This window comes from Tepidimonas sp. HKU78 (assembly GCF_049860815.1).
Taxonomy (GTDB): domain Bacteria; phylum Pseudomonadota; class Gammaproteobacteria; order Burkholderiales; family Burkholderiaceae_C; genus Tepidimonas.
Window position 1 is genome coordinate 276,436 of record NZ_CP187547.1, and the last position, 221,243, is coordinate 497,678.

201 protein-coding genes, 14 pseudogenes and 1 riboswitch (2 of these 216 only partly in view) are annotated in these 221,243 nt (G+C 67.8%); of the genes and pseudogenes, 105 read left to right on the forward strand and 110 right to left on the reverse strand.

Annotation, left to right across the window (positions count from 1 at the left end):
• Positions 1-462, reverse strand: the start of a protein-coding gene (locus ACPYIS_RS01425; RefSeq protein ID WP_424895193.1) for a proline--tRNA ligase. 1,284 nt of this gene lie to the left of the window's left edge; only the first 462 of its 1,746 coding nucleotides appear in the window; its start codon is at positions 460-462; its stop codon lies off the left edge, out of view.
• Positions 463-523: 61 nt separating this feature from the next.
• On the opposite strand from ACPYIS_RS01425, the gene ACPYIS_RS01430 reads away from it, so the two are divergent.
• Positions 524-1,243, forward strand: coding sequence for an RNA pyrophosphohydrolase (locus ACPYIS_RS01430; RefSeq protein WP_299022422.1), 720 nt, complete (start codon positions 524-526; stop codon positions 1,241-1,243).
• 95 nt (positions 1,244-1,338) lie between these two features.
• Positions 1,339-1,821, forward strand: coding sequence for a CNP1-like family protein (locus tag ACPYIS_RS01435; RefSeq protein WP_299022425.1), 483 nt, complete (start codon positions 1,339-1,341; stop codon positions 1,819-1,821).
• Positions 1,822-1,868: 47 nt separating this feature from the next.
• On the opposite strand, the gene proB is transcribed toward ACPYIS_RS01435, so the two are convergent.
• The 4 genes from proB to rplU all read right to left on the reverse strand — a co-directional run bounded on the left by proB (position 1,869) and on the right by rplU (position 4,989).
• Entirely contained in the window at positions 1,869-3,020 is a 1,152-nt protein-coding gene (gene proB, locus ACPYIS_RS01440; protein WP_424860168.1) for a glutamate 5-kinase, read from the reverse strand.
• A gap of 151 nt (positions 3,021-3,171) precedes the next feature.
• Positions 3,172-4,287 carry an Obg family GTPase CgtA gene (gene cgtA / locus ACPYIS_RS01445; protein WP_424895192.1) on the reverse strand — a complete coding sequence of 372 codons (1,116 nt, stop codon included), beginning with the start codon at positions 4,285-4,287 and terminating at the stop codon, positions 3,172-3,174.
• 118 nt (positions 4,288-4,405) lie between these two features.
• Positions 4,406-4,663 carry a 50S ribosomal protein L27 gene (gene rpmA, locus ACPYIS_RS01450; protein WP_043699768.1) on the reverse strand — a complete coding sequence of 86 codons (258 nt, stop codon included), beginning with the start codon at positions 4,661-4,663 and terminating at the stop codon, positions 4,406-4,408.
• Between the two features lie 14 nt (positions 4,664-4,677).
• On the reverse strand, positions 4,678-4,989 hold the full coding sequence (gene rplU / locus ACPYIS_RS01455) for a 50S ribosomal protein L21 (protein ID WP_068606890.1): 312 nt from the start codon (positions 4,987-4,989) through the stop codon (positions 4,678-4,680).
• Positions 4,990-5,150: 161 nt separating this feature from the next.
• On the opposite strand from rplU, the gene ACPYIS_RS01460 reads away from it, so the two are divergent.
• Positions 5,151-6,380, forward strand: coding sequence for an MFS transporter (locus tag ACPYIS_RS01460; protein WP_299022440.1), 1,230 nt, complete (start codon positions 5,151-5,153; stop codon positions 6,378-6,380).
• Here ACPYIS_RS01460 and ACPYIS_RS01465 read toward each other — a convergent pair.
• From ACPYIS_RS01465 to uvrA, 3 genes are all read right to left on the reverse strand, one after another.
• Positions 6,363-7,469 (reverse strand): YeeE/YedE family protein, encoded by a 1,107-nt coding sequence (locus ACPYIS_RS01465; RefSeq protein WP_424895191.1) that lies wholly within the window; start codon positions 7,467-7,469, stop codon positions 6,363-6,365. The two genes, ACPYIS_RS01460 and ACPYIS_RS01465, sit on opposite strands and share 18 nt — an antisense overlap.
• Positions 7,470-7,538: 69 nt before the next feature.
• Complete coding sequence (locus ACPYIS_RS01470; protein ID WP_299022448.1) at positions 7,539-7,898, reverse strand: hypothetical protein; 360 nt, start codon at positions 7,896-7,898, stop codon at positions 7,539-7,541.
• Positions 7,895-13,621, reverse strand: coding sequence for an excinuclease ABC subunit UvrA (gene uvrA, locus ACPYIS_RS01475; protein ID WP_424858674.1), 5,727 nt, complete (start codon positions 13,619-13,621; stop codon positions 7,895-7,897). The genes ACPYIS_RS01470 and uvrA overlap by 4 nt, the downstream gene beginning before the upstream one ends.
• A gap of 197 nt (positions 13,622-13,818) precedes the next feature.
• Here uvrA and ACPYIS_RS01480 point away from each other — a divergent pair.
• Both ACPYIS_RS01480 and ACPYIS_RS01485 read left to right on the forward strand, forming a co-directional pair.
• Positions 13,819-14,010: pseudogene (locus ACPYIS_RS01480) on the forward strand (IS5/IS1182 family transposase); the annotation flags it as partial.
• Positions 14,011-14,227: 217 nt separating this feature from the next.
• Positions 14,228-14,782: a thioredoxin family protein gene (locus ACPYIS_RS01485; protein ID WP_299019366.1), complete on the forward strand. Its 555-nt coding sequence runs from the start codon at positions 14,228-14,230 to the stop codon at positions 14,780-14,782.
• Here ACPYIS_RS01485 and ACPYIS_RS01490 read toward each other — a convergent pair.
• The 6 genes from ACPYIS_RS01490 to ACPYIS_RS01515 are packed head-to-tail and all read right to left on the reverse strand — an operon-like array spanning position 14,763 to position 20,840.
• The gene (locus ACPYIS_RS01490; protein WP_299019359.1) at positions 14,763-15,209 is read right to left on the reverse strand and encodes a universal stress protein; all 447 of its coding nucleotides are present in this window, start codon (positions 15,207-15,209) and stop codon (positions 14,763-14,765) included. The two genes, ACPYIS_RS01485 and ACPYIS_RS01490, sit on opposite strands and share 20 nt — an antisense overlap.
• Positions 15,210-15,245: 36 nt before the next feature.
• Positions 15,246-15,488, reverse strand: coding sequence for a DUF1289 domain-containing protein (locus ACPYIS_RS01495; RefSeq protein ID WP_299019357.1), 243 nt, complete (start codon positions 15,486-15,488; stop codon positions 15,246-15,248).
• The gene (locus ACPYIS_RS01500; RefSeq protein ID WP_299019355.1) at positions 15,485-16,402 is read right to left on the reverse strand and encodes a hydroxymethylglutaryl-CoA lyase; all 918 of its coding nucleotides are present in this window, start codon (positions 16,400-16,402) and stop codon (positions 15,485-15,487) included. Before ACPYIS_RS01500 ends, ACPYIS_RS01495 begins: the two co-directional genes overlap by 4 nt.
• Positions 16,399-18,426, reverse strand: coding sequence for an acetyl/propionyl/methylcrotonyl-CoA carboxylase subunit alpha (locus ACPYIS_RS01505; RefSeq protein ID WP_424858673.1), 2,028 nt, complete (start codon positions 18,424-18,426; stop codon positions 16,399-16,401). The genes ACPYIS_RS01500 and ACPYIS_RS01505 overlap by 4 nt, the downstream gene beginning before the upstream one ends.
• A gap of 16 nt (positions 18,427-18,442) precedes the next feature.
• Complete coding sequence (locus ACPYIS_RS01510; protein WP_424858672.1) at positions 18,443-19,222, reverse strand: enoyl-CoA hydratase/isomerase family protein; 780 nt, start codon at positions 19,220-19,222, stop codon at positions 18,443-18,445.
• A 10-nt stretch (positions 19,223-19,232) separates the two neighbouring features.
• The gene (locus tag ACPYIS_RS01515; RefSeq protein ID WP_424895190.1) at positions 19,233-20,840 is read right to left on the reverse strand and encodes a carboxyl transferase domain-containing protein; all 1,608 of its coding nucleotides are present in this window, start codon (positions 20,838-20,840) and stop codon (positions 19,233-19,235) included.
• A 75-nt stretch (positions 20,841-20,915) separates the two neighbouring features.
• Between ACPYIS_RS01515 and ACPYIS_RS01520 the strand changes: the two genes are divergently transcribed.
• Positions 20,916-22,016: an AraC family transcriptional regulator gene (locus tag ACPYIS_RS01520; protein WP_424858670.1), complete on the forward strand. Its 1,101-nt coding sequence runs from the start codon at positions 20,916-20,918 to the stop codon at positions 22,014-22,016.
• Here ACPYIS_RS01520 and ACPYIS_RS01525 read toward each other — a convergent pair.
• Positions 21,992-22,411 (reverse strand): YchJ family protein, encoded by a 420-nt coding sequence (locus tag ACPYIS_RS01525; protein WP_424858669.1) that lies wholly within the window; start codon positions 22,409-22,411, stop codon positions 21,992-21,994. The two genes, ACPYIS_RS01520 and ACPYIS_RS01525, sit on opposite strands and share 25 nt — an antisense overlap.
• Positions 22,412-22,545: 134 nt before the next feature.
• On the opposite strand from ACPYIS_RS01525, the gene ACPYIS_RS01530 reads away from it, so the two are divergent.
• The 4 genes from ACPYIS_RS01530 to ACPYIS_RS01545 are packed head-to-tail and all read left to right on the forward strand — an operon-like array spanning position 22,546 to position 26,109.
• Entirely contained in the window at positions 22,546-23,559 is a 1,014-nt protein-coding gene (locus ACPYIS_RS01530; RefSeq protein WP_424858668.1) for a sulfate ABC transporter substrate-binding protein, read from the forward strand.
• 2 nt (positions 23,560-23,561) lie between these two features.
• Entirely contained in the window at positions 23,562-24,599 is a 1,038-nt protein-coding gene (locus ACPYIS_RS01535) for a methionine ABC transporter ATP-binding protein (protein ID WP_068606921.1), read from the forward strand.
• Complete coding sequence (locus ACPYIS_RS01540) at positions 24,592-25,269, forward strand: methionine ABC transporter permease (protein ID WP_068606923.1); 678 nt, start codon at positions 24,592-24,594, stop codon at positions 25,267-25,269. Before ACPYIS_RS01535 ends, ACPYIS_RS01540 begins: the two co-directional genes overlap by 8 nt.
• Before the next feature lie 42 nt (positions 25,270-25,311).
• Complete coding sequence (locus ACPYIS_RS01545) at positions 25,312-26,109, forward strand: MetQ/NlpA family ABC transporter substrate-binding protein (RefSeq protein ID WP_068606925.1); 798 nt, start codon at positions 25,312-25,314, stop codon at positions 26,107-26,109.
• 27 nt (positions 26,110-26,136) lie between these two features.
• On the opposite strand, the gene ACPYIS_RS01550 is transcribed toward ACPYIS_RS01545, so the two are convergent.
• Complete coding sequence (locus ACPYIS_RS01550) at positions 26,137-26,676, reverse strand: peptide deformylase (protein WP_333709159.1); 540 nt, start codon at positions 26,674-26,676, stop codon at positions 26,137-26,139.
• Between the two features lie 109 nt (positions 26,677-26,785).
• Here ACPYIS_RS01550 and ACPYIS_RS01555 point away from each other — a divergent pair, with 109 nt between their 5' ends.
• The 11 genes from ACPYIS_RS01555 to chrA all read left to right on the forward strand — a co-directional run bounded on the left by ACPYIS_RS01555 (position 26,786) and on the right by chrA (position 37,626).
• A complete protein-coding gene (locus ACPYIS_RS01555; RefSeq protein WP_068606928.1) occupies positions 26,786-27,277 on the forward strand; it encodes a CoA-binding protein in 492 nt (163 codons plus the stop codon).
• Positions 27,278-27,321: 44 nt separating this feature from the next.
• Positions 27,322-28,641: an O-acetylhomoserine aminocarboxypropyltransferase/cysteine synthase family protein gene (locus ACPYIS_RS01560; RefSeq protein WP_068606930.1), complete on the forward strand. Its 1,320-nt coding sequence runs from the start codon at positions 27,322-27,324 to the stop codon at positions 28,639-28,641.
• A gap of 39 nt (positions 28,642-28,680) precedes the next feature.
• A complete protein-coding gene (locus tag ACPYIS_RS01565; protein ID WP_424858667.1) occupies positions 28,681-29,436 on the forward strand; it encodes a c-type cytochrome in 756 nt (251 codons plus the stop codon).
• Positions 29,433-30,740: a c-type cytochrome gene (locus ACPYIS_RS01570; protein WP_424858666.1), complete on the forward strand. Its 1,308-nt coding sequence runs from the start codon at positions 29,433-29,435 to the stop codon at positions 30,738-30,740. Before ACPYIS_RS01565 ends, ACPYIS_RS01570 begins: the two co-directional genes overlap by 4 nt.
• A 35-nt stretch (positions 30,741-30,775) precedes the next feature.
• Entirely contained in the window at positions 30,776-32,008 is a 1,233-nt protein-coding gene (locus ACPYIS_RS01575; protein WP_424895189.1) for a PAS domain S-box protein, read from the forward strand.
• Positions 32,005-32,673 carry a response regulator gene (locus tag ACPYIS_RS01580; protein WP_424895188.1) on the forward strand — a complete coding sequence of 223 codons (669 nt, stop codon included), beginning with the start codon at positions 32,005-32,007 and terminating at the stop codon, positions 32,671-32,673. Before ACPYIS_RS01575 ends, ACPYIS_RS01580 begins: the two co-directional genes overlap by 4 nt.
• A 166-nt stretch (positions 32,674-32,839) precedes the next feature.
• Positions 32,840-34,246, forward strand: a complete 1,407-nt coding sequence (locus ACPYIS_RS01585; protein WP_424895187.1) for a CmpA/NrtA family ABC transporter substrate-binding protein — start codon at positions 32,840-32,842, stop codon at positions 34,244-34,246.
• A 3-nt stretch (positions 34,247-34,249) separates the two neighbouring features.
• Positions 34,250-35,125, forward strand: coding sequence for a nitrate ABC transporter permease (gene ntrB / locus ACPYIS_RS01590; protein ID WP_068606942.1), 876 nt, complete (start codon positions 34,250-34,252; stop codon positions 35,123-35,125).
• Positions 35,126-35,128: 3 nt separating this feature from the next.
• Positions 35,129-35,923 carry an ABC transporter ATP-binding protein gene (locus ACPYIS_RS01595; RefSeq protein WP_425973785.1) on the forward strand — a complete coding sequence of 265 codons (795 nt, stop codon included), beginning with the start codon at positions 35,129-35,131 and terminating at the stop codon, positions 35,921-35,923.
• A gap of 26 nt (positions 35,924-35,949) precedes the next feature.
• Positions 35,950-36,393: a cyanase gene (gene cynS, locus ACPYIS_RS01600; protein ID WP_068606946.1), complete on the forward strand. Its 444-nt coding sequence runs from the start codon at positions 35,950-35,952 to the stop codon at positions 36,391-36,393.
• Positions 36,394-36,423: 30 nt separating this feature from the next.
• Positions 36,424-37,626 (forward strand): chromate efflux transporter, encoded by a 1,203-nt coding sequence (gene chrA / locus ACPYIS_RS01605; RefSeq protein ID WP_424895185.1) that lies wholly within the window; start codon positions 36,424-36,426, stop codon positions 37,624-37,626.
• Positions 37,627-37,631: 5 nt separating this feature from the next.
• Here chrA and ACPYIS_RS01610 read toward each other — a convergent pair whose 3' ends face one another.
• The 7 genes from ACPYIS_RS01610 to ACPYIS_RS01640 form a co-directional block, all read right to left on the reverse strand.
• Positions 37,632-39,092, reverse strand: a complete 1,461-nt coding sequence (locus ACPYIS_RS01610; protein WP_424858660.1) for a TrkH family potassium uptake protein — start codon at positions 39,090-39,092, stop codon at positions 37,632-37,634.
• 31 nt (positions 39,093-39,123) lie between these two features.
• Positions 39,124-40,515, reverse strand: coding sequence for a Trk system potassium transporter TrkA (gene trkA, locus ACPYIS_RS01615; RefSeq protein ID WP_424858659.1), 1,392 nt, complete (start codon positions 40,513-40,515; stop codon positions 39,124-39,126).
• A gap of 77 nt (positions 40,516-40,592) precedes the next feature.
• The gene (locus ACPYIS_RS01620) at positions 40,593-41,732 is read right to left on the reverse strand and encodes an acyl-CoA dehydrogenase family protein (protein ID WP_299020752.1); all 1,140 of its coding nucleotides are present in this window, start codon (positions 41,730-41,732) and stop codon (positions 40,593-40,595) included.
• 59 nt (positions 41,733-41,791) lie between these two features.
• The gene (locus ACPYIS_RS01625) at positions 41,792-42,979 is read right to left on the reverse strand and encodes an acetyl-CoA C-acyltransferase (RefSeq protein ID WP_424858658.1); all 1,188 of its coding nucleotides are present in this window, start codon (positions 42,977-42,979) and stop codon (positions 41,792-41,794) included.
• Between the two features lie 38 nt (positions 42,980-43,017).
• The gene (aceK, locus tag ACPYIS_RS01630; RefSeq protein ID WP_299020756.1) at positions 43,018-44,862 is read right to left on the reverse strand and encodes a bifunctional isocitrate dehydrogenase kinase/phosphatase; all 1,845 of its coding nucleotides are present in this window, start codon (positions 44,860-44,862) and stop codon (positions 43,018-43,020) included.
• A gap of 54 nt (positions 44,863-44,916) precedes the next feature.
• Positions 44,917-46,098: an isovaleryl-CoA dehydrogenase gene (locus tag ACPYIS_RS01635; RefSeq protein ID WP_424858657.1), complete on the reverse strand. Its 1,182-nt coding sequence runs from the start codon at positions 46,096-46,098 to the stop codon at positions 44,917-44,919.
• A 41-nt stretch (positions 46,099-46,139) separates the two neighbouring features.
• On the reverse strand, positions 46,140-46,562 hold the full coding sequence (locus ACPYIS_RS01640; RefSeq protein WP_299020759.1) for a MerR family transcriptional regulator: 423 nt from the start codon (positions 46,560-46,562) through the stop codon (positions 46,140-46,142).
• 163 nt (positions 46,563-46,725) lie between these two features.
• On the opposite strand from ACPYIS_RS01640, the gene ACPYIS_RS01645 reads away from it, so the two are divergent.
• Positions 46,726-47,673, forward strand: a complete 948-nt coding sequence (locus ACPYIS_RS01645) for a prenyltransferase (protein WP_424895184.1) — start codon at positions 46,726-46,728, stop codon at positions 47,671-47,673.
• A 33-nt stretch (positions 47,674-47,706) separates the two neighbouring features.
• Here the strand turns inward: ACPYIS_RS01645 and ACPYIS_RS01650 are convergent, their stop codons facing one another.
• The 8 genes from ACPYIS_RS01650 to ACPYIS_RS01685 form a co-directional block, all read right to left on the reverse strand.
• Entirely contained in the window at positions 47,707-48,345 is a 639-nt protein-coding gene (locus ACPYIS_RS01650) for a M48 family metallopeptidase (RefSeq protein ID WP_424895183.1), read from the reverse strand.
• A complete protein-coding gene (locus ACPYIS_RS01655; protein WP_424895182.1) occupies positions 48,326-49,087 on the reverse strand; it encodes a lysophospholipid acyltransferase family protein in 762 nt (253 codons plus the stop codon). The genes ACPYIS_RS01650 and ACPYIS_RS01655 overlap by 20 nt, the downstream gene beginning before the upstream one ends.
• The gene (gene gmhB / locus ACPYIS_RS01660) at positions 49,084-49,677 is read right to left on the reverse strand and encodes a D-glycero-beta-D-manno-heptose 1,7-bisphosphate 7-phosphatase (RefSeq protein ID WP_299018708.1); all 594 of its coding nucleotides are present in this window, start codon (positions 49,675-49,677) and stop codon (positions 49,084-49,086) included. The genes ACPYIS_RS01655 and gmhB overlap by 4 nt, the downstream gene beginning before the upstream one ends.
• A 15-nt stretch (positions 49,678-49,692) precedes the next feature.
• Complete coding sequence (glyS, locus tag ACPYIS_RS01665; protein WP_424858654.1) at positions 49,693-51,819, reverse strand: glycine--tRNA ligase subunit beta; 2,127 nt, start codon at positions 51,817-51,819, stop codon at positions 49,693-49,695.
• Positions 51,816-52,742, reverse strand: a complete 927-nt coding sequence (gene glyQ / locus ACPYIS_RS01670) for a glycine--tRNA ligase subunit alpha (protein ID WP_299018712.1) — start codon at positions 52,740-52,742, stop codon at positions 51,816-51,818. Before glyQ ends, glyS begins: the two co-directional genes overlap by 4 nt.
• 12 nt (positions 52,743-52,754) lie before the next feature.
• Positions 52,755-54,413, reverse strand: coding sequence for an apolipoprotein N-acyltransferase (gene lnt / locus ACPYIS_RS01675; RefSeq protein WP_424895181.1), 1,659 nt, complete (start codon positions 54,411-54,413; stop codon positions 52,755-52,757).
• On the reverse strand, positions 54,410-55,249 hold the full coding sequence (locus ACPYIS_RS01680; protein WP_299018742.1) for an HlyC/CorC family transporter: 840 nt from the start codon (positions 55,247-55,249) through the stop codon (positions 54,410-54,412). The genes lnt and ACPYIS_RS01680 overlap by 4 nt, the downstream gene beginning before the upstream one ends.
• A gap of 133 nt (positions 55,250-55,382) precedes the next feature.
• The gene (locus tag ACPYIS_RS01685) at positions 55,383-56,102 is read right to left on the reverse strand and encodes an N-acetyltransferase family protein (protein WP_424858652.1); all 720 of its coding nucleotides are present in this window, start codon (positions 56,100-56,102) and stop codon (positions 55,383-55,385) included.
• A 181-nt stretch (positions 56,103-56,283) separates the two neighbouring features.
• On the opposite strand from ACPYIS_RS01685, the gene ACPYIS_RS01690 reads away from it, so the two are divergent.
• From ACPYIS_RS01690 to ACPYIS_RS01700, 3 genes are all read left to right on the forward strand, one after another.
• Positions 56,284-57,978, forward strand: coding sequence for an AMP-binding protein (locus ACPYIS_RS01690; RefSeq protein ID WP_424895180.1), 1,695 nt, complete (start codon positions 56,284-56,286; stop codon positions 57,976-57,978).
• A gap of 14 nt (positions 57,979-57,992) precedes the next feature.
• The gene (locus ACPYIS_RS01695; RefSeq protein ID WP_424895179.1) at positions 57,993-58,949 is read left to right on the forward strand and encodes an MBL fold metallo-hydrolase; all 957 of its coding nucleotides are present in this window, start codon (positions 57,993-57,995) and stop codon (positions 58,947-58,949) included.
• Positions 58,950-59,020: 71 nt separating this feature from the next.
• Complete coding sequence (locus ACPYIS_RS01700) at positions 59,021-59,233, forward strand: putative motility protein (RefSeq protein WP_424895178.1); 213 nt, start codon at positions 59,021-59,023, stop codon at positions 59,231-59,233.
• A 6-nt stretch (positions 59,234-59,239) separates the two neighbouring features.
• On the opposite strand, the gene argC is transcribed toward ACPYIS_RS01700, so the two are convergent.
• Positions 59,240-60,160, reverse strand: a complete 921-nt coding sequence (gene argC, locus ACPYIS_RS01705; protein ID WP_424895177.1) for an N-acetyl-gamma-glutamyl-phosphate reductase — start codon at positions 60,158-60,160, stop codon at positions 59,240-59,242.
• 251 nt (positions 60,161-60,411) lie between these two features.
• Here argC and sucC point away from each other — a divergent pair, with 251 nt between their 5' ends.
• From sucC to ACPYIS_RS01725, 4 genes are read left to right on the forward strand one after another with little or no spacing between them, the layout of a single operon-like run.
• On the forward strand, positions 60,412-61,578 hold the full coding sequence (gene sucC, locus ACPYIS_RS01710; RefSeq protein WP_424858649.1) for an ADP-forming succinate--CoA ligase subunit beta: 1,167 nt from the start codon (positions 60,412-60,414) through the stop codon (positions 61,576-61,578).
• A 30-nt stretch (positions 61,579-61,608) separates the two neighbouring features.
• Entirely contained in the window at positions 61,609-62,502 is an 894-nt protein-coding gene (gene sucD / locus ACPYIS_RS01715) for a succinate--CoA ligase subunit alpha (protein WP_424858648.1), read from the forward strand.
• 49 nt (positions 62,503-62,551) lie between these two features.
• Positions 62,552-63,298, forward strand: coding sequence for a Stp1/IreP family PP2C-type Ser/Thr phosphatase (locus ACPYIS_RS01720; RefSeq protein ID WP_068606991.1), 747 nt, complete (start codon positions 62,552-62,554; stop codon positions 63,296-63,298).
• 3 nt (positions 63,299-63,301) lie between these two features.
• Positions 63,302-63,925 (forward strand): FHA domain-containing protein, encoded by a 624-nt coding sequence (locus tag ACPYIS_RS01725; protein WP_424895176.1) that lies wholly within the window; start codon positions 63,302-63,304, stop codon positions 63,923-63,925.
• Between the two features lie 34 nt (positions 63,926-63,959).
• Here the strand turns inward: ACPYIS_RS01725 and pyrF are convergent, their stop codons facing one another.
• The 4 genes from pyrF to gshA form a co-directional block, all read right to left on the reverse strand.
• Positions 63,960-64,793 carry an orotidine-5'-phosphate decarboxylase gene (gene pyrF / locus ACPYIS_RS01730; RefSeq protein WP_424895175.1) on the reverse strand — a complete coding sequence of 278 codons (834 nt, stop codon included), beginning with the start codon at positions 64,791-64,793 and terminating at the stop codon, positions 63,960-63,962.
• Positions 64,794-64,883: 90 nt separating this feature from the next.
• Positions 64,884-65,231 carry a VanZ family protein gene (locus ACPYIS_RS01735; RefSeq protein WP_299018734.1) on the reverse strand — a complete coding sequence of 116 codons (348 nt, stop codon included), beginning with the start codon at positions 65,229-65,231 and terminating at the stop codon, positions 64,884-64,886.
• A complete protein-coding gene (gene gshB, locus ACPYIS_RS01740) occupies positions 65,228-66,217 on the reverse strand; it encodes a glutathione synthase (protein ID WP_424858642.1) in 990 nt (329 codons plus the stop codon). Before gshB ends, ACPYIS_RS01735 begins: the two co-directional genes overlap by 4 nt.
• Positions 66,210-67,505, reverse strand: coding sequence for a glutamate--cysteine ligase (gshA, locus tag ACPYIS_RS01745; protein WP_424858641.1), 1,296 nt, complete (start codon positions 67,503-67,505; stop codon positions 66,210-66,212). Before gshA ends, gshB begins: the two co-directional genes overlap by 8 nt.
• 132 nt (positions 67,506-67,637) lie before the next feature.
• Between gshA and ACPYIS_RS01750 the strand changes: the two genes are divergently transcribed.
• The gene (locus ACPYIS_RS01750; RefSeq protein WP_424858640.1) at positions 67,638-68,828 is read left to right on the forward strand and encodes an MFS transporter; all 1,191 of its coding nucleotides are present in this window, start codon (positions 67,638-67,640) and stop codon (positions 68,826-68,828) included.
• 10 nt (positions 68,829-68,838) lie between these two features.
• Here ACPYIS_RS01750 and ACPYIS_RS01755 read toward each other — a convergent pair whose 3' ends face one another.
• The 7 genes and pseudogenes from ACPYIS_RS01755 to ACPYIS_RS01785 form a co-directional block, all read right to left on the reverse strand.
• Positions 68,839-70,341, reverse strand: a complete 1,503-nt coding sequence (locus ACPYIS_RS01755; RefSeq protein WP_425973789.1) for a M20/M25/M40 family metallo-hydrolase — start codon at positions 70,339-70,341, stop codon at positions 68,839-68,841.
• Positions 70,342-70,355: 14 nt separating this feature from the next.
• On the reverse strand, positions 70,356-72,461 hold the full coding sequence (locus tag ACPYIS_RS01760) for a putative bifunctional diguanylate cyclase/phosphodiesterase (protein WP_299020080.1): 2,106 nt from the start codon (positions 72,459-72,461) through the stop codon (positions 70,356-70,358).
• A gap of 115 nt (positions 72,462-72,576) precedes the next feature.
• Complete coding sequence (locus tag ACPYIS_RS01765) at positions 72,577-74,421, reverse strand: methyl-accepting chemotaxis protein (RefSeq protein WP_425973790.1); 1,845 nt, start codon at positions 74,419-74,421, stop codon at positions 72,577-72,579.
• Positions 74,418-74,648: a PD-(D/E)XK nuclease domain-containing protein gene (locus tag ACPYIS_RS01770; protein WP_425973791.1), complete on the reverse strand. Its 231-nt coding sequence runs from the start codon at positions 74,646-74,648 to the stop codon at positions 74,418-74,420. Before ACPYIS_RS01770 ends, ACPYIS_RS01765 begins: the two co-directional genes overlap by 4 nt.
• A gap of 59 nt (positions 74,649-74,707) precedes the next feature.
• Positions 74,708-74,812: pseudogene (locus ACPYIS_RS01775) on the reverse strand (hypothetical protein); the annotation flags it as partial.
• Between the two features lie 13 nt (positions 74,813-74,825).
• Positions 74,826-76,181 carry a methyl-accepting chemotaxis protein gene (locus ACPYIS_RS01780; protein WP_299020076.1) on the reverse strand — a complete coding sequence of 452 codons (1,356 nt, stop codon included), beginning with the start codon at positions 76,179-76,181 and terminating at the stop codon, positions 74,826-74,828.
• Between the two features lie 37 nt (positions 76,182-76,218).
• Complete coding sequence (locus ACPYIS_RS01785) at positions 76,219-76,716, reverse strand: chemotaxis protein CheW (protein WP_299020074.1); 498 nt, start codon at positions 76,714-76,716, stop codon at positions 76,219-76,221.
• Positions 76,717-77,022: 306 nt separating this feature from the next.
• Between ACPYIS_RS01785 and ACPYIS_RS01790 the strand changes: the two genes are divergently transcribed.
• A complete protein-coding gene (locus ACPYIS_RS01790; protein ID WP_299020072.1) occupies positions 77,023-77,493 on the forward strand; it encodes a hypothetical protein in 471 nt (156 codons plus the stop codon).
• A gap of 7 nt (positions 77,494-77,500) precedes the next feature.
• Here ACPYIS_RS01790 and ACPYIS_RS01795 read toward each other — a convergent pair whose 3' ends face one another.
• The gene (locus ACPYIS_RS01795) at positions 77,501-78,046 is read right to left on the reverse strand and encodes an adenine phosphoribosyltransferase (protein ID WP_299020070.1); all 546 of its coding nucleotides are present in this window, start codon (positions 78,044-78,046) and stop codon (positions 77,501-77,503) included.
• Positions 78,047-78,056: 10 nt separating this feature from the next.
• Positions 78,057-80,045 carry a monovalent cation:proton antiporter-2 (CPA2) family protein gene (locus ACPYIS_RS01800; protein WP_424895169.1) on the reverse strand — a complete coding sequence of 663 codons (1,989 nt, stop codon included), beginning with the start codon at positions 80,043-80,045 and terminating at the stop codon, positions 78,057-78,059.
• A gap of 52 nt (positions 80,046-80,097) precedes the next feature.
• Between ACPYIS_RS01800 and ACPYIS_RS01805 the strand changes: the two genes are divergently transcribed.
• Genes ACPYIS_RS01805 through lptC form a run of 3 tightly spaced genes read left to right on the forward strand, consistent with a single transcriptional unit; the run spans position 80,098 to position 82,339 of the window.
• On the forward strand, positions 80,098-81,108 hold the full coding sequence (locus tag ACPYIS_RS01805; RefSeq protein ID WP_424858635.1) for a KpsF/GutQ family sugar-phosphate isomerase: 1,011 nt from the start codon (positions 80,098-80,100) through the stop codon (positions 81,106-81,108).
• Entirely contained in the window at positions 81,108-81,656 is a 549-nt protein-coding gene (locus tag ACPYIS_RS01810) for a KdsC family phosphatase (protein ID WP_424858634.1), read from the forward strand. Before ACPYIS_RS01805 ends, ACPYIS_RS01810 begins: the two co-directional genes overlap by 1 nt.
• A complete protein-coding gene (lptC, locus tag ACPYIS_RS01815; protein WP_424858633.1) occupies positions 81,653-82,339 on the forward strand; it encodes an LPS export ABC transporter periplasmic protein LptC in 687 nt (228 codons plus the stop codon). The genes ACPYIS_RS01810 and lptC overlap by 4 nt, the downstream gene beginning before the upstream one ends.
• On the opposite strand, the gene ACPYIS_RS01820 is transcribed toward lptC, so the two are convergent.
• Entirely contained in the window at positions 82,333-82,710 is a 378-nt protein-coding gene (locus ACPYIS_RS01820) for an RNA recognition motif domain-containing protein (protein ID WP_299022167.1), read from the reverse strand. The genes lptC and ACPYIS_RS01820 overlap by 7 nt on opposite strands.
• A gap of 250 nt (positions 82,711-82,960) precedes the next feature.
• Positions 82,961-83,037, forward strand: a riboswitch (SAM riboswitch).
• A gap of 49 nt (positions 83,038-83,086) precedes the next feature.
• On the opposite strand from ACPYIS_RS01820, the gene metX reads away from it, so the two are divergent.
• A complete protein-coding gene (gene metX, locus ACPYIS_RS01825; RefSeq protein ID WP_424858632.1) occupies positions 83,087-84,280 on the forward strand; it encodes a homoserine O-succinyltransferase MetX in 1,194 nt (397 codons plus the stop codon).
• A gap of 3 nt (positions 84,281-84,283) precedes the next feature.
• A complete protein-coding gene (gene metW, locus ACPYIS_RS01830) occupies positions 84,284-84,868 on the forward strand; it encodes a methionine biosynthesis protein MetW (protein WP_424858631.1) in 585 nt (194 codons plus the stop codon).
• 51 nt (positions 84,869-84,919) lie between these two features.
• On the opposite strand, the gene ACPYIS_RS01835 is transcribed toward metW, so the two are convergent.
• On the reverse strand, positions 84,920-86,239 hold the full coding sequence (locus tag ACPYIS_RS01835; protein WP_424895237.1) for an aspartate aminotransferase family protein: 1,320 nt from the start codon (positions 86,237-86,239) through the stop codon (positions 84,920-84,922).
• A 143-nt stretch (positions 86,240-86,382) separates the two neighbouring features.
• On the opposite strand from ACPYIS_RS01835, the gene ACPYIS_RS01840 reads away from it, so the two are divergent.
• The 8 genes from ACPYIS_RS01840 (at position 86,383) to cobA (ending at position 93,477) form a co-directional block, all read left to right on the forward strand.
• Positions 86,383-86,856, forward strand: coding sequence for a sirohydrochlorin chelatase (locus ACPYIS_RS01840; RefSeq protein ID WP_424895168.1), 474 nt, complete (start codon positions 86,383-86,385; stop codon positions 86,854-86,856).
• A complete protein-coding gene (locus tag ACPYIS_RS01845; RefSeq protein WP_425973794.1) occupies positions 86,853-87,143 on the forward strand; it encodes a nucleotidyltransferase family protein in 291 nt (96 codons plus the stop codon). Before ACPYIS_RS01840 ends, ACPYIS_RS01845 begins: the two co-directional genes overlap by 4 nt.
• A gap of 249 nt (positions 87,144-87,392) precedes the next feature.
• Complete coding sequence (locus tag ACPYIS_RS01850) at positions 87,393-89,129, forward strand: nitrite/sulfite reductase (RefSeq protein ID WP_424895167.1); 1,737 nt, start codon at positions 87,393-87,395, stop codon at positions 89,127-89,129.
• 2 nt (positions 89,130-89,131) lie between these two features.
• Complete coding sequence (locus ACPYIS_RS01855; protein ID WP_424895166.1) at positions 89,132-89,623, forward strand: DUF934 domain-containing protein; 492 nt, start codon at positions 89,132-89,134, stop codon at positions 89,621-89,623.
• Positions 89,616-90,422, forward strand: a complete 807-nt coding sequence (locus tag ACPYIS_RS01860; protein ID WP_299019925.1) for a phosphoadenylyl-sulfate reductase — start codon at positions 89,616-89,618, stop codon at positions 90,420-90,422. The genes ACPYIS_RS01855 and ACPYIS_RS01860 overlap by 8 nt, the downstream gene beginning before the upstream one ends.
• Positions 90,419-91,378 (forward strand): sulfate adenylyltransferase subunit CysD, encoded by a 960-nt coding sequence (gene cysD / locus ACPYIS_RS01865; protein ID WP_424895165.1) that lies wholly within the window; start codon positions 90,419-90,421, stop codon positions 91,376-91,378. Before ACPYIS_RS01860 ends, cysD begins: the two co-directional genes overlap by 4 nt.
• A 1-nt stretch (position 91,379) precedes the next feature.
• Positions 91,380-92,672 (forward strand): sulfate adenylyltransferase subunit 1, encoded by a 1,293-nt coding sequence (locus ACPYIS_RS01870; protein WP_425973797.1) that lies wholly within the window; start codon positions 91,380-91,382, stop codon positions 92,670-92,672.
• Position 92,673: 1 nt separating this feature from the next.
• On the forward strand, positions 92,674-93,477 hold the full coding sequence (gene cobA / locus ACPYIS_RS01875; protein ID WP_299021561.1) for a uroporphyrinogen-III C-methyltransferase: 804 nt from the start codon (positions 92,674-92,676) through the stop codon (positions 93,475-93,477).
• Here cobA and ACPYIS_RS01880 read toward each other — a convergent pair.
• Positions 93,423-94,958 carry an AMP-binding protein gene (locus ACPYIS_RS01880; RefSeq protein WP_424858627.1) on the reverse strand — a complete coding sequence of 512 codons (1,536 nt, stop codon included), beginning with the start codon at positions 94,956-94,958 and terminating at the stop codon, positions 93,423-93,425. The genes cobA and ACPYIS_RS01880 overlap by 55 nt on opposite strands.
• A 115-nt stretch (positions 94,959-95,073) precedes the next feature.
• Here ACPYIS_RS01880 and ACPYIS_RS01885 point away from each other — a divergent pair.
• Positions 95,074-95,250, forward strand: a pseudogene (locus ACPYIS_RS01885) (PAS domain-containing protein); the annotation flags it as partial.
• 122 nt (positions 95,251-95,372) lie between these two features.
• Here ACPYIS_RS01885 and ACPYIS_RS01890 read toward each other — a convergent pair.
• The 5 genes from ACPYIS_RS01890 to mnmH all read right to left on the reverse strand — a co-directional run bounded on the left by ACPYIS_RS01890 (position 95,373) and on the right by mnmH (position 100,544).
• The gene (locus tag ACPYIS_RS01890) at positions 95,373-96,476 is read right to left on the reverse strand and encodes a sulfate/molybdate ABC transporter ATP-binding protein (protein ID WP_424895164.1); all 1,104 of its coding nucleotides are present in this window, start codon (positions 96,474-96,476) and stop codon (positions 95,373-95,375) included.
• A complete protein-coding gene (gene cysW, locus ACPYIS_RS01895; RefSeq protein WP_424895163.1) occupies positions 96,473-97,453 on the reverse strand; it encodes a sulfate ABC transporter permease subunit CysW in 981 nt (326 codons plus the stop codon). The genes ACPYIS_RS01890 and cysW overlap by 4 nt, the downstream gene beginning before the upstream one ends.
• A gap of 1 nt (position 97,454) precedes the next feature.
• Positions 97,455-98,321, reverse strand: a complete 867-nt coding sequence (cysT, locus tag ACPYIS_RS01900; RefSeq protein ID WP_424895162.1) for a sulfate ABC transporter permease subunit CysT — start codon at positions 98,319-98,321, stop codon at positions 97,455-97,457.
• A 4-nt stretch (positions 98,322-98,325) separates the two neighbouring features.
• The gene (locus ACPYIS_RS01905) at positions 98,326-99,357 is read right to left on the reverse strand and encodes a sulfate ABC transporter substrate-binding protein (protein WP_425973799.1); all 1,032 of its coding nucleotides are present in this window, start codon (positions 99,355-99,357) and stop codon (positions 98,326-98,328) included.
• 119 nt (positions 99,358-99,476) lie between these two features.
• Positions 99,477-100,544 (reverse strand): tRNA 2-selenouridine(34) synthase MnmH, encoded by a 1,068-nt coding sequence (gene mnmH, locus ACPYIS_RS01910; RefSeq protein ID WP_299021567.1) that lies wholly within the window; start codon positions 100,542-100,544, stop codon positions 99,477-99,479.
• 45 nt (positions 100,545-100,589) lie between these two features.
• On the opposite strand from mnmH, the gene selD reads away from it, so the two are divergent.
• A complete protein-coding gene (gene selD, locus ACPYIS_RS01915; RefSeq protein ID WP_425974139.1) occupies positions 100,590-101,657 on the forward strand; it encodes a selenide, water dikinase SelD in 1,068 nt (355 codons plus the stop codon).
• A gap of 43 nt (positions 101,658-101,700) precedes the next feature.
• Here selD and ACPYIS_RS01920 read toward each other — a convergent pair whose 3' ends face one another.
• Together ACPYIS_RS01920 and glmS are read right to left on the reverse strand one after the other, a co-directional pair.
• Positions 101,701-102,687 carry a metal ABC transporter solute-binding protein, Zn/Mn family gene (locus ACPYIS_RS01920; protein ID WP_424858624.1) on the reverse strand — a complete coding sequence of 329 codons (987 nt, stop codon included), beginning with the start codon at positions 102,685-102,687 and terminating at the stop codon, positions 101,701-101,703.
• 118 nt (positions 102,688-102,805) lie between these two features.
• On the reverse strand, positions 102,806-104,734 hold the full coding sequence (gene glmS / locus ACPYIS_RS01925) for a glutamine--fructose-6-phosphate transaminase (isomerizing) (RefSeq protein WP_424858623.1): 1,929 nt from the start codon (positions 104,732-104,734) through the stop codon (positions 102,806-102,808).
• Positions 104,735-104,875: 141 nt separating this feature from the next.
• Between glmS and ACPYIS_RS01930 the strand changes: the two genes are divergently transcribed.
• The gene (locus ACPYIS_RS01930) at positions 104,876-105,379 is read left to right on the forward strand and encodes an Lrp/AsnC family transcriptional regulator (protein ID WP_299021572.1); all 504 of its coding nucleotides are present in this window, start codon (positions 104,876-104,878) and stop codon (positions 105,377-105,379) included.
• A 61-nt stretch (positions 105,380-105,440) separates the two neighbouring features.
• Positions 105,441-105,896 carry an SH3 domain-containing protein gene (locus ACPYIS_RS01935; protein ID WP_299021573.1) on the forward strand — a complete coding sequence of 152 codons (456 nt, stop codon included), beginning with the start codon at positions 105,441-105,443 and terminating at the stop codon, positions 105,894-105,896.
• A 13-nt stretch (positions 105,897-105,909) separates the two neighbouring features.
• Here ACPYIS_RS01935 and glmU read toward each other — a convergent pair whose 3' ends face one another.
• Complete coding sequence (glmU, locus tag ACPYIS_RS01940; RefSeq protein WP_425973800.1) at positions 105,910-107,313, reverse strand: bifunctional UDP-N-acetylglucosamine diphosphorylase/glucosamine-1-phosphate N-acetyltransferase GlmU; 1,404 nt, start codon at positions 107,311-107,313, stop codon at positions 105,910-105,912.
• 132 nt (positions 107,314-107,445) lie between these two features.
• On the opposite strand from glmU, the gene purU reads away from it, so the two are divergent.
• Complete coding sequence (gene purU, locus ACPYIS_RS01945; protein ID WP_299021575.1) at positions 107,446-108,294, forward strand: formyltetrahydrofolate deformylase; 849 nt, start codon at positions 107,446-107,448, stop codon at positions 108,292-108,294.
• A 14-nt stretch (positions 108,295-108,308) separates the two neighbouring features.
• Entirely contained in the window at positions 108,309-109,181 is an 873-nt protein-coding gene (locus ACPYIS_RS01950; RefSeq protein ID WP_299021576.1) for a LysR substrate-binding domain-containing protein, read from the forward strand.
• Between the two features lie 21 nt (positions 109,182-109,202).
• Here ACPYIS_RS01950 and ACPYIS_RS01955 read toward each other — a convergent pair whose 3' ends face one another.
• On the reverse strand, positions 109,203-109,628 hold the full coding sequence (locus ACPYIS_RS01955; protein ID WP_299021578.1) for an Hsp20/alpha crystallin family protein: 426 nt from the start codon (positions 109,626-109,628) through the stop codon (positions 109,203-109,205).
• Positions 109,629-109,924: 296 nt separating this feature from the next.
• Between ACPYIS_RS01955 and ACPYIS_RS01960 the strand changes: the two genes are divergently transcribed.
• Genes ACPYIS_RS01960 through ACPYIS_RS01975 form a run of 4 tightly spaced genes read left to right on the forward strand, consistent with a single transcriptional unit; the run spans position 109,925 to position 114,533 of the window.
• Positions 109,925-111,424 (forward strand): FAD-linked oxidase C-terminal domain-containing protein, encoded by a 1,500-nt coding sequence (locus ACPYIS_RS01960; protein ID WP_299021580.1) that lies wholly within the window; start codon positions 109,925-109,927, stop codon positions 111,422-111,424.
• A 60-nt stretch (positions 111,425-111,484) separates the two neighbouring features.
• Positions 111,485-113,215, forward strand: coding sequence for an ATP-binding protein (locus ACPYIS_RS01965; protein ID WP_424858621.1), 1,731 nt, complete (start codon positions 111,485-111,487; stop codon positions 113,213-113,215).
• Positions 113,212-114,174, forward strand: a complete 963-nt coding sequence (locus ACPYIS_RS01970; RefSeq protein WP_424858620.1) for a delta(1)-pyrroline-2-carboxylate reductase family protein — start codon at positions 113,212-113,214, stop codon at positions 114,172-114,174. Before ACPYIS_RS01965 ends, ACPYIS_RS01970 begins: the two co-directional genes overlap by 4 nt.
• 14 nt (positions 114,175-114,188) lie before the next feature.
• Positions 114,189-114,533 (forward strand): RidA family protein, encoded by a 345-nt coding sequence (locus tag ACPYIS_RS01975; protein ID WP_299022192.1) that lies wholly within the window; start codon positions 114,189-114,191, stop codon positions 114,531-114,533.
• Between the two features lie 31 nt (positions 114,534-114,564).
• Here ACPYIS_RS01975 and ACPYIS_RS01980 read toward each other — a convergent pair whose 3' ends face one another.
• Positions 114,565-114,984, reverse strand: a complete 420-nt coding sequence (locus ACPYIS_RS01980; RefSeq protein WP_299022194.1) for an Lrp/AsnC family transcriptional regulator — start codon at positions 114,982-114,984, stop codon at positions 114,565-114,567.
• 170 nt (positions 114,985-115,154) lie between these two features.
• Here ACPYIS_RS01980 and ACPYIS_RS01985 point away from each other — a divergent pair, with 170 nt between their 5' ends.
• The gene (locus ACPYIS_RS01985) at positions 115,155-116,228 is read left to right on the forward strand and encodes an ornithine cyclodeaminase (RefSeq protein WP_299022197.1); all 1,074 of its coding nucleotides are present in this window, start codon (positions 115,155-115,157) and stop codon (positions 116,226-116,228) included.
• 21 nt (positions 116,229-116,249) lie between these two features.
• On the opposite strand, the gene ACPYIS_RS01990 is transcribed toward ACPYIS_RS01985, so the two are convergent.
• Entirely contained in the window at positions 116,250-116,747 is a 498-nt protein-coding gene (locus tag ACPYIS_RS01990) for an Lrp/AsnC ligand binding domain-containing protein (protein ID WP_299022200.1), read from the reverse strand.
• An 86-nt stretch (positions 116,748-116,833) separates the two neighbouring features.
• Between ACPYIS_RS01990 and putA the strand changes: the two genes are divergently transcribed.
• Entirely contained in the window at positions 116,834-120,412 is a 3,579-nt protein-coding gene (gene putA / locus ACPYIS_RS01995) for a bifunctional proline dehydrogenase/L-glutamate gamma-semialdehyde dehydrogenase PutA (RefSeq protein WP_424858619.1), read from the forward strand.
• Between the two features lie 41 nt (positions 120,413-120,453).
• Here putA and ACPYIS_RS02000 read toward each other — a convergent pair whose 3' ends face one another.
• Complete coding sequence (locus tag ACPYIS_RS02000; RefSeq protein ID WP_424858618.1) at positions 120,454-121,173, reverse strand: YggS family pyridoxal phosphate-dependent enzyme; 720 nt, start codon at positions 121,171-121,173, stop codon at positions 120,454-120,456.
• Between the two features lie 11 nt (positions 121,174-121,184).
• On the opposite strand from ACPYIS_RS02000, the gene ACPYIS_RS02005 reads away from it, so the two are divergent.
• From ACPYIS_RS02005 to ACPYIS_RS02015, 3 genes are read left to right on the forward strand one after another with little or no spacing between them, the layout of a single operon-like run.
• Positions 121,185-122,228, forward strand: a complete 1,044-nt coding sequence (locus tag ACPYIS_RS02005; protein ID WP_424858617.1) for a type IV pilus twitching motility protein PilT — start codon at positions 121,185-121,187, stop codon at positions 122,226-122,228.
• A gap of 24 nt (positions 122,229-122,252) precedes the next feature.
• A complete protein-coding gene (locus tag ACPYIS_RS02010; protein ID WP_424858616.1) occupies positions 122,253-123,389 on the forward strand; it encodes a PilT/PilU family type 4a pilus ATPase in 1,137 nt (378 codons plus the stop codon).
• A gap of 10 nt (positions 123,390-123,399) precedes the next feature.
• Complete coding sequence (locus ACPYIS_RS02015) at positions 123,400-124,317, forward strand: NAD(P)-dependent oxidoreductase (protein ID WP_424858615.1); 918 nt, start codon at positions 123,400-123,402, stop codon at positions 124,315-124,317.
• A 25-nt stretch (positions 124,318-124,342) separates the two neighbouring features.
• Here the strand turns inward: ACPYIS_RS02015 and ACPYIS_RS02020 are convergent, their stop codons facing one another.
• The 3 genes from ACPYIS_RS02020 to ACPYIS_RS02030 are packed head-to-tail and all read right to left on the reverse strand — an operon-like array spanning position 124,343 to position 126,081.
• The gene (locus tag ACPYIS_RS02020) at positions 124,343-125,017 is read right to left on the reverse strand and encodes a BON domain-containing protein (RefSeq protein WP_424858614.1); all 675 of its coding nucleotides are present in this window, start codon (positions 125,015-125,017) and stop codon (positions 124,343-124,345) included.
• Positions 125,014-125,628, reverse strand: coding sequence for an SIS domain-containing protein (locus ACPYIS_RS02025; protein ID WP_424858613.1), 615 nt, complete (start codon positions 125,626-125,628; stop codon positions 125,014-125,016). Before ACPYIS_RS02025 ends, ACPYIS_RS02020 begins: the two co-directional genes overlap by 4 nt.
• 27 nt (positions 125,629-125,655) lie before the next feature.
• Positions 125,656-126,081: a YraN family protein gene (locus ACPYIS_RS02030; RefSeq protein WP_424858612.1), complete on the reverse strand. Its 426-nt coding sequence runs from the start codon at positions 126,079-126,081 to the stop codon at positions 125,656-125,658.
• Between the two features lie 37 nt (positions 126,082-126,118).
• On the opposite strand from ACPYIS_RS02030, the gene rsmI reads away from it, so the two are divergent.
• The 5 genes from rsmI to ACPYIS_RS02055 all read left to right on the forward strand — a co-directional run bounded on the left by rsmI (position 126,119) and on the right by ACPYIS_RS02055 (position 132,133).
• Complete coding sequence (rsmI, locus tag ACPYIS_RS02035; protein WP_424860164.1) at positions 126,119-127,027, forward strand: 16S rRNA (cytidine(1402)-2'-O)-methyltransferase; 909 nt, start codon at positions 126,119-126,121, stop codon at positions 127,025-127,027.
• 27 nt (positions 127,028-127,054) lie between these two features.
• A complete protein-coding gene (locus ACPYIS_RS02040; protein ID WP_299022220.1) occupies positions 127,055-127,699 on the forward strand; it encodes a DUF502 domain-containing protein in 645 nt (214 codons plus the stop codon).
• A complete protein-coding gene (locus tag ACPYIS_RS02045; RefSeq protein ID WP_424858611.1) occupies positions 127,696-130,356 on the forward strand; it encodes a bifunctional acetate--CoA ligase family protein/GNAT family N-acetyltransferase in 2,661 nt (886 codons plus the stop codon). The genes ACPYIS_RS02040 and ACPYIS_RS02045 overlap by 4 nt, the downstream gene beginning before the upstream one ends.
• Positions 130,357-130,582: 226 nt before the next feature.
• Complete coding sequence (locus ACPYIS_RS02050; RefSeq protein WP_299022226.1) at positions 130,583-131,134, forward strand: phasin family protein; 552 nt, start codon at positions 130,583-130,585, stop codon at positions 131,132-131,134.
• A 147-nt stretch (positions 131,135-131,281) separates the two neighbouring features.
• Positions 131,282-132,133 (forward strand): 3-hydroxybutyryl-CoA dehydrogenase, encoded by an 852-nt coding sequence (locus tag ACPYIS_RS02055; protein ID WP_424858610.1) that lies wholly within the window; start codon positions 131,282-131,284, stop codon positions 132,131-132,133.
• Here ACPYIS_RS02055 and moaC read toward each other — a convergent pair.
• The gene (moaC, locus tag ACPYIS_RS02060) at positions 132,124-132,660 is read right to left on the reverse strand and encodes a cyclic pyranopterin monophosphate synthase MoaC (RefSeq protein ID WP_299019100.1); all 537 of its coding nucleotides are present in this window, start codon (positions 132,658-132,660) and stop codon (positions 132,124-132,126) included. The two genes, ACPYIS_RS02055 and moaC, sit on opposite strands and share 10 nt — an antisense overlap.
• A gap of 52 nt (positions 132,661-132,712) precedes the next feature.
• Between moaC and ACPYIS_RS02065 the strand changes: the two genes are divergently transcribed.
• Together ACPYIS_RS02065 and ACPYIS_RS02070 are read left to right on the forward strand one after the other, a co-directional pair.
• On the forward strand, positions 132,713-134,368 hold the full coding sequence (locus ACPYIS_RS02065; protein WP_299019102.1) for a M48 family metalloprotease: 1,656 nt from the start codon (positions 132,713-132,715) through the stop codon (positions 134,366-134,368).
• A gap of 50 nt (positions 134,369-134,418) precedes the next feature.
• Positions 134,419-134,598: pseudogene (locus ACPYIS_RS02070) on the forward strand (DUF3717 domain-containing protein); the annotation flags it as partial.
• Here ACPYIS_RS02070 and ACPYIS_RS02075 read toward each other — a convergent pair.
• A pseudogene (locus ACPYIS_RS02075) lies at positions 134,595-135,476 on the reverse strand (IS481 family transposase); the annotation flags it as partial. The pseudogenes ACPYIS_RS02070 and ACPYIS_RS02075 sit on opposite strands and share 4 nt — an antisense overlap.
• A 105-nt stretch (positions 135,477-135,581) precedes the next feature.
• A protein-coding gene (locus ACPYIS_RS02080; protein WP_424859250.1) for an IS3 family transposase occupies positions 135,582-136,753 on the reverse strand; the annotation gives its coding sequence in 2 pieces (ribosomal slippage) (positions 135,582-136,498 and positions 136,498-136,753; 1,173 coding nt in all).
• A gap of 157 nt (positions 136,754-136,910) precedes the next feature.
• Between ACPYIS_RS02080 and istA (ACPYIS_RS02085) the strand changes: the two genes are divergently transcribed.
• Positions 136,911-138,557, forward strand: coding sequence for an IS21 family transposase (istA, locus tag ACPYIS_RS02085; RefSeq protein WP_424894389.1), 1,647 nt, complete (start codon positions 136,911-136,913; stop codon positions 138,555-138,557).
• Positions 138,554-139,318, forward strand: a complete 765-nt coding sequence (istB, locus tag ACPYIS_RS02090; RefSeq protein WP_045786199.1) for an IS21-like element helper ATPase IstB — start codon at positions 138,554-138,556, stop codon at positions 139,316-139,318. Before istA (ACPYIS_RS02085) ends, istB (ACPYIS_RS02090) begins: the two co-directional genes overlap by 4 nt.
• A gap of 384 nt (positions 139,319-139,702) precedes the next feature.
• Here istB (ACPYIS_RS02090) and istB (ACPYIS_RS02095) read toward each other — a convergent pair whose 3' ends face one another.
• Both istB (ACPYIS_RS02095) and istA (ACPYIS_RS02100) read right to left on the reverse strand, forming a co-directional pair.
• Entirely contained in the window at positions 139,703-140,467 is a 765-nt protein-coding gene (istB, locus tag ACPYIS_RS02095) for an IS21-like element helper ATPase IstB (protein WP_045786199.1), read from the reverse strand.
• Positions 140,464-142,110: an IS21 family transposase gene (gene istA, locus ACPYIS_RS02100; protein ID WP_424894389.1), complete on the reverse strand. Its 1,647-nt coding sequence runs from the start codon at positions 142,108-142,110 to the stop codon at positions 140,464-140,466. The genes istB (ACPYIS_RS02095) and istA (ACPYIS_RS02100) overlap by 4 nt, the downstream gene beginning before the upstream one ends.
• A gap of 154 nt (positions 142,111-142,264) precedes the next feature.
• Here istA (ACPYIS_RS02100) and ACPYIS_RS02105 point away from each other — a divergent pair.
• Positions 142,265-142,486: pseudogene (locus tag ACPYIS_RS02105) on the forward strand (DUF1289 domain-containing protein); the annotation flags it as partial.
• Here ACPYIS_RS02105 and purB read toward each other — a convergent pair.
• On the reverse strand, positions 142,447-143,901 hold the full coding sequence (gene purB / locus ACPYIS_RS02110) for an adenylosuccinate lyase (protein WP_424858609.1): 1,455 nt from the start codon (positions 143,899-143,901) through the stop codon (positions 142,447-142,449). The pseudogene ACPYIS_RS02105 and the gene purB overlap by 40 nt on opposite strands.
• 111 nt (positions 143,902-144,012) lie before the next feature.
• Between purB and ACPYIS_RS02115 the strand changes: the two genes are divergently transcribed.
• A complete protein-coding gene (locus ACPYIS_RS02115; RefSeq protein WP_314227583.1) occupies positions 144,013-144,636 on the forward strand; it encodes a glutathione S-transferase N-terminal domain-containing protein in 624 nt (207 codons plus the stop codon).
• 181 nt (positions 144,637-144,817) lie between these two features.
• Here ACPYIS_RS02115 and ACPYIS_RS02120 read toward each other — a convergent pair whose 3' ends face one another.
• The 3 genes from ACPYIS_RS02120 to ACPYIS_RS02130 are packed head-to-tail and all read right to left on the reverse strand — an operon-like array spanning position 144,818 to position 147,256.
• Positions 144,818-146,185, reverse strand: a complete 1,368-nt coding sequence (locus tag ACPYIS_RS02120; protein ID WP_424858608.1) for a sensor histidine kinase — start codon at positions 146,183-146,185, stop codon at positions 144,818-144,820.
• A 10-nt stretch (positions 146,186-146,195) separates the two neighbouring features.
• Positions 146,196-146,894 carry a response regulator gene (locus ACPYIS_RS02125; protein WP_299019112.1) on the reverse strand — a complete coding sequence of 233 codons (699 nt, stop codon included), beginning with the start codon at positions 146,892-146,894 and terminating at the stop codon, positions 146,196-146,198.
• Positions 146,891-147,256, reverse strand: coding sequence for a PepSY domain-containing protein (locus ACPYIS_RS02130; RefSeq protein WP_424858607.1), 366 nt, complete (start codon positions 147,254-147,256; stop codon positions 146,891-146,893). The genes ACPYIS_RS02125 and ACPYIS_RS02130 overlap by 4 nt, the downstream gene beginning before the upstream one ends.
• Positions 147,257-147,403: 147 nt before the next feature.
• Here ACPYIS_RS02130 and ACPYIS_RS02135 point away from each other — a divergent pair, with 147 nt between their 5' ends.
• Together ACPYIS_RS02135 and ACPYIS_RS02140 are read left to right on the forward strand one after the other, a co-directional pair.
• Positions 147,404-147,670, forward strand: coding sequence for a PepSY domain-containing protein (locus ACPYIS_RS02135; protein WP_299019116.1), 267 nt, complete (start codon positions 147,404-147,406; stop codon positions 147,668-147,670).
• A 20-nt stretch (positions 147,671-147,690) separates the two neighbouring features.
• Positions 147,691-148,221 (forward strand): cytochrome b/b6 domain-containing protein, encoded by a 531-nt coding sequence (locus ACPYIS_RS02140; RefSeq protein ID WP_299019117.1) that lies wholly within the window; start codon positions 147,691-147,693, stop codon positions 148,219-148,221.
• Here ACPYIS_RS02140 and arsB read toward each other — a convergent pair.
• From arsB to glpK, 5 genes are all read right to left on the reverse strand, one after another.
• Positions 148,205-149,302: an ACR3 family arsenite efflux transporter gene (arsB, locus tag ACPYIS_RS02145; protein WP_425973803.1), complete on the reverse strand. Its 1,098-nt coding sequence runs from the start codon at positions 149,300-149,302 to the stop codon at positions 148,205-148,207. The two genes, ACPYIS_RS02140 and arsB, sit on opposite strands and share 17 nt — an antisense overlap.
• On the reverse strand, positions 149,299-149,829 hold the full coding sequence (locus ACPYIS_RS02150; protein WP_299019122.1) for an arsenate reductase ArsC: 531 nt from the start codon (positions 149,827-149,829) through the stop codon (positions 149,299-149,301). Before ACPYIS_RS02150 ends, arsB begins: the two co-directional genes overlap by 4 nt.
• Entirely contained in the window at positions 149,829-150,293 is a 465-nt protein-coding gene (locus ACPYIS_RS02155; protein ID WP_299019124.1) for an ArsI/CadI family heavy metal resistance metalloenzyme, read from the reverse strand. Before ACPYIS_RS02155 ends, ACPYIS_RS02150 begins: the two co-directional genes overlap by 1 nt.
• Positions 150,294-150,330: 37 nt before the next feature.
• Positions 150,331-150,660 (reverse strand): ArsR/SmtB family transcription factor, encoded by a 330-nt coding sequence (locus ACPYIS_RS02160; protein WP_424858606.1) that lies wholly within the window; start codon positions 150,658-150,660, stop codon positions 150,331-150,333.
• 94 nt (positions 150,661-150,754) lie between these two features.
• A complete protein-coding gene (gene glpK / locus ACPYIS_RS02165) occupies positions 150,755-152,248 on the reverse strand; it encodes a glycerol kinase GlpK (RefSeq protein ID WP_299019126.1) in 1,494 nt (497 codons plus the stop codon).
• A 212-nt stretch (positions 152,249-152,460) separates the two neighbouring features.
• Between glpK and ACPYIS_RS02170 the strand changes: the two genes are divergently transcribed.
• The 8 genes and pseudogenes from ACPYIS_RS02170 to ACPYIS_RS02205 form a co-directional block, all read left to right on the forward strand.
• The gene (locus ACPYIS_RS02170) at positions 152,461-153,540 is read left to right on the forward strand and encodes an ABC transporter ATP-binding protein (RefSeq protein ID WP_425973804.1); all 1,080 of its coding nucleotides are present in this window, start codon (positions 152,461-152,463) and stop codon (positions 153,538-153,540) included.
• Positions 153,540-154,625, forward strand: a complete 1,086-nt coding sequence (locus ACPYIS_RS02175; protein WP_425973805.1) for an ABC transporter ATP-binding protein — start codon at positions 153,540-153,542, stop codon at positions 154,623-154,625. Before ACPYIS_RS02170 ends, ACPYIS_RS02175 begins: the two co-directional genes overlap by 1 nt.
• Positions 154,622-155,512, forward strand: a complete 891-nt coding sequence (locus ACPYIS_RS02180) for a carbohydrate ABC transporter permease (RefSeq protein ID WP_425973807.1) — start codon at positions 154,622-154,624, stop codon at positions 155,510-155,512. Before ACPYIS_RS02175 ends, ACPYIS_RS02180 begins: the two co-directional genes overlap by 4 nt.
• Positions 155,509-156,324 (forward strand): carbohydrate ABC transporter permease, encoded by an 816-nt coding sequence (locus ACPYIS_RS02185; protein ID WP_104302116.1) that lies wholly within the window; start codon positions 155,509-155,511, stop codon positions 156,322-156,324. Before ACPYIS_RS02180 ends, ACPYIS_RS02185 begins: the two co-directional genes overlap by 4 nt.
• 1 nt (position 156,325) lies before the next feature.
• Positions 156,326-156,634 carry a DUF2160 domain-containing protein gene (locus ACPYIS_RS02190; protein ID WP_425973808.1) on the forward strand — a complete coding sequence of 103 codons (309 nt, stop codon included), beginning with the start codon at positions 156,326-156,328 and terminating at the stop codon, positions 156,632-156,634.
• A gap of 89 nt (positions 156,635-156,723) precedes the next feature.
• Entirely contained in the window at positions 156,724-158,457 is a 1,734-nt protein-coding gene (locus ACPYIS_RS02195; protein ID WP_425973809.1) for an ABC transporter substrate-binding protein, read from the forward strand.
• Between the two features lie 66 nt (positions 158,458-158,523).
• Entirely contained in the window at positions 158,524-160,143 is a 1,620-nt protein-coding gene (locus tag ACPYIS_RS02200; protein ID WP_425973812.1) for an FAD-dependent oxidoreductase, read from the forward strand.
• A gap of 12 nt (positions 160,144-160,155) precedes the next feature.
• Positions 160,156-160,260, forward strand: a pseudogene (locus ACPYIS_RS02205) (GDCCVxC domain-containing (seleno)protein); the annotation flags it as partial.
• Positions 160,261-160,302: 42 nt separating this feature from the next.
• Here the strand turns inward: ACPYIS_RS02205 and gyrB are convergent.
• Genes gyrB through dnaA form a run of 3 tightly spaced genes read right to left on the reverse strand, consistent with a single transcriptional unit; the run spans position 160,303 to position 165,469 of the window.
• Complete coding sequence (gene gyrB / locus ACPYIS_RS02210; protein WP_424858604.1) at positions 160,303-162,882, reverse strand: DNA topoisomerase (ATP-hydrolyzing) subunit B; 2,580 nt, start codon at positions 162,880-162,882, stop codon at positions 160,303-160,305.
• An 8-nt stretch (positions 162,883-162,890) separates the two neighbouring features.
• A complete protein-coding gene (dnaN, locus tag ACPYIS_RS02215) occupies positions 162,891-164,000 on the reverse strand; it encodes a DNA polymerase III subunit beta (protein WP_425973814.1) in 1,110 nt (369 codons plus the stop codon).
• A 5-nt stretch (positions 164,001-164,005) separates the two neighbouring features.
• Complete coding sequence (gene dnaA, locus ACPYIS_RS02220) at positions 164,006-165,469, reverse strand: chromosomal replication initiator protein DnaA (protein WP_424858602.1); 1,464 nt, start codon at positions 165,467-165,469, stop codon at positions 164,006-164,008.
• A 207-nt stretch (positions 165,470-165,676) separates the two neighbouring features.
• Between dnaA and rpmH the strand changes: the two genes are divergently transcribed.
• From rpmH to ACPYIS_RS02250, 6 genes are all read left to right on the forward strand, one after another.
• Positions 165,677-165,811 carry a 50S ribosomal protein L34 gene (gene rpmH, locus ACPYIS_RS02225; protein WP_006299042.1) on the forward strand — a complete coding sequence of 45 codons (135 nt, stop codon included), beginning with the start codon at positions 165,677-165,679 and terminating at the stop codon, positions 165,809-165,811.
• Positions 165,812-165,848: 37 nt separating this feature from the next.
• Positions 165,849-166,289 (forward strand): ribonuclease P protein component, encoded by a 441-nt coding sequence (locus ACPYIS_RS02230; protein ID WP_424895152.1) that lies wholly within the window; start codon positions 165,849-165,851, stop codon positions 166,287-166,289.
• A gap of 65 nt (positions 166,290-166,354) precedes the next feature.
• Positions 166,355-166,615: a membrane protein insertion efficiency factor YidD gene (gene yidD / locus ACPYIS_RS02235; RefSeq protein WP_299019149.1), complete on the forward strand. Its 261-nt coding sequence runs from the start codon at positions 166,355-166,357 to the stop codon at positions 166,613-166,615.
• On the forward strand, positions 166,612-168,321 hold the full coding sequence (yidC, locus tag ACPYIS_RS02240; RefSeq protein WP_424895151.1) for a membrane protein insertase YidC: 1,710 nt from the start codon (positions 166,612-166,614) through the stop codon (positions 168,319-168,321). The genes yidD and yidC overlap by 4 nt, the downstream gene beginning before the upstream one ends.
• Positions 168,322-168,340: 19 nt before the next feature.
• Positions 168,341-169,744, forward strand: coding sequence for a tRNA uridine-5-carboxymethylaminomethyl(34) synthesis GTPase MnmE (gene mnmE, locus ACPYIS_RS02245; RefSeq protein ID WP_424858599.1), 1,404 nt, complete (start codon positions 168,341-168,343; stop codon positions 169,742-169,744).
• 44 nt (positions 169,745-169,788) lie between these two features.
• A complete protein-coding gene (locus ACPYIS_RS02250; protein WP_424860163.1) occupies positions 169,789-170,997 on the forward strand; it encodes a pyridoxal phosphate-dependent aminotransferase in 1,209 nt (402 codons plus the stop codon).
• Between the two features lie 24 nt (positions 170,998-171,021).
• Here the strand turns inward: ACPYIS_RS02250 and ACPYIS_RS02255 are convergent, their stop codons facing one another.
• From ACPYIS_RS02255 to recA, 3 genes are all read right to left on the reverse strand, one after another.
• Positions 171,022-173,196 carry a methyl-accepting chemotaxis protein gene (locus ACPYIS_RS02255; RefSeq protein WP_425973816.1) on the reverse strand — a complete coding sequence of 725 codons (2,175 nt, stop codon included), beginning with the start codon at positions 173,194-173,196 and terminating at the stop codon, positions 171,022-171,024.
• Positions 173,197-173,334: 138 nt separating this feature from the next.
• The gene (recX, locus tag ACPYIS_RS02260; RefSeq protein WP_424858597.1) at positions 173,335-173,853 is read right to left on the reverse strand and encodes a recombination regulator RecX; all 519 of its coding nucleotides are present in this window, start codon (positions 173,851-173,853) and stop codon (positions 173,335-173,337) included.
• Positions 173,831-174,904 carry a recombinase RecA gene (gene recA / locus ACPYIS_RS02265; RefSeq protein ID WP_299022987.1) on the reverse strand — a complete coding sequence of 358 codons (1,074 nt, stop codon included), beginning with the start codon at positions 174,902-174,904 and terminating at the stop codon, positions 173,831-173,833. Before recA ends, recX begins: the two co-directional genes overlap by 23 nt.
• Before the next feature lie 160 nt (positions 174,905-175,064).
• Between recA and ACPYIS_RS02270 the strand changes: the two genes are divergently transcribed.
• From ACPYIS_RS02270 to ACPYIS_RS02280, 3 genes are all read left to right on the forward strand, one after another.
• Complete coding sequence (locus tag ACPYIS_RS02270; protein ID WP_299022988.1) at positions 175,065-175,604, forward strand: MarR family winged helix-turn-helix transcriptional regulator; 540 nt, start codon at positions 175,065-175,067, stop codon at positions 175,602-175,604.
• A gap of 35 nt (positions 175,605-175,639) precedes the next feature.
• On the forward strand, positions 175,640-176,314 hold the full coding sequence (locus tag ACPYIS_RS02275; protein ID WP_299022993.1) for a response regulator: 675 nt from the start codon (positions 175,640-175,642) through the stop codon (positions 176,312-176,314).
• A 136-nt stretch (positions 176,315-176,450) separates the two neighbouring features.
• A complete protein-coding gene (locus ACPYIS_RS02280) occupies positions 176,451-177,848 on the forward strand; it encodes a sensor histidine kinase N-terminal domain-containing protein (RefSeq protein WP_299023005.1) in 1,398 nt (465 codons plus the stop codon).
• On the opposite strand, the gene ACPYIS_RS02285 is transcribed toward ACPYIS_RS02280, so the two are convergent.
• On the reverse strand, positions 177,827-178,483 hold the full coding sequence (locus ACPYIS_RS02285) for a glutathione S-transferase family protein (protein ID WP_299022995.1): 657 nt from the start codon (positions 178,481-178,483) through the stop codon (positions 177,827-177,829). The genes ACPYIS_RS02280 and ACPYIS_RS02285 overlap by 22 nt on opposite strands.
• Before the next feature lie 26 nt (positions 178,484-178,509).
• On the reverse strand, positions 178,510-181,212 hold the full coding sequence (locus ACPYIS_RS02290) for a DNA topoisomerase III (RefSeq protein WP_425973817.1): 2,703 nt from the start codon (positions 181,210-181,212) through the stop codon (positions 178,510-178,512).
• Positions 181,213-181,370: 158 nt separating this feature from the next.
• Here ACPYIS_RS02290 and ACPYIS_RS02295 point away from each other — a divergent pair, with 158 nt between their 5' ends.
• From ACPYIS_RS02295 to ACPYIS_RS02310, 4 genes and pseudogenes are all read left to right on the forward strand, one after another.
• A complete protein-coding gene (locus tag ACPYIS_RS02295; protein WP_299022998.1) occupies positions 181,371-182,213 on the forward strand; it encodes a biotin--[acetyl-CoA-carboxylase] ligase in 843 nt (280 codons plus the stop codon).
• On the forward strand, positions 182,207-182,956 hold the full coding sequence (locus ACPYIS_RS02300; protein ID WP_299023000.1) for an SPOR domain-containing protein: 750 nt from the start codon (positions 182,207-182,209) through the stop codon (positions 182,954-182,956). The genes ACPYIS_RS02295 and ACPYIS_RS02300 overlap by 7 nt, the downstream gene beginning before the upstream one ends.
• A 61-nt stretch (positions 182,957-183,017) precedes the next feature.
• A pseudogene (locus ACPYIS_RS02305) lies at positions 183,018-183,628 on the forward strand (transposase); the annotation flags it as partial.
• Between the two features lie 173 nt (positions 183,629-183,801).
• Positions 183,802-184,620 carry a TIGR00266 family protein gene (locus ACPYIS_RS02310; RefSeq protein WP_299023006.1) on the forward strand — a complete coding sequence of 273 codons (819 nt, stop codon included), beginning with the start codon at positions 183,802-183,804 and terminating at the stop codon, positions 184,618-184,620.
• Between the two features lie 18 nt (positions 184,621-184,638).
• On the opposite strand, the gene ACPYIS_RS02315 is transcribed toward ACPYIS_RS02310, so the two are convergent.
• Positions 184,639-185,838, reverse strand: a complete 1,200-nt coding sequence (locus ACPYIS_RS02315) for a threonine ammonia-lyase (RefSeq protein WP_424858595.1) — start codon at positions 185,836-185,838, stop codon at positions 184,639-184,641.
• A gap of 149 nt (positions 185,839-185,987) precedes the next feature.
• Between ACPYIS_RS02315 and ACPYIS_RS02320 the strand changes: the two genes are divergently transcribed.
• Positions 185,988-187,331: a glutamine synthetase family protein gene (locus tag ACPYIS_RS02320; RefSeq protein ID WP_425973818.1), complete on the forward strand. Its 1,344-nt coding sequence runs from the start codon at positions 185,988-185,990 to the stop codon at positions 187,329-187,331.
• 85 nt (positions 187,332-187,416) lie between these two features.
• Here ACPYIS_RS02320 and ACPYIS_RS02325 read toward each other — a convergent pair whose 3' ends face one another.
• Positions 187,417-187,563 (reverse strand): hypothetical protein, encoded by a 147-nt coding sequence (locus tag ACPYIS_RS02325; protein WP_424858594.1) that lies wholly within the window; start codon positions 187,561-187,563, stop codon positions 187,417-187,419.
• 174 nt (positions 187,564-187,737) lie between these two features.
• On the opposite strand from ACPYIS_RS02325, the gene ACPYIS_RS02330 reads away from it, so the two are divergent.
• From ACPYIS_RS02330 to ACPYIS_RS02345, 4 genes are all read left to right on the forward strand, one after another.
• Positions 187,738-187,956 (forward strand): hypothetical protein, encoded by a 219-nt coding sequence (locus ACPYIS_RS02330; RefSeq protein WP_424858593.1) that lies wholly within the window; start codon positions 187,738-187,740, stop codon positions 187,954-187,956.
• An 18-nt stretch (positions 187,957-187,974) separates the two neighbouring features.
• Positions 187,975-188,805: a mechanosensitive ion channel family protein gene (locus ACPYIS_RS02335; RefSeq protein ID WP_424858592.1), complete on the forward strand. Its 831-nt coding sequence runs from the start codon at positions 187,975-187,977 to the stop codon at positions 188,803-188,805.
• A complete protein-coding gene (locus ACPYIS_RS02340) occupies positions 188,783-189,385 on the forward strand; it encodes a sigma-70 family RNA polymerase sigma factor (RefSeq protein ID WP_424858591.1) in 603 nt (200 codons plus the stop codon). The genes ACPYIS_RS02335 and ACPYIS_RS02340 overlap by 23 nt, the downstream gene beginning before the upstream one ends.
• A 256-nt stretch (positions 189,386-189,641) precedes the next feature.
• Entirely contained in the window at positions 189,642-190,880 is a 1,239-nt protein-coding gene (locus ACPYIS_RS02345; protein WP_132963481.1) for an IS256 family transposase, read from the forward strand.
• A gap of 192 nt (positions 190,881-191,072) precedes the next feature.
• On the opposite strand, the pseudogene ACPYIS_RS02350 reads toward ACPYIS_RS02345, so the two are convergent.
• The 5 genes and pseudogenes from ACPYIS_RS02350 to ACPYIS_RS02370 all read right to left on the reverse strand — a co-directional run.
• Positions 191,073-191,933: pseudogene (locus ACPYIS_RS02350) on the reverse strand (reverse transcriptase domain-containing protein); the annotation flags it as partial.
• A pseudogene (locus ACPYIS_RS02355) lies at positions 191,934-192,893 on the reverse strand (IS481 family transposase); the annotation flags it as partial. It abuts the pseudogene before it with no gap.
• Positions 192,894-192,992: 99 nt separating this feature from the next.
• Positions 192,993-193,505 (reverse strand): annotated as a pseudogene (locus ACPYIS_RS02360) (reverse transcriptase domain-containing protein); the annotation flags it as partial.
• A gap of 462 nt (positions 193,506-193,967) precedes the next feature.
• A protein-coding gene (locus ACPYIS_RS02365) for an IS3 family transposase (protein WP_424859250.1) occupies positions 193,968-195,139 on the reverse strand; the annotation gives its coding sequence in 2 pieces (ribosomal slippage) (positions 193,968-194,884 and positions 194,884-195,139; 1,173 coding nt in all).
• Positions 195,140-195,479: 340 nt separating this feature from the next.
• Entirely contained in the window at positions 195,480-195,776 is a 297-nt protein-coding gene (locus tag ACPYIS_RS02370) for a CopK family periplasmic copper-binding protein (RefSeq protein WP_058616470.1), read from the reverse strand.
• Positions 195,777-195,884: 108 nt separating this feature from the next.
• Here ACPYIS_RS02370 and ACPYIS_RS02375 point away from each other — a divergent pair, with 108 nt between their 5' ends.
• Entirely contained in the window at positions 195,885-196,871 is a 987-nt protein-coding gene (locus ACPYIS_RS02375; RefSeq protein ID WP_424858590.1) for an IS481 family transposase, read from the forward strand.
• A 385-nt stretch (positions 196,872-197,256) separates the two neighbouring features.
• Here the strand turns inward: ACPYIS_RS02375 and ACPYIS_RS02380 are convergent, their stop codons facing one another.
• Positions 197,257-197,430, reverse strand: coding sequence for a hypothetical protein (locus tag ACPYIS_RS02380; RefSeq protein WP_424860207.1), 174 nt, complete (start codon positions 197,428-197,430; stop codon positions 197,257-197,259).
• Here ACPYIS_RS02380 and ACPYIS_RS02385 point away from each other — a divergent pair.
• The gene (locus ACPYIS_RS02385) at positions 197,417-198,361 is read left to right on the forward strand and encodes a heavy metal sensor histidine kinase (protein ID WP_424858589.1); all 945 of its coding nucleotides are present in this window, start codon (positions 197,417-197,419) and stop codon (positions 198,359-198,361) included. The genes ACPYIS_RS02380 and ACPYIS_RS02385 overlap by 14 nt on opposite strands.
• On the opposite strand, the gene ACPYIS_RS02390 is transcribed toward ACPYIS_RS02385, so the two are convergent.
• From ACPYIS_RS02390 to ACPYIS_RS02440, 11 genes and pseudogenes are all read right to left on the reverse strand, one after another.
• A complete protein-coding gene (locus tag ACPYIS_RS02390; RefSeq protein WP_425973819.1) occupies positions 198,343-201,525 on the reverse strand; it encodes an efflux RND transporter permease subunit in 3,183 nt (1,060 codons plus the stop codon). The two genes, ACPYIS_RS02385 and ACPYIS_RS02390, sit on opposite strands and share 19 nt — an antisense overlap.
• Positions 201,526-201,534: 9 nt before the next feature.
• Positions 201,535-203,214 (reverse strand): efflux RND transporter periplasmic adaptor subunit, encoded by a 1,680-nt coding sequence (locus ACPYIS_RS02395; protein WP_425973820.1) that lies wholly within the window; start codon positions 203,212-203,214, stop codon positions 201,535-201,537.
• 11 nt (positions 203,215-203,225) lie between these two features.
• Positions 203,226-204,509 carry a TolC family protein gene (locus ACPYIS_RS02400; RefSeq protein ID WP_424860162.1) on the reverse strand — a complete coding sequence of 428 codons (1,284 nt, stop codon included), beginning with the start codon at positions 204,507-204,509 and terminating at the stop codon, positions 203,226-203,228.
• Positions 204,498-204,719, reverse strand: a pseudogene (locus ACPYIS_RS02405) (type II toxin-antitoxin system PrlF family antitoxin); the annotation flags it as partial. The pseudogene ACPYIS_RS02405 and the gene ACPYIS_RS02400, both read right to left, overlap by 12 nt.
• A 134-nt stretch (positions 204,720-204,853) precedes the next feature.
• Positions 204,854-205,150 carry a CopK family periplasmic copper-binding protein gene (locus ACPYIS_RS02410; RefSeq protein WP_058616470.1) on the reverse strand — a complete coding sequence of 99 codons (297 nt, stop codon included), beginning with the start codon at positions 205,148-205,150 and terminating at the stop codon, positions 204,854-204,856.
• 409 nt (positions 205,151-205,559) lie between these two features.
• Positions 205,560-207,917 (reverse strand): heavy metal translocating P-type ATPase, encoded by a 2,358-nt coding sequence (locus ACPYIS_RS02415; RefSeq protein ID WP_425973821.1) that lies wholly within the window; start codon positions 207,915-207,917, stop codon positions 205,560-205,562.
• Positions 207,918-207,921: 4 nt separating this feature from the next.
• Positions 207,922-208,095 (reverse strand): DUF2933 domain-containing protein, encoded by a 174-nt coding sequence (locus ACPYIS_RS02420; RefSeq protein WP_124221162.1) that lies wholly within the window; start codon positions 208,093-208,095, stop codon positions 207,922-207,924.
• A gap of 100 nt (positions 208,096-208,195) precedes the next feature.
• Positions 208,196-208,678 carry a DUF411 domain-containing protein gene (locus ACPYIS_RS02425; protein ID WP_043702089.1) on the reverse strand — a complete coding sequence of 161 codons (483 nt, stop codon included), beginning with the start codon at positions 208,676-208,678 and terminating at the stop codon, positions 208,196-208,198.
• Positions 208,679-208,702: 24 nt separating this feature from the next.
• Positions 208,703-209,215: a cupredoxin domain-containing protein gene (locus ACPYIS_RS02430; RefSeq protein WP_425974140.1), complete on the reverse strand. Its 513-nt coding sequence runs from the start codon at positions 209,213-209,215 to the stop codon at positions 208,703-208,705.
• Positions 209,216-209,269: 54 nt separating this feature from the next.
• On the reverse strand, positions 209,270-210,187 hold the full coding sequence (locus tag ACPYIS_RS02435) for a copper resistance protein B (protein WP_425973824.1): 918 nt from the start codon (positions 210,185-210,187) through the stop codon (positions 209,270-209,272).
• Between the two features lie 23 nt (positions 210,188-210,210).
• Positions 210,211-212,025, reverse strand: coding sequence for a copper resistance system multicopper oxidase (locus tag ACPYIS_RS02440; protein WP_424895147.1), 1,815 nt, complete (start codon positions 212,023-212,025; stop codon positions 210,211-210,213).
• A gap of 154 nt (positions 212,026-212,179) precedes the next feature.
• Between ACPYIS_RS02440 and ACPYIS_RS02445 the strand changes: the two genes are divergently transcribed.
• From ACPYIS_RS02445 to ACPYIS_RS02465, 5 genes and pseudogenes are all read left to right on the forward strand, one after another.
• On the forward strand, positions 212,180-212,863 hold the full coding sequence (locus ACPYIS_RS02445; RefSeq protein ID WP_424895146.1) for a heavy metal response regulator transcription factor: 684 nt from the start codon (positions 212,180-212,182) through the stop codon (positions 212,861-212,863).
• Complete coding sequence (locus ACPYIS_RS02450; RefSeq protein WP_425973826.1) at positions 212,864-214,246, forward strand: heavy metal sensor histidine kinase; 1,383 nt, start codon at positions 212,864-212,866, stop codon at positions 214,244-214,246.
• A 99-nt stretch (positions 214,247-214,345) separates the two neighbouring features.
• Positions 214,346-215,422 (forward strand): IS5 family transposase, encoded by a 1,077-nt coding sequence (locus ACPYIS_RS02455; RefSeq protein ID WP_425973827.1) that lies wholly within the window; start codon positions 214,346-214,348, stop codon positions 215,420-215,422.
• Between the two features lie 163 nt (positions 215,423-215,585).
• Positions 215,586-215,930, forward strand: a pseudogene (locus ACPYIS_RS02460) (hypothetical protein); the annotation flags it as partial.
• Positions 215,927-216,394 (forward strand): lysozyme, encoded by a 468-nt coding sequence (locus tag ACPYIS_RS02465; protein WP_395141924.1) that lies wholly within the window; start codon positions 215,927-215,929, stop codon positions 216,392-216,394. The pseudogene ACPYIS_RS02460 and the gene ACPYIS_RS02465, both read left to right, overlap by 4 nt.
• A gap of 18 nt (positions 216,395-216,412) precedes the next feature.
• Here the strand turns inward: ACPYIS_RS02465 and ACPYIS_RS02470 are convergent, their stop codons facing one another.
• From ACPYIS_RS02470 to hdeD-GI, 6 genes and pseudogenes are all read right to left on the reverse strand, one after another.
• Positions 216,413-217,564: a S1C family serine protease gene (locus tag ACPYIS_RS02470; protein ID WP_395141922.1), complete on the reverse strand. Its 1,152-nt coding sequence runs from the start codon at positions 217,562-217,564 to the stop codon at positions 216,413-216,415.
• A gap of 24 nt (positions 217,565-217,588) precedes the next feature.
• A pseudogene (locus ACPYIS_RS02475) lies at positions 217,589-218,552 on the reverse strand (zinc metalloprotease HtpX).
• A complete protein-coding gene (locus ACPYIS_RS02480) occupies positions 218,530-219,030 on the reverse strand; it encodes a phosphate-starvation-inducible PsiE family protein (protein ID WP_395141918.1) in 501 nt (166 codons plus the stop codon). Before ACPYIS_RS02480 ends, ACPYIS_RS02475 begins: the two are co-directional and overlap by 23 nt.
• Before the next feature lie 75 nt (positions 219,031-219,105).
• Positions 219,106-219,546 (reverse strand): heat resistance system thioredoxin Trx-GI, encoded by a 441-nt coding sequence (gene trx-GI, locus ACPYIS_RS02485; protein ID WP_424859289.1) that lies wholly within the window; start codon positions 219,544-219,546, stop codon positions 219,106-219,108.
• Positions 219,536-220,681: a hypothetical protein gene (locus ACPYIS_RS02490; RefSeq protein ID WP_425973830.1), complete on the reverse strand. Its 1,146-nt coding sequence runs from the start codon at positions 220,679-220,681 to the stop codon at positions 219,536-219,538. The genes trx-GI and ACPYIS_RS02490 overlap by 11 nt, the downstream gene beginning before the upstream one ends.
• Positions 220,682-220,760: 79 nt before the next feature.
• Positions 220,761-221,243 carry the 3' portion of a heat resistance membrane protein HdeD-GI gene (gene hdeD-GI / locus ACPYIS_RS02495; RefSeq protein WP_425973832.1) on the reverse strand. Its footprint extends 129 nt past the window's final position, so the window shows 483 of its 612 coding nt (coding positions 130-612); its start codon lies beyond the right edge, outside the window; it ends in the stop codon at positions 220,761-220,763.

Sequence of the window (221,243 nt, forward strand, 5' to 3'; positions counted from 1 at the left end):
CTCACGCCCGCGCATCAGGCCAAAGCGCGGCCGCCGTTCGTCGCGAAACTTGGTCTGGATCTGATAGAAGTTTTTGGGCAGCTGCTTGTAGCTGCGCAGCTCCTGGCGCGCGATGTCGGTCACCACCTCTTCGCTGGTGGGCTGGATGACGAAGTCACGCTCGTGCCGGTCCTTGATGCGCAGCAGCTCCGGGCCCATTTTGTCGAAGCGCCCGGTCTCTTGCCACAGCTCGGCGGGCTGCACGATGGGCATGGTCAGCTCGATGGCGCCGGCACGGTCCATCTCCTCGCGCACGATGCGCTCGACTTTGCGGATGACGCGCAGCCCCATGGGCATGTAGGTGTAGATGCCGGCCGAGAGCTTTTTGATCATGCCGGCACGCAGCATCAGGCGGTGGCTGACGACCTCGGCATCGGCCGGGGCTTCCTTGAGGGTGGCGATGTGGAACTGGGAGGCTTTCATATCAACACAAATCCCGACCCGCGTTGCATAATCGGGACAGTTTCAAGAATTGGGGTCGATTATGCTTGACAGAGACGGCTTCAGGCCCAATGTCGGCATCATCTTGCTCAACCACAAGAACCAGGTGTTCTGGGGCAAGCGCATCCGCACCCACTCCTGGCAGTTTCCGCAAGGCGGCATCGACCGCGGCGAGACCCCGGAACAGGCCATGTACCGGGAACTGCATGAGGAGATCGGACTGCGCCCGGAGCACGTGGCCGTCATCGCGCGCACGCGCGACTGGTTGCGCTACGAGGTGCCGGACCGCTACATCCGCCGCGAATCGCGCGGCCACTACCGGGGACAGAAGCAAATCTGGTTTTTGCTGCGGCTCGTCAGCGGCGACTGGAACCTGAACCTGCGCGCCACCGATCACCCCGAGTTCGACGCCTGGCGCTGGAACGACTACTGGGTGCCGCTGGACAGCGTCATCGAGTTCAAGCGCGACGTCTATCAGCGCGCGCTACAGGAACTGGCGCGTTACCTGCCACCACCGGGGCCGATCGGGGCCGATCCGCGCGGCCCCCGCAACCGCTACCTGCGCTCCAATGCGCGCCCCCGGGCCGGGCCCGCGCCCAAGGGTGCCGATGGCGCGCGCCGCCCGCGGGCGCTGCCGCCCCAGCTGGCCATGCCCACGCATCTGGAACTGCCCCCGGGTGCCAGTTTCGACCCGCAACCGGCGGCCGCCGATGCGGGAGATTCGGTTCCCGCTCCGTTCCCGAGCGCGCCCTCGCGGCGCTGACCACCACGCCCTTCCCTGACACCGTGCGCTTACTCCCTCGATCCCCGCATCCGCGCTTCGCTTCTGCGCCTGGCTCGCTACGCCGCTGGCTGGCCGTGCTGGTTGGGCTCGCCACCTGCGGCAGCGCGGCAGCGCAATGGCTCAGCGACGTCCACCGTGACTGGCGCGAGGCCGACACGCCGCCACCGCCACCGCTGCGCACCGAGGGGCTGGTGCCGTTCGAGGTTTCGGTCAACAGCCAATTGCGCTTCGGCGTCGATCCCGCATCGGTCACGCTGGGCCCGGACGGCGTCATCCGCTATGTGATCGTGGCGCAAAACGCCAGCGGCGCCCTCAACGCCTGGTATGAGGGGCTACGCTGCGCCAGCGCCCAGGTCAAGACGTATGCGCACTGGAACCCCGGGCCGCCCGCCGAGTGGCGCACCAGCCCGGGCGCCGAGTGGCGCAATCTAGGGGGTGAGTTTGCCTCGCGCCCGGCGGTGGCGCTGGCGCGCGGTGGCTTTTGCGATGGCACCACGCCCAACGGGCGTCCGGCCGACATGCTGCGCGCGCTGCGTCACGGCAAGCCCGAGCGCTGACGGACGGCTGCCGCACCAGCGCGGCGCGGAACCAGCGCGGCGCGGATTTAGCGCGCGGTGACCACCAAGTTGTCGCGGTGGATCATCTCCGGCTCAGCCGCGTAACCGAGCAGGCGATCGAACTCCGCCGACGAACGACGGCAGAGCAGCCGCGCCTCGGCGGCCGCGTAGTTGGCCAGCCCGCGCGCGATCTCGCGTCCGTCGGGCGCGCGCACCGCGATCACGTCTCCGCGGTGGAAGTCGCCCTCCACCGCCGTCATGCCGATCGGCAACAGGCTCTTGCCTTCGTGCACCAGCTTGGCCACCGCACCGGCATCGACCGTGACGGCGCCGCGCAGTTGCAAATGATCGGCCATCCACTGCTTGCGCGCTTGCTGCTTGGGCATGTCGGCGACCAGACAGGTGCCGATCGGCTCGCCCGCCGTCAGCCGCAGCAGCACGTCGGGCTCGCGTCCCCAGGCAATCACGGTCGACGCGCCCGAACCCGCCGCACGCTTGGCGGCCAGAATCTTGGTGATCATGCCGCCCGTGCCCACGCGGCTGCCCGCACCACCGGCCATGGCTTCCAGCGCGGGGTCGCCCGCCCGCGCCACGTCCACAAACGCCGCCGTTGGGTCCTTGCGCGGGTCGGCGGTGTACAGCCCACGCTGATCGGTCAGGATGATGAGCAGATCAGCCTCGACCAGGTTGGCCACCAGCGCGCCCAGCGTGTCGTTGTCGCCAAACTTGATTTCGTCGTTGACGACGGTGTCGTTTTCGTTGATGACCGGCACCACCCCCAGCCGCAGCAGCGTCAGCAGCGTCGAGCGGGCGTTCAGGTACCGCTCGCGGTCGGCCAAGTCGGCGTGCGTCAGCAGCACCTGCGCGCTGCCCACGCCGTGGGCGCGCAGCTGCGTCTCGTACATCTGGGCCAGCCCCATCTGCCCTACCGCGGCCGCCGCCTGCAGCTCGTGCACTTCTTTGGGGCGCGTGGCCCAGCCCAGGCGCTTCATGCCCTCGGCGATCGCCCCGCTGCTGACCATGATGACCTCGCGGCCGTCGCGCACCAGGGCCGCGAGCTGGCGGCACCACTGGCCGATGGCCTGCGCGTCCAGGCCACGCCCCTCGTTGGTGACCAGGCTGGAGCCCACCTTGACGACGATGCGGCGGGCCGCGCGCAGCACCTCCTGTGGGGCCCGCTGCGGCAGCGCGAGCCCCATGGTGGCCGAGTGCGCCTGCGGCGAGTTCGGGCTGGCGTGGGAAACGGACACGGCTTCGGCGGTGGGGGCGGTCGGCATCATCGGGGCGGGCAAACGCGGGCAAACGGTGAGGCAGCAGTGAACGATCCGTGGAGAGAGTACGACGGCAACCTCAGGCGCGAAAACGCGGGTCGTCGCCGTGCGCCGGGGTCGGCTCGGCGTCCTGGCGATGGGCGTCGAAGCGCGGATCGACCTCGACCGGCGGCGCCTGCGCTTCGCGCTGCGCGGCCAGATACTCGTACACCTTGAGCATGAGATGCTCGCAGCCTTCGCGCGTGAGCGCCGAGATGGTAAACACCGGGCCACGGAAGCGCAAGCGGCGCACGAAGTCGCGCACGCGCGCCTCGCGCTCCTCCGGCGGCACCATGTCGAGCTTGTTGAGCACCAGCCAGCGCGGCTTGGCCGCCAGTTGGGGGTCGTACTTTTTGAGTTCCGCGACGATGGCGCGCGCCTGCGCCACCGGGTCGACCGTGTCGTCGAACGGCGCCAGGTCGACGATGTGCAACAGCAGCCGGGTGCGCTGCAGGTGGCGCAAGAACTGATGCCCCAGCCCCGCGCCTTCGGCCGCGCCCTCGATCAGCCCGGGCACGTCGGCGATGACGAAGCTCTTTTCGGGCCCGACGCGCACCACACCCAGGTTCGGGTGCAGGGTGGTGAAGGGGTAGTCGGCGATCTTGGGCCGCGCGTTGGAGACGGCCGCGATCAGGGTCGATTTGCCCGCATTGGGCATGCCCAGCAGTCCGACGTCAGCCAACACCTTGAGCTCGAGCTTGAGGCTGCGGCGCTCGCCGGGCCGCCCCAGCGTCTTCTGACGCGGCGCGCGATTCGTGGAACTCTTGAAGTGCAGGTTGCCAAAGCCGCCGTCACCACCCTTGGCCAGCAGCACCTTCTGCCCCGGCTGCAGCAGCTCGAACAACACCTCGCCGGTCTCGGCATCGCTGATGACGGTGCCGACCGGCATGCGCAGCACGATGTCCTCGCCCTTGGCGCCAAACATGTCCGAGCCTTTGCCGTGCTCGCCGCGCTGCGCCTCGAAGCGGCGCGTGTAGCGGTAGTCGACCAGGGTGTTGAGGTTTTCGTCGGCAATGGCCCAGACGTGGCCGCCGCGGCCACCGTCGCCGCCGTCGGGTCCGCCGAATTCCTTGAACTTCTCGTGGCGAAACGACGCGCAGCCGTTGCCACCGTCGCCAGCAGCGACGTCGATCGTGGCTTCATCGACGAATTTCATGACGACTCCTGCGCCGACCGCGAAACGACAAGGGCCCGCAACCGCGGGCCCGTGCCGGAACATGACCTGAGGCCCGCCGTGGCCCGCAGGGCGTGCGCCCTAAAGCCACGCTGGCACGTCAGGCGGGAATGACGTTGACCACCTTGCGGTTGAGCGCGCCCTTGACGGCGAACTCGACCTTGCCCGCCACGGTGGCGTAGATGGTGTGGTCTTTGCCGATACCGGTGCCGGTGCCGGGATGGAACTGGGTGCCGCGCTGGCGCACGATGATCGCACCGGCGCTGACGTCCTGGCCGCCAAACACCTTCACGCCCAGCATCTTGGGCTTGGAGTCGCGGCCGTTACGGGTGGAGCCGCCGCCTTTTTTCTGTGCCATGGTGGGTCACCTCGTCAGACGTTGATCGAGCCGATTTGCAGCTCGGTGAAGTTTTGCCGGTGGCCTTGGCGCTTTTGGTAGTGCTTGCGGCGACGCAGCTTGAAGATGCGCACCTTCTCACCCCGACCATGCGACACGACCGTGGCCGTGACCGTTGCGCCGCTGACCAAGGGGGTGCCCACCCGGATGTCCGCGCCGTTGCCCACGGCCAACACCTGGTCGATCACGATCTCTTGGCCTACGTCCGCAGCGATCTGTTCTACTTTGATTTTTTCGCCGGCAGCCACGCGATACTGCTTGCCGCCGGTTTTTATGACCGCGTACATAGGTTACCTCTTTGCTGAAAACGCCCCGCAACGCCCCGGATTCGCCCCGGGCAACGAGGACAGATACACTCGACGCCAAAGCGCCGAACCCGCAATTGTACAGAATCCCATCGTTTGCTGCCAAGCCCCCTTCCCCACGACTGCCCCACACTGCCATCGACATGTCCCTTGTGTCCCCGGCTTCGGCCGCGTCACCGTCACCACGCGGGCTGATCGCGATTTTCGGTTCCACCTTTTTCGAGCTGGTGGGCTATTTCATGCTCACGCCGTGGCTGATTCTGCGCCTGAGCGAGCAGCAAGCCCCCACGGCGCTCATCGGCCTGTTCGCGGCCAGCGCCTGGGTGGGCATTTTGCTGGTGACGCCGTTTGCCTCGGCGCTGACGCGCGCACTTGGGCGGCGGCGTGCGCTGTGGCTGTCGGGCGCCGTGCCAGTGGTGGCGGGCATCGGCTACGGGTTGCCGCTGGAGGGCTCGGCAGCGCTGGCGTTGTGGTTTGGCCTCAAGATGCTCGCAGGCATGGCGTCCGGGCTGCGCTGGGTGTTGGCCGAAGCGCTGGTGGCCGAGTTCGCCCCGCCTCACCTGCGCGGGCGAGCGGTGGGCCTGTTCGAGACCATGGTGGGGGCGACCTTCGTCATCGGGCCTTTGCTGCTGGCCGCCGTCGGGCCGTCCAGCCCGCAGGCATTGTGGCTATCGGTGGCGCTGCTGGCCGTGGGGCTGGGCTGGGCGCTGCGGGTGCCCCCGCTGCCGCCCGAGCCCGACGCGCACGACGCCCACGTGGGCTGGCGTGGCGTGTGGGCGGCGCTGCGGGCGCACCCCGTCATCATGGCGGCGGGTTTTTGCGGCGGTTTTTTCGAAAGCGGACTGACCTCGATCCTGCCCCTGTACGGCGTGGCGCTGGGGCTGGGGGCGGCCGCGGCGGCGCTGCTGGTGTCTGCCAGTGGACTCGGCAGCGCGATGTGGATGCTGCCCGCCGGGGCACTGGCCGACCGGATGGGGCGTAGGCCCGGGCGGCGCGGCGGCGCGGGCGGTGCCCGGCTGCAGCTGATGCGGGTGTGCGCGGCCGTCACGCTGGTGGCCACCCTGATCATCCCCTGGGTGGCGGGCACGCCTTGGCTGGCGTGGCCGGTAGCCTTTCTATGGGGCGGCGCTGGGGGTTGCTTGTACACGCTGGCCATGATCGACATCGGCGCGCGCGAACGCGGCGTCACACTGGTCAACAGCACCGCCGTGCTGGTCATGGCCTACACGCTGGGCGGGGTGCTGGCGCCGTCGCTGGCGGGCGCAGCCCTGCAGTGGGCGCCGCGCGTGGGCTTTCCGGCGCTGCTCACCGCGGTGGCACTGGTGTGTCTGGTGCTGCTGGCGCGGGCGCGCACGTCAGGGCGCGCGGGCTAGGTCGCCCAAAGCACCGGCGGTGGGCATCATCTCCCGGGGCTGGGGACGGTCGATCAGGCGATCGGCGATTCCGCCCCCAACCCACATGCCGAGGAGCGTCAACCAGGCCGTCAGGGCAAAGATCGATCCGCCCGTCATGCCCGCGCCGACCGCACAGCCACCGGCCAGCATGGAGCCAAAGCCCATCAGCACCGCGCCGACGATGTAGCGCGGCATGGTATAGGCGCCGCCGAAGCCCTCCAACTTCCACTCACGCCCGACCAGCGCCCCGGCCAGCGAACCCAGAAAGACGCCCGGCATCAGCCCCAGCCCGAAGGTCCAGGGTTTGTTGGGCTCGGCCAACACGCGCATCAGCCATTCGGCCGATGGGCCGCTGAAGGTCATGCCCTGGATCTGCACCGGCTCGAACGAGTGCGTCATGACCTGGTAGCTAAAAACCCAGGCCAGCGCGACCATCAGGCCCGTGGCGGCCCCACCGAACCACTTCCAGAACCCCCAGCCGCTGCGCACGGCAAAAAACAAGGCGGCAGCCGCCCACACCAACCCGAGTAGCAACCCCAACCAGGGCCCGCCACCCAACCAAGCCAGCACATCGCGTGATGGCCCGCCCTCGACGACCCACCAACTGCCGACGGCCTCGCGCCACGGGGCCAGCACCCCGCCCAGCGAGGCCTGCGCGGTGACCGCGAAGATCAATCCCGACAGCAAGGCGCGCAAGTTGCCGTTGGCCGACAGCACGAGCAAGCGGCTGGCGCAGCCGCGCGTCATCACCATGCCCAGCCCGAACAGCAGGCCGCCAATGACCGCACCCGACAGGCTGCCACGGGTGGCCAGCTGGCGCGCGCTGCTGACGTCCAGCCAGCCCAGCAGCACGGCGGACTGCACCGCCACGACGGCCGTCGAAAACGCCAGTAACCACACCGCCAACTTGTCACCAAAGCGCCGATGCCAAAACTCGATGACCGCTGCGCGCAGGCAAAACTTGGAGCGCTGCCCGAAAAACCCAAACCCCAAGCCCAGCACCAAGCCCCCAGCGGCCAATATCCCCGCCTCGCCCCAGCGCTCGATCCACGCGGTCCAGTCGATCATGATGACACCATCGATCCATTCGAATCTTCGAATGGTGCGCGCACGCCGGGACCCGTGGCTTGACGCGGATCAACTCGGGGACGGGTTTTCGACCGCGGCGTCGCAGTCGCACCCGCTGCCCGCGGCGATCCAGCGCGCCAGCCATGGCTGCGCGCGCGCCGTCAGCCAGCGCCCGATACGTCCGTCCCCCCAGCCCAGCAACGCACCCGGGTCGTGCAGCACCCCGCAGCGGTAGCGCCGCTCGGTCGCCACCCAGCGCAGCGCCACGCACGCTCCGCACCGGCGGCGACTCAGCACGATGCCGACCGGACACGGCTCGAGCAGACAGCACACACCGCAGCCGTTACAGGGCTGGCCCCAGGCGGGTTTGGGTGGCGCGTCGGGTTCGATCCACACCACGCGCGCCGGCGTGGCCGCGGTTGGCTTCACGTATCCCCCCGTGCCAGCACGGCGGCCAGCGCCTGCCCCGTGTGCGTGCCTTGGCACACCAAGTCCTCGGGGGTACCCTCGCCCACCACACGGCCGCCACCCGCCCCGCCCTCGGGACCCAGGTCGATGACCCAATCCGCCTCCGCGATCAGGTCCAGGTCGTGCTCGATGACGACGACGCTATGCCCGCCATCGACCAGCCGGTGCAGCACCCGGATGAGCTTGTCCACGTCGGCCATGTGCAGGCCCACGGTCGGCTCGTCCAGCACGTATAGCGTGTGCGGCGCTTTTTGCCCGCGCCGGCCAACGTCATCGCGCACCTTGCTCAGCTCCGTCACCAGCTTGATGCGCTGCGCCTCGCCACCGGACAGCGTCGGGCTCGGCTGCCCGAGCGTCAAATAACCCAGTCCCACGTCTTGTAGCAGGTGCAGCGGGTGCGCGATCGCGGGCATGGAGGCAAAGAAGTCCACCGCCTCGTCCACGGACATGGCCAGCACCTCGCCGATGGACCGGCCGCGCCAGGTCACGGCCAGCGTCTCGGGGTTGAAGCGCGCCCCGCCGCAGGCCTCGCACGGCACCTTGACGTCGGGCAGGAAGCTCATTTCGATCGTGCGCACCCCCTGCCCCTCGCACACCGGGCAGCGGCCATCGCCGGTGTTGAAGGAAAAGCGCCCGGGACCATAGCCACGGGCCTTGGCCTCCAGCGTTTCGGCATAGAGCTTGCGAATCGCATCCCAAAAACCGACGTAGGTGGCCGGACACGAGCGCGGCGTTTTGCCGATCGGGGTCTGGTCCACCTCCAGCACGCGGTCGATGACCTGCACACCATCGATGCGCGCACAGCCGCTCCAGCGCAGCGCGCGGCTGCGCCGGGGCGCGGCCAGCGCCGCCGCCACGTTGGCCAGCAGCACGTCGCGCGCCAGCGTGGATTTGCCCGAGCCGCTCACGCCGGTGACGGCCACCAGCCGGTGCAGCGGCACGCGCACGTCGATCCCCTGCAGATTGTGGCGCTGTGCCCGGCGCACCCACAGCGCAGGGGCGTCGTCGGTCACGGGGCGGCGCGGCTGCAGCGGGTGGCGCATCGCCTGCGCCAAATAGCGGCCGGTCTGCGACTCGGGCGTGCGCATCAGGTCGTCGACGCCGCCTTGTGCCACCACCCGCCCCCCGCGGCGCCCGGCACCGGGGCCGATGTCGATCAGGTGATCGGCGCGGCGGATCGTGTCCTCGTCGTGCTCCACCACCACCAGCGTGTTGCCATGCTGACGCAAGGCGTGCAACGCGTCGAGCAGGATGCGGTTGTCGCGCGGATGCAGCCCAATGGTGGGTTCGTCGAGCACGTAGCACACGCCCTGCAGGTTGGAGCCCAGCTGCGCCGCCAGCCGGATGCGCTGCGCCTCGCCACCCGACAACGTGGGCGCGCCACGGTCGAGGGTCAGATAGCCCAGCCCCACCTGCTGCAAAAAGCGCAGGCGGCTTTCGATTTCGGGCAACAGATCGCGGGCGATGTCGGCCTCGCGCCCGCTGAGGGCGTCGGGCGCGCGCAGTGTACGCACCCAGGCCAACACCTCATCGACGCTCCAGCGCGCGATGTCGGTGATGGGGCGATCGCGGAAGCGCACCGCGCGCGCGATGGGGTTGAGGCGGGTACCACCGCAGGTGGCGCACGGCTCGTCGCCCAGATCGTCCAGCTCGGGCTCGGCAAAGGTGTGCTCGCGCCCGCGCGCGTCGTCGCGCGTGCGGTCGTCGAGCGCGCGGCGCTGCTCGCGCGTGAGCTGCACCCCGGTACCCACGCAATCCGGGCACCAACCATGCGGGCTGTTGTACGAAAACAAGCGCGGGTCCAGCTCTGGGTAGCTGGTGCCACACACCGGGCAGGCGCGCTGGGTAGAGTACACCGCGGCCTCGGCATCCCCTTCGGCCAGGGCGTGCACCACCCCCTTGCCATGCTGTAGCGCCTGCGCAAGGGCCTGGCGGAGATCCGCCTCCGCCGCCGGTGTCACGCGCAGCGTCGCCACCGGCAGCTCCAGCGTGTGCTCTTTGTAGCGGTCCAGGCGCGGAAAGCCCTGTGTGGGCAGCATCTGTCCATCGACGCGCAACTGTGGGTAGCCACGCTGCGCGGCCCACTCCGCCCATTCGGTGTACACCCCTTTGCGGTGGACGACCAGTGGTGCCAGCACGCTGAGGGTGCGCCCCCGATAGCGCTGCAGCCACTGGGCGACGATGCGCTCGGGCGTCTGCGGCTGCACCGGCGCACCATCGTGCACGCAGTGCTGCACCCCCAGCTTGACATACAGCAGCCGCAGATAGTGCCAGACCTCGGTCACCGTGCCGACGGTGGACTTGCGCCCCCCGCGCGAGAGACGCTGCTCGATCGCCACCGTGGGGGGGATGCCCCAGACGGCGTCCACCTCCGGGCGGCCCGCCGGTTGCACGATGCTGCGCGCATAGGCGTTGAGGCTCTCCAGGTAGCGGCGCTGCCCCTCGTTGAACAGAATGTCGAACGCCAACGTCGATTTGCCCGAACCACTGACGCCGGTGATGACGGTGAAGCGCCCGTGCGGAATGTCCACCGACAGGTCGCGCAGGTTGTGTTCGCGCGCGTGCACGATGCGGATCGCATCGGGCGGCGCCGCGGGGCGCGCCACGGGGGCCGCAGCGGCGGGACGCGGCTCACCCGCGGCCGCCGCCTCGCCGATGGCCTGGGCGTACTCGCGCAACGCGGCCGCGGTGTGGCTGCTGGGGTGCTGGCGCAGCTCCTCGGGCGTACCGGCGAACACGACCGTGCCCCCTTCATCACCGCCTTCCGGCCCCAAGTCGATGACCCAGTCGGCCGCCCGGATCACGTCCAGGTTGTGCTCGATGACCACCAGCGAATGCCCGGCCTCCAGCAGCTTGCGCAGCGCGCGCATCAGTTTGGCGATATCGTCGAAGTGCAGACCCGTGGTCGGCTCGTCGAACAAAAACAGCATGCCGCGCGCGCGCCCCGTCTTGTCCGCCCAGGGAGCGCCGGGGTCGCCGACCGGCACGCCGCGGCGCGCGCCGCGCTTGGGCGCCTGGGGTGTCGCAGCGGCCAGATGGCCTGCGAGCTTGAGGCGCTGCGCCTCGCCGCCCGAGAGCGTCGGCACCGGCTGGCCCAGGCGCAGGTACTCCAGCCCCACGTCCAGCAGTGGCTGCAACACCCGTATCACCTCGCGGTCGGCGGCGAAACACTGCACCGCTTCGGCCACGGTCAGCTCCAGCACGTCGGCCACGCTCAGCCAGCGCCCACCGCGCTCGATGGTCACCTCCAGCACTTCGGGGCGGTAGCGCCGCCCGTGACAGTCAGGGCAGCGCAGGTACACGTCAGACAGAAATTGCATCTCCACGTGCTCGAAGCCCGAGCCGCCGCAAGTCGGGCAACGCCCGTCGCCGCTGTTGAAGCTGAATTTGGCCGCCGTGTAGCCGCGCTGCTGCGCCAGCGGCGTCTGCGCGAACAGGGTGCGGATGGCGTCCCACGCGCCCACATAGCTGACCGGGTTGGAGCGCGCCGTTTTGCCGATCGGCGTCTGGTCGACGAAAACCACGCCCTCCAGATGGTCGGCACCGAGCAGTCGCTCGTGCGCGCCAGGGGCCTCGGTGGGCTGGCCGAAGTGACGCAGCAGCGCCGGTGCCAGGATGTCTTGCACCAGCGTCGACTTGCCCGAGCCGCTGACCCCCGTGACCACGACCAGCCGTTGCAAGGGGAACGCGACGTCGATGCCGCGCAGGTTGTGCTCGCGCGCGCCTTCGACGATCAGGCGCGGGGTCGATTCGGTGACGCGGCGCTTGACGCCGAAGCCGATCTGGCGCCGCCCCGACAAGTACTGCCCAGTGAGCGTATCGGCACGGCGCAGCGCATCCGGCGGGCCGTCGAAGACGATGCGCCCGCCGCGCTCGCCGGGGCCGGGCCCCATGTCCAGGATGCGGTCGGCGGCCAGCATGACCGCTGGGTCGTGCTCCACCACCACCAGCGTGTTGCCCGCGTCGCGCAGCCGCGCCATCGCCTGGTTGATGCGCGCCATGTCGCGCGGGTGCAAGCCGATCGAGGGTTCATCGAGCACGAACAGCGTGTTGACCAGCGAGGTACCCAGCGCCGTGGTGAGGTTGATGCGCTGCACCTCGCCGCCCGAGAGCGTGCGACTTTGCCGATCCAACGTCAGGTAGCCCAGCCCCACTTCGCACAGGTAGCGCAACCGGGTCGCGATCTCGTCGAGCAGCAGCCCTTGCGCCTGGCGTTCGCCCGCGGGCAGTTCGGCCACGCGCGCCCGCAACCGCTCGACGAACTGGCGCAGCCGCGTCAGCGGCAGCCGCATCAGGTCGTGCAGGCACAACCCAGGCAGCACCTGCAGCTGCGCATCCGTCCATGCCACGCCGCGGGGGCGAAAGCGCTGCTCGGGGGGCAACACGGCGTCGGCGTCTTCCCGCGTGCCCAGCCGCCACAACAGGCTCTCGGTTTTGAGTCGTGCGCCACCACAATCCGGGCATTCGGTGTAGCTGCGGTATTTGGACAGCAGCACCCGGATGTGCATCTTGTACGCCTTGCTCTCCAGATAGTCGAAGAAGCGGCGGATGCCGTACCACTGGCGCTGCCAGTCACCCGACCAATGCGGCGAGCCCTCCAGCACCCACTGCTGCTGCGCGGGCGACAACTGATACCACGGGGTGTCGCGCGGGATGCCCGCTGCCTCTGCGTGGCGCAACAGATCGTCCTGACACTCCCGAAACGCGGGGGTCTGGATCGGCTTGATGGCACCGGCGCGCAGTGTCAGCTTGGGGTCGGGAATCACCAGCCCCCAGTCCACGCCAATGACGCGCCCAAAGCCGCGACAGGTGTCGCAGGCGCCCGCCGGCGAGTTGAACGAAAACAGCGACGGCCGCGGATCGGCGTAGCGGATGTCGCTCTCCGGGCAGTGCAGGCCGGTGGAATACCGCCACAGGGCCGGTTCAGCCTCGCCCTCGGCCAACGCATACACCGTCACGCGACCGCCGCCGCGGCGCAGGGCAACCTCCACCGCCTCGGCCACGCGCGCGGGGTCGGCACTGCCCAGGCGAAAGCGGTCCGCCACCACATCCAGCCGCCGCCGCTCGCCCACCACCTGCTGCGCCTGCACGCGCGTGTAGCCACTGGCCGAGAGCCACTGCTGCACGTCCTCATCCGACGTGCTGGCCGGGAGTTCGACGGCAAACGTCACCACCAGCCGCGGATCGCCCGCCGCCGCCGCGCGCGCCCGCAGGTCGGCCACGATCGTCTCCACCGTGTCGTGGCGCACGGGCAGCGCCGTCACCCGGTCGAACAACTGGGCCGCGCGCGCAAACAGCAGTTTCAGGTGGTCGTTGAGCTCGGTCATCGTCCCGACCGTGGAGCGCGACGAGCGCACCGGGTTGGTCTGGTCGATGGCGATCGCTGGCGGCACGCCGTCGATGTGGTCCACCGCCGGACGGTCCATGCGGTCCAAAAACTGCCGCGCGTAGGCCGAGAACGTCTCCACGTAGCGGCGCTGCCCTTCGGCAAACAGCGTGTCGAACACCAGGCTGGATTTGCCCGAGCCGCTGGGGCCGGTCACCACCGTCAGCTCACCGGTGCGGATGTCCAGGTCGAGGTTGCGCAGATTGTGCTGTCGCGCGCCGCGGATGCGGATGACGCCCGCTGGCGTGGTTGCCTCGGCATCGACTGCGCTAGCGTCTGCACCTGCCACGACTTTCATCGACCACGGCCCTCGGGATGGATGGAGAGCCCTGCATTGTAGGGAGAGAGCCCGACGCCAGCCGACCGCGGGTTTTACACACCCGAGGTGCACTCACACGGCTCCCAGAGGAGCCGCTGCCTCAATCCCCACCCTTGCCAAGACCGGGCACCATCACATCGACGCACTCTCTCCCACCCAGCCAACAAACCCGCCCTGTGCTAACCCCGACGAGCTTTGCTGAACTCGAGTACTTCTCCAAGAAGACGCCCACCCCGCGCGAGCGCTTTCTGGCCGAGATCGAAGCCGTAGGGCTTTGGGCTGTGAATCAGGGAATCGAGGACGCGGTGTACGACAGGCAGGCCATCCGCCGCTTTGTCAGCATCGACCTGACGCGCGAGGACACGCCCCCGATGCCACTGCACACATAATCAGGGCCGAGGGCGCTCAGAAGAGGCAGAAATCGACCGCTTTCTACCCCTCATGACCACATCCCCGCCGCCGCCTGCGGCCCCACCTCTGTGCAACCCGCCGGCGCGGCTGCGCTCGAGACGAGCAGGCGGGGTTCGTTTAGCGGTTCCTTAGATTACCATCGTTACCACCGAAACGACACAAGGAGCAACACCGATGGCTGCCATCCCACCCGTTTGCGACTTTGGCTGGAAAGCCCCTGGCTTCGACCTGCCCGCCACCGACGGACGCCGCTACCGTTACGAGGACATCCGCGGCCCCAAAGGGACGCTGGTGATGTTCATCTGCAACCACTGCCCATACGTACAGGCGATTCTGCCGCGGCTGGTGCCCGTGACGCGCACGCTGCTCGACATGGGCATCGGGGTGGCTGCGATCTCGTCCAACGACCCCGCGGCTTACCCCGAGGATTCGTTCGAACACATGCAGCGCGTTGCGCAGGAGCGGGGCTTTCCGTTCCCCTACCTGTACGACGAGACGCAGGAGGTGGCGCGCGCTTGGGGCGCAGTCTGCACGCCGGACTTCTTTGGCTTCAACGCCCAGGACGAGCTGCAATACCGGGGTCGCTTCGACGCGTCGCGCAAGGAGGCCGCGCCGCCCGGCACGCCGTGCGATCTGTTGGATGCAATGCGCCTGATCGCACAGACCGGCCAGGGGCCGCGCGATCAGGTGGCCAGCATCGGCTGCTCGATCAAGTGGCGCTCGGTTTGACGATCAGCACCGGCACCTTGGCGTACGTGAGCACTTTCTGGGCTACGCTGCCCAGAATGAGCGCCTGCACGCCCTTGCGGCCGTGCGAGCCCATGACGATCAGGTCGCAGCCCTCGGCCTCTGCGGTTTCCAGTATCCCTTCGTAGGTGACGTTGCGCTCGATGGTGTCGCCGGCAAACGGCACGCCGCGCTCGGCACAGACTTGCTTGAGGTCGTCCAGCGCCCGCGTGGCGGCGGCCTGCGCCTCGGCCAGATACGCCTGCAGCCCAATGGCCGATGCGTCACCGATACCGATGTAGGGGAACGGGTCGATCACATACACGCCCACGATCTCGGCGCCGTGCTGCTTGGCCAAATCGGCCGCCAGCGTGCCCGCGGCGTGCGACAGGGCCGAGCCATCGACGGGAACGAGGATTTTCTTGAACATGGATCATGCCTCCTGCGAAGTGACGGTCATGACATCTTAGCCGACGCCGGTGGCCTGCCGCGCCTCGATGGCCTGCCAGATGCGCCGGCGAGTGACATCGTCGCTCGTACCCCAGCCAGCGATCTCGTCGAGCGTGCGCCAGCAGCCGGCACACCAACCGGTGGCCTCGTCGATGCGGCAGACCCCAATACAAGGCGACGGCACCGGCGCCCCCGGGGGCTGGCGGCGCAGGGCGTCGGCCAACGACAGGCGCGGCCGAGGCGGGGTCGATGCGCTCATGAGCACCCCCGCGCCCGCAGCGCCCGCCCCGCGCGCGACGCCGTGGGACGGCCCAAGCGCTCGCTGATCCAGGCCCCGGTCTCGGCCAGCGCGCCCAGATCGATGCCAGTCTCGATGCCCAGCCCGTGCAGCAGGTACACCACGTCCTCGGTGGCGACGTTGCCAGTCGCACCAGGCGCGTACGGGCAGCCGCCCAGCCCCGCCACCGATGTCTGAAAATTCCACACCCCCATTTGCAGCGCTGCCAGCGTGTTGGCCAACGCCTGTCCATAGGTGTCGTGGAAGTGGCCGCTGATGTGGTCGATGTCGTAGTGCGCCAGCGCCGCCTCGATCGCGCGTTGCACCTTCAACGGCGTGCCCACCCCAATGGTGTCGGCCACGTCCACCCGTTGCACGCCGATGGCCTTCATCCGCGCGGCCAACTCGCCCACCCGCTGCGGGGGGATGTCGCCCTCGTAGGGGCAGCCCACGGTGCAGCTCATGGCCCCGCGCACGGCAATGCCGGCATTGCGCGCGGCCTCGACCACAGGGGCAAAACGCTCGATGCTCTCGGCAATGCTGCAGTTGATGTTGCGGCGGCTGAACGCCTCGCTGGCAGCACCAAACACCACAATCTCATCGGGCCGATCCCGTAGCGCCGCTTCCAACCCTTTGAGGTTGGGCGTGAGCACCGAGTAGCGCACCCCGGGCTGGCGCTGGATACCTTGCATGACGGCGTGGTTGTCCGCCATCTGCGGCACCCACTTCGGGCTAACGTAGCTGGTGACTTCGATCTCGCGCAGCCCCGCGGCCTGCAGGCGGTGCACGAGCTCGACTTTGACCTCGGTGGGCACGGGTTGGGCTTCGTTTTGCAGGCCGTCGCGCGGGCCGACGTCGATCAGACGCACGCGGCTGGGGTAGTTGGTCGTGCTCATGGTGTGCGCATCCGCAACAAGTCGGCTCCCTCGGCCACTTGGTCACCCGGAGCGTACAGCAACGCCTCGACCACGCCGTCAGCAGGGGCGGCAATGGTGTGCTCCATTTTCATGGCTTCCAGCACCGCCAGTGGCTGGCCCCGCTTGACCGCCTCGCCCGGCTGCACCGCAAAGCGCACCACCTTACCTGGCATGGGTGCGGTCAGCCGCCCGCCTTCGCTGGCCGCGTCACCCGCGTGCGCCAACCGATCGACCGCCACCAGCGCCACCGCACCGTCGGGCGTGAACACGTGCACACGTTCGCCATCGGCGTACACGGTGGCGCGCCACGCGTGCCCAGCCCACTGCACGCCCAGCGCCCAGTCGCCACCGGGGTTGGGCTGCCAGCGCAGCGGGCCTTCCAGGGCGGCTTCACCGTCCCCGATGCGAAGCACGCACCCAACCCCGCGCGGCCACGACAGTCGCACGTCCAGCGACTCGTCGCCCCAGCGGAACGTCAGGGTGCGCGTGCGCACGCCGTGGCTGGCAAAGCCATCGCCCGCGCTCCACGGATCAGCATCGGCCTGCGCTTGCCAAGCCTGCAGCGTGTGGGCGGCTGCAATGGCGACCGCCGCTTCGCGCGACAGGGCCGACACGCCAAACAACACCGCTTGCTCGCGCTCGATGAGCGCGGTGTCCAGATGCGCCTGCGCAAACGACGCGCTGCGCACCACCCGGCGCAAGAACGCCACGTTGTTGGCCACGCCCACGATGTGCAGGCGCGCCAGCGCCTCGTCCAACCGCGCCAGCGCCTGTGCGCGCGACTCCCCGCGCACGATCAGCTTGGCGATCATCGAGTCGTAGTGCGGGCTGATGGTGTCGCCCTCGGCCACGCCATCGTCGATGCGCACGTCCGCCACCGTGAAGGCGCTGCACGCCGGTTTGCGGTAGACGGCCAGGCGCCCCGTCGCGGGCAAAAACTGGTTGTCGGGGTTTTCGGCGCAGATGCGCGCCTCGATGGCATGCCCACGCAGGGTCAGCGCCTCTTGGGTCAGCGGCAACGGCTCGCCGGCGGCCACGCGCAGCTGCCACTCCACCAGGTCCAGCCCTGTGATCGCCTCGGTCACCGGGTGCTCCACCTGCAGCCGCGTGTTCATCTCCATGAAGTAAAAGCGCATCGCCTCGGGGTGGTCGTAGCCCAGCGGTTGCTCGACGATGAATTCGACCGTTCCCGCACCCACATAGCCCACCGCGCGCGCCGCGGCCACTGCCGCTAGCCCCATTTGCTGGCGCAGCGCGGGCGCGAGCCCTGGCGCCGGGGCCTCCTCCAACACCTTCTGGTGGCGACGCTGCACCGAGCAGTCGCGCTCGAACAGGTACACCGCGTTGCCGTGCGTGTCGGCAAACACCTGAATCTCAATGTGGCGTGGGCGCTGCACGTACTTTTCGATCAGCACCGCGGCGTTGCCGAAGCTGGCGAGCGCCTCGCGCTGGCAGGCGGCCAGTGCCTCGTCGAACGCCTCGGGCGCCTCCACGCGCCGCATGCCTTTGCCGCCGCCGCCGGCGCTGGCCTTGATGAGCACGGGGTAGCCGATGCGGTCCGCCTCGGCCTTGAGCACGCGGGCGTCTTGCTCGCTGCCGTGGTAGCCCGGCACCAGGGGCACGCCCGCCGCCTCCATCAAGCGCTTGGACTCGGCCTTCAGCCCCATGGCGGCGATCGCCGACGGGGGCGGGCCGATGAACACCAGCCCCGCGTCGGCGCACGCCTGCGCGAAGCGGTCGTTTTCACTGAGGAAGCCGTAGCCCGGGTGGATGGCCTGGGCACCGGTGGCGAGTGCGGCGGCGATGATGCGCTCGCCACGCAGGTAGCTGTCGGCAGGGGCCGCGCCGCCGATGCACACCGCCTCGTCGCAGGCCGCCACGTGGCGCGCCTGCGCGTCCGCTTCGGAGTACACGGCGACGGTGCGGATGCCCAGGCGGCGCGCCGTGGCCGCGACGCGGCAGGCGATCTCCCCACGGTTGGCGATCAGAATTTTTTGGAACATGAGAACAACCACTCCGTCACACCAGCCACTGGGGCTTGCGCTTGTGCAAAAACGACTGGACGCCCTCGCGCCCCTCGGCGCTGGCACGGATGTCGGCGATGGCCTCGACGGTGCGGGCCACCAGCGCGTCATCCAGCGGTGCCTCGGCCACCTCGTGCACGAGCCGCTTGGCCGCCGCCAGCGCGCACGGCCCCGCGCTGCACAGCGAGCGCACGAGGGCGTCCACACGCGCATCCAGAGCATCGGGCGGCACCACCTCGTGCACGAAGCCGATGCGCAGCGCCTCGGCAGCGTCGAAGCGTTCGGCGGTCAAAAAATAGCGTTGCGCCGCCCGCACACCCATCGCACGCACGACGTAAGGGCCAATGGTGGCCGGGATCAGCCCCAGCTTGACCTCACTCAGGCAAAAACCCGCCGTCTCCACCGCCAGTGCGATGTCGCACACCGCCACCAGCCCGACGCCGCCGGCATAGGCATCGCCCTGCACCCGTGCCACGGTCGGCTTGGGGCAGTCGTGGATGGTGCGCAGCATGGCGGCCAAGCGGCGGGCGTCGGCCAGATTCTCCTCCCGGCTGTAGTCGGCCATGCGGCGCATCCAGTTCAGGTCCGCCCCGGCGCAAAACGCTGGGCCCTCGGCCGCCAACACGATGGCGCGCACGTCCGCGCGCGCGCCCAACGTTTGAAACGCCGTGGTCAACTCGGCGATCACGTCGTCGTTGAAGGCATTGCGCACATCGGGCCGGGTCAGGGTGACGGTGGCGCGCGGGCCGTCGACGGTGATGGTCACGTTGGCCATGGTTGCCCCCTCACATGCGGAACACGCCAAAGCGTGTATCGGGAATCGGCGCATTCATCGCCGCCGACAGGCCCAGTGCCAGCACGCGACGCGTGTCGGCCGGGTCGATGACGCCGTCATCCCACAAGCGCGCGGTAGCGTAGTAAGGGTGGCCTTGGCGCTCGTACTGCGCGCGGATCGGCACCTTGAACGCTTCTTCCTCCTCGGCGCTCCAGGTGCCACCCTTGGCTTCGATGCCGTCGCGCTTGACCGTGGCCAGCACGCTGGCCGCTTGCTCGCCCCCCATGACGCTGATGCGCGCGTTGGGCCACATCCACAGCAAGCGCGGCGAGTACGCGCGCCCGCACATGCCGTAGTTGCCAGCGCCGAAGCTGCCGCCGATGATGACGGTGAACTTGGGCACCTGCGCGCACGCCACCGCCGTCACCATCTTGGCGCCCGCACGCGCGATGCCGGCGTTCTCGTACTTGCGGCCGACCATGAAGCCGGTGATGTTCTGCAGGAACACCAGCGGCACCTTGCGCTGGCAGCACAGTTCGATGAAGTGCGCGCCCTTGTCGGCGCTTTCGGCAAACAAAATGCCGTTGTTGGCGACGATGCCCACCGGCATGCCTTCGAGGTGCGCAAAGCCGCACACCAGCGTCGTGCCGTAGCGCGCCTTGAACTCGTGGAACTCCGAGCCGTCCACGAGGCGCGCGATGATCTCGCGCACGTCGAACGGCTTGCGCGCATCGGTCGGGATGACGCCGTAGAGCTCCTCGGCCGGGTACAGCGGCGCGCGCGGCTCGCGGCGCGCCACCGGCCAGTCCTTGCGGCGGTTCAGCCGCGCCACCGCCTCGCGCGCCAGCGCCAGCGCGTGCAGGTCGTTCTCGGCCAGGTGGTCGGCCACGCCCGACAGGCGCGTGTGCACGTCGCCGCCGCCCAGATCCTCGGCGCTGACGACCTCGCCGGTGGCGGCCTTCACCAGCGGCGGGCCGCCCAGGAAGATCGTGCCCTGGTTCTTGACGATGATCGTCTCGTCGCTCATCGCCGGCACGTAGGCCCCGCCCGCCGTGCACGAGCCCATCACCACCGCGATCTGCGCGATGCCCTGCGCGCTCATGTTGGCCTGGTTGTAAAAGATGCGGCCGAAGTGGTCGCGGTCCGGGAACACCTCGTCCTGGTTGGGCAGGTTGGCGCCGCCCGAGTCCACCAGGTAGATGCACGGCAGCCGGTTCTGCTGCGCGATCTCCTGCGCGCGCAGGTGTTTCTTCACCGTCATCGGGTAATAGGTGCCGCCCTTGACGGTGGCGTCGTTGCAGACGATGACGCACTCCACGCCCGACACGCGGCCGATGCCCGCGATCAGCCCGGCTGCCGGGGCGTCGTTCTGGTACATGTCCAGCGCCGCCAGCGGGGCGATTTCCAGAAACGGCGTGCCGAGGTCGAGCAGCATTTCGACCCGCTCGCGCGGCAGCAGCTTGCCGCGCGCGGTGTGCTTGGCGCGGGCGGCCTCGCCGCCGCCCTGCGCCACCTGGGCGATGCGGGCGTGCAGGTCATCGACCAGCGCGCGCATGGCGGCGGCATTGGCCTGGAAATCGGCCGAACGGGGGTTGAGTTGGGTGGCAATGGCGCTCATGGTGGCGCGATTGTCCCGCCGCACGGGCGCGCCGGCCAGCGGGCAAACCCGCCCGAATGGTTGCAGAATGCGCCAATGGCGTCGCGATTTCGCTCCCCTTCCCCCGCACCATCCCGGCCGGCGCCGGTGGCCGCTACGCCGGCTGCTTTCGCGCAGGCCATCGTGGCTGCGTATGGCCGCCGCGGACAGTCGGCCGCGGCGGCGCTGGCAGCGGCGGGGCTGGACGAGGCCGCGCTGGCCGCCCCGGACGCCCGCCTCACCAGCCTGCCCTTCGAGCGCCTGAGCGCCCACGCCATGCGCGAACTGGACGACGAGGCGCTGGGCTGGTTCTCGCGCCGGCTGCCCTGGGGCAGCTACGGCATGCTGGCGCGGGCCTCGCTGACCGCACCCGATCTGGGACTGGCGCTGGCGCGCTGGTGCCGCCACCACCGCCTGCTGACCGATGACGTGACGCTGACGCTGGAGCGCACCGGCGACACCGCCACACTGCGTCTGACCGAACAGCGCGCGCCGGGCGCGGACATCGCCGATGCCACGGAACGCGCCACCACCCGCGAGTTCGCCCACGTCTCGCTGCTGCGCAACGCGCTCGGCCTGGCGGCCTGGTTCATCGACTCACGCATCGGGTTGCGCGAGGCGGCCTTCGCCTACCCCGCACCGCGGCATGCCGACGCCTACGCGGTGCTGTTCCCCGGCGCGCACGTGGGCTTTGACGCCACGCAGACGGTCGTCACCTTTGACGCGGCCTACCTGGACCAGCCGCTGCGGCGCGACGAGGCCGCCCTGCGCGCGATGCTGCAGCGGGCTGTGGCGCTGATGGTGCACCCGGACCGCCGCGACCGCCTGCTGGTCGAACGCGCGCGCACCTGGCTGCGCAGCCACCCGGACGGCGCCAGCGCTAAGCGGCTGGCCGATGCGCTGCACGTCTCGGTGCGCACGCTGCAGCGGCAGTTGCACGAGGCCGGCACGAGCGTGCAGGACCTGAAGGATCAGGTGCGGCGCGACCTGGCCACCGAGCACCTCCTGCGCACGCGCTGGCCCGTCAAGCGCATCGCTGCCCACGTGGGCTTCGACAACGAAAAAAGCTTCATCCGCGCCTTCAAGGCCTGGACCGGGCTGACGCCGGCGGCGTTCCGACAGGCGGCGGGGCCTCAGCGCACGTCGCCGTCCACGTAGAACCAGCGCCCGCCCTCGCGCACGAAGCGGCTGACCTCGTGCAGGCGCTGGCCGCGGCCCGCCACGCGCGAGCGAGCCACGAACTCCACCTCGGCGCGGTCGGCGTCGAGAGCGCGGTGGCGTCTGACCTCCAGCCCGAGCCACGTCACCGCGGGCTCCAGCGTCAGCTCCGCGGGCCGCGTGCTCGCGTGCCAGGTGGCCAGCAGGTGCGCCACATCCCCGCGCACGAAGGCCGTGTAGCGCGAACACATCAGCGCCTCGGCGTCGGGGGCCGGCACCGCGGCGCCGGGCTCGCGGTGGGGACCGCAACACGCGGCGTACGAACGGGCGCGGCCGCGGGCGTCGAGGCGTGCGCAGGGACAGGGATCGACCGGGCGGGGCGACGGAGACGGCATGGCGGCGGCATTGTGGGGGAAGATGGTCCGCCTCGAAAGATCAATTGGTTATTTATAAATAGAAATATATTGGTTCCATTTATTTTAAAAAGCCAGCAACATGCCGTCCGAGGACATTTCAAGGAGTTGCCGACATGCACCGCCGCCAACTGCTCCCGATCCTGGCGCTGCTGCCGGGCATCGGTGCGACCCTTCCCGCGCTGGCCCAGCCCCGCCCCCCGATCATCCTGCTCAACGTCTCGTACGACCCCACGCGCGAGCTGTACGTCGACCTCAACGCCGCCTTCGCTCGTGGTTGGAAGGCACAGACGGGTCAGGACGTCGCCATCCGGCAGTCGCACGGCGGCTCCGGCAAGCAGGCGCGCTCCATCATCGACGGGCTGGAGGCAGACGTGGCCACCCTGGCGCTGGCCGGCGACATCGACGCGCTGAACGAGCACGGGCAGCTCATCCCCAAGGACTGGCAAAAGCGCCTGCCGCACAACTCAGCGCCGTACACATCGACCATCGTGCTGGTGGTGCGCCAGGGCAACCCCAAGGGCATCAAGGACTGGGATGACCTGATCCGGCCCGACGTGAAGGTGATCACGCCCAACCCCAAGACATCGGGGGGCGCGCGCTGGAACTACCTGGCCGCCTGGGAGTACGCCAAGCGCAAGTACGGCAGTGACGCCAAGGCCCGCGAATTCGTTGCCAAACTGTATGGCAACGTCCCGGTGCTGGACACCGGCGCACGGGGCTCGACCATCACCTTCGCGCAACGCCAGCAGGGCGATGTGCTGATCGCCTGGGAGAACGAAGCCTACCTGCTGGAAAAGGAATTCGGCACCCGCTTCGACATTGTCGTTCCGTCGCTGAGCATCCTGGCCGAGCCACCTGTCACGGTCGTGGACAAGATCGTGGACCGCAAAGGCACGCGCAAGGTTGCCGAGGCCTACCTGCGCTTCCTGTACACCGACGAAGCCCAGGACATCATCGGCCGCCACTTCTACCGACCGCGCTCGCAGCAGGCGCTGGCCAAACACGCCCAGCAGTTCCCGCGTCTGCCGCTGTTCACTATCGACGAGGCCTTTGGCGGCTGGGCCCAAGCCACGCGCACGCACTTCGCCGACGGCGCCTCGTTCGATCAGATCTACACGAAGCGCTGACCATGATCGAACTGCGGGGTATCCACCATTGGTACGACAGCGCCGGCGGACGCGTCCATGCCCTGCGCGGCGTGAACCTGACGGTGCAGCCGGGCGAGGTGTTCGGCATCATCGGCCGCAGCGGCGCGGGCAAGAGCTCGCTGGTGCGCACAATCAACCTGCTCAACCGCCCCACCGAAGGCACGGTCACCGTGGCCGGCCAGGCGTTGACGCAACTGGACGCGGCGGCGCTGCGCGCCGCCCGGCGGGAGATCGGCATGATCTTCCAGCACTTCAACCTGCTGTCGTCGCGCACGGTGTACGACAACGTCGCCCTGCCGCTGGAGCTGGCCGGGCTGTCGCGCGAGGCGATCCGCGCCCGCGTCATGCCGCTGCTGGAGCTGGTCGGACTGGCGGGGCTGGCGCAGCGCTACCCGGCGCAGATCAGCGGCGGGCAGAAGCAGCGCGTGGGCATCGCCCGGGCGCTCGCCAATCAGCCCAAGGTGCTGCTGTCGGACGAGGCCACCTCGGCGCTGGATCCCGAGACCACGCGCGCCATCCTGGGCCTGCTGCGCGAGATCAACCGCGAGCTGGGCCTGACCATCGTGCTGATCACACACCAGATGCAGGTGATCAAGCAGGTGGCGCACCGGCTGGCGGTGATGGAAGCAGGCGAGATCGTGGAGCAGGGCGACACGCTGGCGGTGTTCAGCCAGCCGGGGCATGACGTGACACGGCGCCTGCTGGACGAGGTGATGCCCAGCGAGCTGCCGCCGGCGGTGCTGGCGCGCGTGCGCGCACTGATCCGGGCGGACGGGGCCGGAACCCGGCTGTGGCGCGTGAGCTTTGCCGGCGAATCGTCAGACCGGCCCCTGATCGCAGACCTGGTGCGGCGCTTCGGCCTGGACCTCCACATCGTGCACGGGCAGATCGACGAGGTGCAGGGGCGGCCCTTCGGCAACCTGGCGGTGCTGGCCCGCGGCGCGCAGGAATCGCTGCAGGCTGCGGTGCGCCACCTGCAGGGTGCCGGCCTGCGCGTGCAGGAGGTGGCCCATGGCTGAGTGGCTCTCGACCCACTTTCCCCCTGCGCTGATCGAGCTGTTTGTCGATTCGCTGGGCGAGACGCTGGTGATGGTCGGCCTGTCGGGCCTGGCCGGTGCCGTGCTCGGCATTCCGCTGGGCGTGCTGCTGCGCCTGACGGATCGGGGCGGCGTGATGGAAAACGCGGCCTTCAACCGCACCGTCGGCGCACTGGTCAATGCCGTGCGCTCCACGCCGTTCATCATCCTGCTGGTGGCGATCATCCCGCTGACGCGGCTGCTGACGGGTTCCTCGATCGGCACGGCCGCGGCTGTCGTGCCCCTGACCGTGGCGGCGGCCCCCTTCATCGCGCGGCTGGTGGAGGCCTCGCTGCGCGAGGTGGACGCCGGCCTGATCGAGGCGGCGCAGGCGATGGGGGCCACCCATACGCAGATCGTCTTCAAGGTGCTGCTGCCCGAGGCCGTGCCCGGCATTGTGGCCGGCCTGACGATCACGCTGGTGAGCCTGACGGGCTATTCCGCAATGGCCGGCGCCATCGGCGGTGGCGGCCTGGGTGACCTGGGCATCCGCTACGGCTACCAGCGCTTCATGCCCGAGGTGATGGCTGCCGTGGTGCTGGTGCTGATCGTGTTCGTGCAGGCGGTTCAGAGCGCAGGCGACTGGCTGGTGCGGCGCCTGAGCCACCGCTGAGCTGGATTTTTCACCCTTCTTTTTTCCGACAAGAGGTCATTCATGCAAAAACGTCACTTGCTTCAATCCGCCGTCGCCCTGGCCGTGGCATGGTCCGTCGGCGGCCCCGCGCTGGCGCAGGACAAGCCCCTCAAGATCGGCGTGACGGCCGGGCCGCACGCGCAGATCTTCGAGCAGGTCAAGAAGGTCGCCGAGAAAGACGGCCTGAAGATCCAGATCATCGAGTTCAGCGACTACGTGCAGCCCAATGCCGCGCTGGCGGCGGGCGACCTGGACGCCAACAGCTATCAGCACAAGCCCTACTTGGACCAGCAGATCCAGGACCGCGGCTACAAGTTTGTCCCGGTGGGCTACACGGTCAACTTCCCGATAGGCATTTACTCCAAGAAGGTCAAGCGACTGGAGGATCTAAAGGAGGGCGCGCGCTTCGGCATCCCGAACGACCCGACCAACGGCGGGCGGGTGCTGCTGGTGCTGCAGGACAAGGGGTTGATCAAGCTGCGGCCGGAGGCGGGTCTGAAAGCCACCCCACTGGATGTGGTGAGCAATCCCAAGAAGCTGCGCTTTGTCGAACTGGATGCCGCCCAACTGGCGCGCTCGCTGGACGATCTGGACGCCTCTGCGGTCAACACCAACTACGCCCTGCCCGCCGGCCTGCACCCGGGGCGCGATGCCATCGCCCAGGAGAGCGCCAAGAGCCCCTACGTGAACCTGATCGCCGTGCGCGAGCAGGACAAGGACAAGCCGTGGGTGTCCAAGCTCGTCAAGGCCTATCAGTCGGAGCCGGTGCGGCAGTTCATCCTCACCGAGTTCAAGGGCGCCGTGTTGCCTGGGTTCTGACACCGGCCGCAGCGCCAGCCGATCCGGTCAATCATCCGGCGTATCGGGCAGCCCCGGAAACAGCACGTCCACATAGCCCAGTTGCGTGAGGTCCGTCATGCGCGTCGGGTACAGCCGCCCGATCAGGTGGTCGCATTCGTGCTGCACCACCCGGGCGTGGAAGCCCTCGACCTCGCGTTCGAGCGGGCGGCCGTGTGCGTCAAAGCCGCGGTAGCGGATGCGCCGGAACCGCGGCACCCGGCCGCGCAGGCCCGGCACCGAGAGGCAGCCCTCCCAGTCCGTCTCCTGTTCATCGCCCAGCGGCTCGATCACCGGATTGATGAGCACGGTGGGCGGCACGGGCGGGGCTTCGGGGTAGCGCGGGTTGGGCCGGCCCGTGCCAAAGATCACCACCTGCCAGTCCTCCCCGATCTGCGGGGCCGCCAGACCGGCGCCGTTGGCGGCGGCCATGGTGTCGCGCAGATCCTGCAGCAGCGCCGGCAGGAAGGGGGCGCCAAAGTCGGTGACGGGCCGGGCGACACGCAGCAGGCGCGGGTCACCCATCTTGAGGATGGGACGGACGCTCATGGGAACGGATGCACGTGGGCGGATGGTGGATGATTGTGGCGGTTTTCCTGCACACCCGGACGTGCGCCCGGCACATCCACAAGGCCCCGCGCTGCCCTACACTGGCGCCATGAGCACCATCGCCGATCTGCGCCGCATCCTTGCGAGCTGCCGCACCCTGGCCGTGGTCGGCCTGTCGCCGCAGTGGCACCGGCCGAGCTTCTTCGCCGCCAAGTACATGCAGGCGCACGGCTATCGCATCGTGCCTGTCAACCCCGGAGCGACCGAAATCCTGGGCGAACGCTGCTACCCCAGCGTGACGGCCGCTGCACAGGCCCTGGCCGAGCGCGGCGAGCGCATCGACATGGTGGACTGCTTCCGCCGCAGCGACGACATCCCGCCGATTGCCGAGGAGGCCATCGCCATTGGCGCACGCTGCCTGTGGCTGCAGCTCGGCGTGGTGAACGAGGCCGCCGCCGCCCGGGCCCGCGCCGCCGGGCTGGACGTGGTGATGGACCGCTGCGTCAAGATCGAGCACGCCCGCCTGTTCGGCGGACTCAACTGGGCGGGGGTGAACACCCGCGTGATCTCGGCCAAGCGGCCCCACCAGCTGCCCTACTGAGGCCCCCTGACGCGCCGACCCGGCGCACGCGACGAGACGACCCCATGGCAGACCACGACTTCGGCTTCGGCACCCGCGCCATCCACGCCGGCGCCATCCCCGACCCGGTGACCGGCGCGCGCGCCACCCCCATCCACCAGACGACGAGCTTCGTGTTCGACAGCGCGGAGCACGCCGCCAGCCTGTTCAACCTGCAGACCTTCGGCAACGTCTACAGCCGCATCTCCAACCCCACCGTGGCGGTGCTGGAGGAGCGCGTCGCCGCGCTGGAAGGCGGTCGGGCGGCGCTGGCCTGCGCCAGCGGCATGGCCGCGCAGATGACGGCGCTGCTGGCCATTCTCAAGGCCGGGGACCACATCGTCGCCGCCTCCACGCTGTACGGTGGCACCGTGGGCCAGTTGGGCGTGGGCTTCCGGCGGCTGGGTATCGAGACCACCTTCGTCGACCCGTCTGACCCGGAGAACTTCCGCCGCGCGATCCGGCCCCAGACTCGCGCCCTCTATGGCGAGACGATCGGCAACCCACGCCTGAACGTGCTCGACATCGCCGCGGTAGCCCGCGTGGCGCACGAGCACGGCCTGCCGCTGGTGATCGACAACACCGTGGCCAGCCCCTACCTGTGCAACCCGTTCCAGTTCGGGGCGGACATCGTGGTGCACAGCGCCACCAAGTACCTCGGCGGGCACGGCACCACCATGGGCGGGCTCGTGGTGGAGTCGGGCCGCTTCGACTGGGGGGCGCCCGGCACGCGCGAGAAGTTCCCCGAGATGCTGGAGCCCAGCGCCGCCTACCACGGCGTGAAGTTCTACGAGACCTTCGGCGACTTCGGCTACACCATGAAGGCGCGCATGGAAGTCAACCGCACCTTCGGCGGCTGCCTGTCGCCACTGAACGCGTGGCTGCTGCTGCAGGGCATCGAGACCCTGCACCTGCGCATGCAGGCCCACTGCCGCAATGCGCTGCGGGTGGCGCAGCACCTGGCCGAGCACCCGCGCGTGGCCTGGGTCAACTACCCCGGCCTGCCCGACTCGCCCGACCACGCGCTGGCCCGCCAGCAGTTCCGCGCCATCGACGGCGCGCCCGGCTGCTCGGGCATCCTCAGCTTCGGCATCCGCGCCGACGACCCGGCCCGTGCGGGCGAGCACTTCATCGACGCCTGCGAGTTCCTGAGCCACCTGGCCAACATCGGCGACGCCAAGACCCTGGTCATCCACCCGGCGTCGACCACGCACCGCCAGCTCAGCGCCGCCGAACTGGCCGCGGCCGGCGTCGGCCCGGACATGATCCGGCTGTCGGTGGGCATCGAGGACGTCGAGGACATCCTCTGGGACATCGACCAGGCGCTGGACCAGGCGGTGGGCTGAGCCGCGGCGAAGTCGCCCGGTCGCGGCGACAATTGGGGCATGGAGACCCTGACCGCCTGGGCACGGGCATGGCGACGCGGCCTGGCCGCCGCCGGCCTGTGCCTCCTGACCACCGCCCACGCCGCTCCGCCTCCCGCCCGCCCCTTCGAGGACACGCTGGCGCAGCGCCTTCAGGCCTGCACGGTCTGCCACGGCGCCGAGGGCCGTGCCGCCCCCGACGGCTACTACCCCCGCATCGCCGGCAAGCCGGCCGGCTACCTCTACCACCAGTTGCTCAACTTCCGCGAAGGGCGCCGGCACTACCGGCTCATGGTGCAGATGGTGGATCCGCTCGATGACGCCTACCTCTGGACCATCGCCGAGCACTTTGCCGGGCTGAACCTGCCCTACCCGCCGCCGACGGCCGTGCGCCAGACGCCGGCGGAGCGCGCCCGCGGCGAACGGCTGGCCCGCCAGGGCGATGCGGCGCTGGGCGTGCCGGCCTGCATCCAGTGCCACGGCGCCCGCCTGACCGGGCGGCAGCCCCACGTGCCCGGCCTGCTCGGCCTGCCACGCGACTATCTGACGGCGCAAGTGGGCGCCTGGCGCACTGGCCTGCGCCGGGCCCACGCACCGGACTGCATGCACACCATCGCCGAGCGGCTGGGCCCGGAGGACGTGGCCGCCGTGGCGGGCTGGCTGGCCAGCCAGCCGCTGCCCGCCGACACCCGGCCCGACACCCCGGGCGGCCCACTGCCCATGGCCTGCGGCCCGCTGCGCACGCCGGCCACCGCGGCGGCAGGAGGGGGGCGATGAGCCGATCCCTGCACCGCTGGAACACCCGGGCCAGGGCCGCGCTGGCCGCTTCGGCCAGCCTGCTGGTGCTGGCGGCGGCCTGGCTGCTGTGGCCCGCCCGCCCGGTCGAGGTGTCGCGCCCCGACCCGCCCGCCACCGATGCCGCGACGGTGGAACGCGGGCGCTACCTGGCCACCCTGGGCAACTGCCAGACCTGTCACACCGCCCGGGGCGGTACGCCCTACGCCGGGGGCCGCGCCATTCCCACGCCGTTCGGTCTGGTCTACAGCAGCAACCTGACGCCGGGCGCGGGCGGCCTGCAGGGCTGGACCGCCGCCGACTTCTGGCGCGCGCTGCACCACGGGCAATCACGCGACGGGCGCTGGCTCACGCCGGCCTTTCCGTACAACAACACCACGCACATCACCCGGGCTGACAGCGACGCCCTATTCGCCTACCTGATGAGCCTGCCGCCTGTCGACGGGGCGCCACCCGACCATGCGCTGCGCTGGCCCTACGGCACGCAGGCGGCGCTGAAGGTGTGGCGGGCGCTCTACTTCCGCCCCGCCGAGGCGGCCTCCACCGCCACCGCGCCGGTGGGCGTCACCGCCGAGCGCGGCGCCTACCTGGTGCGCGGCCTGGGCCACTGCAGCGCCTGCCACGCCACGCGCGGCACCCTGGGCGGCAGCAACGACATGCTGGGCCTGGCGGGCGGCCTGATCCCGGTGCAGAACTGGTACGCCCCCTCGCTCAACGACCCGGCCGAGGCGGGCGTGCAGGACTGGACGGTGGACGAGGTGGTGCGCCTGTTCCGCGACGGCCGCGCGCGCGACGCCGCGGTGCATGGCCCCATGGCCGAGGTGGTGCTGCACAGCACCCAGCACTGGCGCGACGAGGACCTGCGCGCCATGGCGCTTCATCTGCAAGCGCTGCCGCGCCAGCCGGCCCCGGCGGCGAGCGCGGAGCCCACCCTGCTGCGCGCCGACGGCGCTGCCGTGTACCGACAGTACTGCGCCCAGTGCCACGGCGAACAGGGCGAAGGCATGCGCGGCGCGGACGGCGGCTGGGCCTACCCCCCCCTGGCCGGCAACCGCGCCGTCACCCTGGGCAACCCGGCCAACCTGGTGCAGATGGTGCTCAACGGCGGCTTCGGCGTCGCCACGCGGGGCCACCCGCAGCCCTTCGGCATGCCACCCTACGTGCTGGAACTGAACGACGCCCAGATGGCTGCCGTGATCACCCATATCCGCGCGCGCTGGGGCAACCAGGCGCCGCCCGTGAGCGAGCTCGACGTGCGCGAGTTGCGCGGTTCGTCGCTGCGTTGACGGGCCGGTGGCACGGCCCTTGCATGCTGGCAGGCATGGCCGTTGCCGCCTCCCTCCCGCCGCCGCCCGCTGCCGCGCCTGCGCCGCACGCGTGGTACGAGCGCCTGGGCCTGCTGCTCGAGTCGACCGGCGAGGGCATCTTCGGCATCGATCTGGACGGCGCCTGCGTCTTCATCAACCAGGCCGGCACCCGCCTGCTCGGTTTTGACACGCCGCAGCAGGTGCTGGGCCTGAACATGCACGACCTGACGCACCATTCCGATGCGTCGGGACACCCCTACCCGGTCGATCGCTGTCCCATCTTCAACGCATTCCGGCAGGGGCTGCCCTGCCGCATCGACACCGAGGTGTTCTGGCGCCGCGACGGCAGCGCCTTCCCGGTGGAATACACCAGCTACCCGATCCAGGACGGCACGCTGATCCGGGGGGCCGTCATCACCTTTGTCGACATCACGGCGCGCAAGCAGGCCGAGGCTGCGCTGCATGACGCCAAGGCGCAGTTGGAGGCGCGCGTGCGCGAACGCACCGCCGAGTTGCAGACCGCCCTGCAGCAGTTGCGGGAGCTGGCCATCCACTCCGAACGCGTGCGGGAGGAGGAGCGCACCCGCATCGCGCGCGAGATCCACGACGAACTGGGCAGCCTGCTGGTGGCGCTGAAGATGGACGTCAACTGGATGGACAAGCGCCTGTCGGAGCAGGGAGCGCGCCAGCCCGACGAGGCCGAGCGCATGCGCGAGCGGCTGCGCTGCAAGTGCCAGAACATGAGCCGGCTGATCGAGTCCGCCGTGGACAACGTGGGGCGGCTGATCAACGACCTGCGGCCCAGCATCCTGGACCACCAGGGCCTGTGGGCCGCGCTGGAGTGGCAGGCGCAGGAATTTGCCGCCACGGCGGAGCTGACCCTGGACTGGAGCATGGACGTGGCAACGGAGGCCGATCCGCCCGAGGCGGCGGCGATGGCGGTGTTCCGCATCTTTCAGGAGATGCTGAGCAACGTGGGGCGCCATGCCCAGGCGCGCACCCTGCAGGTGCGCATCGGCTTCGGCGACGCCGGCCTGCACCTGCAGGTCCGCGACGACGGCCGCGGGGCCGATCCGCGCGTGTTCGAGTCGCCGCAGGCCTACGGCATCCTGGGCATGCGCGAGCGCGCCCGGCACCTGGGCGGCCGACTGTTCCTGCACAGCGCACCCGGGCAGGGCTGCACGCTGACCCTGGAGGTACCTGCGGCGGCGCTGCGCCCGGCGGGGGCGGCGGAGGCCCGGGCATGAGCACGCTCAAGCCGCTGCGCGTGCTGATCGGCGACGACCACCGCATCGTGCGCGAGGGCCTGAAACAGGTGCTGGCCGAGGCCGAGGACATCGCGGTCACCGCCGAAGCCACCACCGGCGACGAGGTGCTGGCCCGGGTGCGCGACGCGGCCGACGGCGAGGCCTTCGACGCCGTGCTGCTCGACATCGCCCTGCCCGGCCGCGACGGGCTGGACGTGCTGCAGGTGCTCAAGCGCGAGCGGCCGGGGCTGCCGGTGCTGATGCTCAGCACCTACCCGGAGCGCCAGTACGCGGTGCGCTGCATCCGCCTGGGCGCGGCGGGCTACCTGAACAAGGGCGCCGACCCCGACGACATGGTGGCGGCCGTGCGCAAAGTCGCCGGCGGCGGCCTCTACGTCACGCCCGCGACGGCGGAGGCGCTGGCCGCCTCGGTGGGGGGCCACGCACCGCGTCAGGGCACCGAGGCGCTCTCGCACCGCGAGCACCAGGTGTTCCGCCTGCTCTCGCAAGGGCTGAGCGTGAGCGAGATTGGTGCGCGTCTGGGCCTGGCCGCCAACACCGTGAGCACCTACCGGGCCCGCGTGCTGGAAAAGACCGGCGCGCGCAACGATGTCGAGCTCGCGCTGCTGGCCGAGCGGCTCGCCCGCGGCGCGGCCCGCCCCTGAAGCACCGCCGCAGCCCCCCCACCGACCCCACCTCGCCCGGCGATGTAGGGCCAGCCCTACACGAAATCGAAGAACCGTCGGCGATTTGCAGCACAAGCTGCCAGACGGGCACGCCCCGGCCCGCCGCTTGCATGGAATGGCGCATCCCCAACCACGGAGGTGTGCCATGACCCAGTACTTCGATCCCTACGACGCCGACCGCCCGCTGATGCTGAAGTGCCGTTGCGGCCGGGATCACACGGTCGCCGAACACCAGCAGGAGGAAGCCGCGCGCGCCGACGCCGCGGCCACCCTGCGCCAGCGCAGCGAGTCGACCGATTTCGCCGAATACGCCAACCAGTTCATCGAGGCCGCGCTGGTCAAGGCCCTGTTCCCGCAGGACGCGATGCGCCGGCGCTTCCTGCGCGCGGTGGGCAAGGGCACGGCGATGGCGGCCATCTCCAGCGTCGTGCCGCTGGCCAGCCTGCAGGCCATGGCGCAGGAGAAGGCCGCGCTGGAGAAGAAGGACCTGAAGATCGGCTTCATCCCCATCACCTGCGCCACGCCGCTGATCATGGCGCACCCGCTGGGCTTCTACCAGCGCCAGGGCCTGAACGTCGAGGTGGTCAAGACCGCCGGCTGGGCGCTGATTCGCGACAAGATGCTCAACAAGGAGTACGACGCGACGCACTTCCTGTCGCCGATGCCGCTGGCCATCAGCCTGGGCCTGGGCTCCAACGCCACGCCCATGAACGTGGCCACCATCCAGAACACCAACGGCCAGGCCATCACCCTGGCGCTCAAGCACAAGGACAAGCGGGACCCGAAGGACTGGAAGGGGTTCAAGTTCGCCGTGCCCTTCGAGTACTCGATGCACAACTTCCTGCTGCGCTACTACGTGGCGGAGGCTGGGCTGGACCCTGACAAGGACATCCAGATCCGCGTGGTGCCGCCGCCCGAGATGGTGGCCAACCTGCGCGCCGGCAACATCGACGGCTTCCTGGGCCCCGACCCGTTCAACCAGCGCGCGGTGTTCGAGGAGGTGGGCTTCATCCACCTGCTCACCAAGGACCTCTGGAACGGCCACCCCTGCTGCGCCTTCGGCACCAGCACGGAATTCATCCAGCAGAACCCGAACACCTTCGCGGCGCTGTTCCGCGCGGTGCTGACGGCCGCCGCGATGGCGCGCGAGGCCAAGAACCGCGAACTCATCGCCAAGGTGATCGCGCCCACCCAGTACCTGAACCAGCCCGAGATCGTGCTTCAGCAAGTGCTGACCGGGCGCTTTGCCGATGGCCTGGGCGGCATCAAGACGGTGCCCGACCGCGCCGACTTCGACCCCATGCCGTGGCAGAGCATGGCGGTGTGGATGCTGACCCAGATGAAGCGCTGGGGCTACATCAAGGGCGACGTGAACTACCGCCAGATCGCCGAGCGCGTCTTCCTGCTGACCGACGCGCGCAAGCACATGAAGGACCTGCGCCAGCCCGTCACCGAGGGACCCGGCTACCGCAAGCACACCATCATGGGCAAGGAGTTCGACCCCGCCAAGCCGGACGAGTACCTGCGCGGCTTCGCGATCCGGAGGACCTGAGCCATGCGGTCGACCTACCCGAACCTGCGCGCGGCGCTGGTGTCGCTGCTGCTGCTCGTCGCTGTGCTGGGCATGTGGCAGCTGGCCACGGGGGGCGGTGCCGGCACCCCGGCCGCCGCCACCGCCAACCTGTCGGCGGAGGAGCTGGAGTACCTGCGCATGATGGGCAAGGACCCGGAGACACAGGCGCAGAAGAGCGGCGGCTTCCCGAGTCCGATGGCGGTGGCCGAAGCCTCGTGGCGGCACCTGTCCGACCCGTTCTTCGACCGTGGGCCCAACAACAAGGGCATCGGCCTGCAGCTGCTGCACTCGCTGGGGCGCGTGGCCATGGGCTTCGGGCTGGCGGTGCTGGTGGCGCTGCCGCTGGGCTTCGTCATCGGCATGTCGCCGCTGATGCGCAAGGCACTCGACCCCTTCATCCAGGTGCTCAAGCCCATCAGCCCGTTGGCGTGGATGCCGCTGGCGCTCTACACGCTCAAGGACTCCAACGTCAGTGGCGTGTTCGTGATCTTCATCTGCTCGGTCTGGCCGATGCTGATCAACACCGCCTTCGGCGTCGCCTCGGTCAAGCGCGACTGGCTCAACGTGGCGGCCACGCTGGAGGTGTCGCCGCTGCGCAAGGCCTTCCGCGTGATCCTGCCGGCCGCGGCGCCCACCATCCTGACCGGCATGCGCATCAGCATGGGCATCGCCTGGCTGGTGATTGTCGCGGCCGAAATGCTGGTCGGCGGCACGGGCATCGGTTACTTCGTCTGGAACGAGTGGAACAACCTCAGCCTGCCGAACGTGATCTTCGCCATCCTGACCATCGGCGTGGTCGGCATGCTGCTCGACCAGATGTTCGGTCTGCTGCAGAAGGCGGTGACCTATGTGGAGTAAGTCATGACCCCTTTCCTGCAGATTGAGGGCCTGAGCAAGGCCTACCACCCGGCCCGGCCGGTGTTCGCGGACGTGTCGTTCGGCCTGGAGCGGGGCGAGTTCGTCTGCATCATCGGCCACTCCGGCTGCGGCAAGACGACCATCCTGAACGTGCTGGCCGGGCTGGACACGGCCACCGCGGGCCACGTCTTCATGGACGGGCGCGAGGTGCTCGGCCCCAGCCTGGAGCGTGGCGTGGTGTTCCAGGGCCACGCGCTGATGCCCTGGCTCACGGTGCGTAAGAACATCGCCTTCGCCGTGGAGTCGCGCTGGCCAGACTGGAAAGCCGCTCAGGTGAACGAACACGTCGAAAAGTACGTGGCCCTGGTGGGCCTGAGCCACGCGATCGACAAGAAGCCCAGCCAGCTCTCGGGCGGCATGAAGCAGCGCGTCGGCATCGCCCGGGCCTTTGCCATCCAGCCCAAGATGCTGCTGCTGGATGAGCCCTTCGGCGCGCTCGATGCGCTGACGCGCGGCACGATCCAGGACGAGCTGATGGCCATCGTGCGCCAGACGCAGCAGACGGTGTTCATGATCACCCACGACGTGGACGAGGCCATCCTGCTGGCCGACCGCATCCTGCTCATGAGCAACGGCGCCGACACGCCCGCGGGCTACCGGCCCGGCGGCATCACCGAGGTGGTGGCCAACCCGCTGCCGCGCGATCGGACCCGCGCCGGGCTGCACCACCTGCCCGGCTACTACGAGCTGCGCAACCACATCGTCGATTTCCTCGTCTCGCGCGCCAAGGCGCACTGACCCCACCCACCCTGCAAGGAGCTTCCATGAACCGCAATGACGTCACCGAAAAGATCATCTCCACCAAGGTCGCCAAGGGCCTGAAGTGGGAGGACGTGGCCAAGAAGGTTGGCCAGTCCAAGGAATGGACCACGGCGCTGTGCCTGGGCCAGATGACCGCCACGCCCGAGCAGGCCAAGGCCCTGGGCAAGATCTTCGGCCTGACCGCCGAGGAGCAGAAGTGGCTGCAGGTCGTGCCCTACAAGGGCTCGCTGCCGACCCAGGTGCCGACCGACCCGCTGATCTACCGCTGGTACGAGATCGTGAGCGTGTACGGCACGACGATCAAGGAGCTGATCCACGAGGAATTCGGCGACGGCATCATGAGCGCGATCGACTTCAGCATGGACATCACGCGCGAGCCCGATCCCAAGGGCGACCGCGTGCACGTCGTGCTGTCGGGCAAGTTCCTGCCCTACAAGCAGTACTGACCGCCGCCGGCGATCGGGCATGATCGCGGCATGTCCCCGCGCGACCGTGCCCGCGAGTGCCTTGCCATCGCCCTGCTGTTCCTGCGCCTGGGCCTGACCAGCTTTGGCGGTCCGGTGGCGCACCTGGAGGTGTTCCGGCGCGAATTCGTGCAGCGCCGCGCCTGGCTGGATGCGCGGGCCTACGGTGATCTGGTCGCGCTGTGCCAGGTGCTGCCCGGACCGGCCAGCAGCCAGGTGGGCATGGCGCTGGGGCTGCTGCGGCAGGGCTACGCCGGGGCGCTGGCGGCGTGGATCGGCTTCACGCTGCCCTCGGCCATCGCAATGGCCGCGCTGGCGCTGTGGCTGGCGGGCCCAGCCCCCGGCGCGCGCGTGCCCCCGGGTCTGCTGCAGGGCCTGATGCTGGCCGCCGTCGCCGTGGTGGCCCATGCCGTTTGGGGCATGGCACGCAGCTACGCCCCCGGCGGCCGGCGGTTGGCCTGGGCCGCGACCGTGGGCGTTGCCGCCTGGGTGTGGCCCAGCGCCTGGGCCCAGCCGGTGCTGATCGCCCTCAGCGCCGGCTTTGGCGCGTGGGCCTTCCGCCAGGGATGGGCACCCCCTGCCAGCCCCTTGGCCGTGGACATCGGGCGCCGGGCGGGCGCCGTCTGGCTGGGCCTGTTCGGCGCGGGCCTGGCCGTTCTGCCCATGCTGGCGGCTTGGGCCCCTGGCGGGTGGTGGCCCGTGGCTGATGCGTTCTACCGCATCGGGGCGCTCATCTTCGGCGGGGGTCATGTGGTGCTGCCGCTGATCCAGGCGGAAGTGGTGGGCCCTGGCTGGATCGGCGCAGAGACCTTTCTGGCCGGCTATGGCGCGGTACAAGCCATGCCGGGACCCATGCTGACCATCGCCAGCTATGTGGGCGCCGCCCTGACGCCACCCCTGGGCGGCTGGACCGGCGCCACCGTGGCCCTGCTGGCCATCTACGCCCCGGCTTTTCTGGTGCTCGCCGGCACCCTGCCCGGCTGGACCCGTTGGTGCCAGTCTCCGCGGCTGCGGCCCATGCTGGAGGGCGTGCACGCGGGCGTGGCCGGGCTGCTGGCCGCCGCCCTCGCCCACGCGGCCCACGCCGCCATCCATGGGGTCGCGACGGCCGTGGCCGCAGCCGCCGCCCTGGCGCTGCTGCGCAGCGGCCGGGTGCCGGTGTGGGCGCTGGTGGGGGTGTACGCGGCGGGCGGTTGGATGCTGGGCGGGCACTGATCCCCTCACCGCCGCCAAAACGCCCGCGTGAACAGCACCAGCACGCTCAGCAGCTCCAGCCGCCCGAGCAGCATCGCAAAGCTCAGCACCCACAACTGAAACGGCGACAACCCGCCGTAGTTGCCGGCGGGGCCGACCTCGCCCAGGCCGGGGCCGATGTTGTTGACCGTCGCCACCACGGCCGAGAAGGCCGTCACCAGATCCAGCCCCGACAGCAGCAGCAAAAACGTCAGCCCCATGGTTGCGGCACCGTAGAAGAGCATGAAGCCCAGCACCGCCGCCATCACCTGCGCCGGCACGGCCTGCCCCCCCAGCGTGACCGGATTGACCACATGCGGGTGGATGATGCGCACCAGCTCGCGCCGCGCCTGCTTGACCAGCAGCACCATGCGCACCATCTTGATCCCGCCGCCGGTGGACCCGGCGCACGACACGAAGGCCCCCAAAAACAACAGGAACACGGGGATGAACACCGGCCACTGCATATAGTCCGTCGTGGCGTAGCCGGTGGTCGTGGCCAGCGACAGCACATGGAAGGCCGCCTGCCGCACGGCCGTCGGCCCGTCGGCGTACACCCCTTCGGCCAGCAGCATCAGCGTCACCAGCGCGATGGAGGCTGCCAGCACGATGGCGTAGGTGCGGATTTCGTGGTCGTTCCACAGCGGGCGCAGCGTCATCCCGCGCAGGACCATGAAGTAACGCAGAAAGCTGATGCCCGCCAGCGCCATGAACACCACGGCCACCCACTCCACCGCGGCGGACTGGAAGTGGCCGATGCTGGCGTCGTAGGACGAAAACCCCGCCAAGCCCATGGTCGAGCACATGTGCATGAAGGCATCGGCCCAGCCCATGCCGGCCCAGCGGTAGGCCAGCAGGCACAGCACCGAAAAACCGAAGTACACCCCCCACAGTCCGCGCGCGGTCTCGGCGATGCGGGGGGTCAGACGGGCATCCTTCATGGGGCCGGGCGTCTCGGCCTTGTAGAGCTGCATGCCCCCCAGGCCCAGCATGGGCAGCACCGCCACCACCAGCAGCATCACGCCCAGTCCGCCCACGTACTGCAAAAAGCAACGCCAGATGTTGATCGACACTGGCAAGCGCTCCAGCCCGGACAGCGCCGTGGCGCCGGTGGCGGTCAGCGCGCTCATGGCCTCGAAATAGGCGTGGTGCCAAGTGATGCCGGGCACCATCAGCATCAGCGGCACGGCGGAGTACGCCGGCAGCACCAGCCACACCAGATTGACCAGCAAAAAGCCGTCGCGCGGCATCAGCTCGCGCCGGCGCGAGCGCGTGATCAGCCACAGCACCGCGCCGCTGGCCAAGGTCAGCCCCGCGCACGCGGCCCACTGCAGCTCGTGCGTCAGATCGTCGTGGAACCAGGCCCACGCCATCGGCACCCCGAAAGCCACGGCAAAGGCCATCAGCACATGCGAAAAGACGTAGAGCGCGGGGCTGAGGGATTGCATGCGTGCGGATGAGCGGTGCGGGCCGCGGGCGTCAGCCGAAGAAGGTCGCCCCGACCTGGAACAGCTTTTCCACCTCGCGCACCAGGCGCTTGTGGGGGATGAAGATGACGATGTGGTCGTCGGTGCGGATCAGCGTGTCGTGGTGCGGCATCAGCACCTCGGCATCGCGCCCCTCGCCGCGCACGATGGCGCCGATGCGCGCGCCCTTGGGCAGGCGGATTTCCTCCACCCGCCGGCCGACCAGCCGGGACGTCTTGACGTCGCCGCGTGCCACGCCCTCCAGCGCCTCGGCGGCGCCGCGGCGCAGGCTGTGCACCGCCACCACGTCGCCGCGGCGCACATGCGCCAGCAGCTCGCCGATCACCGTCTGCGCGGGCGACACCGCGATGTCGATGGCGCTGCCCTGCATCATCTCGGCATACGCGCGGCGGTTGATCAGGGCCATCACCCGGCGCGCGCCCAGCCGCTTGGCCAGCATGGCCGACATGATGTTGTCCTCGTCGTCGTTGGTCAGCGCGAGGAAGAGGTCCATGTCGGCGACGTTTTCCTCTTCCAGCAGCGCTTCGTCCACGCTGTCGCCCTGCAACACCAGCGTGCTGGAGGGCAGTTGGCTGGCCAGGTACTCGCAGCGCCGGGGGTTGCTCTCGATGATCTTGACCTCGCACTGCCCGACCAGGGAGCGGGCCAGCCGCAGCCCGACCTTGCCGCCGCCAGCGATCATGAGCCGCTGCACCGGCTTGTCGCGCGCGTGCAGCGCCTGCAGCACGAGCCGGATTTTGTCACCCGCCGCCAGGATGAACACTTCGTCGCCCGGCAGGATGCGGGTATGCGGCTCCGGGTCCATCTCGGCGTCGAGCCGGTACAGCGCGACCACGCGCATTTCGGCATGCGGGAACAAGGCCCGAAACTCGCCGATGGTGTGCCCGACCAAAGCACTGCCCGCCGTGGCCCGCACCGCGATCAGGCTCGCGCGGCCATCGGCAAACTCCAGCACCTGCAACGCCTCGGGGTAGTCGATGAGCTGGTGGATATAGCGCATCACCGACTCTTCGGGGCAGATGACGTGGTCCACCGCAAAGCCGCTTTTGCCCAACAAGTCGCTGCCTTCTTCGAACTCGGGCGAGCGCAAGCGCGCGATCGTCGTGGGCACTTGGAAGACGTCGTGCGCGATCTTGCACACGACCAGGTTCGATTCGTCCTGCGCCGCGCAAGCGATGAGCATGTCGGCGTCTTTGGCGCCCGCTTCGGCCAACACCGACGGCTGGATACCGTTGCCGACCACGCCCCGCAGGTCGAGTCGCTCCTCCAACGCACGCACGCGCGCTGGGTCCTGGTCGATGACGGTGATGTCGTTTTGCTCGGACACCAGGCTTTCGGCGACGCTCTCGCCCACCCGGCCCGCCCCGAAGATGATGATGTTCACCGCATCATGATACGACGAACGATGGAGCGATCTTCGGCTGCCGCACCGGCGCGCCAACCCCGCCCGAGGCGCGCCCGTCAGCCCTCGGCCGCCAGCGCGCGTTGGATCAGGATTTTCTGCACGTCGCTCGTGCCCTCGTAGATCTGGCAGACACGCACGTCGCGCCAGATGCGCTCGACCGGGAAGTCGCTCACGTAGCCATAGCCGCCCAGCGTCTGGATGGCAGCGGAGCACACCCACTCGGCGGTTTCGCTCGCGATCAGCTTGGCCATCGCGGCTTCTTTGAGGCAGGGCTGACCTGCATCCCGCATGGCTGCCGCGTGCCACGTCAGTTGGCGCGCCGCCTCCAGCCTCGCTGCTGCTTCGGCGAGGCGAAAGCCCACGGCCTGGTGGTTGAAGATCGGCTGGCCGAAGCTCTCGCGTTCCTTGGCGTAGGCAATCGCCACCTCGAGCGCGCTGCGCGCCATGCCGATGCTTTGCGCCGCGATACCGATGCGCCCGCCCTCGAGCGCCGACAGTGCGATTTTGTAGCCTTCGCCCTCGTCGCCAATACGGTACTCGGCGGGGATGCGGCACTGGTCCAAGCGGATCTGCGCCGTGTCGCTGGAGTGCTGGCCGACCTTGTCTTCGAGACGAGCCACGACGTAGCCCGGCGTGTCGATGGGCACCAAAAAGGCGCTCATCCCGCGTTTGCCCGCCGCTTTGTCGGTGACGGCGATGACGATGGCCACTTGCCCGTTCTTGCCGCTGGTGATGAACTGCTTGACCCCGTCGAGCACGTACGTGTCGCCCTCGCGCCGTGCCGTGGTGCGCAAGGCCGCAGCGTCCGAGCCGACATGCGGCTCGGTCAAGCAAAACGCGCCCAGCATCTGCCCCTGCGCCAGGGGCACCAGCCAGCGCTGCTTTTGCGCCTCGCTGCCGTAGCGCAGCAAAATGGCGCACACCGGGCAGTTGTTGACGCTGATGGCGGTGCTGGTGCCGCCGTCGCCGGCGGCGATTTCCTCCAACACCAGCGCCAGGCTCACGTAGTCCAGCCCCGCGCCGCCGTAGTCCGTGGGCACGCATACGCCGTAGCAGCCCAGCTCAGCAAGGCCCCGGTGCGCTTCGCGCGGGAACGTGTGCTCGCGGTCCCAGCGCGCCGCGTGGGGCCAGAGTTGCTCGCGTGCGTAGGCGCGCACCGCGTCGCGGATCAGGCGTTGGTCTTCGGTCAACAGCATGGGGGCTCCGGCAGTGGGTGCGTGTCAGCCCAGGGGCCGTCACACGGCCCCGGCAGCGGTCACAGCATTTCGATCGCGATCGCGGTGGCCTCGCCCCCGCCGATGCACAGCGTGGCCACGCCGCGCTTCAGGCCGCGCGCCCGCAGGGCGTGCATCAGCGTGACCATGATGCGCGCACCGCTGGCGCCGATCGGGTGGCCCAACGCGCACGCACCGCCATTGACGTTGACGATGTCGTGCGAGATGCCCAGCTCGGTCATGAGCGCCATCGGCACCACGGCAAAGGCCTCGTTGACCTCCCACAGCCGCACGTCGGAGACCTGCCAGCCGATCTTGGCCAGCAGCTTACGCGTGGCCCCCACGGGGGCGGTGGTGAACCAGTTGGGCTCTTGCGCGTGCATGGCGTGGCCCACGATGCGCGCCAGCGGCTGACAGCCACGCTGGGCCGCGGTCGAGGCGCGCATCAGCACCAGCGCTGCCGCCCCATCGTTGATGGACGAGCTCGACGCCGCGGTGATGGTGCCGTCCTTCTTGAACGCTGGCTTGAGCTGGGGAATTTTGTCGAGCTTGATCTTGCCTGGCCCCTCGTCGCTGGCAACCACGCGCTCGCCCGTGCGGTCCTTGACCGTCACCGGCGTGATTTCGGCGGCGAAGCTGCCGTCGGCCACGGCACGCTGGGCGCGGCGCACGCTCTCGGTGGCAAAGGCGTCCTGCTGCTCACGCGTGAACTGGTACTTGGCCGCGCACTCCTCGCCGAAGGTGCCCATGCTGCGCCCGGGCTCGTACGCGTCCTCCAGGCCGTCGAGCATCATGTGGTCGAACACACGGTCGTGTCCCATGCGGTAGCCGCCACGGCCCTTGAGCAGCAGGTACGGCGCGTTGGTCATGCTCTCCATGCCGCCCGCCACCATCACGTCCGCGGTACCCGCGGCCAGCATGTCGTGCGCGAACATGGCGGCGCGCATGCCCGAGCCGCACATCTTGGACAGTGTGACGGCCCCCGCGCTCTTGGGCAGTCCGGCCTTGAGCGCGGCTTGGCGTGCAGGCGCTTGGCCCTGCCCAGCCATCAGGCAGTTGCCCATCAGCACCTCGTCCACGGCGTCCGGGGCGATACCCGCGCGCTCGACGGCAGCACGGATGGCGGCAGCCCCCAAGTCGTGCGCGGCGAGCGCTGAAAAATCACCCTGGAAGCTGCCCATGGGGGTGCGCGCGGCACCGACGATGACGATCGGATCGGCTTGGCTCATGCTGAGACTCCTGACAGTGGGGAACGAGAAACCACGTCCTAGGCAGCCGCCTCGGCCGTGGGCGACAGAGGCACGCGGCGCTGCGCGCTGAAACGGCGCTCGCGCTCGTAGGGGAAGACGTCGTGCACGTGGCCGGCGAGGATGCGCTCCTTGTGCGCCTGCCAGTAGGCGGGGTCGAGCAAGTCCGCGTGGTGGCGCATGAAAATCTCGCGCACCATCGGGTTGCCGAGCAGAAACGGCCCAAACGTCTCGGGAAAGACGTCGCGCGGACCGACGCTGTACCACACCTCGCCGCTCATCTCGTCGTCTTCGTCGCGCGGGGGCGGCACACGGCGGAAGTTGCAGTCGGTGAGGTATTCGATCTCGTCGTAGTCGTAGAAGACGACCTTGCCATGGCGCGTGATACCAAAATTCTTCCACAGCATGTCGCCAGGAAAGATGTTGGCCGCCACCAGGTCTTTGATCGCGTTGCCGTACTCGATGACCGCGTGCTCGAGCTGCTGGCGCACCGCCGTGTTGCCCGGGTCTTTCTGCAGGGTGTCGAAGCATTCCTGCAGGTAGATGTTGAGCGGGATCATGCGCCGCTCGATATAGACGTGCTTGAGCACGACTTCGATGTTGCCATCCCCGTTGCGGTCACCGATCTCGATCTGGCTGGGCGCGAATTTCTGGATCTCGGCGATCAGCTCGTCGCTGAAGCGTGCGCGCGGAAACCCCACCTCGGAAAACTCCAACGTATCGGCCATGCGGCCCACGCGGTCGTGCTGTTTGACGAGCTGGTATTTGGCGCGGATCTGCTCACGCGTGGTGTCCTTCTGCGGCGGAAAGTAGTCCTTGATGACCTTGAACACGAACGGAAAGCTCGGCAGGTCGAACACCAGCATCACCATGCCCTTAATTCCGGGCGCGATGCGAAACTGGTCGGTGCTGTGCCGCAGGTGGTAGAGAAAGTCGCGGTAGAAAAGCGTCTTGCCCTGCTTGGCCAAGCCGAGCGCGTTGTAGAACTCCGCCCGTGGTTTGCGCGGCATCATGCTGCGCAAAAACTGCACGTAGGCGCTGGGCACTTCCATGTCGACCATGAAGTAGGCCCGCGCGAAGCTGAACACCATCAGCAAATCGTCTTCGCCGTGCAGCAACGCGTCGATGACGAGTTGACCGCGCTCGTTGTGCAGGATGGGCAGGGCGAACGGCAGCTCTTGAAAGCCGTTGATGAGCTTGCCCACCGCGTACGCGCCCTTGTTGCGGTAGAACAGGCTGTCGAGCACCTGGATCTGAAAATTGGCACGCAGCCGGCGGTGGTCGAACAGCGGCAGCATGGCCTCGTGCACGTAGCCGATGTCGCGCGCCAGATCCTCGAACGGCACGCGCAGGCCGAAGTCTTCCACCATGCGCTGCAGTGTGGGCTGGAGATCTTCCAGCCGCTGGGGGTAGTAGCAGCGGTAGGTGGTGTGGCTGTGAGGGTCTTCCGGCTCGATGTACTCCGTGCTGATGGCGGGACGCACGAAGATGAAGTCGTTCTGGAAGTAGCTGCGGTGCAGGATCTTGGTCGTGACGGAGTTGAAGAACGTCTCCGCGAGTTCCGGCTGACGATGATCGACCAGCATGCCGATGTAGAGCAGCTTGACCTGCTGCCACACCTCCATCGGCTGCTGCGAGGCATGGAATTCGCGCTCCAGGCGCGTCACGCACTCCTTGACGCGCATGTCGTAGAACTCGATGCGCTCGCGCTGCGCGCGCTGCTGCCCCACCCAGTCGGCCGTCTCGAACCGGTGCTTGGCACGCGCCGACTCGGCCCGGAACAGCCGGTAGTGGCGGTTGAAGCCATCGATCATCGCTTTGGCGATGTCGTAGGCCAGGGACGAGTCGAGGCGTTGCGGCAGCATGGCGGGGGATCCGGCGGAGGCAGTGTCACCCCGAATCATGACAGATCCGGGGCGTCACATCGTCTGCGCAAACAGCTCGCGCCCGATGAGCATGCGGCGGATCTCGCTGGTGCCAGCGCCGATTTCATACAGCTTCGCGTCGCGCCACAGCCGACCCATCGGGTAGTCGTTGATGTAGCCGTTGCCGCCAAAGATCTGGATGCCCTCGCCCGCCATCCAGGTGGCTTTTTCCGCGCACCACAGGATGACGCTCGCGCAGTCCTTGCGCACCTGGCGCACGTGGTCGCTGCCCAAGCGGTCCAGGTTCTTGCCCACGGTGTACAAAAAAGCGCGCGCCGCCTGCAGGGTGGTGTACATGTCGGCTACCTTGCCCTGGATGAGCTGGAACTCACCGATGGGCTGGCCGAACTGCTTGCGGTCGTGGATGTAGGGCACCACGTTGTCCATCACGGCCTGCATGATGCCCACGGGGCCGGCGGCCAGCACGGCGCGTTCGTAGTCCAGCCCGCTCATCAGCACCTGGACGCCGCCGTTGACCGCTCCCAGGACATTCTCGGCCGGCACCTCGACGTTGTCGAACACCAGCTCGCCCGTGTGGCTGCCGCGCATGCCCAGCTTGTCGAGCTTTTGCGCCACCGAAAAGCCCTTCATGCCTTTTTCGACGATGAAGGCGGTGATGCCACGTGCGCCCGCCTCGGGCTCGGTCTTGGCGTACACGACCAGGGTGTCGGCGTCCGGCCCGTTGGTGATCCACATTTTGCTGCCGTTGAGCACGTAGTAGCCACCCTTGTCCTCGGCGCGCAGTTTCATGCTCACCACGTCGGAGCCGGCGCCCGGCTCGCTCATGGCCAGCGCGCCCACGTGCTCGCCACTGATCAGCTGGGGCAGGTAGCGGCGCTTTTGCGCCTCGGTGCCGTTGCGGCGGATCTGGTTGACGCACAGGTTGGAGTGCGCCCCGTACGACAGCCCGACTGACGCGCTGGCGCGGCTGATCTCCTCCATCGCGATCATGTGCGCGAGGTAGCCCATGGCCGCGCCGCCGTACTCCTCCTCGACCGTGATGCCGAGCACGCCCAGCTCGCCCATTTTGCGCCACAGGTCCATCGGAAACTGGTCGGTGCGGTCGATCTCGGCCGCGCGCGGGGCGATCTCGGCCTGGGCGAAGGCGCGCACCGCGTCGCGCAGCGCGTCGATGTCTTCGCCGAGCTGAAAGTCGAGGCCGGGCAAGTCGGTCATGGTTCGTCTCCTGTGCTGATTGACGTTTACGTAAACGTCAATTATGCCGCCTTTTCCGGCGCCGCCAACCCGTCATCCAAGCGGGCCAGCAGCGCGCGGGCTTCTTTCTCATGCACCTTGATCTCATCCAGCGTGGCCTGCAGATCGGCCATTTGGTCCTCGATCTGGCGCCGGTGCGCCGCGAGCACCTGCAAAAACTTTCGCAGCTGTGGTCCGGTGTCGCGCGGGCTGTCATACATGTCGATCAGCTCTTTGGCCTCGGACAGGCTCAGCCCCAGGCGTTTGGCGCGCAGCACGAGCTTGAGCCGCGTGCGGTCGCGCGCCGAGTACACCCGGCTACGCCCACCCGGCCCGGTGCGCTTGGGCTGCAGCAGCCCCATGTCCTCGTAGAAGCGGATGGCGCGTGTGGTCAGGTCGAACTCGCGCGCCAAGTCACTGATGGTGTAGGTGGTGTGGCTGGCCATGGCAGGGGATCGGGGTGACGCTGGGCGTCGATTGACGTTGACGTAAACGTCAATGACAACCCCGATCTTACTGCCACTGCCGCTTCCGCGCCACCCCCCCCCCCGCCTAGACCCGACCAACACGCCCGCGATACCCCGACCGACGGACGCTATAGTCGAGGGCATGTCCTTGGCCGCAGCCGACCCCCCTTTGACGTGGCACGCCGCATGGCGGTTGAGCCGCCCCGGCTTTCTGTGGGTAACGGTAGCGGCCGTGGCATTGGGGCTGGCCATGGCCGCCGCCTGCGGCTGCGGATTCGACCCGTGGCGCGCCGGGCTCACGATCACCCTGGCGGTGCTGGCCCACGCCGCAGCCAACGCTTGGAACGACTATCACGACGCGCTCAGCGGGGCGGACGCGATCAACCCCGCGCCGTTGTCGCCCTTCACGGGCGGCTCGCGCGCCATCCAGACCGGCACGGCCACCCCGGCGGCGGCCCGGCGCTTGGCCTTGGGCCTGTCGGGCCTGGTGGTGCTGGGCGGGCTGTGGCTGGCACTCGCCGCCGGGGGCGGGCTGATCGCCATCGGCATCGCCGGGCTGGTACTGGCGTGGGCGTATTCCGCCCCGCCGCTGCGCTTGATGGCCCGCGGCCTGGGCGAAGTCACGGTCGCACTGGCGTGGTGGCTGATCGTGCAAGGGGCGTACGTCAGCCAGCGCGGCGCATGGCTGATCGTGCCCATGGTGACGGCGGTGCCGTTTGCGGTGCTGGTGGCGAACATCCTGCTCATCAACGGGCTGCCCGACGCGCCGTGGGATGCGCAGGCGGGCAAACGCACGCTGGCGGTGCGCCTGGGGCCCACGGGCGTGGCTGCAGCCTACACCGGGCTGGCGTTGCTGGCCCACGGGGGGTTGGCGGCGGCAGTCCTGGCGTCGATCGCCCCTACCGCGGCGTGGTGGGGACTGCTGTCTCTGCCGCTGTCGCTGGCGGCCGCAGGGCTGCTGTGGCGACACGTCGCCACCGGTCAACCGGTACCCGCGCTGCGCCCCGCGATTGGGCTGACCATCGGTGCCGCTTTGGTACACGCGCTGGCGCTGACGGTGGCGTTGGGGGTCATGGCGGCCCGGCTGTGACCCGGCAGTGCGGCGCGCGAGCGCGCGGCGCATTCAGCCCAACGCATAGCGCCGCAGCGCGGCGCGCCGCTCGGCGTAGTCTGGCAGTACGCCCGCGACCAAGGCCCAAAACGCGGGGCCGTGGTGCATTTCGCGCAGGTGCGCCAGCTCGTGCACGACGACATAATCCACCAGCGCCAGCGGCAGGCACACCAACCGCCAGTTGAGCGACACGGTGCCACGCGTGCTGGCGCTGCCCCAGCGTGTGCGCGCCGACGACACGCGCAAGGTGGTGGGTTGCACGCCGAGCCGCGGCGCGAAAAGCGCCACGCGTTGCTGAAACAGTCGCCGAGCCTGCTCGCGCAGCGCCGGTGACGGCTCGGGCCACACGGGCCGCGGAGCAGCCGCTTGCCGCTGTAGCTGGGCCAACACCCAGTCCGCCTTGTGGCGCAGAAAACCCTCCACCTGCGACCAATCGGCCCAGCGCGGGGCGCGCACGCTCAAGCCCTGGGGGCCGACGTACAGCCCAATGGTGCGCCGCGCGCTGCGCCGACATTCGTACGCGACCGTCACGCCCTGCAACTCGATCATTCGGTTGGCCTGCGGATGCCGCCAGTGCGTGCCCCCGGCGGTGGGACTGTCCGCCGCCTTCGGTACCGGCACTGCCGTCGGCTCAAGCGGCGGCGGTGGCACGCGACTCCTCGCGATAGGCATCGGGGTCGAGCCGACGCATCTCGGCCTCGATCCACGCCTCCACCTCGCGCATGAGGTCGTCCGGATCGCGCCCGACGCTCGCCATCGGCCGGCCGATCGAAAACACCACCGTGCCTGGGCGCTTGACGATGGCGCGCGCCGGCCAGCAACGGCCCGACGTCACCGCGATCGGGATGACCGGCACACCGGTCTGCACCGCCAGCCGCGCGCCCCCCGTCTTGTACTGCCCGCGCGCCCCGCGCGCCACGCGCGTGCCTTCGGGAAACATGATGACCCAGATACCGCGCGCCAGCAGGCGCCGCCCTTGCTCCACCACGCGCTGAAACGCCTGGGCACGCTTGGCGCGGTCGATGTGGATCATGTCGAGCCGACCCAGCGCCCAGCCAAAGAAAGGGATGTAGAGCAACTCGCGTTTGAAGACGAACGCCAGCGGATGGGGCATCATCGCCGGCAGGCAAAACGTCTCCCAGGTGGATTGATGCTTGGGCAACAGGATGGCCGGCGCATGCTGGCCGACGGGCAGGTTCTCCCAGCCGATGACTTCGTTGCGGATGCCCAACATCCAGCGCGCCGCCCAGATCTGCAGGCGCACCCAGCGGATGCAAAACCAATACAGCCGATCCGACGACACCAGCGGCGCCATGAGCACCGCGGCCGTCGCCCACGGCACCACCGTCACCCCCATGAACAACAGGTGCAGCCACGAGCGCAATGCGTTCATGCACGGCCTCCAGACGGACGCACCGAAGTCTCGCGCGCGATCAACGCATCGGCAAACGCCAGTAAATCGTCGTGGACGGTGACCCCCTCGGGCAACCCGGGCGGGCGCGTACCATCGCGGTGCGCAGCCGACTGACCGGTGAGCACGAGGTGCGTGTCGCATCCCGCCGCCACACCGGCACAGGCATCACGCACCGAATCACCAACCGCGACCAACTGCGTCGGCGGCACCCCATAGCGTTGCGCGATTTGCAAAAACAGACCCGGCAACGGTTTGCGACACTCGCACGCCTCCTCGGGAGCGTGGGGGCAGAAAAACACCGCGTCCACGCGCGCGCCCGCCTGCGCCAGCGCCTTGTGCATGCGCGCGTGCACCGCGTTGAGCGTGGCCACGTCGAACAGTCCCCGCCCCAGACCCGACTGGTTGGACGCGATGACCACCCGCCAGCCCGCTTCGTTCAGGCGCGCCACGGCCTCCAGCGCCCCGGGCAGCGGCTCCCAGTCGTCGGGGCCGTGAAGGTAGTCCTCGGGGTCTCGGTTCAGGGTGCCATCGCGGTCGATGACGACGAGTTTGAGGTCGCGGGCAGGCATGGGGAGACGGCGCGATCAAGCAGCGAGTCGCGACAGGTCGGCCACGCGATTCATGGCCTGGTGCAGCCGCGCGAGCAACCCCAGGCGGTTGGCGCGCAGGTCGGGGTCGTCGGCGTTGACCATCACGCTCTCGAAAAACGCGTCCACCGGCGCCTTGAGCGCCGCCAGCCGCTGCAGGCTGGCGGTGTAGTCCCCCGCCTCGTAGGCCGCGTCGGCCAACGGCTGCACCGCGAGCAGTGCCTGATGCAGCGCCTGCTCGGCGGGCTCTTGCAAGCGGGCGGGGTCGACCACCGGGGGCACCGGCCCCTGCACCTTGCGCAGGATATTGGTCACGCGCTTGTTGGCCGCAGCCAGCGCCGCCGCCTCGGGCAAGGCAGCAAAGGCGCGCACCGCCGCCAGGCGCCGGGGTACTTCGTGCAGCAACGGCGGCCGCAGCGCCAGCACCGCGTCCACCTCCTGCGCCGAGTAGCCCTGCTCCCGCAGGTTGACGGCCAGGCGGTCATAGATAAAGTCGAGCAGCGCCGCCCGCGGATCGCGGATACGATCACCAAAGATGGGAACCGCCAGATCGATCAACGCGGGCAGCGCCAGCGGCAGTTCGCGCTCGATGAGCATGCGCACCACCCCCAGCGCGTGGCGGCGCAAGGCATAGGGGTCTTTGTCGCCACTGGGCAAGGCTCCGATGCCGAACAGCCCCACCAGCGTCTCGAGCTTGTCGGCCAGCGCCACGCACAGCCCGACGGGGTTGCGCGGCAGCTCGTCGCCCGCGAAGCGGGGTTTGTAGTGGTCTTCGATGGCCTCGGCCACGGCGGAGTCCAGGCCATCGTGCAAGGCGTAGTAGCGCCCCATGATGCCTTGCAGCTCGGGGAATTCACCCACCATGTCGGTCAGCAAGTCGGCCTTGGCCAGCTGCGCGGCTTGGCCGGCGCGCTGCGCGAGGGCGTCGTCGCCCCACTGCGCGGCGATCGCTTGCGCCAGCACCTGTAGGCGCTGCACGCGCTCGCCCTGGGTGCCCAGCTGTTGGTGGTACACCACCTTGGCCAGGCCCGGCACCCGCGCCGCCAGCGGGCGTTTGCGGTCCTGGTCAAAGAAAAACTTCGCATCCGCCAGCCGCGGGCGCACCACGCGCTCGTTACCGGTGATGACGGCGCTTGCATCGTCGGGCGTGATGTTGCTCACCACCAGGAAGCGGTGCGTCAGCCGTCCCTGCGCGTCGAGCAGTGGAAAATACTTTTGGTTGGCCTTCATCGTCAGAATCAGGCACTCGGGCGGTACCTCCAGGAAGGCCTCGTCGAACTGGCACAGCACCACGTTGGGCCGCTCGACCAGCGCGGTCACCTCGTCGAGCAGCGCGTCGTCGGCCACCGGCTGGCAGCCGCCGCCAACGCGCGCGGCCGCCGCCTGCAATTGGCGCTCGATCTCGGCGCGGCGCTCGCCAAAGCTGGCCACCACGGCGCCATCGCGCCGTAACATGTCGGCATAGGCGTCGGCGTGCGGAATGTCGATGGGGTCGATACGCGCCTCGAAGCGGTGGCCGTGGGTCTGGCGCCCCGCCTGCAAGCCCAGCACTTGCACGGGCACCACCGCGTCGCCGTGCAGCGCCACCAGCGCATGGGCCGGACGCACGAAGTGCACGCTTTGCCAGCCGTCGGCCAACTGGTAGGTCATGACCTTGGGAATGGGCAAGCGGCGCAGGGCGTCCTCCAGCGCCGCCTGCAAGCCCGCCGCCAGGGTGGCGCCGGTGACCACGCTGTCCCAGTAGAGCACCTCGGCCTTGCCGTCTTGGGCTCGGCGCAGGCGCGCCAGCAGCGCCGCGTCGTCGCTGGCCTCCGCGCCGAGGGCGGCCAATTTTTTGCGCAGCGCGGCCGTCGGCTGTCCATTGGCGTCCAGCCCCACGGAGACGGGCATGAGCTTGAGCTGCACGGCGCGATCGGGCGCCTGTGCGCGCACCGCATCGATGTGCACCGCCAGCCGCCGCGGCGTGGCATAGGGGGTGACAGTGGCGCCGTCTTCCAGCAGCCCCTCGCGACGCAGCCCCTCGGCCACGCCGTGCGCGAAGGCGTCCCCCAGCGCGCGCAGCGCCTTGGGCGGCAGCTCCTCGACGAACAATTCCACCAGCAGGGCAGCGACGGCGGCACTCATGCGGCGGCCTCCTGCGGGGCGCGCCAGCGCGCCAACACTTCCTCGGCCCACGGGCGCGGCGCCATCGGAAAGCCCAGCCGCGCCCGGCTGTCCAGGTAGCTCTGCGCCACGCTGCGCGCCAGGTGGCGAATGCGGCCAATGTAGCCGGCGCGCTCGGTCACGCTGATGGCACCGCGCGCGTCCAGCAGGTTGAAGGTGTGGGCCGCCTTGAGCACTTGCTCGTAGGCCGGCAGGGCGAGTTGCTGCTGCATCAGGTATTGGGCCTGCCGCTCATGGGCGGCAAAGGCGGTGAACAAAAAGTCGGTGTCGGCGTGTTCGAAGTTGTAGGCCGACTGTTCCACCTCGTTTTGGTGGAACACGTCGCCATAGGTCAGCCCTGGCGCATAGGTCAGGTCGTAGACGTTTTCCACGCCCTGCAGATACATGGCCAAGCGCTCCAGCCCGTAGGTGATTTCGCCGGTGATGGGACGGCAGTCGATCCCCCCCACCTGCTGGAAGTAGGTGAACTGCGTGACCTCCATGCCGTTGAGCCAGACCTCCCAGCCCAGGCCCCAGGCGCCCAGCGTGGGGTTTTCCCAGTCGTCCTCGACGAAGCGGATGTCGTTCTTCTTCAGGTCGAATCCCAGCGCCTGCAAGCTCCCCAGATAAAGATCGAGGATGTTGCTGGGTGCAGGCTTGAGCACCACCTGGTACTGGTAGTAGTGCTGCAAGCGGTTGGGGTTATCACCGTAGCGGCCGTCCTTGGGGCGGCGGCTAGGCTGCACGTAGGCGGCTTTCCACGGCTCGGGGCCCAGCGCGCGCAAAAAGGTCGCGGTATGGCTGGTGCCAGCGCCCACCTCCATGTCGTAGGGCTGCAACAGGGCGCAGCCCTGCGCGTCCCAGTACGACTGGAGCTTGAGAATGATCTGTTGGAAGGTCAGCATAAGCGCCACATTCTACGGCGCGCGGCTGCGGCGGCGCGGGCTCGCGGCCCACGCCGCCCACACCAGCACCAGCAGGCACCCCGCCACCAGCGGCGCGTGGCCCCAGCGGCTGGCCCACGCGGCGTACGGGGTCAGGCCACGGCGTCCCTCCACGGTCGCGTCGAGCACCCCGCGCTGCCAGCGCGGCAGCTCCGCCTGCACCCGGCCGCGGTGGTCGATCACCGCGGTCGAGCCGGTGTTGGTGGCGCGCACCATGGGCCGCCCCAGCTCCAGCGCGCGCATGCGCGAGATGTGGCGGTGCTGGTCGATCGCCACCGTATCCCCAAACCACGCGATGTTGCTGACATTGACCAGCACCGTGGGGGCCTGCACCGGGTCGCGAAAACCCGCCGCCAGCTCTTCACCGAACAGGTCTTCGTAGCAGATATTGGGCGCGATGCGCTGCCCCGCCCACACGAACGGCGGCTGTACCAACGGGCCGCGCTCGAAGTACCCGCCCGGGTTGAACATCAGCTCGGTAAACCAGCGAAACCCAGGCGGCACGAATTCGCCAAAGGGCACCAAGTGGTGTTTATCGTAGCGGTAGCGGCTGTGGTGGGTGAACGGATCGACACCCGGCTCGGGTGCCGGACCACCCGGCACCCAGCCCACCACCGAGTTCGCGTAGCCGTCGGCAAAGCCACCCAGCGGCACGCCCAACAACACGGCGGCGTGGCCGGTGCGCACCGCAGCCCCCAGGGCGCGCCAGTAATCGGGGTCGATGTCCTGCGGCAACAGCGGAATGGCCGTCTCCGGCGCCACCACCAGGCCGCCCGCCAGCGCCGGGTCGGCACTGGCCTGCACGATCTGCTGCCCGTACCAGCGCAGCGCCAGCGGGATGCCGGCCTCGGCGTCGAACTTCACGTCCTGCGCGATCGCGCCCTGCAGCAGGCGCACCGGCAGTGTGCCGGCCGACTGCGTGTGCTCGGGCAAGCGCGCCGCCAGCCACGGCCCCGCAGCCGGCACCAGCCACAGCCCCAGCGCCACGCCCAGCGCCGCCCAGCGCCACACCCCGGGCGCCAGCACGACCGCCGCCGCCAGCAGCGCCGCCACCGCCCCCACCCCGTACACCCCGACCCAGGGCGCCAGCCAACCCAGGGCGTCGATCTGGGCGTACCCGCCCGCACCCCACGGAAACCCGGTCCACAACACACCGCGAGCCACCTCGGCCAACGTCCAGCAGGCTGCGAAGACCCACACCGCTGCCCCGCGACCCAGGCGGCGCAGCCAGTGCCACCACAGAGCGGCGGCGAGCGCATAGTACAGCGCCAGAAAGGCCGCTAACGCCCCCACCGCGAAGGCGGACAAGGGCGCGGCCACCCCGCCGACCGTGTGCAGGGAAATGAACAGCCACCAAAACGTCGCCACCAGCCATGCCGTGGCGTACACGCCAGCACGCGCAGCAGCGGCCCCGGCCGATGGCGCACGCACCAGCGCCGCCACCAACACGGCCAGGCTGAGGCCGTGCAGACCGGCCACCGGCTCGCCCGGGCGCAGCCAGGGCTCAAGCGCGACCGCAAACGGCCACGCCAGCGCGGCTGCATGCCACGCCCCGGCCAGCAGCAGTAGCAGCCAGACCGCCCATGCGGCCCCTTTCTCCCGCGCCCTTCCCGCGCGCAGGTCGGCCGTCATGGCGCCTCGGGGGTGGGGCGCGTCACCTTGAACCAACGCACCGCACCCGCCCGGGCATGCTGCACCTGAAACACCAACCCCGCGAGCTCGACAGACTCGCCGCGGCGCGGCACCCGCCCCATTTCGTGCGCGACATAGCCGCCAATGGTGTCGAATTCGTCCTCGGGGAGCGCCACTTGGAACCACTCGTTGACGCGCTCGATCGGCGTGTCGCCGCTGACGCGCCACGTGCCATCGGCCAGGGCAAAGATGTCGCCCTCGTCCTCTTGGACGTCGAACTCGTCCTCGATCTCGCCGACGATTTCTTCCAGCACGTCTTCGATCGTGATGAGACCCGCGACCCGGCCAAACTCGTCGATGACGACGGCCAGGTGGTTGCGGTTGCCCCGAAACTCTCGCAGCAGGTCGTTGAGCGCCTTGCTCTCGGGCACGAACACCACCGGACGCAACAGGGTGCGCACGTTGAGCTCGGGCGCGCGCTGCAGCTTGAGCAGGTCCTTGGCCATGAGGATGCCGATGATGTTGTCGCGCTCGCCCTCATAGACCGGAAAGCGGGAGTGACCGGTGTCGATGACGGTGTTGAGCAGCTCGGCGTACGGCGCGTCGATGTCGAGCACGTCCATGCGCGGGGCGGCCACCATCACGTCCCCAGCGGTCATGTCGGCGATGCGGATCACGCCTTCCAGCATCGCGCGCGACTGGGCATCGATGACGTCGTTGTCTTCGGCGTCGGCCAGCGCCTCGATGAGCTCGTCCTTGGAGTCGGGCCCGGGGTGCAGAAACTCCACGAGGCGCTGCAAGAAGGTGCGTTTGTCTTCGTGCCGCGTACCCGGCATCGGCTGCGGAGAATAGGAGGGATCGGCCACGGGGGTGGTCAGTGGTTGCGACAGACCCTAGCATACAACAGGGCCATCGCATGGGACAGCGTCGCCTGGCAGACCCCGCCTGGCGTGCCCCGCCATCCGGCCCTCAGCGGCCCGGGCGGCTCCAGCTGCGTGGGTTCAGCCAGCGCAGCACGCGAGCCCCCCAGCGGCGCAACGCCTTGGCAAGGTAGTTGGTGCGCGCCACCTCTTCGTCGATCAGCTCGCTGACATGCGACGCAAAATCGGCGGGAGGCAGCTCCAGGTGGCATTCACTCTCGCCTGCGTGCTGCACGACGGTCGCCCCCGCCCCGCGAGCGATGCGCAGCATGGGGGTGTTCTCGCTCAACGCGTGAATGTACAAATACTGCACGCCATGGTTGCGCGCGTGCATCACCGCGCGGTCGAACAGCAGCCGGCCGTAGCCGCGTCCGCGCGCATGCGCGCTCACGCTCACACCGAACTCGGCACTGTCGCTGCCGCGCCCCGGCGTGACCATATAGGCCAGGTGTGCCATGGCAATCAGCTCCAAACGCCAATTGAAAATACCGAAAACCTCGTCCAAACCGAAGCGTAACCCATCCACGTAGCGGCGGATTTGGTCATCCTGCGCCGCGTAGCCGAACCTCAGGTAACGGTCGCGCTCGCCCAGGGCCAACAGGTGGCGCAGAATCGCCTCGCGGTGCGAGGCGTCGAGCATGCGGATCGGCGCGCGCGCGTGCGCCCGCGGCGCCCGCGGCTCGGTGGCCAGCGGCAGATCACGCACTGGCACGCGCGGCCCGCGATCGGGTGCGCTCAGCGGCGATGGTGACGTGGCGGTTGTCGGCATGATGGCCTCGACTATACGCCGATGCGCCGGATTTGTCAGGGTTTTCCCTAATATTCCACACTTTCGGCATGTCTCAACCGGCCCAGGCTGTGCCTTGCGCGACAGCTTGTCAGGGCAACCCCTGAGGCGCCCTACGCTGCGTGGCGGCCACAATGGTCAGCCCCCTGATCAATGGACCGCTATGGAACGAATCTGGCTATCGAGCTACCCGCCCGGCGTGCCCGCCGACATCGACCCCACACAGTACGAGTCGCTGGCCGCGCTGCTGGAGCAGGCGTTCCGGCGCCACCCGCAGGACCCCGTTTCGGTCTGCATGGATCGCTGGATGACCTACGGCCAGCTCGACCGGTACAGCGCCGCCCTGGGTGCGTATCTGCAATCGCTCGGCCTGGCACCGGGCGCGCGCGTGGCCATCATGCTGCCCAACCTGCCACAGTTTCTGGTCACCATGGCAGGCGTGTTACGCGCGGGCTACACCTGTGTCAATGTCAATCCCCTCTACACGGCACGCGAGCTGGAGCACCAGCTCAAGGACTCGGGCGCCGAGGCCATCGTCATCCTGGAAAACTTTGCCCATACGCTGGAGGAGGTGATCGACCACAGCCCCGTGCGCCACGTGGTCGTGGCCAGCTTTGGCGACCTGCTGGGGCCTTGGTATGGCCGCTGGATGACGTTTCTGGTGCGGCACGTGGCCAAGCTGGTGCCGGCCTTCAAGCTTCCACTGCAAGGCCCCGCGGGGCCGCGTACCATCGTTCCGTTTCGTCGGGCGCTGGAGGTAGGCTCGACCCAGACCCTCAAGCCCGCGACCATTGGCCGCCAGGATATCGCCTTCCTGCAGTACACCGGCGGCACCACCGGCCTGTCCAAGGGCGCCATCCTCACCCACGGCAACGTCATTGCTGCCATCCTGCAGGCCGAGGCCTGGTTTACCCCAGCGCTCAACAAAGTGGGAGATCCGCGGCGCACCAACCACATCATGGCGCTGCCGCTGTACCACATCTTCGCGCTCACGCTGATGCTGCTGGTGATGCGGCAAGGCGCGCACGCCACCCTCATCCCCAACCCGCGCGACATCCCCAAGTTCGTCGAGGTGCTCAAGAGTCGGCCGTTTCACGTGCTGCCGGCGGTCAACACGCTCTTCAACGGGCTGCTGGCCAACGCACGCTTTCGGCAGCTGGATTTTTCGTCGCTGGTGCTGTCGCAAGCCGGCGGCATGGCCGCGTCGGAGGGCACGGCACGCCAGTGGCAAAAGGTCACCGGCTGCGCCATGATCGAAGGCTGGGGCATGAGCGAGACCTGCGCGATTGGCACCAACAACCCGGTGACCAACACCCATTTCACGGGCACGATTGGCTTGCCGCTGCCCAGCGTCGAGATCGCCATCAAGGACGACGACGGACGCGACCTGCCGCCGGGCAGCACGGGCGAGATCTGCATCCGTGGCCCCAACGTCATGGTTGGCTACTACAACAAACCCGATGAGACGGCCAAGGTCTTCACCGAAGACGGCTACATGCGCACGGGCGACATCGGCATCATGGACGAACACGGCTACATCCGCATCGTGGACCGCAAGAAGGACATGATCATCGTCTCGGGCTTCAACGTGTACCCGACCGAGATCGACAACGTCGTGTCCACCTGCCCGGGCGTGCTGGAATGCGCAGCCGTCGGCGTGCCCGACCCGCATTCCGGGGAGGCGGTCAAACTCTACGTGGTGCGCAGCGACCCCACGCTAACCGAGGAACAGGTCATGCGCTTTTGCCACGACAACCTCACGGGCTACAAACGCCCCAAGTACATCGAGTTCCGCGAGGAGCTGCCCAAGAGCAACGTCGGCAAAATCCTGCGGCGCGAGCTGCGCGGCAAGGCATAGGTCGGAGCGCGCCCATGCCTGCCCTGCTGCCAGCTGGCGTGCACGTCTGGGAGCGGGGTTGGCTGTCGTCCAACAATGTCTTGCTGCTCACGCCATCCGAGGCGGCCTTGATCGATTCGGGCTACGCCACCCACACCGATCAGACGCTGGCGCTGCTGCAGCGGGTACTGCACGGGCGCCGCTTGTGCTGGCTGCTCAACACCCACCTGCACAGCGACCACTGCGGCGGCAACGCTGCCATCCAGACGCAACACCCAGGCGTGCGTACCCTCATCCCGCCCGGGTCGGCCGATGCGGTGCGCGCGTGGGACGAGGCGCGGCTGAGCTACCGGGCCACCGGGCAGCGCTGCCCGCGCTTTACGTTCGACGGCTTGTTGCCCCCCGGCTCGGCGTTTGTGTTCGGCGCGCTGACGTGGGAGATCCACGCCGCCCCCGGCCACGACCCGGATGCCGTGATGCTGTTCGAGCCCGCCACGCGCACCCTCATCAGCGGGGACGCGCTGTGGCAACACGGCTTTGGCGTGGTATTCCCCGAGTTGGACGGCGAGCCTGGCTTCGACGCCGTGGCCGCCACGCTCGACCACATCGAGCGCTTGGCACCGCGCGTCGTCATCCCCGGCCACGGCAGCCCGTTCGGCGATCCCGCCCACGATGACGGCGCGCACCCGTCGGTGCCCGTCGCCGCGGCGCTGGCCACGGCGCGGCAGCGTCTGGCCCACTGGCAGGCGCACCCCGCCAAACACCGACAACACGCGCTCAAAGTACTGCTCAAATTCAAACTGCTCGAGTGGCAGCGCCAGCCGATCGCGGGCATCCATGCCTGGGCGCGCGAGGTGCCTTATCTGCGGCATATCTACGCCCAGCACCACGCCGACCAGCCGTTCGAAGCGTGGCTGGAAGGCATCATCGATGCCCTGTGCGCCAGCCGTGCGGCGAGACGACAAGGAGATGACCTCATCGACGCTGGCTGACGCCGAATACCCCGCCCCAATGACCGACGAACGGTGTGGAATTCACGGCGGTTTTGGGCTAAAAAATCGACATGAATATCGGCTCGACAACACTCATCGGCCAGGTCGCCACGCAAGGGGTGGAGGCCGGGGATGCCGCGCGGATTTTGGCGCTGCGCAAGGCCCTGCAGCTGCAGCAGCAACAGGCGCAGGCCATGCTCCAAGCCGTCCCGCAGCCACCGCGCGCCGAGCTGCCCTTGGCCACTGAAGGGCCCTTGGGCACCCGGCTCAACGTACTGGCCTGAGCACGGTCACACCCCCAGCATCAGCCGCAGGTTTTGCACGGCGGCGCCACTGGCGCCCTTGCCCAGGTTGTCCAGGCGCGCCACCAGCACGGCGTGGCGGTGGTCTTCGTTGCCAAAGACGCGCAGCTCCAGCCGGTCGCTGCCCGCCAACGCCACCGCATCGAGCTTGCCATCGGCCGTCGGCGGCTCCACCGACACCCAAGCGCTGCCCGCATAGTGCGCAGCGAGCGCCTCGTGCAGGTCCTGCGCGCGCACCCGGCCCGGCAAGGTGTCCAGGTGCAGCGGCAACTGCACCAGCATCCCCTGCGGAAAATTCCCCACCGACGGCACGAACAGCGGGCGCCGTTGCAGGCCGGTATAGGCCATGATCTCGGGCAGGTGCTTGTGGTTGAGCCCCAGTGCATAGAGCTCGAACGCGGGCGCCTGGCCGGATTCATACGCCTCGATCATTGCGCGCCCACCGCCGGTGTAGCCGCTGACGCTGGGTAGGCACAACGGATGATCCGGCGGGATGAGGCCCGCGTCGACCAACGGCCGGATGAGGGCGATGGCCCCGGTGGCGTAGCAGCCTGGGTTGGCTACCCGTTCGGCGCTGCGGATGGCCTGCGCCTGCCCCGGTGCGAGCTCGGCGAAACCGTACACCCAACCCGGCGCCACGCGGTGCGCGGTGGACGCATCGATGACGCGCGGCGCGTGCCCGGTCTCGGCGCGCAGCGCATCGATCATGGCCACCGATTCCCGCGCGGCATCGTCGTGCAGGCACAAGAGGGTCAGGTCGGCCTGCGCAAGCAGTTCACGCTTGGCAGCCGAGTCTTTGCGGCGCGCCGGGTCGATGGACAGAAGGGTCAGCCCTGCCATGCCTTGCAGGCGCTGGCGGATTTGGAGCCCGGTGGTGCCGGCTTCGCCGTCGATGAATACCGTCTTCATGAGAATACCCTTAGGGGTTTTTACCGATTGACGCTGCACCGCAAACGGATGACTTGGTGTCAGCTTGGATCAAGCTAGCGGCAGTGGCCGCATGATACAGTTCGCGCTGTCCCGCGCTGGCCCGCCAGCTGCGGCGCTGCGTTTGGGCGGCGCCGCGCACTCGTGCAGGCGGCCGTTCGGCGACGCAATCGTCGCACCCGAGCTGCCGCCCGGCGGACCTCCCGTCAGACGCCACTTCAGACAGGAACCACATGAAGATCCACGAGTACCAAGGCAAGGAAATCTTGCGTCAGTTCGGCGTGCCGGTGCCGCGCGGCATCCCGGCCTTCACGGTGCAAGAAGCGGTGGAAGCCGCGCAAAAGCTCGGCGGCCCGGTCTGGGTCGTCAAGGCGCAGATCCACGCCGGTGGCCGCGGCAAGGGCGGCGGCGTCAAGTTGGCGCGCAGCATCGACGAGGTACGTGAACTCGCGGGCCGCATGCTGGGCATGCAACTGGTCACCCACCAGACCGGCCCACAGGGCCAGAAGGTGCGGCGCCTGTACATCGAAGAAGGTGCCGACATCGGCAAAGAGTTCTACGTCTCGGTCGTGACCGACCGCGCCACGCAAAAAGTGGCCCTCATCGCCTCCAGCGAAGGCGGCATGGACATCGAGGAAGTCGCCGCCCACACGCCAGAGAAGATCGTCAAGATCTTCGTTGACCCGCTGGTGGGCCTGACCGAGGCCCAGGCGCGCGAGCTGGCCGAGGGCATCGGGATGAGCGGCCACACCGTCGATGAAGCAGTCACACTGTTTCAGAACCTGTACCGCTGTTACATGGAGACCGACGCCTCGCTGCTCGAGATCAACCCGCTCAACCGCGACTCCAAGGGCCACCTGATCGCGCTGGACGCCAAGTTCAATTTCGACAGCAACGCGCTGTTCCGCCACCCCGAGATCGTGGCCCTGCGCGATTTGGACGAAGAAGACCCGGCCGAAATCGAAGCGAGCAAATACGACCTCGCCTACATCAGCCTGGATGGCAACATCGGCTGCCTGGTCAACGGGGCGGGTCTGGCTATGGCCACCATGGACACCATCAAACTCTTCGGTGGTGAGCCGGCCAACTTCCTCGACGTCGGCGGCGGCGCCACGGCCGAGAAGGTGACCGAGGCGTTCAAGATCATGCTCAAAAACCCGAACGTCAAGGCCATCCTGGTCAACATTTTCGGCGGCATCATGCGCTGCGACGTGATCGCCACCGGCGTCATCACCGCCTGCCGCGCGGTCAATTTGAACGTGCCGCTGGTGGTGCGTATGAAAGGCACCAACGAAGACCTGGGCAAACAGATGTTGGCCGACTCTGGCCTGCCCATCATCAGCGCCGACACCATGGCCGAGGCTGCCCAGAAGGTGGTGGCCGCCGTCGCCGGTCGCTAACGCCGTCCGTGGCCGAGAGGAAAGCACACCATGTCCATCCTGATCAACAAAGACACCAAGGTCATCACCCAGGGCATCACCGGCAAGACGGGCCAGTTCCACACCGAAAAGTGCCAGGAATACGCCAACGGCAAAAACTGCTTCGTGGCCGGCGTCAACCCGAAGAAGGCCGGTGAGAAGATTTTCGACATCCCCATCTATGCCAGCGTGCGCGAGGCCAAGGAGGCCACGGGCGCCACGGTCAGCGTCATCTACGTGCCGCCCGCAGGCGCGGCCGATGCCATCTGGGAGGCTGTCGAGGCCGACCTCGACCTGGTGATCTGCATCACCGAGGGCATCCCCGTGCGTGACATGCTGATGGTGCGCAACAAGATGAAGCGCAAGGTCGCCGAAGGCGGCAAGGAAACCCTGCTGCTGGGCCCGAACTGCCCGGGCCTGATCACGCCCGGCGAGATCAAGATCGGCATCATGCCGGGCCACATCCATCGCAAGGGGCGCGTCGGTGTGGTCTCGCGCTCGGGCACGCTCACCTACGAAGCGGTGGCGCAACTGACCGAGCTGGGTCTGGGCCAGAGCTCGGCGGTCGGCATCGGTGGCGACCCGATCAACGGTCTCAAGCACATCGACGTCATGAAGATGTTCAATGACGACCCCGACACCGACGCCGTGATCATGATCGGCGAAATCGGGGGGCCGGACGAGGCCGAGGCCGCGCGCTGGTGCAAGGAGCACATGAAAAAGCCCGTCGTCGGCTTCATCGCTGGCGTCACCGCGCCGCCGGGCAAGCGCATGGGCCATGCGGGCGCACTCATCTCGGGCGGGGCCGACACGGCCGAGGCCAAGCTCGCCATCATGGAAGAGTGCGGCTTCAAGGTCACGCGCAACCCGTCTGAGATGGGCAAGCTGCTCAAGAGCCTGCTCTGACCGCACGGGCGGCGCTACACTGGCTGGGCGTGCCACCTCGCCCTGCCCCATGTCCATCCAATTCGCCGCTGCCACCGACGTGGGGCGCCTGCGCCCCAACAACGAAGATACCGTCCTCATCGACGCCACACTGGGGGTGGCCGTGCTGGCCGATGGCATGGGCGGCTACAACGCCGGCGAGGTGGCCAGTCGCCTGTGCTGCGAGACGGTCGTGCAGTCGCTGCGCGAGCACGCCGCACTGTGGCACGACGATCCACACCGCGCGCTGCTGCAGGCCATCCGCCAGGCCAACCGGCGCGTCTACGAAGAAGCACGCACCCACCCCGCGCTGCGCGGCATGGCCACGACGGTCGTGGTGGCGGGCTGGCGCGACGGCCAATTGATCGTCGCGCATGTCGGCGACTCGCGCCTGTACCGGCTGCGACAGGGGCTGCTCGCGCAACTGACACGCGACCACACCCTGGTACAGGACCACGTGGACGCCGGGCTACTGCCGGCCAGCGGCGCGCGCCTGACCGGCTACCGCAACCTGGTCACACGCGCCATCGGCGTGGCGCCGTGGGTGGACATCGACCTGGCCGAGCATGCGGTGCAAGCGGGCGACACTTACCTGCTGTGCTCCGACGGCCTGACCGACATGTTGACGGATGCCGAGATCGCCCGCATCCTGCGCCACACGGGCGCCTCGGACGCCGCCGCCCGGGCGTTGGTCGCCGCCGCCAATGCCGCGGGCGGCCGTGACAACATCACCGTCGCCCTGATCCACTGCCCCCCTCGAGCCGAGTCCGGAGCGTAGACCATGCCCATGCTCACCATCAGTCTGGACGGGCGCGAACTGCAACGCGTGCCGCTGACCCAGATCCGCACCACAGTTGGGCGTCGCCCGTACAACGACCTCGTGATCGAACACCTCGGCGTCAGCGGTGAACATGCCGTCTTCGTGCTGCAACCCGACGGCCGCGTGCAGGTGCTGGACCTCAACAGCACCAACGGCACCTACGTCAATGGGCGCGCCGTGGTGTCCGCCGACGTCGGGCCGGATGACGTCGTGGAAATCGCCCGCTACCAATTGCGGGTGATTTCCGGCGAGGGTGACGCACCGCCCGCCACCCCCGCGGCTCCCTCCCCCCCGACCACCATATCCGCGCCCCCCGTGACGGCGACACCCGCCCGGCTGGAGGTACTCGAAGGCCCGGCGCAAGGACGCACGCTGGTGCTGATCAAACCCGTCACCACCATCGGCAAGCCCGGCGTGGCCGTGGCAAGCATCGTGCGCGAAGGCACCACCTACACGCTGCGCCAGACCGTTGGCGCCCAGTCCGTCACCCTCAACGACCAGCCCCTGCGACCCGAGGGCGCCCGCTTGAACGACGGCGACGTCATCGCACTGGCAGGGACGCGCGTTCGCTTCGTGCGGGGGTGAGGGTCGAGGAAACAGTGCCGCTACTCTCCGTCGCTCACACCCACAGCGCCGCCCGCGTGCGCTCGGCCTCGGCTCGCGCCGCCGTGGCAAAGTCGTCGCCCGTGCTGGCGTACAGGATAGCGCGCGACGAATTGACGATCACTGGCCCGGTGGTGTGGCCTGCAGCGTCACCGCGCCAGCCTGCGCGCACGGTGGTGGCGGCGTCGCCCCCCTGGGCGCCGACGCCGGGGATGAGCAGCGGCACCGTGGGGGCGATGGCGCGCACGCGCTCGATCTCTTGCGGGTAGGTGGCGCCCACCACCAACCCCATCTGACCGTGGCGGTTCCACGGCCCCTGCGCCAGGGCGGCGATGTGCTCATACAACAGCGGCTGCCCAGGCACGTCGGCCAAGCGGCGCGCCTGCAAATCGTCGCCACCGGGATTGCTGGTACGGCACAACAGAAATACGCCTTTGCCTGAGTACTGAAGGTAAGGCTCGACCGAATCGAACCCCATGAACGGCGACAGCGTGACGGCATCGGCCCCGTAACGCTCGAAGGCCTCCTTGGCGTACTGCTGGGCGGTGCTGCCGATGTCGCCCCGTTTGGCGTCCAGGATGATGGGCACGTCGGGCGCCACGACGCGGATGTGGGCCATCAGACGCTCGAGCTGATCCTCGGCCCCGTGCGCGGCGAAGTAGGCGATCTGCGGCTTGTAGGCGCACACCAAATCGGCGGTGGCATCGACGATGGCCGCGCAAAAATCGTACAAATGCTCGACGCGCCCCGCCCAGCGCCCAGGCAACCGAGTCGGGTCCGGGTCCAACCCGACGCACAAGCGCGATCGATGCGCCCGTTCGGCGCGCAGCAGCATCTCGGTGAAGTTCATGGCGGCATTGTAGAAGGCGCTGCGACGCCCGCTGGCGCGGGCTCTGCGGCCCGAGCGGGGCTCGACGCCGTAGTCATCGCGCTTATCGGTTCACTGAGCGCGGCGCTGCGCGGCAGCCAGCAAGATCCACCCGATTCCGACGCCGACGGCGTCCGCGATCCAGTCAGCGACATCACCGTGGCGCCAGCCACTGGCGGCTTGGGCCAGCTCGATGGCCGCCCCCTGCAGCAACAGGCCAACCCACAGCGAGTTTCCAGGTGCAGCCGGGTACGCCAGCCGCGCGGTGATGGTCAATAGCGCAAAGCCCAGCGCGTGCTGCGCTTTATCCCACCAATCGAACACCTGCGGCGGCAAGTGCTCCACGGGCGTCAGCGACAGCACCGTGATCGCCGTCGCCAATGCCCAGAATGCCCAGCGAGCCAACTGGTGGCGACTCATGCCCGCGCCGCAGCGCCCACCGCGTCCTGCAGCGCATCGACGAAGCGTCCGGCGACGTCGTAACCCGTCTGCTGGGTGATTTCCTGAAAGCACGTCGGGCTGGTGACATTGATTTCCGTGATCCACTCCCCGATCACGTCCAGCCCCACCAGCAGCAGACCGCGCGCGGCCAGCGTGGGGCCGACGGCGCGGGCAATGGCCCAGTCGGCGTCGCTCAGCGGCCGCGCCTCACCGCGGCCACCGGCGGCCAGGTTGCCGCGCACCTCGCCGGCTTGCGGGATGCGCGCCAAGCAGTAGGGCACGGGCTCGCCACCGATGAGCAAGATGCGCTTGTCCCCGTGCGCGATCTGCGGCAGGTAGCGCTGCACCATGATGGTGGTGTGGCCGTGTGCCGTCAGCGTCTCGACCACCACCCCCAGGTTCATGCCATCCGGCCCGACACGAAAGATGCCACGCCCTCCCATGCCATCGAGGGGCTTGAGGATGATGTCGCGATGCTCGGCATGGAAAGCGCGGATGGCCTCGGCACTGCGCGTCACCAGCGTGGACGGCGCCCACGGGGCAAACTCCATGACGGCCAGCTTTTCCGGGTGGTCGCGCAGCGCGGCGGGCCGGTTGAAGACGCGCGCGCCCTCGCGCTCGGCCTGCTGCAGCAGGTGGGTGGCGTAAAAATACTCGGCGTCGAACGGCGGGTCTTTGCGCATCAGCACGGCGTCGAACGCGTGCAGCGGCTCGCGCCCTTGGCGCCGTACCGCAAACCAAGCGTGCGGATCGTCGGTCAGCGTCACTTCACGCACCCAGGCGGTGACGGGTTCGCCGCTGCGCCAGTGCAGGTGCGCCGGCTCGCACGCGGCCAGCGCCACACCGCGGCGCGCCAACTCGCGCATCATCGCGTACGTGCTGTCTTTGTAGGTAACGAAGGTGTGCAGCGGGTCGGCCACCACCAACACCCGCCGCAGGGAAGGCTTCGCTGGCGCCTCAGTCATACTGCTCGGCCTCGGGGTCGGTGGCTTCGAGCTCGTAGGCGGCGGCCAGCATGGCCAGCCGCGCCACCACGCCGTACATGTAAAAACGGTTGGGCACGCTCGCCCCCGGCGGCGAGCCGGGCTGTGGTTGCAGGGCGCTTTTCTCGAACGCCAATGGTACGAAGCTGGCGCCCGGGGCATTGAGGTTTTCATCCACCCCACGCTCGGCGTGCACGCGATAAAAGCCCCCGACCACGTAGCGGTCCATCATGTACACCACGGGCTCGGCCACGGCGTCGTTGATCTGCTCGTGGGTCATCACCCCCTCTTGGATGATGACGTCGCTGACCTGCTGGCCGTCCTTGATGACGTTCATCTTGTTTTTGGTGCGCCGGTTCAGGCTCGCCAGCTCGGCGGCATCGCGCACCATCATCACGCCCATGCCGTAGGTGCCGTTGTCGGCCTTGACCACGACGAACGGCCGCTCTTGGATGCCGTACTCCTTGTATTTGCGGCGAATTTTGGTCAGTAGGGCGTCGACGTTGCCCTGCAGGCACTCGAAGCCGGAGCCTTCGGCAAAATTGACCTGCCCGCATTGCGCGAACATGGGGTTGATCAGCCAGGGGTCGATACCCACGAGCTTGCCGAAGCGCTTGGCCACCTCCTCGTAGCAGCGGAAGTGGTTGCTCTTGCGCCGCACGTGCCAGCCTGCATGCAGCGGCGGTAGCACGTACTGCTCATGCAAGTCCTCCAAAATACCCGGTACGCCCGCGCTCAAGTCGTTGTTGAGCAGGATGGTGCAGGGGTCGAAGTGCTTCAAGCCGATGCGCCGTCCCTCGCGCACGATGGGCTCGAGCAGCAGCCGCTCGCCATTGGGCAGCGGGAGCTCGGTGGGTTCTTTGATTTCCGGGTTGAGCGAACCGATGCGCACGTTGAGCCCTGCCGAATAGAAAATGCGCTGCAACTGCGCCACGTTCATCAAGTAAAACGTGTTGCGCGTGTGGTTTTCAGGCACCAGCAGCAGGTTTTTGGCCTCGGGGCAGATTTTTTCGATCGCCGCCATCGCGGCCTGCACGGCCAGCGGCAGCATCTCGTTGGTCAGGTTGTTCCACCCCCCCGGGAACAAATTGGTATCCACCGGCGCCAGCTTGAAGCCCGCGTTGCGAATGTCCACCGAGGTGTAGAACGGCGGCGTGTGTTCCATCCACTCGAGCCGGAACCAGCGCTCGATGACGGGAGTGGACTCGAGGATGCGCTGCTCCAGCTCGTTGATCGGGCCAGTGAGTGCGGTGACGAGGTGGGGAACCATGGCTTACCCAAGAAAAGAAAGGGACGCAGCGGGGCCCCATCATGGGCATCCGCGCCAGCGGCGATGCTGCGATTGTAGAAAGTCGCGCGCGCCGCCCACAACCCGAGACCGGATCCGTTATAACCCAGTTCCATGAACCGTCACCTGTGGTTGCTGGCCATCGCGCAAGGCTTGTTCCTGACCAACAACGTCGTCTTCATCGCCATCAACGGGCTGGTGGGCCTGAGCCTGGCCCCCGTGGGCTGGATGGCGACGCTGCCCGTGATGGGCTATGTGGTAGGGGGGGCGCTGTCGACCGGGCTGGTGGCGCGCTCGCAGGCGCGCTGGGGACGGCAGATGGCGTTTCAAATGGGGCTGGCGGTGGCCTTCGCCTCGGCACTGCTGGCCGCGTGGGCGGTGGCGCACGGGAACTTCTGGTTATTGGTCGCGGCGACGGTCGTCGCGGGCTACTACAGCGCCAACGGCCAGCTCTACCGTTTTGCCGCCGGAGAACTGGCCGCCCCGGCCGAGCGCGAAAAAGCCGTCTCACTGGTGCTCGCTGGCGGCTTATTGGGGGCGATCGCCGGCCCCAATCTGGCCAATCACGCGCGCGATTGGTTGGCCACCCCGTTCCTGGGGGCGTATCTGGCCCTGGCCGCGGTGGCGCTGGTCTCGATGGTGGTCATGGCGGGCATCCGCTTTCCAGCCGATCCGCCACCGGCGCCCGGGACGGCCCGCGCTGGCCGCTCCGTGCTCGAATTGCTGCGCCAACCGACGTTTGCCGTCGCCTTCGTCGGCGCAGCCTTGGGCTATGGCGTGATGAACCTGCTCATGGCCGCCACGCCACTGGCCATGCAGACCTGCGGCATGCCGTTTGCCGACGCCGCTTTCGTGCTGGAGTGGCACGTGATCGGCATGTTCGCACCTGGCTTTTTCACCGGGCATCTGATCCGACGCTTTGGTGCCATCACGATCATGGGGGTGGGCGTGTTGCTCAACGCCGCGTGCATTGCAATCGCCCTGTCTGGGCAAGACCTGCACCACTTTACCGTCGCGTTATTTCTGTTGGGGGTGGGCTGGAACTTTCTGTTCACCGGCAGCACGACGCTGGCCATGCAGGCCTATCGGCCCGAAGAAAAAGACCGCGCGCAGGCGGTCATCAATTTCGGTGTCTTCGCCACGATGGCGGTGACGGCGTTCGCCTCGGGGGCGCTCGTGACCACACAGGGCTGGTGGTGGCTCAACGTGGGCTCGCTGGTTCCGGTATCGATCACGGCATTGTCATTGCTGGCGCTGGCCGCTCGGCAACGGGTGCGCGCCAGCGAGCCGGCACAAGGCGCATGACCCGTGTGCATCAAGGCAGGCGTGCGATCACCTCGGCCACCGCCGCCGTCAGCCGCCGCGCATAGGGAACGTGCAAAAATTCATTGGGGCCGTGTGCGTTACTCTGCGGCCCCAAAACCCCGCACACCATCATCTGCGCCCGCGGAAAACCCGCGCTGAGCATGTTCATGAGCGGAATGGTGCCGCCCTGGCCGATGGTGCCACAGGGCGCGCCGAAGTGCGCCTGGCTGGCGGCATGCAGCGCCTGCTCGAACCAAGGCGCGGTGGCCGGGGCGTTCCAGCCGTTGGCGGCCCCTTCGGGCTCGAAGGTCACGCGCGCCTGGTAGGGCGCATTGTCTTCCAGCAGCGCCTTGAGCTGCTGCACCGCCTGTGCGGCGTCCACCAGCGGGGGCAGGCGCAGGCTAAGCTTGAACGCGGTATACGGCCGCAGCACATTGCCCGCGTCACGCAGCGCCGGCAGCCCTTCGGCCCCGGTCACCGACAGGGTGGGACGCCAGGTGCGGTTGAGCAGTGCCTCCACGGGGTCGGTGGTGGTGGGCAGGGCAAAGACGGTGCTGCCGCCACAGTCGTGGTGTGCCCAGGGGAAGCGCTTCCACACCGCGTCGCCCAGGATGGCCGCCGTCTCGCGCGCCTGCGCGATGCGCTCGGCCGGGATCTCGCAGTGGAACACGGCGGGCAGCAGGCGACCCGTGGCGCTGTCTTCCAGTCGGTCCAGCACATGGCGCAGGATGCGAAAGCTCGACGGCACCACACCCGACGCATCGCCAGAGTGCACGCCTTCGGTCAAGATCTCGGCCCTGAGCACACCGCTGATCATGCCGCGCAGGCTGGTGGTCAGCCAGAGCTGATCGTAATTGCCCGCGCCGCTGTCCAGGCAGATCACCAGACCCACATCGCCCAGGCGCGACCGCAGCGCATCGATGGTGGGCAGCAGGTCGGGCGAGCCGCTTTCTTCGCCGGTTTCGATCAGCCCCACGATGCGCGGATGCGCCCGGCCCGACGCCTGCAGCGCCTCGATCGCCGCCAGTGCGGCATACACCGCATAACCGTCGTCGGCGCCCCCGCGGCCGTAGAGGCGGTCATCGATCAGGCGTGGGGTCCACGGCCCCAGACCGGTGCGCCAACCGCTGAACTCGGGCTGCTTGTCCAAGTGACCATACATCAGCACCGTCTGTCCGCTGGCCGGTGCGGGCGTGCCGTCGACGCCAGCGCGCGCGGGCACCTCGAACAGTAGCACCGGGGTGCGGGGACTGCCGTCGGGGCGTTGCAGACGCACGATCTCGAGCGTCAACCCCTGCACCGGCTGGCGGGTCACCCATTCGGCGGCCTGGCGCAGCACGGTCTCCAGATGGCCATGGACGGCCCACTCCGGGTCGAACATCGGCGACTTGGCGGGCACCTCGATGTAGCGCTGCAGCGCGGGCAGGATGTCGTGCTGCCAGCGCGCATCGACGCGTTGACGCACGGCCACGGGGTCGAGCAGCGGGGTCGGGTCGGGCAGGCGGGCGTTCATGGTGTGGGTGTGTCTCACAAAGCGGTGGGCCGCCCGAAATGGTAGCCCTGAAAGAGCCGACAGCCCATGGCGCGCAGCGTCTCGAACTGGGCCACCGTCTCCACACCCTCCGCCACGACGCTGAGCTCCAGGCTGTTGGCCAGTTGCAAAATGGTGCGTGCGATCGCCGCGTCGTTGGGGTCGTCCAGGATGTCGCGCACGAAGGTGCGGTCGATCTTGAGCTGGTCCAGCGGCAGGCGCTTGAGGTACGCCAGCGACGAGTACCCAGTGCCAAAGTCGTCGAGCGCAAACTGCACCCCCATGGCGCTGAGCGCTGCCATTTTGACGATGGTGTCTTCCACATCGTGCAGCAGCAGGCTCTCGGTCAGCTCCAGCTTCAGGCGGCTGGGGTTGGCGCCCGTCTCGGCCAGCGCGGTCTGCACGGACTGCACGAAGTCGGGCTGGCGCAACTGGCGCGCACTCAGGTTGACCGCCATCGTCCAGTGGGTGCGCTGCGGATCGCGTGCCCACGCCGCCAGGTGCGCGCAGGCCTGTCGCAGCACCCACTGACCCATGGGCAAAATCAAGCCGCTTTGCTCGGCCACCGGAATGAACTCCGCTGGCGACACCATGCCGCGCAGGGGGTGTTGCCAGCGCAACAGAGCCTCGTAACCCACGACCTGGGCTTTGTCATCGACGATCGGCTGCCCATACAGGCGCAGCTCGCCATCGCGCAGGCCGTGGCGCAACTCGCGCTGCAGGGTGGCGCGGGCCAGCACCGCCTCTTGCATCGCTGGGTCGAAGAAGCGCACCGCATTGCGTCCGGCAGCTTTCGAGTGGTACATCGCCAAGTCGGCGCGGCCCAGGATGTCCTCCACCGCGTCGCTGCGGCCACGAAATACCGTGATGCCGATGCTGGGCGTGGACTGCACCTCGTGTCCGTCCACCGTCACCGGACGCTCGAGCGCGACGCGAATTTTTTCGGCCACGTGTTGGGCGCGCCACGCCGCTTGCTCCTCCTCGCGGTCCAAATCCTCCAGCAGCACGACGAATTCGTCGCCGCCCAGGCGTGCGATCGTATCTTCCTCACGCACCGCCTCGCGCAGGCGCTTGGCCACCGTCTGCAGCAACTGGTCGCCCACCCCATGCCCAAAGGCGTCGTTGATGTCTTTGAAATTGTCCAGATCGATGAAGCACAGCGCCGCCCACTGGCCGCTGCGCGCGCTGGCCGCTTGCGCCTGGGTCAGCTTGTCCTGAAACGAGCGGCGGTTGTACAGGCCGGTCAGGCTGTCGTAGAAGGCGAGGCGCTCGATGGTGGCTTGGTCCGCCTTGCGCCGCGTGACGTCGCGCCCGACGCCACGGTAGCCGGCAAAGCGACCTTGCGCGTCGTAGACCGGCATGCCGCTGATGGAAAACCACACCACGCGCCCGTCCTGCAAGCGGCGCTGGATCTCGAAGCGGCGAAACACCCGGCGCTGCTCGAACGCCTCGATGAGCGGACGCCATTCGCGCGCCGTGGGGCGGTTGAGCGCGGGCACATCCCAGGCGCAGCGGCCCAGAAACATCTCGGCGGTCGAGGTTTCTCGAATCAGTCGCCCCTCCAACCGCGTATAACGCCCCTCGGCATCCCACTCCCAGTACCAGTCGGCGGACAGCTCGGTCAGGCTGCGGAAGCGCTCCTCACTCTCGCGCAAGAAGTTCGCGGCCTGCGCGTGCCGCGTCACGTCCACATAAGTGCGCACCCAACCGCCACCAGGCACAGCGATCGTCGTGCCCTGCAACGTACGACCACCGGCGGTGGTGTAGGTGTAGATGTGGGGCTGCCCCGTCTCTTGCACGCGGCGCAGGTGGTACCAGACCCGCTCCACCAACCGCTGCGCATCGCCGCGCAGGTCACCTCGCTTGATCTGCCAGCGCACCACGTCGTCGATGAGCGGCTGCTTCTGCAGCAGCGTCAGCGGCAGCTCCAGCATCTCTCGTGCGCAATGGTTGTGGCCCACGACGCGCCCCTCGACGTCCAGCACCACCAGCGCGTGCTGCAAATGGTCCAGCAGCGCCGCGACCGACAGGCGGCCACTGGCCACCGGGTCTGCCGAGGGCAAACCCGATAGACCGGGCAGCGTGCTGGAGAAGTCGATCATGGCAACTGCTCTATGGAAACCGCTTTGGGCGATAGGGATTTCATCAGGCCAGCGTGCGGCATGGGTTATTCAAGCGACGGGCATCCTGGCGGAAACGAGGCGTGCAGCCGCGTGTTCAAAAGCTCTCCCACTCCCCTTCGGCGTCGGACGCTGGCTTGGACGGCGCGGGCGCGGGGCGCGGGCTGGTCAGCGCGGCCGGGGTGGGTTTGGCGCTGGGTGCTGCTGCAGGTTTGGAGGCTGTCTTGCGCGCGCTGGCAGCAGGCGCCACAGCACCCGCGGGCTTGGCTGCCGCAGCAGCGCTGGGCGCGGCCAGCCGCGGCTCGCGCCGCGCGGCCAGGGCGGGAGCGGGCGCGGGCGGGACGGCCGCCCGCGGCGTGGGTGCCGGTGCCAACACCATCCCATCGCCCTGCCCGGTGCGGAACTGACTGACCACCTGCTGCAGCTCGGCCGCTTGCTGGCGCAGGCTCTGGGCGGCCGCCGCCGCCTCTTCGACGAGGGCGGCGTTTTGCTGTGTGGTCTGGTCCAACTGGCCCAGCGCGGCGTTGACTTGCGCGATGCTGTCGCTTTGCTCGTTGGCGGCCGCCGTGACTTCAGCAATCATGTCGGCCACGCGCTGGATGGATTGCACGATCTGCTCCATCGTCTGGCCCGCGCTGTCGACTTGGGTGCTGCCGGTGCGCACGGTGGCGACACTCTCGTCGATCAGGGCTTTGATTTGCTTGGCCGCCTCGGCGCTGCGTTGCGCCAGCGAGCGCACTTCACCGGCGACCACGGCAAAGCCGCGGCCCGCCTCACCGGCACGCGCGGCTTCCACCGCCGCGTTGAGCGCGAGGATATTGGTCTGAAACGCAATGCCGTCGATGACGTTGGTGATGTCGGCGATTTTTTGGCTGCTCGACTCGATGGCTTTCATCGACTGCACGGCTTGCGCCACGGTCTGCCCTCCGTCGCGCGCGACTTGCGCGGCTTGGGCGGCGAGTTGGTTGGCGGTGCGGGCGGCTTCGGCACTGTGGCGCACGGTCTCGGTCAGGTGCTGGGTGCTGGCAGTGGTTTGCTCCAGGCTCGCGGCCGCACTTTCGGTGCGCGCCGAGAGGTCCTGGTTGCCCTGCGCGATCTCGGCGCTGGCGCTGGCCACTTGATCGGCACTCGTGCGGATGCGTTGGATGGCGGTGACCAGGGCGTGCTGCATGGCCGACAGTGCCCGGAGCAGTTGCCCCACTTCGTCGCCACGATCGACATGGATGCGGCGCGCGAGGTCGCCCTGGGCGATGGCCTGGGCCACATCAATGGCCTCGGCGAGCGGACGGGTGATACCGCGCGTGAGCGCCACAGCCACCCCCACGCCCACAGCCAGCGCCGCCAAGACCACCCCCAGCATGACCCACTGCACTCGTTGGGCGATCACTTGAGCCTGCGCGTTGAGCCGATCGGCCAGCGCCACCAGCGTATCGGTCAAGCGCTGTTGCGCGTCGATGTAGGTCTGCGCGCCCGCCTTGTAGCGGCCCTCGAGGAGCTCTTTCGCCCGGGCCATGTCGCCGGCTTTGACGGCAGCGAGCGCTTCGTCGCGTGCCGCAATCTGCGCCTGGCGCAACGTCGCCACGCGCTCGAGTTGCTGCGAAACCTCGGCGTCGTCGAGCTCCTTGACCCGCCCCGACAGGGTTTTTTCGATTTCATCGACCTGCGCCCGCGTGGCTTGGATTTGCTGCTGAAAGTAATTGAGGATCTCAGGATTGTCACCAAAACGAATGGCAGCCTCGGTACGGGTGATTTCGGTACGGGTGATAGCCGACCATTTCTCCGCCGAAAGCGCCACTTTTTCCGCAAACATCGCGCGCTCCGTATGAGTCTGCACTGCTCGCTCACTCCACTGCGCAGCGGCCCAGACGGCCACCAGCAGTGCCAACACGACGCCAAAGCCCGCGCCCAAGCGGACACCAATTTTCCAGTCACGCACGCTCATGAGATTCTCCGGTGCAAAGATGGGTTTTCAGTGGGTGGGTAAATCGAAAGCAAGGGGGCGGGCTGAACGTCCCACCCCACCACATGGCGCGTGGCGCTGCTGAACGCCACGCCCAGCCACCAGATGGGGCGGCCGTCGGCGCGGTATTGGTCGGCATAGCCCCGCTGCCGCAGCTGCGCCATCGCCTCGCCCGTGGGTTGGTCGCCATCGATGCGCTTGAACTCCATGATGACCCGAAGCGCCGCGGACGCGAGAGGAAGTCGTACTTGCCTGTGGTGGCCAGCCGGTGCGCAAACGCGGTCTTGTCGACGTCGTAGTAGCCCCCTTCGCGGATGTCGCGGAAGGTCTGGATGCCGATGGGCCGTTTGCGACGGGGGCTGCGGGCGTACATCCGGCCAGACCTCTCAAGCCACGGGCACGCGAGGCGTGCGGCGCCGCTCCGGCCCCTGATAGCTGCTCGGGTCACCCTGGCCGCGCACGGCAGCCGGCTGCAGCGGTGGGTGCTCGCCCGCAGCGTCGCCCGCCAGACGAAAACCCGCCACCATCTCGCGCAGCCGGTGCGCCTGCTCACGCAGGCGCTGTGCCGCCTGGGCGCTATCGCCCACCAGCTGGGCGTTTTGCTGCGCCATGCCGTCGAGCTGCACGATGGCGTCGTTGACCTGTACCAGTGCCTGGGTCTGCTCCTGCGTGGCGTGCGTGATATCGCGCACGAACGTCGATACCTGCTCGGCGTGCGCGACGATGTCGCGCAGCGTGGCCCCCGCCTGATGGACGAGCTGGGTGCCGGCGGCAACCTTTTCGGTGCTGTCACCAATGAGCGCCTTGATCTCGCGCGCGGCCTGACCCGAACGCTGGGCCAGCGCCCGCACCTCGCCCGCCACGACGGCAAAACCACGCCCGGCCTCGCCCGCTCGCGCGGCTTCCACCGCCGCGTTGAGCGCGAGGATATTGGTCTGAAACGCGATGCTGTCGATGACGGTGGTGATGTCGTGGATGCGCTGGCTGGCGGCCTGGATGGCGTCCATGGTGGCCACGACGTTTTGCACTTCCGTGCCGCCGCGCTCGGCCACTTCGGCGTTGCGCCGGGCCAGCTCGATGGCGGCGCGCGCGGCGTCGTTGGACGACTGCACCGCCGCGGTGATTTCTTCGAGGCTGGCAGCGGTTTGTTGCAGGTGTCCGGCGGTGTCCTCCGTGCGCTGGCGCAGGTCGGCACTGCCGCTGGCCACGCCATCGCTGGTGTGCTGGATGCGCTGCGCGGTGTCGCGCACCGCGCCCACCGTGCGCGCCAAGGCGTCCTGCATGTCGTGCAGGCTGCGCAGCAGTTGCGTCAGTTCGTCGGCGCCAGTGGTGTCGGTGCGGGTGGCCAGGTCACCGCGGGCGATCGCCACCGCCAGCGCTTCGGCCTGCTGCACCGGTTGCACGATGCTGCGCAGGTTGGCCAGCGTGGTGGGCACGACGATGAGCAGTGACACCCCCAGCGCGATGCCCACGGCCCACAGCGCCTGGCGGCGGATGTGCTCGCCGTGGTCGGTGAGCTGAATCATCTGTTGCGCAAACGCCTCGTTGGCGTCTTGCGCGTTTTGCGCAGCCACCGTCCAAGCCAGCGTCAGCGCCTCGTGCTGGGCGATTTGCATGTGGTGCACCGCCCATACACCCACCGCGGCCATACCCAGCAGCAGCGCGAGTACCACGCCGATCGCGCCCAGCATCCGGGTGCGCACCCGCCACGCCCGCATGAAGTATTGCAAAAAGTCGAGCATGAGAGATTCCCGGGAAAACGGCGACGACGGGCCGATGTCAGGCGTCGGTCAGCCCCATGTCGGGGTGCGTGACCAGCGCCTCGATGTCCATGACGATGAGCATGCGCTCGTTGACGGTGGCAATGCCGGTGATGAAGGCGGTGTCCACGGTGCCAGAGGCCATCTCGGGGGCGGAGCGGATCTGCTCGCGCGCGAGTTCGATCACGTCGGAGACCGAGTCCACCACCACGCCCACCACGCGCCCTTTGACGTTGAGCACGATGACCACGGTGAGGTTGTTGTAGTCGACCCGCTCGCAGCCGAGCTTGATGCGCAGATCGACCACCGGCACGATGACGCCGCGCAGATTGACCACACCCAGGATGTGCGAGGGCGCATTGGCGATGCGGGTGGGTGGCTCGAAGGAACGGATTTCCTGCACACGCAGGATGTCGATACCGTACTCTTCCGCCCCCAAGCGGAAGGTCAGAAACTCGGCATGGGTGCGTGCCGACGCATCGACACCGGCAGCAGTCGGAGTGGCAACAGCGGACATGAGGACTCCTCACGGACAGGGAGACGGCCCACCCGGGCGCGCCGCGCACACGCCCGTGACCCGTCCCGGAAAAAGGATGGCAGGCGCACAGTATCGGCCAAAAATGCCCTGTTTGGCCATCGGAAAAACGCGCAAAGGCACGCCACGTGGTGCAAACACCCGAAAAGCCGACACAATGCCGCACTGGCGCATGCCCCGGGCCCACCCGTTCGCGTACGAACCGTCCATCGTCCACCGCCCATGCCACCCTCACCACCACGCCCTGCCCGCCGCGCGCCCGCCGCGCCTAGCCCTGACCCTGCTGCGGTGGGCAGCTGGTCATCGTGGTGGCGGCGCTGGTGGGACCGCGCCACCGGCCGCAGTCGTGCCCGGGCCGAACCCGCCCACGCCCCGCGGCGTGACCCGCCCAGCGCCGATGGCGACGCCGCCGCGGCAGCGTCCCGCCTGCGCCGGCGCCAGCGGGAACGGGTGGCGCTGCTGGTGCGCGAGGTGATGCTGCGGCACGGCGTGCTGTCCGGCCGCTACCGCGTGCGCGTGTTGTCGCTGGACCGCGAAGGCCAACAGCACCTGGTCTTGATCGACTGGCTGCCTCAGCCGGCCAGCATGGCGGCAGGACCGGCACCGCACCCGACGCGCCTGGAAGCGCAGGTCCGTGACGATGCCCTGCAGCTGCTCGGGCTGCAGGTGCGCGCGGTGTACTGGCGTGGCGACCCACCTGCCACCCAGCGCCCGCGACCCGACGCCCGCCGGCCCGATGGGGAGCACAGCGGGGCGTGAGCGCGGTTCAGTGCCCCTCGAAGCTGACCAGCGTGAACAGCGGCAGTCCGGCGGCCTGTAGGCGCTCGAGGCCGCCCAGCTCGGGCAGAGCGACGATGGCCGCCCCTTCCATCACGGTGGCACCGAGTTTTTCGAGCAGTTTTTTGCCCGCCATCATGGTGCCGCCGGTGGCGATCAGGTCGTCGATCAGCAGCACCCGGTCGCCCGCGCGCACGGCGTCGGTGTGCAGCTCGACGGTGGCGCTGCCGTACTCCAGCTCGTACGTTTCTTCGACGGTGGTGAAGGGCAGCTTGCCTTTTTTTCGGATTGGCACGAAGCCCACGCCCAGCTCGTAGGCCAGCACCGAGCCGATGATGAAGCCACGCGCATCGAGCCCGGCCACCACGTCGGGGCGCAGGTGCCGGTCCATATAGCGGTGCACGAAGGTGTCGATGAGCACGCGAAAGACTTTGGGATCCTGCAGCAGCGGCGTGATGTCGCGAAACTGCACGCCGGGCGCCGGCCAGTCGGGGACGGTGCGGATGTGGGCTTTGAGGTAGGCGGAGGTATCCATGGCAGCGCGATTATCCCGCCAGTAGCTTGGCTTCGGCCAGCGTCAGCGGCTCGGGCGGCCCGTACAGCACGATGGCGTCGCCGCCCTGCAGGAGCAGGCCGTCGTCCGGTGCGACGCGGCGGCCGTCGGCACGACGTACGCTCACCACGGTCACGCCCATGGCGTGTAGCCCCAAGTCGCCCAGTGCGCGCCCGATGGTGGGGCCGCCCGCGGGCAGCACCACGGTACGCAGGCGCGCTTGCTGGCGCTCGTCCTCGGTCTCGTCGTCGTCGCCGCCGTGAAAGTAACCGCGCAACAGGTCGTAGCGCGCGGCGCGTTGCTCCTGCACCAGCCGCACCACGCGCCGCAGCGGCACGCCCACCAGCGCCAGTGCATGGCTGGCCAGCATCAGGCTGGCCTCCAACGTCTCGGGCACCACTTCAGTGGCACCCGCGGCACGCAGGCGGGCCAGATCGGCGTCGTCCACGGTGCGCACCACCACCGGCACCGCCGGGGCGTGTTCGCGCACGTGGTGCAGCACCTTGAGCGCGCTGGGCGTGTCCAGATAAGTCACGGCCACCGCGCAGGCACGCGCCAGCCCAGCGGCCATGAGCGCTTCCAGCCGCGCGGCGTCGCCAAACACCACCGAGTGGCCGGCAGCTGCCGCCTGGCGCACGCGGTCCGGGTCCAGGTCCAGCGCCATGTAGGGGATGCCCTCCTGCTCCAGCAGCCGTGCCAGGTTTTGCCCGCAGCGCCCGTAGCCGCAGATGATGACGTGCTGGTCCGCCGCGATGGCTTTGCGAGCGATCTGCGTCATCTGTACCGACTGCATCAGCCAGTCGCTGCCCACCAGACGGCCGACGATGGCGTTGCTGTGCTCGATGATGAACGGCGTCAGCAGCATCGAGATGACCATCGACGCCAGCGTGGGGTTGAACAGCGCCGGCGGAATGAGCCCGTTTTGGTTGGCCAACTGCAGCAGCACCAGGCCAAATTCGCCCGCCTGCATCAAATACAGACCCACGCGCAGCGCGGTGCCCGCCGGGGCGCCCAACGCGTGCGTCAGCAACGTGATGAGCCCGAGCTTGAAGACCAGCGACAGGCTCAGCAGCAACAGCACCAGCGGCCAGCGCTCGACGACGATGCGCCAGTCCAGCATCATGCCGATGGTGATGAAAAACAGCCCCAGCAACACGTCGTGGAAAGGGCGGATGTCGGACTCGACCTGGTGGCGGTATTCGGTCTCCGCGATCAGCATGCCCGCCACGAACGCGCCCAGCGCCAGCGACAGCCCGGCGTGCTCGGTCAGCCAGGCCATGCCCAGCGTGATCAGCAACAGGTTGAGCATGAACAGCTCTTGGCTTTTGCGGCGCGCCACCAGCGTCAGCCACCAGCGCATCAGGCGCTGCCCGCCGGTCAGCAGCAGGGCCAACAGGGCGGCCGCCTTGGCCAGTGCGATCAGCAGCGCGCCCGCCAGGTCTTCGCTGGGTGCGGCCAGCGCCGGGATGAGCACCAGCAGCGGCACCACCGCCAGGTCTTGAAACAGCAAGATACCGACCACGCGACGGCCGTGCTCGGACTCCAGCTCGAGCCGGTCGGCCATGAGCTTGACGACGATGGCCGTGCTGCTCATGGCCATGATGCCCCCCATGGCGAGCGCCGTCTGCCATTCGAACGCCCACCAGTCGCCCAACAGCCAGCCCAGTGCCAACGACGCGCCGGTGGTCAATACCACCGTCAGCACCACCTGCGCCGTGCCCAGCCCGAAGACGAAGCGCTTCATCGCGCGCAGCTTGGGCAAGCTGAACTCCAGCCCGATGGCAAACATCAGAAACACCACCCCGAACTCGGCCAGATAGCGCAATCCGGCCGAGTTTTGTGCCAGCGCCAGCGCATGGGGTCCGATGACCACCCCCACGGCCAAGTAGCCGATCATCGCAGGCAGCCGCAGCAACCGGCACACCACCACCCCCAGCACAGCGGCCAGCAGGTACAGCAGGGTGAGGTCGAGCGCGTTCATGGCCCGATCTTAAGGGCGCAAGGGGTGGCGGCGTTGCCGGATAATCGCACGCATGACCGCCAACGCGACGACTGCCCCCGCAGACCTCGACGGTGCCGCGCTGCTGGCGCTGGCGCGTGCGGCGCTGCAGACCGAAATCGACGGCCTGCAAGCCATGGCCGCGCGGCTGGACGAGCGCTTCGTGCAGGCCGTGACCACGCTGCTGCGTTGCCGTGGGCGCGTGGTCGTCACTGGCATGGGCAAGAGCGGCCATGTGGGCCGCAAGATCGCGGCGACACTGGCGTCGACGGGAACGCCCGCCATGTTCGTGCACCCGGCCGAGGCCAGCCACGGCGACCTGGGCATGATCACGCCCACCGATGCGGTATTGGCCATCAGCAACTCCGGCGAGAGTGACGAGCTCACCGCCATCTTGCCACTGATCAAACGCATGGGGGTGCCGTTGGTGGCCATGACCGGACGGGCCGACTCCAGCCTGGGACGGCACGCGGACGTCATCCTGGACACGGGCGTGGCGCGCGAGGCGTGCCCGCACAACCTGGCCCCCACCGCCAGCACCACGGCGCAAATGGCCATGGGCGACGCGCTGGCCGTGGCGTTGCTGAGCGCGCGCGGGTTTCAGCCGGACGACTTTGCCCGCTCGCACCCGGGCGGCGCGCTCGGGCGCCGCCTGCTGACGCTGGTGCGCGACGTCATGCGGCCGCTGGAGGCGACACCGCGCGTGCCGCCCAGCGCCACCCTGATCGAGACCATGCGCGCGATGAGCGCGGGCGGGCTGGGCGCGACCGCCGTCGTGGACGAGCATGGCGTGGCGATCGGCATCTTCACCGACGGTGACCTGCGCCGCCTGATCGAGCGGCGCGAGAGCGCCGACCTGCGCAGCCTGCGGGTGGGTGACGTCATGCACCCGCAGCCGCGTACCGTACGGCCGCAGATGCTGGCCGTGGAAGCGGCCGAGCTGATGGAAACCCACCGCATCACCAGCGTGCTGGTGGTTGACGAGGCAGGACGACTGGTGGGCGCCTTGAACCACCACGACCTGATGCGCGCCAAGGTGATCTGATGACACGACCGGTGCTGACCTTTGCACCCGAGATCCTGCTGCGCGCGCAGGACGTGCGGGTGGCGTTCTTCGACGTCGATGGCGTGCTGACCGACGGTGGCCTGTACTACGACGCCGAGGGTGAGGTGCTCAAGCGCTTCTCCAGCCTGGACGGCCATGGTCTGAAGCTGCTGCGCCGCGCCGGCATCGAGCCTGCCGTCGTCACCGGGCGCGACTCGCCCGCCTTGCGCAAGCGGCTGGACGCGCTGGGCGTGCGCCACGTGCGCTACGGCACCGAAGACAAAGGACCCGCGGCGCAAGCGATACTGGAGGAACTGGGGCTGACCTGGTCGCAAGCGGCCGCCATTGGCGATGACTGGCCCGATTTGCCGGTACTGACACGCTGTGCCTTTGCCGCCGCGCCCCCCACGGCGCACGCGGAGGTGCGCGCGCGCGTGCACCACGTCACCGGAGCTGCGGCCGGGCATGGGGCCGCGCGTGAGTTTTGTGACCTGCTGCTGGTGGCCACGGGCCACTACGCAAGCTTGTTGGCCGAAACCCTGCCATGACCCCACGGTCGGCATCGCCCCCGCTGCAGGCCCCGCGTTGGCATGGCGTCTGGGATCGCCTGTCGCTGTACCTGCCCGTCGCGTTGATGGGTGCCCTGGCCGTGATCACCTATGGCGTGGTGCGGCAATTGCCGCCACCCACCGCCCTGGGAGAGACGCCACTGGCGGCTGGCCAGCCCGACTACCGGTTGGAACACTTCACCCTGCGCCGCTACACCGCCGACGGCACACTGGAGACCGTACTGCGCGGCACCACGTTGGAACACGTCCCCGCCGCCCAAACCCTCACGGTCAAGCAGGCGCAACTGGAGCGACTCTCGCGCGAAGAGGGCACCCGTCTGCACGCCAGTGCCCACATGCTGCAAACCGACGACGACCGCACCCGCTATTTTTTGCAGGGAGACGTGCGTGTGGTGCGCGAACCGTGGCGGGACCCCGTGGGCACGGGCGCCAAACGAAATGCCACGCCGCGCCTGACCCTGGAGGGCCAGACGCTGACGTGGCATACCCAGCAACGGCTGCTGGAATCCGATCAACCGGTGCTCGTCACACGAAGCACTGCGCGCGGCACCGACGTCCTGCGGGGCGACCGGATGCGCTACGACGAGCGCGCCGGCGTGGCCGAGCTGGACGGCCAAGTGCGCGCCACGCTGGCGGCGCACACTGGCAGCAGCGGTCAGTAGCCGCCGCGATCGTCTCGGCGGCGCGGGCCACCGTAGGGGCTGCGGAACTGGCCATCGCCACCGCCGTAGCCGCCCCCATCCCGGCGGCCGCCGCCGAAGCCGCCGCTGCGCGGGGGACGCGCCTCCATCGGGCGCGCCTCGTTGACGACGAGGTTGCGACCGCCCATGGACTGCCCGTTCATGCCAGAGATGGCCGCTTGCGCCTCGGCATCGCTGCCCATCTCGACGAAGCCAAACCCCTTGGAGCGGCCGGTGTCGCGCTCCATCATGACCTTGGCGCTGGCCACCTGACCGTACTGGCTGAAGGCTTGCTCGAGATCGCCGTCGCGCACGGAATACGGAAGATTGCCGACGTACAACTTGTTGCCCATTTGAGGGACTCCTGAGAACACACTGAGAGAGAACGAAAAGCGACGGAGCCCCGACGGCACACAAGACAACTGCAGCACGCGAAACCAACCGATCACCCGACTGGCGAGCGTCGCGGACACTCGCCACCCCCATTATGCGCTGTGTCAAGGGTTTTGGGGCGGGTTTTCGACGATCGGCGACCTCCAACACCGCGTCGATGCGCCAGAAACAACACCTCAACCACGCACGGCAACCCATGGTTGCCGCTATACTGCGCGCTGCGCCGATTTGAGTCCCGCTTGCGGGCGCGTAACAAATACCGCTAAAGAGGAAGGTCCGGCCGCCGCGCCGGGCCCGCAAGCCCTCGGTCACGGCGCAACAACCGGAATCCAGACCGTGATCGTTACCCCCCAACGCCACACGTTTACCGAGCCGCTCGCGCTGCGCAGTGGCGCTGTGCTGCCGTCGTTCGAGCTCGCCTACGAGACCTATGGCACCCTGTCGCCAGACCGCGACAACGCGGTACTGATTTGCCACGCACTCAACGCCAGCCACCACGTGGCCGGCCAGTACGCCGACGAGCACGGACAACCCATCCCAAAGAGCGAAGGCTGGTGGCACAACATGGTGGGGCCGGGCAAGCCAGTGGACACCGACCGGTTTTTCGTCATCGGGGTCAACAACATCGGCTCGTGCTTCGGCTCCACCGGCCCCACGCACGTCAACCCTACCACGGGGCAGCCGTGGGGAGCCGACTTTCCCGTCGTCACCGTGGAGGACTGGGTCGACGCCCAGGCACGGCTGCTGGATGCGCTGGGCATCGACCGGCTGGCCGCCGTCATGGGCGGCAGCCTGGGCGGCATGCAGGCGCTGTCGTGGACGCTGCAATACCCGGAGCGGGTGCGCCACGCCATCATCGTCGCCAGCGCCCCCAACCTGACGGCCGAAAACATCGCCTTCAACGAGGTGGCGCGGCGCGCCATCGTCACCGACCCCGATTTCCACGGCGGTCACTACCTGCGCCACGGCACCAAACCGCGGCGCGGCCTGCGCATCGCGCGCATGATCGGGCACATCACGTACCTCAGCGACGACCTCATGAACGAGAAGTTCGGCCGCCGCCTGCGCCCACTGGCCGAGGCGCTGCGCGCGGGTGACGTGGAGGCGGCGCAGCGGCTGGCCTACCGCTACACCACGCAGGAGGTGGAGTTCGAGATCGAAAGCTACCTGCGCTACCAGGGCGACAAGTTCAGCGAATACTTTGACGCCAACACCTATCTGCTGATCACGCGCGCGCTGGACTACTTCGACCCGGCACGCGACTTCGAGGGCGACTTGAGTGCGGCACTGGCGCGCGCGCGCGCCGACTTTTTGCTGGTGTCATTCAGCACCGACTGGCGCTTTTCCCCCGCGCGCAGCCGCGAGATCGTCAAGGCGCTGCTGGACAACCGGCGACCGGTGAGCTACGCCGAAATCGACGCGCCCCACGGACACGACGCCTTTTTGCTGGATGACGCGCGCTACCACGCTGCCGTGCGGGCGTATTTTCAGCACCGCGTGGACAGTCGCCGTGCCGCCGCGGGAGTCTGAGCCATGAGCGATCGACTGACCCAAGACCTCATCGCCAGCCTGGTGCCACCGGGGGCGCGCGTGCTCGACCTCGGCTGCGGCAACGGCGCGCTGTTGGCCCATTTGCGCGAGACGCGCGGCTGCACGGGCTACGGCATCGAAATCGACGATGCGCACGTGCTGGCCTGTCTCAAGCGCGGGCTGGACGTGCTGCAGTTCAACCTGGAAGAAGGGCTGTCGACGTTCGCCGACGACAGCTTCGACGTGGTGCTGCAGATCGACACGCTGCCACACCTGCGCAACGTCGAAACCATGCTGCGCGAAACCGCACGCGTGGGGCGCAGCGCGATCGTGGCCTTTCCCAACTTTGCGCACTGGCCCAACCGGTTGCGCGTGCTGGCCGGGCGCATGCCGGTGACCAAGCGCCTGCCCTACGAGTGGTACGACACACCCAACATTCGCGTCGGCACCTTTGCCGACTTCGAGGTGTTGGCACGCCGCCTGGGCCTGCACATCGAGGACGCCTTCGGCCTGGAAGACGGGCGGGTGGTGCGCACCCTGCCCAACCTGTTGGCCAGCACGGCCGTCTTCAAGCTGACCAAGCGCTGAGGGGGTGCCCGATAAAACCGGGCGCCAGGCAGCGGCCGCGCCCGCCGCGGTTCAGGCTAGCTCGCGCAGCGTCTCGCCCAGCGCATCGATCAGGCGCTGGATCTCCGCCTCGGTGCTGATGAACGGCGGCGCGAGCTGCACGGTATCGCCGCCATAGCGCACGTAAAAGCCTTTGGCCCACATGCGCATGGCGACCTCGAACGGGCGCTTGAGCGGCTCGCCCGGCATCGGCGCCAGCGTCAGACCGGCAGCGAGCCCCACGTTGCGGATATCGGTCAGGTGCGGGCTGGCCCCGCGCAGGCCGTGCACCGCATCCTCGAACATGGGGGCAAGCGCCCGCACCCGCGCCAGTGCCTCGTCGCGCTCGAGCAGGTGCAGCGACGCCAAGCCGGCCGCGCACGCCACCGGGTGCGCCGAATAGGTGTAGCCGTGTGGAAATTCGAGCGCGTACTCGGGCCCACCCGCGGCCATGAAGGTGTCGTAAATGTCTTGCCGCACCACCACGCCACCGAGCGGCTGCACGCCGTTGGTGACCTGCTTGGCGAAGTTGAGGATATCGGGCGTAACGCCGAAGGCCTCGGCGCCGGTCCAGGCGCCGCAGCGGCCAAAGCCGGTGATGACCTCATCGAAAATCAGCAAAATGTCGTGCGCGGTGCAAATCTCGCGCAGGCGCTGCAGATAGCCCTGCGGTGGCACCACCACCCCGGCCGAGCCCGAAAACGGCTCGACGATCACCGCGGCGATGGTGGAGGCGTCGTGCAACTCGATCAGGCGCAGCAGCTCGTCGGCCAGCGCCGCGCCGGGATAGCGCCCACCGCCGTCTGCGGGCGGCTGCCCGCGAAAGAAACTGCCTGCGGGCGGCTGCGTGTGCGGCAGGTGGTCCGCCTCCACCCCTTGACCGAACAGCTTGCGGTTGCCCACGATGCCGCCGACCGAAATGCCGCCGAAGTTGACGCCGTGGTAGCCCTTGGCCCGGCCGATCAAGCGCGTTTTGCTGGCCTGCCCACGGGCGCGCCAGTAGGCACGCGCGATCTTGAGCGAGGTGTCGGCCGACTCCGACCCCGAACCGGTAAAAAACACCCGGTTCAGCCCCGCGGGCATGTGCGCGACGATGCGATGGGCCAGCTCGAACGACAGCGGATGCCCGAATTGAAACGCGGGCGAGTAGTCCAGCGTCGCGACCTGACGGCTGACGGCCTGCACGATCTCGCGCCGTCCATGGCCCAGCCCCGTACACCACAGGCCCGACAGGCCATCGAACACGCGCCGCCCGTCGGTATCGATCAGATAGGCGCCCTCGGCGGCGACGATGAGGCGCGGGTCGGCCTTGAACTGGCGGTTGCCGGTAAACGGCATCCAGTGCGCAGCCATCCAGTCGGCCCCGCCCGGGCGCACCTCAGCGCTGGTGGGGATGGTGTCGGCATCGATGGTACCGAGGTACGGCGGCGGGGTCAAATCCATGGCAGGCTCCAGCAACGTCAGACTATGCCATTATGCGCGCCATGCACGCCACCATGGAACCATTGCCCGTCACGTCGGGCGCACCATCCGCCCCGGGGTTGATCGTGCTCGCGCACGGCGCGCGCGACCCCGCCTGGGCGGCGCCGTTCGAGCGCGTCGCGGCTCTGGTGCGCCAGGCGCGGCCGCAGTGGGCGGTGACCCTGGCCTACCTGGAGTTCATGGCGCCCGACCTGCTGGGCGCGGGCGCGCAAATGGCCGCCGCCGGTTGTCGGCACGTCACCATCCTGCCCGCCTTTCTGGGCGCCGGCGGCCACGTGCGCAAGGACGTACCGCGCCTGCTGGCCGAACTGCATGCGCGCCACCCCGCGGTGCACTGGCACCTGGCGGCAGCCGTGGGCGAGCACCCGCTGCTGGTGCAGGCGATGGTGGAGATTGCCTTGGGCCATGGCACACTCAGCCAGACGCACCAGGATGGGGCGACCCCACCGCCAGCAGGCGTATGGGGTGTCAAGGAACATCCGGTATGAGGCGCGAAACGGTAACCCGACTGCTGGCGCAAGCCAAACCCGAACTCCAGCGACGCTTCGGGGTGACGCGACTGACACTGTTTGGCTCGACGGCGCGCGACAGCGCTCGGACAGACAGTGACGTGGATGTGCTCGTCTCGTTCGATGGGCCAGCGACGGCTCAACGGTTTTTCGGCGTGCATTTTTTTTTGGAAGACCTGCTCGGGTGCGCAGTGGATCTGGTGACGGACAAGGCGCTGCGCCCGGAGCTCAAACCCTTCATCGAGGACGAGGCGATCGATGTCTGAGCGATCCTGGCACCTTTACTTGGATGACATGATCTGCTTCGCCACGAAAGTGCTGACGTATACCGAAGGGCTCGATCAGGCAGCCTTCACGACCAACGCACTCCATTACGATGCTGATCCACCCACGGGACCGCGCTGGCGACCCTGCGCTATATGCGCTCGGGTTATAGACATAAAACGATGTTTTCGTTTGTTCTTTCATAACCATGCGGCAGAATGACGGCATCGACGAACCCGTGATGCCCGTTCATGTACCGCTACAGCGACTTCGACCGCCACTTCATCCGCCAGCGTGCCGCGCAGTTTCGGAACCAGCTCGAACGCCACCTGCGCGGCGAGCTCAGCGACGACGATTTCCGCCCCCTGCGGCTGCAAAACGGCTGGTACATCCAACGCCACGCCCCCATGCTGCGCGTGGCCATTCCCTATGGCGAGGTCAGCAGCCGCCAGCTGCGCACACTGGCGCGCGTGGCGCGCGAGTTCGACCGCGTGACGACGGGCCCGTTTGCCGGGCAGGGCGGTGTGGGCCATTTCACCACGCGGCAAAACATCCAGTTCAACTGGATCCCGCTGGCGCGTGCCGCCGACGTGATGGACGCGCTGGCCGAGGCCGACTTGCACGGCATCCAGACCAGCGGCAACTGCATCCGCAACATCACTACCGACGCGCTGGCCGGGATCGCCCCCGACGAGGAAGTGGATCCGCGCCCCTACTGCGAGCTGCTGCGCCAGTGGAGCACGTTGCACCCGGAGTTCGCGTTTTTGCCGCGCAAGTTCAAGATCGCCGTCACCGGGGCGCCCAACGACCGCGCCGCGATCGCGTGGCACGACATCGGCTTGCAGCTGCACCGCAATGCGCAGGGGCAGGTGGGTTTTCGCGTGCGCGTAGGCGGCGGCATGGGCCGAACGCCGATGATCGGCCCGGTCATCGCCGACTTCGTGCCGTGGTCCGAGATCGTGCGCTACCTGGAAGCCATCGTGCGCGTCTACAACGCCTACGGCCGGCGCGACAACCTGTACAAAGCGCGCATCAAAATCCTGGTCAAGGCACAAGGGCAGGCGTTCATCGATGCGGTACAGGCCGAGTTCGAGGCCCTGCAGCGCGACGACACGCTGGGGGCGGCGCTGCGCCTGTCCGACGCCGCACTGGCGCGCGTACAAGCGATGTTCGAGCCGCCCCGCGAGTGGTTGGCGACTGCCGCGCACACGGACGCGACGCCTCCCCCGACCGATACGGCCTGGCGGCGCTGGCGCGATCGTCAGGTGCAGGCCACCCGCTGGCCCGGCGTGGTGGCAGTGACGCTGTCGCTCAAGCGCCCGGGGCAAGCCCCCGGCGACGTGACGGACGCGCAACTGGACGCCGCAGCCGACCTGGCCGAACGCTTCAGCGCGGGCGAAGCGCGCGTGACACACGAGCAAAACCTGCTGCTGCCCTGGGTGCGGGAAGTCGACCTACCTGCGCTGTGGCAGGCCGCACGCGCGGCCGGCATGGCGTCGCCCAACCGCGGCACGCTGGCAGACCTGATCGCCTGCCCTGGCGGTGACCTGTGCGCACTGGCCAACGCGCGCACCACGCCACTGGCGCTGCAGGTGCTGCAGCGCTACCAGGACCCGGAAGAACTGGAGGCATTGGGCGATCTGGCGCTGCATGTCAGCGGCTGCATGAACTCGTGCGGGCACCACCACAGCGGGCACATCGGCGTGCTGGGCGTGGACAAGGACGGCAGCGAGTGGTACCAGCTCACGCTGGGCGGCTCGGATGGCCAGACCGCCCACGGGCCGGCGCGCCCGGGCCGTGTGGTGGGGCCTGCGTTCGCTGCGGACGAGATCGGCGACGCGCTGCAGGCGGTGCTCGACACCTACCTGGACGCACGACAGCCCGGCGAGCGCTTCATCGACACCTTGCAACGCGTGGGGCTCGCGCCATTTCGCGCGGCGACCGACGCGGTGCGCCGCAGCACTGCCATCGAATCCGTGGAGGCTTGATCATGCCCACCGACGCCCGATTGCACATCGTCGACCCTGCACACGACCCGTGGCGCGTAGCAGACCCACGGGAAACAGCCCCGGCCCCGCAACCTGGGTTGCTACTCAGCGGCGAGCAATGGCTGGCAGTGCGGCAGGACTGGCCCGCCGAGCTGCCCGTCGGCGTGCGCTGGCCCAACGACCAGCCCGTGGACGTGCTGGTGCCCGATCTGCCGCGGTTGGATCTGATCGCGCTGCACTTTCCGAAGTGGACCGATGGGCGCGCCTACACCCAGGCCCGCCTGCTGCGTGCGCGCTGGGGCTACCGTGGAACGCTGCGCGCCACCGGCGACGTCACGCCCGACCAGGCCTTGCTGCTGTGGCGCTGCGGTTTTTGCTCGCTACAGCTACGCCCTGGCTTGCCGCCCGAGGCCGCCCAGCGCGCGCTCGCCTGGTTCGACGCGTTTTATCAGCCCGATGTGCGGCATCCCCAGTCGGAGCTGGCCCATGGCTGAGCGGCGTATCCCGGAAATCGTCATCGAGCCACCGCTGCCTGGGCGGGCCATCAGCCTGTACGCCCGCGCCCGCGCCGAGTATCCGGCGTTGGTAGAAGCGACCGTACAGCGCCTGCGCGAGGCGGCAGCCGACCACCCGGGGCGTATCGTGCAGGCCACCAGCCTGGGCGCCGAGGACATGGTGCTGACCGACCTCATCGCGCGGCACGGCATCGCGATCGATGTCGCGATGATCGACACCGGCCGCCTGCACCCCGAGACGCTGGCGTTGCGCGCCCGCGCTGAGGCGCACTGGGGCATACGCATCGCCGTCTTCGGCCCCGAGCCAGCGAAGGTGGCGGACTTCGAGCGCCAGCACGGACCGTGGCCGATGTACGACAGCGTCGCCCTGCGCCACACCTGCTGCGGGTTGCGCAAGGTCGAGCCCTTGCAACGGCTGCTGGCCGGGCGCAGCGCCTGGGTCACCGGCCTGCGGCGCGCGCAATCCGCCCACCGCGCCGACGTGCCCCTGCGCGCCCCGGACGAGGCCGGCCGTGTGAAATACAACCCGTTGGCAGACTGGCAATGGGCCGACGTCTGGCACCACATCGCCACCCATGGCGTGCCCTACAACCCGCTGCACGACGCATTCATGCCCAGCATTGGCTGTGCGCCGTGCACGCGCCCCATCGCCGTGGGCGAAGACTTCCGCGCCGGCCGTTGGTGGTGGGAAGACGACACCCGCCGCGAGTGTGGCCTGCACGTCCCCACGGCCAACACCCCTTCCCGCTCGACCTCCTTGAGCCCGATCCAACCATGACCGCAGCCCTGCCCCCCCAAACCCACTTGCCCGATATCGACTGGCGGCATCTCGACGCGCTGGAGGAAGAGTCGATCTTCATCCTGCGCGAAGCGGTGGGCGCGTTCGAGCGCCCTGCGCTGCTGTTTTCTGGTGGCAAAGACTCGTGCGTGGTATTGCACCTGGCGCGCAAGGCCTTCCAGCAGCGGCAGACCGATGGCTCGTGGAGCGGACGGCTGCCCCTGCCACTGCTGCACATCGACACCGGCCACAACTTTCCGGAAGTGATCGCGTTTCGCGATGAACTGGTGCAGCGCCACGGCGACGCCTTGATCGTCGGTCACGTGGAGGACTCCATCCGCCGCGGCACCGTGCGACTGGCCGATCCGCTGGCCTCGCGCAACGCGCACCAGAGCGTCACGCTGCTGGAGACGATCGAGGCGCACCGCTTCGACGTGCTGATCGGCGGTGCGCGCCGCGACGAGGAGAAGGCCCGCGCCAAGGAACGCATCTTCTCGCACCGCGACGCCTTCGGGCAGTGGCAGCCCAAGGCGCAACGCCCCGAGCTGTGGACGTTGTTCAACACCCGGCTGCAGCCGGGCGAGCACATGCGCGCCTTCCCGATCAGCAACTGGACCGAGCTGGATGTGTGGGCCTACATCGCGCGCGAGGACATCGCGCTGCCGGCGCTGTACTGGGCGCACGAGCGCCCGGTGGTGCGCCGCCAGGGCCTGCTGGTGCCGGTCACGCCGGTCACGCCGCCGCGTGCGGGCGAGGCGGTGGAGACCGTGCGCGTGCGCTTCCGCACCGTGGGCGACATGACCTGCACTTGCCCGGTCGAGAGCACGGCCGCCAGCGCCGAGGCCATCGTGGCCGAGACGCTGCGCGCCGAGATCAGCGAACGCGGCGCCACCCGGGTGGACGACCGCACCAGCGAAGCCGCGATGGAGCGGCGCAAGCGCGAGGGGTACTTCTGAGATGGACGACGCAATCGCAACCCGCCACGCCACGGCCCGCCACGCGGCGCTGCGCTTCCTGACCGCCGGCAGCGTGGACGACGGCAAGAGCACCCTGATCGGCCGCCTGCTCTACGACAGCCGGGCGCTGCTGGCCGACCAGGTGGACGCCCTGCGGCGGCACGGCCGCGGCGGCGGTGCGCTGGACCTGTCGCTGCTGACCGACGGGCTGGAGGCCGAGCGCGAACAAGGCATCACCATCGACGTCGCGTATCGCTACTTTGCGACCCCACGGCGCAAGTTCATCATCGCCGACGCGCCGGGCCACGAGCAGTACACGCGCAACATGGTCACGGCCGCCGCCGGCAGCCATGCGGCGGTGGTGCTGGTCGATGTCACCAAGCTGGACCTGTCACGCCGCCCCGTCGAGTTGCTCCCGCAAACGCGCCGCCACGCGCTGCTGGCGCACCGGCTGGGTGTGCCGCATTTGGTGTTCGCGGTCAACAAGATCGACGCCGTGTCGGACGCCGGCGCCGCGTACGCCGCCGTGCGTGCGGCACTGGAGACCTTTGCGCAACGCGCTGGGCTCTCCCCCGTCGGTATCGTGCCGGTGTCGGCGCTGCGGGGCGACAACGTCATCTCACCCGCGCCGGTGGGTGGCTATGACGGACCGACGCTGCTGGCGTTGCTGGAATCGCTGCCCGTGCCGATACCCGCCGCCGAGGCACCGTGGCGCCTGCCCGTGCAATGGGTAGCGCGCAGCGGGGACGGCACCGGACACCAACCCCGCGTGTACTGGGGGCGGCTGGCCACCGGCACGGTGCGCGTCGGCGATGCGGTGACGGTCTTTCCGTCCGGCGAGACGGCCCGGGTCACGGACATCCGGCACCACGCCGGTGCCGCCATCGCCGTGGGCGAGGCCGGTCAGTCGATTGGCCTGGTGCTGGATCGCGCGCTCGACATCTCGCGCGGGGATTGGCTGGGCGCACCGTCGGCCCTGCAGGGGCAGCGGCGCTTCCACGCCACCGCAGCGTGGCTGGACACCGATCCCACCGCCATCGGGCGCCGCTACTGGCTGCGCCACGGCCACCGTTGGGTGCAAGGCCGCATCGCGGCCATCGAGCACCGACTCGACATCGATACGCTGGAGCCGGTGGATGCCGCGCAGCTGGGCGTCAACGACCTGGGCCGCGTGGTGGTCGAGGTGGCCGAACCCTTGCCACTGTCGCCGTTCGGCGACAGTGTGCAGACCGGCGCGTTGATCGTGGTCGATCCGGCCACGCACCGCACCAGCGGCGCGCTGTTGGTGGATTGACATGGCAACCGTCGCCTTCATCGGCGCCGGACCGGGCGCGGCCGATCTGATCACCGTGCGCGGCGCGCGCCTGCTGGCCGAGGCCGAGGTGGTGCTGGCCGACGCGCTGACCGACCCCACCCTGCGCGAATGGGCGCCACGGGCGCGCTGGATCGACGTCGGCAAGCGCGGCTTCGACCGCGCCACCGGACAGGAGGTGATCCACGCTCTGCTGCTGCACCACGCCGCGACGAGCCGACGCGTGGTGCGCCTCAAGGGCGGCGATCCGAGCGTCTTCGGGCGGCTGGAGGAGGAGCTGGCCGCCGTGCGTGCGGCCGGCCACACGGCCGTGGTGGTGCCCGGCGTGACCGCAGCACTGGCCGCCGCTGCCGACGCGCAACGCCCGCTGACCCGGCGCGGGCGCGGGCGCAGCGTGGCGCTGACCACGGCCATGACGCGCGAGCACGACCTGGCCGCCGGCCGCCACGCCGACACCGAGGTGTTCTACATGGCGGGCAGACAGCTGGCGGGCCTGGCGCGGCAGCTGGCGGCCGCGGGCTGGCCGGCGACGACGCCGGTGGCGGTGGTTTCGCGCGCCGGCTGGCCGGACGCGATCCACAGCCAGCACACCCTGGAGACCTTGCCGCGGGCCAGCGTGCTGCACAGCGGGCGGCCAACCGTCGTGCTGGTCGGGGTGGGGGCGGACGATCCTGCCGCCACCTCCGCCTCAATGGGCCGTCCAGCCGCCGTCGATGGGGATGGCGGCCCCGGTCAGGTCGGCGGCCGCAGCCGGGCGCGCAGCTCGGTCTTGAGCACCTTGCCGTAGTGGTTCTTGGGCAGGGCCTCGACGAACACGTAGCGCTTGGGCCGCTTGAAGCGCGCGATGTGCGCCAGGCAGTGCACGTCCAGGGTCTCGGCGCTCACCGCGGCGCCGGGCCGGGGGACGACGAACGCAACCACCACCTCGCCCCACTCCGGGTCCGGGGCGCCGACCACCGCGACCTCGGCCACGCCGGGGGCGGTCAGCAGCACCTCTTCGACTTCGCGCGGGTAGATGTTGGAGCCACCGCTGATGAGCAGGTCCTTGCTGCGGTCCTTCAGCGTCAGGAAGCCGTCGGCATCCAGTGCCCCGATGTCGCCGGTCCACAGCCAGCCGTCGCGCAGCGCCGCGGCGGTCGCCGCGGGGTTGCGCCAGTAGCCGGCCATCACCGTGTCGCCGCGCACCAGCACCTCGCCCGGCTCGCCCCAGGGCAGGTCGCGGCCCTGCGCGTCGGCCACGCGCACCTGCACCGGCGTCTGCGCCACCCCCACCGACGCCAACCGCTCGCGGTAGCGCGGGTGCGCCGTGTCGGTCAGGTGCCGCCGCGACAAGGCCGTGGCCACCATGGGCGTCTCGCCCTGCCCGTAGATCTGCACGAAACGCGGCCCCATGATGCGCAGCGCGTGCTCGATATCGGCCACGTACATCGGCGCGCCGCCGTAGACGATGGTCTTGAAGGCGACCGCGCAGTCCTCGGGCGTCAGCCCTGCGGCCTGCGCGTGGTCCACCAGGCGCTTGACGATGGTGGGAGCCGCGAACGTCGACAGCGGCCCCAGCGCCCGGCCCAGCGCGAACAGCTCGGCGGGGTCGACACCGCCCGAGGCGGGCACCACGTGGCGCGCGCCGGCCATCACATGCGGGATCGCATATAACCCGCACCCGTGCGACATCGGCGCGGCGTAGACGATGGCGTCGCCGGCATCCACCGCATCGACGTCGACGAAGTACGTCAATCCCATCGTCATCAGGTTGCGCTGCGTCAGCATCACCCCCTTGGGCCGCCCCGTCGTCCCGCTGGTGTAGAACAGCCAGGCCAAATCGTCGGGCGCGCGCTCCACCGGCGGGTGCGCCGTCCAGTCATCCAGGGGCGCGAGCAGGTCGTCCGCCTCGGGCGACTCGATGTCCACCTGCCGCTCCAGACCGCGCAGCGCGGTCGGTGCCACGTCCGCCGTGACGAAGCCCCAGCGGGTGCGGGCGTCGTCGGCGATCCACTCGACCTCGCTCGGGTGCAGCTTGGCGTTGACCGGCACCACGGCCAGCCCCGCCCACCAGGCGCCCCAAAGGACTTCGAGGTAGCGCGGATGGTTGCGCATGAAGACCAGCACGCGCTCGCCCGGCTGCAGGCCGCCCTGGCGCAGGCGGTGGGCCAGTCCCGCGGCGCGGGCGGCCCACTCGGCGTGGCAGGCCCAGGGGTGGGGGCCGTGGAAGATGGCGGGGCGGTCACCGGCCACGCGAGCCTGGCGGACCAGCAGTTGCGCAAGGTGCATTGGAGGTCTCCTGGAACAGGGCCGCGCCACCGACGTGCGGCGCAGTCGACGTCGGACGTGACCTTAGTGCCGGCCCCGGTGGCTGACAATACGGTATGAATACCGTGTGCCCGTCATGCCCTCCTGTGCCGATGTCCCGTCGGCGGAGGGCTTCGACTGGTCGCCGGTCGCGCTGTGCGTGACACGGCGGCACGTCGTCGTGGCTTGCAACCGCGCGTTCGCCGAGCTGTTCGGCTACGACCCGCAGGCCCTGATCGGCCACTCCATCGCCATGCTCTACCCGTCGCGCGCGCAATTCCGGCGCATCGGCAGCGGGGCTGCCCGACCCTGCGACAGGGACGCCACTGCGCCAACGAGCGGCTCACGCGGCGCGGTGATCGCGCAGCCGGCGGCCGGCCGCACCAGCAAGGAGAATCAGACGGGCGCGGGCGAGGCCTCATCGGTGCGCAGGAACACGCGCGCCGTGCGGGGCGCCACGCGCACGGTGTCGCCCTCACGCAGGCCCAGGGCGGCCCAGCGTTCGGCCGGCACGTGGGCCTCCAGCACGGCAGGAACGGCACCACCGTCGGCTGGGGCCAGCGGCCGCAGTTCCAGCCGGGCCAGTGGGCCCACCACCAGGACGCGCTCCAGGCGCGCCGGCAGGCCTGTGCCATCGGCCAGCGGCGCGACGTCCAGCTCGTGCGGGCGCACATAGGCCAGGGCCTGGGCGTCGCGCGCGTCGGCATGTTCGGGCAGGTCCAGCGTCACACCGTCGCCCAGGTGCACCAGGCCCTCATGGACACGGCCGTGGAACAGGTTGACGTCGCCCAGGAAGCCGACCACGAAGGGGCTGGCCGGCTGCTCCCAGACCTGCTGCGGACTGCCCACCTGCTCGATGCGGCCGTGGTTCATCAGCACCACGCGGTCGGCCACCTCCAGCGCCTCCTCCTGGTCGTGGGTGACGAAGATGCTCGTCACGTGCAGCTCGTCGTGCAGCCGGCGCAGCCAGCGGCGCAGTTCCTTGCGCACCTTGGCGTCCAGCGCGCCGAAGGGCTCGTCCAACAACAGCACCTTGGGCTCGACCGCCAGCGCGCGCGCGAGCGCGATGCGCTGGCGCTGCCCACCCGAGAGCTGCGCCGGGTAGCGGTCCGCCAGCCAGTCCAGCTGCACCAGCTGCAGCAGCGACATCACCTTGTCGCGGATCTGGCGCTCCGAGGGGCGCTGGCTGCGCGGCTTCATGCGCAGGCCGAAGGCGACGTTGTCGAACACCGACATGTGGCGAAACAGCGCGTAGTGCTGGAACACGAAGCCCACGTTGCGCTCGCGCACGTGGCGGTCGGTGGCGTCCTCGCCCTCGAAACGGATGGCACCGGCATCGGGCGACTCCAGCCCGGCGATGATGCGCAGCAGCGTCGTCTTGCCGCAGCCCGACGGCCCCAGCAGGGCGACGAGCTCGCCCGAGTCGATGTGCAGGTTGACGTCGTCGAGCGCGACGAAATGACCGAAACGCTTGCTGATGCGCTGGACTTCGATGCTCATGCGCGGACTCCGGAAAGCGGGGAGGAAACGGGGAGCGCAGCGGCCCTGGTGGCGGGACGCCAGGCGTCGCCTGCGGTCTGCGGCCCGGCGCTGGGCCGCTCGGGCGGCAGATCGGCCAGCGCGCGCCACTCGCGCTGCATGCGCCACTCGGCCACGGTCTTGATGACCAGCGTGACGAGCGCCAGCAGGGCCAGCAGCGACGCCACGGCGAAGGCCGCCACCGACTGGTACTCGTTGTAGAGAATCTCCACGTGCAGCGGAATGGTGTTGGTCAGCCCGCGGATGTGACCGGAGACGACCGAGACCGCCCCAAACTCGCCCATGGCGCGCGCGTTGCACAGGATCACGCCGTACAGCAAGCCCCAGCGGATGTTGGGCAAGGTCACGTGCCAGAAGGTCTGCCAGCCGTTGGCGCCCAGCACCATGGCGGCCTGCTCCTCTTCGTTGCCCTGGGCCTGCATCAAAGGGATCAGCTCGCGCGCCACGAAGGGAAACGTCACGAACACGGTGGCCAGCACGATACCCGGCACGGCGAAGATGATCTGAATGTCGCGCGCGGCCAACCACGGTCCGAGCCACCCCTGCGCCCCAAAGACGAGCACGTACAGCAAGCCCGCCACCACCGGAGAGACCGAAAACGGCAGGTCGATCAGCGTCGTCAACAGCGCCTTGCCGCGAAACTCGAACTTGGCGATCGCCCACGCCGCGGCGACGCCGAACACCAGGTTGAGCGGGACCGCAATCGCAGCCGTCAGCAGCGTCAGCCGCACGGCAGCCCAGGCGTCGGGCTCCTGCAAGGCGCTCCAGTAGGCATCCCAGCCCTTGCGCAGCGCCTCGGCAAACACGGCCAGCAGCGGCAGCACCAGGAACAGGGCCATGAAGCCCAGCGCCAGCACCGTCAGCGTCCAGCGCACCCAGGGCGCCTCGGTGGTCTGGGGGCCGCGCGCCCCGACGCGAGTGGAGGTCGGGATTCCCATGTCAGCTCCCCGCACGACGGCGCTGCCAGGCCTGCAGCGCATTGATGACAAGCAGCAGCGCAAACGACGCCAACAGCATCACAGTCGCCACCGCCGTGGCCCCGGCGAAGTCGTACTGCTCCAGCTTGCCGATGATGATCAGCGGCACGATCTCCGACACCATCGGCACGTTGCCGGCGATGAAGATCACCGAGCCGTACTCGCCCACCGCGCGGGCGAAGGCGAGCGCAAACCCCGTCAGCAGCGCCGGCAGGATGGTCGGGAAGATCACGTGGCGGAAGGTCTGCCAGCGCGTCGCGCCCAGGCACTGCGCGGCCTCCTCCAGCTCGCGCTCCGCGTCCTCCAGCACCGGCTGCACCGTGCGCACCACGAACGGCAGCCCGATGAAGATGAGCGCGATCACCACCCCGGCCGGCTGGAAGGCGAGCTGGATGCCCCACGGCTCCAGCCACTGCCCGATCCAGCCGTTGCCGGCCAGCAGCGCCGCCAGCGAGATGCCGGCCACCGCGGTGGGCAACGCAAACGGCAGGTCCACCAGCGCGTCGACCAGCCGCTTGCCCGGAAACCGGTAGCGCACCAGCACCCAGGCCACCAGCAGACCGGCCACCGCGTTGGCCATCGCCGCCAGCAGCGACGCACCAAAGGTCAGGCGAAACGCGGCCAGCACGCGCGGCGCCGTCACCGCGGCCCAGAACTCCGCCCAGCCCAGGGTCAGCGTCTTGGCCACCAGTGCCGTCAGCGGGATCAGCACCACGAGGCTCAGGTAGATGACGGTGTAGCCCAGCGTCAGCCCGAAGCCCGGCAGCACCCGCCGCCCGGTGCTGCGCGGGACGGCCGGCCCCGTCGCGACAAGCGTGATCGCGGTCATGGCCTCAGCGCCCCGCGGTGTAGAGCTGGTCGAACTGGCCGCCGTCGTTGAAGTGCACCCGCTGCGCCTCGGCCAGGCTGCCGAAGTGCTGCTGCACCGTGAACAGCTTGAGCGGCTTGAAGGTGGCGGCGTACTTGCGCAGCACCGCCTCATTGCGGGGGCGGATGGCGTGGCGCGCCGCGATTTCCTGCGCCTCCTCGGTGTACAGGAAGTCCAGGTAGGCCTTGGCCAGATCGCGCGTGCCCTTCTTCTGCACGGTGCGCTCGACGATCGCCACCGGGTTCTCGGCCACGATGCTGACCGACGGGTGGACCACGTCCACCTTGCCGGTGCCGAACTCGCGGTCCACCGACACCACCTCGGACTCGAAAGTGATCAGCACGTCCCCGATGCCGCGCTGCAGGAACACGCCGGTGGCATCACGGCCGCCGCGCGCCAGCACCGGCACGTTGCGGTAGAGCCGCCGCACGAAGTCGGCCGCCTGCTCGGGCGTGCCGCCGCGCGCCAGCACCTGCCCCCAGGCCGCCAGGTAGGCCATGCGGCCGTTGCCGCCCGTTTTGGGGTTGACCACCACCACCTGCACGCCCGGCTTGACCAGGTCGTCCCAGTCGCGGATGTTCTTGGGGTTGCCCTGGCGCACCAGGAACAGCATCGTCGATGTGGTGGGCGCCGCACCGTGCGGGAAGCGCTGCGCCCAGTCCTTGGCGACGACGCCGCGCTCGGCCAGGAAGTCGATGTCCGTGGTCGTGTTCATGGTCACGACGTCGGCGTCCAGCCCGTCGGCCACGGCACGCGCCTGGGCGCTCGAGCCGCCGTGCGACTGCTGCACCGTGACGTCACGGCCGCTGGTCTTCTTGAGATGCGCGACGAAGGCGGCGTTGATGTCCTTGTAGAACTCGCGCGCCACGTCGTAGGACGCGTTGAGCAGGGTGGCCGGCTGGGCGTGGGCCGGTGCGCTGGCGATCAGGCCGGCGCCCAGCGCCAGGGCAGCCAGGGGGGTGGCCCACAGGCCACGGTTGAATGAACGGCGTCGCATCGGGGATTCCTCCGGCGGATCGGGTGGGATGCTGGGAATTCTGGGCGGCGCCCTTCAAAACACAAACAATTATTTTCTAATTTCTTTATTACAAGAAAATATAACTTAGCCCCGAATCATCAGGGAAGACCATGCGCCGCCGCGCCCTCCAGCAACTCGACCGCCGCGCGCTCCAGCCCGGCCGCATCCAGCGCCGGCAGCGGGAGAGTCCGCCACGGCGGCACACCGGTCCGTTCCTGCGAGCGGCGGTAGAGCGGATCGTAGTGGTGCGTCATCAGCTCCGCGAACAGCTCGGTCAGCCGCCCCGCCAGCGCCCAGGTCTGCCACCGCGCCAGCGTCTCGTTGGACTGCAGGCCGCGCAAGGCCTGCAGCCGCTGGGCGAGCGCCTGGGGGTCGCGCCCCAGCCAGGCGTAGTCCTCCAGCACCAGCGCCAGCCGCGCCGCAAACGGCACCTCCACCTGCACGCGCGGGGCGCGCTGCAGCGCCGCCGTCATCGCCTCGGGCAACTGCACGGCGCCGATCTTGCGGCTCTCGGCCTCCACCCACACCGGCCGCGCGGGGTCGAAGCGCCGCAACGCATCGACCAGCGCGGTGTCGAAGGCCTTCTGGCTGGGCTGCAGCTGCCCGTCGGGCCACGCGCCCAGGATGGAGCCGCGGTGGCGCGCCAGCGCCTCCAGATCCAGCACCTGCGCCCCGCGGGCGGCCAGGGCCTGCAGCAGCCGCGTCTTGCCACTGCCGGTCGGACCGGCGATCACCCGCCAGTCCAGCGTCGGCGGCAGGGCGTCGAGCTGCTCCACGACCCAGCGCCGGTAGCCCTTGTACCCCCCCTGCAACTGCGCCGCGGCCCAGCCGATCTGGCGCAGCCATAGGGCAAACGCGCCGCTGCGCTGCCCGCCACGCCAGCAGTACACCAGCGGGCGCCAGCCGGCCGGCCGGTCCTGCATGACGGCCTCGATGTGGCGGGCGATGTTGCGCGCCACCCAGGCGCCGCCGATGCGCCGCGCCTCGAAAGCGCCGGTCTGTTTGTACAGCGTGCCGACGATGCGGCGCTCCTCGTCGTCGAGCACCGGCAGGTTGATCGCGCCGGGCAGGTGGTCGAGCGCAAACTCCGCCGGGCTGCGAGCGTCGATCAGCGTGTCGAACGCGTCGATCTGATCCAGCGTGACAATATCCGGTTTAGCGGCCATGGCAAGGCTGCGTGAGCTGTGAAGGGAACGAGAATGGACACCGAAATGCGCGACCCGAACCGACTGACCGCTTGGGCCCACGGCGGCGGCTGCGGCTGCAAAATCGCCCCCGCGGTGCTGCGGCGGCTATTGGCGCAAGTCCCCCCGCACCTCGCGCCGCCCGAACTGCTGGTGGGCACGGCGACCAGCGACGACGCCGCAGTCTACCGCCTGCGCGACGACTTGGCGCTGGTGGCCACCACCGACTTCTTCACGCCCGTGGTGGATGACCCCTACGACTTCGGTGCCATCGCCGCCACCAACGCGCTGTCGGACGTGTACGCCATGGGCGGCCAGCCGCTGCTGGCACTGGCACTGGTGGGCATGCCGATCAACCAGCTGCCCGAGTCGGTCATCGGCCGCGTGCTCGAAGGCGGGGCCGCTGCCTGCCGCGACGCCGGGGTGGCACTGGCCGGCGGCCACTCGATCGACACGGTCGAGCCGATCTACGGGCTGGCGGTCATTGGCACCGTGCACCCGCAGCGCGTCAAGACGAATGCGGGCGCCCGCCCTGGCGACGTGCTCGTGCTGGGCAAGCCGCTGGGCGTGGGTATTTTGTCCGCAGCGCTCAAAAAGGGACGGCTGGACACAGACGGCTACCAGCAGATGCGGCGCTGGACGACGCTGCTCAACCGCGCCGGCGCTGCGCTGGGCGAGCTGCCCGGCGTACATGCGATGACCGATGTCACCGGCTTTGGCCTAGCGGGCCACCTGCTGGAAATGTGCCGCCCGGCCGGCTTGCGCGCCTGCGTGGACAGCACCGCGCTGCCGGTGCTCGAGGTCAGCCGCGCGCTGCTGGCGCAGGGCATCGCCACTGGCGCCTCTGGCCGCAACTGGGCCAGCTACGGCGACGCGGTGGACCTGTCGGCGCTGGCGCCCGATGCGCGCGCCCTGTGGCAGTCGCTGATCACCGACCCACAGACCAGCGGTGGCCTGTTGGTCGCCTGTGCTCCCGACACACTGGCAGCGGTGCAGGAAGCGTTCACCGCCGCCCAGGGCCAACCCGGCTGGGTGATCGGCCGCCTGGAGGCCGTGGCCCCTGGCGAGCCGCCACAGGTGCGCGTGCAGCCGTGAGGCTAGGCCGCCGACCGTCATCGGCCTGTCGGCTTGCCCCCGATCAAGGACGCCCCTGAATCGCCTCGACCATGGCGCGCGTGTTGTGGCGCATCAGACTCACGTAGTCCGGCGCGGGCCCACCGGGTGGGGACAGGGCATCCGAGTACAGGGGAACCGGTGAGGGGGTGACCCCCGCTTCCTGCGCCACGCGTTGCACGAGTCGCGGGTCGGTTAGCCGTTCCACGAAAACCGCGCGCACGCCCTCGGCACGGATCTGCCGGATGAGGCGCGCCACCCCAGCCGCCGATGGTTCACTGCTGGTGCTGACGCCCTGCGCGGGTAAGAACTGCACCCCGTAGGCGTGGCCGTAATAGCGGAACGCGTCGTGCGATGTCACCACCTTGCGCTGTTGCGGGGGAATCGGTGCCCACGCGGCGCGGATCTCGGCATCGAGCGCCCGCAGCGTCTGGGTGTAGGTCTGGGCCCGCTGGCGGTAGTGGTCGCAGCCCGGTGCATCCTCGCGGCACAGCGCCTCGGCAATCCGTTGCGTGTAGTGGATGACGTGGCGCACGTCTTGCCAGGCGTGCGGGTCGTGCTCGCCGTGGTCATGACCGTGCTCATGTCGGTGCCCTGCTTTTGCGCCGTGGTCATGGCTGTCCCGCGCCGGTAACGGCTCGATGCCATCGGCCACGCGCACCAGCTCACCGCGGTAGTTGGCGTTGCGCAGCAGGCGCTCCAGCCAACCCTCATAACCCAGGCCGTTGACCACCAGCAACCGCGCCGCGGCCACCGAGCGCGCGTCAGCGGGCTTGGGCTGGAAGACGTGCGCGTCCGCCTCCGGGCCGACGAGGGTGCGCACCTGCACCCGCTCGCCACCCACCTGCTGCACGAGGTCGCCCAAGATGCTGAAGCTGGCCACGACGGGCACCGGTGCCGGGGCTTGCGCCTGCACGACGGGTGCCGCCCCGAAAGCGAGCGCACACGCCGCCACCACCTTCTTGCGCCACCCGCGCCATGACGCGGAGCGTTGCCATACGCGTTGCTGCATGAATGCCTCCGTTGTTTCCTTCTCGACACGCCGGCGCCACCCCGCCCCCCGCGCCGAGGAGAGCACTCGGGCCAGACCACCGGCTCTCTTCAACGTAGCACACACGTCAAGCGTCGCCCTACTCCACCGTCACGCTCTTGGCCAGGTTGCGGGGCTTGTCCACGTCGGTGCCGCGCAGGCACGCCGTGTGGTAGGCCAGCAGTTGCAGCGGCACCACGTGCAGAATGGGGCTCAGCGCCCCGTAGTGCTCCGGCAACCGGATCACATGCACCCCGTCGCCGCCGGCGATGTGGGTGTCGGCGTCCGCCAGTACGTACAACACCCCGCCGCGCGCGCGCACCTCTTGCATGTTGCTCTTGAGCTTCTCCAGCAGGGCGTCGTTGGGGGCTACCGTCACCACGGGCATGGCGCTGGTCACCAGCGCCAGCGGGCCGTGCTTGAGTTCGCCCGCCGGGTACGCCTCGGCGTGGATGTAGCTGATTTCCTTGAGCTTGAGCGCGCCTTCGAGCGCGATCGGATAATGCAGCCCGCGGCCCAGGAACAGCGCGTGCTCTTTGGCGGCGAAATCTTCGGCCCAGCGGATGACCTGTGGCTCTAGCGCCAGCACAGCCTGCAGCGCCAGCGGCAAGTGGCGCATGGCGCGCAGGTGGCGGGCTTCGTCCTCAGGGGTCAGGCGCCCTTTGGCCTGCGCCAGCGCCAGTGTCAGCAGAAACAGCGCCGCCAATTGCGTGGTGAACGCCTTGGTGCTGGCCACCCCAATCTCCACCCCGGCGCGCGTCACATAGGCCAGCTCGCACTCGCGCACCATGGCGCTGGTGGCGACGTTGCAGATGGTCAGCGTATTCGTCATGCCCTGCTGCTGCGCATGGCGCAGCGCTGCCAGCGTGTCGGCCGTCTCGCCGCTTTGGCTGATGGTCACCACCAGCGTGCGCGCATCCGGCACGGCGTCGCGGTAGCGGTATTCGCTGGCGATCTCGACCGTGGTGGGGATGCGCGCGATCGACTCCAGCCAATGGCGCGCCACGCAACCGGCGTAGTAGCTGGTGCCGCAGGCCAGGATCAGCACGCGGTCGATCTCACGAAACACGCGCCACGCCGCCCGACTGCGGATACCGTGGTCCTCGAACAGCTCGGGCACGATGCCTTCCACGCCCTCGAGCGTGTCGGCCAGCGCGCGCGGCTGCTCGAAGATCTCTTTTTGCATGTAGTGCTGGTAGGGCCCGAGCGCCACGTCTTGGCTGCCCACGTGCACCGTCTTGACGGGGCGTGCGGCCGCGTCCAGCGTGCGCCCGTCGGCACCGACGACGCGATAGCGCCCGAGCGCGACGTCCACCACGTCGCCCTCGGCCAGAAAGACGATGCGGTCCGTCACGCCCGCCAGCGCCAGTGCGTCGCTGGCCAAGTAGTGCGGCGCTGGCCCCTGCACCGCGGCGCCGATACCCAGCACGAGCGGCGAGCCGACGCGCGCCCCCACCAGGCGCTGCGGCTCGTCGTGGTGCAGCACGGCGATCGCATACGCCCCCCGCAGCTGGGCGGTCGCAGCCTGCACCGCCGCCAGCAAATCACCGTCGTAGTGGCTGTCGATGAGGTGGGCGATGACCTCGGTGTCGGTCTGACTCTCGAACACGTAGCCGCGCGCCTGCAACGCTGCACGCAGGGATTCGTGGTTTTCGATGATGCCGTTGTGCACCAGCGCCACACGCGGCGCGCGCTCGCCGGGCCGCACACCCGGGCCGTGACTGACGTGCGGGTGCGCGTTGTGCACGGCAGGCGCGCCGTGCGTGGCCCAGCGCGTGTGCGCGATACCCGTGGCTGCTTGCAGCCGCTCGGCCTGCACCTGCGCCTGCAGCTCGGCCACGCGGGCGGTGCTGCGCGCGCGCACCAAGCCACGCCGTCCGGCATCGGCCGCCACTGCACCGGCCAGCGGCGCTCCCTGGTGCACCGCCAACCCACACGAGTCATATCCACGGTACTCCAGCCGCTGCAGTCCCTGGATCAGCACCCCCACCACATCGGTCGTTGCGACCGCTGCCACGATTCCACACATGGGTCAATCCCCCGCTCTGGCTCGACAACAGCGCAAAGGTACGACAACCCACGAATGTGGAAACTTCTTTTTTTCTCTATTTTTGAAATAATCGTTCACTTCCCACCACGTGCGCGCAACGATTCCATTATCAATAGTTTTATGAACGATTTTTACATCGATGAGCTGGACCTCACCCTACTCGACCGGCTGCAAACCGACGCCGGCACCTCCTTGGCCGCGCTGGCGGCCCAATGCGGGGTGTCGGCACCCACGGTGTTGCGGCGCGTGCGGCGGCTGGAAGCCGCGGGCCTGATCGAGCGGCGCGTGGCCATCCTGCAGCCGCAGCGTGTGGCGGCGCTGCTGGGGCCTTGCCTGACCGCGATCGTGGAAATCGGCCTGGAACGCCAGGGCGACGAACACCTACGCGCCTTCGAAGCGCGCGCCGTGGCCGAGCCCGCCGTCCAGCAGTGCTACCGGGTGAGCGCGGGCCCCGACTTCGTGCTGGTCGTCACCGTGCGCGATATGGACGACTACCACGCGCTAGCCCAGCGGCTGTGGACCGAACACGGCAACGTGCGCCAAGTCAAAGCGTACTTCAGCGTGCACCGCGCCAAATTCGATCCACGGCTGCCGCTGCGGCGTCCCGGCCCAGCGCCGGCCTGACCCGAGCGAGCCCCCTGGCGTATCATTTGGCGGATATCCTTGGCACGAAAGGAGTCGCCGCATGGTCCCCATCCACCGCGCCATCGCGCGCACTTGGGCGCTGGCACTGGCCGCCCTGGCGCTGGGCGCACAGGCGCAAGAACTCGTCAGCGTGCGCAGCTCCGTCGTCAACCTGCGCGCCGCACCCGCGCCCGACGCCGACGTGCAATGGCAACTCAAACGGGGTTACCCCTTGTTGGTCCTGCAGCGCCAGGGCGACTGGCTGCGCGTGCGCGATTTCGAGGGCGACGAAGGCTGGATCGCAGCGCGCGTCACCGGCCCAGAGCGGTACCACGTGGTGCGCACGCGCACGCTCAACCTGCGCAGTGGCCCTGGCCTAGAGTGGCAGGTGGTGGGTCGCGCCCGCTATGGGGACGTGCTGGCCACCGTGCGCCGCCAAGGAGACTGGGTGCAGCTACGCGCCCCGGACGGCAACGGCACGGTTTGGGCGGCCAGCGAACACCTGTGGGGCTGGTGAGCGCGGACCGCCCTCAACGCGCTTTGCGCGGGCGTTGCCAATTCGGCACCGTGACCGGTTTGGCGCGCGCCACCGTGAGCGCACCAGGGGGCGTGTCCTTGGTGACGGTGCTGCCGGCGCCGATCGTGCCGCCCGCCCCCAGTGTCACGGGGGCCACCAGCACGCAGTTGCTGCCGACGTGCACGTCGGCCTCGATCACGGTGCGGTGCTTGGAGGCGCCGTCGTAGTTGGCGGTGATGCTGCCCGCCCCGTAGTTGACGCGCTCGCCCACGGTCGCGTCCCCCAGATAGGCCAAATGGTTGGCCTTGGCCCCGGCCGCCAGCGTGCTGTTTTTGACTTCCACGAAGTTACCGATGTGCACCTCCGGCCCCAGCCGGGTGCCGGGCCGCAGGCGCGCAAAAGGCCCTATCCGGGCATGCGCCCCCACGGTGACACCCGAGCGCTCGCCGTCGATGTGGGTGAAGGGCTCGATGACGGCACTGGCCTCGATGCGTGCGTTGGCGATCACGCAGTGCGCCCCGATGCGCACGCCATCCCCCAGTTCGACCCGCCCCTCGAACACACAGTTGACGTCGATTTCCACGTCCTGGCCGCACACGAGCTCGCCCCGCACGTCCAGACGGGCGGGGTCGGCCAGCCGCACCCCCTGCGCCAGCAACGCATCGGCCACGCGGCGCTGAAGCGCACGCTCCAGCGCCGCCAGCTGCGCGGGACTGTTGACACCGGCCACCTCCAGCGCGTCATCGATGCGGTGCGCCACCACCGGCACACCATCGGCCACCGCGTGCCGCACCACGTCGGTCAGGTAGAACTCGCCCTGCGCGTTGTGATTGTCGAGTCGCGACAACCACGCACGCAGGCGGCGAGTCGGCGCGGCCAGAATGCCGCTGTAGACCTCGGTCAGCGCGCGCTCGGCGTCCGTGGCGTCCTTTTCCTCCACGATGCGCTGCACCTCACCGTCGGCGCCGCGCACGAGGCGCCCGTACCCGTGGGGCTCAGCCATCGTGACGGTCAGCAGCGCCAACGCATCCGGGCCCGCACTCGCCTGGGCCGACAGCAACGCGGCCAGCGTCTCGGGGCGCGTCAGCGGGACGTCGCCCGACAGTACCAGGGTCACACCCTCGTCGTCCAGGCACGGCATGGCCTGCTGTACCGCGTGACCGGTGCCCCACTGCGGCTGCTGGCGCACCGCCTGCCAGGGCAGATCGGCGGCCAGCGCGGGCAGCGCGGCCTCCACCTGCTCGGCACCGTGGCCGGTGACCACCACCGCGCGTCGCGCCGCCAGACCGCGCGCCGTGTCCAGCACGTGGCCCAGCAGCGGGCGGCCCGCCAGCCGCTGCAACACCTTGGGCAGCGCGCTCTTCATGCGCGTGCCTTTGCCGGCGGCCAGTATCACGACGTCCACGGTGTGGGACATGGGCTTTCCTCCAAAATTGCCTGCGCGGGTGCCGCGGCACCCGCGAGTCGCGATTATCCCGCGCTCACATGGGGGGAGTCGCGCGCGCCGTCCGACCGAGAGCGACGAGACAAAACAGCGACAATTCGCTCCATGCAAGACACGTTCGTTCTCACCCTGTCCTGTCAGGACAAGCCCGGCATCGTGCACGCCGTCTCGGGCTTTTTGCTGGAACTCGGCGGCAATATCGAAGAAGCCGCCCAATTCAACGACCGCGACAGCGGGCGCTTCTTCATGCGCGTGCAGTTCACTTGCCCCGGCCATGACACCAGCGCCCTGCGCGAGGCAGCCAGTGCGTTTGGCGCTCGCCACGGCATGGCGTGCCGCCTGCACCCGTGGCACGAGCCCATGCGCACCGTCATCTTCGTCAGCCAGCAGGGGCACTGCTTGAACGACTTGCTGTTTCGCTGGAAAAGCGGCCTGCTGCGGCTGGACGTGCGCGCCATCATCAGCAACCACCGGGATTTTTACCAACTGGCGGCCAGCTACAACATCCCCTTCCACCACATCCCGGTCACTCCGTCGACCAAAGCCCAGGCCGAGGCACGCCAACTCGAGATCATCGAGCAAGAAGGTGCCGAACTCGTGGTGCTGGCGCGCTACATGCAAATCCTGTCTGACGACCTGTGCGAGCGGCTGGCGGGGCGCGCGATCAACATCCACCACAGCTTTTTGCCCAGCTTCAAGGGCGCCAAGCCCTACCATCAGGCGCACGAGCGCGGCGTCAAGCTCATCGGCGCCACCGCGCACTACGTGACCGCCGATCTGGACGAGGGCCCCATCATCGAACAAGACGTGGCGCGCGTGGACCACAGCATGACGGTGGAGGACTTGACCGCGATCGGCCGCGACACCGAGAGCCAAGTGCTGGCGCGCGCGGTCAAATGGCACAGCGAACACCGCGTGCTGCTCAACGGGCAGCGCACGGTGGTGTTTCGCTGACACCGGGAGCCCCCATGGCCGCCCCGCGCATCCCGCCCATCCAGTGCCTGCTGACCTTCGAGGCGCTGGCGCGCCTGCGCAGCGTGACGCAGACCGCCGACGAGTTGTGCGTCACCCCCAGCGCGGTCAGCCACCGCATCCGTCAGCTGGAGGAGCAGCTCGGCGTCAAGCTGTTCGGGCGTGCCGACTTCTCGCTCACCACCGAGGGCAGTGAATACCTGGCCCAGGTGCGCGAGGGCCTGGCGGCGCTGCAGCGCTTTCCCAGCCGCCACGCCACGCCCGGGCGGCGCAAACTGCGGCTGGCGGTCACGCCCACCTTCGCGCGCTCGATCCTGATGCCGCGGCTCAAGCACTTCTCCGAGGCCTACCCGGAAATCGACCTCACGCTGCAGGTCAGCATCCCGCTGCTGGACGTGGTCGCCGAGGACGCGGACTTGACGATCCGGTTCGGCACCGGGCGCTACCAGGACGTGGAGTTCGCCTGCATCCTCAAGGACGAGGTCACGCCGCTGGCCTCGCCCGCCTTTGCACGGGAACACGGGCCGTTCGAGCGGCCCGAGGACCTGGAAGGCTTGCCCCTGCTGCGCAGCCCGCTGGAGCCGTGGCGCACCTGGTTTGCCGCGCACGACCTGGACTGGCCCGAACCCGTCGAGGGTTCGCAGTTCAACGACATCGGCCTGATGTGTGACGGCGCGGCCGCCGGCATGGGCGTGGCGCTGGTGCGCCTCAAACTGGGCGCGCCGTGGCTGGAAAACGGCACCTTGGTGCGACTGTACCCGCGCAGCGTGCCCAGCCCGCACGCGCATTATTTGTGCTGGCGGGCGGGCACGATGGAACGCTGGGAATGCGCGACTTTCGCAGCCTGGCTGCGGCAGGCCATCGGCTGACGGCCTGCGCGCCGCGCAGCATCACTCGATACGGATGCGCTTGCCGACCACCGCGGCCTTCTTGGGCAGCACCAGCGTCAGCACGCCGTTTTCGTACTTGGCGCTGGCTTGCGTCTCGTCGACGTCACCCGGCAGCGCCAGCGTGCGGGAGACCGCACCGAAGTAACGCTCGCTGTGCAGCACCTTGTCGCCGTCGCGCTTGACGTCCTCTTGCTTGACTTCGGCACCGATCGTCACGACGTTGTTTTCCACCGTCACCTGGATCGCGTCCTTGGACACGCCAGGGATCTCGGCGGTGATGGTGTAAGCGTTGTCGGACTCGCTGACGTCGAGCTTGATTTGCTGCGGCAGCGGCTCGCCGTGCAGCGGCCGGATGTAGAAGCCCGGCGCCAGATCGCGGAAGAATTCGTCGAACAGGCTCATACGGCGGGGAATCAGGTTGCTCATGAAAATCTCCTTCGAATCAGAGGGTTCGTGGAGGATGTCCCTCCGGATGGCTGGCCCTCCACCACACCGGCCATCCGCCTTGCTTGGTTTCCTAGATGGGGACCTGCGCACCGGTTTCAAGACCCCAAGCCTGATGGGGTCGAACCCACTGCCGTCCGAGACAACGCGACGCCGCCTCGCCCTGCGCGCCTGCGCTCACACCCCATTGAAGGATTTTTCAGCCCTGTTTGGCCTGGCTGGCCTACACTGCAGGCCAGCCGCGCGTGCATGCGCCCGCACCGAAAGGACTCGCTGCCATGACCACCCACGACCGCCAAGAATCCAACGCCGTGTTGCGCGCCGAGCGACAGGCCGAAGTGGTGCGCGCGCTGGCCGCGGTGCTGCCTGATCACGCCCTGCTCTACACCGCGGAGGACACCACGCCCTACGAGTGCGACGGCCTGACCGCCTACCGCCAGCGCCCACTGGCCGTGGCGCTGCCCGAGACCGAGGACCAGGTGCAGGCCGTGTTGCGCACCTGCCACGCGCTTCAGGTGCCGGTGGTGGCACGCGGTGCGGGCACCGGGCTGTCGGGAGGTGCCATGCCGCACCCGCTGGGCGTGACGTTGTCGCTGGCCAAGTTCAACCGCATCGTCTCCATCGACCCACTGGCACAGACCGCCGTCGTGCAAGCAGGCGTGCGCAACCTGGCCATCAGCGAAGCCGCCGCACCCTTCGGTCTGTACTACGCGCCCGACCCGAGCAGCCAGATCGCCTGCACCATCGGCGGCAACGTGGCCGAGAACTCTGGTGGCGTGCACTGCCTCAAGTATGGGCTGACGCTGCACAACGTGCTCAAAGTGCGCGGCTACACGGTCGAAGGCGAGCCGGTCACGTTCGGGGCCGACGCGCTCGACGCCCCAGGACTCGATCTTTTGCCGCTGGTGGTGGGCTCGGAAGGGATGCTCGCGGTGGTGTTGGAAGTGACGGTGCGCCTCGTCCCCAAACCGCAACTGGCGCGCTGCATCATGGCCAGCTTCGACGACGTGCGCCGCGCCGGCGAGGCGGTGGCCGCGGTGATTGCCGCCGGCATCATCCCTGCGGGACTCGAAATGATGGACAAGCCCATGACGGCGGCAGTGGAGGCTTTCGTACAAGCCGGCTACGACCTGGAAGCCGAGGCGATTCTGCTGTGCGAAAGCGACGGCACGCCCGAGGAAGTGGCGGAGGAGATCGAGCGCATGAGTGCGGTGCTGCGCAGCGCCGGCGCCACGCGCATCGCCGTCAGCCGCGACGAAGCGGAACGGCTGCGCTTTTGGAGCGGACGCAAAAACGCGTTCCCCGCCAGCGGTCGCATCAGCCCAGACTACATGTGCATGGACTCGACCATCCCGCGCAAGCGGCTGGCCGATATCCTGCAGGCCATCCAGCGCATGGAGCAGACTTATGGGCTGCGCTGCGTCAACGTTTTCCATGCGGGCGACGGCAACCTGCACCCACTCATCCTGTTCGACGCCAACGACCCCGACCAGCTCCAGCGCGCCGAGCGCTTCGGCGCCGACATCCTGGAGACGAGTGTCGCCATGGGCGGCACCATCACCGGCGAGCACGGCGTGGGGGTGGAAAAGCTCAACAGCATGTGCGTTCAATTCAGCCCGGCCGAGCGCGAGCAGATGATGGCCATCAAACGCGCCTTCGACCCCCGGGGGCTGCTCAACCCGGGCAAGGTCATCCCCACGCTGCAGCGCTGCGCCGAGTACGGCAAGATGCTGGTGCGCGGCGGGCGCCTGCCCCATCCCGACCTTCCGCGCTTTTGATTCCGCGCGGCCCACGCGGGCCATATCGAGGCTGCCGCGGCTTGCGCTACAGTTGCCAGCATGCAGCCGCTGCCCCGCGACCCCTGGCCCTCGCACCTGCCGCCGTCGTTTTTTGCCGCCCTGTCGGCCGAGGGCGATGACCAGCCCAGCGACACGGCGGCGGTGGATGCCACGGCGACCCTGCAGCGCCTGCTGTTGGCGCTGCCCGATGGGGTGCTGAGCCTGGATGCGCACTGGCGCTGCCGCCACGCCAACCCCGCCGCGCAGCCGCTGCTGCGCCCCTCCCTGTCGTGGGAGCACGTCGCTGGGCAATCCTGGCACGAGGTGCTGGACGACGAGTGGATCGAGGCGCTGTTGCCCTGGATGGCCACCGTGATGCGCGGCGAGGCCGGGCAATTCACGCTGCAACGCGGCCACGATGACCAGGCCCACCACTGGAGGGTGAGCCTGCTGCCCGAGCGCAGCGGCGACGACGTGGTGGGCGCCTTCGTGCTGTTGCGAGACGAAACGGCGATGCAGCAGCAACAGGCCGCGTGGCACGCACAGCAACGTGATCTGCAACAGCGCTTGCAGCACCAGGACGCGCACCTGGCCGAGCAGCAGGCGCGCTGGCAAGCCCTCTCCGGCAGCCTGCGCGACGCCGCGATCTTTTTTTTGGACACCCACGGCGCGATCCAGGACTGGCCCAGCAGCGCCGAGCGCCTGCTGGGCTACGCGGCACCGGCTGTGCTGGGCACCACCGGTCCCGACACCCCCGAGCACCCCCACCCGCTACCGGCCGACACCGCGCTGGCGCTGGAGCGCGCCGCGCTGCTGGGACAAGCCGAATCGACCGGCTGGCTGCGCCGCGCCAATGGCGATCGGCTGTGGGCGCATTGGGTGTTTGCCACGCTCACCGGCCCCCAGGGCGAGCCTCTGGGCACCGCCTGCCTGGTGCGCGACATGACCGAGGCGCGCCGCCTGGAAGCGCTGCTGCGCGAGTGGAACCAGGCGCTCGAGCGCGAGGTGGACGAACGCACCCGCCAGCTGCAGGCAGCGATCGCGGATTTGGAAGCGTTCTCTTACTCCGTCTCGCACGACCTGCGTGCGCCGCTGCGCCACATCACCAGCTACGTGCAGCTGCTGCGCGAGGATTTGGGCGCCGCACCGTCGGCCGACGTCGCCGAGGACCTGCGCATCATCGACGAAGCCGCTACCCGCATGGGCCAGTTGATCGACGGCTTGCTCGCGTTCGCGCGGCTGGGTCGCACCGACCTGCGACGCCAGCCGGTGGACATGCTCGACCTGCTACGCAGCAGCCTCAACCGCGTCCAGCACGACCCCAGCCTGCGCCGGGCCGATGGTGAGGTTGAACTGCACTTGCCCGCCGGTTTACCTGCGGTGGAGGGCGACCCCCTGCTGCTGTCCCAGGTCTGGGACAACCTGCTGGGCAATGCGTTCAAATACAGCCGCCCGCGCCAGCCCGCCATCATCACGGCAGGGGGCGAGGTACGCGATGCGTCCGATGGCACTCGCGAAGCCGTATTCTGGGTGCGCGACAACGGCGTCGGCTTCGACCCCGCGCGGGCCGAGCGCTTGTTCGGTGTCTTTCAGCGCCTGCACCGCCCGCAGGACTTCGAAGGCACGGGTATCGGCCTGGCGCTGTGCCGCCGCATCATCGAGCGCCACGGCGGCCGCATCTGGGCGGAGAGCCAGCCCGAGCAGGGTGCCACGTTCGCGTTCACCCTGCCGTTGGCGGCGCCGTCGGGTCACGCCACCACCGCGCCGGATGCCACCCACCCCAGCCCATGACATCACCCGTTTGGCTCGACCCGCGCGCCACGGCCGACGCCTTGCCCTATCCCAGCTTGGCGGACACCATCGAGGCCGTGCTGCGCGACGCTCGCGTCACCGTTCCGCCGCGCCAGGTGCTGACACTCGCGGCAGGCGGTAGTCTGTTCGTGATGCCGGCGTTCGATGAGACGGTCGCCATCACCAAACTCATCACGTTCGTCGCCGACAACCCCTCGCGCGGGCTGGCCACGATCCAAGGCGACGTCCTGGTGTTCGATGCGCGCGATGGCCGCCGACGCCTGGTGCTGGACGGCCCCACCGTCACCGCACGGCGCACGGCGGCGGTATCGCTGTTGGCGGCGCGTCGGCTCGCGCCCAAGCCGCAGGGCCCGCTACTGATCGTGGGAGCCGGGGTACAAGGCCGCGCCCACCTCGAGGCGTTTGCCGTTGGCTTGGGCGTGCGTGAAGCGCACATTGCCTCCCGCAGCGCCGCCAGTGCGGACGCCTTGGTGCGTCATGCCCGGTCCTTGGGACTGCAAGCGCGGCACGTGGACGATGCCAACGCCGCATTGGCGGACTGCCCACTGGTTGTTAGCTGTACGCCCGCCCACACGGTCGTGCTGCACACCGCGCCCCGGCCCGACGCCTTTGTGGTGGCAGTGGGGGCTTTCACCCCCCGCATGGTGGAATGGGCACCAACGGTTTGTCGGCACGTGGCCGCGACAGGCACCCTGTTGGTGGACACCCGCGACGCGGACCACGAGGCCGGCGATCTGCTGCAGGCAGGAATCGACGTCACTGCATTGCCCACACTGGCCGATGTGGTGTGCGAAACCCCCGCCTGGCAGCGGGTGGCATGTCACGATGGCCCCATTTTTTTCAAGAGCTGCGGCTGGGCCGGCTGGGACTTGGCCGCGGCTCGATGCGCGCTGGCGGCGCAGACCCGGCGTGCCAGCCCCGGTTCAACCCCTCCCTGATGAAGGATTCAACCATGGTGCAACGCTTCGACGTCGGACCGCGCTTGTCCGAGATGGCCATCCACCACGGCACGGTTTATTTGGCGGGGCAGGTGCCCGACGATCCGACCCAAGACATCGAAGGCCAGACGCGCCAGGTATTAGGCATGATCGACGCCTTGCTGGCGCGCGCGGGCACCGACAAAACGCGGCTGCTGATGGTGCAGATTTTTCTGGCCGACCTGGCGGACTACGACGGCATGAACCGCGCCTGGGACGCGTGGGTGCCCACGGGGCACACGCCGCCGCGCGCCACGGTGCAAGCGCGCCTAGCGCGGCCCGAGTGGAAGATCGAGATCGTCGCCACCGCGGCCCTGTAGCGACCGGCGCCGCTGGGCTGCACCGACGCCCTCAACGGTACGTGCGCAGGTGGATGCTGGTCTCGGTGCTGTGGATGCCCTTGATCAGCCGGATGCGCTCGAGGATGTCTGACAGCTCGTGCATGGACAGCGCCTCCAGCTCGGCCAGCAAGTCCCAGCGACCGTTGGTGTCGTGCAATTTCACCACCCCCGGCTCGCCCAGCAGGCTGGCGATCACCGCACGCGTCTGGTTGCCCTCGACCAGCACGCTCATCCAGGCGCGGATGCGCTCGGGCTCGGCCTCGGGGCGCAGGCGCACCGTGTAGCCGAGGATGACGCCCGCGTCTTCCAGCTTGCGCATGCGGTTGGTCACGGTGCCGCGCGAGACGTTCAGTTTGTAGGCCAAATCGGCGACGCTCAGACGAGCGTTGCGGCGCAGCAGCGCGATGAGGGCTTGGTCGATCTCGTCCATCGTGCTCGCATTCTGACATATTGACAATCGATCTTTGGCATTTCGTCAACCTACCAACGAAACGTCAACGTTTTGACGTTTTACTTTGACAGGCGTCTGGCGCACACTGCGGGGTACACGCAGCGCTCCCGCTCCCGAGGAGCCGCACACCGACACGACTGGAGACCCGCATGACCACCCCTTTCCCGCTGACGCCCCGCATCGCCACCCGCTACATCAGCGCACCGACCATGGTGCGGCTGGTGCAGACGGTTGGCGTGGCGCAGAGCATTCGTGACATCGCCCAGCGCGTCCGCGCCGATTTTTGCCGGTGGAGCGACTTCGACAAAACGGCGCGCGTGGCCAACCATTCGGACGTCGGCGTCATCGAACTGATGCCGATCGCCGACACCGTGCGCTACAGCTTCAAATACGTCAATGGCCACCCCAAAAACACGCGCGACGGGCTGCCCACGGTGATGGCATTCGGCGTACTGGCCGACGTGCGCACCGGCGCGCCACTGCTGCTGAGCGAACTAACGCTGACCACCGCGCTGCGCACCGCGGCCATGTCGGCGCTCGCCGCGCAAGCCCTGGCGCGCCCCGACAGCCGGGTGATGGCGCTGATCGGCAACGGTGCGCAGGCCGAGTTTCAGGCGCTGGCGTTCCAGCACCTGCTCGGCATCACCGAGCTGCGCCTGTTCGACACCGACCCCGCCGCCACCGACAAACTCGTGGCCAACCTGCACGACAGCGGCCTGGTGCTGACGCGCTGTACCAGCACGGCCGAAGCGGTGCGGGGCGCAGACATCGTCACCACCGTCACCGCCGACAAGACCAACGCCACCATCCTGACACCAGAAATGATCGAGCCCGGCATGCACATCAACGCGGTCGGCGGGGACTGCCCGGGCAAGACCGAGCTTCACGCCGATGTGTTGCGCATGGGCCGCGTGTTCGTCGAGTACGCCCCCCAGACCCGCATCGAGGGGGACATCCAGCAACTGCCGCCCGATTTTCCGGTCACCGAGCTGTGGGAAGTGCTGACCCAGCGCGCCCCGGGACGCCAAAGCGCGCAGGACGTGACCGTGTTCGATTCGGTCGGCTTCGCGCTGGAGGATTATTCGGCCTTGTGCTTCGTGTACGAGACCGCGCAGCGCCTGGGACTGGGCGAGACGTTGGATTTGATCCCCACCCTCGACGACCCGAAAGACCTGTTCGGCACGCTGCGCGCGCGCCGGGCCGCGCTGCGCCGCGCGGCTTGAGGGCACCCGTACCCACCGCGCCTACCGCAACAGCGGGAGGCGGTGGGTATGTTTCACCTCCTCCATGACGGCATAGGTGCGCGTCTCGCGCACGCCGGGCAGCTGCCACAGCACGTCGCCCGCAAAGCGGCGGTAGTCGGCCATATCGGCCACGCGCGTCTTGACCAGGTAGTCGAAGCCACCCGCCACCATGTGGCACTCCAGCACCTGGGGGGCCGCTTGCACCGCAGCCTTGAACTGTTCGAACACGTTGGGGGTGGTGCGATCGAGCAGCACCTCCACGAACACCAACAGCCCGGCACCGAGCTTTGCCGGGTCGAGCCGCGCCTCGTACCCCAGGATGTAGCCCTCGCGCGTCAGGCGCTGCACCCGTGCCAGGACCGCCGTCGGCGATAACGCCACCGCCTCGGCCAACTTCAGATTCGTGATGCGCCCGTCGCGCTGCAGTACATCCAGGATGCGCAGGTCGATGCGGTCGAGCTCGTGCAGGGGTCGAGCGGCGCCCGTCACTTCCGACATTTTCACTACTCCATCGCCAAAAAAAGAAATCCTATTCGGAATTATCGGCTGCAAACTTTCGCAATATTAGCCTCGGAAGCCGAACCATGAACGCGCACCGCGAATCTTTGTCACCCGTACCCGACTGGGTGCAGCCGCCCTTTGCGCCCCCCACGTGGCCGCGCGCCGACACCATGCGCGCGCTGCCGCCACGCCACCGGGCAGCCGAGACCGCGTTGCTGCCCGCCCTGCTGGAGCTGGCCCACCTGCCCGATGCGCAGCGCGAGCGGGTCGCCGCCCTGGCCCAACGGCTCGCCGGTGCGCTGCGCGCCCGGGCACCCCAGGCGGGACGGGAGGGGCTGGTGCAAGCGCTGCTGCAGGAGTACGCGCTGTCCTCCCAGGAAGGCGTGGCCCTGATGTGTCTGGCCGAGGCCCTGCTGCGCATCCCGGACGCCGCCACGCGCGACGCGCTCATCCGCGACAAGATCGGCCGCGGCGATTGGCGTGCGCACCTGGGCCGCAGCCCATCGCTGTTCGTCAACGCCGCCACCTGGGGCCTGCTGCTGACGGGCAAACTCACCGCCACCCACAGCGAAGATGGGCTGGGCAGCGCGCTGGCGCGGCTGCTGCGCCGTGGTGGTGAGCCGCTGGTGCGCCAAGGGGTGGATCTGGCCATGCGCCTGATGGGCGAACAATTCGTCATGGGCGAGACGATCGAAGGCGCCCTGCGCCGTGCGCAGCGGCGCGAGGCGCAGGGCTTTCGCTACTCCTACGACATGCTGGGTGAAGCGGCGTTGACCGCCGACGACGCACAGCGCTATTTCGAGGCCTACCGCCACGCGACCGACGCGATCGGCGCGGCCAACGCGGGCCGAGGCGTCATCGACGGCCCCGGCGTGTCGATCAAGCTGTCGGCCTTGCACCCGCGCTACAGCCGCGCGCAATATGCTCGCGTCATGGAGGAGCTCTACCCGCGCCTGCTGGCGCTGGCGCAGGCCGCGCGTGCCGTGGATATCGGCCTGCACATCGACGCCGAGGAAAGCGAGCGGCTCGAACTCTCGCTCGACCTGCTCGAGCGCCTGTGCCACGAGCCGACCCTGGCGGGCTGGAACGGTATCGGCTTCGTCATCCAGGCCTATCAGAAGCGTGCCCCGGCGGTGGTGGACCATGTCATCGCGCTGGCGCGACGCAGCGGCCACCGGCTGCTGGTGCGCTTGGTCAAGGGCGCGTATTGGGACAGCGAAATCAAGCGCGCGCAACTCGACGGCCTGGACTACCCGGTCTATACCCGCAAAGCGTACACGGACGTGTCCTACCTGGCGTGCGCACGCCGGCTGCTGGCGGCACCCGACGCGGTGTTTCCGCAGTTTGCCACCCACAACGCGCACACGCTCGCCGCCATCCACGAGATGGCCGATCCCTCGACGTGGCACCCGCAGCAGTACGAGTTTCAGTGCCTGCATGGCATGGGCGAGCCGCTGTACGAGCAGGTCGTCGCGCCGCCCAGCGCGGGCGGTCTGGGACGGCCGTGCCGCATCTACGCGCCGGTGGGTACCCACGAGACGCTGCTGGCCTATTTGGTGCGGCGGCTGCTGGAAAACGGCGCCAACACCTCGTTCGTGCACCGCGTCGCCGACCCGGCCATTCCGTTGGAGGCACTGACCGAAGATCCGGTGGCCACCGTGCAGGCGTGGGCCGCGGCCGAGGGGCAAGTCGGCCGACCGCACCCCCACATTCCCGCCCCGGCGGCACTCTACGGCGGCGCGCGGGCCAACAGCGCCGGGCTGGATCTGGCCGACGAGGCCGCACTGGCCATGCTGCAACAAGCGCTCACCGACAGCCGCCGTGCGCCGCTGCAGGCGCAGGCGCTGCTGGCCGATGGGGCCACCCCCAGCGGCCCCGCGCGCACGGTGCGCAACCCCGCGCGCCACGCCGACGTCGTCGGGGTGGTCCACGAAGCCAGCGCGGACGATGCGCGCACGGCCCTGCACGCCGCCGCGCGGGCCGCGGCCACCTGGGCCCACACGCCGCCCGCGCAGCGTGCGGCGGTGTTGCGCGCCGCCGCCGACCGGCTGCAAGCCGATCTGCCGGGCTGCGTGGCCCTGCTGATGCGCGAAGCGGGCAAGACCGCCGCCAACGCCGTGGCCGAGGTCCGCGAGGCGATCGACTTCTTGCGCTACTACGCCGCCCAAATCACCGACGCCCATTGGCCAGCCGACGCGCCCGTCCTCGGCCCCGTGGTCTGCATCAGCCCGTGGAACTTTCCGCTGGCGATCTTCACCGGCCAGATTGCGGCCGCACTGGCCGCGGGCAACCCCGTGGTGGCCAAACCGGCGGAGCAAACGCCCCTGATCGCCGCGCGCATGACCGCGTGGCTGCACGACGCAGGGGTGCCGCGCGACGTGTTGCAACTGCTGCCGGGCGCGGGCGAGACGGTGGGCGCGGCGCTGGTGGCCGACCCGGCGACGGCGGGCGTGCTGTTCACCGGCTCCACCGAGGTCGCGCGGCTGCTGCAGCGCTCGCTGGCCCAGCGGGTGGCGCGCGACCCGGACGGCCGCGTGCGACCCGTGCCGCTGGTGGCCGAGACGGGCGGCCAAAACGCCATGGTGGTCGACACCTCGGCCCTGCCGGAGCAGGTGGTGCAAGACGTCCTCACCTCCGCCTTCGACAGCGCGGGGCAGCGCTGCTCGGCCCTACGCGTGCTGTGCGTGCAAGAGGAGGCGGCCGACCGCATCCTGACCATGCTGCGCGGCGCGATGGCCGAGCTGCGCGTGGACGACCCGGGGCGGCTGGCCACCGATGTCGGGCCGGTCATCGACGCGGCAGCGCGCGACGGCATCCTGCGCCATATCGAGGCGATGCGCGCGCGCGGCTACCCGGTGTGGCAAGTCCCGCTGCCACCGCAGGCAGGGGCCGGGACCTTCGTGCCGCCCACCGTGATCGAGCTGCCTGGACTCACGTTGCCCACGCGCGAGGTCTTCGGCCCCGTGCTGCACGTGGTGCGCTGGCGACGCGAGCAACTGGGCGAGCTCGTCGAGGCCATCCACGCCACCGGCTACGGACTGACGTTTGGCGTGCACAGCCGCATCGACGAGACCATCGAGCACCTGACCCACACCGTGCGCGCGGGCAATCACTACGTCAACCGCAACATGGTGGGCGCCGTGGTGGGCGTGCAACCATTCGGCGGCGAGGGGCTGTCGGGCACCGGACCGAAGGCAGGCGGCCCCCTGTATCTGTACCGGCTGCTGGCACGCGCCCCCGCGGATGCCGTGACACGCGCCCTGGCGTTTGCGGGCGCGCCACAACCCGAGGACTGGCGCACGCCGCTGCTGCTGCGTGGCCCCACTGGGCAGCGCGACGAATACCGGCTGCTGCCCCGCCAGCGCGTGCTGTGCGTGGCCAGCGACGCCAGCGTGCGCCAAGCCATGCAAGCGCGGGTGCGCGCCACGGGTGGGGAGCCGACCGAGGACGGGGCCAGCGACTTCGACGCCGTGCTGTTCGACGGGGATGCGAGCGCGCTGATCGACGTGCAGCAGCGGATCGCAGTCCGTGTCGGCCCGGTCATCCCGGTTCAGGCGTGGCAAGGAGCGGACACCCTGCCGCCCGGGTTGCTTGCCGAGCGCAGCGTCAGCACCAACACCGCCGCGGCGGGCGGCAATGCGAGTCTGATGACGCTGACCTGATCACGCCACGCGGGGGCGGTACGCGATCCCGAGCTCCCGCATTACCGCGGCTCGGTGGGCGGCGGTCGGCGACCGAAGATGGCACTGCCGACCCGCACCATCGTGCTGCCTTCGGAGATGGCGGCCTCCAGATCGTCGCTCATCCCCATCGAGAGGGTGTCGAACCCGTCTGGGTTGCCCAGGCCCGCACGAACCTCGGCAAACAGCGCTGCCACGCGCGCAAAGACCGCCCGCATCGCGGTGGGCGTGGGTTGCGGGTCGGGGATGGCCATCAGGCCACGCAGCCGCAAGCGCGGCAGCGCCACCACCGCGCGCGCCAGCGCCAGCGCCTCGTGCGACGCCACGCCGGCTTTCGTGGCCGCCCCATCGACGTTGACCTGCAGGCACACCTGCAGCGGCGGCCGGTGCGCCGGGCGCTGCTCGCTCAGGCGCTGGGCAATCTTGAGCCGATCGATTGACTGCACCCAATCGAACGACTCGGCCACGAGCCGCGTCTTGTTGCTCTGCAGCGGCCCGATGCAGTGCCACTCCAGCCCCTCGATGCCGCGCGCACGCACGGCATCGATCTTGGCCACCCCCTCTTGCACATAGTTTTCGCCGAAGGCGCGCTGTCCGGCCGCGTGGGCCTCGGCAACGGCGTCGGGACCAAACGTCTTGGAGACGGCCAGCAGCCGCACCGACGCCGGATCGCGCCCATGGCGCAGGCAGGCCTGTTGGATGCGCGCACGCACGGCTTGGAGGTTGGCGGCGATCGTTGCCATAATCGGAACAAATGGATGTGACACAACTGCTGGCCTTCGCGGTCAAAAACAAGGCATCGGACTTGCATCTGTCGGCGGGCCTGCCGCCGATGATACGGGTGCACGGCGACGTGCGGCGCATCAATGTCGAGCCGCTGGACCACAAACAGGTGCACGGCATGGTGTACGACATCATGACCGATGCCCAGCGCAAGGCGTACGAGGAGTTCCTGGAATGCGACTTCTCGTTCGAGATCGCGGGGCTGTCGCGCTTTCGGGTCAATGCGTTCAACCAGCACCGCGGCGCCGCTGCCGTGTTTCGCACCATTCCCTCCAAGGTGTTGACGCTGGAGGACTTGAACTGCCCGCGCATCTTCGCCGACCTGGCCATGAAGCCGCGCGGGCTGGTGCTGGTCACCGGGCCCACCGGCTCGGGCAAATCGACCACGCTGGCGGCCATGGTCAACCACCGCAACGAAAACGACGCCGGGCACATCCTGACGATCGAGGATCCGATCGAATTCGTGCACGAACCCAAGAAGTGCCTGATCAACCAGCGCGAGGTCGGGCCGATGACCCACTCGTTCTCGGCTGCGCTGCGCTCGGCGCTGCGCGAAGACCCGGACGTGATCCTGGTGGGCGAAATGCGTGACCTGGAGACCATCCGGCTGGCGATGACCGCCGCCGAAACCGGTCACCTCGTCTTCGGCACCCTGCACACGTCGAGCGCGGCCAAAACCATCGACCGTATCGTGGACGTGTTCCCGGCCGAAGAAAAGGACATGATCCGCACCATGCTGTCCGAGTCGCTGGTGGCGGTGATCTCGCAGACCCTGCTCAAGACGGCCGATGGCAAAGGCCGGGTGGCCGCGCACGAGATCATGGTGGGCACGCCCGCCATCCGCAACCTGATCCGGGAAAACAAGGTGGCGCAGATGTACTCGGCCATCCAGACCGGGCAGCAGCACGGCATGCAGACGCTGGACCAGGCACTCATCGAACTGGTGCGGCGCAACGTGGTGACGGCCCAGGAAGCGCGCAGCAAAGCCAAGATCCCGGACAATTTCCCCGTCTGACGGCCTGCCGGCCAGGAGCGCGCCATGGAACGCGATCAAGCAAGCAACTTCATCCACGAACTGCTGCGGCTGCTGGTCAGCCGCAACGGCAGCGACCTGTTTCTGACGGCCGACTTCCCACCGGCGATCAAGGTCGACGGGGCCATCACGCGCGTGTCGCCGCAGCCACTGACCGGCCAACACACACAGGCGCTGGCGCGCGCCATCATGAACGACAAGCAGGCGGCCGAGTTCGAGCGCACCAAGGAGTGCAACTTCGCCATCGCGCCGGCCGGCATCGGGCGTTTTCGCGTCAACGCCTTCGTGCAAATGGGCAAGGTGGGGCTGGTGTTGCGCACCATCCGGTCGCGCATCCCGACCATCGACGAACTCGGCCTGCCGCAGGTCCTCAAGCAGCTGGCGCTGGCCAAGCGCGGCATCTGCATCGTCGTCGGCGGCACGGGCACCGGCAAATCCACCACACTGGCGGCGATGGTCGATTGGCGCAACGAGCACACGCACGAGCACATCGTCACCATCGAGGATCCGGTGGAGTTCGTCCACACCCACAAAAACTGTATCGTCACCCAGCGCGAGATCGGCATCGACACCGACAACTGGGAAATCGCGCTCAAGAACTCGCTGCGGCAGGCACCCAACGTCATCCTCATGGGCGAGATCCGCGACCGCGAAACCATGGAGCACGCGATCGCGTTTTCCGAAACCGGCCACCTGTGCCTGGCCACGCTGCACGCCAACAGCGCCAACCAGGCGATGGAGCGCATCATCAACTTCTTCCCGCAGGACCGTCACGCGCAATTGCTCAAGGACGTCTCGCTCAACCTACGCGGCATGGTGGCACAGCGACTGCTGCCACGCGAGGATGGCAAGGGGCGCGTGGCCATCGTCGAAGTGCTGCTCAACAGCGCCCTGATCGCCGACCTCATCATGAAGGGCGAGATCCACGAGATCAAGGAAGTGATGAAGCGCAGCACCGAGGTCGGGATGCAAACCTTCGACCAAGCGCTGTTCGATGCTTTCGAGGCGCGCCAGATTTCCTACGAAGACGCGGTGCGCAACGCCGACTCGCAAAACGACATCAAGCTGCGCATCAAGCTGGAGAGCCAGCGCGCCCGCAACAGCGACCTGGCGGCCGGCACCGAACACTTGCAAATCGTCTGACCCCCACCCCATGTCCCCGACCGTTCAACCCAAACCCAGCTACGAACCCATCGCCTCGCATCGTGTCGCCTTTTTGGGACTGGGCGTCATGGGCTACCCGATGGCGGCGCACCTGGCGCTGGCCGGCCACCGCGTGACGGTCTACAACCGCACGGCGTCCAAGGCCGAGGCATTCGTTCAGGCCTTCCGACACCTGGGTGTCGCCGCAGCAGCGACGCCGCGCGAGGCCGCCGCCGGGGCCGAGCTGGTCTTTGCCTGCGTCGGCAACGACGACGATCTGCGCCAGGTCACGCTGGGTGAGCACGGCGCCTTCGCCGGCATGGCGCCCGAGGCGATCTTCGTCGATCACACGACGGCGTCGGCCGAAGTGGCGCGCGAACTCGACGCGCAAGCGCGCGCGCGGGGCTTGCACTTCATCGACGCGCCCGTCTCCGGCGGTCAGGCAGGGGCCGAAAATGGCGTGCTCACCGTCATGTGCGGCGGCGATGTGCAGGCGTTCGAGCGCGCCCGCCCGGTCATCGCTGCCTACGCACGCGCGGTCACGCGCATCGGCGACAGCGGTGCCGGCCAGTTGGCCAAGATGGTGAATCAGATTTGCATCGCGGGTCTGGTGCAGGGACTGGCCGAAGCCATCGCCTTCGGGCAGCGCGCTGGCTTGGACATGCCACTGGTGCTGGACGTGATCGGCAAGGGCGCCGCCCAGAGCTGGCAGATGGACAACCGGGGCAAGACCATGGTCGAGGACCGCTTCGACTTTGGTTTTGCCGTGGACTGGATGCGCAAAGACCTCGCGCTCGTGCTGCAGGAGGCGCGCCGCAACGGCGCGCGTCTGCCCGTGACGGCGCTGGTGGACCAGTTTTACGGCGATATCCAGCAAATGGGTGGCGGCCGCTGGGACACGTCCAGCCTGATCCGGCGCCTGCGCTGAAACCCACCGATCCGCCCGCCGGGCGTCACTGGGGCGGCGTGGCCGGGGTGTTTTGCGGGGGCGGGGGCGGCTGCAACCGCGCCAGCTCGGCCTCGCTGATGATTTCGAACACCCGCACGACGCGCTGCACACCGGGCACGGTGCGCACCACCTCGGCGGCGCGGTTGGCCTCGCGCTGCGTGACCAGCCCCATCAGATAGACGGTGCCGCGCTCGGTCACGACCTTGAACGCGTTGGCCTGCAGGTCCTTGGCGTCGAGCAGCGCGGCCTTGACCCGTGCCGTCACCAGCGCATCGGCGGAACGCGCGCTCAGCGACGGCGACCCCATGACCGCCAACTCATCGACCACGGCCACGACATTTTCAACGCCCTGCACGACGCGCAGCACCGTCTGGCGATCGGCCTCGCTGGCAATCTCGCCAGTCAGCAGCACGCGCCGGTTGAAGCTGGTGACGTTGATGCGGCCACGCTCGCCGAGCTGCTCGCGCAGCCGGTTGGCGGCCTTGAGCTCAATGGCCTGATCTTCGAGCTGGGCACCACTGGTGCGGCGATCGGTGGCCACCAGCACCGTGCCGCCCACGGCGGCACTCACCACCAACGGGGCACAGCCCGACAACGGTGCCAGCAGCGCTGCCGCGGACAACGCGGTCAGCGCAAACCGCCAAGCCAAGGGTCTGCCAAGCGTGAAGGCGTGTTTCATGGTTCGAGGATCTCCGCTTCGGTTTCTTCACCCAACAATTGCACGTCGATGGCGTCGCCGATGGCATGCAGCGCTACCAGGTGTGCCTCGTGCACGCGCGCCGGTCGCTCGGTCGGCACTGCGACCAAGACGTCGGTCGGCCGCAGCACATCGGCCAGCACACCGGGCCGCGCACTGGCCAGCAGCACCACGGTCATCTCGCGCTCGTGCGCGGCTTCGATCGCCGCCAGCGCATCGGGCGCGTCGGGGACGGCCGAAATGACCAAAAGGGTATCACCGGGCAGGCCCAACGCGCGCAACTGACGCACGATGGGCGAGGCGCCGGGCGGTGCACCCATGGGCACCGAGGTCGTGAGGGCCGGATCGACCCCCAGCGCCAGTGCCGCCAGCTCGGGGCGCTCGCGCTCGAAACGCCCCACCATCTGGGCGACGAACGACTGTGCCAGTGCGGCCGACACGCCCGTACCCCACACCAGCACCTTACCGCCCGCGGTCAGGCTGGCCAGCAGGGCGCCCACCGCCGCCTCCAGCGCCGGGCCCACGGCCTGCGCGCACTGGTACTGCAAATCGGCGCCGTCGACGAGGTGTTGCTGGATGCGGTGCAAAAGCATGGGGGGCAATCTTATCGGGTTGCGGCGTCAGTCCCAGCCAGTGGCATCGAAAGCGCCGCGCAACCATTCGATGCGAGGCGGCTCGGGCCCCTCCAGTTCCCCGTCGATCACCACGACGTCGAACCGGCACCGCGGCACGTGTGACAAGCGGGCCAAAAAATGGCGCGCGGCAAAAACGATGCGACGCTGCTTGACCCAGCCGACACTGGCCGCCGCCCCGCCGTGATCGGCGCGCGTGCGCTGACGCACCTCGACGAACACCAGCGTGCCGTCAGCCTCGGCCATAATGAGATCGACCTCGCCGCCGCCGCGGCCCGGGCTGCGCACGTTGCGTTGTACCAACCGCAGCCCATGCGCCTGCAGGTACTGCAGGGCCCGCGCTTCGGCGGCGTCGCCGCGCGCCTTGCCGCCCGGGCGGACCGGCGCCGATCGTCGATTGTCGTGAGTCGCCATCGTGAATACCCTCGCCGTGCCTGCCGCCACGCCTGCCATCGACCCCTCGCCGGGGGATACCCTCGGACGGCTGGCCGCATCCCAGCATTATCCCGTCGGCACCTTGTACGTCGTGGCCACGCCGATCGGCAACTTGGCCGACATCACCCTGCGCGCCCTGCACGTGCTGCGCCTGGTCGATGCCGTGGCCTGCGAGGACACGCGCCACTCGGCACGGCTGCTGCAGGCATACGGTCTGCAAGCGCCATTGCTGGCGGTGCACGAACACAACGAGGCGCGCGCGGCCGAGACCATCGTCGCGCGGCTGCAGCGGGGCGAGCGCATCGCCTACGTCAGCGACGCGGGCACCCCGGGCTTGAGCGACCCCGGGGCGCGCCTGTGCGCCGCGGTGCGCCGGGCCGGGCTGCGCACCGTGCCCGTGCCCGGTGCCAGCAGCGTCACCGCATTGCTCAGTGTGGCGGGCATCGCGGCGGGCACCGTCACCGTGGTGGGTTTTTTGCCCCCCAAAGGCGCGGCGCGCGCGCGTGCCTGGCAGCGCTGGCGCCACAGCGATACGGGCCTGGTGTTGCTGGAGGCACCGCACCGCATCGATACGCTGGCGGCCGAACTGGCCGAACTGGGCGAGCGCCCCGTCACCGTCGGGCGCGAGCTGACCAAACAGTTCGAAGACATCGTGACCCTGCCGTGCGCGGCGGTGCGCCAGTGGCTCGCGGCCGACCCCCAGCGGCGACGCGGCGAGTTCACGCTCGTCGTGCACCCGCTGGACGAGACGCCCCCCCGCGGCGAGGACGCGCTCGATGCGCAGGCCACGCGCGCGCTCGAGGTGCTGCTGCAAGAGCTGCCCCTCAAAACCGCGGCGCGGCTGGCCAGCACCCTCACCGGCGCGTCCCGGCACGCGCTGTACCAATGGGCTCTGTCGCGGCGCGCCGATGCGTCGCCCGACTGACACATATCCGTGCTACACCCGGCTGCGATGAAACGTCTGTCCCAATACTTTCTGCGGGGTCTGCTCGCCCTGCTGCCGATTGGCATCACGCTGTACCTGCTGACCGCGCTGGTGGTGTGGTCGGAGCAGCTCGCGCTGTCGCTGCTGCGCCCGGTGATCGGCGACTTCTATGTGCCCGGGCTGGGCCTGCTGCTGACCGCTGCGCTGGTGCTCGTGGTCGGCTTTCTGGTCTCGACACAAGCCACGGCCCGGCTGCTGGACTGGGTAGAGCTGCCCTTTACCAACCTGCCGGTGGTCAAGAGCATTTATGCCTCGCTCAAGACGTTTGCCGACTATTTTTCCCCGCAACGCCGCGAATCCGCGGCGCAGCAGGTCGTGATCCTGCGCCCCCCAGGCGCCGAATGGGAGGTGGTAGGCCTGGTCACGCGCCACCATCTGCAGGGGCTGCCGAGCGGCTTTCTGCCCGGCGACCGGGTGGCGGTGTACCTGCCCATGGGCTACATGATCGGGGGCTACACCCTGTTCGTGCCGCGCAGCTGGATCACTCCCATCGAGATGTCCGTCGAGGAGGCCATGCGCTCGGCGCTGATCGCCTGGATGACCAGCCCCGCCCGTACCGATGCCAACCCACCCGGGCGCCCCGCGCCTACCCATACCCCGCCTGCGCCATGAGCATTCGCAACCTCGATTTTCTGTTTTCACCGCGCCGGGTCGCGGTCTTTGGCGCCTCCGACCGCCCGGGGAGCGTCGGTGGCACCGTCTGGCGCAACCTGGCGCGTGGCTTCCAGGGGGTGCTCTTCGCCGTCAACCCGCGCCAGCCCGCGCTGGGTGTGCCCGTGGCGCGCGACCTAGACGACCTGCCCTGTGCGCCCGACCTGGCCGTCATCTGCACCCCGCCCGCCACCGTACCCGGGCTGATCGCGCGCCTGGGCGCGCGCGGCACGCGCGCCGCGGTGGTCGTGACCGCTGGCCTGGACGCGCGTCAGAAACAGGCCATGCTCGACGCCGCGCGCCGCCACACGCTGCGCATCCTGGGGCCCAACTGCATCGGTATGCTGGTGCCCCACCTTGGGCTCAACGCCAGCTTTGCGCATGCGGACGCTCAGCCGGGCCAGATTGCGTTCGTCTCGCAGTCGGGGGCGTTGGTGACGGCCGTACTCGACTGGGCCAACGACCGTGGCATCGGGTTTTCGCACTTCGTCTCGCTCGGTGAGCACGCGGACGTGGACTTCGGCGACATGCTCGACTACCTGGGCAGCGACGCGCGCACGCGCGCCATCCTGATGTACGTCGAGTCGATCACGGCGCCGCGCAAATTCATGTCGGCCGCGCGCGCCGCGGCGCGCAACAAGCCCGTCATCCTGGTCAAGGCCGGGCGCTCGGCGCAGGGCAGCCGCGCCGCGGCCTCGCACACGGGCGCGCTGGCCGGGTCGGATGACGTGTTCGACGCCGCCATCTCGCGCGCGGGCATGCTGCGCGTCAACACGTTGCATCAGTTGTTTCTGGCCGTGGAGCTGCTGGCGCGCTTCCGCGACAACCGCAGCGAGCGGCTGCTCATCTTGACCAACGGCGGTGGCGCGGGGGTGATGGCCGCCGACGCCGCCGCACACATGGGCGTGGAGCTCGCCACCCTGACCCCAGAAATGGTGGCGCGGCTCGACGCCGTGCTGCCCGGCAACTGGTCGCGCGCCAATCCGGTCGACATCATCGGCGACGCCCCTGCGCAGCGCTACGTGGATGCCCTGCGCATCCTGCGCGACGACCGCGACAGCGCCATTTTGTTCATCCAGGCCCCCACCGCCATCGTGCCCAGCGACGAGATCGCCCAAGCGGTGCTGCCGCTGGTGGCCGAGCGGCCGCCGCGCGTGCTGGGCTGCTGGTTGGGCCACGGCGCGGTGGCCGAGGCGCGGGCACGCTTTCGTGCCGCGGGTATCCCCGACTACCCCACGCCAGAAGAGGCGGTGCGCGCCTTTTCGTTCCTGCGCCAGTACCACCGGCACCAGGCAGAGCTGATGGAAACGCCGCCCGCGCTGCCTGCAGGGCTCGCGCTCGATCTGGAGGGCATTCGCCGCCTGGTGCGCCAAGCGCTGGACGACGGGCAGACCTGGCTCACGGAACCCCAGGCCAAGGAGCTGCTGCGCCTGGCGGGCATTCCCGTGCCCCCCATCCGCACGGTCGGCGCCGACCCGCAAGCGGCCGTCGATGCGGCCGAGGCGCTGGGCTACCCGGTCGTGCTCAAGATTCTGTCGGCCGACATCACGCACAAATCCGACGTGGGCGGCGTGCGGCTGGATCTGCACAACGCACAAGAAGTGCGCGAAGCCGCCGCCGCCATGCTGGCGCGCGTCGCGCAACGACGCCCCGATGCGCGCATCGACGGCTTTACCGTGCAGCCCATGGTGCGGCGCCGCGGCGCGCACGAGCTCATCGTCGGCGCCAGCATCGACCCGCTGTTTGGCCCCGTCATCCTGTTCGGGCAGGGTGGCACGGCGGTCGAGGTGGTGGCGGACCGGGCGCTGGCGCTGCCACCGCTGAACGTGGCGCTGGCCGAGTCGCTCATCGAGCGCACGCGCGTCGCTCGCCTGCTGCGCGGCTGGCGCGACGTGCCGCCGGCGCACCGCCCATCGATCCACACCGCGCTGCTGGCGGTCTCACAGTTGCTGGCCGACGTGCCCGAGATCGCGGAAATCGACATCAACCCGCTGCTCGTCGATGCCCAGGAGGCGATCGCCCTTGATGCGCGCGTGCGCGTCAGCCGCGACCGCCCTGGGGGCGCGGCGCACTTTGCCATCCGCCCCTACCCGCAGGAGCTGATCGAGACCCTCGACTGGCATGGCGAGACGCTGACGCTGCGCCCGATCCGCCCGGAGGACGAGGCACAGCACCTGGCCTTCCTGCAAAAGATGGATCCCGAGGACATCCGCCTGCGCATCTTCTACAGCCGCCGCAGCATCGAGCACAGCGAACTGGCGCGCCTGACACAAATCGACTACGACCGCGAGATGGCGTTCATCGCCACCCGCACCGGCCCCGACGGCCAACCGGAGACGATCGGCGTGGTGCGCGGCATCTGCGACCCGGACAACGAGACGGCCGAATACGGCATCCTGGTGCGCTCCGACCTCAAGGGCCGCGGGCTGGGGCGGCTGCTGATGGACAAACTCATCCGCTACCTGCGTGCGCACGGTACGCGCCGCATCGTGGGCACCGTGCTGCGCGAAAACAAAGGCATGCTGGCCTTGCTGGAAAAGCTGGGCTTCGCCATCACGCCCCACCCGGAAGACCCGGACCTGCGGCACGTCGAGCTGCCGCTGCAGCCCACGCACTGAACCCGCCGCGGCGCGTTCTTGCTACCGTGCCTCGACCGTTCGTCGGATTTTTGTTGCGGCGCAACAAAATGACTTGCGAATGTCACACAAATCCCTATACTTGGGCTCATGTTGCAGCGCAGCATGAACGGTCGGTGATCGAACCGGAACAGGGGAAACCACCAGGGAGGTTGCGCGCAATGGTCCTGTCGTCCATCCACCCATCCGCTCTCAAAGGAGTCTCACCATGATGACCGTCGAACAAATCCTCTCTCTGCACAAAAAGAACGTCGCCACCGCGTTCGATTTGGGTGAAAAAGCCCTGGCCGGTGTCGAAAAGCTCGCCGAGCTGAACCTGCAAACCGCCAAGACCCTGCTGGCTGAAAGCGCCGAGCACACCCAAGCCATGCTGTCCATCAAGGACATGCAAGACCTGGTCGCGCTGCAAAACGCGATGCTGCAGCCCATGGGCGAGAAGGCCGCGGCCTACAGCCGCCACCTGTATGACATCGCCTCCAGCCTGAGCGCCGAATTCGCCAAAGTGGCCGAAGGTCAGGCCGCCGAGGCGCAAAAGCAGTTCGTCAGCGCCCTCGACACAGCTGTCAAGAACGCCCCGCAGGGCACCGAGCCGGCCGTGGCCGCGATGAAAAACGCCGTCTCGACCGCCGCCGCTGCCATGGAGTCGGTGCAAAAAGCCGTCAAGCAAGCCACCGAGCTGGCCGAGGCCAACCTGAAGGCCGTCGCCACCACCGCGGTCAATGCCACCAAGGCCCCGCGCAGCACCGCTGCCAAGGCCTGAACGACCCCGTGCCGGCCTCCCGCACAGCGGGGGGCTTGACGCGACCGAGACACCCCGCCCCCCTAGGTGGCGGGGTGTCGCCTTTTGGGGGCCCCGCATAATCGGGGCTGTTCCCTTCACCCCCATTCGCCTCGAGGAGTTTTTGACATGGGTATCGACACCATCGGCATCATTGGCGCCGGCACCATGGGCAACGGCATCGCCCAGGTGTGCGCCACCAGCGGCCTGTCCGTCGTGATGGTCGACATCAGCGACGCCGCCGTGCAAAAGGGCTTGGCCACCATCCAGGGCAGCCTGGATCGCCTGCTCAAGAAAGAAAAGATTTCCGCTGCCGACAAAGACGCCGCCCTCGCGCGCATCCGCCCCTCGACGCGCTACGAAGACCTGCAGGGCGCGCAGCTCGTCGTGGAAGCCGCTACCGAAAACCTCGAACTCAAGATCAAGATCCTGCGCCAGCTCGACCAGCTGCTCGCGCCAGAGGTGATCGTGGCCACCAACACGAGCTCGATCAGCATCACGCAGCTGGCCGCTGTCACCGGCCGTGCCGAGCGCTTCATCGGCATGCACTTTTTCAACCCGGTGCCGGTGATGGCGCTGGTGGAGATCATCCGTGGCCTGCAAACCAGCGACGCCACGCACGATGCGGTACGCGAACTGGCGCTGCGCCTGGGCAAGACGCCCATCACGGTCAAGAACTCGCCCGGCTTCGTGGTCAACCGCATCCTGGTGCCGATGATCAACGAGGCCTTCTTCGTGCTGGCCGAGGGCCTGGCCAGCCCCGAGGACATCGACGCCGGCATGAAGCTGGGCTGCAACCACCCCATTGGCCCGCTGGCGCTGGCCGACATGATCGGGCTAGATGTCTGTCTGGCGGTGATGAACGTGTACTTCGCCGAGTTCAACGACAGCAAATACCGGCCCTGCCCGCTGCTCAAGGAAATGGTAGCCGCCGGCTACCTGGGTCGCAAGACCGGCCGCGGGGTCTACACCTACGCCTGAGCGGTCGGCGCAGGGGCATCGGAGACGAAGTGTCCCGACTTGCCCCCGCGCTTTTCGAGCAGGCGCACGTCAGTGATCGACATGCCGCGGTCGGCGGCCTTGCACATGTCGTAGATCGTCAGCAGGGCCACTTGCACCGCGGTCAGCGCCTCCATCTCCACCCCCGTCTGGCCCACGGTCTCGGCCGTGGCCTGCACGCGCACGGCGGGCCCCTCGGGCTCGAGGCCAAACTCGAGCGCCACCCGCGTCAGTGCGATCGGGTGGCACAAGGGAATCAAGTCGCTGGTACGCTTGGCGGCCATGATGCCCGCGATGCGCGCCACGCCCAGTACGTCGCCCTTCTTCGCGTGACCCTGCGCGATCAGCGCCAGCGTGCTGGGTAGCATGCGGATGCGCCCCTCGGCCACCGCCACGCGGTGGGTGGCGGCCTTGGCGCCCACATCCACCATGTGCGCTTGACCCTGGGGGTCGAAGTGTGTCAGCGGCGACGGTGCAACCGTCGAGTCGGCAATCGGGGCTTGGGACATGGCGAGCAGGGAATTCGAAACCGAGACGCGGCATCATACGAGGATGCGCCCCATGTTGCCCACTGGCTCTGACGCCGAACCGCTGCCCGGCCCGCGGCTGCGCCCAGCGTGCTGCCGCCGACGTGACTGGCTCGCCGCCGTGCTGCGCGGCGCCTTTGCCGGGGCCAGCGCGACGGCGCTGCTGCCGTGGCTGACGGCCGCAGGTGGCTCGGCGGCCCCTGGCGTCGCACACGCGCAGTCGCCCCTGCCCGCGCTGGGCGACGGCGGCGACATGACCCTGTCCGAAGAGCGTCGCCTGGGCGACCAGATTGCGCGCGCGATCTACCGCGACCCGGCCTACCTGGACGACGCGCCGCTGCACGACCATTTGCAGCGGCTTTGGCAACCCCTTTTTACCGCGGCCCGCCAGCGCGGCGAGCTGCCGGACGAGCTGGCCGAGCGCTACGCCTGGCGGCTGCTGCTGGCGCGCGACCGCACGGTCAACGCGTTTGCGCTGCCCGGAGGCTACCTGGGCATCCACCTCGGCCTCATCGGCGTAACGGGCAGCGCGGACGAGCTGGCCTCGGTGCTCGCGCACGAGCTCAGCCACGTCTCGCAGCGCCACATCGCACGGCTGCTGACGCGCCAGAGCCAGCAAGCCCCCTTGGTGCTGGCCGCCATGATTTTGGGGGCGCTGGCCGCCAGTGCCGCGCGCAATGCGGACATCGCCGGCGCCGCCATCGCCGGCGGACAAGCAGTGGCCGCACAGAGCCAGCTCAATTTCTCGCGCGACATGGAGCGCGAAGCCGACCGCATCGGGCTCGCCGTGCTGCAAGCCGCGGGCTTCGATGGGCAGGGCTTCCTCGGCATGTTCGACCGGCTGCAGCAGGCCGCGCGCCTCAACGACGACGGCAGTTTTCCGTACCTGCGCAGCCACCCCCTGACCACCGAGCGCATCGCCGATCTGCGCGCGCGCCTGCCCCTGCAGGCCCCGCCGGGCGCGCGGCCCGACGGCGCGAGTGGCATCTCCGCCACCGCGCACGCCTTCATGGCCGCGCGTGCCCGCGTGCTGGCCGACCCAACACCGGACCGGCTGCAGGCGCATGCCACGCTGCCCGCCGATATCCGCGAGCCAGACCGGCTGTACGCCGCGGTGCTGGCCCGCGCCTGGCGACGCGACAGCGTCGGCACCGTGCAAGCGCTGCCTGCCCTGCGCGCAGCAGCCGCCCGAGAAGCCGACGCCAAGCGCAGCGCCTCCCTCTTGGAGTTGGAAGTGCTGCTGATGCTGCACGACGATCCCCAACTGCCCGACGCCCAGCGCCGGGCGCTGCCCGAGCGGGTCGCCTGGGCGTTGGAAATGGGGCAACGGGCTGGCCTGCTGCTGGCCGCGCAGGCCGCGCCACGCGTCCCGGCTGACTTGCGCCAAGCGATCGACCGACGGTTGCAGGCGTGGTGTGTGCAGCACCCGCACGACGCCGGCGCATGGAGCGCCTGGGCGGCCGTCCTGCACGCGCAGGCGCAGCCGGTGCGCGCCACCCGCGCCGAGGGCGAGGCGCGCCTGGCATTGCTCGACCCTGCCGGCGCGCTGGACCGTTTCCGCGCTGCGCAGCGGCTGGCGCGCGAACAGGGCGCAACCGACCTGCTGGAGCTGTCGGTGCTGGACAGCCGCGCCCGGCATGCCGAAACCTTGCTGCGTGAGCAGTTGGCCGAAGCCACCCAACGCCGCTGACCCGACCGAGCCGCTAAGATCACGCCCCTCTTCCCCTCCGCACGAGTCGCATGGCAGGCATTCACATCACCGACATCGAGGCGGCGATCAACCACTGGCGCGCACGCCTCCCCTCCCCCGACGGCATCACGCTCGCGCCGCCGCTACGCGCGCTGGCCGAGGTCTACGCGCTGATGGTGTATTTCCACGAGGACGAGGCCGACGAACACACCATGCCGCGCGCGGCCTACGTGTCAGGTCCCGGACGATTACGTGGTTTGAAGATGAAAAGATCGGGGCGTTGAGGGTACCACTTTTTCAAGGCCTCCAGAGGTGTTATGTGTCCGATTGCCTTCTGGGGTAAATGATGGTTGTACAGCCAAACATAACGGGTCAAGGTAGTCTCGAGGTCCTCGGCGCTGTTGAAGTGATGGGTGGCAAGGACCTCGGCAATACGGCCGTTGAAGCGTTCGACCATGCCATTGGTCTGAGGGTGTCTGGGCTTGGTGAGGCGATGCTCGATGCCAAGGGCCTGGCAGAGCTGATCGAACTCGTGCTTCCCGGACGGTGCGCGCGCGCCTGAGGCGAAGAGGCGATCCGTGAACTCCTTGCCGTTGTCGGTGAGGATGTGCGTGATTCTGACCGGGCAGGTCTTGTGCAAGGCCTTCAGGAAGCTTCTGGCCGCGGCTGCGGTCTTGTTTGGCTTAATCTGGATGAAGACCCAACGGGTGGCGCGGTCAATGGCGACGAAGAGATAACGCCTCTGATGTTCGTCGGGCATCTGCGGCAGGTACTTGACGTCGATGTGCAGGTAGCCCGGCATGTAGGTCTTGAATGGCTTGGAAGCAGGCGCATCCTTGGCTTCACTGGGCAGTTGGGATAGGCCATGGCGCTTGAGCAGACGATACAGCCCAGAACGTGAGGCCCGGGGGTTGATGAACTCCCGTGTGACCACCAGCAGATCGTCAAGGGGTAGCTGGAGGGTCTTGCGCAGCTCCACCACCAAAAGCTCCTGCGCCGGGGTGAGCGTCGTCTGCAAACGATGCGCGGTATGCGGGCGATCTTCCACAAAGTCCCGACGCTTCCAGCGGCGGATGGTGTCTTCGGATACGCCCAACTCGGCTGCCAAGCCCCGGCGGCCACCCAAAGTGCTCCACTTATGGCCACCCAAATTGCTCCACCTGACCAGTGGTGTGACCTTGCCCGCGAGTTCCGGATCCCATAGCTGAGACCGTTACGCAGCCTGCCTTTTCTGGGCGGCAAGCCAAGCCCGTTCGAATTGCATCGGACTGACATAGCCCAACGACGAATGAAGCCGCCGGTGGTTGTAGAACGTCAGCCAGTCGACGATCTCGTCCATGGCGTCGCGCCGGGTCTTGAAGCGTTTGCCGTGCAGCCTGCCCACCTTGAGCGAGCCCCACAGGCTTTCCGTGGGCGCATTGTCCCAGCAGTTCCCCTTGCGACTCATCGAGCTGCGCATGCCGTAGCCGGTCAGCGCCTTCTGGAAGTCGGCACTGCAGTATTGGCTGCCGCGATCGCTGTGGCATATCAGTCCCGGCGGCGGATGGCGGCGGAACCAGGCCATGTGCAACGCGTCAATCACCAGCTCGCGCCGCATGTGCGGCTGCATCGACCAGCCCACGACCTGGCGGCTGAACAGGTCGATGATCACCGCCAGGTACAGCCAGCCCTCGTCGGTGGCCACATACGTGATGTCGCTCGTCCACACGGCGTTCGGCGTGGCCGGCTTGAACTGCCGATCCACAAGGTTCGGCGCCACCGGCAGCTTGTGGTTGCTGTCGGTCGTAGCCTTGAACTTGCGCTTGCCTCGGGCGCGGATGCCGTGCAGGCTCATGAGCTTGCGAACGCGCTCCTTACCCACCCGAATGCCGCGTGCCAGCAGTTCCTTCCAGATCCGCGGCCAGCCGTACTCGCCACGCGTTTCGGCATGGATCGCTCGGATATGAACCAGCAGAGCATCGTTGCTGATCCCACGTCGTGGTCGTGCCTGGCGCACACGGTGGTCGTGGTACCCACTGGGGCTCACCCCCAGAACTGCGCACGCCACCGACACGGGCCAGCGCTTGCGGTTACGCTCGATCCAGGCGTACTTCACCCCCGCTCCTTCGCGAAGTACGCCGTCGCTTTTCCCAGGATGTCGCGCTCCATCTTGACCCGCGCCAGCTCCGCGCGCAGCCTGGCGATCTCCATCTGCTCTGGGCTCACCGGCTTGCTTCCAGCCCCCGCCAGACGACCGTCTCGGTCCGCACGGATCCAGTTGTGCAGCGTCTGTTGCGCAATGCCCAGGATCTTCGCCGTCGCCGCCATGCTCTGGCCAGCCTTGACCAGCCTGACCGCTTCCAGCTTGAACTCCAGCGTGTAGCGCGCTCTCGTTGCCTTCGTCACTTCCGTTCTCCTTGCCTGTATTCAACCACTCAGCAAGGGATCCGGTTTCCAGGGGCAAGGTCAGTGACCTGATGCATTGAGCTTGGCATGTTGGTCGCCCGCTGGCCGACAGGCAGGACGTTACTTTCACCCCCTCACCAACGAGGGGACCACCGGAGTGAACGTCTTGAAGCCACACTTGCAAACCACCATATGGACGCTGCTGGAGGCCAACGCCAGCCAGCGAGAGATCGAGCGGGTCACAGGTATCTCCCGTCACACCATCCGCGCCTACCGGCAACGCTTTGCGGCCGAACGGGCAAACTGCCCCGGGGTGGCCACCGGCTCTGAGGCGGTGGCCAGTCAAACTGCCCCACCCCGGCCACCGGCTCCTGCTGTTGCCCCTGCGCCACTGGCCTCCTCCCTGTGCGAACCCCACCGTGAGTTCATCCAGGCGCAGTTGCGTCTCAAGCGCAACGCCATGGCCATCTTCCAGGACCTGGTCGACCAGCACGGCTTTGCCGGCCAGTACAACTCCGTCAAACGCTTCGTGGCCCGACTGCGCCAGAAGGAGCCCGAGCAGTTCGACCGCCTGAGCTTCCTGCCCGGCGAGGAGATGCAGGTCGACTACGGCGAAGGCGCTCCCACCCGGGTGCCGGGTTCTGATCGGTACCGCAAACCCCGCCTGTTCGTGGCCACGCTGCGCTACTCGCGGGCAAGCTTTCGCTGCGTGGTCTGGAAGTCCAGCCACCAGATCTGGGCCGAGCTGCACGAGCGGGCCTTTCGCTTCTTTGGTGGTTGCCCCCAGTACGTGGTGCTGGACAACCTCAAGGAAGGCGTCATCACGCCCGACCTGTACGAACCCGAACTCAACAAGGTCTACGCTGCCACCCTGGCGCACTACCATGTGGTGGCCGACCCAGCCCGGGTACGCGACCCCAACCGCAAGGGCACGGTCGAGCACGCTATCGGCCACACCCAGGCCACGGCCTTGAAGGGCCGGCGCTTCGAGTCCATCGAGGCCCACAACGAGTTCCTGGCGCACTGGGAGAAGAACTGGGCGGCCAAGCGCATCCACGGCACCGAGCGGCGCCAGGTGCAGGCCATGTTCGAGGAAGAACGCGCCTACCTCAAGGCGCTGCCGCTGTTGGGCATGCAGTATTTCAGCGAGGTCGAGCGCACGGTGTGCGATGACAGTTGCGTGCGCGTCGCGCACAGCAGCTACGCCGCGCGCCCGGCGGCCATCGGATCGAAGGTGCTGGTGCGCATCTACGCCCAGCGCATCGAGATCCGTCAGGCCAGCACGGGCGATCTGCTGCGCACCCACCCCAAGGCCGAGCGTCCTGGCTCTGTCGTGCTGCCCCAGGACGAGCGGGTGTTCAACCCCTCGCGCGAGACCCGCTACATCCTGCGCCAGGCCAGCGAGATCGGCGAACATGCGGCCCGTCTGTGTGAGCTGCTCTTTGCCATCGAGGGGCGGGTCGGGCAGCGCAAGCTCTGGGGCATCGTGGCTCTGGTGCGGCGCTACCCGGCCCACTGCGTCAACGCCGCCTGTGCCCAGGCCCTGGAGCAGGGCATCTACAGCTACAAGCGCGTGCTGGCTTTGAGCGAGGGTCTTTTTGCCCAGGCGCTCGCCGCCATTGAAGCCCATGCCAGCGGTGACAACGGCGCGGTGCTCACCACCCCAGAGCTGACCCAGCAGCACGGGCTCATCCGCGATGTCGATGAGTACGGTGATCTCTTCGCGCACGCCGCAGCCACGGCCACGGCAACCGTATCCAGTACCACCGCTGCCACCACCACCGCACCGGGGAGCCTGGCATGAACCTGGCCGAGATCGAACGCGCGCTGCGCGAATTGCGCCTCTCGGGCATTGCCGAGACCCTGTCGACCCGCGTGATGCAGGCCCAGGCCAGCCAGGAGCCGTTCCTGGAGACCTTCGCCGCCATGCTGCAAGACGAGCTGGACCGGCGCCGAACGCGCCTGATGGAGCGCCGCTACAAGCGCTCGGGGCTGGATGAGAAGGTCACGCTGGCCGACTTTGACTGGCGCTTCAACCCCAAGCTGCCCAGATCGGCCTGCTTTGAGCTGCACACGCTCAAGTTCATCGCAGAGGGCGCCAATGCACTGATCGTGGGCAAGCCCGGCACGGGCAAGAGCCACTTGGCCAAGGCGGTGGCCTACCAGGCCACGCTGGCCGGTCACGATGTGCGCTATCTGGAGGCGGACACCGAGTTTGGCCGCTACGCGCTGGGCAATGCCACCGAGCGGGGCTCACTGCTCAAGGAGTGGGTGCAGCCCGACCTGCTGGTCCTGGATGACCTGTTCCTGGCGCGGCGCATCAGCGAGCACGCCGCCGAGGTGTTGCAGGCCATCGTGCACCAGCGCTACAAGTTGCGCAGGTCGATCGTGGTGACCTCCAACCGGGTGGTGCAGGACTGGGGTAAGTATCTGGGCGACGCCACCATGGCCACCACCATCCTGGACCGCCTGATGCACCGCTGCGCGATGCTGGAATTCGAGGGCAAGAGCTACCGCCTCAAGGAGGCCGCCGCGCGCATCGCCATCAGCCCTGAAGCCTCATAATTCGACCGTCCTGCCTGGAGCAGTTTGACCGGCCACAAGTGGGGCAGTTTGGGGTGGCCATCGGGGGCCAAGGCCGCAACCGACAAGGACGAGGACTGGATGTAGGCGCGGGTGGCGGGGGTTGTGGTGGCGTTTTTGTGTAGGCGAATAATCATGGTTGAGCGCTCCGGAGGTTGTCGATCAGCTCTCGCATCACTGCGCGACTAACGAAGAGTGCACGACGCGAAGGATCTATGCAATCGTCCGGAACCCTACACCTACGAGGCCTGGCGCGCCTGGTACGACACCACGCCCGACACTCCCTGCATCGCCATTTGCCCCCGATGGCCACCCCAAACTGCCCCACTTGTGGCCGGTCAAACTGCTCCAGGCAGGACGGTCGAATTATGAGGCTTCAGGGCTGATGGCGATGCGCGCGGCGGCCTCCTTGAGGCGGTAGCTCTTGCCCTCGAATTCCAGCATCGCGCAGCGGTGCATCAGGCGGTCCAGGATGGTGGTGGCCATGGTGGCGTCGCCCAGATACTTACCCCAGTCCTGCACCACCCGGTTGGAGGTCACCACGATCGACCTGCGCAACTTGTAGCGCTGGTGCACGATGGCCTGCAACACCTCGGCGGCGTGCTCGCTGATGCGCCGCGCCAGGAACAGGTCATCCAGGACCAGCAGGTCGGGCTGCACCCACTCCTTGAGCAGTGAGCCCCGCTCGGTGGCATTGCCCAGCGCGTAGCGGCCAAACTCGGTGTCCGCCTCCAGATAGCGCACATCGTGACCGGCCAGCGTGGCCTGGTAGGCCACCGCCTTGGCCAAGTGGCTCTTGCCCGTGCCGGGCTTGCCCACGATCAGTGCATTGGCGCCCTCTGCGATGAACTTGAGCGTGTGCAGCTCAAAGCAGGCCGATCTGGGCAGCTTGGGGTTGAAGCGCCAGTCAAAGTCGGCCAGCGTGACCTTCTCATCCAGCCCCGAGCGCTTGTAGCGGCGCTCCATCAGGCGCGTTCGGCGCCGGTCCAGCTCGTCTTGCAGCATGGCGGCGAAGGTCTCCAGGAACGGCTCCTGGCTGGCCTGGGCCTGCATCACGCGGGTCGACAGGGTCTCGGCAATGCCCGAGAGGCGCAATTCGCGCAGCGCGCGTTCGATCTCGGCCAGGTTCATGCCAGGCTCCCCGGTGCGGTGGTGGTGGCAGCGGTGGTACTGGATACGGTTGCCGTGGCCGTGGCTGCGGCGTGCGCGAAGAGATCACCGTACTCATCGACATCGCGGATGAGCCCGTGCTGCTGGGTCAGCTCTGGGGTGGTGAGCACCGCGCCGTTGTCACCGCTGGCATGGGCTTCAATGGCGGCGAGCGCCTGGGCAAAAAGACCCTCGCTCAAAGCCAGCACGCGCTTGTAGCTGTAGATGCCCTGCTCCAGGGCCTGGGCACAGGCGGCGTTGACGCAGTGGGCCGGGTAGCGCCGCACCAGAGCCACGATGCCCCAGAGCTTGCGCTGCCCGACCCGCCCCTCGATGGCAAAGAGCAGCTCACACAGACGGGCCGCATGTTCGCCGATCTCGCTGGCCTGGCGCAGGATGTAGCGGGTCTCGCGCGAGGGGTTGAACACCCGCTCGTCCTGGGGCAGCACGACAGAGCCAGGACGCTCGGCCTTGGGGTGGGTGCGCAGCAGATCGCCCGTGCTGGCCTGACGGATCTCGATGCGCTGGGCGTAGATGCGCACCAGCACCTTCGATCCGATGGCCGCCGGGCGCGCGGCGTAGCTGCTGTGCGCGACGCGCACGCAACTGTCATCGCACACCGTGCGCTCGACCTCGCTGAAATACTGCATGCCCAACAGCGGCAGCGCCTTGAGGTAGGCGCGTTCTTCCTCGAACATGGCCTGCACCTGGCGCCGCTCGGTGCCGTGGATGCGCTTGGCCGCCCAGTTCTTCTCCCAGTGCGCCAGGAACTCGTTGTGGGCCTCGATGGACTCGAAGCGCCGGCCCTTCAAGGCCGTGGCCTGGGTGTGGCCGATAGCGTGCTCGACCGTGCCCTTGCGGTTGGGGTCGCGTACCCGGGCTGGGTCGGCCACCACATGGTAGTGCGCCAGGGTGGCAGCGTAGACCTTGTTGAGTTCGGGTTCGTACAGGTCGGGCGTGATGACGCCTTCCTTGAGGTTGTCCAGCACCACGTACTGGGGGCAACCACCAAAGAAGCGAAAGGCCCGCTCGTGCAGCTCGGCCCAGATCTGGTGGCTGGACTTCCAGACCACGCAGCGAAAGCTTGCCCGCGAGTAGCGCAGCGTGGCCACGAACAGGCGGGGTTTGCGGTACCGATCAGAACCCGGCACCCGGGTGGGAGCGCCTTCGCCGTAGTCGACCTGCATCTCCTCGCCGGGCAGGAAGCTCAGGCGGTCGAACTGCTCGGGCTCCTTCTGGCGCAGTCGGGCCACGAAGCGTTTGACGGAGTTGTACTGGCCGGCAAAGCCGTGCTGGTCGACCAGGTCCTGGAAGATGGCCATGGCGTTGCGCTTGAGACGCAACTGCGCCTGGATGAACTCACGGTGGGGTTCGCACAGGGAGGAGGCCAGTGGCGCAGGGGCAACAGCAGGAGCCGGTGGCCGGGGTGGGGCAGTTTGACTGGCCACCGCCTCAGAGCCGGTGGCCACCCCGGGGCAGTTTGCCCGTTCGGCCGCAAAGCGTTGCCGGTAGGCGCGGATGGTGTGACGGGAGATACCTGTGACCCGCTCGATCTCTCGCTGGCTGGCGTTGGCCTCCAGCAGCGTCCATATGGTGGTTTGCAAGTGTGGCTTCAAGACGTTCACTCCGGTGGTCCCCTCGTTGGTGAGGGGGTGAAAGTAACGTCCTGCCTGTCGGCCAGCGGGCGACCAACATGCCAAGCTCAATGCATCAGGTCACCACTGGTCAGGTGGAGCAATTTGGGTGGCCATAAGTGGAGCACTTTGGGTGGCCGCCGGGGCCATTTGCTCCACCAACCAAGGCGACGCGGTGTGCAAAGGCTGTGGCCGCACCCACGACGAGGTGACGCGCTGGCCCGAGATGACACCAGGCGAAAAGCGCGCCGTCTGGCGCCGCATCACCTTGGAGGATAGCGCCTGGCGCTTCAACGTCTATGCCGAGCGCGCGGTGGAAAACGCCGCTCAGACGCGGCGCGCGAGCCGCGACGCCAGCCCCGTGTAATCGGCAGGGGTCAGGGCCAGCAAGCGCTGCTTGTCCGCGTCGGGGATCTCCAGCGTCGCAATCAGCGCATGCAACGCCTCGGCCGTCACGCGCTGCCCGCGCGTGGCGGCCTTGAGCTTTTCGTAAGCGCCGGGCACGCCGTGCAGCCGCATGACGGTCTGGATCGGCTCGGCCAGCACCTCCCAGGCGTCATTCAAGTCGGCAGCCAGCGTCGGCGCATCGAGCTCGAGCTTGCCTAGCCCCGTCAGCAGCGACTGGTGCGCCAACACCGCATACCCTAGCGCCACGCCCATGTTGCGCAGCACGGTGGAGTCGGTCAGGTCGCGCTGCCAGCGGCTGATGGGCAGCTTGTCGGACAGATGGCGCAACAGCGCGTTGGCCAGCCCCAGGTTGCCCTCGGCATTTTCGAAGTCGATCGGGTTGACCTTGTGCGGCATGGTGCTCGAGCCGATCTCACCCGCCTTGAGCTTTTGCCGGAAGTAGCCCAGGCTGATGTAGCCCCAAATGTCGCGCGCCAAATCGATGAGGATGGTGTTACTGCGTGCCACCGCGTCGAACAGCTCGGCCATGTAGTCGTGCGGCTCGATCTGGATGCTGTAGGGCTGAAAGGCCAACCCCAGCCCGATCGGCGCCTCGGGCGGGGTATCGGGGCCCGGCGCCGGTGTCTCGACGACGCGGCGCGCAAACGCCTCCCAATCCACCTCGGGGCAGGCAGCCACGTGCGCGTTGTAGTTACCCACGGCCCCGTTCATCTTGGCCAGCAAGCGCACCTGGGCGATGCGCTCGCGCGCAGCTTGCAGGCGCACCACCACGTTGGCCAGCTCTTTGCCCACCGTGGTGGGGCTGGCGGTCTGGCCGTGCGTGCGGCTCAGCATCGGCTGCTCGGCCCAAGCGTGGGCAAACTCGCGCAGGCGGTCGATGATCGCGTCCAGCCCCTGCAGCAGCACGGCGCGGCCGGCTTGCAATTGCAGCGCATGGCTGGTGTTGTTGATGTCCTCGCTGGTGCAGGCAAAGTGCACGAACTCGCCCACCCGCTGCAGCTCGGGCCAGCCGGCAAACACCCCGGGCACCCCCAACTCGGCGTGGCCGCGGATCCAGTACTCGACCGCTTTGACGTCGTGGTTGGTGGTTTTTTCGATGACCTTGATGGCGGCGGCGTCGGCGGGAGAGAAGTCGCGCACCACGCGGCGCAGGTGCGCGCGCGCCGCAGGCGACAATGGCAGAAACTGCGGCAGCCCCAGGTCGCTCAGGCACTCGAACCACGTCAGCTCCACCTGCACGCGCCGGTGCATGAAGCCGTATTCGCTGAAAATCGGGCGCAGGGCGGCCAGCTTGGGCGCGTAGCGGCCATCCAGGGGCGACAGCGCCGTCAGCGCGGCGTGCCCTGCAAGTGAATCGTCAGGGTGGGCTTGCATAGTGGCCCGATTGTAGGCGCGCCCACTGCCACACCCTTGGCAGCGCACTCAGCAACCCGGTCGCCAAATCCCTACAATCGGCTCCCCACCCAGTGTCAACCCAACGACGTCATGAAGCTCAAACTCATCGGCAGCCTCACCAGCCCCTACGTGCGCAAGGTCCGCATCGTCATGGCCGAGAAAAAGCTCGACTGCCAGTTCGAGCTGGCCGACCCGTGGGCCCCGGACACCACGGTCACGGACGCCAATCCCCTGGGCAAGGTGCCGTGCCTGGTCATGGAAGGCGGCGAGGCGGTGTTCGACTCGCGCGTGATCGTCGAGTATCTGGATACTCTGTCGCCGGTGGGCAAGCTCATCCCCGCCACGGGGCGCGAGCGCGCCGAGGTCAAGACTTGGGAGGCCCTGGCTGACGGGTTGCTGGACGCTGCCATCACCGCGCGCATGGAGCAGGTCTGGCCGCAACGCGCCGACCACCAGCGCTGTCAGGCCTGGATCGACCGCCAGCTGGAGAAAATCCAGCGCGCACTCAAAGCCATGAGCCTGGGGCTGGGTGACCGCCCCCACTGCCACGGCATCCACTTGAGTCTGGCCGACATCGCCGTCGGCGTCGCACTGGGGTATCTGGACTTTCGCTTCCCCGCCATCGACTGGCGCAGCGCGTACCCCAACTTGGCACGCTTGCACGAAAAGCTGCAACAGCGGCCCAGTTTTGCGGACACGCTACCGCCGACTTAAGGTCAATAAAAAGGTACCGCGAAGCACCCGCCGAGCCAACAGGAGGAGGAGGGAGGAGGAGAACCGCCTCGGCAGGCTGTCCAGCCAGTCCGGGCAACCACCAGACCGACCGGGCTTCGCGGTACGTGCAACTCTGCCACCAACCACTGCTGTGAATGGCACAGGGGCCAAAAAGTTCCCTTCAGCCCTGCGGCAGCCACAACTCGGCGCGCAACCCACCGAGTTCTGACTCCAGCAGACGAAGCTCTCCGCCATAGAGCGCAGCCGTCTCGCGCACGATATCCAGGCCGAGTCCGCTGCCGGGTACACGCTCATCGGCCCGTATCCCGCGGGCCAGCACCGCCTCGCGCAGCTCAGGCGCGATGCCTGGCCCGTCGTCCTCGATCGCGAGCACGATCCGCCCACCATCACCCTGCACCGAGATCCGCACGGCTCGCCGGGCCCATTTGCACGCGTTGTCCATGAGGTTGCCGGCCATTTCTTGCAGATCCTGGGTCTCACCCGCAAAGTAGACGGGCGGCTGCGGCCATCGCAGCTCCCATCGCACCGGCGGCTCCCCCTCACGGCGGGCATGAACCTTATCCATCACCCTCAACAACCCCTGTAGCACCGGCACGACCGCCGTGCGCCGCGCAGCCCCGGCGGCCCCGGCCGCTCGGGCACGGCGCAGGTGCCAGTCCACCTGGTCGCGCACCGCCTGCACCTGCTCTTGCCATTGGCGACGCGCGTCCTCGCCGGGCCAGGTGGCCTCTTCCGCCAACGCCACCATGGCCGCTAGCGGCGTTTTGATGGCATGCGCCAGATTCCCGGTCAGACGCCGGGCTCGCTCCACCACCTGTTCGTCGTAGGCAAGGGTGCGGTTGAAATCCTGCACCAAGGGCAGCACCTCGGTCGGGAAGGAACCCTCCAGGCGTGTGACTTGTCCCTGGTGCACCCGCTGCAGCGCGGCCTGCAAGGCACGCAGGGGTTTCAGGCCTATGTTCACCTGTATCCCGAGCGCAGCCATCAACACCGCACCAACCACGCCGAGCGCCAACGCCAGGCTTTCGCGAAACGCGTCCATCGCGTCCAGCAGCTCGCGCTGATCCGCGGCCACGGCCACCCGCCAGCGACCCCCGGTATCCGACCATTGAACGGTGCGCTCCATGACGCGCAACGCCTGCCCTCCCGGGCCAACCAGATCGTGCCAGTGCACCGTGCCATCGGCCAACTCGTCAACGGGAAGCGACAGCCGCTCGTCCCACAGCGAGCGCGACCGCAACCACGGCTCCGGCTGCACGTCGCCGGCGCGCTGCACCTGAAAATACAACCCGCCGTACTGACGGGACCAGCGCGGATCGGCCAATTTCCCATCCAACTGTGGCGAGCCGGCCTCGTCGGGATGTAACGAAGCCAGGACGTCGATCCAGTGATCCTGCAGCCTGGCCTCGAACTGTGCGCGCACATGACGCTCGAACAGATGGACCACGACCCAGCCCGCCGACGCCAGCGTCAGCCCCAACACCAGCAGCGACAGCAGCCACAGGCGCCAACGCAAGGACCGCAGCACACCGCCCCCGTCAATCGCGGACGGCGCGCGGCGCGGATACCGCCGTCGCGGTGGTATCGATCAAACGGTACCCCACGCCCCGCACCGTTTCGATGGCACCCGGCGGCAGCTTACGCCGCAGCCGCGCCACGAATACCTCAATCGTGTTGGAGTCCGGCTCCTCATCCCCGCCGTACAAACTCTCGAGCAACACGGCACGCGAAACGACCTGAGAAGCACGCAACATCAGTTGCTCCAGCACCCGCCATTCCTGCACCGTCAGCGGCAACGGGTCATCGCCGATGTAGGCCCGGTGGTGGCGCGTGTCGAGGGTCACCCGACCGCAGCGCAAAATGGGGCTGGACACCCCATTGGACCTGCGAATCAGGGCACGCAGCCGGGCCAGCAACTCCTCGGTGTGGAATGGCTTGACCAAATAGTCATCGGCCCCTGCATCGATACCGGCCACCTTGTCATGCCACGAGTCACGGGCGGTCAAAATCAGCACGGGCGCGCCCACCCCTTCGTGGCGCCAACGCTGCAGCACGGTCAGCCCGTCCAGCTGCGGCAACCCCAAGTCCAGCACGATGACGTCATAACGCTCGACGCCACCCTGAAACCACGCCGTCTTGCCATCGGCCACCCAATCGACGCGCATGCGCGCTTGCTCGAGCGCACGACGCAGCCGATCGGCAAGCACGGGATCGTCCTCGACCAACAAGACCCTCATCGCCGCCTCTTTTGAGCCTTTTCCTTGAGTAGAACCAGCTGTCCGTCGCGCGCATCGACATGGTACTCGTGCAAACGCCCGTCGACCCGCAGCACCTTGAACTCGTAGACCCAGCGGCCATCTTCGCGCTCGAGCTCGATTTCGATGATCTCACCGTCCAGTCGCGGCTGGACCCGGACCAAGATCACATGCAAAGGCAGGATCTCCCCCGCCAACATGGCGCGGCGGGCGCGTTCGTGGTCCGGGCCATCGCTCGCCTGCACCGCCGACATGGTGCAGCCGACCAGGGTGACCGCCAGCAGCCCTGCCCTGCATCGCGAAGCAGACAGACGCAACGCACGGTAGTCGTGGAACCGAATCATGCGTCGATGGTACCGGTATCGCCTGAACGAGACCTGAATCTTGGATCGACATCGACTTCAGCCCACGTTCATGTGGTGACGCGCAAACTTCGCGGCGTGGGCCATGGCTCACCTTCCGTACCCAACCTGTATCAAGGAGCTTTGATCATGCGAACCGTCACGATGCTCATGACGACCGTCCTGCTGGGATTTGCCAGCACCGCCTTCGCTGGCCCCAAGTGCAGCGCCCCCAAGGACCAATGGATGAAGGAAAGCGATTTTCGCGCCATGGTTGAAAAAAAGGGCTATCAGATCAATAAGTTCAAAGTCAGTTCTGGCCAGTGTTATGAAATCTATGGCCGGGATGCCAACGGCAAAAAGGTCGAAATCTATTTCGACCCGGCCACCGGCAATGAAGTGAAGCGCAAAGATTGATCCGGCACGGAGGGCTCATCATGCAACGACCTGCCACCGTCTACGTCTGGGACCCCTTCGTTCGCCTCTTTCACTGGTCACTGGTGACCGCCGTGGTGCTCAACCAGTTCGTTTGGGAGGAAGGCGACACCGCCCACGAGTGGACCGGCTACACCGCGGCGTTGTTGGTGGCCCTCCGGCTGCTGTGGGGTCTGATTGGCACTCGCCATGCTCGGTTTTCTGACTGGTGGCCCACCCCTAGCCGCCTGCGCGCGCACGCGCAAGGACTGCTGACCGGGCACCCGGAGGAGTCCGTGGGGCACAACCCCCTAGGCGCACTCATGATGCTGACGCTCATGGCACTCGTGCTGGCGCTGGCGCTGACGGGCTGGCTGCAGACCGTGAACGCCTTCGAGGACGCGGCAGAGTGGGCAGAGGAGCTGCACGAGGCGCTGGCAAATGCACTGCTGGCGCTGGCGGCGGTTCACGCGTTGGCCGCCGTCATCATCGGACGGTGGCAACGTGTAACCCTGGTGCGCGCCATGGTCACGGGCTTCAAGCGCTTTTATTGACGCGGTGCGTGCGAGCGCCCGCCTCGTACCAACCGTTGGTGCGGTTGACCAACGCCACCACCGCCAGCATGACGGGCACCTCGATCAGCACACCGACCACGGTGGCCAGCGCCGCGCCGGAGTCGAAGCCGAACAAGCTGATGGCCGCGGCCACCGCCAGCTCGAAGAAATTGGACGCGCCGATCAGCGCCGAGGGACACGCCACCGCGTGTGACTCGCCCACCACCCGGTTGAGCCAGTAAGCCAGCGAAGCGTTCAGCGCGACCTGGATCAGGATCGGAACGGCCAGCAACGCGATGACTAATGGCTGGCGCAGGATCTGTTCGCCCTGAAAGGCAAACAGCAGCACCAACGTCAGCAGCAGCGCCGCGATCGACCACGGGCCGATGCGCTGCAACGTGCGCTCCAACGCCTGGGGTCCACGCGCCAGCAACCGCCGGCGCCACACCTGCGCCACGATGACGGGGATGACGATATACAGCCCCACCGACACCAACAGGGTCTGCCACGGCACGGTGATGGCCGACAGGCCGAGCAGAAACGCCACGATGGGGGCAAACGCGACCACCATGATGGCGTCGTTGAGCGCCACCTGGGTCAGGGTGAACAACGGGTCGCCGTTGCTCAGGCGACTCCAGACGAACACCATGGCCGTGCAGGGCGCGGCAGCCAGCAGAATCAACCCCGCCACGTAGCCGTCGATCTGATCCGCCGGCAGCCAGGGGGCAAAGAGCTCGCGCACGAACAGCCACGCCAGCAGCGCCATCGAAAACGGCTTGACCATCCAGTTGACGAACAGCGTCACGCCAATGCCGCGCGCGTGCTGGCGCACCTGGGCCAGCGCGCCGAAATCGACCTTGAGCAGCATGGGAATGATCATCACCCAGATGAGGACGCCCACCGGCAGATTGACCTGCGCCACCTCCAGCCGCGCGACGGCCTGAAACACGCCCGGCAACCATTGCCCCAACGCAATGCCCACCACGATGCACAGCGCCACCCAGACCGTGAGATAGCGCTCGAACACGCTCATCGGCGCGCCAGCGGCACGCTTGGCCGTCACCTCGCACTGGGCGCTCATGGCTGGCTCCTGTCGGTGGCGTGCGAGGCCTCGTCGTCGGCCACCTGCTGCGCCCAGCGTTGCAAGGCCTCAGCTCCCTGCCCCCACGGCCAACCCTGCAACAGCCGCTGCAGCCGCTGCGACAGGCGGTCGCGCACCGCGCGAAACGCCTGCAGCTTGACGGCATCCGGCGCATCACCCGCCGACGGATCAGGGTAGCCCCAGTGCACGCGCGCCGGGTGCCCGGGCCATACCGGGCAGACCTCGCCCGCGGCACTGTCGCACACGGTGATGATGAGGTCCATCACCGGCGCACCGGGGGCCGCGAACGCATCCCAGCGCTTGCTCGACAGGCCGTCGGTGGGCACGCCGCGCTCGGCCAGCACCTGCAGCGCCAGCGGGTGGGGCTGCTGCCCGGGACGCGGGCTGCTGCCCGCGGAGTAGGCGCGCACGCGGCCATCGGCGAGATGGTTGAGCAGCGCCTCGGCCAGGATACTGCGCGCCGAGTTGTGGGTACACAAAAAGAGTACGTTGGCGCAATGATTCATCACTCCCCCCTGTCAACACAACAGCTGGTCGACGGGGCATGGCCCACGGGCGGGGTCGCACAGCACGCCGCCGCAGGCTCGCACGCCGCTTCGCGAAACACTGGAATATTCTCCAGGGTGTGGAAATGCTCCCACGCCACACCCTGCGGATCGGTCACCCAGTGCTTTTGACTGCGCGCGTAGCAACAAGTGGTCTCTCCCTCATCTAGCAAGGCCATTTCGGCCGCACGTGCACGGGCTTTCAGGGCATCCAATTCCGACGCGTCGTCGACCTGCAGGCCCAGATGATCGACCCCAGGTGACGCCCCTCGGGTGGAAATGGCGAAATTCAGCCGCGGGTCTTCGATCACCCACTTGGCATAATCGCGCTCGACCCGTGCCGGCTGAGCATCAAACAGTTTCGAGTAAAAGGCAATGCTCTCGTCGAGATCCTTGACGTGCAGGTGAACGTGGAACCGTTTCATGTGTTTCTCCGATCAAACGGGGGTCGAGGAAGGAAGATCAGTCACCGCACAGCGCCGAGACGGGCACCGCTGGACAGACGCCGCCCGCACAGCAGTTCTCTGTGAGATAGGCGAGCACATCTCGCATGGTGTCGAATGCCGCCCGGTAAATCAGGTGGCGCCCGCGGCGCTCCTGCGTCACCAAACCAGCATGCAACAGCTCCTTGAGGTGAAATGACAGGGCACTCGGCGAGACCTCCAGCGCTTGCGCCAGGGTTCCGGGTGTCACCCCCTCGGGACCAGCGACCACCAGTGCGCGAAAGAGGCGCAAGCGGACCGGCTGGGCCAAAGCCATCAACGCCTGCAGCACTTGAGTTTCCGTCAACATATTTCAATGATACATTATTTATCGAAATATTGTATAGAAAAAGTTGCCATCGCTCTGGACACAGCCCGAACGGGCGCACCTGCAGCCGGCGTTTTCAACGCGTGCGCGCCTGCCGCACCGCATGTTCCCACTCGGCCATGCGCGCGGCGGCCTGCCCGCGATCCATCATGGGCTCGAACACCCGCTCCGCCCGCCACAGGGCGGTCAGATCGTCCAGCCCCGTATACACCCCGGCCTGCAACCCGGCCAGATAGGCCGCGCCCAGCGCCGTGGTCTCGATCACGGCGGGCCGCACCACCGGAATGCCCAACAAATCGGCCTGAAACTGCATCAGCAGATCATTGGCCGCAGCCCCGCCGTCGACACGCAGCTCCGCCAAGGGCCGGCCACCGCTGTCGATCGCATCCTGACTCATTGCCTGCAGCAGCGCCGCACTTTGAAAAGCAATGCTCTCCAGCGCCGCGCGCGCGATGTGCGCCATGGTGGTGCCGCGCGTCAGCCCGGTGATGATGCCGCGGCAGTCCGGATCCCAGTACGGCGCGCCCAGGCCCGTGAACGCCGGCACCAGCACCACGCCACCGGCATCGGGCACGCTCTCGGCCAGCGCCTGCACCTCGCGGCTGGCGCGGATGGCGTGCAGGCCATCGCGCAGCCACTGCACCACCGCGCCGCCAATGAAGACGCTGCCCTCCAGCGCGTACTGTGCTGGCCCGGCCAACTGCGCCGCTGCCGTCGTAATGAGGCCGTGGCGGCTCGCATGAAAGCGCGTGCCATTGTGCATCAGCATGAAACAGCCGGTGCCGTAGGTGTTCTTGGCCATACCCGGCCCGAAGCAGGCCTGCCCAAACAAGGCGCTTTGCTGGTCGCCAGCGACCCCGCCGATGCGCACCGGACCGCCCAGCCACTGCGGGTGCACCTCGCCAAACTCCGCGCTCGACGGCAACACGCGCGGCAGCATCGCCACAGGAATGTCCAGCGCTGCCAGCAGCTCATCGTCCCAGCGTTGCGTGTGCACGTTGAACAGCATCGTGCGCGAGGCATTGCTGACATCGGTCACATGCGCCGCGCCACCGGTGAGCTGCCAGATCAGCCAGGTATCGACGGTGCCAAAAGCCAGCTCTCCGGCTTCGGCCTGCGCGCGCGCACCCGGCACGTGCGTCAGGATCCACTGCAGCTTGGTCGCCGAGAAATACGCATCGATGCGCAGGCCCGTCTTGTGCAGAATGGTGTCGGCCAGCCCACGTTCGCGCAGCGCGGCGCACAGCGGCTCGGAGCGGCGATCCTGCCAGACGATGGCGTTGGTCACCGGCTCGCCCGTGCGGCGGTTCCACACCACCGTCGTCTCGCGCTGGTTGGTGATGCCCACCGCGCGGATGTCGCCAGCCGTCAACCCCGCGCGCGCCAGGGCCTCGCGCGCCGTCTCCAGCTGCGTCGTCCACAGGTCGCGCGGGTCGTGCTCCACCCACCCGGGCTGCGGGTAGATCTGGCGAAACTCACGCTGGGCCATCGCCACCACCCGGCCCGCCGGGTCGAACACGATGCTGCGCGAACTGGAAGTGCCCTGGTCCAGGGCGAGTAAGTAGCTCATCGAAGACCTCGCTTATCACTACATCGAGTCGCTCAGGAACTCGAGCGACTACCCGATGGGTCGATACCACATCGCCCGCTTGGCTGGGCATCATAGCAACCCAACACCAACGAACAGCAGCGAACGACTAGTGGAAAACACCAATGCACGAATATCTTCTTTATCAGCAATAATGCGGTATCTTCTAGATCGATAATTTTCTTTTTCTGCCCATGCAGTTATCTCTCGAGCAGGTTAGCAAGAGCGTTGGCGCGGAGGTCTACCTATACCCCGTGAGCCTGAACCTGGTGCCCTCGGCGGTGACGGTGCTGTTGGGTGCCACACGGGCGGGCAAAACCACGCTGATGCGCGTCATGGCCGGACTGGATGCGCCTACGCATGGACGAGTAAAGGTGGACGGTCGGGATGTAACCGGGCTCAGTGTGCGCCAGCGCAACGTGGCGATGGTCTACCAACAATTCATCAACTACCCCTCGATGACCGTGTTCGACAACATCGCTTCGCCGCTGAGGCTGCGCGGCGAGAAGGAAATCGAGGCTCGCGTGCAGGCCCTGGCTGCGAAGCTGCACATCGAGCCCTTCCTGCAGCGATTGCCGGCCGAACTCTCGGGCGGCCAGCAGCAGCGCGTCGCCCTGGCCCGTGCGCTGGCCAAGCAGGCGCCGCTGATGCTGCTGGACGAGCCGCTGGTGAACCTCGACTACAAGCTGCGCGAGGAGCTGCGCGAGGAGCTCACCCAGCTCTTTGCCACGGGCGATTCCACGGTGGTGTACGCCACCACCGAGCCCACCGAGGCCCTGCTGCTGGGCGGCTACACCGCCGTGATGGATGCGGGCGAGCTGCTGCAGTACGGGCCCACGGCCGAGGTCTTCCACCGCCCGCAGTCCATCCGTGTGGCGCGCGCCTTCAGCGACCCGCCGATGAACCTGCTGCCGGGCGAGGCCGCGACGCTGGGCGTGCAGTTGCCGGGCAATGTGCAGGTGGGTGTGCCGCTGCCCTCGAACGGCTCGCGCAGTGTGACCCTGGGCGTGCGCGCCAGCGCCTTGCGCGTGCAGCGCCGAGACGGGGATGTGGCCCTGCCCGGCACGGTGGAACTCGCCGAGATCTCGGGCAGCGACACCTTCGTGCACGTGGACACGCCCGTGGGCGAGGTGGTGGCCCAGCTCCCCGGCGTGCACTACTACGACCTGGGCGCCTCGATCACGCTCTACCTGCACCCCTCGCAGGTCTATGTCTTCAACGAGGCCGGCGTGCTGCTCGTGGCGCCCGAACACCCGACCCGGAGGGATGCCTGATGGCCCGCATCGATCTCGACCTGGCGCATGCCTACAAGCCCCACCCGACCCAGGACAGCGACTACGCGCTGCTGCCGCTGAAGATGAGCTTTCGCGACGGCGGTGCCTACGCGTTGCTGGGCCCCTCGGGCTGCGGCAAGACCACCATGCTCAACATCATCTCGGGCCTGGTCACGCCCTCACAGGGCACCGTGATGTTCGACGGACGGGATGTCACCCGCCAAAGCCCGCAGGAGCGCAACATCGCCCAGGTTTTCCAGTTCCCGGTCATCTACGACACGATGACCGTGGCCGAGAACCTGGCGTTCCCCTTGCGCAACCGTGGCATCAGCCCCGATCGGATCCGGCAGCGTGTGGGCGTGATTGCCGAGATGCTCGAGATGAGCGGCCAGCTCCACCAGCGTGCAGCGAACCTCAGCGCCGACGCCAAGCAGAAGATCTCGCTGGGCCGTGGCCTGGTGCGCGAGGATGTCTCGGCCGTGCTCTTCGACGAGCCCCTCACGGTGATCGATCCGCACCTGAAGTGGCAACTGCGGCGCAAGCTCAAGCAGATCCACCACGAGCTCAGGCTCACGCTGATCTACGTGACCCACGACCAGGTCGAGGCGCTGACCTTCGCCGACGAGGTGGTGGTGATGACGCGCGGCCGCGCCGTGCAGGTGGGCACCGCCGACCAGCTCTTCGAACGGCCCCGGCACACCTTCGTCGGGCACTTCATCGGCTCGCCGGGCATGAACTTCCTGCAGGCCCGCTATGCCGATGGGCATTTGCTGGTGGGCGATTGCCGGCTCGCGCTCCCCCGGGACAAGGCCGAGGCCCTGCGCCAGGCCGGTGAGTTCGTGCTCGGGGTGCGACCGGAATATGTGGAGCCCGCCCCCGAGGGCCACCCCGAGGCCGTGGCGGTGCGCATCGAGCAGGTGCAGGACATTGGCACCTACTGGATGCTCACGAGCCGGGTGGGCCAGACCGTCCTGAGGGCGCGGCTGAGCCCCGAGGCCCGGGTGCCTGAGCCTGGGCAGACAATGTGGCTGCGCCTGGTGGGACCGCACACCTGCTACTACAAGAACGAGGAGTTGCTGGCATGAACGACGAGCTCAAGCCGGTCAATCAGAAGGCCTGGCTGCTGGTGCTGCCGGTCTTCATCTGCGTGGCCTTCTCGGCCATCCTGCCGCTCATGACGGTGGTGAACTACTCGGTGCAGGACATCATCTCGCCCGAGCGGCGCGTCTTCGTAGGCACCGAGTGGTTCGCGATGGTGATGCGCGACGAGGAGCTGCACGGCGCGCTGCTGCGCCAGCTCGGCTTCTCACTGGCCGTGCTGGCGGTCGAGATCCCGCTGGGCATCGGGCTTGCGCTGTCCATGCCGGCGCAGGGCTGGAAGGCCTCGGCCGTGCTGGTCATCGTGGCGCTATCGCTACTCATCCCCTGGAACGTGGTCGGCACGATTTGGCAGATCTACGGCCGCACCGACATCGGTCTGCTGGGTGCGGCGCTGCAGTGGCTGGGCTTCGACTACAACTACACGGGCGATGCCACCGATGCCTGGCTGACCGTGCTGGTGATGGACGTGTGGCACTGGACGCCGCTAGTAGCGCTGCTGTGCTATGCCGGCCTGCGCAGCATCCCGGATGCTTACTACCAGGCCGCCCGCATCGACGGGGCGAGCAAGTTCGCCGTCTTCCGCTACATCCAGCTCCCCAAGCTGCGCGGCGTGCTGATGATCGCGGTGCTGCTGCGCTTCATGGACAGCTTTATGATCTACACCGAGCCTTTCGTGCTCACCGGCGGCGGTCCGGGCAACGCCACCACCTTCCTGTCGCAGTACCTCACCCAGAAGGCCGTGGGGCAGTTCGACCTCGGTCCGGCAGCGGCCTTCTCGCTGATCTACTTCCTCATCATCCTGCTGCTGTGCTTCATCCTCTACAACTGGATGCAGCGCGTGGGCACCACGCCGAAGGAGGGCGGGCAATGAACCCGACCGGACGTTTCCAGAAGCGAACGCTCTTCCTGATCGCGTACCTGGTCTTTGCCATCCTGCCCATCTACTGGATGGTCAACATGAGCTTCAAGACCAACAACGAGATCTTGTCCAGCTTCACCTTCTGGCCGCAGGACTTCACCTGGGACAACTACCGCACGATCTTCACCGACCCGTCGTGGTATTCGGGCTACATCAACAGCCTCATCTACGTGGCGATCAACACGGTGATCTCGGTCACCGTGGCGCTGCCGGCGGCCTATGCCTTCTCGCGCTACCGCTTCCTGGGCGACAAGCATGTCTTCTTCTGGCTGCTGACCAACCGGATGACGCCGCCAGCGGTGTTCCTGCTGCCCTTCTTCCAGCTCTACACGACCTTGGGGCTGATGGACACCCACTGGGCGGTGGCCTTGGCGCACCTGGTGTTCAACGTGCCGCTGGCCGTGTGGATCTTGGAGGGCTTCATGAGCGGCGTGCCGCGGGAGATCGACGAGACGGCTTACATCGACGGCTACAGCTTCCCGCGCTTTTTCCTCACGATCTTCCTGCCGCTCATCAAGGCCGGGGTGGGCGTGGCGGCCTTCTTCTGCTTCATGTTCAGTTGGGTGGAGCTGCTGCTGGCACGCACGCTGACCAGCGTGAACGCCAAGCCCATCGTGGCCACGATGACGCGCACCGTCAGCGCCTCGGGCATGGACTGGGCCGTGCTGGCTGCTGCCGGGGTGCTCACCATCGTGCCCGGGGCCATCGTGATCTGGTTCGTGCGCCACTACATCGCCAAGGGCTTTGCCATGGGGAGGGTGTGAGATGTTTGCCTGGATGGTCTGGACCACCCCGGTGGCCGTGTTCTTCATCTGCATCGTGCTGATGCTGATCGGCATGACGATCTGGGAGCTCAAGTCGCCCACGGTCATGCGCAAGGGCTTCCTGCCGATCCCCACCACACGCGGGGACCGGCTGTTCATCGGATTACTGTGCGCCGCCTACGTGAACCTGGCCTGGGTGGGGTTGGGGGAGAGCTTCGTCGAGTGGTTCTCGCTCGACGAGCCGCCCTCCGTGTGGATCAGTTTCGTGATGTCGATGGCCCTGCTCGTGCTGATCATGCGCAAGGGCTGAGGCGTCGCCTGTTTTTGCGGATCCGGCCCGCCTCGCCCCCCGGGCCGGGACCCTGACGAACGAGGGGCACGCTCATGAGGAGACCCGAGATGAAACTGCATTTGAAGGCGATCTCATTCGCCGCGATGGCCTTGACGATCGGCCAGGCCGCCTGGGCCGGCGAGGCCGAGGCCAAACGCTGGATTGACACCGAGTTCCAGCCGTCCACGCTGAACAAGGATCAGCAGATGGCCGAGATGAAATGGTTCATCGAAGCGGCCAAGAAGCTGCAGGCCAGGGGGGTGAAGGAGATCTCGGTGGTGTCCGAGACGATCACCACCCACGAGTACGAATCCAAGACGCTCGCCAAGGCCTTCGAAGAGATCACCGGCATCAAGGTCAAGCACGACCTGATCCAGGAAGGCGACGTGGTCGAGAAGCTGCAGACCTCGATGCAGTCGGGCAAGTCCATCTACGACGGCTGGATCTCCGACTCCGACCTGATCGGCACGCACTACCGCTACGGCAAGATCCTGCCGCTGACCGACTACATGAACGGCGCGGGCAAGGAGTTCACCAACCCGGGACTGGATCTCAAGGACTTCATCGGCATCAAGTTCACCACCGCGCCGGACGGCAAGCTCTACCAGTTGCCCGACCAGCAGTTCGCCAACCTCTACTGGTTCCGCGCCGACCTCTTCGAGCGCAAGGACCTGAAGGACAGGTTCAAGGCCAAGTACGGCTACGAGCTCGGCGTGCCACTCAACTGGAGCGCCTACGAGGACATCGCCGACTTCTTCACCAACGACGTGAAGCAGATCGACGGCAAGCCGATCTACGGCCACATGGACTACGGCAAGAAGGACCCGTCGCTCGGCTGGCGCTTCACCGACGCGTGGCTCTCGATGGCCGGCGCCGCCGACCGCGGCATCCCCAACGGCATGCCGGTGGATGAATGGGGCATCCGCGTCGCCGAGGACAAATGCACGCCGGTCGGCGCTTCGGTGGCCCGCGGCGGCGCCACCAACTCGCCGGCAGCCGTCTACGCACTCACCAAGTACGTGGACTGGATGAAGAAGTACGCCCCGAAGGAAGCCACCGGCATGACCTTCAGCGAGGCCGGCCCGGTGCCGGCTCAGGGCCAGATCGCGCAGCAGATCTTCTGGTACACGGCGTTCACCGCCGACATGACCAAGCCGGGGCTGCCGGTCGTGAACCCCGACGGCACGCCGAAGTGGCGCATGGCCCCGTCGCCCTACGGCCCGTACTGGAAGGACGGCATGCAAAACGGCTACCAGGACGTCGGTTCATGGACCTTCTTCCAAGGCCATGATCCGAACCGCTTGGCCGCCGCCTGGCTGTACGCGCAGTTCGTGACCAGCAAGACCGTGTCGCTGAAGAAGTCCATCGTGGGCCTGACCTTCATCCGCGACAGCGACATCCACCACGACTACTTCACGAAGAACGCGGCCAAGTACGGTGGCCTGATCGAGTTCTACCGCAGCCCGGCGCGGGTGGCCTGGACGCCGACCGGCACCAACGTGCCCGACTACCCCAAGCTTGCACAACTGTGGTGGAAGAACGTGGCGGTGGCCGTGACGGGCGAGAAGACCCCGCAGCAGGCCATGGACAACCTGGCCGAGGAGATGGACCAGGTGCTGGCCCGCCTGGAGCGTGCCGGCATGGCACGCTGTGCGCCTAAGCTCAACAAGAAGGAGGATCCGAAGAAGTGGCTGAGCGACAAGGGGGCTCCGTGGGCCAAGCTGGCCAACGAGAAGCCCAAGGGTGAAACCATCGAGTACGAGAAGCTGCTCGCCGCCTGGCGCGCCGGCCGCGTCCGATAAATATTTTTACATTCAAACTCGTTTTCTTCTCGTGCCCCCAAAGGGCACGGTGAAGATTTTTTCACCATGACCCGCACACAACGACTCCAAACGCTGCTCGAACGGCCCGTGTACGACCTCATCGTCATCGGCGGCGGGGCCACGGGCCTCGGCGTCGCGCTCGATGCAGCGTTGCGCGGCTTTCGCGTGGCGCTGTTGGAGTCGCACGACTTTGCCAGCGGCACCTCGTCGCGCTCGACCAAGCTGCTGCACGGAGGGGTGCGCTACTTGGCACAGGGCGACCTTCGCCTGGTGCGCGAGGCGTTGACCGAGCGCGCCACCGTGTTGCGCAACGCCCCGCACCTGGCACACGCGCTGCCGTTCGTCATGCCCGCTTACCGATGGTGGCAGGTGCCGTTCTACGGCATGGGGCTCAAAATCTATGACCGGCTGGCGGGTCGCGCCAGCCTCGGGCGCACCGAGTGGCTCTCGCGCGACGAGACCCTGGCCGCGCTGCCGGGCATTCGCGCCAGCGGCCTGGCGGGAGGCGTGCGGTACTGGGACGCGCAGTTCGACGACGCCCGGCTTGCGCTGGCGCTGGCGCGCAGTGCCGAAGCGGTCGGCGCCGTGGTGGTCAATTACACCCCCGCGGGTCAGATTCGGCGCGACGCAGGCCGCGAAACGGCACCCTTCGAGGTGACGCTACTCGACGCCCGCAGCGGCACACCCCACCAGGTCTACGCACGCTGCGTTGTCAACGCCACCGGGGTGTGGGTTGATCAAGTGCGCGCCAGCGCGGCCGAAGGCGCGCGCGTGGAGCGCATGGTGACCCCGAGCCAAGGTGTACACGTGGTGGTCGACCGCACGCACCTGCCGGGCGAACAAGCGCTGCTGATCCCACGCACGCGCGATGAGCGCGTGCTGTTCGCGGTACCGTGGTTGGGCAAGCTCATTCTGGGCACCACCGACACGCCACGCGAGGATCTGCCGCGCGAGCCCGAGGCGTTCGATCACGAGCTGGCGTTCATCTTGAACGAGGCCAGCCAGGTATTGGGGCGCCCGGTTGGACCGGCGGATATCCGCAGTGTGTGGGTGGGGCTGCGTCCACTCGTCGCGCCGCCGTCGAGCGGGCCACGCGACACCAAAACGCTCTCACGTGAGCACACCATCGTCACCGACCCCAACGGCCTGGTAAGCGTGACCGGCGGCAAATGGACCACCTACCGGGTCATGGCGCAGGATGTGCTGGCGCACTGCTTTGAACACGGGCTGCTGCCCCTGCGCCCCGGCGGCCTCACCGAAGATCACCGTCTGTGCGGCGCCCCCGACCCCAACGTTGCTGCCGTGCCGCTGCATGCACCGCCGGGCTTGCACCTCTACGGCACCGAGGCCGCGCGCGTGCGGCAGCTCCCGGGTGCCGACCGGGTGCTCGGCTTGGGACTGACCGAAGCCATGGTGCGCCACGCGGTACGGCACGAGTACGCGCAAACGGTCGAAGACGTGCTCGCGCGCCGCTGGCGCGCCCTATTCCTGGACGCTGCCCAGGCCGCCGCCATGGCACCGGCCGTCGCCGCCATCTTGCGCGAGGAAGGCATCGCGGACCCCGAAATGGAGGCATTCATCCAGCTCTGCCACGCCTACCTCCCCGCACTGCACACCGGGGACAAGCGCGCGCAAACACGCCACACCGCTCAACCCTCGATCTGAATATGGCGCCGGCGTGCCAGACCCCGCCCGGGCGACTGCTGCGTCTATTGCTCGTACGGAACCTCGCCCTGCCCGCCGGTACAGGCAAGCGGGCGCACCGGGTGCTGCGGCGGCTGATGCGTGCCCGTATGGGGAAGCGGCTCGCCCCCTTTCAGCGCATTACACATCGATATTGACCGCACGCAGCGCATTGGCTTCGATGAAAGCGCGGCGCGGCTCGACCTCGTCGCCCATCAGCATCGAAAACACCTTGTCGGCTTCGATCGCGTCCTCGATGCGCACCTGCAGCAGGCGGCGCACCGCTGGGTCCATGGTCGTCTCCCACAGCTGCTCGGGGTTCATCTCGCCCAAGCCCTTGTAGCGCTGGCGGGTGGTGGTGCGCTCGGCTTCGGCCAGCAGCCAGCGCATCGCGGCGCGAAAGCTCTCCACCGGCATCTCACGCGTTCGCTCGCCTTCGCCGCGCACCACTTTGGCACCCTCGCCCAGCAGGCCCTGGAAGGTGCGCGCGGCCTCGGCCAACACAGCGTAGTCGGCCCCATGCACGAAGTCCTGCGTGATGACGCTGGCGCGCACGTTGCCATGGTGGCGGCGGCTGATGCGCAGCAGCGGCTTGTCGGCGCGCACGTCGAACTCGGCGCTCACCTCGGCAGGAACGGCCGCGCCGTCGCCCGCGCGCAGGGCCACCTGCAGCGCCGCGGCACTGGCCGCGGCGGCCTCCATGTCGTCCAGATTCAGGGCAACGCCATCGGCGATGGCGCGCAGTGCCTGCGCGTCCATGAACGCCGACAGGCGCGCGATCACACCCTCGGCCATCTGGTGCAGGCGCGCAAGCTCCGCCAGCGTATCGCCGCTGAGCACGGCCCCGTCGGGGCCGCCCGTGTGCAGCCGCGCGTCCTTGAGGGCGATGCGCAGCAGGAAGGCCTCCAGCGCCGCGTCGTCCTTCAGGTACAGCTCCTCTTTGCCCGCCTTGACCTTGTACAACGGCGGCTGCGCGATGTAGATGTGGCCGCGCTCGACCAACTCGGGCATCTGGCGATAGAAAAACGTCAGCAGCAGGGTACGGATATGCGCGCCGTCCACGTCCGCGTCGGTCATGATGATGATGCGGTGGTAGCGCAGCTTGCCGATGTCGAAGTCGTCGGCGCCGTTCTTGCCCTTGGCGCCGTCGTCCTCACTGGCACGACCGATGCCGGTGCCCAGCGCCGTGATCAGGGTGAGGATTTCGTTGCTGGAGAGCAGCTTTTCGTAACGCGCTTTCTCGACGTTGAGGATCTTGCCGCGCAGCGGCAGGATGGCCTGAAACTTGCGATCGCGCCCCTGCTTGGCGCTGCCGCCGGCCGAGTCGCCCTCGACGATATAAATCTCGGACAGCGCGGGGTCTTTCTCCTGGCAGTCGGCCAGCTTGCCGGGCAGTCCCAGTCCGTCGAGCACACCCTTGCGGCGCGTCATCTCGCGCGCCTTGCGCGCCGCCTCCCGCGCGCGCGCGGCCTCCACGATCTTGCCGCAAATGATCTTGGCATCGTTGGGGCGTTCTTCCAAGTACTCCGTCAGCGCTTTGGCCACGATGTCTTCCACCGGCGCGCGCACCTCGGACGACACCAGCTTGTCCTTGGTCTGGCTGCTGAACTTGGGCTCGGGCACCTTGACCGACAGCACGCAGCACAGCCCCTCGCGCATGTCGTCGCCCGTGACCTCGACCTTGGCCTTTTTGGCCAGTTCGTTTTGCTCGATGTACTTGCCAATCACGCGCGTCATCGCCGCACGCAACCCGGTCAGGTGCGTGCCGCCGTCACGCTGCGGGATGTTGTTGGTAAAGCACAGCACCTGCTCGCTGTAGCCATCATTCCACTGCATGGCCACCTCGACGCCGATTTCGGTGCCCGGGATGCCGCCATAGCTCTCGGCCGGGCGCGACCCCGTGGCGTGGAACACCGTCGGGTGCAGCACCTTTTTGCCCGCGTTGATGAACTCGACGAAGCCGCGCACACCGCCCGCGCCCGAAAAGTCGTCCGACTTGCCCGTGCGCTCGTCGATCAAGCGGATGCGCACGCCATTGTTCAAAAAGCTCAGCTCGCGCAGCCGCTTGGACAGGATTTCGTAGTGGAAGTCGTGGTTTTCCCGAAAGATCTCGGTGTCGGGCAAAAAATGCACCTCGGTGCCGCGCTTGTCGGTGGCACCGATGACACGCATCGGCGAGACCTCGACCGCCTGCCCGTCGGGGCCAACCTGGGTCTCGACCAGGCGGTTTTGCACCACGCCGCGCGCAAACTCCAGCAGGTGCACTTTGCCGTCGCGGCGCACGGTCAAGCGCAGCCAGCGCGACAGCGCGTTGACGCAGCTCACCCCCACCCCGTGCAGACCGCCGGAGACCTTGTAGCTGTTCTGGTTGAACTTGCCGCCGGCGTGCAGCTCGGTCAGGGCGATCTCGGCCGCGCTGCGCTTGGGCTCGTGCTTGTCGTCCCACTTGATGCCGGTGGGGATGCCGCGCCCGTTGTCCACCACGCTGATCGAATTGTCGGTGTGGATGGTGACGACAATGTCGTCGCAGTGGCCGGCCAGCGCCTCGTCGATGGAGTTGTCCACCACCTCGAACACCAGGTGGTGCAGGCCGGTGCCGTCGGAGGTGTCACCGATGTACATGCCGGGGCGCTTGCGCACCGCCTCCAGGCCTTCGAGGATCTGGATGGCGTCGGCGCCGTAGCCCGTGCCGGGCGCTTGAGGGGTCTGGGATTCGCTCATGGAGACTTTCAGATGCGCATCGGCATGACGACGTACTTGAAGCGGTCGTCGTCGGGGATCGTGACCAGGGCCGAGGAGTTGCCGTCCTGCAGCTCGATGCGCACCAGGTCCTGCCCCATGTTGGCCAACGCCTCGATCAGGTAGCTGACGTTGAAGCCGATGTCGATGACGTCGCCGCTGTACTCGATGTCCAGCTCGTCGACCGCCTCCTCCTGATCGGCGTTGTTGGCCGCCACCTGCAGCAGCCCGGGCTCCAGGTGCAGGCGCACGCCCTTGAATTTGTCGCTGGTCATGATGGCGGCGCGCTGCAGGCTGGCCAGCAGCGGCGCGCGGCCCAGCACGACCACGTTGCGGTGCGCGCGCGGGATGACGCGGTTGTAGTCGGGGAACTTGCCCTCCACCAGTTTGGTGACGAACTCCAGTCCACCAAAAGCAAACTTCGCCTGGTTGGCCGCAAAGCGCATCTCGATCGCGCCATCCTGGTCCGACAGCAGCCGCTGCAACTCCAGCACGGTTTTGCGCGGCAGGATGACCTCCTGCCGCGTCGGCACGTCCACGTCCAACTCGGCGCTGGTCAGCGCCAGCCGGTGTCCGTCGGTAGCCACCAGCGTCAATTGCCGCCCCTCGGCGACGAACAAAATGCCGTTGAGGTAGTAGCGGATGTCTTGCACCGCCATCGCAAACGACACTTGCTCCAGCAGCGCCTTGAGCACTTTTTGCGGCACCGAGAACGCCGGCCCATAGGTGGGTGACTCCTGTACCAGCGGAAAGTCCTCGGCCGGCAGCGTCTGCAGGGTAAAACGGCTCTTGCCAGCCCTGAGCAACAGGCGCCCACTGGCCGACTCCAGCGTGACCTTCTGGTCGGCGGGCAACGTGCGCAAGATATCGATCAGCTTGCGCGCGCCCACGGTGGTGGCAAATGGCGCGTCATCGCCGCCCAGCTCGGCGGTGACGCGGATCTGGATCTCCAGATCCGACGTGGTGAGCTGCGTCGCCACCCCCGCGCGCTGGATGAGCACGTTGGCGAGCACGGGCAGGGTGTGACGGCGCTCGACGATGCCAGCCACGGCCTGCAGGGCCGCGAGCAGCCGTTCCTGGGTCGCTTGCAAGACGATCATGCGTATCAGCCTTTCAGGGTCTGCTCCAACACGTGGAGTTGCTGGTTGAGTTCGGGCTGGGTCTGGCGCTCGGCGGCGATCTTGCGCACCGCGTGCAGCACCGTGGTGTGGTCACGTCCACCGAAGAGCTCGCCGATCTCGGGCAGGCTCTTTTGTGTGAGCTCCTTGGCCAGATACATGGCGATCTGGCGCGGCCGCGCAATGTTGGCGGGACGCTTTTTGGAGTACATGTCGGCGACCTTGATCTTGTAGAAGTCGGCCACCGTCTTTTGGATGTTCTCGACGCTGATCTGGCGGTTTTGGATGCTCAGCAAATCCTTGAGCGCCTCGCGCGCCAGCGCAATCGAAATTTCCTTGTGGTTGAAGCGCGAATAGGCCAGGATCTTGCGCAGCGCACCCTCGAGCTCGCGCACATTGGAGCGCACGTTCTTGGCGACGAAAAACGCCACGTCCTCCGGCAGTGCGACGCCTTCGGCCTGCGCCTTGCTGATCAGGATCGCCACGCGCATCTCCAGCTCCGGCGGCTCGATGGCCACCGTCAGCCCCGAGTCGAAGCGAGAGACCAGTCGCTCGTGGATGTCCGTCAACCCTTTGGGGTAGGTGTCGCTGGTCATCACGATGTGGCTCTTCTTCGCCAGCAGCGCCTCGAAGGCGTTGAAAAACTCCTCCTGTGTGCGGTCTTTGTTGGCGAAGAACTGCACATCGTCGATCAGCAGCAGGTCCAGGCTGTGGTAGCGCTGCTTGAAGGCGTCGAACGTCTTGCGCTGGTAGGACTTGACCACGTCCGAGACGAACTGCTCGGCGTGGATATAGAGCACCTTGGCCTCGGGCCGCTCGGCCAGCAACTGGTTGCCGATGGCGTGCACCAAGTGCGTCTTGCCCAGGCCCACACCGCCGTAGATGAACAGCGGGTTGTAGAGCTGGCCCGGGCTGGCGGCCACGTGCATGGCCGCGGCGCGCGCCATGCGGTTGGCCGACCCCTCCACCAGCGTCGCAAACGTCAGCGCCGGGTTGAGCCGGTGCCCTGGATCGGGCGGCGCGGGCTCGGTGGCCGGCTCGGGTGGCAGCTCGGGCAGCGCCGCGTCCGTGCGGGTGACACTGGCGGCGGCCGCCCCGCCGTGGCGGGCGGGCGCTGCGGGCGCACGCACCACCGTCGGCCCCTCGCGCGGCGCCAAAACCAGCTCGACCGCGACCGGATGCCCCGCGATCGCCTGCAGCGCGGCGCCGATCTTGCCCACATACTGGGCGCGCACCCAATCCATCTTGAAGCGGTTGGCCACCGCCAGCGTGACGCGCGCGCCATCGTCAGACACCCGTGCGACCAAGGGTCGAATCCAGGTGTTGACCTGTTGCACGGGCAGCTCCTGGCTGAGCCGCTCGACGCACGCCGTCCACAAGTCGGGCGCGGCGCAGGCAGCCGCCCGCGGGGCGGCGGCGTTCGCATCGGTGAGGGAACGCGGTGAGCTCATGGGTGCCAGACAAAGCCCCCATTGTAGCCGTCCGCGGCCAGTTATCCACACGCCAGCGCCGGGCCTGGTGCCCGCCTGTGCACGGCCAAGCCCACACCCCCGATCGCCGATCCGCCTGGCGGCCATTGGCAATCCAGCCGGTTTTTGCCATAATTTAGGGTTTTGTCGAGCCAGTTGGCTTGTCGGACTACTTTTGGGCCCGTCACCATGAAACGCACCTATCAACCCTCCAAAATCCGTCGCGCACGTACCCATGGCTTTCTGGTTCGCATGAAGACCCGTGGCGGCCGTGCCGTCATCAACGCGCGCCGCGCCAAGGGTCGCAAGCGCCTGGCCGTCTGACGCGATCGGCACGCCGGTGCCCGCATCACCCGTGCCGATGACGCCACGGGGCTTGCCGACGCAGCGCATTCGGCGGCGCGCCCAGTTTCAGGCCGTGCTCGGCACCCCAGCCGTGGTGCAGTCCGCGCACTTCGCGCTGCACGGCGTGCCCACCGCCGGGTTGGCGGACGCGCACGGAAGACCGCTCTTCCCGGGCGAATCGGCATGGCTGGGCGTCGTCATCCCAAAGCGCTGGGCGCGGCGCGCGGTCACGCGCAACGCCCTCAAGCGTCAAGTGGTCGCCGCCGAGCGCGAACTGCCGCTGCCGCCGGGGGCCTGGGTGGTGCGACTCAAACGCGCGTTTGCCCCCACCGACTTCCCCAGCGCGACGTCGGCGGCGCTGCGCCGTGCGGCGCGGCTGGAGCTTCGACAACTGCTCGGCCCACGCCTGCGCCAGCGGCTCGCGGCGCTCGGCCACGCCTCGGCACCCCGTTCATGACGACTCGGCCCACGTCTGCCCGTCCAACCGCTGCGTGGCGGCGCGTGCTGCAGGGCTGCGCGGCGCTGCCGCAGCGCGTGCTCGTCGGGCTCGTGCTAGGCTATCGGCTGTTGCTCAGTCCCTGGCTGGGCTCGAGCTGCCGCTTCACGCCCAGCTGCTCGGCCTATGCGTTGGAGGCGCTGCAGCGCCACGGTGCTGCAGCCGGCAGCTATTTGGCGGCGCGCCGCTTGCTGCGCTGTCACCCCTGGTGCGCGGGTGGGCACGATCCGGTACCGGATGCCCGCCCCCGTTTGTTCGGTTTTCTTCGACACCCCCCTGCCTCATGAGCGACATTCGGCGATCCATCCTGTGGGTGATTTTTGGTTTCTCGATGATTCTGCTGTGGGACCGCTGGCAGATCTACAACGGGCAGCCCGCCACGTTCTTCCCCGGCAGCCAGCCGACCGCCACGGCACGCCCTGCGCAGCCCCCCACCGACACGGGGGTACCCACCCCAACCGCTACCGCCGCCCCCACCGATGGTCCGGCGGCCGTGGCCGCACCGGCACCCATCCCGCGTGAGCGCCACACGGTGCGCACCGACGTCTTCGAGCTGACCATCGACAGCGAAGGCGCCTCGCTGGTGGGCGCACGGCTGCTGCGCCACGCCACCGAAACGGGGCGCGCGCTGCAAAAATCCTTCACCCCGCTGACGCTGCTCACGACCGAGGGTGGCCGCACCTACGTGGCGCAGACCGGACTGGTGGGGCAGGCGGGCCTGCCCACGCACAAGACGCCGATGCGGCTGGTCGAGCCGTCGCCTGACGCGCTGGCGCTGGCCGACGGACAAGACCGGCTGGTGCTGCGCTTCGAGTCCGATCCTCATGGGGGCGTGGTGCTGGCCAAGACGTACACGCTGCAGCGCGGCAGCTACCTGATCGACGTGCAGCACGAAGTGCGCAACGTGGGTACGGCGCCGGCAGCCGTGCGCGTCTATCAACAACTGGTGCGCGACGGGCGCAAAGCGGACAGCGAAACGCCGTTCTACACCACCTTCACCGGCCCCGCGGTGTACAGCGACGCCGCGAAGTACCAAAAGGTCGAATTCGCCACCATCGACAAGGGCAAAATCGACATCCAGCGCCAGGCCAGCGATGGTTACGTGGCCATGGTGCAACACTACTTTTTCAGCGCATGGCTGCTGCCTGCGGGCACCGAGCGCGAAAACTTCGTGCGCAAAGTCGACGCCCTGTACGCCGTGGGCCAGATCGGGCCCACGCTGACGGTGCCCCCTGGCGCGGCGCAAACCCTCCCGGCGCAACTCTACGTCGGTCCGCAAGAGGAGAAAGTGCTCGAGCGCATTGCGCCAGGTCTGGAACTCGTCAAGGACTACGGCTGGCTGACCATACTGGCCAAACCGCTGTACTGGCTGCTGGAAAAAATCCACGGCCTGGTCGGCAACTGGGGCTGGGCCATCGTGCTGCTGGTGGTGCTGATCAAGGCGGCGTTTTATTGGCTCAACGCCAGCGCCTACCGCAGCATGGCCAAGATGAAGGCCATCAACCCGCGCATCATGGAGATGCGCGAGCGCCTCAAGGATAACCCGCAGCTCATGCAGCAAGAGATGATGCGGCTGTACCGCGAGGAAAAGGTCAACCCGCTGGGCGGCTGCTTGCCCATCCTGGTGCAGATCCCCGTCTTCATCGCGCTGTACTGGGTGCTGCTGGCCAGCGTGGAGATGCGCAACGCGCCCTGGGTGGGCTGGATCGTCGACTTGTCTTCGCCCGACCCGTACTACGTGCTGCCGCTGGTGATGACGCTGACCACCGTCATCCAAACCGCGCTCAACCCGCTGCCGCCAGATCCACTGCAAGCCAAGCTGATGTGGCTCATGCCGTTGGTATTCAGCGTGATGTTCTTCTTCTTCCCGGCCGGTCTGGTGTTGTACTGGATCGTCAACAACGTGCTGACCATCGCGCAACAGGCGTACATCAACCACCGCATGGGCGTGCCGCTGCGGCTGCACCTGCCCAACTTCAAGTCGGCCCAATAAACCGGGCGGCGCGCTCCCCATGCTGCCGCGGCACCACGAGCCCATCGTCGCCGTCGCCACCGCACCGGGGCGGGGTGCGGTGGGTATCGTGCGCCTGTCCGGGCGCGGCTTGCAGGCGCTGCACCAGCCCCTGTGTGGCCGCCCCTTGAAGCCGCGCCATGCCCATTACGGGCCGTTTTTGGATGCCGACGGCCAAGCGCTGGACCACGGCATCGCGCTGTGGTTTCCGGCTCCCCACTCCTACACCGGCGAGGATGTGTTGGAGCTGCAGGCCCACGGTGGCCCCGTGCTGCTGCAGCTGCTTCTACAGCGCTGCTTGCAAGCCGCCGCCGAAGCCGACCCCGCGCATGGTGCCGCTCGCTTGCCGGGCCTGCGCGTGGCGCAACCGGGTGAATTTACGGAGCGCGCCTTCCTCAATGGCAAGCTCGACCTGGCCCAGGCCGAGGCGGTGGCCGACCTGATCGACGCCAGCACGGAGGCAGCGGCCCGCAGCGCCGCACGCTCGCTGGACGGAGCGTTTTCGCGGGCGGTGCACGCACTGCGCGACGACCTGGTGCACCTGCGCATGGGGGTGGAAGCGACACTCGACTTCCCGGAAGAAGAGATCGATTTCATCCGGCAAGCCGACGTTGCAGGCCAACTGGCACGCCTGCAGGCACGCCTGGCTGACGTGCTGTCCCACACCCGGCAAGGCGCGCTGCTGCGCGAGGGGCTGCACGTGGTCATCGCGGGCCAGCCCAACGCGGGCAAAAGCTCACTGCTCAACGCGCTGGCGCAAGCCGAGGTGGCCATCGTCACCCCTATCGCCGGCACCACGCGTGACGTCTTGCAACAAGCGATCCAGATCGAGGGCGTGCCGCTGCACGTGATCGACACCGCCGGCCTGCGCGAGGGCGACGCGGTGGACGACGTGGAGCGTATCGGCATCGCGCGCGCGTGGAATCGGATCGAGCGCGCCGACGCGGTGCTGTTCGTGCACGACCTGACCCGGGCCACCGACCCTGCGTACGCACAGGCCGATGCCGCCATCGCCGCGCGCCTGCCTGCCCGTGTGCCTGTACTCCACGTCTGGAACAAGGCCGACGTGGCCCCCCTGCCCCCCGGGGCGGAGGGTGTGGCGGTCTCCGCCCGCTCGGGCCTGGGACTGGACACCCTGCGGCAGCGCTTGCTGCACGCGGTGGGCTACTCCGCCCAGACGGCCGAAGGGCTGTTCAGTGCCCGGCAGCGCCACGTGCAGGCATTGCAGGACGTCGGTGCGCACCTGCGCACGGCGCAGCAGCTGCTGGATGGCCCTGCACCCGCGCTGGAATTGCTGGCCGAGGAATTGCGCCTGGCGCAAGAGGCGCTGGGCCGTATCACCGGCGCCTTCGGCGCCGACGACCTGCTGGGCGAGATTTTTGCGCGCTTTTGCATCGGCAAATGAACATGATCGCGTGCTTGCGCCACGACACCCTGACCCCGCGCCCCATGCCACTGTCATCCGTGAATCCTCCCCGCCCCAGCGCGCGCGCCCAGGCCGTGGCCCCGTTTCTGGTGATGCAGGTGGCCGAGGAGGCCGCCGCGCTGGCGGCCCGGCTGCCCGCGGGATCACCGCGCCTGTTGCATCTCAACATCGGCGAGCCCGACTTCGTGGCGCCCGAGCCGGTGCGCGCCGCGGCCGAACGCGCGCTGCGCGACGGGCGCACGCAATACACGCCCGCGCTCGGGCTGCCCGCGCTGCGGGAGCGGCTGTCCGATTGGGTCGCGCAGCACTTTGGCGTCGACGTGCCGGCGCGGCGCATTGCCATCACGGCGGGTGCTTCGGCTGGCTTACAACTCGCAGTGCTCGCATTGTTCGACACGGGCGACGAGGTACTGCTGCCCGACCCGTGCTACCCGTGCAACCGGCAGATCCTGGCCAGCCTGGGCGTGACCCCGCGGGGGCTGGCCACCGACGCTGCCCACCGCTTCCAGCCCACGGCCGCGGCGCTGGCCCGGGCCTGGGGGCCGCGCACGCGCGGCGTCATGCTGGCCACCCCGGCCAACCCCACCGGCACCTCGATCGAACCCGCGGAACTGCAAGCAGTGCTGGACCTCGTGCGCCAGCGCCACGGGGCGCTGGTGGTCGATGAAATCTACCTGGGCCTGTCGTTCGATCCCCGCTACCGCCAGACGGCGTTGGCATGGGGCGACGATGTCATCAGCGTCAACAGCTTTTCCAAATACTTCGGCATGACCGGCTGGCGCCTGGGCTGGCTGGTGCTGCCCGAGGCGCTGGTGCCGGTGGTGGAGCGGCTGGCGCAAAACCACTACATCTGCGCCAACGCGGTGGCGCAACACGCGGCGCTGGCGTGCTTCGAGCCCGAGGTGCTGCAGGAATACGAGCGCCGCCGCGCGGCGTACGCACAGCGGCGCGACGCCGTCGTGCCCGCGCTGCAAGCGATGGGCTGGGGTGTACCGGTATGGCCCGACGGGGCGTTTTACGTCTGGGCCGATGGCAGCGCCTGGCTGGCCCGCGCCGGCGTGCCCGACAGCCAAGCCTTGGTGCGCGCGATGCTGACCCACACCCAAGTGGTGGCCACGCCCAGTGCCGATTTCGGGCAGGCCGACGGTGGGCGCTTCGTGCGCTTTTCGCTGGCCACCGCCCCGGCCGATCTGGAAGAAGCCCTGGATCGACTGCGGCGTTGGCTGGGGTAACGCTTCGCGCTCACCCCGCGCGGTTCAAAACGTCTCCCACTCGTCGTCGGCCGCCGCAGGCGCCGCGGACTTGGGGCCAGGCGCCGCTGCCTTCGCGGCTTTCGGGGTCGCCGGCGCAGCGGCTGCCGCGGGTGCCGCCAGCCGGGCCACGGCCTGACCCGCGCGTTGGGTCTGGAGCGCGGCGGACTTGGCCGCACCCTGCACCGCGGCTTTGAGCTTTTGCAGCGTATCGACCACGGCGCGCCCGGCGCGGATGAAGGGGGACTCGCCCTGCAACAGCCGGTTGGCCTCGTCCATCTTGCCGGCGTTGACCAACTCGGCGATGCGCCCGGTCTCCAGATGGAATTGTTTGTGCTGTTCGACGAGCGTGGAAAATAGCGGCAACTGTCCGTACTGGCGGCCACCACCACCGTAGATCCACTTGCCCACCGCACAACAGTCGTCGCGCCGGATGGTGGCAACGTCGAGCTTCTCCCCCTTGAGAATGGCATTGCGCAGCTTGATGCGCCATTGCTGGTGCGCCTTGATGGCAGCGTCGAAGTCCAGATGGTCGACGTCCAACCGGGCGGCGGCCGCTTTGCGCAGCTGGGTCGCGTCCTCGTGCACCAGCAGCTTGTCCTTGGGCGTGAGGCGGAAGACCCGGATCGTACCGTGCACGGTTTGCACCTGCTCGTCCAACGATATGGCCGCTGCCGCCAGTTCCTCGACCATGGCGGCGTTTTGCTGCGTGATCGAATCCAGATTGGCCAACGCCTCCGCGATCTGACCCACGCCGGCAGACTGCTCGCGTGCCGAGTGGTGGATATCTTCCAGCACACGCGCCACGCGCTCGACCGCTTGCTGCACCTGCTGCACGTTGGCGGCCGCCTCGGCCGCACGCGCATCGCCGGCGAGCACCCGCTCGCGCGACTCGGTGATGAGCTGGCGGATCTGCTTGGCCGCCTCGCCGGTGCGCTGCGCGAGCGCGCGCACCTCGCTGGCCACGACGGCAAAGCCACGCCCGGCCTCGCCGGCACGCGCGGCTTCTACCGCGGCGTTGAGCGCCAGGATGTTGGTCTGGAATGCCACGCCCTCGATGACCTGGATGATATCGGTGATGCGCTGCGACGACTCGGTGATGCCACGCATCGTGTCGGCCATGCTGCCGACTGCCGTAGCCCCCTGGGCCGCGAGCACCTGCGTCTGCTGCACCAGTTGCACACCCTCACCGGCCAGACGCGCCGTCTCCTGCGTGGTCCCGTTGATTTCCTCCATCGAGGCAGCGGTGCGCTCCAAGCTGGAGGCCGCGTTTTCGGTGCGGTGCGACAGGTCTTGGTTGCCCGCCGCGATCTCTTGCGTGCCGCCGCGCAGGTTGGCGACCTCGTGCCGAATGTCGCGTACCACGGTACGCACGCCAACCTCGACCTGCTGCAGCGACAGTTGGATGCGACGCATCTCGTCGCGCGTATCGACGACCACCGGCTCGACCAAGTCACCGGCGGCCAGGTGCTCGGCCTGGCGCGCGATGCGGCGCAGGGGCTGCACGAACTCGATGCGCACGAGCGCGGCCACGGCACCGATCAAAGCGACCGCCAGCGCGCCTGCCCAACCCGCAGCCTGCGCGACGGGCATGCCACCCGCCGCCAGCCAGACAAGCAAGGCCAAGGGCATCGTGGCGCAGACGGCGCTGCCCCACACGACCCGCCCTGCCAGCCCCGGGCGCAAGGTGCGCCACGCTTTCGCCCACCAGGCATTGCGCACGACTTCGCCGTTTTGCAGCCGGTAGGTCAACGGCCGCCCCGCCTCTTCCTCTGCACGCATGCGGGCGTAGAGCGCCTGCGCAGCCTCGATCTCGGCCTCCGTGGGCTTGGTGCGCACGGACAGAAAGCCCACGATCTGCTCGCCCTCGCGCACCGGCGTGGCGTTGGCACGCACCCAGTAGTGGTCGCCATTCTTGCGCCGGTTTTTGACGATGGCGGTCCACGGGCGTCCCTCGTGCAGGATGGTCTGCCACATGTCCCGGTATGCCTCCATCGGCATGTCCGGGTGGCGCACGATGTTGTGCGGCTGGCCCAGCAGCTCGTCGCGCGTGAAACCGCTGACGGCGACGAAATTGTTGTTGGCGTAAGTGATGCGGCCTTTGACGTCCGTGACCGAAATCAGCGTCTGGTCAGGCGGAAAGTCGAAGCGATTTTGGGTGACGGGCAGATTGACGCGCATGGCAGTGACCTGAGTGATCCGGGGATCGTCTCCGTCGGCCGCGCCATAAACCGAAACGGGTGACGGCGCGCGGCGACGAACCCTGTGGATGAAAGGATAGCCGATTCCGATGACGGTCGACAGCCGGGGGCGGTCGCTTCAGTGCCCTTCGTCGCCAGCCGTGGCCTGGCCCACCACCCCCGGCACGACGCGCCGCACCACGTCGCTCGCAAAGCCGCGCGCCGCCAAAAAGCGCATCTGGCGCGCGCGCTCAGCAGCATCCGCGGGCGGCGCGCCGAACCGGCGCTGCCAGACGGCGAGCGCGCGCTCCGCCTCGGTGGCGCGCAGGGCGTCGCTGGCGGCCTGCAGTGTGTCGTCACTCACGCCGCGGGCGCGCAGCTCGGCCTGTACCCGCGCAGCGCCCCATTGCCCGGCGCGGCGCCGCAGGTGTGACTCGGCGGCGCGCTGCTCGTCCAGCCAGCCGCGCGCCTCGCATTCGTCGAGCAGCGCGTCCAGCGCGGCCGACCCCGGTGCATGAGGGGCCAGCCGCTGCGCCAGCTCGGCGCGGGTATAGTCGCGCCGAGCCAGCAGGCGCAAGGCACGCGCTTTCAGGCTCGGGCCAGCGGCGGGCGCAGACCCCTCATCGCCGCCCACGTCACGCTTCGTCGAACGCCACATCGGGATCGATGGCCTCGTCCACATCCACGCTGGGCAGTGCGGCCACGCCCACCGCAGCGCGGATTTTGTTTTCGATTTCGCGCGCCAGGTCTGGGTTTTCCTTCAAAAACTCGCGCGCGTTCTCGCGACCCTGGCCGATTTTTTCGCCGTTGTAGGCATACCAGGCGCCGGATTTTTCGATCACCTTGTGCTGCACGCCCAGATCGACGATCTCGCCCTCGCGGCTGATGCCCTCGCCGTAGAGGATGTCGAAATCGGCGGTCTTGAACGGCGGCGCCACTTTGTTTTTGACCACTTTGACCTTGGTCTCGCTGCCAATGACCTCTTCGCCCTTTTTGATGGAGCCGGTGCGGCGGATATCGATGCGCACCGAGGCGTAGAACTTGAGCGCGTTGCCGCCCGTCGTCGTCTCGGGGCTGCCAAACATGACGCCGATCTTCATGCGGATCTGGTTGATGAAGATGACCATGCAGTTGGTCTTCTTGATGGTGGCCGTCAGCTTGCGCAGCGCCTGGCTCATCAGGCGCGCCTGCAGGCCCGGCAGGCTGTCGCCCATGTCGCCCTCGATTTCGGCCTTGGGCGTGAGCGCCGCCACCGAGTCCACCACGATCAGATCGACCGCGCCGGAGCGCACCAGGCTGTCGACGATCTCCAGCGCCTGCTCGCCCGTGTCGGGCTGGCTGATCAGCAGGTTGGACAGATCGACGCCGAGCTTTTGTGCGTACTGCACGTCCAGCGCGTGCTCGGCATCGACGAAGGCGCAGATGCCACCTTGCTTTTGCATCTGGGCGATGACTTGCAGCGTCAGCGTCGTCTTGCCCGACGACTCGGGACCGTAGATCTCGATGACGCGCCCGCGCGGCAGGCCGCCCACGCCCAGCGCCAAATCGAGCCCCAGCGAGCCGGTGGACACCACCTGGATGTCTTCGACCTTCTCGCCCTCGGCCAGGCGCATGATGGTGCCCTTGCCGAACTGTTTTTCGATTTGGGCCAGCGCGGCTTGCAGGGCCTTGGCCTTGTCGGGATCGGGGGTACGGGTGGCAGCGTTCATGGGAACTCCTCGAGAGGGTGTGACAGGGGTGGAAACCGCACCGCCCTCCCTACCGTCAGATCGTCTGACAGCGTGTGCGGTCGGTGCATGGACGCCAGTGTAGCGGGGCAATCCAAAGTTTTTCTCGATTTTTTGGTCAGTTTACGTTACTATTTGCGACGTGTCCTCGAAGCCTTCTTTCGGCCCCGACGAGCGCTGGCGCGTCACCCACTTGGGCCGCCTGCTCGGCCACGCGCTGCGCCGCTTCGACGAGCGTGTGCTGTGGCTGATGGCGCACTCGCCGCAAGCGCCGCTGGCGCTGTCGAACCTGGCGGCGCGTGCCCAGATCGGCGCGGCCATCATCCACATCACGCGCCACCTGCCGCTGGGCGGCGCCCGGCTGACCCAATTGGCCGACAGCGCCGGCATGACCAAGCAGGCCATGGGCGACTTGGTCGACCAATGCGAGGCCTGGGGCCTGGTGCGCCGCGAGCCCGACCCACTGGACGGACGCGCGCGCCGCATCGTCTTTACCCCGACGGGGCTGGATTGGCTGCACGCGTTTCGGCGCGCGGTCGAGCAAGCCGAAGCCGAATTTCGCGCCGCCGTCGGCGACCCGGTGGCCGCCGTCGTGGCCCTGGGGCTGGAGGCGTATGCCGAAGGGGATGGACGTGCGCCCGAGGCAGCCTACAATCGTTTGCCGCGAGAGCGCTCGCCCTGACCCCCCACCTCCGTTGCACCCCAGGGAGACCCGCCATGCGCATCCTCATCGCCGAAGACGACCAGGTGTTGGCCGACGGCCTGCTGCGCACGCTGCGCGCGGCCGGCGCCGCGGTGGATCACGTCGCCAGCGGCGACGAGGCCGACGCCGCGCTCTTGATGCACGACGGCTTCGATCTGTTGATTCTGGACCTGGGGCTGCCCGGAATGGGTGGACTGGACGTGCTCAAGCGGCTGCGCGCGCGCGGCTCGCGCCTGCCCGTGCTGATCCTGACGGCAGCCGACAGCGTGGAGGACCGCGTGAGGGGCCTAGACTTGGGTGCCGACGACTACATGGCCAAGCCGTTTGCGCTGGCGGAGCTGGAGGCGCGCGTGCGCGCGCTGGTGCGGCGCGGCAACGGCGGCGCCTCGAGCATCATCCAGCACGGCCCGCTGACCTTCGACCAGGCGGGGCGGGTGGCCAGCATCGATGGCAAGATGATCGAACTGTCGGCGCGTGAGCTGAGCCTGCTGGAGGTGCTGCTGCAGCGCGCCGGGCGGCTGGTGAGCAAAGAGCAACTCGTCGAACGCCTGTGCGAGTGGGGCGACGAGGTCAGCAACAACGCCATCGAGGTCTACATCCACCGCCTGCGCAAAAAAATCGAACGCGGCCCGATCCGCATCGCCACCGTGCGCGGGCTGGGGTACTGCCTTGAAAAGATCCCCCAGTGAGGCCCGGCCCGACCTCGATACGCCGCCTGTGGCGCAGGCGGCCGCGGCACCAGCGCGTCCGGCTAGCCCCACTCGGCCGTGGCGCGGCTTGTTCCAGCGCGAGCAACATAGCCTGTTCGGCGAGATCCTCGATTGGATGCTCACGCCGCTGCTGCTGCTGTGGCCGCTGTCGCTGGGGCTGACGTGGTTCGTGGCGCAGGGCATCGCCAACCGGCCTTACGACCGGGCGCTGGAGTTCAACCTGCAGGCGCTCACGCAGTTCGTCACGGTCGAGGGCGGTCGCGCCGAGTTCGCCCTCACCCCGCAGGCGCGCGACCTGCTGCGCGCCGACGACACCGATCTGGTCTTCTATCAAGTGCTCGATCGCGACGGGCGTCTGGTCAGTGGCGACCCGGCTTTTCCGCCGCCCCCCGAGACGGACACCCCTCGGCCAGGCGACATTCGGCTGCGCGACGACGTGATCCGCGACGAGGACGTGCGCGTGGCCTACACCTGGCTCGCGCGCGGTCCGGCGCGCGACCATATCGTGCTGATGCAGGTGGCCGAGACGCGCGGCAAGCGCTCCAAGCTGGCGACCGAAATCATCAAAGGCGTGATGGTGCCGCAGTTCATCATCCTGCCACTGGCGGTGCTGCTGGTGTGGTTGGCACTGGTACACGGCATCCGGCCCTTGAGCGAGCTGGAGCGCCGCATCCGTGCGCGCCGCCCGGACGACCTGAGTCCGATCGACGACGAGCACGTACCGCAGGAGGTGGCGCCGCTGGTGTCGTCGATCAACGACTTGCTGCAGCGCCTCAAGGTCACGTTATCGAACCAGAAACGCTTTCTGGCCGACGCCGCGCACCAGCTCAAAACGCCGCTGGCGGGCCTGCGCATGCAGGCCGAGATGGCGCAAAAGCTCCTGCCCGCCGGGGTGGGCGATGATGTCGAGCGCTCGCTGCGGCAGATCGCCACCTCCAGCGTGCGCGCCACGCACACGGTCAACCAGTTGCTGGCATTGGCGCGGGCCGAAGCCGCGGGGCGCGCGTTGCCGCGCGAGCCGGTCGATCTGGCGGCGGTCGCGCGCGAGGTGGTGGAAGAACTCGTGCCGCTGGCGATGGACAAGGCGATCGACCTGGGCTTCGAGACGTTGCCCGCCGAGCCCACCGCCAGCCTGCCCCCGGTGCGCCTGTGGGGCAACCCGACGCTGCTGGCCGAGCTGGTGCGCAACCTGGCCGACAACGCCCTGCGCTACACACCGCGCGCCGGCGTGGTGACCGTGCGCGTACTGACCGACCCCTTCAGCGGGGTGCAGATTCTACAGGTAGAAGACAGCGGCCCCGGCATCCCACCGGCGGAGCGCGAGCGGGTATTGGCACCGTTTTACCGGACGCTGGGCACCAACGTGGACGGATCGGGCCTGGGGTTGGCCATCGTGCACGAGATCGTGCGCCAACACGGCGCCACCCTCGAGATGGACGACGCCGACCCGAGCCGCCCGCAAACGCGCGGCCTGCGGGTATCGGTGCGGTTTCAGGCAGCCGTGGGCCGGTAAACGTTGAGCTGTAACCGCTCGCGCTCGATGACGCGCGCCACCGCCGGCAAGGCCGCCAACGCCTGCGACAGCGCCCAGGTCTGCGGCAGCGTGGTGGGGTCGATGCCCGCAAACCCGCCCCAGCGCAGCAGGGTCAACGCATAGGCGTCGAGCACACCAGGCTGGGCGCCGCCCAGCCACGGCTCGCTACGCGCAGCCACCAGCGCCTCGAGCTCCTGCAGCAGCGCCTGATACGCCCCCAGCGCGCGCGCCTTGACGGCGGCCTGCGCGGCCGCGTCGTCGGCAAACTTGTGCGGCATGAACACGTGCGTGAAGGTCGGATGCACGGTGTTGTTCATCCACGCCAGCGTCTCGATCGCGCGCGTGCGCGCCAGCCCCTGCAGCGGCAACAGGCCCGCCTGTGGAAAGCGTGCTTCCAGATACAGCGCGATCGCGATGATTTGCGTCACCACCGCCTCGCCATCGACCAGCACCGGCACCTGACCGCGCGGGTTGAGGGCGAGGAATTCGGGCGTCTGGTGCTCGCCCTTGTGCAGCTTGACGAGCACGGGTTCGTAGGCGGCACCGGCCAGCTCCAGCGCGGCGTGCGGCACGAACGAGCAGGCACCGGGGGCGTAATACAGTTTCAGGCTCATGGGCAGGTCTCCTACCGTGGGGTGGATCAGCGTTTGGGGGCAGTGCGGCGGGTGGCCGTGGCGCGAGCGCCGGTGCGCGTACCGGCACGGCGAGCCGATGCACGGCCGCCCTCGCGTGGCTCGAAGGCGAAGTTCACCTTCCCCGCCTCGGCGTCCCACACCAGCGCCGCCTTGAACGGGCGGCGCGTGCGGTTCGAGACGAACCCTTCCAGCCAGTCGGTGCGGCCGGTGGCCAGCAGCTTGGCCATTTGCTCGCGCGCGATGGGCTGCTGCAAGATGGTGGTGGCGCTCTTGAAGTCGCAGCTGGGGGTTGGCTGCTCGGGCGTCGGCACCGCGCGGCTGCAGACGTACTGGCTGCCATGTTCCACCACGGGACTGCCACACTTGGGACAGGGCCCCAGCGCCTCGCGGCCCGCCAGATCGACCAGTTCGCCGTCGTCGCCGTTGTCCTCGTCACCGAAGTCGAACTCCAGCTTCCACTGGCCGCTGGCGTCGGGCACCACGGTCAGCTCGGCGCTGAAGGGCCAGCCCGCTTTGGAGCGAAAGCCCTCCAGTGGCCCGATGCGGTGCTCGCGCAGCAGGGTCTCGACTTCCTCGGGCGCCAAGACGCGCCCGCCCGGCGCTTTGGGTAGCGAAAACCCGCAGCCCGGCCCCTGGCCGTCGGCACCCGTGCAGGCATAGCGGCGGTAGTTTTCCTTCACCACGCCGCCGCACTGCGGACACGGCGAGCGCAGCGTGGCGTAGTCGCCGGGCACGGAGTCGCGGTCGTATTCTTTGGCCTTGCGCACGATGCGCTCGGTCATGGCGGCGATCTCGCGCATGAAGGCCTCGCGGCTGAGCTGACCGCGCTCCATGAGCGAGAGTTTGTGCTCCCATTCCCCCGTCAGCTCGGGGCGCGAGAGCTCCTCCACACCCAGCCCGCGCAGCAGAGTCATGAGCTGGAACGCTTTCGGCGTCGGCACCAGCTCGCGCCCTTCGCGCAGCAGGTATTTCTCGGCCAGCAGCCCCTCGATGATGGCCGCACGCGTCGCGGGCGTACCCAGCCCCTTGTCGGCCATGGCGGCGCGCAGCTCCTCGTCGTCCACCATCTTGCCCGCACCCTCCATGGCGGCCAGCAGCGTGGCTTCGGTGTAGCGTGCCGGTGGTCGGGTCTGGCGGGCGTCGATGCGCGCGTCTTCGGTGCGCACGGTCTCACCTGGCTGCACCGGCACCAGCGGCTGGCCCTTGTCACCGGCGCGCGCACCCTCGACGTCTTCGGCCGCCTCTTTGCCGTAAACCGCCATCCAGCCCGGTTTGACCAGCACCTTGCCCTCGGTCTTGAAGTGGTGCGTGGCCCCCTCTACGGGCACCTGGGTGATGCGGGTCGTGACCAAAAACTCGGCCGGCGGATAAAACACCGCGATGAAGCGCCGCACCACCAGGTCGTAGAGCTTTTGCTCGGCTTCGCTCAAGCCCTGCGGCACCTGCGGCGTGGGAATGATGGCGAAGTGGTCGCTGACCTTGGTGTTGTCGAACACGCGCTTGGTCGGCCGCACATAGCCCTGCTGCAACGCAGTGCGCGCGTGCGGCGCCAGATGCGCCAAGGGACTGTCGGCCAGCACTTCCAGCGTGTGGCGGACCGTGCCCAGATAATCCTCGGGCAGCGCGCGCGAGTCGGTACGGGGGTAGGTCAGCGCCTTGTGTTTCTCGTACAAGCTCTGCGCCAGCGCGAGCGCGGTCTTGGCGGAAAAGCCGAAGCGCCCGTTGGCTTCGCGCTGCAGGCTGGTCAAGTCGTACAGCAGGCCGCAGGCCTGGGTGGTGGGCTTGGACTCCTCGCTGACCTGCGCGGGGCGGCCGCGCACCGCGTCGGCGATGGCGCGCGCTTCGGCCTCGGTCCACAGCCGTTCGGGCTTGCGCTCAGGGTCGGCGGCATCGCCCTGCGGCTTGCGGAACGCCGGGTCGAACCAGCGCCCCGGGTAGGTGCCGGCTTGCGCGGCAAACGTGGCGTGCACCTCCCAATAATCGCGCGCCACGAAGCGGCGGATCTGCTGCTCGCGCTCGACCACGATGGCCAGCGTCGGCGTCTGCACCCGACCCACCGTGGTCAGGAAAAACCCGCCGTCGCGCGAGTTGAACGCCGTCATGGCGCGCGTGCCGTTGATGCCGACCAACCAATCGGCCTCGGAGCGGCTGCGAGCCGCGTCGGCGAGGGGCCGCATTTGCTCGTCGCTGCGCAATTGCTCGAAACCCTCGCGGATGGCCTGTGGCGTCATCGACTGCAGCCACAGGCGCTGCACGGGCTTGCCCAGCGGCTTGGGGTTGCCGGCCTTGTCGGTGCCTCCGGCGTACTGCTCGATGAGCCGAAAGATGAGCTCGCCCTCGCGCCCCGCGTCGCAAGCATTGACCAGCGTGGTGACGTCCTTGCGCCGCGCCAGCTTGACCACGGCGTTGAGGCGCGCTTTGGTCTTGTCGATGGGCTTGAGCTCGAAATGCGGCGGGATCACCGGCAGGTGCGCAAAGCTCCACTTGCCGCGCTTGACGTCGTACGCCTCGGGCGCGGCGATCTCCAGCAGGTGGCCCACTGCCGAGGTGACGATGTAGCGGTCGTTTTCGTAGTAATCCTCGTGCTTGTCGAATTTGCCACTGACAGGGGTGAGGGCGCGCACGATGTCGAGCGCGACGGAGGGCTTTTCGGCAATGACGAGCGTCTTGCCGGTAGCGGCAGCGGAAGGGTTGGCGGTTGGGCTCATGTCTCTACAATGCGTTCGGGCGTGCCGTGCCGCGCGGCGGAGGACCTTAGGGGGCCCTGCGCCTCGCGCGCGCACGCATGCGCGCCCACACAGCTACCTTAGCAAACTTTCGCCCCGAACCAGCCCGGCCCAACCGCACGCGCCCACCCACACTCGCCATGCCCACCCCGACACCCGCGCCCGATGCCCCGGCCACTGCCGCCGCGCTCGCCCGCTTGGAGGGCGGGGCGCAAGCCCTGTGGCAGTCCCTCGCGCCCTGGTGGCCCGGGCTGGCGGTCGAGGTCGTGCCGACGATCGACTCCACCAATGCCGAGCTGATGCGCCGCGCGCGCGCCGGCCAGACCGACCCGGTGGTGTTGGCCGCCGCATCGCAGAGCGCCGGTCGCGGCCGCTTGGGCCGGTCCTGGGTCACGGTGCCGGGCGCATCGCTGGCACTGTCCATCGGGCTGCCGCTGGCGCCTGCCGACTGGGCGGGGCTGTCGCTGGCGGTGGGGGTGGCCGTCGCCGAGGCGCTCGACCCCGCCGTGCAGCTCAAATGGCCCAACGACCTGTGCTGGCAAGGGCGCAAACTGGGCGGCATTCTGATCGAAACCGCCCCCATCGACCCGGCGCGGCCCGCGTCGCGCTACGCCGTCATCGGCATCGGTCTCAACCTGGCCACGCCGCGGCTGCCGCCCGATGCCCCCGCAGACGCGCTGCCCCCGATCGGCCTGGAGGCGCTGCCGCGCGAAGGCGGGCACCCGGCGCACGACATCGGCCATTGGCTGGCCCGTGTCGGGGCAGCCACGCTGCAGGCGGTGCAGGACTTCGAGCGCGCGGGGTTTGCGCCGCTACAGTCGCGCTACGCGGCGCGCGATGCACTGCGCGGCCAGCGCGTGCGCACGAGCGACGGTGGCGAGGGCATCGCCGACGGCGTGGATGCCGACGGCGCGCTGCGCCTGCGCACCCCAGATGGCGTGCGTCGCGTGCAACAGGGAGAGGTGAGCGTGCGGCCATGCTGAGGTTGCTGGTTTTGGTGCTGCTGCTGGCCAATGCCGCCCTGTGGGGCTGGCGCCACGGCGAGTGGGGCGACGCGCCGGAACGCGCCGGGACGTCGGATCGCCAGCGCCTGGCGCAACAGGTGGAGCCCGAGCGGCTGCGGCTGCTCAATCCCCCTGGCAGCCCCGCTCACACGCTGACAGACCCATCGGTGTCGGACGACCCCGACGCGTCGGCCCCCACTGTGCAGGACGAAGAAGACGGACCACCCCCACCCGCGGAGCCTGCGGCAACTGCGACACGCCCGGCAGCCGTGCGGCGCTGCTGGCAATTGGCGGCCCTGCCGCCGGCGCAAGCCGAGGCACTGCAGCGCAGCGCCGAGACCACCGCCGGCCTGCGCGGACGCCACACCGAACAAACAGCGACGCTGCCCGAGCGCTGGATCGTCTATGTGGGCAAGTTTCCGACTGCCGAGGCGCTGCAGCGCCGCCGCGCCGAGCTGCGCCAGGCGGGCGTCGAGTATCGCGACGTCAACGCCCCCGCGCTGGCGCCGGGGCTGGCGCTGGGCACCTACTCCAGCGAAGAGGCCGCGCGTAAGGCGCTGCTGGACGTGCAACGACAAGGCGTGCGCGACGCCCGTGTGGTGCAGGAGCGCCCCGCCACGCGCGTGCTGACGTTGCGCTGGCCCGATTTGACCGAAGCCGAGCGCGAGCAGCTGCAGGCGGCGCTGGGCCCGGCGGGAAGCTCGCTGACCGCGTGCCCGTAAGGCCCTATTGATCCGGCACCATGAAAATTGAACGTTTCGAGCCCATCCGCGTCGACCGTATACGGACAAGGAAGACGCTCGTTACCAGAAGCTTGAGCAACTTCACGAACGGCGCAAGCAAGTCGTTCGGCTGCACCGAAAGGGCTACGGCGTGATGGCCATCGTGGAACTCACAGGGCTGAGCTACCCGGCGGTGCGCCGCACGATCCTGCGACAAGCGCCCCGAGCAGCTGTGCGGGCTCAAGCTGTCGGTGCGCGCGGCGGGCAGTCACCAACCAGGGCCGCGCCAACTGGATGATCATCGACGGGGCCTTCAACCACGAGCGGCTCGTCGAGTTCTTCGAGGCACTCGTCCGCGATGGCCGCAGGCTGGGTAAGAAGGTCTTCCTCATCCTGGACAACCTGGGCGTGCATCACTGCAAGCCCGTCAAGGCGTGGCTGGCCGAGCACGTGGCCGACATCGAGGTGTTTGACCTGCCCAGCTACAGCCCCGAGCTCAACCCGGACGAGCGGCTCAACGCCGACCTGAAGCACGCCATCGGCACCAAGGTGCCCGCGCGCACCAGACCCAAGCTGCGCGCCGCCGCCGAGCAGCACATGCAGTTCATCGAGGCCAACCCGCAGCGCGTTCGGGCCTACTTCCAAGACCCCATCGTGCAATATGCGGCTTGAAGACATATTCGTGCCGGATCAATAAACGCGCCCGCAACAGCGGGGCACTGGCGTCGTGCGCCAAATAAGCCCCATGGGGTTCGGCTCGACGGCGCTGGACTTTGAACGACGCCCCCGCGGCACTGCGCGGTCGGCGCTACCATTGCGGCGTCACCACCGCGGAGCGCTTACGCATGGGCATGGACGTCATCGACTACGAGATTCGTGGCGCCGAGATGCAGTTCGTCGAGATCGAGCTCGATCCCGGCGAAGCCGCCATTGGCGAAGCCGGCAGCCTCATGTTCATGGACGAGGGCATCGTCATGGACACGGTCTTTGGCGATGGCAGCGCCCAACAGGGCGGGCTGTTTGCCAAACTGCTGGGAGCGGGCAAGCGGCTGGTCACGGGCGAGTCGCTGTTCACCACGGTATATAGCAACACGGCCAACGGTAAACGGCGTGTCGCTTTCGCCGCGCCGTTTCCCGGCAAGATATTGCCCATCGACCTGCGCACGCTCGGTGGCACGCTCGTGTGCCAGAAAGACAGCTTTTTGTGTGCGGCGCGCGGCGTCAGCCTCGGCATCGCCTTTCAGCGACGGCTGTCGGTCGGCTTTTTCGGGGGCGAGGGCTTCATCATGCAACGCCTGGACGGCGACGGGCTGGCCTTCGTGCACGCCGGCGGCACGGTGGTGCGACGCGAACTGGCCGCGGGCCAATCGCTACGCGTGGATACTGGCTGCGTGGTGGCATACACCGCCGAGGTGGACTTTGACATTGAGTACGTCGGCCGCATCAAGACCGCGCTGTTCGGCGGCGAAGGGCTGTTTTTGGCCCGCCTCAGCGGGCCGGGCAGCGTCTGGTTGCAGAGCCTGCCATTCTCCCGCCTGGCGTCCCGTGTATTTGCCGCCGCACCGCAGCTGGGGGGCCGACGCGAGGAGGGATCGATACTGGGTGGCTTTGCGGCGGGGGGCTTGTTGGGCGGCGTCATCGGCGGTGACGGCAGCCACGACTGAGGGGCGCTGGGCGAGCGCTCAATGGCGCGCCACCTCGAAGCCCGCCGCAAGCAACGCCTGCATCACCTGTTCCACGTGCGCCGGGCCGCGCGTCTGAAGGACCAGCTCGATCTCGACGCTTTGCGCCGCCAGCAAAGTAAAAGCACGCTGGTGGTGCACTTGGTCGATGTTGGCGCCGGCCTCGGCCACCACAGCGGCGATGCGCGCGAGCTGCCCTGGCAGGTCACGCGTGCTCACCACCAGCCGCACCAACCGCCCTGCGCGCACCATGCCGCGTTCGATGATCGAGGCCAGCAACAGCGGGTCGATATTGCCGCCACACAGCACCAATCCCACCTGGCGCCCGGCAAAGCGGACTGGGTGCCGCAGCACCGCTGCCAGGCCCGCCGCACCGGCCCCCTCGACCAGGGTCTTTTCGATTTCGAGCAGCAGCACGATGGCCTGCTCGATGTCCTCCTCGTCCACCAGCAGCCAATCGTCCACGTAGCGCTGCGCCAGCTCGAGCGTGCGCTCACCTGGCGCACCCACCGCGATGCCCTCGGCAATGGTGTTGGCCCCTTGTGGCCAGTGGCTACCAGTGACGGCGTTGACCATGGCCGGGAAGCGCCGCGTCTGCACACCGATGATCTCGATATCCGGCTTGATGGCCTTGGCCGCCGCCGCCACGCCCCCGATCAGCCCGCCACCGCCCACGGCAATCGCCAACACGTCGAGCTCGGGCTGGGCGCGCAGCATCTCCAGCCCCACCGTACCCTGCCCGGCGATGATGGCATCGTCATCGTAGGGGTGCACGAAGGTCAAGCCCTGTTCGGCCGCCAGGGTACGCGCGTGCGCGCGCGCCTCCTCCAGCGTGTCGCCGTGCAGCACCACCTCGGCGCCAAAGCCGCGCGTGCGCTCGACCTTCACCCCTGGCGTGAAGCGCGGCATGACGATGACAGCGCGCAGGCCCAGGCGCTGCGCATGGTAGGCCACGCCTTGCGCGTGGTTGCCGGCCGACATGGCGATCACGCCGCGTGCCCGCTCTTCGGGTGTGAGCTGTGCCAATTTGTTGAACGCCCCGCGCTCCTTGAACGAGGCGGTGTACTGCAGGTTCTCGAACTTCAAGTAGACCTGCGCCCCCGTGATCTGCGACAGCGTGCGCGACTCCAGACACGGGGTTTGCAGCACCTGCCCAGCCAGGCGGGCGGCTGCCGCTTCGATATCTGACAAACCGATCATGGTTGATCCTTTTCAGCAAAACAGGATGCCCAACATTGTCACTGGGAATGATGCTCACTAATGGCGCTTCGCCGGTACCCTCGGCTGGCACCACCGCGGGTACGTATTCGTCGCATACTGATGCGCCATTCGGATCCGATTTCCGCGCCATGAACGACGACCACCAACGCATCCACCGCTGGCTCGACGAGCACCGCATCACCGAGGTCGAGTGCCTCATCCCCGACATGACGGGCCAGGCACGCGGCAAGATCGTGCCGCGCCACAAGTACGACCCCGCCGCGGGCCTGCGCCTGCCCGAGGCGGTGCTGACCATGACCGTCACCGGCGACTATCCCGAGCAGGACTTCACGCCCGTGGCCGACCCCGACATGCGGCTCGCGCCCGACTCGACCACGCTGCGCATCGTCCCCTGGGCCAAAGAGCCGACCGCCCAAATCATCCATGACTGCCAGCGTTCCGACGGCTCGTGGATCGAGCTGGCGCCGCGTAACGTGCTGCGCCGCATCCTGTCGTATTACGAACGCGATGGCCTGCAGCCCATCGTCGCGCCGGAAATCGAGTTCTACCTCGTCGAGGTCGAGCCCGACGAGGACATCCCGCTCAAGCCCCCGATCGGCCGCACCAAGCGCACCGAGGCCGGCATGCAGAGCTTCTCCATCGACGCGGTCAACGAATACGACGATATCTTCGACGTCATCTACGGCTGGTGCGAGGCGCAAGGGCTGCAACTCGATACGCTCATTCACGAGATGGGCACCGCGCAAATGGAGATCAACCTGGACCACGGCGAGCCGCTAGCGCTGGCCGACCAGGTTTTTCTGTTCAAACGCACGGTACGCGAGGCTGCCATCCGCCACGGCATGTACGCGACCTTCATGGCCAAGCCGATGCAGGGGCAACCCGGCAGCGCCATGCACATCCACCAGAGCGTGCTCGAGCGCGCCAGTGGGCGCAACATCTTTAGCCAGCCCGACGGCACACCGTCGGAGGCGTTTTTCCACTTCATCGGCGGGCTGCAGACCTACCTGCCCGCGGCGATGGCGTTCTTTGCCCCTTACGTCAACAGCTACCGGCGCCTGTCGCGCTACACGGCGGCACCCATCAACTTGAGCTGGGGCTACGACAACCGCACCTGCGGCCTGCGCGTGCCGCACTCCCCGGCCGAGGCGCGCCGTGTCGAAAACCGCCTGGCGGGGGTCGACGTCAACCCTTACCTGGCCATCGCCGCCAGCTTGGCCTGTGGCTACCTGGGCATGCGCGAGCGCCTGCAGCCCACCCCGCCGTTGACCGGCAGCGCCTACGAGCAGCCGCACCAACTGCCGCGCCACCTGGACGACGCTGTCGAGCGCCTGCTGGCGTGTACACCGCTGGCCGAGCTGTTCGGCGAGCATTTTTTGCGCACCTATGCCGCGATCAAGGAGGCCGAGTACCGCGAGTACTTCGAAGTCGTCAGCCCCTGGGAGCGGCGTTTCTTGTTACTCAGCGTGTGACCCCGGTAGCGCATCCTGGCCTCGTGCACGGCGCAACCGCATCCAAGAGCTTCTCCTCGGTAAACGCACCCCAGTGGTTCGCCACTCAGTACAGATCGCTGCGCTGGGCGAGCTTGAGCGCTTTCTTATCCTTCAGCCCAAAGCGGTAATCGACGCCGGCGCCCAGTGCCGCCTCGCGCGCGCCGATCAGCCAGGCCGCCTCCGACAGATTCACCACCGGCCGTGCCAACATGCGCCGCATCGCTGCGGCCCCACTTCACGCTCGAAGGCCGGTCTGACCTTACTCATGGGAGTCTCGGTCACCCAAGACCGTCGGTATGTATCGACGTTCGAAACCGTGCTGCTGTGACTTTTCCAAAGCGATCTTCGTCAAAGAAAGCACGGACACCGATTCCAGGAGTTGCCCATGCCAGCGCCCATCGACGCCTTCGAGTCCCGTCTTGCGGCAGCGCTGCAAGACAGCCCCGAACCGCCCAACGGCCTGACCCCCGTCTTGCACCGCGCCCGCGCCCGCTTGGCCGTGCGCAACGTGCTGGGGCTAGTGCTGGGGCGTATCTGGTTGGCCTTGGCAAGGCTTCTCGCACCGGCTGTGGCACGGCTGCATCGGGCGTCTGTTCACCGCTGATCACGAAGGAGCTTATCTATGGACCACATCCGAACCGCCCTTGCCTGGGCTTCCGACCCTCTGGTGGCGCTCTACAACCGCCTGGCCATGCTGGCGCCCAACTTGCTGGGCGCGCTCGTCTTGCTGCTGTTCGGCTATCTGCTGGGCAAGCTGCTGGGGGCCGTGACACGGCGCCTACTGGCCAAACTGGGCATCGACGAGCTGGCCAAACGCTCGGGGCTGCAAGGCTTCTTGCAGCAGTGGGGTATGCAGCGTGAGATTTCCGCGCTGCTTGGGACCATCGCCTTCGCCTTCGTGTTGCTGGCCTTTGCCATCTCGGCAGCCGACAGTCTGGGACTGGCTGCGGCAGGGCAGACGGTCGCGCAAGTCATGCTCTTTCTGCCCAAGTTCGTGGCTGCCGTGGTCGTACTCGTGCTGGGGCTGATGGCGGCCAGTTGGCTGGCGGGCCTGGTGCGCCGTGCTGCTGACTCGGCGGGGGTGGACTACGCACCCACGCTCGCGCGGCTGACCATGGGCGTGCTGGCGGCGCTGGTGGTGCTGATGGCGGTCGACCAGCTCGATATCCGCATCGTGTTGCTGCAAGAAGTCATTGGCATTGCCCTGGCCGCCATCGGTGTGGCGGTGGCCCTGTCTTTGGGGTTGGGCACGCGCGGGCTGGCCGGTGAAATCGTCGCCGGTGTCTATCTGCGCGATCTGCTCAAAGAAGGCGATCGCATCGAGTGGAATGGTATCGCCGCCACCGTGCGCGAGGTCGGCACCATCAAGACGGTACTCGTGCTCGCCGATGGCCGTTTGCTGACCGTGGCCAATTCGCGGCTCAGTGCCGATGCGGTCACCGTCTCCCGTTGACCATCATGACCTGCACGGCGATGCGGTGCCCCATCTGGCAGACGACGCCGCGCTGGTCGCTCGGGCGCGCGCTGAACTGCCCTACCGGACGGGTGCCTTTGAAGCGCTGATGCGCCGCCATGGCAGCCGCATTCGCGCGCTCACCCGGCGTTTTACCGCCTGCGCCGCCGATGCCGAAGATCTGGCCCAGGAGGTCATGCTCAAGGTGTTCTTCGAACTGCCGCGCTTTCGCGGCGAATCGGCCTTCAGCACCTGGCTGTGGCGCATCACGGCCAATGTGTGCATCGACCATCGGCGCAAGGCGCAGGCGTGGCCATCCACGGTTTCGTTGCATGACCCAGAAACTCGCGAGGACGCGCACGCCGTGGCCGACTCGAAGGATGCCATTGCCGCCACCGAAGCCCGCCTGGATGCCGAGTCCTTGCTGGCGCGGCTGGCGCCCGACGATCGCATGCTGGTACTACTGCGCCTGCTCGTGGGCCTCGAGTTCGCTGAAATCGCTGAGGCGATGGGTTTGGGGCTGTCGGCAACGAAGATGCGTTATGCCCGTGCCTTGCAGCGCTTGAAAGAGGGGGGCTGAATGCGTTGGCTCTATACCTGCCAAGCAAGCACGATGGCCAACCGGTCGCGGCGACGCAGGTGCAAGTCACTGATCCCAAAGACCATTTGCGTGTGCTTGCGGGAAGAGGTTGGCGCCGGTTTCGAGAGAAGAGAGGGCAAGAAAGAGTCGAACTGGGCGACTTTCGGGCGATGTGGCTTCACCGCGTGGCGCACGCAGATGAGGGTGTCAGGATTTTTGTGTGAGGGGCCTACCATGACGATGTTCAGGAGCCCCCATGCCACGCAAGAAGACCACCCCCGCCGCGAAGCCGGACGCCATTCTTCCCGACGAGCTGCTTGAGAAGCTGATCCCCGGACCGATGGACGCCGCCGGCGTCGAGGCCGTGTTCCAGAAGCTGAAGAAGGCCGTGATCGAGCGCGCCTTGGGGGCTGAGCTGGGCGTGCACTTGGCCAGCCCCGAGGGCGGCTGCGGGAACCATCGCAACGGCCGCAGCGGCAAGACCGTGCTGACCGACGGCGGGCCGCTGCGGATCGAGGTGCCCCGCGACCGGGCCGGCAGCTTCGAACCGCAGCTGATCCCGAAGCATGAGCGCCGGTTTGCCGGCTTTGACGACCGGATCATCTCGATGTATGCCCGCGGCATGTCGGTGCGCGAGATTCAGGGCCATCTGGCCGAGATGTACGCCATCGAGGTGTCAGCGGAGTTCATCAGCGCCGTCACCGACGCGGTGATGGCCGAGGTGGGGGCCTGGCAGGCCCGGCCGCTGGAGCCGATGTACCCGGTGGTGTTCTTCGATGCCCTGCGGGTGAAGATCCGCGAGGACGGCGTGGTGCGCAACAAGGCGGTGTATCTGGCCTTGGGCGTGCTGCCGGACGGGACCCGCGACATTCTGGGGCTTTGGATCGAGAACACCGAAGGCGCGAAGTTCTGGATGAAGGTGTTCAACGATCTCAAGACCCGCGGGGTCACGGACCTGCTGATCGGCGTGGCCGACGGCCTGAAGGGCCTGCCGGAGGCACTGGAGGCGGTGTTTCCGGCCACGACCCTGCAGACCTGCATCGTGCACCTGATCCGCAACAGCCTCGACTATGCGAGCTGGAAGGACCGTAAGGCGCTGGCCGCGGCGATCAAGCCGATCTACACCGCACCGAGCGCGGAGGCCGCCGAGCGCGCGCTGGACGCGTTCGAGGCAGGGCCGTGGGGCCAGCGCTTCCCGACCGTGGTCGCGGCCTGGCGGCGGGCGTGGAGCCGGGTGATCCCGTTCTTCGCGTTCCCGCCCGAAGTGCGGCGGATCATCTACACCACCAACGCCATCGAGAGCGTGCATTCGCGGTTACGCAAGATCATCAAGAGCCGCGGGCACTTCCCAAGCGACGAGGCGGCCACCAAGCTGATCTGGCTGGCCTTGCGCAACATCACCGCGGACTGGAAGCGGGCGAGCAAGGAGTGGAAATCGGCGATGAACCAGTTCGCGATACTATACGGCGACCGCTTCACCCTCGCACCACGCTGAACGACACGAGGACAGATTCAGAAACCGCCCCACACACAAAAAACAGGACATCCCCCACGCAGATCGGCGCCGAACCCCGCGTGGTATCGCGGATACCCACAAATCGGGATAGGGGCGGTCAGGATACCTGACCGGGCCCCTCCCACACCACCCGGCATGCGGGTCCGCACCGGGCGGTTCGAGAAGTTGAGGTCATGAGAGACGGGGAACGCCAAGTTTGTCGAAGTAGGCAATGGTCAGCACCCGGTTGAGCTCGCCCGCGCTATTCCGCCACCAGCAGCGGGAATTGCCTGCCACCCGCTTTGCCACGTGTTCGGACGCGCCTAGGTTGAGCAGTTCCCGGTAGATCGTGCTACCCCGCTTCCAGTGCTTGAGGTGGATCGCCCGTAGTCGGTGGCGCAGCCATTCGTCCAGCGATCGCCAGACGCCCGGTGTTTGCGCCAGCCCAAAGTAGGCTTTCCATCCCAACAGATAAGGTTTCAGTCGCTCAATGACCTCCGCCATGCTGCGTCCGCCTGAGCGCCGGGTCAGTTGCCTCACCCGCTGCTTGAACGTCGCCATCGGCTTGTCGGCCACCCTGCGCTTGACGCCCTCCTTGCCAAACCAGAAGCTGTAGCCCAAGAACTTCCTTCCCTTGACGCTGGCCACCGCACTCTTGGCTTCATTGATCTTGAGCCTCAGCTTGCCGTAACACTTGCGCAGCAGCGCCATGACCCGTTCGCCAGCTTTCCGACTACGGACATAGACGTTGCAGTCGTCGGCATAGCGCGCAAAGCAGTGGCCGTGCTTCTCCAGTACCTTATCCACTTCGTCCAGCATCACATTCGCCAGCAGCGGCGACAGCGGCCCACCTTGCGGCGTGCCTTGATACCGCTCAAACACTACGCCATCGCTCATGATGCCGCTGTTCAGGTACGCCCGTATCAGCCGAATGATTCCAGCATCGTCGATGCGTTTGCGTAGGCGGTCGATGAGGATGTCGTGATTGACTCGATCAAAGAATTTCTCCAGATCGACATCAACCACGATCTTCCGTCCGGACTGGATGTAGCTGTCAGGTCCCGGACGATTACGTGGTTTGAAGATGAAAAGATCGGGGCGTTGAGGGTACCACTTTTTCAAGGCCTCCAGAGGTGTTATGTGTCCGATTGCCTTCTGGGGTAAATGATGGTTGTACAGCCAAACATAACGGGTCAAGGTAGTCTCGAGGTCCTCGGCGCTGTTGAAGTGATGGGTGGCAAGGACCTCGGCAATACGGCCGTTGAAGCGTTCGACCATGCCATTGGTCTGAGGGTGTCTGGGCTTGGTGAGGCGATGCTCGATGCCAAGGGCCTGGCAGAGCTGATCGAACTCGTGCTTCCCGGACGGTGCGCGCGCGCCTGAGGCGAAGAGGCGATCCGTGAACTCCTTGCCGTTGTCGGTGAGGATGTGCGTGATTCTGACCGGGCAGGTCTTGTGCAAGGCCTTCAGGAAGCTTCTGGCCGCGGCTGCGGTCTTGTTTGGCTTAATCTGGATGAAGACCCAACGGGTGGCGCGGTCAATGGCGACGAAGAGATAACGCCTCTGATGTTCGTCGGGCATCTGCGGCAGGTACTTGACGTCGATGTGCAGGTAGCCCGGCATGTAGGTCTTGAATGGCTTGGAAGCAGGCGCATCCTTGGCTTCACTGGGCAGTTGGGATAGGCCATGGCGCTTGAGCAGACGATACAGCCCAGAACGTGAGGCCCGGGGGTTGATGAACTCCCGTGTGACCACCAGCAGATCGTCAAGGGGTAGCTGGAGGGTCTTGCGCAGCTCCACCACCAAAAGCTCCTGCGCCGGGGTGAGCGTCGTCTGCAAACGATGCGCGGTATGCGGGCGATCTTCCACAAAGTCCCGACGCTTCCAGCGGCGGATGGTGTCTTCGGATACGCCCAACTCGGCTGCCAAGGCCGCAACCGACAAGGACGAGGACTGGATGTAGGCGCGGGTGGCGGGGGTTGTGGTGGCGTTTTTGTGTAGGCGAATAATCATGGTTGAGCGCTCCGGAGGTTGTCGATCAGCTCTCGCATCACTGCGCGACTAACGAAGAGTGCACGACGCGAAGGATCTATGCAATCGTCCGGAACCCTACATGTAGCCCTGCGCCGCCAGTATCGCGTCGTGGGCTCGTCGGCCCGGCCGGAAGCCGTAGCTGTACTCGCTGAATGTCGGGTCAAGTAGCGGTTGCAGCACTTGCAGCAGTGCTTGCTGGATCAGCCGATCCGTGACCGTCGGAATGCCGAGCTCGCGCTCGCCACCGTCCGGCTTCGGGATCGTTACCCGTCGTACCGGACTGGGCCGGTACCTCCCCTGCAGCAGTTGTTCCCGAATCAATGGCCACGCCGTCACCAGATGGCGGGCGGTCTGGTCAATGTCCAGCCCATCCACGCCGGCTGCGCCTTTGTTGGCTTTGACTCTCTTCCATGCTCGCCGCAGGTTCTCTCTCGCCAGAACCGCTTGCAGCAGTCCCGGCCCTGTGCTCTCGGTGTCCCGTCGCGGGCCGGCCGCTTCGTCGCTGACAGGTTCCCGCCCGGCTTCACCGTGCGCTACCCCCGCCCGCTCTGCTTGCGCAGACTTCTGACGCCTTGCTTCCAGCATCGACATGGTCTCAAGCACTCCTTCTCGTTCGGCCCTTCGCCCACGACTGGCAGCTACTATGGCCTCTGCTGACTTCTCGCTCCGTGTCACCACGTCGCCCTTTCAGGCATAAGGCGAGATCTCCCCGGGTAAGAACGCACTCCTTCACTGCACAACCGCCGGATTTACGCCGCTTCGCCTTGATCACGAGAGCTTCGCGGATTCATGCCCGCTCGCCCTGCTCGGCAGCGCCTTCTATCCGGTTCTTGTCCATCGGCTCGCAGTTTCGCTCCACGCTTCCTCCCCACACTCGGTCGCCCTCATGCAGTTGCGCTTCGCTTCGTTCGCTGTGATCAACTTACGGTGGGACTTTCACCCACAAGAGTGCGCCCGTGCCGGGCGCACATGAAAATGCCCAACCAATAGAGGTTGGGCGCGGAAGTTTGGTGTGACCTTGCCCGCGAGTTCCGGATCCCATAGCTGAGACCGTTACGCAGCCTGCCTTTTCTGGGCGGCAAGCCAAGCCCGTTCGAATTGCATCGGACTGACATAGCCCAACGACGAATGAAGCCGCCGGTGGTTGTAGAACGTCAGCCAGTCGACGATCTCGTCCATGGCGTCGCGCCGGGTCTTGAAGCGTTTGCCGTGCAGCCTGCCCACCTTGAGCGAGCCCCACAGGCTTTCCGTGGGCGCATTGTCCCAGCAGTTCCCCTTGCGACTCATCGAGCTGCGCATGCCGTAGCCGGTCAGCGCCTTCTGGAAGTCGGCACTGCAGTATTGGCTGCCGCGATCGCTGTGGCATATCAGTCCCGGCGGCGGATGGCGGCGGAACCAGGCCATGTGCAACGCGTCAATCACCAGCTCGCGCCGCATGTGCGGCTGCATCGACCAGCCCACGACCTGGCGGCTGAACAGGTCGATGATCACCGCCAGGTACAGCCAGCCCTCGTCGGTGGCCACATACGTGATGTCGCTCGTCCACACGGCGTTCGGCGTGGCCGGCTTGAACTGCCGATCCACAAGGTTCGGCGCCACCGGCAGCTTGTGGTTGCTGTCGGTCGTAGCCTTGAACTTGCGCTTGCCTCGGGCGCGGATGCCGTGCAGGCTCATGAGCTTGCGAACGCGCTCCTTACCCACCCGAATGCCGCGTGCCAGCAGTTCCTTCCAGATCCGCGGCCAGCCGTACTCGCCACGCGTTTCGGCATGGATCGCTCGGATATGAACCAGCAGAGCATCGTTGCTGATCCCACGTCGTGGTCGTGCCTGGCGCACACGGTGGTCGTGGTACCCACTGGGGCTCACCCCCAGAACTGCGCACGCCACCGACACGGGCCAGCGCTTGCGGTTACGCTCGATCCAGGCGTACTTCACCCCCGCTCCTTCGCGAAGTACGCCGTCGCTTTTCCCAGGATGTCGCGCTCCATCTTGACCCGCGCCAGCTCCGCGCGCAGCCTGGCGATCTCCATCTGCTCTGGGCTCACCGGCTTGCTTCCAGCCCCCGCCAGACGACCGTCTCGGTCCGCACGGATCCAGTTGTGCAGCGTCTGTTGCGCAATGCCCAGGATCTTCGCCGTCGCCGCCATGCTCTGGCCAGCCTTGACCAGCCTGACCGCTTCCAGCTTGAACTCCAGCGTGTAGCGCGCTCTCGTTGCCTTCGTCACTTCCGTTCTCCTTGCCTGTATTCAACCACTCAGCAAGGGATCCGGTTTCCAGGGGCAAGGTCAGTGGTGCAGACGCGACCGGAATCCAACCCACTCTCTCAACGATTGAGCAATCCCGGGCAATCCTGCGGGTTGTTGTGGACGCAATGGCCCCGGCAATGAACGCCGGTCAGTCAGTGCAGGGCGGACTCTCACCTTGTGCGGCGCCGATTGACCGGTAGCGTCGCAGCCTACCATCGAGTGGTTAGCCCCAGCTATGACCGATGGCCCGCCAGCGCGTGTTGGTCAACGAGTTGGCCCGACATCCGCTGGCGTGCAGTTCACGAATTGAATCGAGTAGTCAATGGTTGGAATGACCCTTACGGAGAAGAAAATCGAGTCGAGCGACCTCGTTGCCGTTGGCTGTAATCTTCTGGCCATCGACCGTTTCGAGCGATTGCCCCTCTTTCAGGTGGATAGCCCGTCCGAACTTGTCTTCCAGCGCCATCTTGCCGTCCTCGAATACATACAGGGTTCCACCGTCCTTGAGGAGGAACATTTTCTTGGCGCTGGCCGCTGCCGCGTCACCAGCGAACGATGGGGTTACGATGGCGCTCAGCACGGTGGCGGCGACAACAGCGGTAATCCTGGCTTTCATCTCTACATGTAGGGTTCCGGACGATTGCATAGATCCTTCGCGTCGTGCACTCTTCGTTAGTCGCGCAGTGATGCGAGAGCTGATCGACAACCTCCGGAGCGCTCAACCATGATTATTCGCCTACACAAAAACGCCACCACAACCCCCGCCACCCGCGCCTACATCCAGTCCTCGTCCTTGTCGGTTGCGGCCTTGGCAGCCGAGTTGGGCGTATCCGAAGACACCATCCGCCGCTGGAAGCGTCGGGACTTTGTGGAAGATCGCCCGCATACCGCGCATCGTTTGCAGACGACGCTCACCCCGGCGCAGGAGCTTTTGGTGGTGGAGCTGCGCAAGACCCTCCAGCTACCCCTTGACGATCTGCTGGTGGTCACACGGGAGTTCATCAACCCCCGGGCCTCACGTTCTGGGCTGTATCGTCTGCTCAAGCGCCATGGCCTATCCCAACTGCCCAGTGAAGCCAAGGATGCGCCTGCTTCCAAGCCATTCAAGACCTACATGCCGGGCTACCTGCACATCGACGTCAAGTACCTGCCGCAGATGCCCGACGAACATCAGAGGCGTTATCTCTTCGTCGCCATTGACCGCGCCACCCGTTGGGTCTTCATCCAGATTAAGCCAAACAAGACCGCAGCCGCGGCCAGAAGCTTCCTGAAGGCCTTGCACAAGACCTGCCCGGTCAGAATCACGCACATCCTCACCGACAACGGCAAGGAGTTCACGGATCGCCTCTTCGCCTCAGGCGCGCGCGCACCGTCCGGGAAGCACGAGTTCGATCAGCTCTGCCAGGCCCTTGGCATCGAGCATCGCCTCACCAAGCCCAGACACCCTCAGACCAATGGCATGGTCGAACGCTTCAACGGCCGTATTGCCGAGGTCCTTGCCACCCATCACTTCAACAGCGCCGAGGACCTCGAGACTACCTTGACCCGTTATGTTTGGCTGTACAACCATCATTTACCCCAGAAGGCAATCGGACACATAACACCTCTGGAGGCCTTGAAAAAGTGGTACCCTCAACGCCCCGATCTTTTCATCTTCAAACCACGTAATCGTCCGGGACCTGACATCTACACTCCTTTCAATCAAACGTGAAGGCATTTCTGTCAATGCCTTGTGCGACTGCACAGTATGTATTCTGCGAAGCCACCGCTGACGGGAAGATGAGACGGCCGTTACGTATATGTCAGATTCCATTCGGGATGGGATCGGGATTAATTGTCGTGTGCCAATCTCAATGCATTCCTGCTCACCGAGGCGGGGCGCGGACTCATCGCCACATCGGTGCAAGTGCTTATGGCGATGCCGACTGGGCGCCAAGTGCGGTATCGGTGTGAGGCGGCTCAGGTGCCGTGGTCGAGAGCATTCCAGGCCTCGATAGGGATCAGGTGTCCAACGTCGGGTGGCAACCGATACGACAGACCCAGCGATCTGGGAGTGCAACCAGCACCCACCACGGCACGCGCGACGATCCTCGTGTTCAGACAAGACGGACGCCGCGCAAACGCAGCGCATTGCCGATCACCGATGCGGAGCTGAGACTCATTGCCAGGGCGGCGATCAACGGTGAAAGCAGCCAACCGGTGAGCGGATACAGCACGCCGGCCGCAATGGGAATGCCCAGTGCGTTGTAGAGACTGTTGGACGGATTCATCCGGGCCAGCCTGGTGGGGCTGCCCTTCCTGCTGGCGGCGGTGGCCGTGGGTGCCTGGCTCATCACGCGCACCGGGCTGGCGCCGTTGCTGCGCTTTCGGCGGCAGGCGGCATCGATCGGGGCGCGGTCCCTCGGGCGTCGCATCACCGAGGCGAACCTGCCGTCGGAACTGCAGGAGCTGGCGCGGGAGCTGAATGCGATGCTGGAGCGCATCGACGCCGGCTACCGAAGGCTGCAGGAGTTCTCCGCCGACCTGGCGCACGAGCTGCGCACTCCCATCGCCACGCTCCTCGGGCGCAGCCAGGTGGCCCTGTCGCAGCCGCGCCGCCCCGAGGAGCTGCGCGACGTGCTGGAAGGCAACATCGAGGAGCTGGAACGGCTCTCCCGCCTCATCGCCGACATGCTGTTCATTGTCCAGGCGGACCATGGCCAGGCGCTGGCGTGCCACGAACGCGTGCACTTGCACGAGGAGTCGAACCGGGTCACCGAGTACCTGGGCCTGGTCGCGGAGGAAAAGGGCGTGACGGTCAACGTGGCAGGGGAGGCGACCATCGACGGCGACCCGCTGTTGATCCAGCGCGCGGTGACCAACCTGCTCTCCAATGCGGTGCGCCACGCTCGCGCCCACTCGGTGGTCGATGTCTCGATCCAACAGGACGCAGACGGGGCAGCCTCGCTGGCCGTGAGCAACGTCGGCGATCCGATCGCGCCCGAGCAGCTGGCACGGCTGTTCGACCGCTTCTACCGTGCGGACGCCTCGCGCGCCCGGTGGAGCGGTGGCACCGGGCTGGGGTTGGCCATCGTGCGCTCGATCATGCACGCGCACGGCGGCGAGGTGCAGGCCGCCAGCGATGCGGCGGGCGGCCGCAACACCTTCACCCTGCACTTTCCGGGCGCAGGCCCGCAGCGACATCACTCGGCGGCAGCGTAAGCGTCCCTCGCCGCGGAAGCCGCGTTCGGTGTGCGCGCAGCGCGTCTGAGCTCCCATTCCTTCACCAGCGCGTAGATCGCCGGGATGACGCCCAGGGTGAGCACGGTCGAGGAGATCATGCCGCCTACCATGGGGGCGGCGATGCGGCTCATGATCTCCGAGCCTGTACCGGTGCCCCACATGATCGGCAGGAGGCCGGCCATGATCGCGACGACCGTCATCATCTTCGGACGCACGCGTTCGACGGCACCTTCCATGATGGCGGCGTAGAGGTCGGCCGCCTGCGGACGTCGGCCTTCCCGTTCACACCGTCGGCGCGCCTCGTCCCAGGCGTGATCGAGGTAGATCAGCATCACGACGCCCGTCTCCGCGGCCACGCCGGCCAGCGCGATGAAGCCCACCGCCACCGCCACGGAGAGGTTGTATCCGAGCATCCACAGCAGCCAGACGCCGCCGACCAGCGCGAAGGGAACCGACAGCATCACGATGAGCGTTTCCGTCAGGCGGCGGAAGTTCAGGTACAGCAGCAGGAAGATCGTCAGCAGGGTCACCGGAATGACGATCTTCATGCGGTCGATGGCGCGCTCCATGTACTCGAACTGGCCGCTCCAGGTGGCGTAGTAGCCGGGCGGGAACTTCACCTGCTCGGCCACGGCCTTGCGCGCCTCGGCCACGTAGGAGCCGATGTCGCGGTTGCGGATGTCGACGAAGATGTACGCCGACAGCAACCCGTTCTCCGTCCGGATGCCGGGCGTCCCGCGGGCCACCTGCACCTTCGCGACCTGGCCGAGCGGGACCATCGTGCGGCCCTCCATCGTCGGCACCAGCACCTCGCGCTCGATCAACTGAGGGTTGGCCCGCAGCTCGCGCGGATAGCGCACCGTCACGCCATAACGCTCCCGTCCTTCGACCGTCGTGGTGACGATCTCGCCGCCCAGCGCGGTCGAGATCACATCCATCAGCTCCCCGACCGAGAGCCCGTAGCGCGCAAGCTGCGCGCGGTCCGGTTCAATGTTGAGATAGAAGCCGCCCGTGATGCGCTCGGCGAAGGCCGAGGTCGTGCCGGGGACCTTCTTGACGACGGCCTCGATCTCCTTGGCCAGCCGCTCCATCTCCAGCAGGTCCTTGCCGAACACCTTGATGCCGATGGGCGTGCGGATGCCCGTGGAGAGCATGTCGATGCGGGCCTTGATCGGCATGGTCCAGGCGTTGGATACACCGGGGAACTGGAGGGCCTGGTCCATCTCGGCGATGAGCTTGTCCACCGTCATCCCCTCGCGCCATTCGGATTCGGGCTTGAGGTTGATGACGGTCTCGAACATCTCCAGCGGGGCCGGGTCGGTGGCGGTGTTCGCGCGGCCCGCCTTGCCGTAGACCGAAGCCACCTCGGGGAAGCTCTTGATGATCTTGTTCTGCGTCTGAAGCAGCTCGGCAGCCTTGGTGATCGACATGCCCGGCAGGGATGCAGGCATGTACAGCAGGGTGCCCTCGTTGAGCGTGGGCATGAACTCGGTGCCGAGCCGGCTCGCGGGGTACAAGGTGGCCAGCAAGACGATCACCGAGGCGAGGATGGTCGTCTTCTTCCAGCGCATCACGCCGGCGATCATCGGGCGGTAGGCCCAGATCAGGAAGCGGTTCACCGGGTTCTTCGCCTCCGGCAGGATGCGTCCGCGGATGAACAGCATCATCAGCACCGGCACGAGCGTCACCGACAGCAGCGCGGCGCCCGCCATCGAGAAGGTCTTCGTGTAGGCCAGCGGCGAGAACAGCCGCCCCTCTTGCGACTCCAGCGTGAACACCGGCAGGAACGACACGGTGATGATGAGCAGCGAGAAGAAGAGCGCGGGCCCCACCTCCTTGCAGGCGTCGAGTATCGCGGCGGCCCGCTCGGCCGTGGTGTGCCCTGCCGGCAAGCGCTCCAGGTGCTTGTGGGCGTTCTCGATCATCACGATCGCCGCGTCCACCATGGCCCCGATGGCGATGGCAATGCCGCCCAGACTCATGATGTTGGAGTTCATCCCGAGCAGGCGCATCGCGATGAAGGCGATGAGCACCCCCACCGGCAGCATCAGGATCGCGACCAGGGCCGAGCGCACGTGCAGCAGGAAGATGACGCACACCGCTGCGACGATCAGGCTTTCCTCGATCAGCGTCCGCGTGAGCGTGTCGATGGCACGGTGGATCAGCTCGGACCGGTCGTAGACCGACTCGATCGAAACACCGGCGGGAAGCCCGGACGCGATCTCGGCGATCTTGAGCTTGAGGTTGTCGATCACCTCCAGCGCATTCTGACCATAGCGGGCCATCGCGATGCCCGACACCACTTCGCCTTCGCCGTTGAGCTCCGAAAGCCCCCGGCGCTCGTCGGGTACGAGCTCCACCCGCGCGATGTCGCGGATGAGGACCGGCGTGCCGCCGTCGCTCTTGACCGCGAGGGTCTCCAGGTCCGCCGGCCCGCGCAGGTAGCCCCTGCCGCGCACCATGTACTCGGTTTCCGCCATTTCGACGACGCGTCCGCCCACGTCGCGGTTGGAGTCGCGGATGACCTGCGAGACCTTCGACAGCGGAATGCCGTAGGAACGCAGCTTGGCCGGGTCCACGGTGACCTGGTAGGTCTGGACGAACCCGCCCAGGGAGGCGACCTCGGCCACGCCAGGGGCCTTCGTGAGTTGGTAGCGCACGTACCAGTCCTGGATGCTGCGCAGCTCGGCGAGCGTGCGGTCCTTGGCGAGCAGCACGTACTGGTACACCCAGCCCACGCCCGTGGCGTCGGGCCCGAGCTGCGGGCTCACGCCTTTCGGCAGGCGGCCGGCCGCGAAGTTCAGGTACTCCAGTACCCGGCTGCGCGCCCAGTAGATGTCGGTGCCGTCCTCGAAGATCACGTAGACGAAGGAGGCCCCGAAGAACGAGAAGCCCCGCACGACCTTCGACTTGGGCACCGCCAGCATGGCGGTGGTCAGCGGGTAGGTGACCTGGTCCTCGACGACCTGGGGCGCCTGCCCCGGGTACTCCGTGTACACGATGACCTGGACGTCGGACAGGTCCGGCAGCGCATCCAGCGGCGTCTTCAGCACGGCATAGAGGCCGACGACGACGACGAACAAGGTGGCGAGCAGGACGACGAAGGGATTGCGGCCGGACCAGCCGATGATCTTGGCAAGCATCGCCGCTCCTTACATCCGGGAAACGGACGTGATGACCCATTCGCCCGGTTCGCGCTCGACGAACTCGAACCTGACCTTGGTACCAGGCTTCAAGTCGCGCAGCAGGCTTTCGTTGGCCACCTTGAACTTCATGGTCATGGCCGGCCAGCGCAAGGTGGGAACGGGGCCATGGTTGAGGCTCAGCGAGCCGGTCTTTGCGTCCACGTCCTCCACGATGCCCTCGGCCCGGTGCCCCACCGAGGCGGGCGCGCCGGCGGCGGGCGGGGGAGCGGCATGGCCGGCATGGGCCGCAGCGCCGGTGGCCGCAGGGCCCGAGGCTGGCACCGCCGAGGGGCCGGGAGCGGCATGGCCGGCATGGGCCGCAGCGCCGGTGGCCACAGGGCCCGAGGCTGGCACCGCCGAGGGGCCGGGAGCGGCATGGCCGGCATGGGCCGCCAGCGCGCCAACGGCGGCTTTGAGGTTGCTCTCGGCGTCGATCAGGAAGTTCGCGGCCACCACGACCTGCTCGCCCTCACGCACGCCCTCCAGCACCTGAACGTGGGTGTCGCTGCGCGCGCCCGTCTTCACCTCCCGCGGCTCGAAGCGGCCCTCGCCGACTTGCACCAGGACGATGCGTCGCGTTCCGCTGTCGATGACGGCCGAATCGGGCACGGCCAGGACCGGCCTCGTGTCGGCGGCGGCCAGCTCCACCTGGGCGAACATGGCCGGCTTGAGCAGGTGCCCCGGATTGGCGAGTTCGAGCCGCACGGGGATCGTCCTCGTCTGCGCGTTCAGCGTGGGATACACGTAAGTCACCGTGCCGCTGAAGGTCCTTTCCGGGTACGCATCGATGCGCACCGTGGCCCGCGCACCGCGCTTGAGCGAGCCGATGTCCTGCTCGAAGACATCAGCGATCACCCAGACGGCGCCGAGGTCCGTCACCTGGTACAGCGTTTCGCCCGGCATGAACCGCATGCCCTGGACGGCTTTCTTCTCGGTCACGATGCCGCTGACCGGCGAGCGGAACGTCACGGTGCGGCGGATTTCGCCGGTGCGGGCGAGCGCTTCCACCTGATCAGGCGGGATGTCCCAGTTGCGCAGGCGCAGCAGGCTCGATTCCGCCAGCTGGCGCATGCCGGCGGCGGCGTCGCCCCCCGCTCCCGCCAGCGCTCGCACCCCCTGAGCCGCGATGGCGTACTCGCGCTGGGCCGAGACCAGCTCCGGGCTGTACACCTCGAACAGCGCCTGGCCGCGTGCGACCGGCTGCCCCGTTGCGTTCACATGGAGGCGCTCCACGTACCCTTCGAACTTGGCCGTCACGGCATAGACGCGGCGCTCGTCGGGCTCCACACGTCCGCTCGCGCGCACGACGCGTCCCAACGGACGCAGGGCGGCGGCTTCCGTTCGCACACCCATCTTCTGCACCTTCTCGGCGCTGATACGGACCTGCGGCGCGCCGCTCGTGCTTTCGGGCTCCTCGCCTTCGTACACGGGGATGTAGTCCATCCCCATCGGATCCTTCTTGGGTGTGGGCGAGGTGTCCGGCAACCCCATCGGGTTGCGGTAGTAGAGGATCCTGCGCGCCGCAGGCCCGGCCTTCGCGGTCTCGGCACTGGTGGGGGTTGCCGTGGCGGCGGAGTGCTGGCGGCTGCTCCACCATTGGCCGGCCACGACACCGGCTGCGGCCACGGTCACGGTGAGCAGGGCCACGAACGAGTTCTTCACAGCGCGTCTCCCAGGATGCGTTCGATCTCCGCGGCGCGCATCTGCGCGTCGACCTGTGTTTTGAGCAGGTCCAGGCGGGCCCTGCGGGTCTGGCGTAGTGCTTCCAGCAGGCTGGTGAAGTCCACCTTGCCCGTCTCGTAACCGGCCAGCGCGGATTGCAGGCTCAACTCGGCCTGCGGCAGTTGGCGCGTTCGGATCAGCTCTTCGCCGTGGCGCGCCGCCTCCAGCGCCGACAGCTGCTCTTCGAGCTCGGCGGCGGCCTGGGTGGCAGCGGCCTCGGCGCGTGCACGCGCCGCTTCGACCATGGCCGCGGCCTCGCGCTCCTGCGACCGACGGCTGGCTTGCTGGAGCGGGATGTTGAACTCCACCATCAGCGTCCACTCCGTCACGCGCGACCTCATCTGCGTGGGAGTGATCCCGATGTTGAAGTCGGGATAGCGGTTGCGCCACGTGAGGTCGCGGTTCGATTGCGCGGCCTCGAGCCGGGCTGCCTCCGCCCGCACCAGGGGGTTGGCCTCGCGCACGCGAGCCAACAGTTCGGTTGCGGGCAATGCTGCCGTGGCGGGCAGGGCCGGCAGGTCTTGCGGTTCCGCCAGCGGCGCGCCCGGGCCGCGCCCGAGCAGCGCGTTCAGCCGCGCCTGCAACTGGCGCTTGTCGTTGGCCGCCGCGATCAGCTCCGAGCGCATGGCGGTTTGCTCCAACTGGGCGCGAAGCACGTCCTGCTGCGCCGCCAGGCCGCCGGCATAGCGGGTCTGGGCCACCTGCTCCATGCGGGTGACGAGGTCCAGGAGTTCGCGGGTGATGCGTTCGTTGCGGCTGGCCAGGAAGTACTGCGCATAGGCCACGCGGATGCGCGCGGCCTGCTCCGCCCAGAGGACCGCGGCCCGCGCCTGGGCCTGCCGGGCCTCCGCTTCCGCGGCCTGGCGGCGCAGCTCGCGCTTGCCCCAGGCGGGGAACTGCTGCATCAACGTGTACTTCGTCTGGGCCACCTTCGACGGCAGCAAGCTGGGGCCGGCGCTGTTGCCGTAGTTGTTGAAGTTCTCGAGCTCGACGCGCAGCACCGGGTCGGGCAAGGCTGCGGCCGGCTGCACGCGCTGTGCCGCGGCAGCGGCTTCGTGCTGCATCGAGGCGAGCTCGGGGTTGTTCTGGCGGGCGTAGTCGAGAAGAGATGCGAGGTCGCTGCCCAGTGCGGCCTGCTGCGCGGCTGCCCACAGGGGCAACGCCAACAGGACGGCACCGGCGCCAGCACGTACCCCTGCAAGGGACCAATGGCGGGCCATGTCGCGGGCGAGGAAGCCGAGGAACGGCATCAGCGCCGGGTCGTCGCTGTCGCCGGGGGCCGCGCGCGTGAGCACGACCTCACCGTTCGGGCGGATGGTGTAGTGGATCTTGTCGCGCTTGCCCAGGCGCAGCGCGCGGCGCACGGTTTCCGGCACGGTCGTCTGATAGCGATCGGTCAGCGTTGATTCGGCTTCGAGGGTGGCAGGCATGGCGGTTCTCCGGCTGCAATCGGGACGAGTGCAATGCAACTGCCCCAGCTATGACCGATGGCCCGCCAGCGCGTGTTGGTCAACGAGTTGGCCCGACATCCGCTGGCGTGCAGTTCACGAATTGAATCGAGTAGTCAATGGTTGGAATGACCCTTACGGAGAAGAAAATCGAGTCGAGCGACCTCGTTGCCGTTGGCTGTAATCTTCTGGCCATCGACCGTTTCGAGCGATTGCCCCTCTTTCAGGTGGATAGCCCGTCCGAACTTGTCTTCCAGCGCCATCTTGCCGTCCTCGAATACATACAGGGTTCCACCGTCCTTGAGGAGGAACATTTTCTTGGCGCTGGCCGCTGCCGCGTCACCAGCGAACGATGGGGTTACGATGGCGCTCAGCACGGTGGCGGCGACAACAGCGGTAATCCTGGCTTTCATCTCTACACTCCTTTCAATCAAACGTGAAGGCATTTCTGTCAATGCCTTGTGCGACTGCACAGTATGTATTCTACAAAGCCACCGCTGACGGGAAGATGAGACGGCCGTTACATATATGTCAGATTCCATTCGGGATGGGATCGGGATTAATCGTGTGCCAATCTCAATGCATTCCTGCTCACCGGGGCGGGGCGCGGACTCATCGCCACATCGGTGCAAGTGCTTATGGCGATGCCGACTGGGCGCCAAGTGCGGTATCGGTGTGAGGCGGCTCAGGTGCCGTGGTCGAGAGCATTCCAGGCCTCGATAGGGATCAGGTGTCCAACGTCGGGTGGCAACCGATACGACAGACCCAGCGATCTGGGAGTGCAACCAGCACCCACCACGGCACGCGCGACGATCCTCGTGTTCAGACAAGACGGACGCCACGCAAACGCAGCGCATTGCCGATCACCGATGCGGAGCTCAAACTCATCGCCAGGGCGGCGATCAACGGTGAAAGCAGCCAACCGGTGAGCGGATACAGCACGCCGGCCGCAATGGGAATGCCCAGTGCGTTGTAGAGAAAGGCGAACATCAGGTTCTGCTTCATGTTGCGGACCGTGGCCACTGACAAGGCGCGCGCCACCGCAATACCGCGCAGGTCACCCTTGACGAGCGTGATCTGTGCGCTGTTCATCGCCACGTCGGTGCCGGTGCCCATGGCGATACCGACGTCGGCCTTTGCCAAGGCCGGGGCATCATTGATGCCGTCACCAGCCATCGCAACGATACGCCCCTCGCGCTGCAGCCGCTCCACCAGTTGCAGTTTGTCGGCGGGCTTGACCTCGCCATGCACCTCATCGATGCCCAAGCGCGCCGCCACGGCCTTGGCCGTGGTCAGACCGTCGCCCGTGGCCATGACGATGCGCAAGCCCTCCGCGCGCAGCGACGCCAGCGCTTGCGGTGTGGTCTTCTTCACCGGGTCGGCGACGGCCAGGACTGCGGCGAGCACGCCATCGACGGCCAGATACATGACGCTGGCCCCCTCGGTGCGCAGCGCCTCCGCCCGCTCGGCCAATGGCCGCACGTCCACACCGAGCTGTTCCATCAGCGCGGTGTTGCCCAGTGCCACGGCATGTCCATCGACGCGCCCGCGCACGCCGATGCCTGAGTGCGAGTCGAACTCCTCGGCGCGTGAGAGCACCAGGCCCTGCTCGCGCGCGGCCGTGACGATGGCTTCCGCCAGCGGGTGCTCGCTGCCCTGGTCGAGGCTGGCAGCCAGTCGCAAGGCTTCGCCGGCGGTGAAGCCTTCGGCTGCGATCGTCGTCTGATAGCGCGGCCGGCCCTCGGTCAATGTGCCGGTCTTGTCGACGATCAGGGTATCGACCTGGCGCATTTTCTCGATCGCGGCGGCATCGCGAAACAGCACCCCCTGCGTAGCCCCTCGCCCGGTCGCCACCATGATCGACATGGGCGTGGCCAAGCCCAGCGCGCAGGGGCAGGCGATGATCAGCACAGCCACGGCGTTGATGAGGCCAAAAACCCAACGCGGTTCCGGCCCGAACAGGCCCCAGGCAAAAAAGGTCAGCACGGCGATGGACACCGTCGCGACCACGAAATAGCCCGCCACGACATCGGCCATGCGCTGCATCGGCGCCTTGGACCGCTGCGCCTGCGCCACCATCTGCACAATCTGGGACAGCATGGTCGCCGAGCCGACACGTTCGGCGACCATGACGAGCGCGCCACTGGTATTGAGCGTCGCACCGATGACCTTGTCGCCCACCCGCTTGGTCACGGGCAGGGACTCCCCCGTCAGCATCGATTCGTCCACAGCGCTGCTGCCCTCGATTACCGTACCATCTACCGGAACCTTTTCGCCGGGTCGAATGCGCAGCCGATCGCCGACATGGATGTGCGTCAGGGGCACGTCCTCTTCCGTGCCATCGTCGCGAAGGCGCCGGGCGGTCTTGGGGGCCAGTCCGAGCAAGGACTTGATGGCGGCCGAGGTCTGCGAACGCGCCTTGAGTTCCAGTACCTGCCCCAGCAGGGTCAGGGAAATGATCACCGCCGCCGCCTCGAAGTACACCGCGACCCGTCCCATGGACACGAACGAGTCCGGGAACAGTTGTGGGGCCACGGTCGCCGCCACGCTGTAGACGAACGCCGCCCCGGTGCCCAGCCCGATCAGGGTCCACATGTTCGGGCTGCGATGGACCACGGACTGCCAGCCGCGCACGAAGAACGGCCAGCCCGCCCACAGGACGATGGGCAGGGACAAAACGAGTTCGATCCAGGTCTGTGTGCGCGCCTCGAACCAATGCAACTGGTGGCCGAACATGGCCAGCACAGTGACCATGACGGTCAGCGGCAGGGTGCACCAGAAGCGGCGCTGGAAATCGCGCAGCTCGGGACTCTCTTCTTCTTGGAGATCGGGCAGCACCGGCTCCAGCGCCATGCCGCACTTCGGACAATAGCCGGGGTGATCCTGCCGGATCTCGGGGTGCATGGGGCAGGTGTAGATCGTGCCTGCCGCCAGCGCCGGCGCTTCGACAGACGAAGGCTCATGGCCGCTGTAGGCATAGCGCGCCGGCTCGGCGACGAACTTCGCCCGGCACTTGGCGCTGCAGAAGTAAAAGAGTCGGCCTGCGTGCTCGACGTGGTGCTCGGACTGCGCGGTCACGTCCATGCCGCAGACAGGGTCCTTCAGACCTTCGGCCCGCTGCTGTGCGCTCGGGTGGTCATGGGCGTGTCGGCGGTGTTCGTGGTCTGATCGCAGGTCCATGACTTCACGCCTCCCTGTTGGCGGGTTTGTCGGGCGGCGCACCATGCCCGCCATCGCCACCGTGGCCATGCAGCAGGTGCATCAGCGGGCACGCCAGCAGCAACAAGTATACCCAATTGCCTGCGACATGGCTCCAGTGCTCGCGCAGCAGGTAGAAGCCGCCGATGAGGGCCACCATCAGCAACGCGATCCTGACACGCCGGCTCAGGCCGGACGAGCCACGCGTGTCGGGGTGGTGATCATGATGCGTCGCGCTCATCGCCGGGTGAGGGGTTTCTTCATGGATGGGAACTGAACACTTGTGCCGACCCGTCTTTCCCAACCAGCAAGACCTGGTAGGCATCACGTCGGCCGCCATACACCGGCCCGTCCATGCCGGGTGAACCAATGGGCATGCCCGGCACCGCCAAGCCCAGGGCTTGGGGCTTTTCCTTGAGCAGCCGCTGGATGTCCGTGGCGGGTACGTGGCCTTCGATCACATAGCCCTGGATCAGGGCCGTATGGCAGGAACCGAATTTCTGCGGCATCCCGAGGCGAGCGCGGGCCGCGCCGTTGCCCTGGTCGACGGCATTCACGCGGAATCCGCTTTTCTCCAGGTGGGCAATCCAGTCCTTGCAACACCCACAGTTCGGGTCCTTCCACACCTGCACGGCAAGCGTCTGCGGTGCGGCGGCTGGTGCCAGGGAGGGAAGACTCAGCGCAAGCACCGCCAGCAGCAGCCTGCGCCGCCGGGGGAACGGTTGATCAACGGTTTGGTGCATGACAAGGACCCCCGGTGACGCTGCTTATTCGACGACGATCTTGCCCACCATGCCCGCTTCCATATGGCCGGGGATGAGGCAGGCGAAGTCCACCGTACCGGGCTGATCGAACTGCCAAACCAGCCCGCCGCGCTGGCCAGGCTGGAGCGTCACCATGTTCGGCTCGGCATGCTGCATCTGGGGCATCTTGCGCATCATCTCAGCGTGTTCTTTGAGCTCCTGCAAGGAGCCGACCACCATTTCATGCGGCACCTTGCCCGCGTTTTTGACAAAGAAGCGGATCGTCTCGCCCTTTTTGACCGTGATGGTGGCGGGCGTGAACCGCATCGTGTCGTCCATGACCACCTCGATGGTGCGGTCGACCTTGGCGGGATCGCCTGGTTTGCCGACGTTGGAGTGTGATGCGCCACCGTGCATCGAACCGTGCATGCCTTGCATGTCGTGCCCGGCCATGCCATGGCCGCCCTGATGATTGCCGGCGGCCAGCGCCAACACAGGCAACGCGCTCAGCGCCAAAACGCTCAAGGTTTTCTTCATCATCGGTTTCTCCTTAGGGTTGGTGAATAAGATCGGAGTTGCGCGTGGCGGCTTCTAGAACCACAGCCGCACACCCGCCACATAACGCGTTTCCCGGGTACGCTGTCCTTCGGCGCGCGCAAAATCGGCGGTCTGTCCGAACTTGCGAGCCCATTCGACGCCGACGTAGGGCGCGAACTGGCGCGAGAACTCGTAACGCAGGCGCAGGCCTGCCGCCGCATCGGCCAGCCCGCTGCCCAGGCCACGCGCTTCATCGCGCCGGCCATACAGATTGACTTCCATGCGGGGCTGCAGAATCAGGCGCTGGGTGAGCAGGAGTTCGTACTCGCCCGACAGGCGCAGTGCCGTGCGTCCCGAGCTGCCGACGTAGGCGGTGGCATCGACGTCGAACCAGTACGGGGCGAGCCCTTGGATGCCCACAGCGAGCCAAGTCCGGTCAGGCCCCGTGCCGCTGTCCAGCCGCACCCCGAGTTGGGTGTCCCAGTACGAGGCGATCGCATGGCCCCACAGGACCTCCGTGCGTGCCTCCTCCAGTTTGCCTTTGGCGACGTCACCCTCGGCCTTGAGGACCAGGCGGTCGTAGGTGCCGCCGAACCAGGCTTGCGCCTCATAGGCGGTGGCGTTGCCGTCCTTCGTGTCGACGCGCTCCAGGCGATCGAGGAGCACGCTGCCGAACGCATGTTCATCGGACAGCCGCAGTTGCCGTGGCCCAGGAAATGCGTACGGGCCCGACTCCAAGGTCAAGCCATTGGCATACGCGTGCGGATCGCGGGCATCGGCGGGGGCGGGGCCGCCTTGCATGCGCATGCTGCCGTGGTCCATGGTGGCGTTCGCGGACGATGGGGCGCGCGTTGGGGCGGCAGCCGCGCCCGAGTGCGCGGCATGGGCGCCGCCTTCCATCGTTGTTTGCGCCCAGACGGGCGCCGCACCGAGCAGCACCAGCGCCGCAGTGAAGAGAGAGCAGGGTTTCATGGCGAATCTACTTGGGATGAGTTTCATGACACGACCACCACGCGGAACATGCCCATGTCCATGTGCAACATCAGGTGGCAGTGCCAGGCCCAGCGACCCAGGGCGTCGGCGGTCACGAGGAAGCTGACGCGCTGCGCGGGTTGAACCGGGACGGTGTGGCGACGCACCAGGAACTGCCCGTCGGGCGTTTCCACCTCGCTCCACAGCCCATGCAAATGCATCGGGTGCGTCATCATCGTGTCGTTGTGCAGGATGACGCGCACCCGCTCGCCGTACTTCAGATGCACCGGCGTGCTCTTGCCGAACTCGAGGCCGTCGAGCGACCAGGTATAGCGCTCCATGTTGCCGGTGAGGTGCAGCTCGATCTCGCGCTCGGCCCCGCGAGGATCGAGAGGGCCGCCGATCGTTTTGAGGTCGGCCAGCGTCAGCACGCGCCGGCCGTTGTTGCGCAGGCCAATGCCCGGATCGTCAAGATTGGTGCGCGGCATGTCCACCCGCATATCCGTGCTTGGGCCGTATTCCGTGCGTGCGTGACGGACCGTGGCGCTGGGCTTGGCCATCGCGCCGCCTGTCATGCCATGCATCGCGTGCTGGCCGTGATCCATGGCCATCGCGCCATGGTTCATGCCGGACATGTCGTGCTTCATGCCCGGCATGTCGTGGCCCATCGCGCCGTGGTCCATCGCGCCCATCATGTCGGCCATGGTGAGCCATTCGACGGGATCGAGAGCAGGCACGGCGGCGTTCAAGCCCTCGCGCACCGCGAGCGTGCCGCGGGCGAAGCCGGTTCGATCCATCGATTGCGCGAAGATCGTGTAGGCGTCCTCTCGGGGCGTGACGATCACGTCGTAGGTCTCGCCCGGCCCGAAGCGGAACTCATCGACGGTGACGGGCTCGACGTTCTGCCCGTCGCTTTGCACCACCGTCATCTTGAGCCCCGGGATGCGCACGTCGTAGAAGGTGTTGGCCGCGCCGTTGATGAACCGCAGACGCACGCGCTCGCCCGGCCGGAACAGGCCAGTCCAATTGCCGGCAGGGGTGACGCCGTTCATCAGGTAGGTCAATGTCGCCCCCGAGAGATCGGCCAGATCGGTCGGGTTCATCCGCATCTGGTTCCACATCGCACGCTTGTCGAGTGCGCGGGAAAGCCCCATGTCGGCGACGTCGCGGAAGAAGTCAATGGCCGTCGGCTGGTTGTAGTTGTAGTAGTCGCTCTGCACCTTGAGCTTGGCGAGCACCCGCATGGGGTCTTCGTCGGTCCAGTCGGACAGCAGCACGACATGGTCGCGGTCGGCGCGGATGGGGTCTGCCTCACGCGGCTCGACGATCAAGGCCCCGTACATGCCGGTCTGCTCCTGCATGCCGGAGTGCGAGTGATACCAGTAGGTGCCGGTTTGTTCGAGGCGAAACTGGTAGGTGAAGGTTTCGCCAGGGGCGATGCCCGGGAAACTGACCCCAGGCACCCCGTCCATCTGGTAGGGCAGGATGATCCCGTGCCAGTGGATCGAGGTGGCTTCGCGCAGGCGGTTGGTGACGCGGATGGTGACCGTGTCGCCTTCCCGAAGTTTGAGCGTCGGCGCCGGGATGGAGCCGTTGATGGTGGTCGCCATCCTTGGCCTGCCGGTGAAGTTGACCGGCGACTCGGCAACCACCAGGTCGATGTTCGTGCCGCTGAGCACGGGCGCCGCACCCGTGCGCGTGTCGGCCAGCCCCTGTGCCGCAGCACGCACCCAGGGTGACAGGCCGACCATCACGCCGCCGGCGACCAAGCCGCGCACGAAACGCCGCCGCGAGGGCATCAACGGCAATGGCAAATGAAACGGACTCAAAGATGACATGGGCTTCTCGCGATGAGTTACTGAAGTCGTGGGTGAGATGCTATGGAGCCACCCTGTCAGGATGCTGTTCGTTAGATTACATGTTTGTTATCTTCATGTCAGGTGCACCCAAAATCGTCACACTAGCGGCTATTCGATATGGCCGAGCACCCTCATGAAGATACTGATCGTTGAAGATGAGCCCAAAACGGGCGACTACCTGCGTCAAGGCTTGAGCGAAGCGGGTTTCGTGGTCGATCTGGCGCAAGACGGCGCCGACGGTCTGCACCTGGCCTTGCAGGGCGAGTACGACCTGGTCATCCTGGATGTGATGCTGCCCGGCCTCGACGGCTGGCAGGTACTCCAGTCCTTGCGCCATCGCGGCCTGCAGATGCCGGTGCTGTTCCTGACCGCACGCGATCAGGTGGAAGACCGGGTCAAAGGCCTTGAACTCGGTGCGGACGACTATCTGGTCAAGCCTTTCTCCTTTGCCGAATTGCTGGCCCGCGTGCGCACGATCCTGCGTCGAGGGCGCAGCGGCAACGAGAGCACCGTGCTGCGCGTGGCCGACCTCGAACTGGACCTGCTGCGCCGACGCGTTTCACGCGGCGGGCGACGAATCAGCCTGACGGCCAAAGAGTTCGGCTTGCTGGAACTGCTGATGCGCCGTCATGGCGAGGTCCTGCCCCGCTCCCTGATCGCCTCGCAGGTCTGGGACATAAATTTCGACAGCGACACCAATGTGATCGAGGTGGCCATCTCGCGCTTGCGCGCGAAGATTGATGCGGGGCATGAGGTCAAGCTGATCCACACCGTACGTGGCATGGGTTACGTATTGGAAGTGCCGGAGGAGCACTGAATGTTTCGCTCCCTGTCACTGACGACCCGGCTCACCCTCTTCTTTACGTTGGCGGCTGCGGCTGTGGTGTTTGGCTTGGCCTTGTTGGTCATCGCTGCATCCGATCGGCATTTCATCGAGCTGGATCACATGGCGCTGCAGGACAAGCAGCACCTGATCGAGGATATTTTGGCGCGATCCAATTCGGCCGAGGACGCCAAGTGGCTGCTGCGTGAGGCATCGAGCCACCATCACGGGCTGTACGTCAGCGTCCATGATTCGAAAGGTGAAACGCTCTTCCAGTCCGAAGGATTTCGCCTCCCGCGCGAACTGTCACCGGCCGATGAAGGCAACGGCAACGACGCGCTGATCCATTGGGCCGACGAAGGGCAGGCGTTTCGCGGGATGCTTGTCCGGGTTATTCCAGCCTATGACGCAACGACGCGGCTGGACATCCTCGTTGCCATGGACACGGCGCATCACACACGGTTCATGCTGGAGTTGCGGCGCACCCTGATGACCTATGCCGTCGTGACGATCGTCATCTGTGGCTTGCTGAGCTGGTTTGCCGCGTACAAGGGGCTGGCGCCATTGCGTGCCATGAAATCCAGAGCCACCACGCTCACGAGCCAGCGGCTGCACCAGCGCATGCCCGTCGAGGCGGTACCCATCGAAATGGCCGATCTGGCTCACGAACTCAACAAGATGCTGGACCGGCTGGAAGACGCGTTCACGCGACTGTCGGAGTTCTCGTCGAATCTGGCGCATGAGCTGCGCACCCCCCTGAGCAACCTGCTGACCCAGACCCAGGTCGCGTTGGCTACCCGGCGGGATGCCGATACCTACCGGGAGATCCTGGCTTCCAATGCCGAGGAACTGCAGCGTCTGGGCCGCATGGTGTCCGATATGCTGTTCCTGGCCAAGGCCGAACGCGGGATGATGCTGCCAAACCGGGAACGTTTCTCGGCAGCCGAGGAAACGCACGCCCTGATCGAGTTCTATGAGGCGGTCGCCGAGGAGAAGGGCGTCAGACTGGCTCAGCGTGGTGAGGGCGAGATCGTCGGTGATCGCTTGATGTTCCGCCGTGCCCTGAGCAATCTGCTTTCGAACGCGCTGCGCCACACCCCGCCACATGGCGAGGTCACGATCGAGATCAGCCAGTCTTCCCAAGCCACCCGGGTGAGCGTCGAGAACACCGGCGAGGACATCGACCCGAGGGTACTGCCGCGCCTGTTCGATCGGTTTTACCGTGCTGACCCATCGCGGTCACATCCGGAAACCGACGGCGCAGGGCTGGGATTGGCGATTACCCGCGCCATTATGCAAACCCATGGAGGATCGATCAGCGTGACGTCCGCGCAGGGCAGGACCCGGTTCTGCCTGGAGTTCCCAGGCGGAACCTGATGAGGTGAAGCAGTTGGGGCGAGCCAGCCCAAGTGCCTTTGGGGCACTTCTCGAAACCTCCCTAACCGTTGTCGCCAGTGAGCCGGCATGATGTCGCCCATGATCACCCCGCGCATCAAGCCCTCGTCTTTGTGGCGTCACCAGCCTGGCGCTGACCTGTTCGTGCAAGACCAACGCCAAGCCAAGCTCGGCGGCTTCATCGCCAACCTGGCAGCAATGGACGAACTGATCGACTTCGCGGCCATTGCCGCCCGGGTCGACACCGCCTGCCCTCGCGCTGACCGTAGCAAAGGCGGGCGCCCGCCGTACCCCACCGAGGTGATGGTGCGGCTGCTGTTCATCCAGTCGCTGTACAACCTCAGCGACGAGGACTGCGAGTACCAGGTGCTGGACCGCATGAGCTTCCAGCACTTCTGCCGCCTGGACGCAGCACTGCACATCCCCGATGCGCGCACGCTGTGGAGTTTCAAGCAGCGCTTGGCCCAAGGCGGTCTGGGCGGGCGCGCCATCTTCGAGGCGGTGAGCCTGCAGTTGCAGCAGCACGGCTACATCCCGCGCGGCGGGCAGATCGTGGATGCCAGCATCGTGCAGGCACCGCTCACCCAGGCGAACAAGGACGAGCGCGAAGCGCTCAACGAAGGCCGCAGGCCCGAGGGCTGGAATGCCAAGCGGCTGCAGCACACCGACCGCGACGCGCGCTGGACCAAGAAGCACGGCAAGAGCTTCTACGGCTACAAGGTGCACGCCAACGCGGACGCGCGCTACAAGCTGATCCGCCGGGTCAAGGTCACGCCGGCCAATGTCGATGACGGCCAGACGCTCAAGGAGGTGCTGGACCGCGCCAACACCGGCGCGCGGCTGCTGGCCGACCGAGGCTACGACGCGCAGACCAACCGCCAGTTGCTGCAGGCCCACGGGCTGCGCGACGGCATCGCGCGGCGTGCCAAGCCCGGGCAGGAGCGGCGCGTGCGACTGGACGCGCGCAACAAGGCGATCAACCGCGTCCGCGCCAGAGGCGAACATGTGTTCGCCGGCCTCGAGCAGTTGGGCGGCAAGTGCGTGCGGGCGATGACGCTGGCGAGAAACGAACTGGCGATCCTGCTGAAGTGCGCGGCGTACAACGCCAAGCGGCTGGTCTGGCTGGTGCGCCATGACCCGTGCGGGTGTGCGCGATGAAGGCAGAGGTGCGCCCGCTGCAGCCTGCAAACGCCGTTTTGCAGGGCCTCGGGCGCCCGCCAAGGCTGCGATGACGGGGCCTGAGCGGCACCGAGAACCCCGAACTGAACGACGCGAGCGCCCTCATGCCGGTTCAGTCTTCGGAAATGGGGTTATGCGAAGTGCCCTGCGCGGCGCCCAGCGCATGGCCGAGATCGGCGCCGGGGCCGATGCCGCCTGGAACGTGGGCGCCCTCGAGACCTTGCGCGAAGCGGTCGCCGCCCAGGGGCAGCGATCGGGCGCCCGCTGGGCCGATGCTCTGTCGAGCAGCGTTCGCCCAGTCATCACGTATTGGTTCATGGCGCTGTACTGCGCTGCAAAAACGGCCGCCTTCGTTGCTGCCATTGAGGGCGGTGCCGACTGGGGCGTCGCCATCGTCCACGCATGGACCGATGCCGACCAAGCCCTGTGGGCCGGCGTGCTGAACTTCTGGTTCCTCGGGCGCGTGTTCGACCGGGTGCGACCGTGATCGACGTACCACAAACAGCCATCGAGCTGGCCAAGCGCTTCGAGGGATTCGAACGCAGGGTCAAGCGTGGAGTCGAGATCGCCGCCGTCCCCTACATCTGCCCCGCAGGTTTCTGGACGATTGGGTACGGCCATCTCTGCGATCCAAAGCATCCCCCGATCACGGAGGCTGAAGCCGAGGTCTATCTGGTCCGCGACCTCCAATCGGCACTCGCCGCCACGCTGCGCTACTGCCCGGTGCTGGCCACCGAACCCGAGAGCAGGCTCGCCGCCATCGTGGACTTCACGTTCAACCTCGGCGCGGGGCGGCTGCAGACGTCGACGCTACGGAGGCGAGTCAATCAGCGCGACTGGCCCAGCGCCGCAACCGAGCTGCGGCGCTGGGTCTTTGGCGGTGGCAAGGTGCTGCCGGGGCTTGTCACGCGGCGGGAGGCCGAGGCGACTTGCCTGCTCCGCGCCGCCTGATAGACCGGGTCGACTCGATCAAATCCCCGGTTGCAGCTCCACACGCACTTCGCGCGTTTTGCCGGCCCGTTCCACTGACAAGACCACCACATCGCCGACCTTCCTGTCGTCTAGCCGCGCGAGCAGCTTAGCCACATCGTCTGTCGCCTTGCCATCAACACCGATGATGCGGTCGCCGGGCACGATGCCTTGCGGCGTGACTTCGACACCCGCGAGGCCGGCCTTGTGCGCTGCCGAACCAGGGGTAACACGCAGCACGAACACGCCCTTGCCTCCAGTCAGCGCCAGCAGGCGCTGATTGAGTTGTTCGTCCACCTCAATGCCCAGCGCCGGACGGATGTACTTACCAGTCTTGATGAGTTGCGGGACTACGCGCATGACGGTGTCCACCGGCACGGCGAACCCAATCCCGGCCGAGGCGCCGGAGGGGCTGTAGATCGCCGTGTTGATGCCGATAAGCCGACCGGCCGAATCGAGCAGGGGGCCGCCCGAGTTGCCGGGGTTAATGGCGGCGTCGGTCTGAATCAGGTGATCAATGGCCGGGCCGCCCGCTTCTCCCGGTAACGAGCGGTCGAGCGCGGAGACGATGCCGGTGGTGAGCGTCCAGTCCAGGCCAAAGGGGTTGCCGATAGCAAACACCTTCTGTCCCACCTTGAGGTCGGCGCTGGTGCCGACCGGCACGGCAGGCGGGCGTTTGAAGCCGACGCCGATTTTGAGTACGGCGATGTCGTGTGCTGGGCTGGCCCCCACCAGCGCGGCCTGGTAGTCGCGGCCATCGGCGAGTTTGACGGTGGCTTCGGACGCGCCCTGGATGACGTGGAAGTTGGTGACGACGTGGCCGGCGTCGTCCCAGATGAAGCCCGATCCCGTGCCACGGGGCACGGAGAAGACATTGCGCGTCCAGACGTCGCGCACCAGCTGCGCGGTGGTGATGTAGACCACCGAGGCGCGTGATTTTTCGAACAGTTCGATGGTGGCCTTTTCGTCCGCCGCCAAGTCGCCGCGCGCCGTCACGGTGCGCTCTGCCGCCTCGCGCGGACTGAACCATGCCTCGATGGCGGGCAGGAACTGCCACAGCAGCATGAGCGCAGCAATGCAGGCGGTGATGAAGAGCCAGCGCCGGATGAAGGGATCCGGTGCGGGGCGTGGGTACGGGTCAGGGTAGGCCATGAGAAGTCTCCTGTTGATAGACAATCAGCGCCATAGCCCGCTCGGGCGCCAGCGCGGCGGGCGCGGCGTCACAGCGGATTCCGGCAAGAAATGGGGCGCGTGAAACGGCAAGGCTGTTGCTGGTCCAGGCGCCAACGTCAGCAGGCGTGAGATGCGATCTTGCGTTGCCGGATGCGTGCGCAACCAGGAAGGCTCGGGATTGCCCCATCCCGGCCACAGCCAGGCACGCCAGGAGCGGCTGACCCGCTCGATTTTCGCCAGCGCGGACGCCAGCCCTTGCGGGTCGCCGGTCAGTTCCGCCGCGAGGCGGTCAGCGTCGAACTCACGCACGCGAGACAAGCCGAGCTGTGCGAGCAGGGCCAGCTGGGGCGAGGCGGCCAGCAGAAGCAGTCCAGGCCAATTGACCGCCACCGCGCCGGCCAGCAGTGCGGGCAAGCTGAACACAATAGCGATCTGTCCGACCATAGCCAGCAGGCTCGTGAGGCGACTGACGGAATCCGCCAGCCCCATGACACGCATATCCTCATTAGCGATGTGCGCGACCTCGTGCGCTAGCACACCCGCCAGTTCGCGCGGACTCAGGTTGCGCAGCAGGCCATCGGTGAGGGCGATCGATGCATGCTGCTTCGAGCCGGTGGCGAAGGCGTTGACGACGGCACTGGGCACGTAGTGCGGCACCGGCGTGGCGGGCAAACCGGCACGGGCGGACAGCTCGCGCAACAGGGCCCAAATTTCCGGGGCTTCGTGCGGGCGCAAAGCCCGTGCGCGGTACAGGCGCAAGGTCAAGGCGGATGCGGCTGCCGGTTCCAGCAACAACGTGCCTGCAACTGCAAACAGCGCGAGCCACAGGCCGCTTTCCCCGAACAGCAGGCTTCCTGCGGTGGCTGCGATCCCGATCAGGGTCAGGACCAACAGCCCGGTCTGCAGGCGGTTGAGCCAGCGGTGTTGCAACAACGCCGCGCGGGTCACTGGGATGATGACGGGTCATGCTCAGATGTCTCGGCGGCACGGTCGTCGCGCTCGCGCATCAGCCAGTAAGTGACACCGAGCGCCAGTGTGGCTCCTGCAAGCGCGGCGATCTTGCCAGGGCTGGCCTCGGGGTCGAGGACCACGAACTTGCGCGCCAGCGCGATCAGGCCGATGAGGATCACGGTCTTGACCTGGATGATGCTGTCCCGACGCGCCGCCACGCGCACGATGGAATGCTTGAACTCCATCGCGATCAAGAGCGTCATGATCATGCCGAACACACTCTGGAATACCTTGTGATCCAGGGGATTGAAGGCATCGAGGACCAGCAGCGTGAAGACGATGGCGATGAGCTGGAACAGCGACACCACGATGATGACGGCAATTACCGCCGACAGAACGAGGGCGACGACCTGCTCGAAGCGCTCGTAAACTGTCATCAACCGCCACTGGGAGCGCATCTCGTCAAAGGCCGTGTGGCCAGATTCTTTATGCATAAGCGTTGCGCTCCCTCTTTCAATGAAACGTTAATGGAACGGGGAGTCCGAGAAAACGACTCGATTGCACCTGAATCATCGGGGCAATTGCGAAGCCACCCAGCGCATAATGTCCTGCGCGCCCATGGCGCCCGCCTGACGTGCAACCTCATGTCCCCCTCGGAACAAAATCAGGGTTGGAATGCTGCGGATGCCGAACTGCGCGGCCAGGTGGGGTTCTGCCTCGGTATTGACCTTGGCCAGCCTGACCCTGGGTTCGAGCTGGCGCGCCGCTTGCTGGAACTGCGGGGCCATCATCTTGCACGGCCCGCACCAAGGTGCCCAGAAATCGACCAACAGTGGCAGGTCGCTGCGCTCCACGTGGCGCGAGAACGTCGCCGTGGTCAACTCGATGGGTTCGCCCGTGAACAAGGGCTGCTGGCAGCGGCCGCAGTTGGGATGTTCCGATAGCTTCGCAGTCGGTACGCGGTTGATGGACTGGCAATGCGGACAGACGAGGTGAAGATCATTCTTCATGGTTCGCCTCCTTGGACCACAGTGAGGCTGCCGCGCTTCGGGTCACAGACAATGCCGACCAATCAACGCCTTGGAGCCAATCGTTCCCGTCTTTGCTTACTCCGGCCTCTTCCAAATGAGCAGCGATGAACGCTTCGGCCTGCATGAGCCACCTTTGGACAGTATCTTCCTTACCAGGAATCAGCAGGATTTCACAGACGCTGCTGGCATCCAGCCCATCCACACGGATGAGTAGAAAAATGCGCCGCCACAAACGCGGCATGTCCTTCAGCAGATCGAATGCAAAAGCGAACTCGCTCGACCGATCAACTAGCTCCTCCTGTTCCGCGATCGTTGCGGCGTCGGGATGCTGACTGTCAGCGATGATATCGGCCAGCCTGAGTGTGTCGTCGGGCTGATAAAATTCGAAGACTTCCTCTTCCACCATGGCCTCGGCGACGTCCTGGGCATCCGCTTCGACCGGCGCGTCCAGAGAAACGAATTCGCCAAATTGCCGGCTGTTTGCCACTTCGTTATCCAGGACGGCGAACAGATGCTTCAGAAGACCGACGTAAGCCGCTTTTTCTTCCGGCACGGATTGCCATTCCACCTCAGCTTGGAGAATCGCTTCATCCACCACGTCGCGCAGCGTCGGATAATCACGCGGCAAATCGCCGACGGCACGCAGATAAGCCAGCTCACGCCTTGCGACAGCCTCAAGTTTCGACAGTAGAGGCATTCGGGTCACTTTGGCCTCATGGGCGGCTGACGCGGGTTTTGCGGCAATCCGCACCTTGAGCTCGCGCAAGCGCTCGCGTCGTGCTTTGCGCTTGATCTGGTCCTGAGCATGCAGCCGGTCAAAATGCTTCTTGGCCTGACGGAACAACGACTGTGCGAGCATCTGCGCGAGGGGCGTCAGCTCGTCATGTGATGCAGTAACGCTGACAATCTTTTTGCCGGGCAGGTGCATATAGCCACTGGCCAGAAATTGCCGCTTGGTCTTGTCGCGATCAAGGACGATTTGAAGTCGCACTGAATCTTTAGTGTGTTTGTCGAGCAATGGCTTGAGGGCGTGCTCGATCACATTTCCCAAAGCTCTCTGCCATGGTTCATGAAACTCTTTGTCGATAGCTCGATAGCTATATTGCATCTGCATGTATGACTCCTTTAATGTCATTTCTATGGAGGCACGAACCGAAAATGCTCACATCCATAGAATTTAGTTTGACCCGCTCTTATCCCTGGCGCGTTTTGCGAAGACGCCAACTCAAGAACAAAAGCGTGACACCATAGACTGCCGCATAGAAGCCCAACAGCCAGCCTGCGGCCAGGAATGACTCGACCGGACGGGAAAAAAATATCCACAAGACGATAGCGCCAAGGACAATCGAGAGCAGTCCACTGAAGGCAAGCCAGATTTCACCCTTGATTTCCCGACGCAGCCGAACGGCGGCGGATATCTCCAGCACACCGGTGAAAATCGCCCAGAAGCCCACGCTAGCCCATAAAAAAGAAGCCAAGACTATCGTGGCGACCCAAGGAGCAACCAGGACGACGACGCCCGTAAGTATGCCGACAATGCCGCTGAACAGCAGCCAGCCCCAGCGCTCTTTTTTCTGGATATGGCGCACCGCTGCAACCAAGTTGAAAGCGCCATTGACCAAGGAAAATGCGCCGAACATGATGGTCATGGCCAACAGAGCCGATTGTGGCATCCA

What these genes read in the sequence shown, in the direction of transcription:
- ACPYIS_RS01430 (WP_299022422.1), top strand. Translation starts at nt 524, where the DNA reads ATGCTTGACAGAGACGGCTTCAGGCCCAATGTCGGCATCATCTTGCTC.
- proB (WP_424860168.1), bottom strand. Translation starts at nt 3,020, where the DNA reads ATGGGGCTCGCGCTGCCGCAGCGGGCCCCACAGGAGGTGCTGCGCGCG.
- cgtA (WP_424895192.1), bottom strand. Translation starts at nt 4,287, where the DNA reads ATGAAATTCGTCGATGAAGCCACGATCGACGTCGCTGCTGGCGACGGT.
- rpmA (WP_043699768.1), bottom strand. Translation starts at nt 4,663, where the DNA reads ATGGCACAGAAAAAAGGCGGCGGCTCCACCCGTAACGGCCGCGACTCC.
- rplU (WP_068606890.1), bottom strand. Translation starts at nt 4,989, where the DNA reads ATGTACGCGGTCATAAAAACCGGCGGCAAGCAGTATCGCGTGGCTGCC.
- ACPYIS_RS01460 (WP_299022440.1), top strand. Translation starts at nt 5,151, where the DNA reads ATGTCCCTTGTGTCCCCGGCTTCGGCCGCGTCACCGTCACCACGCGGG.
- ACPYIS_RS01465 (WP_424895191.1), bottom strand. Translation starts at nt 7,469, where the DNA reads ATGATCGACTGGACCGCGTGGATCGAGCGCTGGGGCGAGGCGGGGATA.
- uvrA (WP_424858674.1), bottom strand. Translation starts at nt 13,621, where the DNA reads ATGAAAGTCGTGGCAGGTGCAGACGCTAGCGCAGTCGATGCCGAGGCA.
- ACPYIS_RS01485 (WP_299019366.1), top strand. Translation starts at nt 14,228, where the DNA reads ATGGCTGCCATCCCACCCGTTTGCGACTTTGGCTGGAAAGCCCCTGGC.
- ACPYIS_RS01490 (WP_299019359.1), bottom strand. Translation starts at nt 15,209, where the DNA reads ATGTTCAAGAAAATCCTCGTTCCCGTCGATGGCTCGGCCCTGTCGCAC.
- ACPYIS_RS01495 (WP_299019357.1), bottom strand. Translation starts at nt 15,488, where the DNA reads ATGAGCGCATCGACCCCGCCTCGGCCGCGCCTGTCGTTGGCCGACGCC.
- ACPYIS_RS01500 (WP_299019355.1), bottom strand. Translation starts at nt 16,402, where the DNA reads ATGAGCACGACCAACTACCCCAGCCGCGTGCGTCTGATCGACGTCGGC.
- ACPYIS_RS01505 (WP_424858673.1), bottom strand. Translation starts at nt 18,426, where the DNA reads ATGTTCCAAAAAATTCTGATCGCCAACCGTGGGGAGATCGCCTGCCGC.
- ACPYIS_RS01510 (WP_424858672.1), bottom strand. Translation starts at nt 19,222, where the DNA reads ATGGCCAACGTGACCATCACCGTCGACGGCCCGCGCGCCACCGTCACC.
- ACPYIS_RS01515 (WP_424895190.1), bottom strand. Translation starts at nt 20,840, where the DNA reads ATGAGCGCCATTGCCACCCAACTCAACCCCCGTTCGGCCGATTTCCAG.
- ACPYIS_RS01520 (WP_424858670.1), top strand. Translation starts at nt 20,916, where the DNA reads ATGGCGTCGCGATTTCGCTCCCCTTCCCCCGCACCATCCCGGCCGGCG.
- ACPYIS_RS01525 (WP_424858669.1), bottom strand. Translation starts at nt 22,411, where the DNA reads ATGCCGTCTCCGTCGCCCCGCCCGGTCGATCCCTGTCCCTGCGCACGC.
- ACPYIS_RS01530 (WP_424858668.1), top strand. Translation starts at nt 22,546, where the DNA reads ATGCACCGCCGCCAACTGCTCCCGATCCTGGCGCTGCTGCCGGGCATC.
- ACPYIS_RS01535 (WP_068606921.1), top strand. Translation starts at nt 23,562, where the DNA reads ATGATCGAACTGCGGGGTATCCACCATTGGTACGACAGCGCCGGCGGA.
- ACPYIS_RS01540 (WP_068606923.1), top strand. Translation starts at nt 24,592, where the DNA reads ATGGCTGAGTGGCTCTCGACCCACTTTCCCCCTGCGCTGATCGAGCTG.
- ACPYIS_RS01545 (WP_068606925.1), top strand. Translation starts at nt 25,312, where the DNA reads ATGCAAAAACGTCACTTGCTTCAATCCGCCGTCGCCCTGGCCGTGGCA.
- ACPYIS_RS01550 (WP_333709159.1), bottom strand. Translation starts at nt 26,676, where the DNA reads ATGAGCGTCCGTCCCATCCTCAAGATGGGTGACCCGCGCCTGCTGCGT.
- ACPYIS_RS01555 (WP_068606928.1), top strand. Translation starts at nt 26,786, where the DNA reads ATGAGCACCATCGCCGATCTGCGCCGCATCCTTGCGAGCTGCCGCACC.
- ACPYIS_RS01560 (WP_068606930.1), top strand. Translation starts at nt 27,322, where the DNA reads ATGGCAGACCACGACTTCGGCTTCGGCACCCGCGCCATCCACGCCGGC.
- ACPYIS_RS01565 (WP_424858667.1), top strand. Translation starts at nt 28,681, where the DNA reads ATGGAGACCCTGACCGCCTGGGCACGGGCATGGCGACGCGGCCTGGCC.
- ACPYIS_RS01570 (WP_424858666.1), top strand. Translation starts at nt 29,433, where the DNA reads ATGAGCCGATCCCTGCACCGCTGGAACACCCGGGCCAGGGCCGCGCTG.
- ACPYIS_RS01575 (WP_424895189.1), top strand. Translation starts at nt 30,776, where the DNA reads ATGGCCGTTGCCGCCTCCCTCCCGCCGCCGCCCGCTGCCGCGCCTGCG.
- ACPYIS_RS01580 (WP_424895188.1), top strand. Translation starts at nt 32,005, where the DNA reads ATGAGCACGCTCAAGCCGCTGCGCGTGCTGATCGGCGACGACCACCGC.
- ACPYIS_RS01585 (WP_424895187.1), top strand. Translation starts at nt 32,840, where the DNA reads ATGACCCAGTACTTCGATCCCTACGACGCCGACCGCCCGCTGATGCTG.
- ntrB (WP_068606942.1), top strand. Translation starts at nt 34,250, where the DNA reads ATGCGGTCGACCTACCCGAACCTGCGCGCGGCGCTGGTGTCGCTGCTG.
- ACPYIS_RS01595 (WP_425973785.1), top strand. Translation starts at nt 35,129, where the DNA reads ATGACCCCTTTCCTGCAGATTGAGGGCCTGAGCAAGGCCTACCACCCG.
- cynS (WP_068606946.1), top strand. Translation starts at nt 35,950, where the DNA reads ATGAACCGCAATGACGTCACCGAAAAGATCATCTCCACCAAGGTCGCC.
- chrA (WP_424895185.1), top strand. Translation starts at nt 36,424, where the DNA reads ATGTCCCCGCGCGACCGTGCCCGCGAGTGCCTTGCCATCGCCCTGCTG.
- ACPYIS_RS01610 (WP_424858660.1), bottom strand. Translation starts at nt 39,092, where the DNA reads ATGCAATCCCTCAGCCCCGCGCTCTACGTCTTTTCGCATGTGCTGATG.
- ACPYIS_RS01620 (WP_299020752.1), bottom strand. Translation starts at nt 41,732, where the DNA reads ATGCTGTTGACCGAAGACCAACGCCTGATCCGCGACGCGGTGCGCGCC.
- ACPYIS_RS01625 (WP_424858658.1), bottom strand. Translation starts at nt 42,979, where the DNA reads ATGAGCCAAGCCGATCCGATCGTCATCGTCGGTGCCGCGCGCACCCCC.
- aceK (WP_299020756.1), bottom strand. Translation starts at nt 44,862, where the DNA reads ATGCTGCCGCAACGCCTCGACTCGTCCCTGGCCTACGACATCGCCAAA.
- ACPYIS_RS01635 (WP_424858657.1), bottom strand. Translation starts at nt 46,098, where the DNA reads ATGACCGACTTGCCCGGCCTCGACTTTCAGCTCGGCGAAGACATCGAC.
- ACPYIS_RS01640 (WP_299020759.1), bottom strand. Translation starts at nt 46,562, where the DNA reads ATGGCCAGCCACACCACCTACACCATCAGTGACTTGGCGCGCGAGTTC.
- ACPYIS_RS01645 (WP_424895184.1), top strand. Translation starts at nt 46,726, where the DNA reads ATGTCCTTGGCCGCAGCCGACCCCCCTTTGACGTGGCACGCCGCATGG.
- ACPYIS_RS01655 (WP_424895182.1), bottom strand. Translation starts at nt 49,087, where the DNA reads ATGAACGCATTGCGCTCGTGGCTGCACCTGTTGTTCATGGGGGTGACG.
- gmhB (WP_299018708.1), bottom strand. Translation starts at nt 49,677, where the DNA reads ATGCCTGCCCGCGACCTCAAACTCGTCGTCATCGACCGCGATGGCACC.
- glyS (WP_424858654.1), bottom strand. Translation starts at nt 51,819, where the DNA reads ATGAGTGCCGCCGTCGCTGCCCTGCTGGTGGAATTGTTCGTCGAGGAG.
- glyQ (WP_299018712.1), bottom strand. Translation starts at nt 52,742, where the DNA reads ATGCTGACCTTCCAACAGATCATTCTCAAGCTCCAGTCGTACTGGGAC.
- lnt (WP_424895181.1), bottom strand. Translation starts at nt 54,413, where the DNA reads ATGACGGCCGACCTGCGCGCGGGAAGGGCGCGGGAGAAAGGGGCCGCA.
- ACPYIS_RS01680 (WP_299018742.1), bottom strand. Translation starts at nt 55,249, where the DNA reads ATGCCGGGTACGCGGCACGAAGACAAACGCACCTTCTTGCAGCGCCTC.
- ACPYIS_RS01685 (WP_424858652.1), bottom strand. Translation starts at nt 56,102, where the DNA reads ATGCCGACAACCGCCACGTCACCATCGCCGCTGAGCGCACCCGATCGC.
- ACPYIS_RS01690 (WP_424895180.1), top strand. Translation starts at nt 56,284, where the DNA reads ATGGAACGAATCTGGCTATCGAGCTACCCGCCCGGCGTGCCCGCCGAC.
- ACPYIS_RS01695 (WP_424895179.1), top strand. Translation starts at nt 57,993, where the DNA reads ATGCCTGCCCTGCTGCCAGCTGGCGTGCACGTCTGGGAGCGGGGTTGG.
- ACPYIS_RS01700 (WP_424895178.1), top strand. Translation starts at nt 59,021, where the DNA reads ATGAATATCGGCTCGACAACACTCATCGGCCAGGTCGCCACGCAAGGG.
- argC (WP_424895177.1), bottom strand. Translation starts at nt 60,160, where the DNA reads ATGAAGACGGTATTCATCGACGGCGAAGCCGGCACCACCGGGCTCCAA.
- sucC (WP_424858649.1), top strand. Translation starts at nt 60,412, where the DNA reads ATGAAGATCCACGAGTACCAAGGCAAGGAAATCTTGCGTCAGTTCGGC.
- sucD (WP_424858648.1), top strand. Translation starts at nt 61,609, where the DNA reads ATGTCCATCCTGATCAACAAAGACACCAAGGTCATCACCCAGGGCATC.
- ACPYIS_RS01720 (WP_068606991.1), top strand. Translation starts at nt 62,552, where the DNA reads ATGTCCATCCAATTCGCCGCTGCCACCGACGTGGGGCGCCTGCGCCCC.
- ACPYIS_RS01725 (WP_424895176.1), top strand. Translation starts at nt 63,302, where the DNA reads ATGCCCATGCTCACCATCAGTCTGGACGGGCGCGAACTGCAACGCGTG.
- pyrF (WP_424895175.1), bottom strand. Translation starts at nt 64,793, where the DNA reads ATGAACTTCACCGAGATGCTGCTGCGCGCCGAACGGGCGCATCGATCG.
- ACPYIS_RS01735 (WP_299018734.1), bottom strand. Translation starts at nt 65,231, where the DNA reads ATGAGTCGCCACCAGTTGGCTCGCTGGGCATTCTGGGCATTGGCGACG.
- gshB (WP_424858642.1), bottom strand. Translation starts at nt 66,217, where the DNA reads ATGACTGAGGCGCCAGCGAAGCCTTCCCTGCGGCGGGTGTTGGTGGTG.
- gshA (WP_424858641.1), bottom strand. Translation starts at nt 67,505, where the DNA reads ATGGTTCCCCACCTCGTCACCGCACTCACTGGCCCGATCAACGAGCTG.
- ACPYIS_RS01750 (WP_424858640.1), top strand. Translation starts at nt 67,638, where the DNA reads ATGAACCGTCACCTGTGGTTGCTGGCCATCGCGCAAGGCTTGTTCCTG.
- ACPYIS_RS01755 (WP_425973789.1), bottom strand. Translation starts at nt 70,341, where the DNA reads ATGAACGCCCGCCTGCCCGACCCGACCCCGCTGCTCGACCCCGTGGCC.
- ACPYIS_RS01760 (WP_299020080.1), bottom strand. Translation starts at nt 72,461, where the DNA reads ATGATCGACTTCTCCAGCACGCTGCCCGGTCTATCGGGTTTGCCCTCG.
- ACPYIS_RS01765 (WP_425973790.1), bottom strand. Translation starts at nt 74,421, where the DNA reads ATGAGCGTGCGTGACTGGAAAATTGGTGTCCGCTTGGGCGCGGGCTTT.
- ACPYIS_RS01770 (WP_425973791.1), bottom strand. Translation starts at nt 74,648, where the DNA reads ATGGAGTTCAAGCGCATCGATGGCGACCAACCCACGGGCGAGGCGATG.
- ACPYIS_RS01780 (WP_299020076.1), bottom strand. Translation starts at nt 76,181, where the DNA reads ATGCTCGACTTTTTGCAATACTTCATGCGGGCGTGGCGGGTGCGCACC.
- ACPYIS_RS01785 (WP_299020074.1), bottom strand. Translation starts at nt 76,716, where the DNA reads ATGTCCGCTGTTGCCACTCCGACTGCTGCCGGTGTCGATGCGTCGGCA.
- ACPYIS_RS01795 (WP_299020070.1), bottom strand. Translation starts at nt 78,046, where the DNA reads ATGGATACCTCCGCCTACCTCAAAGCCCACATCCGCACCGTCCCCGAC.
- ACPYIS_RS01800 (WP_424895169.1), bottom strand. Translation starts at nt 80,045, where the DNA reads ATGAACGCGCTCGACCTCACCCTGCTGTACCTGCTGGCCGCTGTGCTG.
- ACPYIS_RS01805 (WP_424858635.1), top strand. Translation starts at nt 80,098, where the DNA reads ATGACCGCCAACGCGACGACTGCCCCCGCAGACCTCGACGGTGCCGCG.
- ACPYIS_RS01810 (WP_424858634.1), top strand. Translation starts at nt 81,108, where the DNA reads ATGACACGACCGGTGCTGACCTTTGCACCCGAGATCCTGCTGCGCGCG.
- lptC (WP_424858633.1), top strand. Translation starts at nt 81,653, where the DNA reads ATGACCCCACGGTCGGCATCGCCCCCGCTGCAGGCCCCGCGTTGGCAT.
- ACPYIS_RS01820 (WP_299022167.1), bottom strand. Translation starts at nt 82,710, where the DNA reads ATGGGCAACAAGTTGTACGTCGGCAATCTTCCGTATTCCGTGCGCGAC.
- metW (WP_424858631.1), top strand. Translation starts at nt 84,284, where the DNA reads ATGAGCGATCGACTGACCCAAGACCTCATCGCCAGCCTGGTGCCACCG.
- ACPYIS_RS01835 (WP_424895237.1), bottom strand. Translation starts at nt 86,239, where the DNA reads ATGGCTGCGCACTGGATGCCGTTTACCGGCAACCGCCAGTTCAAGGCC.
- ACPYIS_RS01840 (WP_424895168.1), top strand. Translation starts at nt 86,383, where the DNA reads ATGGAACCATTGCCCGTCACGTCGGGCGCACCATCCGCCCCGGGGTTG.
- ACPYIS_RS01845 (WP_425973794.1), top strand. Translation starts at nt 86,853, where the DNA reads ATGAGGCGCGAAACGGTAACCCGACTGCTGGCGCAAGCCAAACCCGAA.
- ACPYIS_RS01850 (WP_424895167.1), top strand. Translation starts at nt 87,393, where the DNA reads ATGTACCGCTACAGCGACTTCGACCGCCACTTCATCCGCCAGCGTGCC.
- ACPYIS_RS01855 (WP_424895166.1), top strand. Translation starts at nt 89,132, where the DNA reads ATGCCCACCGACGCCCGATTGCACATCGTCGACCCTGCACACGACCCG.
- ACPYIS_RS01860 (WP_299019925.1), top strand. Translation starts at nt 89,616, where the DNA reads ATGGCTGAGCGGCGTATCCCGGAAATCGTCATCGAGCCACCGCTGCCT.
- cysD (WP_424895165.1), top strand. Translation starts at nt 90,419, where the DNA reads ATGACCGCAGCCCTGCCCCCCCAAACCCACTTGCCCGATATCGACTGG.
- ACPYIS_RS01870 (WP_425973797.1), top strand. Translation starts at nt 91,380, where the DNA reads ATGGACGACGCAATCGCAACCCGCCACGCCACGGCCCGCCACGCGGCG.
- cobA (WP_299021561.1), top strand. Translation starts at nt 92,674, where the DNA reads ATGGCAACCGTCGCCTTCATCGGCGCCGGACCGGGCGCGGCCGATCTG.
- ACPYIS_RS01880 (WP_424858627.1), bottom strand. Translation starts at nt 94,958, where the DNA reads ATGCACCTTGCGCAACTGCTGGTCCGCCAGGCTCGCGTGGCCGGTGAC.
- ACPYIS_RS01890 (WP_424895164.1), bottom strand. Translation starts at nt 96,476, where the DNA reads ATGAGCATCGAAGTCCAGCGCATCAGCAAGCGTTTCGGTCATTTCGTC.
- cysW (WP_424895163.1), bottom strand. Translation starts at nt 97,453, where the DNA reads ATGGGAATCCCGACCTCCACTCGCGTCGGGGCGCGCGGCCCCCAGACC.
- cysT (WP_424895162.1), bottom strand. Translation starts at nt 98,321, where the DNA reads ATGACCGCGATCACGCTTGTCGCGACGGGGCCGGCCGTCCCGCGCAGC.
- ACPYIS_RS01905 (WP_425973799.1), bottom strand. Translation starts at nt 99,357, where the DNA reads ATGCGACGCCGTTCATTCAACCGTGGCCTGTGGGCCACCCCCCTGGCT.
- mnmH (WP_299021567.1), bottom strand. Translation starts at nt 100,544, where the DNA reads ATGGCCGCTAAACCGGATATTGTCACGCTGGATCAGATCGACGCGTTC.
- selD (WP_425974139.1), top strand. Translation starts at nt 100,590, where the DNA reads ATGCGCGACCCGAACCGACTGACCGCTTGGGCCCACGGCGGCGGCTGC.
- ACPYIS_RS01920 (WP_424858624.1), bottom strand. Translation starts at nt 102,687, where the DNA reads ATGCAGCAACGCGTATGGCAACGCTCCGCGTCATGGCGCGGGTGGCGC.
- glmS (WP_424858623.1), bottom strand. Translation starts at nt 104,734, where the DNA reads ATGTGTGGAATCGTGGCAGCGGTCGCAACGACCGATGTGGTGGGGGTG.
- ACPYIS_RS01930 (WP_299021572.1), top strand. Translation starts at nt 104,876, where the DNA reads ATGAACGATTTTTACATCGATGAGCTGGACCTCACCCTACTCGACCGG.
- ACPYIS_RS01935 (WP_299021573.1), top strand. Translation starts at nt 105,441, where the DNA reads ATGGTCCCCATCCACCGCGCCATCGCGCGCACTTGGGCGCTGGCACTG.
- glmU (WP_425973800.1), bottom strand. Translation starts at nt 107,313, where the DNA reads ATGTCCCACACCGTGGACGTCGTGATACTGGCCGCCGGCAAAGGCACG.
- purU (WP_299021575.1), top strand. Translation starts at nt 107,446, where the DNA reads ATGCAAGACACGTTCGTTCTCACCCTGTCCTGTCAGGACAAGCCCGGC.
- ACPYIS_RS01950 (WP_299021576.1), top strand. Translation starts at nt 108,309, where the DNA reads ATGGCCGCCCCGCGCATCCCGCCCATCCAGTGCCTGCTGACCTTCGAG.
- ACPYIS_RS01955 (WP_299021578.1), bottom strand. Translation starts at nt 109,628, where the DNA reads ATGAGCAACCTGATTCCCCGCCGTATGAGCCTGTTCGACGAATTCTTC.
- ACPYIS_RS01960 (WP_299021580.1), top strand. Translation starts at nt 109,925, where the DNA reads ATGACCACCCACGACCGCCAAGAATCCAACGCCGTGTTGCGCGCCGAG.
- ACPYIS_RS01965 (WP_424858621.1), top strand. Translation starts at nt 111,485, where the DNA reads ATGCAGCCGCTGCCCCGCGACCCCTGGCCCTCGCACCTGCCGCCGTCG.
- ACPYIS_RS01970 (WP_424858620.1), top strand. Translation starts at nt 113,212, where the DNA reads ATGACATCACCCGTTTGGCTCGACCCGCGCGCCACGGCCGACGCCTTG.
- ACPYIS_RS01975 (WP_299022192.1), top strand. Translation starts at nt 114,189, where the DNA reads ATGGTGCAACGCTTCGACGTCGGACCGCGCTTGTCCGAGATGGCCATC.
- ACPYIS_RS01980 (WP_299022194.1), bottom strand. Translation starts at nt 114,984, where the DNA reads ATGGACGAGATCGACCAAGCCCTCATCGCGCTGCTGCGCCGCAACGCT.
- ACPYIS_RS01985 (WP_299022197.1), top strand. Translation starts at nt 115,155, where the DNA reads ATGACCACCCCTTTCCCGCTGACGCCCCGCATCGCCACCCGCTACATC.
- ACPYIS_RS01990 (WP_299022200.1), bottom strand. Translation starts at nt 116,747, where the DNA reads ATGTCGGAAGTGACGGGCGCCGCTCGACCCCTGCACGAGCTCGACCGC.
- putA (WP_424858619.1), top strand. Translation starts at nt 116,834, where the DNA reads ATGAACGCGCACCGCGAATCTTTGTCACCCGTACCCGACTGGGTGCAG.
- ACPYIS_RS02000 (WP_424858618.1), bottom strand. Translation starts at nt 121,173, where the DNA reads ATGGCAACGATCGCCGCCAACCTCCAAGCCGTGCGTGCGCGCATCCAA.
- ACPYIS_RS02005 (WP_424858617.1), top strand. Translation starts at nt 121,185, where the DNA reads ATGGATGTGACACAACTGCTGGCCTTCGCGGTCAAAAACAAGGCATCG.
- ACPYIS_RS02010 (WP_424858616.1), top strand. Translation starts at nt 122,253, where the DNA reads ATGGAACGCGATCAAGCAAGCAACTTCATCCACGAACTGCTGCGGCTG.
- ACPYIS_RS02015 (WP_424858615.1), top strand. Translation starts at nt 123,400, where the DNA reads ATGTCCCCGACCGTTCAACCCAAACCCAGCTACGAACCCATCGCCTCG.
- ACPYIS_RS02020 (WP_424858614.1), bottom strand. Translation starts at nt 125,017, where the DNA reads ATGAAACACGCCTTCACGCTTGGCAGACCCTTGGCTTGGCGGTTTGCG.
- ACPYIS_RS02025 (WP_424858613.1), bottom strand. Translation starts at nt 125,628, where the DNA reads ATGCTTTTGCACCGCATCCAGCAACACCTCGTCGACGGCGCCGATTTG.
- ACPYIS_RS02030 (WP_424858612.1), bottom strand. Translation starts at nt 126,081, where the DNA reads ATGGCGACTCACGACAATCGACGATCGGCGCCGGTCCGCCCGGGCGGC.
- ACPYIS_RS02040 (WP_299022220.1), top strand. Translation starts at nt 127,055, where the DNA reads ATGAAACGTCTGTCCCAATACTTTCTGCGGGGTCTGCTCGCCCTGCTG.
- ACPYIS_RS02045 (WP_424858611.1), top strand. Translation starts at nt 127,696, where the DNA reads ATGAGCATTCGCAACCTCGATTTTCTGTTTTCACCGCGCCGGGTCGCG.
- ACPYIS_RS02050 (WP_299022226.1), top strand. Translation starts at nt 130,583, where the DNA reads ATGATGACCGTCGAACAAATCCTCTCTCTGCACAAAAAGAACGTCGCC.
- ACPYIS_RS02055 (WP_424858610.1), top strand. Translation starts at nt 131,282, where the DNA reads ATGGGTATCGACACCATCGGCATCATTGGCGCCGGCACCATGGGCAAC.
- moaC (WP_299019100.1), bottom strand. Translation starts at nt 132,660, where the DNA reads ATGTCCCAAGCCCCGATTGCCGACTCGACGGTTGCACCGTCGCCGCTG.
- ACPYIS_RS02065 (WP_299019102.1), top strand. Translation starts at nt 132,713, where the DNA reads ATGTTGCCCACTGGCTCTGACGCCGAACCGCTGCCCGGCCCGCGGCTG.
- istB (WP_045786199.1), top strand. Translation starts at nt 138,554, where the DNA reads ATGAACCTGGCCGAGATCGAACGCGCGCTGCGCGAATTGCGCCTCTCG.
- istB (WP_045786199.1), bottom strand. Translation starts at nt 140,467, where the DNA reads ATGAACCTGGCCGAGATCGAACGCGCGCTGCGCGAATTGCGCCTCTCG.
- purB (WP_424858609.1), bottom strand. Translation starts at nt 143,901, where the DNA reads ATGCAAGCCCACCCTGACGATTCACTTGCAGGGCACGCCGCGCTGACG.
- ACPYIS_RS02115 (WP_314227583.1), top strand. Translation starts at nt 144,013, where the DNA reads ATGAAGCTCAAACTCATCGGCAGCCTCACCAGCCCCTACGTGCGCAAG.
- ACPYIS_RS02125 (WP_299019112.1), bottom strand. Translation starts at nt 146,894, where the DNA reads ATGAGGGTCTTGTTGGTCGAGGACGATCCCGTGCTTGCCGATCGGCTG.
- ACPYIS_RS02130 (WP_424858607.1), bottom strand. Translation starts at nt 147,256, where the DNA reads ATGATTCGGTTCCACGACTACCGTGCGTTGCGTCTGTCTGCTTCGCGA.
- ACPYIS_RS02135 (WP_299019116.1), top strand. Translation starts at nt 147,404, where the DNA reads ATGCGAACCGTCACGATGCTCATGACGACCGTCCTGCTGGGATTTGCC.
- ACPYIS_RS02140 (WP_299019117.1), top strand. Translation starts at nt 147,691, where the DNA reads ATGCAACGACCTGCCACCGTCTACGTCTGGGACCCCTTCGTTCGCCTC.
- arsB (WP_425973803.1), bottom strand. Translation starts at nt 149,302, where the DNA reads ATGAGCGCCCAGTGCGAGGTGACGGCCAAGCGTGCCGCTGGCGCGCCG.
- ACPYIS_RS02150 (WP_299019122.1), bottom strand. Translation starts at nt 149,829, where the DNA reads ATGAATCATTGCGCCAACGTACTCTTTTTGTGTACCCACAACTCGGCG.
- ACPYIS_RS02155 (WP_299019124.1), bottom strand. Translation starts at nt 150,293, where the DNA reads ATGAAACGGTTCCACGTTCACCTGCACGTCAAGGATCTCGACGAGAGC.
- ACPYIS_RS02160 (WP_424858606.1), bottom strand. Translation starts at nt 150,660, where the DNA reads ATGTTGACGGAAACTCAAGTGCTGCAGGCGTTGATGGCTTTGGCCCAG.
- glpK (WP_299019126.1), bottom strand. Translation starts at nt 152,248, where the DNA reads ATGAGCTACTTACTCGCCCTGGACCAGGGCACTTCCAGTTCGCGCAGC.
- ACPYIS_RS02170 (WP_425973804.1), top strand. Translation starts at nt 152,461, where the DNA reads ATGCAGTTATCTCTCGAGCAGGTTAGCAAGAGCGTTGGCGCGGAGGTC.
- ACPYIS_RS02175 (WP_425973805.1), top strand. Translation starts at nt 153,540, where the DNA reads ATGGCCCGCATCGATCTCGACCTGGCGCATGCCTACAAGCCCCACCCG.
- ACPYIS_RS02180 (WP_425973807.1), top strand. Translation starts at nt 154,622, where the DNA reads ATGAACGACGAGCTCAAGCCGGTCAATCAGAAGGCCTGGCTGCTGGTG.
- ACPYIS_RS02185 (WP_104302116.1), top strand. Translation starts at nt 155,509, where the DNA reads ATGAACCCGACCGGACGTTTCCAGAAGCGAACGCTCTTCCTGATCGCG.
- ACPYIS_RS02190 (WP_425973808.1), top strand. Translation starts at nt 156,326, where the DNA reads ATGTTTGCCTGGATGGTCTGGACCACCCCGGTGGCCGTGTTCTTCATC.
- ACPYIS_RS02195 (WP_425973809.1), top strand. Translation starts at nt 156,724, where the DNA reads ATGAAACTGCATTTGAAGGCGATCTCATTCGCCGCGATGGCCTTGACG.
- ACPYIS_RS02200 (WP_425973812.1), top strand. Translation starts at nt 158,524, where the DNA reads ATGACCCGCACACAACGACTCCAAACGCTGCTCGAACGGCCCGTGTAC.
- gyrB (WP_424858604.1), bottom strand. Translation starts at nt 162,882, where the DNA reads ATGAGCGAATCCCAGACCCCTCAAGCGCCCGGCACGGGCTACGGCGCC.
- dnaN (WP_425973814.1), bottom strand. Translation starts at nt 164,000, where the DNA reads ATGATCGTCTTGCAAGCGACCCAGGAACGGCTGCTCGCGGCCCTGCAG.
- dnaA (WP_424858602.1), bottom strand. Translation starts at nt 165,469, where the DNA reads ATGAGCTCACCGCGTTCCCTCACCGATGCGAACGCCGCCGCCCCGCGG.
- rpmH (WP_006299042.1), top strand. Translation starts at nt 165,677, where the DNA reads ATGAAACGCACCTATCAACCCTCCAAAATCCGTCGCGCACGTACCCAT.
- ACPYIS_RS02230 (WP_424895152.1), top strand. Translation starts at nt 165,849, where the DNA reads ATGACGCCACGGGGCTTGCCGACGCAGCGCATTCGGCGGCGCGCCCAG.
- yidC (WP_424895151.1), top strand. Translation starts at nt 166,612, where the DNA reads ATGAGCGACATTCGGCGATCCATCCTGTGGGTGATTTTTGGTTTCTCG.
- mnmE (WP_424858599.1), top strand. Translation starts at nt 168,341, where the DNA reads ATGCTGCCGCGGCACCACGAGCCCATCGTCGCCGTCGCCACCGCACCG.
- ACPYIS_RS02250 (WP_424860163.1), top strand. Translation starts at nt 169,789, where the DNA reads ATGCCACTGTCATCCGTGAATCCTCCCCGCCCCAGCGCGCGCGCCCAG.
- ACPYIS_RS02255 (WP_425973816.1), bottom strand. Translation starts at nt 173,196, where the DNA reads ATGCGCGTCAATCTGCCCGTCACCCAAAATCGCTTCGACTTTCCGCCT.
- recX (WP_424858597.1), bottom strand. Translation starts at nt 173,853, where the DNA reads ATGTGGCGTTCGACGAAGCGTGACGTGGGCGGCGATGAGGGGTCTGCG.
- recA (WP_299022987.1), bottom strand. Translation starts at nt 174,904, where the DNA reads ATGAACGCTGCCACCCGTACCCCCGATCCCGACAAGGCCAAGGCCCTG.
- ACPYIS_RS02275 (WP_299022993.1), top strand. Translation starts at nt 175,640, where the DNA reads ATGCGCATCCTCATCGCCGAAGACGACCAGGTGTTGGCCGACGGCCTG.
- ACPYIS_RS02280 (WP_299023005.1), top strand. Translation starts at nt 176,451, where the DNA reads ATGCTCACGCCGCTGCTGCTGCTGTGGCCGCTGTCGCTGGGGCTGACG.
- ACPYIS_RS02285 (WP_299022995.1), bottom strand. Translation starts at nt 178,483, where the DNA reads ATGAGCCTGAAACTGTATTACGCCCCCGGTGCCTGCTCGTTCGTGCCG.
- ACPYIS_RS02290 (WP_425973817.1), bottom strand. Translation starts at nt 181,212, where the DNA reads ATGAGCCCAACCGCCAACCCTTCCGCTGCCGCTACCGGCAAGACGCTC.
- ACPYIS_RS02295 (WP_299022998.1), top strand. Translation starts at nt 181,371, where the DNA reads ATGCCCACCCCGACACCCGCGCCCGATGCCCCGGCCACTGCCGCCGCG.
- ACPYIS_RS02300 (WP_299023000.1), top strand. Translation starts at nt 182,207, where the DNA reads ATGCTGAGGTTGCTGGTTTTGGTGCTGCTGCTGGCCAATGCCGCCCTG.
- ACPYIS_RS02310 (WP_299023006.1), top strand. Translation starts at nt 183,802, where the DNA reads ATGGGCATGGACGTCATCGACTACGAGATTCGTGGCGCCGAGATGCAG.
- ACPYIS_RS02315 (WP_424858595.1), bottom strand. Translation starts at nt 185,838, where the DNA reads ATGATCGGTTTGTCAGATATCGAAGCGGCAGCCGCCCGCCTGGCTGGG.
- ACPYIS_RS02320 (WP_425973818.1), top strand. Translation starts at nt 185,988, where the DNA reads ATGAACGACGACCACCAACGCATCCACCGCTGGCTCGACGAGCACCGC.
- ACPYIS_RS02325 (WP_424858594.1), bottom strand. Translation starts at nt 187,563, where the DNA reads ATGTTGGCACGGCCGGTGGTGAATCTGTCGGAGGCGGCCTGGCTGATC.
- ACPYIS_RS02330 (WP_424858593.1), top strand. Translation starts at nt 187,738, where the DNA reads ATGCCAGCGCCCATCGACGCCTTCGAGTCCCGTCTTGCGGCAGCGCTG.
- ACPYIS_RS02335 (WP_424858592.1), top strand. Translation starts at nt 187,975, where the DNA reads ATGGACCACATCCGAACCGCCCTTGCCTGGGCTTCCGACCCTCTGGTG.
- ACPYIS_RS02340 (WP_424858591.1), top strand. Translation starts at nt 188,783, where the DNA reads ATGCGGTCACCGTCTCCCGTTGACCATCATGACCTGCACGGCGATGCG.
- ACPYIS_RS02345 (WP_132963481.1), top strand. Translation starts at nt 189,642, where the DNA reads ATGCCACGCAAGAAGACCACCCCCGCCGCGAAGCCGGACGCCATTCTT.
- ACPYIS_RS02370 (WP_058616470.1), bottom strand. Translation starts at nt 195,776, where the DNA reads ATGAAAGCCAGGATTACCGCTGTTGTCGCCGCCACCGTGCTGAGCGCC.
- ACPYIS_RS02375 (WP_424858590.1), top strand. Translation starts at nt 195,885, where the DNA reads ATGATTATTCGCCTACACAAAAACGCCACCACAACCCCCGCCACCCGC.
- ACPYIS_RS02380 (WP_424860207.1), bottom strand. Translation starts at nt 197,430, where the DNA reads ATGAATCCGTCCAACAGTCTCTACAACGCACTGGGCATTCCCATTGCG.
- ACPYIS_RS02390 (WP_425973819.1), bottom strand. Translation starts at nt 201,525, where the DNA reads ATGCTTGCCAAGATCATCGGCTGGTCCGGCCGCAATCCCTTCGTCGTC.
- ACPYIS_RS02400 (WP_424860162.1), bottom strand. Translation starts at nt 204,509, where the DNA reads ATGGCCCGCCATTGGTCCCTTGCAGGGGTACGTGCTGGCGCCGGTGCC.
- ACPYIS_RS02410 (WP_058616470.1), bottom strand. Translation starts at nt 205,150, where the DNA reads ATGAAAGCCAGGATTACCGCTGTTGTCGCCGCCACCGTGCTGAGCGCC.
- ACPYIS_RS02415 (WP_425973821.1), bottom strand. Translation starts at nt 207,917, where the DNA reads ATGGACCTGCGATCAGACCACGAACACCGCCGACACGCCCATGACCAC.
- ACPYIS_RS02420 (WP_124221162.1), bottom strand. Translation starts at nt 208,095, where the DNA reads ATGGTGGCCCTCATCGGCGGCTTCTACCTGCTGCGCGAGCACTGGAGC.
- ACPYIS_RS02425 (WP_043702089.1), bottom strand. Translation starts at nt 208,678, where the DNA reads ATGCACCAAACCGTTGATCAACCGTTCCCCCGGCGGCGCAGGCTGCTG.
- ACPYIS_RS02430 (WP_425974140.1), bottom strand. Translation starts at nt 209,215, where the DNA reads ATGAAGAAAACCTTGAGCGTTTTGGCGCTGAGCGCGTTGCCTGTGTTG.
- ACPYIS_RS02435 (WP_425973824.1), bottom strand. Translation starts at nt 210,187, where the DNA reads ATGAAACCCTGCTCTCTCTTCACTGCGGCGCTGGTGCTGCTCGGTGCG.
- ACPYIS_RS02440 (WP_424895147.1), bottom strand. Translation starts at nt 212,025, where the DNA reads ATGTCATCTTTGAGTCCGTTTCATTTGCCATTGCCGTTGATGCCCTCG.
- ACPYIS_RS02445 (WP_424895146.1), top strand. Translation starts at nt 212,180, where the DNA reads ATGAAGATACTGATCGTTGAAGATGAGCCCAAAACGGGCGACTACCTG.
- ACPYIS_RS02450 (WP_425973826.1), top strand. Translation starts at nt 212,864, where the DNA reads ATGTTTCGCTCCCTGTCACTGACGACCCGGCTCACCCTCTTCTTTACG.
- ACPYIS_RS02455 (WP_425973827.1), top strand. Translation starts at nt 214,346, where the DNA reads ATGATCACCCCGCGCATCAAGCCCTCGTCTTTGTGGCGTCACCAGCCT.
- ACPYIS_RS02470 (WP_395141922.1), bottom strand. Translation starts at nt 217,564, where the DNA reads ATGGCCTACCCTGACCCGTACCCACGCCCCGCACCGGATCCCTTCATC.
- ACPYIS_RS02480 (WP_395141918.1), bottom strand. Translation starts at nt 219,030, where the DNA reads ATGCATAAAGAATCTGGCCACACGGCCTTTGACGAGATGCGCTCCCAG.
- trx-GI (WP_424859289.1), bottom strand. Translation starts at nt 219,546, where the DNA reads ATGAAGAATGATCTTCACCTCGTCTGTCCGCATTGCCAGTCCATCAAC.
- ACPYIS_RS02490 (WP_425973830.1), bottom strand. Translation starts at nt 220,681, where the DNA reads ATGCAGATGCAATATAGCTATCGAGCTATCGACAAAGAGTTTCATGAA.